The 230,686-nt window shown below is 70.9% G+C and carries 204 protein-coding genes, 1 other RNA gene and 2 pseudogenes (1 of these 207 cut by a window edge); 93 read left to right on the top strand and 114 right to left on the bottom strand.

Features of this window, described 5'->3' with window-relative positions:
- Positions 1-130: the 5' portion of a helix-turn-helix transcriptional regulator gene (locus tag ASD16_RS18530; protein ID WP_055921193.1), read on the bottom strand. The gene continues 215 nt to the left of window position 1, outside the view; 130 of the gene's 345 nt are visible here — the first part of the coding sequence; its start codon is at positions 128-130; its stop codon lies beyond the left edge, outside the window.
- 93 nt (positions 131-223) lie between these two features.
- Here ASD16_RS18530 and ASD16_RS18525 point away from each other — a divergent pair, with 93 nt between their 5' ends.
- Both ASD16_RS18525 and ASD16_RS18520 read left to right on the top strand, forming a co-directional pair.
- Positions 224-814, top strand: coding sequence for a dihydrofolate reductase family protein (locus ASD16_RS18525; RefSeq protein WP_082571010.1), 591 nt, complete (start codon positions 224-226; stop codon positions 812-814).
- A 26-nt stretch (positions 815-840) separates the two neighbouring features.
- On the top strand, positions 841-1,257 hold the full coding sequence (locus ASD16_RS18520; RefSeq protein ID WP_055921187.1) for a hypothetical protein: 417 nt from the start codon (positions 841-843) through the stop codon (positions 1,255-1,257).
- On the opposite strand, the gene ASD16_RS18515 is transcribed toward ASD16_RS18520, so the two are convergent.
- Both ASD16_RS18515 and rlmC read right to left on the bottom strand, forming a co-directional pair.
- A complete protein-coding gene (locus ASD16_RS18515; RefSeq protein WP_055921184.1) occupies positions 1,244-2,374 on the bottom strand; it encodes an NAD(P)/FAD-dependent oxidoreductase in 1,131 nt (376 codons plus the stop codon). The two genes, ASD16_RS18520 and ASD16_RS18515, sit on opposite strands and share 14 nt — an antisense overlap.
- 8 nt (positions 2,375-2,382) lie before the next feature.
- A complete protein-coding gene (gene rlmC, locus ASD16_RS18510) occupies positions 2,383-3,528 on the bottom strand; it encodes a 23S rRNA (uracil(747)-C(5))-methyltransferase RlmC (RefSeq protein ID WP_055921181.1) in 1,146 nt (381 codons plus the stop codon).
- 66 nt (positions 3,529-3,594) lie between these two features.
- Here rlmC and ASD16_RS18505 point away from each other — a divergent pair, with 66 nt between their 5' ends.
- On the top strand, positions 3,595-5,223 hold the full coding sequence (locus tag ASD16_RS18505; RefSeq protein ID WP_235523420.1) for a DapH/DapD/GlmU-related protein: 1,629 nt from the start codon (positions 3,595-3,597) through the stop codon (positions 5,221-5,223).
- Here ASD16_RS18505 and ASD16_RS18500 read toward each other — a convergent pair.
- Complete coding sequence (locus ASD16_RS18500; protein WP_055921175.1) at positions 5,210-5,725, bottom strand: DUF664 domain-containing protein; 516 nt, start codon at positions 5,723-5,725, stop codon at positions 5,210-5,212. The genes ASD16_RS18505 and ASD16_RS18500 overlap by 14 nt on opposite strands.
- A 79-nt stretch (positions 5,726-5,804) precedes the next feature.
- Between ASD16_RS18500 and ASD16_RS18495 the strand changes: the two genes are divergently transcribed.
- Both ASD16_RS18495 and ASD16_RS18490 read left to right on the top strand, forming a co-directional pair.
- Positions 5,805-6,563, top strand: a complete 759-nt coding sequence (locus tag ASD16_RS18495) for an NAD(P)-dependent oxidoreductase (protein WP_055921172.1) — start codon at positions 5,805-5,807, stop codon at positions 6,561-6,563.
- The gene (locus tag ASD16_RS18490) at positions 6,560-6,856 is read left to right on the top strand and encodes a DUF1905 domain-containing protein (protein WP_055921753.1); all 297 of its coding nucleotides are present in this window, start codon (positions 6,560-6,562) and stop codon (positions 6,854-6,856) included. The genes ASD16_RS18495 and ASD16_RS18490 overlap by 4 nt, the downstream gene beginning before the upstream one ends.
- On the opposite strand, the gene ASD16_RS18485 is transcribed toward ASD16_RS18490, so the two are convergent.
- Both ASD16_RS18485 and ASD16_RS18480 read right to left on the bottom strand, forming a co-directional pair.
- Complete coding sequence (locus ASD16_RS18485; protein WP_235523419.1) at positions 6,853-8,988, bottom strand: alpha/beta hydrolase; 2,136 nt, start codon at positions 8,986-8,988, stop codon at positions 6,853-6,855. The genes ASD16_RS18490 and ASD16_RS18485 overlap by 4 nt on opposite strands.
- Positions 8,989-9,020: 32 nt before the next feature.
- Positions 9,021-10,100, bottom strand: a complete 1,080-nt coding sequence (locus ASD16_RS18480; protein WP_055921169.1) for a trans-aconitate 2-methyltransferase — start codon at positions 10,098-10,100, stop codon at positions 9,021-9,023.
- Between the two features lie 110 nt (positions 10,101-10,210).
- Between ASD16_RS18480 and ASD16_RS18475 the strand changes: the two genes are divergently transcribed.
- A complete protein-coding gene (locus ASD16_RS18475) occupies positions 10,211-12,916 on the top strand; it encodes a helix-turn-helix transcriptional regulator (protein WP_055921166.1) in 2,706 nt (901 codons plus the stop codon).
- A gap of 39 nt (positions 12,917-12,955) precedes the next feature.
- On the opposite strand, the gene ASD16_RS18470 is transcribed toward ASD16_RS18475, so the two are convergent.
- Positions 12,956-13,807: a VOC family protein gene (locus ASD16_RS18470; RefSeq protein ID WP_055921163.1), complete on the bottom strand. Its 852-nt coding sequence runs from the start codon at positions 13,805-13,807 to the stop codon at positions 12,956-12,958.
- Positions 13,804-14,415, bottom strand: coding sequence for an NADPH-dependent F420 reductase (locus ASD16_RS18465; RefSeq protein ID WP_055921160.1), 612 nt, complete (start codon positions 14,413-14,415; stop codon positions 13,804-13,806). Before ASD16_RS18465 ends, ASD16_RS18470 begins: the two co-directional genes overlap by 4 nt.
- Positions 14,416-14,496: 81 nt before the next feature.
- Here ASD16_RS18465 and ASD16_RS18460 point away from each other — a divergent pair, with 81 nt between their 5' ends.
- The 3 genes from ASD16_RS18460 (at position 14,497) to ASD16_RS18450 (ending at position 16,560) form a co-directional block, all read left to right on the top strand.
- Positions 14,497-14,988 carry a MarR family winged helix-turn-helix transcriptional regulator gene (locus tag ASD16_RS18460; protein ID WP_055921157.1) on the top strand — a complete coding sequence of 164 codons (492 nt, stop codon included), beginning with the start codon at positions 14,497-14,499 and terminating at the stop codon, positions 14,986-14,988.
- 3 nt (positions 14,989-14,991) lie between these two features.
- Complete coding sequence (locus ASD16_RS18455; protein WP_055921154.1) at positions 14,992-15,657, top strand: hypothetical protein; 666 nt, start codon at positions 14,992-14,994, stop codon at positions 15,655-15,657.
- Between the two features lie 63 nt (positions 15,658-15,720).
- Positions 15,721-16,560, top strand: a complete 840-nt coding sequence (locus ASD16_RS18450; RefSeq protein ID WP_055921747.1) for a class II glutamine amidotransferase — start codon at positions 15,721-15,723, stop codon at positions 16,558-16,560.
- On the opposite strand, the gene ASD16_RS18445 is transcribed toward ASD16_RS18450, so the two are convergent.
- Positions 16,554-16,949: a VOC family protein gene (locus tag ASD16_RS18445; protein ID WP_055921152.1), complete on the bottom strand. Its 396-nt coding sequence runs from the start codon at positions 16,947-16,949 to the stop codon at positions 16,554-16,556. The genes ASD16_RS18450 and ASD16_RS18445 overlap by 7 nt on opposite strands.
- A 69-nt stretch (positions 16,950-17,018) precedes the next feature.
- On the opposite strand from ASD16_RS18445, the gene ASD16_RS18440 reads away from it, so the two are divergent.
- Positions 17,019-17,819: a xanthine dehydrogenase family protein subunit M gene (locus ASD16_RS18440; RefSeq protein ID WP_055921149.1), complete on the top strand. Its 801-nt coding sequence runs from the start codon at positions 17,019-17,021 to the stop codon at positions 17,817-17,819.
- Positions 17,816-20,509, top strand: a complete 2,694-nt coding sequence (locus ASD16_RS18435) for a molybdopterin cofactor-binding domain-containing protein (protein ID WP_055921146.1) — start codon at positions 17,816-17,818, stop codon at positions 20,507-20,509. Before ASD16_RS18440 ends, ASD16_RS18435 begins: the two co-directional genes overlap by 4 nt.
- Before the next feature lie 166 nt (positions 20,510-20,675).
- Here ASD16_RS18435 and ASD16_RS18430 read toward each other — a convergent pair whose 3' ends face one another.
- Positions 20,676-21,689: an XdhC family protein gene (locus tag ASD16_RS18430; protein WP_369817999.1), complete on the bottom strand. Its 1,014-nt coding sequence runs from the start codon at positions 21,687-21,689 to the stop codon at positions 20,676-20,678.
- 118 nt (positions 21,690-21,807) lie between these two features.
- Here ASD16_RS18430 and pucL point away from each other — a divergent pair, with 118 nt between their 5' ends.
- Positions 21,808-22,701, top strand: coding sequence for a factor-independent urate hydroxylase (gene pucL, locus ASD16_RS18425; protein WP_055921143.1), 894 nt, complete (start codon positions 21,808-21,810; stop codon positions 22,699-22,701).
- Positions 22,698-23,171, top strand: a complete 474-nt coding sequence (locus ASD16_RS18420; RefSeq protein ID WP_055921140.1) for a nucleoside deaminase — start codon at positions 22,698-22,700, stop codon at positions 23,169-23,171. Before pucL ends, ASD16_RS18420 begins: the two co-directional genes overlap by 4 nt.
- Before the next feature lie 4 nt (positions 23,172-23,175).
- Here the strand turns inward: ASD16_RS18420 and uraH are convergent, their stop codons facing one another.
- Positions 23,176-23,508 (bottom strand): hydroxyisourate hydrolase, encoded by a 333-nt coding sequence (gene uraH, locus ASD16_RS18415; RefSeq protein WP_055921137.1) that lies wholly within the window; start codon positions 23,506-23,508, stop codon positions 23,176-23,178.
- A complete protein-coding gene (locus tag ASD16_RS18410) occupies positions 23,505-23,966 on the bottom strand; it encodes a 2-oxo-4-hydroxy-4-carboxy-5-ureidoimidazoline decarboxylase (RefSeq protein ID WP_055921133.1) in 462 nt (153 codons plus the stop codon). The genes uraH and ASD16_RS18410 overlap by 4 nt, the downstream gene beginning before the upstream one ends.
- Positions 23,967-24,019: 53 nt before the next feature.
- Between ASD16_RS18410 and ASD16_RS18405 the strand changes: the two genes are divergently transcribed.
- The 3 genes from ASD16_RS18405 to ASD16_RS22370 all read left to right on the top strand — a co-directional run bounded on the left by ASD16_RS18405 (position 24,020) and on the right by ASD16_RS22370 (position 25,225).
- Positions 24,020-24,625 carry an NTP transferase domain-containing protein gene (locus ASD16_RS18405; protein WP_055921130.1) on the top strand — a complete coding sequence of 202 codons (606 nt, stop codon included), beginning with the start codon at positions 24,020-24,022 and terminating at the stop codon, positions 24,623-24,625.
- Positions 24,622-25,002 (top strand): YciI family protein, encoded by a 381-nt coding sequence (locus ASD16_RS18400; protein ID WP_055921127.1) that lies wholly within the window; start codon positions 24,622-24,624, stop codon positions 25,000-25,002. Before ASD16_RS18405 ends, ASD16_RS18400 begins: the two co-directional genes overlap by 4 nt.
- A 97-nt stretch (positions 25,003-25,099) precedes the next feature.
- Positions 25,100-25,225: a hypothetical protein gene (locus ASD16_RS22370; protein WP_255356375.1), complete on the top strand. Its 126-nt coding sequence runs from the start codon at positions 25,100-25,102 to the stop codon at positions 25,223-25,225.
- 6 nt (positions 25,226-25,231) lie between these two features.
- Here ASD16_RS22370 and ASD16_RS18395 read toward each other — a convergent pair whose 3' ends face one another.
- A complete protein-coding gene (locus ASD16_RS18395; RefSeq protein ID WP_055921123.1) occupies positions 25,232-25,609 on the bottom strand; it encodes a VOC family protein in 378 nt (125 codons plus the stop codon).
- A gap of 23 nt (positions 25,610-25,632) precedes the next feature.
- On the opposite strand from ASD16_RS18395, the gene dinB reads away from it, so the two are divergent.
- From dinB to ASD16_RS18380, 3 genes are all read left to right on the top strand, one after another.
- Positions 25,633-26,838: a DNA polymerase IV gene (gene dinB, locus ASD16_RS18390; RefSeq protein WP_055921119.1), complete on the top strand. Its 1,206-nt coding sequence runs from the start codon at positions 25,633-25,635 to the stop codon at positions 26,836-26,838.
- A 108-nt stretch (positions 26,839-26,946) separates the two neighbouring features.
- Positions 26,947-28,779: a family 43 glycosylhydrolase gene (locus ASD16_RS18385; RefSeq protein ID WP_055921115.1), complete on the top strand. Its 1,833-nt coding sequence runs from the start codon at positions 26,947-26,949 to the stop codon at positions 28,777-28,779.
- Between the two features lie 67 nt (positions 28,780-28,846).
- Positions 28,847-29,713, top strand: a complete 867-nt coding sequence (locus ASD16_RS18380; protein ID WP_055921112.1) for an alpha/beta fold hydrolase — start codon at positions 28,847-28,849, stop codon at positions 29,711-29,713.
- A 43-nt stretch (positions 29,714-29,756) separates the two neighbouring features.
- Here the strand turns inward: ASD16_RS18380 and ASD16_RS18375 are convergent, their stop codons facing one another.
- A complete protein-coding gene (locus ASD16_RS18375; RefSeq protein ID WP_055921109.1) occupies positions 29,757-31,382 on the bottom strand; it encodes an FAD-binding protein in 1,626 nt (541 codons plus the stop codon).
- Positions 31,383-31,437: 55 nt separating this feature from the next.
- On the opposite strand from ASD16_RS18375, the gene ASD16_RS18370 reads away from it, so the two are divergent.
- Both ASD16_RS18370 and ASD16_RS18365 read left to right on the top strand, forming a co-directional pair.
- Complete coding sequence (locus ASD16_RS18370; RefSeq protein ID WP_055921106.1) at positions 31,438-32,001, top strand: TetR/AcrR family transcriptional regulator; 564 nt, start codon at positions 31,438-31,440, stop codon at positions 31,999-32,001.
- A gap of 50 nt (positions 32,002-32,051) precedes the next feature.
- Positions 32,052-32,360, top strand: a complete 309-nt coding sequence (locus ASD16_RS18365) for a DUF5808 domain-containing protein (protein ID WP_055921103.1) — start codon at positions 32,052-32,054, stop codon at positions 32,358-32,360.
- 48 nt (positions 32,361-32,408) lie between these two features.
- On the opposite strand, the gene ASD16_RS18360 is transcribed toward ASD16_RS18365, so the two are convergent.
- Positions 32,409-33,215, bottom strand: a complete 807-nt coding sequence (locus ASD16_RS18360) for a BTAD domain-containing putative transcriptional regulator (RefSeq protein WP_055921100.1) — start codon at positions 33,213-33,215, stop codon at positions 32,409-32,411.
- A 117-nt stretch (positions 33,216-33,332) separates the two neighbouring features.
- On the opposite strand from ASD16_RS18360, the gene ASD16_RS18355 reads away from it, so the two are divergent.
- The 6 genes from ASD16_RS18355 to ASD16_RS18330 all read left to right on the top strand — a co-directional run bounded on the left by ASD16_RS18355 (position 33,333) and on the right by ASD16_RS18330 (position 41,101).
- On the top strand, positions 33,333-33,584 hold the full coding sequence (locus ASD16_RS18355; protein WP_157454021.1) for a hypothetical protein: 252 nt from the start codon (positions 33,333-33,335) through the stop codon (positions 33,582-33,584).
- Positions 33,585-33,659: 75 nt separating this feature from the next.
- Complete coding sequence (locus tag ASD16_RS18350) at positions 33,660-36,008, top strand: hypothetical protein (RefSeq protein WP_157454020.1); 2,349 nt, start codon at positions 33,660-33,662, stop codon at positions 36,006-36,008.
- A complete protein-coding gene (locus ASD16_RS18345; RefSeq protein WP_200943003.1) occupies positions 35,992-37,272 on the top strand; it encodes a hypothetical protein in 1,281 nt (426 codons plus the stop codon). Before ASD16_RS18350 ends, ASD16_RS18345 begins: the two co-directional genes overlap by 17 nt.
- 26 nt (positions 37,273-37,298) lie before the next feature.
- Entirely contained in the window at positions 37,299-37,898 is a 600-nt protein-coding gene (locus ASD16_RS18340; RefSeq protein WP_055921090.1) for a hypothetical protein, read from the top strand.
- Between the two features lie 10 nt (positions 37,899-37,908).
- Positions 37,909-39,186 carry a hypothetical protein gene (locus ASD16_RS18335; RefSeq protein WP_055921087.1) on the top strand — a complete coding sequence of 426 codons (1,278 nt, stop codon included), beginning with the start codon at positions 37,909-37,911 and terminating at the stop codon, positions 39,184-39,186.
- Positions 39,187-39,196: 10 nt separating this feature from the next.
- Complete coding sequence (locus ASD16_RS18330) at positions 39,197-41,101, top strand: DUF4056 domain-containing protein (RefSeq protein ID WP_055921083.1); 1,905 nt, start codon at positions 39,197-39,199, stop codon at positions 41,099-41,101.
- Between the two features lies 1 nt (position 41,102).
- Here the strand turns inward: ASD16_RS18330 and ASD16_RS18325 are convergent, their stop codons facing one another.
- The 8 genes from ASD16_RS18325 to ASD16_RS18290 all read right to left on the bottom strand — a co-directional run bounded on the left by ASD16_RS18325 (position 41,103) and on the right by ASD16_RS18290 (position 49,793).
- Positions 41,103-42,359 (bottom strand): alkaline phosphatase, encoded by a 1,257-nt coding sequence (locus ASD16_RS18325; RefSeq protein ID WP_235523418.1) that lies wholly within the window; start codon positions 42,357-42,359, stop codon positions 41,103-41,105.
- Between the two features lie 152 nt (positions 42,360-42,511).
- The gene (locus ASD16_RS18320) at positions 42,512-43,489 is read right to left on the bottom strand and encodes a class I mannose-6-phosphate isomerase (RefSeq protein ID WP_055921075.1); all 978 of its coding nucleotides are present in this window, start codon (positions 43,487-43,489) and stop codon (positions 42,512-42,514) included.
- A complete protein-coding gene (locus ASD16_RS18315) occupies positions 43,486-44,430 on the bottom strand; it encodes a DUF4432 family protein (RefSeq protein WP_055921072.1) in 945 nt (314 codons plus the stop codon). Before ASD16_RS18315 ends, ASD16_RS18320 begins: the two co-directional genes overlap by 4 nt.
- The gene (locus ASD16_RS18310) at positions 44,427-45,617 is read right to left on the bottom strand and encodes an ADP-dependent glucokinase/phosphofructokinase (RefSeq protein ID WP_055921069.1); all 1,191 of its coding nucleotides are present in this window, start codon (positions 45,615-45,617) and stop codon (positions 44,427-44,429) included. The genes ASD16_RS18315 and ASD16_RS18310 overlap by 4 nt, the downstream gene beginning before the upstream one ends.
- Positions 45,618-45,650: 33 nt before the next feature.
- Complete coding sequence (locus ASD16_RS18305; RefSeq protein ID WP_235523414.1) at positions 45,651-46,511, bottom strand: ketose-bisphosphate aldolase; 861 nt, start codon at positions 46,509-46,511, stop codon at positions 45,651-45,653.
- A 53-nt stretch (positions 46,512-46,564) separates the two neighbouring features.
- Positions 46,565-47,449 carry a carbohydrate ABC transporter permease gene (locus ASD16_RS18300; protein ID WP_082570984.1) on the bottom strand — a complete coding sequence of 295 codons (885 nt, stop codon included), beginning with the start codon at positions 47,447-47,449 and terminating at the stop codon, positions 46,565-46,567.
- 1 nt (position 47,450) lies between these two features.
- On the bottom strand, positions 47,451-48,413 hold the full coding sequence (locus ASD16_RS18295; RefSeq protein ID WP_082570983.1) for a carbohydrate ABC transporter permease: 963 nt from the start codon (positions 48,411-48,413) through the stop codon (positions 47,451-47,453).
- Between the two features lie 78 nt (positions 48,414-48,491).
- A complete protein-coding gene (locus ASD16_RS18290) occupies positions 48,492-49,793 on the bottom strand; it encodes a sugar ABC transporter substrate-binding protein (RefSeq protein ID WP_055921063.1) in 1,302 nt (433 codons plus the stop codon).
- 273 nt (positions 49,794-50,066) lie between these two features.
- Between ASD16_RS18290 and ASD16_RS18285 the strand changes: the two genes are divergently transcribed.
- Positions 50,067-50,882 (top strand): DeoR/GlpR family DNA-binding transcription regulator, encoded by an 816-nt coding sequence (locus ASD16_RS18285; RefSeq protein WP_055921060.1) that lies wholly within the window; start codon positions 50,067-50,069, stop codon positions 50,880-50,882.
- On the opposite strand, the gene ASD16_RS18280 is transcribed toward ASD16_RS18285, so the two are convergent.
- A complete protein-coding gene (locus ASD16_RS18280; RefSeq protein ID WP_055921057.1) occupies positions 50,879-51,442 on the bottom strand; it encodes a putative glycolipid-binding domain-containing protein in 564 nt (187 codons plus the stop codon). The genes ASD16_RS18285 and ASD16_RS18280 overlap by 4 nt on opposite strands.
- Before the next feature lie 126 nt (positions 51,443-51,568).
- Here ASD16_RS18280 and ASD16_RS18275 point away from each other — a divergent pair, with 126 nt between their 5' ends.
- Complete coding sequence (locus ASD16_RS18275; RefSeq protein ID WP_157454019.1) at positions 51,569-51,988, top strand: hypothetical protein; 420 nt, start codon at positions 51,569-51,571, stop codon at positions 51,986-51,988.
- A 32-nt stretch (positions 51,989-52,020) separates the two neighbouring features.
- Here the strand turns inward: ASD16_RS18275 and ASD16_RS18270 are convergent, their stop codons facing one another.
- From ASD16_RS18270 to ASD16_RS18250, 5 genes are read right to left on the bottom strand one after another with little or no spacing between them, the layout of a single operon-like run.
- A complete protein-coding gene (locus ASD16_RS18270) occupies positions 52,021-52,815 on the bottom strand; it encodes a CoA ester lyase (RefSeq protein WP_055921733.1) in 795 nt (264 codons plus the stop codon).
- The gene (locus ASD16_RS18265) at positions 52,812-53,279 is read right to left on the bottom strand and encodes a MaoC family dehydratase (protein ID WP_055921051.1); all 468 of its coding nucleotides are present in this window, start codon (positions 53,277-53,279) and stop codon (positions 52,812-52,814) included. Before ASD16_RS18265 ends, ASD16_RS18270 begins: the two co-directional genes overlap by 4 nt.
- Positions 53,276-54,451: an acyl-CoA dehydrogenase family protein gene (locus ASD16_RS18260; protein ID WP_055921049.1), complete on the bottom strand. Its 1,176-nt coding sequence runs from the start codon at positions 54,449-54,451 to the stop codon at positions 53,276-53,278. The genes ASD16_RS18265 and ASD16_RS18260 overlap by 4 nt, the downstream gene beginning before the upstream one ends.
- Positions 54,448-56,436, bottom strand: coding sequence for a biotin carboxylase N-terminal domain-containing protein (locus ASD16_RS18255; protein WP_055921046.1), 1,989 nt, complete (start codon positions 56,434-56,436; stop codon positions 54,448-54,450). The genes ASD16_RS18260 and ASD16_RS18255 overlap by 4 nt, the downstream gene beginning before the upstream one ends.
- A gap of 5 nt (positions 56,437-56,441) precedes the next feature.
- Positions 56,442-58,040 (bottom strand): carboxyl transferase domain-containing protein, encoded by a 1,599-nt coding sequence (locus tag ASD16_RS18250; protein WP_055921043.1) that lies wholly within the window; start codon positions 58,038-58,040, stop codon positions 56,442-56,444.
- A 108-nt stretch (positions 58,041-58,148) separates the two neighbouring features.
- On the opposite strand from ASD16_RS18250, the gene ASD16_RS18245 reads away from it, so the two are divergent.
- From ASD16_RS18245 to ASD16_RS18235, 3 genes are all read left to right on the top strand, one after another.
- Complete coding sequence (locus ASD16_RS18245) at positions 58,149-58,754, top strand: TetR/AcrR family transcriptional regulator (RefSeq protein ID WP_055921040.1); 606 nt, start codon at positions 58,149-58,151, stop codon at positions 58,752-58,754.
- A gap of 152 nt (positions 58,755-58,906) precedes the next feature.
- The gene (sigJ, locus tag ASD16_RS18240) at positions 58,907-59,872 is read left to right on the top strand and encodes an RNA polymerase sigma factor SigJ (protein WP_235523413.1); all 966 of its coding nucleotides are present in this window, start codon (positions 58,907-58,909) and stop codon (positions 59,870-59,872) included.
- 85 nt (positions 59,873-59,957) lie between these two features.
- Positions 59,958-61,142: an NAD(P)/FAD-dependent oxidoreductase gene (locus ASD16_RS18235; protein ID WP_055921037.1), complete on the top strand. Its 1,185-nt coding sequence runs from the start codon at positions 59,958-59,960 to the stop codon at positions 61,140-61,142.
- Positions 61,143-61,169: 27 nt separating this feature from the next.
- Here ASD16_RS18235 and ASD16_RS18230 read toward each other — a convergent pair whose 3' ends face one another.
- The 6 genes from ASD16_RS18230 to pdhA form a co-directional block, all read right to left on the bottom strand.
- Positions 61,170-62,570 carry a serine hydrolase gene (locus ASD16_RS18230; RefSeq protein ID WP_200943002.1) on the bottom strand — a complete coding sequence of 467 codons (1,401 nt, stop codon included), beginning with the start codon at positions 62,568-62,570 and terminating at the stop codon, positions 61,170-61,172.
- A gap of 34 nt (positions 62,571-62,604) precedes the next feature.
- On the bottom strand, positions 62,605-64,029 hold the full coding sequence (locus ASD16_RS18225) for an RICIN domain-containing protein (RefSeq protein WP_055921726.1): 1,425 nt from the start codon (positions 64,027-64,029) through the stop codon (positions 62,605-62,607).
- Positions 64,026-65,516, bottom strand: coding sequence for a ricin-type beta-trefoil lectin domain protein (locus tag ASD16_RS18220; protein ID WP_055921723.1), 1,491 nt, complete (start codon positions 65,514-65,516; stop codon positions 64,026-64,028). The genes ASD16_RS18225 and ASD16_RS18220 overlap by 4 nt, the downstream gene beginning before the upstream one ends.
- A 171-nt stretch (positions 65,517-65,687) precedes the next feature.
- Positions 65,688-67,088, bottom strand: coding sequence for a dihydrolipoamide acetyltransferase family protein (locus tag ASD16_RS18215; RefSeq protein WP_055921719.1), 1,401 nt, complete (start codon positions 67,086-67,088; stop codon positions 65,688-65,690).
- Positions 67,085-68,092 carry an alpha-ketoacid dehydrogenase subunit beta gene (locus ASD16_RS18210; RefSeq protein WP_055921031.1) on the bottom strand — a complete coding sequence of 336 codons (1,008 nt, stop codon included), beginning with the start codon at positions 68,090-68,092 and terminating at the stop codon, positions 67,085-67,087. Before ASD16_RS18210 ends, ASD16_RS18215 begins: the two co-directional genes overlap by 4 nt.
- Positions 68,092-69,213, bottom strand: coding sequence for a pyruvate dehydrogenase (acetyl-transferring) E1 component subunit alpha (gene pdhA / locus ASD16_RS18205; RefSeq protein ID WP_055921028.1), 1,122 nt, complete (start codon positions 69,211-69,213; stop codon positions 68,092-68,094). Before pdhA ends, ASD16_RS18210 begins: the two co-directional genes overlap by 1 nt.
- A gap of 157 nt (positions 69,214-69,370) precedes the next feature.
- Here pdhA and ASD16_RS18200 point away from each other — a divergent pair, with 157 nt between their 5' ends.
- From ASD16_RS18200 to ASD16_RS18190, 3 genes are read left to right on the top strand one after another with little or no spacing between them, the layout of a single operon-like run.
- A complete protein-coding gene (locus ASD16_RS18200; protein ID WP_055921025.1) occupies positions 69,371-70,135 on the top strand; it encodes a CoA transferase subunit A in 765 nt (254 codons plus the stop codon).
- Complete coding sequence (locus ASD16_RS18195; RefSeq protein ID WP_055921022.1) at positions 70,132-70,785, top strand: CoA transferase subunit B; 654 nt, start codon at positions 70,132-70,134, stop codon at positions 70,783-70,785. The genes ASD16_RS18200 and ASD16_RS18195 overlap by 4 nt, the downstream gene beginning before the upstream one ends.
- Positions 70,782-71,963, top strand: a complete 1,182-nt coding sequence (locus ASD16_RS18190) for an acetyl-CoA C-acetyltransferase (RefSeq protein ID WP_055921020.1) — start codon at positions 70,782-70,784, stop codon at positions 71,961-71,963. Before ASD16_RS18195 ends, ASD16_RS18190 begins: the two co-directional genes overlap by 4 nt.
- 4 nt (positions 71,964-71,967) lie before the next feature.
- Here ASD16_RS18190 and ASD16_RS18185 read toward each other — a convergent pair whose 3' ends face one another.
- A complete protein-coding gene (locus ASD16_RS18185; RefSeq protein WP_055921017.1) occupies positions 71,968-72,573 on the bottom strand; it encodes an ABATE domain-containing protein in 606 nt (201 codons plus the stop codon).
- Positions 72,574-73,359: 786 nt separating this feature from the next.
- Between ASD16_RS18185 and ASD16_RS18170 the strand changes: the two genes are divergently transcribed.
- The 6 genes from ASD16_RS18170 to recD all read left to right on the top strand — a co-directional run bounded on the left by ASD16_RS18170 (position 73,360) and on the right by recD (position 87,447).
- Complete coding sequence (locus ASD16_RS18170) at positions 73,360-77,658, top strand: BTAD domain-containing putative transcriptional regulator (protein WP_162250322.1); 4,299 nt, start codon at positions 73,360-73,362, stop codon at positions 77,656-77,658.
- A gap of 94 nt (positions 77,659-77,752) precedes the next feature.
- Complete coding sequence (locus ASD16_RS18165; protein ID WP_055921005.1) at positions 77,753-78,253, top strand: AAA family ATPase; 501 nt, start codon at positions 77,753-77,755, stop codon at positions 78,251-78,253.
- A 77-nt stretch (positions 78,254-78,330) separates the two neighbouring features.
- Positions 78,331-78,810: a hypothetical protein gene (locus ASD16_RS18160; RefSeq protein WP_055921002.1), complete on the top strand. Its 480-nt coding sequence runs from the start codon at positions 78,331-78,333 to the stop codon at positions 78,808-78,810.
- A 314-nt stretch (positions 78,811-79,124) separates the two neighbouring features.
- Positions 79,125-82,475 carry an exodeoxyribonuclease V subunit gamma gene (gene recC, locus ASD16_RS18155; RefSeq protein WP_235523411.1) on the top strand — a complete coding sequence of 1,117 codons (3,351 nt, stop codon included), beginning with the start codon at positions 79,125-79,127 and terminating at the stop codon, positions 82,473-82,475.
- Positions 82,472-85,750 carry a UvrD-helicase domain-containing protein gene (locus ASD16_RS18150; protein WP_055920999.1) on the top strand — a complete coding sequence of 1,093 codons (3,279 nt, stop codon included), beginning with the start codon at positions 82,472-82,474 and terminating at the stop codon, positions 85,748-85,750. Before recC ends, ASD16_RS18150 begins: the two co-directional genes overlap by 4 nt.
- A complete protein-coding gene (gene recD / locus ASD16_RS18145) occupies positions 85,747-87,447 on the top strand; it encodes an exodeoxyribonuclease V subunit alpha (RefSeq protein WP_082570980.1) in 1,701 nt (566 codons plus the stop codon). The genes ASD16_RS18150 and recD overlap by 4 nt, the downstream gene beginning before the upstream one ends.
- A gap of 12 nt (positions 87,448-87,459) precedes the next feature.
- Here recD and ASD16_RS21865 read toward each other — a convergent pair whose 3' ends face one another.
- Entirely contained in the window at positions 87,460-87,903 is a 444-nt protein-coding gene (locus ASD16_RS21865; RefSeq protein WP_055920996.1) for a hypothetical protein, read from the bottom strand.
- A gap of 467 nt (positions 87,904-88,370) precedes the next feature.
- Here ASD16_RS21865 and ASD16_RS18135 point away from each other — a divergent pair, with 467 nt between their 5' ends.
- Positions 88,371-91,547: an alpha/beta hydrolase fold domain-containing protein gene (locus ASD16_RS18135; RefSeq protein WP_055920993.1), complete on the top strand. Its 3,177-nt coding sequence runs from the start codon at positions 88,371-88,373 to the stop codon at positions 91,545-91,547.
- Positions 91,548-91,581: 34 nt separating this feature from the next.
- Here the strand turns inward: ASD16_RS18135 and ASD16_RS18130 are convergent, their stop codons facing one another.
- On the bottom strand, positions 91,582-92,232 hold the full coding sequence (locus tag ASD16_RS18130) for a DNA alkylation repair protein (protein WP_157454018.1): 651 nt from the start codon (positions 92,230-92,232) through the stop codon (positions 91,582-91,584).
- An 85-nt stretch (positions 92,233-92,317) separates the two neighbouring features.
- On the opposite strand from ASD16_RS18130, the gene ASD16_RS18125 reads away from it, so the two are divergent.
- The gene (locus ASD16_RS18125) at positions 92,318-92,782 is read left to right on the top strand and encodes a hypothetical protein (RefSeq protein WP_055920990.1); all 465 of its coding nucleotides are present in this window, start codon (positions 92,318-92,320) and stop codon (positions 92,780-92,782) included.
- A 5-nt stretch (positions 92,783-92,787) separates the two neighbouring features.
- A complete protein-coding gene (locus ASD16_RS18120) occupies positions 92,788-94,044 on the top strand; it encodes a low temperature requirement protein A (protein ID WP_235523409.1) in 1,257 nt (418 codons plus the stop codon).
- On the opposite strand, the gene ASD16_RS18115 is transcribed toward ASD16_RS18120, so the two are convergent.
- Together ASD16_RS18115 and ASD16_RS18110 are read right to left on the bottom strand one after the other, a co-directional pair.
- Entirely contained in the window at positions 94,041-94,403 is a 363-nt protein-coding gene (locus ASD16_RS18115; protein WP_055920987.1) for a hypothetical protein, read from the bottom strand. The genes ASD16_RS18120 and ASD16_RS18115 overlap by 4 nt on opposite strands.
- Positions 94,404-94,460: 57 nt before the next feature.
- Complete coding sequence (locus ASD16_RS18110; RefSeq protein ID WP_055920985.1) at positions 94,461-95,675, bottom strand: ROK family transcriptional regulator; 1,215 nt, start codon at positions 95,673-95,675, stop codon at positions 94,461-94,463.
- Positions 95,676-95,749: 74 nt separating this feature from the next.
- Here ASD16_RS18110 and ASD16_RS18105 point away from each other — a divergent pair, with 74 nt between their 5' ends.
- The 4 genes from ASD16_RS18105 (at position 95,750) to ASD16_RS18090 (ending at position 100,621) form a co-directional block, all read left to right on the top strand.
- Positions 95,750-97,414, top strand: a complete 1,665-nt coding sequence (locus tag ASD16_RS18105; RefSeq protein WP_055920982.1) for a glycoside hydrolase family 13 protein — start codon at positions 95,750-95,752, stop codon at positions 97,412-97,414.
- A gap of 68 nt (positions 97,415-97,482) precedes the next feature.
- A complete protein-coding gene (locus tag ASD16_RS18100) occupies positions 97,483-98,766 on the top strand; it encodes an ABC transporter substrate-binding protein (protein WP_055920979.1) in 1,284 nt (427 codons plus the stop codon).
- Between the two features lie 29 nt (positions 98,767-98,795).
- Positions 98,796-99,722, top strand: coding sequence for a carbohydrate ABC transporter permease (locus ASD16_RS18095; protein WP_055920976.1), 927 nt, complete (start codon positions 98,796-98,798; stop codon positions 99,720-99,722).
- Positions 99,722-100,621 (top strand): carbohydrate ABC transporter permease, encoded by a 900-nt coding sequence (locus ASD16_RS18090; protein WP_055920973.1) that lies wholly within the window; start codon positions 99,722-99,724, stop codon positions 100,619-100,621. Before ASD16_RS18095 ends, ASD16_RS18090 begins: the two co-directional genes overlap by 1 nt.
- Here the strand turns inward: ASD16_RS18090 and ASD16_RS18085 are convergent.
- Genes ASD16_RS18085 through ASD16_RS18070 form a run of 4 tightly spaced genes read right to left on the bottom strand, consistent with a single transcriptional unit; the run spans position 100,614 to position 105,514 of the window.
- Positions 100,614-102,035 carry a glycosyltransferase gene (locus tag ASD16_RS18085; protein WP_055920970.1) on the bottom strand — a complete coding sequence of 474 codons (1,422 nt, stop codon included), beginning with the start codon at positions 102,033-102,035 and terminating at the stop codon, positions 100,614-100,616. The two genes, ASD16_RS18090 and ASD16_RS18085, sit on opposite strands and share 8 nt — an antisense overlap.
- Entirely contained in the window at positions 102,032-103,033 is a 1,002-nt protein-coding gene (locus ASD16_RS18080) for a HEAT repeat domain-containing protein (RefSeq protein WP_055920967.1), read from the bottom strand. The genes ASD16_RS18085 and ASD16_RS18080 overlap by 4 nt, the downstream gene beginning before the upstream one ends.
- 7 nt (positions 103,034-103,040) lie before the next feature.
- Entirely contained in the window at positions 103,041-103,436 is a 396-nt protein-coding gene (locus ASD16_RS18075) for a response regulator transcription factor (protein WP_055920965.1), read from the bottom strand.
- Complete coding sequence (locus ASD16_RS18070; protein WP_157454017.1) at positions 103,433-105,514, bottom strand: HAMP domain-containing sensor histidine kinase; 2,082 nt, start codon at positions 105,512-105,514, stop codon at positions 103,433-103,435. Before ASD16_RS18070 ends, ASD16_RS18075 begins: the two co-directional genes overlap by 4 nt.
- A gap of 175 nt (positions 105,515-105,689) precedes the next feature.
- On the opposite strand from ASD16_RS18070, the gene fabI reads away from it, so the two are divergent.
- The 4 genes from fabI (at position 105,690) to ASD16_RS18050 (ending at position 110,647) form a co-directional block, all read left to right on the top strand.
- Positions 105,690-106,457 carry an enoyl-ACP reductase FabI gene (gene fabI / locus ASD16_RS18065; protein WP_055921705.1) on the top strand — a complete coding sequence of 256 codons (768 nt, stop codon included), beginning with the start codon at positions 105,690-105,692 and terminating at the stop codon, positions 106,455-106,457.
- A 47-nt stretch (positions 106,458-106,504) separates the two neighbouring features.
- Positions 106,505-107,959: a nitronate monooxygenase gene (locus ASD16_RS18060; RefSeq protein WP_055920959.1), complete on the top strand. Its 1,455-nt coding sequence runs from the start codon at positions 106,505-106,507 to the stop codon at positions 107,957-107,959.
- 79 nt (positions 107,960-108,038) lie between these two features.
- Complete coding sequence (locus ASD16_RS21960) at positions 108,039-108,947, top strand: hypothetical protein (RefSeq protein ID WP_055920955.1); 909 nt, start codon at positions 108,039-108,041, stop codon at positions 108,945-108,947.
- Positions 108,948-109,003: 56 nt separating this feature from the next.
- Positions 109,004-110,647, top strand: coding sequence for a phospholipase D family protein (locus ASD16_RS18050; RefSeq protein ID WP_235523408.1), 1,644 nt, complete (start codon positions 109,004-109,006; stop codon positions 110,645-110,647).
- A gap of 5 nt (positions 110,648-110,652) precedes the next feature.
- Here the strand turns inward: ASD16_RS18050 and ASD16_RS18045 are convergent, their stop codons facing one another.
- Together ASD16_RS18045 and ASD16_RS18040 are read right to left on the bottom strand one after the other, a co-directional pair.
- Entirely contained in the window at positions 110,653-111,549 is an 897-nt protein-coding gene (locus ASD16_RS18045; protein ID WP_055921699.1) for an SDR family oxidoreductase, read from the bottom strand.
- A 66-nt stretch (positions 111,550-111,615) separates the two neighbouring features.
- Positions 111,616-112,650 carry a hypothetical protein gene (locus ASD16_RS18040; protein ID WP_055920953.1) on the bottom strand — a complete coding sequence of 345 codons (1,035 nt, stop codon included), beginning with the start codon at positions 112,648-112,650 and terminating at the stop codon, positions 111,616-111,618.
- 252 nt (positions 112,651-112,902) lie between these two features.
- On the opposite strand from ASD16_RS18040, the gene ASD16_RS18035 reads away from it, so the two are divergent.
- The 5 genes from ASD16_RS18035 to ASD16_RS18015 are packed head-to-tail and all read left to right on the top strand — an operon-like array spanning position 112,903 to position 116,954.
- Positions 112,903-114,483 carry a triacylglycerol lipase gene (locus ASD16_RS18035; RefSeq protein WP_162250321.1) on the top strand — a complete coding sequence of 527 codons (1,581 nt, stop codon included), beginning with the start codon at positions 112,903-112,905 and terminating at the stop codon, positions 114,481-114,483.
- A gap of 9 nt (positions 114,484-114,492) precedes the next feature.
- The gene (locus ASD16_RS18030; protein WP_055920947.1) at positions 114,493-115,170 is read left to right on the top strand and encodes a histidine phosphatase family protein; all 678 of its coding nucleotides are present in this window, start codon (positions 114,493-114,495) and stop codon (positions 115,168-115,170) included.
- A 10-nt stretch (positions 115,171-115,180) separates the two neighbouring features.
- The gene (locus ASD16_RS18025; protein WP_055921696.1) at positions 115,181-115,720 is read left to right on the top strand and encodes a DUF3090 domain-containing protein; all 540 of its coding nucleotides are present in this window, start codon (positions 115,181-115,183) and stop codon (positions 115,718-115,720) included.
- Positions 115,717-116,481 carry an SCO1664 family protein gene (locus tag ASD16_RS18020; protein WP_157454015.1) on the top strand — a complete coding sequence of 255 codons (765 nt, stop codon included), beginning with the start codon at positions 115,717-115,719 and terminating at the stop codon, positions 116,479-116,481. Before ASD16_RS18025 ends, ASD16_RS18020 begins: the two co-directional genes overlap by 4 nt.
- Positions 116,482-116,510: 29 nt before the next feature.
- Positions 116,511-116,954 (top strand): hypothetical protein, encoded by a 444-nt coding sequence (locus tag ASD16_RS18015; RefSeq protein ID WP_055920941.1) that lies wholly within the window; start codon positions 116,511-116,513, stop codon positions 116,952-116,954.
- A 6-nt stretch (positions 116,955-116,960) separates the two neighbouring features.
- Here ASD16_RS18015 and ASD16_RS18010 read toward each other — a convergent pair whose 3' ends face one another.
- On the bottom strand, positions 116,961-118,946 hold the full coding sequence (locus tag ASD16_RS18010) for a VWA domain-containing protein (protein WP_055920938.1): 1,986 nt from the start codon (positions 118,944-118,946) through the stop codon (positions 116,961-116,963).
- Positions 118,939-120,324 carry an ATP-binding protein gene (locus ASD16_RS18005; protein WP_082570976.1) on the bottom strand — a complete coding sequence of 462 codons (1,386 nt, stop codon included), beginning with the start codon at positions 120,322-120,324 and terminating at the stop codon, positions 118,939-118,941. Before ASD16_RS18005 ends, ASD16_RS18010 begins: the two co-directional genes overlap by 8 nt.
- Before the next feature lie 108 nt (positions 120,325-120,432).
- On the opposite strand from ASD16_RS18005, the gene ASD16_RS18000 reads away from it, so the two are divergent.
- Complete coding sequence (locus ASD16_RS18000; RefSeq protein WP_055920935.1) at positions 120,433-120,876, top strand: hypothetical protein; 444 nt, start codon at positions 120,433-120,435, stop codon at positions 120,874-120,876.
- Here the strand turns inward: ASD16_RS18000 and ASD16_RS17995 are convergent.
- Positions 120,858-122,018 (bottom strand): class I SAM-dependent methyltransferase, encoded by a 1,161-nt coding sequence (locus ASD16_RS17995; protein ID WP_055920932.1) that lies wholly within the window; start codon positions 122,016-122,018, stop codon positions 120,858-120,860. The genes ASD16_RS18000 and ASD16_RS17995 overlap by 19 nt on opposite strands.
- A 100-nt stretch (positions 122,019-122,118) precedes the next feature.
- On the opposite strand from ASD16_RS17995, the gene ASD16_RS17990 reads away from it, so the two are divergent.
- From ASD16_RS17990 to ASD16_RS17980, 3 genes are all read left to right on the top strand, one after another.
- Positions 122,119-123,678, top strand: a complete 1,560-nt coding sequence (locus ASD16_RS17990) for a carboxylesterase/lipase family protein (RefSeq protein ID WP_055921692.1) — start codon at positions 122,119-122,121, stop codon at positions 123,676-123,678.
- A 98-nt stretch (positions 123,679-123,776) separates the two neighbouring features.
- Positions 123,777-124,475: a 2-oxo acid dehydrogenase subunit E2 gene (locus ASD16_RS17985; protein ID WP_055920929.1), complete on the top strand. Its 699-nt coding sequence runs from the start codon at positions 123,777-123,779 to the stop codon at positions 124,473-124,475.
- A gap of 272 nt (positions 124,476-124,747) precedes the next feature.
- The gene (locus ASD16_RS17980) at positions 124,748-125,512 is read left to right on the top strand and encodes a FadR/GntR family transcriptional regulator (RefSeq protein WP_055920926.1); all 765 of its coding nucleotides are present in this window, start codon (positions 124,748-124,750) and stop codon (positions 125,510-125,512) included.
- On the opposite strand, the gene ASD16_RS17975 is transcribed toward ASD16_RS17980, so the two are convergent.
- Positions 125,470-126,780 carry an L-fuconate dehydratase gene (locus tag ASD16_RS17975; RefSeq protein WP_055920923.1) on the bottom strand — a complete coding sequence of 437 codons (1,311 nt, stop codon included), beginning with the start codon at positions 126,778-126,780 and terminating at the stop codon, positions 125,470-125,472. The two genes, ASD16_RS17980 and ASD16_RS17975, sit on opposite strands and share 43 nt — an antisense overlap.
- A gap of 243 nt (positions 126,781-127,023) precedes the next feature.
- On the opposite strand from ASD16_RS17975, the gene ASD16_RS17970 reads away from it, so the two are divergent.
- Positions 127,024-128,082: a zinc-binding dehydrogenase gene (locus tag ASD16_RS17970; protein WP_055920918.1), complete on the top strand. Its 1,059-nt coding sequence runs from the start codon at positions 127,024-127,026 to the stop codon at positions 128,080-128,082.
- Positions 128,083-128,306: 224 nt separating this feature from the next.
- On the opposite strand, the gene ASD16_RS17965 is transcribed toward ASD16_RS17970, so the two are convergent.
- The 6 genes from ASD16_RS17965 to ASD16_RS17940 form a co-directional block, all read right to left on the bottom strand.
- Positions 128,307-129,206 carry an amidohydrolase gene (locus tag ASD16_RS17965; RefSeq protein WP_082570974.1) on the bottom strand — a complete coding sequence of 300 codons (900 nt, stop codon included), beginning with the start codon at positions 129,204-129,206 and terminating at the stop codon, positions 128,307-128,309.
- The gene (locus tag ASD16_RS17960; RefSeq protein ID WP_055920915.1) at positions 129,203-130,366 is read right to left on the bottom strand and encodes a mandelate racemase/muconate lactonizing enzyme family protein; all 1,164 of its coding nucleotides are present in this window, start codon (positions 130,364-130,366) and stop codon (positions 129,203-129,205) included. The genes ASD16_RS17965 and ASD16_RS17960 overlap by 4 nt, the downstream gene beginning before the upstream one ends.
- Positions 130,367-130,559: 193 nt before the next feature.
- Positions 130,560-131,489, bottom strand: coding sequence for a carbohydrate ABC transporter permease (locus ASD16_RS17955; RefSeq protein WP_369817998.1), 930 nt, complete (start codon positions 131,487-131,489; stop codon positions 130,560-130,562).
- Positions 131,483-132,370, bottom strand: a complete 888-nt coding sequence (locus ASD16_RS17950; protein WP_055920913.1) for a carbohydrate ABC transporter permease — start codon at positions 132,368-132,370, stop codon at positions 131,483-131,485. Before ASD16_RS17950 ends, ASD16_RS17955 begins: the two co-directional genes overlap by 7 nt.
- 71 nt (positions 132,371-132,441) lie before the next feature.
- Positions 132,442-133,827 carry an extracellular solute-binding protein gene (locus ASD16_RS17945; protein ID WP_055920910.1) on the bottom strand — a complete coding sequence of 462 codons (1,386 nt, stop codon included), beginning with the start codon at positions 133,825-133,827 and terminating at the stop codon, positions 132,442-132,444.
- Positions 133,824-136,193: a beta-galactosidase gene (locus ASD16_RS17940; protein ID WP_235523405.1), complete on the bottom strand. Its 2,370-nt coding sequence runs from the start codon at positions 136,191-136,193 to the stop codon at positions 133,824-133,826. Before ASD16_RS17940 ends, ASD16_RS17945 begins: the two co-directional genes overlap by 4 nt.
- A gap of 80 nt (positions 136,194-136,273) precedes the next feature.
- Here ASD16_RS17940 and ASD16_RS17935 point away from each other — a divergent pair, with 80 nt between their 5' ends.
- Entirely contained in the window at positions 136,274-137,296 is a 1,023-nt protein-coding gene (locus tag ASD16_RS17935) for a LacI family DNA-binding transcriptional regulator (RefSeq protein WP_055920907.1), read from the top strand.
- 359 nt (positions 137,297-137,655) lie between these two features.
- Here the strand turns inward: ASD16_RS17935 and ASD16_RS22325 are convergent, their stop codons facing one another.
- Positions 137,656-138,099, bottom strand: coding sequence for a type II toxin-antitoxin system RelE/ParE family toxin (locus ASD16_RS22325; RefSeq protein WP_235523404.1), 444 nt, complete (start codon positions 138,097-138,099; stop codon positions 137,656-137,658).
- 285 nt (positions 138,100-138,384) lie between these two features.
- Here ASD16_RS22325 and ASD16_RS17925 point away from each other — a divergent pair, with 285 nt between their 5' ends.
- Positions 138,385-143,679 (top strand): sacsin N-terminal ATP-binding-like domain-containing protein, encoded by a 5,295-nt coding sequence (locus ASD16_RS17925; protein WP_162250319.1) that lies wholly within the window; start codon positions 138,385-138,387, stop codon positions 143,677-143,679.
- A 217-nt stretch (positions 143,680-143,896) separates the two neighbouring features.
- On the opposite strand, the gene ASD16_RS17920 is transcribed toward ASD16_RS17925, so the two are convergent.
- Positions 143,897-144,205 (bottom strand): hypothetical protein, encoded by a 309-nt coding sequence (locus ASD16_RS17920; RefSeq protein ID WP_055920901.1) that lies wholly within the window; start codon positions 144,203-144,205, stop codon positions 143,897-143,899.
- 281 nt (positions 144,206-144,486) lie between these two features.
- Between ASD16_RS17920 and ASD16_RS22100 the strand changes: the two genes are divergently transcribed.
- From ASD16_RS22100 to mcrC, 5 genes are all read left to right on the top strand, one after another.
- On the top strand, positions 144,487-145,893 hold the full coding sequence (locus ASD16_RS22100; RefSeq protein ID WP_200943001.1) for a DEAD/DEAH box helicase family protein: 1,407 nt from the start codon (positions 144,487-144,489) through the stop codon (positions 145,891-145,893).
- Complete coding sequence (locus ASD16_RS22095) at positions 145,890-147,485, top strand: DUF3427 domain-containing protein (protein WP_200943000.1); 1,596 nt, start codon at positions 145,890-145,892, stop codon at positions 147,483-147,485. The genes ASD16_RS22100 and ASD16_RS22095 overlap by 4 nt, the downstream gene beginning before the upstream one ends.
- Positions 147,486-147,677: 192 nt before the next feature.
- Positions 147,678-148,826: a hypothetical protein gene (locus ASD16_RS22090; protein ID WP_200942999.1), complete on the top strand. Its 1,149-nt coding sequence runs from the start codon at positions 147,678-147,680 to the stop codon at positions 148,824-148,826.
- Positions 148,823-149,845: an McrB family protein gene (locus ASD16_RS22085; RefSeq protein ID WP_200942998.1), complete on the top strand. Its 1,023-nt coding sequence runs from the start codon at positions 148,823-148,825 to the stop codon at positions 149,843-149,845. Before ASD16_RS22090 ends, ASD16_RS22085 begins: the two co-directional genes overlap by 4 nt.
- Complete coding sequence (gene mcrC, locus ASD16_RS17900) at positions 149,842-150,891, top strand: 5-methylcytosine-specific restriction endonuclease system specificity protein McrC (protein WP_055921681.1); 1,050 nt, start codon at positions 149,842-149,844, stop codon at positions 150,889-150,891. Before ASD16_RS22085 ends, mcrC begins: the two co-directional genes overlap by 4 nt.
- A 290-nt stretch (positions 150,892-151,181) precedes the next feature.
- Here the strand turns inward: mcrC and ASD16_RS17895 are convergent, their stop codons facing one another.
- The 10 genes and pseudogenes from ASD16_RS17895 to ASD16_RS22320 all read right to left on the bottom strand — a co-directional run.
- Complete coding sequence (locus ASD16_RS17895) at positions 151,182-152,597, bottom strand: DUF2130 domain-containing protein (RefSeq protein ID WP_055920898.1); 1,416 nt, start codon at positions 152,595-152,597, stop codon at positions 151,182-151,184.
- 60 nt (positions 152,598-152,657) lie between these two features.
- Positions 152,658-155,807: a type I restriction endonuclease subunit R gene (locus ASD16_RS17890; RefSeq protein ID WP_055920895.1), complete on the bottom strand. Its 3,150-nt coding sequence runs from the start codon at positions 155,805-155,807 to the stop codon at positions 152,658-152,660.
- Positions 155,804-156,004 (bottom strand): hypothetical protein, encoded by a 201-nt coding sequence (locus tag ASD16_RS17885; protein ID WP_157454013.1) that lies wholly within the window; start codon positions 156,002-156,004, stop codon positions 155,804-155,806. Before ASD16_RS17885 ends, ASD16_RS17890 begins: the two co-directional genes overlap by 4 nt.
- Positions 156,001-156,987, bottom strand: coding sequence for a restriction endonuclease subunit S (locus ASD16_RS17880; RefSeq protein WP_055920890.1), 987 nt, complete (start codon positions 156,985-156,987; stop codon positions 156,001-156,003). Before ASD16_RS17880 ends, ASD16_RS17885 begins: the two co-directional genes overlap by 4 nt.
- 170 nt (positions 156,988-157,157) lie before the next feature.
- Positions 157,158-158,723, bottom strand: coding sequence for a class I SAM-dependent DNA methyltransferase (locus tag ASD16_RS17875; RefSeq protein WP_055920887.1), 1,566 nt, complete (start codon positions 158,721-158,723; stop codon positions 157,158-157,160).
- Between the two features lie 90 nt (positions 158,724-158,813).
- Positions 158,814-160,655 carry a DUF3696 domain-containing protein gene (locus tag ASD16_RS17870; RefSeq protein ID WP_082570971.1) on the bottom strand — a complete coding sequence of 614 codons (1,842 nt, stop codon included), beginning with the start codon at positions 160,653-160,655 and terminating at the stop codon, positions 158,814-158,816.
- Positions 160,652-161,548: a hypothetical protein gene (locus tag ASD16_RS17865; RefSeq protein ID WP_055920881.1), complete on the bottom strand. Its 897-nt coding sequence runs from the start codon at positions 161,546-161,548 to the stop codon at positions 160,652-160,654. Before ASD16_RS17865 ends, ASD16_RS17870 begins: the two co-directional genes overlap by 4 nt.
- Positions 161,545-162,558 carry a hypothetical protein gene (locus tag ASD16_RS17860; RefSeq protein WP_157454012.1) on the bottom strand — a complete coding sequence of 338 codons (1,014 nt, stop codon included), beginning with the start codon at positions 162,556-162,558 and terminating at the stop codon, positions 161,545-161,547. Before ASD16_RS17860 ends, ASD16_RS17865 begins: the two co-directional genes overlap by 4 nt.
- On the bottom strand, positions 162,543-162,935 hold the full coding sequence (locus tag ASD16_RS17855) for a hypothetical protein (protein ID WP_055920875.1): 393 nt from the start codon (positions 162,933-162,935) through the stop codon (positions 162,543-162,545). The genes ASD16_RS17860 and ASD16_RS17855 overlap by 16 nt, the downstream gene beginning before the upstream one ends.
- 269 nt (positions 162,936-163,204) lie before the next feature.
- A pseudogene (locus ASD16_RS22320) lies at positions 163,205-163,419 on the bottom strand (hypothetical protein); the annotation flags it as partial.
- Between the two features lie 837 nt (positions 163,420-164,256).
- On the opposite strand from ASD16_RS22320, the gene ASD16_RS17850 reads away from it, so the two are divergent.
- The 3 genes from ASD16_RS17850 (at position 164,257) to ASD16_RS17840 (ending at position 167,125) form a co-directional block, all read left to right on the top strand.
- Positions 164,257-164,565: a helix-turn-helix domain-containing protein gene (locus tag ASD16_RS17850; protein WP_055920873.1), complete on the top strand. Its 309-nt coding sequence runs from the start codon at positions 164,257-164,259 to the stop codon at positions 164,563-164,565.
- A gap of 78 nt (positions 164,566-164,643) precedes the next feature.
- Positions 164,644-165,486, top strand: a complete 843-nt coding sequence (locus ASD16_RS22475) for a nuclease-related domain-containing protein (RefSeq protein WP_369817997.1) — start codon at positions 164,644-164,646, stop codon at positions 165,484-165,486.
- Positions 165,487-165,892: 406 nt separating this feature from the next.
- On the top strand, positions 165,893-167,125 hold the full coding sequence (locus tag ASD16_RS17840; RefSeq protein ID WP_055920867.1) for a hypothetical protein: 1,233 nt from the start codon (positions 165,893-165,895) through the stop codon (positions 167,123-167,125).
- A gap of 105 nt (positions 167,126-167,230) precedes the next feature.
- Here the strand turns inward: ASD16_RS17840 and ASD16_RS17835 are convergent, their stop codons facing one another.
- From ASD16_RS17835 to ssrA, 3 genes are all read right to left on the bottom strand, one after another.
- Complete coding sequence (locus ASD16_RS17835; RefSeq protein ID WP_162250318.1) at positions 167,231-167,740, bottom strand: site-specific integrase; 510 nt, start codon at positions 167,738-167,740, stop codon at positions 167,231-167,233.
- A gap of 23 nt (positions 167,741-167,763) precedes the next feature.
- Positions 167,764-168,414, bottom strand: coding sequence for a hypothetical protein (locus tag ASD16_RS21955; RefSeq protein WP_162250317.1), 651 nt, complete (start codon positions 168,412-168,414; stop codon positions 167,764-167,766).
- Positions 168,415-168,494: 80 nt separating this feature from the next.
- Positions 168,495-168,861: a transfer-messenger RNA gene (gene ssrA / locus ASD16_RS21570) on the bottom strand.
- 177 nt (positions 168,862-169,038) lie between these two features.
- Here ssrA and ASD16_RS17825 point away from each other — a divergent pair.
- Positions 169,039-170,712, top strand: coding sequence for a hypothetical protein (locus ASD16_RS17825; RefSeq protein ID WP_055920858.1), 1,674 nt, complete (start codon positions 169,039-169,041; stop codon positions 170,710-170,712).
- Positions 170,713-170,725: 13 nt separating this feature from the next.
- Here the strand turns inward: ASD16_RS17825 and ASD16_RS17820 are convergent, their stop codons facing one another.
- The 19 genes from ASD16_RS17820 to ASD16_RS17730 all read right to left on the bottom strand — a co-directional run bounded on the left by ASD16_RS17820 (position 170,726) and on the right by ASD16_RS17730 (position 189,833).
- Positions 170,726-172,033 (bottom strand): S1C family serine protease, encoded by a 1,308-nt coding sequence (locus ASD16_RS17820; RefSeq protein ID WP_235523399.1) that lies wholly within the window; start codon positions 172,031-172,033, stop codon positions 170,726-170,728.
- Between the two features lie 105 nt (positions 172,034-172,138).
- The gene (locus ASD16_RS17815) at positions 172,139-173,194 is read right to left on the bottom strand and encodes an ATP-dependent DNA ligase (RefSeq protein ID WP_055920852.1); all 1,056 of its coding nucleotides are present in this window, start codon (positions 173,192-173,194) and stop codon (positions 172,139-172,141) included.
- Between the two features lie 11 nt (positions 173,195-173,205).
- On the bottom strand, positions 173,206-175,059 hold the full coding sequence (locus tag ASD16_RS17810) for a DUF2207 domain-containing protein (protein ID WP_235523398.1): 1,854 nt from the start codon (positions 175,057-175,059) through the stop codon (positions 173,206-173,208).
- Complete coding sequence (smpB, locus tag ASD16_RS17805; RefSeq protein WP_055921678.1) at positions 175,056-175,526, bottom strand: SsrA-binding protein SmpB; 471 nt, start codon at positions 175,524-175,526, stop codon at positions 175,056-175,058. The genes ASD16_RS17810 and smpB overlap by 4 nt, the downstream gene beginning before the upstream one ends.
- Positions 175,527-175,595: 69 nt before the next feature.
- On the bottom strand, positions 175,596-176,891 hold the full coding sequence (locus ASD16_RS17800) for a M23 family metallopeptidase (RefSeq protein WP_055920849.1): 1,296 nt from the start codon (positions 176,889-176,891) through the stop codon (positions 175,596-175,598).
- A gap of 3 nt (positions 176,892-176,894) precedes the next feature.
- Entirely contained in the window at positions 176,895-177,809 is a 915-nt protein-coding gene (gene ftsX, locus ASD16_RS17795) for a permease-like cell division protein FtsX (RefSeq protein ID WP_055920846.1), read from the bottom strand.
- Positions 177,809-178,498 (bottom strand): cell division ATP-binding protein FtsE, encoded by a 690-nt coding sequence (gene ftsE / locus ASD16_RS17790; RefSeq protein ID WP_055920845.1) that lies wholly within the window; start codon positions 178,496-178,498, stop codon positions 177,809-177,811. Before ftsE ends, ftsX begins: the two co-directional genes overlap by 1 nt.
- A 149-nt stretch (positions 178,499-178,647) precedes the next feature.
- Complete coding sequence (locus ASD16_RS17785; protein ID WP_055920843.1) at positions 178,648-179,892, bottom strand: ROK family transcriptional regulator; 1,245 nt, start codon at positions 179,890-179,892, stop codon at positions 178,648-178,650.
- Positions 179,893-179,913: 21 nt separating this feature from the next.
- Positions 179,914-181,200, bottom strand: coding sequence for a sugar ABC transporter permease (locus ASD16_RS17780; RefSeq protein WP_055920840.1), 1,287 nt, complete (start codon positions 181,198-181,200; stop codon positions 179,914-179,916).
- On the bottom strand, positions 181,197-182,078 hold the full coding sequence (locus ASD16_RS17775) for an ATP-binding cassette domain-containing protein (RefSeq protein WP_200942997.1): 882 nt from the start codon (positions 182,076-182,078) through the stop codon (positions 181,197-181,199). Before ASD16_RS17775 ends, ASD16_RS17780 begins: the two co-directional genes overlap by 4 nt.
- A gap of 197 nt (positions 182,079-182,275) precedes the next feature.
- On the bottom strand, positions 182,276-183,256 hold the full coding sequence (locus ASD16_RS17770; protein WP_235523396.1) for a sugar ABC transporter substrate-binding protein: 981 nt from the start codon (positions 183,254-183,256) through the stop codon (positions 182,276-182,278).
- A gap of 733 nt (positions 183,257-183,989) precedes the next feature.
- A complete protein-coding gene (gene prfB, locus ASD16_RS17765; protein WP_055920835.1) occupies positions 183,990-185,105 on the bottom strand; it encodes a peptide chain release factor 2 in 1,116 nt (371 codons plus the stop codon).
- Positions 185,106-185,168: 63 nt separating this feature from the next.
- A complete protein-coding gene (locus ASD16_RS17760; RefSeq protein ID WP_235523394.1) occupies positions 185,169-185,657 on the bottom strand; it encodes a pilus assembly protein TadG-related protein in 489 nt (162 codons plus the stop codon).
- Positions 185,650-186,117 (bottom strand): hypothetical protein, encoded by a 468-nt coding sequence (locus tag ASD16_RS17755; RefSeq protein ID WP_055920832.1) that lies wholly within the window; start codon positions 186,115-186,117, stop codon positions 185,650-185,652. The genes ASD16_RS17760 and ASD16_RS17755 overlap by 8 nt, the downstream gene beginning before the upstream one ends.
- Positions 186,114-186,428, bottom strand: a complete 315-nt coding sequence (locus tag ASD16_RS22310; protein ID WP_369817996.1) for a pilus assembly protein — start codon at positions 186,426-186,428, stop codon at positions 186,114-186,116. The genes ASD16_RS17755 and ASD16_RS22310 overlap by 4 nt, the downstream gene beginning before the upstream one ends.
- 56 nt (positions 186,429-186,484) lie before the next feature.
- Positions 186,485-186,679, bottom strand: coding sequence for a hypothetical protein (locus ASD16_RS22305; RefSeq protein WP_055921664.1), 195 nt, complete (start codon positions 186,677-186,679; stop codon positions 186,485-186,487).
- A 135-nt stretch (positions 186,680-186,814) separates the two neighbouring features.
- The gene (locus ASD16_RS17740) at positions 186,815-187,735 is read right to left on the bottom strand and encodes a type II secretion system F family protein (protein ID WP_369818001.1); all 921 of its coding nucleotides are present in this window, start codon (positions 187,733-187,735) and stop codon (positions 186,815-186,817) included.
- A gap of 8 nt (positions 187,736-187,743) precedes the next feature.
- Positions 187,744-188,607 (bottom strand): type II secretion system F family protein, encoded by an 864-nt coding sequence (locus ASD16_RS17735; protein WP_055920826.1) that lies wholly within the window; start codon positions 188,605-188,607, stop codon positions 187,744-187,746.
- Positions 188,607-189,833 (bottom strand): CpaF family protein, encoded by a 1,227-nt coding sequence (locus ASD16_RS17730; protein ID WP_055920823.1) that lies wholly within the window; start codon positions 189,831-189,833, stop codon positions 188,607-188,609. The genes ASD16_RS17735 and ASD16_RS17730 overlap by 1 nt, the downstream gene beginning before the upstream one ends.
- A 329-nt stretch (positions 189,834-190,162) precedes the next feature.
- Between ASD16_RS17730 and ASD16_RS17725 the strand changes: the two genes are divergently transcribed.
- Both ASD16_RS17725 and ASD16_RS17720 read left to right on the top strand, forming a co-directional pair.
- Positions 190,163-190,450, top strand: a complete 288-nt coding sequence (locus ASD16_RS17725) for a hypothetical protein (RefSeq protein WP_055920821.1) — start codon at positions 190,163-190,165, stop codon at positions 190,448-190,450.
- A 61-nt stretch (positions 190,451-190,511) separates the two neighbouring features.
- The gene (locus tag ASD16_RS17720) at positions 190,512-191,432 is read left to right on the top strand and encodes an aldose 1-epimerase family protein (RefSeq protein ID WP_055921661.1); all 921 of its coding nucleotides are present in this window, start codon (positions 190,512-190,514) and stop codon (positions 191,430-191,432) included.
- A 38-nt stretch (positions 191,433-191,470) separates the two neighbouring features.
- Here the strand turns inward: ASD16_RS17720 and ASD16_RS17715 are convergent, their stop codons facing one another.
- The 3 genes from ASD16_RS17715 to ASD16_RS17705 all read right to left on the bottom strand — a co-directional run bounded on the left by ASD16_RS17715 (position 191,471) and on the right by ASD16_RS17705 (position 195,491).
- Positions 191,471-192,934: a M15 family metallopeptidase gene (locus ASD16_RS17715; RefSeq protein ID WP_055920818.1), complete on the bottom strand. Its 1,464-nt coding sequence runs from the start codon at positions 192,932-192,934 to the stop codon at positions 191,471-191,473.
- A gap of 197 nt (positions 192,935-193,131) precedes the next feature.
- The gene (locus tag ASD16_RS17710) at positions 193,132-194,175 is read right to left on the bottom strand and encodes a hemolysin family protein (protein ID WP_055920814.1); all 1,044 of its coding nucleotides are present in this window, start codon (positions 194,173-194,175) and stop codon (positions 193,132-193,134) included.
- Positions 194,172-195,491, bottom strand: a complete 1,320-nt coding sequence (locus ASD16_RS17705; protein WP_055920811.1) for a hemolysin family protein — start codon at positions 195,489-195,491, stop codon at positions 194,172-194,174. The genes ASD16_RS17710 and ASD16_RS17705 overlap by 4 nt, the downstream gene beginning before the upstream one ends.
- A gap of 247 nt (positions 195,492-195,738) precedes the next feature.
- On the opposite strand from ASD16_RS17705, the gene ASD16_RS17700 reads away from it, so the two are divergent.
- The 5 genes from ASD16_RS17700 (at position 195,739) to ASD16_RS17680 (ending at position 203,438) form a co-directional block, all read left to right on the top strand.
- On the top strand, positions 195,739-196,524 hold the full coding sequence (locus tag ASD16_RS17700) for a response regulator transcription factor (RefSeq protein ID WP_055921659.1): 786 nt from the start codon (positions 195,739-195,741) through the stop codon (positions 196,522-196,524).
- The gene (locus tag ASD16_RS17695) at positions 196,521-197,597 is read left to right on the top strand and encodes a cell wall metabolism sensor histidine kinase WalK (RefSeq protein ID WP_055920808.1); all 1,077 of its coding nucleotides are present in this window, start codon (positions 196,521-196,523) and stop codon (positions 197,595-197,597) included. Before ASD16_RS17700 ends, ASD16_RS17695 begins: the two co-directional genes overlap by 4 nt.
- A gap of 41 nt (positions 197,598-197,638) precedes the next feature.
- Positions 197,639-198,559, top strand: a complete 921-nt coding sequence (locus ASD16_RS17690; RefSeq protein ID WP_055920805.1) for an ATP-binding cassette domain-containing protein — start codon at positions 197,639-197,641, stop codon at positions 198,557-198,559.
- On the top strand, positions 198,559-199,374 hold the full coding sequence (locus tag ASD16_RS17685) for an ABC transporter permease (RefSeq protein ID WP_055920802.1): 816 nt from the start codon (positions 198,559-198,561) through the stop codon (positions 199,372-199,374). The genes ASD16_RS17690 and ASD16_RS17685 overlap by 1 nt, the downstream gene beginning before the upstream one ends.
- Positions 199,375-199,640: 266 nt before the next feature.
- Complete coding sequence (locus ASD16_RS17680) at positions 199,641-203,438, top strand: multifunctional oxoglutarate decarboxylase/oxoglutarate dehydrogenase thiamine pyrophosphate-binding subunit/dihydrolipoyllysine-residue succinyltransferase subunit (protein WP_055921657.1); 3,798 nt, start codon at positions 199,641-199,643, stop codon at positions 203,436-203,438.
- 50 nt (positions 203,439-203,488) lie between these two features.
- On the opposite strand, the gene ASD16_RS17675 is transcribed toward ASD16_RS17680, so the two are convergent.
- Positions 203,489-204,448, bottom strand: a complete 960-nt coding sequence (locus ASD16_RS17675) for a GlxA family transcriptional regulator (protein ID WP_055920799.1) — start codon at positions 204,446-204,448, stop codon at positions 203,489-203,491.
- Positions 204,449-204,542: 94 nt separating this feature from the next.
- On the opposite strand from ASD16_RS17675, the gene ASD16_RS21855 reads away from it, so the two are divergent.
- Together ASD16_RS21855 and ASD16_RS17670 are read left to right on the top strand one after the other, a co-directional pair.
- A complete protein-coding gene (locus ASD16_RS21855) occupies positions 204,543-204,704 on the top strand; it encodes a hypothetical protein (RefSeq protein ID WP_157454011.1) in 162 nt (53 codons plus the stop codon).
- Positions 204,705-204,842: 138 nt separating this feature from the next.
- Positions 204,843-205,442, top strand: coding sequence for a GDSL-type esterase/lipase family protein (locus tag ASD16_RS17670; RefSeq protein ID WP_055920795.1), 600 nt, complete (start codon positions 204,843-204,845; stop codon positions 205,440-205,442).
- A 35-nt stretch (positions 205,443-205,477) separates the two neighbouring features.
- On the opposite strand, the gene ASD16_RS17665 is transcribed toward ASD16_RS17670, so the two are convergent.
- The 3 genes from ASD16_RS17665 to ASD16_RS17655 form a co-directional block, all read right to left on the bottom strand.
- Positions 205,478-206,089: a PadR family transcriptional regulator gene (locus ASD16_RS17665; protein ID WP_055920792.1), complete on the bottom strand. Its 612-nt coding sequence runs from the start codon at positions 206,087-206,089 to the stop codon at positions 205,478-205,480.
- Positions 206,090-206,091: 2 nt separating this feature from the next.
- Entirely contained in the window at positions 206,092-206,910 is an 819-nt protein-coding gene (locus tag ASD16_RS17660; protein WP_055920789.1) for a DUF4097 family beta strand repeat-containing protein, read from the bottom strand.
- Positions 206,911-207,067: 157 nt separating this feature from the next.
- Positions 207,068-208,156: a type IV pilus twitching motility protein PilT gene (locus tag ASD16_RS17655; protein ID WP_055920786.1), complete on the bottom strand. Its 1,089-nt coding sequence runs from the start codon at positions 208,154-208,156 to the stop codon at positions 207,068-207,070.
- 120 nt (positions 208,157-208,276) lie between these two features.
- Here ASD16_RS17655 and ASD16_RS22470 point away from each other — a divergent pair, with 120 nt between their 5' ends.
- Positions 208,277-208,351: a 50S ribosomal protein bL37 gene (locus ASD16_RS22470; RefSeq protein ID WP_155859599.1), complete on the top strand. Its 75-nt coding sequence runs from the start codon at positions 208,277-208,279 to the stop codon at positions 208,349-208,351.
- 66 nt (positions 208,352-208,417) lie between these two features.
- Here the strand turns inward: ASD16_RS22470 and rsrA are convergent, their stop codons facing one another.
- Complete coding sequence (gene rsrA, locus ASD16_RS17650) at positions 208,418-208,696, bottom strand: mycothiol system anti-sigma-R factor (protein ID WP_055920783.1); 279 nt, start codon at positions 208,694-208,696, stop codon at positions 208,418-208,420.
- On the bottom strand, positions 208,693-209,397 hold the full coding sequence (locus ASD16_RS17645; RefSeq protein WP_055921653.1) for a sigma-70 family RNA polymerase sigma factor: 705 nt from the start codon (positions 209,395-209,397) through the stop codon (positions 208,693-208,695). Before ASD16_RS17645 ends, rsrA begins: the two co-directional genes overlap by 4 nt.
- A gap of 173 nt (positions 209,398-209,570) precedes the next feature.
- Between ASD16_RS17645 and ASD16_RS17640 the strand changes: the two genes are divergently transcribed.
- From ASD16_RS17640 to ASD16_RS17615, 6 genes are read left to right on the top strand one after another with little or no spacing between them, the layout of a single operon-like run.
- Positions 209,571-210,116, top strand: a complete 546-nt coding sequence (locus tag ASD16_RS17640; protein WP_055920779.1) for a ferritin — start codon at positions 209,571-209,573, stop codon at positions 210,114-210,116.
- Between the two features lie 11 nt (positions 210,117-210,127).
- The gene (locus tag ASD16_RS17635) at positions 210,128-210,640 is read left to right on the top strand and encodes a DoxX family membrane protein (protein WP_055920776.1); all 513 of its coding nucleotides are present in this window, start codon (positions 210,128-210,130) and stop codon (positions 210,638-210,640) included.
- Between the two features lie 44 nt (positions 210,641-210,684).
- Positions 210,685-211,968, top strand: a complete 1,284-nt coding sequence (aroA, locus tag ASD16_RS17630) for a 3-phosphoshikimate 1-carboxyvinyltransferase (protein ID WP_055920773.1) — start codon at positions 210,685-210,687, stop codon at positions 211,966-211,968.
- Positions 211,968-213,044 carry a ribosome small subunit-dependent GTPase A gene (gene rsgA, locus ASD16_RS17625; RefSeq protein ID WP_055921651.1) on the top strand — a complete coding sequence of 359 codons (1,077 nt, stop codon included), beginning with the start codon at positions 211,968-211,970 and terminating at the stop codon, positions 213,042-213,044. Before aroA ends, rsgA begins: the two co-directional genes overlap by 1 nt.
- A gap of 31 nt (positions 213,045-213,075) precedes the next feature.
- Positions 213,076-213,879 carry a histidinol-phosphatase gene (gene hisN, locus ASD16_RS17620; protein ID WP_055920770.1) on the top strand — a complete coding sequence of 268 codons (804 nt, stop codon included), beginning with the start codon at positions 213,076-213,078 and terminating at the stop codon, positions 213,877-213,879.
- Positions 213,880-213,907: 28 nt separating this feature from the next.
- Positions 213,908-214,648 carry a class I SAM-dependent methyltransferase gene (locus ASD16_RS17615; RefSeq protein ID WP_055920766.1) on the top strand — a complete coding sequence of 247 codons (741 nt, stop codon included), beginning with the start codon at positions 213,908-213,910 and terminating at the stop codon, positions 214,646-214,648.
- Here ASD16_RS17615 and ASD16_RS17610 read toward each other — a convergent pair.
- The 7 genes from ASD16_RS17610 to ASD16_RS17580 form a co-directional block, all read right to left on the bottom strand.
- Positions 214,645-214,872 (bottom strand): HAD hydrolase-like protein, encoded by a 228-nt coding sequence (locus ASD16_RS17610; protein WP_055920763.1) that lies wholly within the window; start codon positions 214,870-214,872, stop codon positions 214,645-214,647. The genes ASD16_RS17615 and ASD16_RS17610 overlap by 4 nt on opposite strands.
- Positions 214,873-214,915: 43 nt before the next feature.
- Complete coding sequence (locus ASD16_RS17605) at positions 214,916-215,284, bottom strand: hypothetical protein (protein WP_157454009.1); 369 nt, start codon at positions 215,282-215,284, stop codon at positions 214,916-214,918.
- 10 nt (positions 215,285-215,294) lie between these two features.
- The gene (locus tag ASD16_RS17600) at positions 215,295-216,032 is read right to left on the bottom strand and encodes an HAD family hydrolase (RefSeq protein ID WP_055920757.1); all 738 of its coding nucleotides are present in this window, start codon (positions 216,030-216,032) and stop codon (positions 215,295-215,297) included.
- The gene (gene gltX / locus ASD16_RS17595) at positions 216,032-217,519 is read right to left on the bottom strand and encodes a glutamate--tRNA ligase (RefSeq protein ID WP_055920754.1); all 1,488 of its coding nucleotides are present in this window, start codon (positions 217,517-217,519) and stop codon (positions 216,032-216,034) included. The genes ASD16_RS17600 and gltX overlap by 1 nt, the downstream gene beginning before the upstream one ends.
- A gap of 24 nt (positions 217,520-217,543) precedes the next feature.
- Positions 217,544-218,101 carry a dTDP-4-dehydrorhamnose 3,5-epimerase family protein gene (locus tag ASD16_RS17590; RefSeq protein ID WP_055920751.1) on the bottom strand — a complete coding sequence of 186 codons (558 nt, stop codon included), beginning with the start codon at positions 218,099-218,101 and terminating at the stop codon, positions 217,544-217,546.
- 104 nt (positions 218,102-218,205) lie between these two features.
- Positions 218,206-218,988: a fumarylacetoacetate hydrolase family protein gene (locus tag ASD16_RS17585; RefSeq protein ID WP_055920748.1), complete on the bottom strand. Its 783-nt coding sequence runs from the start codon at positions 218,986-218,988 to the stop codon at positions 218,206-218,208.
- A 14-nt stretch (positions 218,989-219,002) separates the two neighbouring features.
- Positions 219,003-219,824 carry a methyltransferase domain-containing protein gene (locus ASD16_RS17580; RefSeq protein ID WP_055920745.1) on the bottom strand — a complete coding sequence of 274 codons (822 nt, stop codon included), beginning with the start codon at positions 219,822-219,824 and terminating at the stop codon, positions 219,003-219,005.
- Positions 219,825-219,937: 113 nt separating this feature from the next.
- On the opposite strand from ASD16_RS17580, the gene ASD16_RS17575 reads away from it, so the two are divergent.
- On the top strand, positions 219,938-220,984 hold the full coding sequence (locus ASD16_RS17575; RefSeq protein WP_055920742.1) for a heparan-alpha-glucosaminide N-acetyltransferase domain-containing protein: 1,047 nt from the start codon (positions 219,938-219,940) through the stop codon (positions 220,982-220,984).
- A gap of 7 nt (positions 220,985-220,991) precedes the next feature.
- Here ASD16_RS17575 and ASD16_RS17570 read toward each other — a convergent pair whose 3' ends face one another.
- From ASD16_RS17570 to ASD16_RS17560, 3 genes are all read right to left on the bottom strand, one after another.
- The gene (locus tag ASD16_RS17570; RefSeq protein WP_055920739.1) at positions 220,992-222,374 is read right to left on the bottom strand and encodes a hypothetical protein; all 1,383 of its coding nucleotides are present in this window, start codon (positions 222,372-222,374) and stop codon (positions 220,992-220,994) included.
- On the bottom strand, positions 222,364-222,918 hold the full coding sequence (locus ASD16_RS17565) for an RNA polymerase sigma factor (protein WP_055920736.1): 555 nt from the start codon (positions 222,916-222,918) through the stop codon (positions 222,364-222,366). The genes ASD16_RS17570 and ASD16_RS17565 overlap by 11 nt, the downstream gene beginning before the upstream one ends.
- A gap of 73 nt (positions 222,919-222,991) precedes the next feature.
- Entirely contained in the window at positions 222,992-223,378 is a 387-nt protein-coding gene (locus ASD16_RS17560) for a DUF1304 domain-containing protein (protein ID WP_055920732.1), read from the bottom strand.
- A 35-nt stretch (positions 223,379-223,413) separates the two neighbouring features.
- Here ASD16_RS17560 and ASD16_RS17555 point away from each other — a divergent pair, with 35 nt between their 5' ends.
- From ASD16_RS17555 to ASD16_RS17545, 3 genes are read left to right on the top strand one after another with little or no spacing between them, the layout of a single operon-like run.
- Positions 223,414-224,280 (top strand): hypothetical protein, encoded by an 867-nt coding sequence (locus tag ASD16_RS17555; RefSeq protein WP_055920729.1) that lies wholly within the window; start codon positions 223,414-223,416, stop codon positions 224,278-224,280.
- A gap of 42 nt (positions 224,281-224,322) precedes the next feature.
- Complete coding sequence (locus tag ASD16_RS17550; protein WP_369817995.1) at positions 224,323-225,009, top strand: response regulator transcription factor; 687 nt, start codon at positions 224,323-224,325, stop codon at positions 225,007-225,009.
- The gene (locus ASD16_RS17545) at positions 225,006-226,235 is read left to right on the top strand and encodes a sensor histidine kinase KdpD (RefSeq protein WP_055920726.1); all 1,230 of its coding nucleotides are present in this window, start codon (positions 225,006-225,008) and stop codon (positions 226,233-226,235) included. The genes ASD16_RS17550 and ASD16_RS17545 overlap by 4 nt, the downstream gene beginning before the upstream one ends.
- On the opposite strand, the gene ASD16_RS17540 is transcribed toward ASD16_RS17545, so the two are convergent.
- The 5 genes and pseudogenes from ASD16_RS17540 to ASD16_RS22400 form a co-directional block, all read right to left on the bottom strand.
- Positions 226,207-226,941: an FAD:protein FMN transferase gene (locus ASD16_RS17540; RefSeq protein ID WP_157454008.1), complete on the bottom strand. Its 735-nt coding sequence runs from the start codon at positions 226,939-226,941 to the stop codon at positions 226,207-226,209. The two genes, ASD16_RS17545 and ASD16_RS17540, sit on opposite strands and share 29 nt — an antisense overlap.
- Before the next feature lie 3 nt (positions 226,942-226,944).
- On the bottom strand, positions 226,945-227,457 hold the full coding sequence (locus ASD16_RS17535; protein WP_082570967.1) for an FMN-binding protein: 513 nt from the start codon (positions 227,455-227,457) through the stop codon (positions 226,945-226,947).
- Entirely contained in the window at positions 227,454-228,818 is a 1,365-nt protein-coding gene (locus tag ASD16_RS17530; protein ID WP_055920723.1) for a ferric reductase-like transmembrane domain-containing protein, read from the bottom strand. Before ASD16_RS17530 ends, ASD16_RS17535 begins: the two co-directional genes overlap by 4 nt.
- 85 nt (positions 228,819-228,903) lie before the next feature.
- Positions 228,904-230,193 (bottom strand): TM2 domain-containing protein, encoded by a 1,290-nt coding sequence (locus ASD16_RS17525; RefSeq protein WP_235523392.1) that lies wholly within the window; start codon positions 230,191-230,193, stop codon positions 228,904-228,906.
- A gap of 168 nt (positions 230,194-230,361) precedes the next feature.
- Positions 230,362-230,686: pseudogene (locus tag ASD16_RS22400) on the bottom strand (hypothetical protein); the annotation flags it as partial.

Below are 230,686 nucleotides of genomic sequence, written 5' to 3'. Positions count from 1 at the left end.
GGCTCACGGCGAACGGTGCGGCCACGTCACCGGCGGTCGCGGGGCCCTGCTGGAGGTGCGTGAGGATCGCGCGCCTCGTGGGGTCGGCGAGCGCGGCGAAGACCACGCTCAACGCGTCCCGAGCTGGCATTTCAGCAACTCCTTAATTAAGGAACGCCTTCAACGTACGCCCTGCATCGAGGACCGTCAACAGATGTCGGAGGTCGGTCCTAGCGTGGGCGGCATGGGAATCGTGCGCGTCAGTACGTCGGTGTCGCTCGACGGGTTCAGCTCCGGGCCGGACGTGTCGGAGCAGGACCCCATGGGCGTCGGGGGTGAGCGGCTGCACCGGTGGCTGTTCCCCGACGCGGACGGTGCGGCGCCGGGGGCCGAGGACGCCGCGGTCTCCGCGGACCTGTTCGCACGCACCGGGGCCGTCGTCGTCGGGCGCAGGACCTACGACATCGGCGTGGGCCTCTGGGGCGACACCCCGTTCCCGGTGCCGACGTTCGTCGTGACCCACCGGGAGCACGAGCCCCGCCCGATGACGAGCGCGACGTTCACCTTCGTCACGGACGGCGTCGCGAGCGCGGTGGCCCAGGCCGTGGCGGCCGCCGGGGACCGGGACGTGCTGGTCATGGGCGGCGCCGAGACCGTGCGGCAGGCCATCGGCGCGGGCGTGGTCGACGAGGTCACCCTCAACCTGGTTCCCGTGCTCCTGCACCGTGGCGCGCGACTGCTCGACGTCGGCGGCGACCAGCACACCGAGCTGGTCCGGACCGGGGTCGTCGCGACCGACGAGGCGACGCACCTGACCTTCCGCGTCGTGCGGTGACGGCTCCCGTGGGAGACGCTGGCCGCATGACCTCCCCCGCACGGACCATCGGCCGGATCGCCCTCGGCTCGGTGCTGCTCCTCGCCGGCACCAGCCACCTCACCTTCGCGCGAGAGGAGTTCGCGGCGCAGGTACCGCCCTGGGTCCCCGTCGACACGGACACCGTCGTCGTCGGGTCGGGCCTCGTCGAGCTGGCCCTCGGCGGCGCGCTCGTGGCACTGCCGAAGCAGCGGGTGGCCGTCGGCTGGGTCGTCGCCGCGTTCTTCGTCGCGATCTTCCCCGGCAACATCTCGCAGCTGGTCACCCGCACGGACGCGTTCGGGCTGGACTCGGACCGGGCGCGCGCCATCCGGCTGGTCTTCCAGCCGCTGCTCGTGGTCTGGGCGCTCTGGTCGACGGGCGCCTGGAAGGCCTGGCGGGAGAGCCGGGTCAGCCGCGACTGATCGCCCGGGCGATCCGCTCCGCGTCGATCCGCAGCTCGCGGAACATGCCGCTGATCGGGTTGGTGTACCCGGTGAAGTACAGGCCGGGCGCCGAGTGGGACGTGCGCGGTCCGTGCACGCGCGGCAGGCCCCGCTCGTCGAGCACGTCGAGGTCGCCCACCAGCGGCTCCAGCCCGCGGCGGTACCCCGTGGCCGCGATGATCACGTCCGGTGTGATCCGCGAGCCGTCCGCGAGCACCACCGCACCGTCGTCGTCGAACGACTCCACCGCCCCGACCGGCTCGACCAGCCCTGCCTGGACCGCGGCGATCAGGCCGACGTCCTGCAGCGGGACCGAGCCCTCCTGCACGCGGGAGTACAGGCCGGTGGTGGGTCGCGGCAGCCCGTACGACGAGAGGTCCGGCACCTCGACGCGGGCCACGGCGGCCGCGATGCGGTCCACCACGGGTACCGGCAGGTGGCGCACCAGGATGCCGGTGCCCTGCGCGGGCCAGCCGAGGTTCGAGCGTCGGACGATGTGCGGCGCCGTACGGATGGCGAGCCGCACGCGCGACGCCCCGCCCTCGGTGAGGTCGACGGCGATCTCCGACCCGGTGTTGCCCGCGCCGACGACGAGCACGTCCTTGCCGCGGTACGGCTCGGCGTTCCGGTACGCCGACGCGTGCACCAGCTCTCCGGGGAACTCCTCGACGCCCGGCCACTGCGGCGGCACGGGCGTGTGGTTGTACCCCGTCGCGACGACGACGGTCGACCCGGTGAACGACTCCCCCGTCTCGGTCTCGACCACCCAGCCGCCGTACCCCGCTCGCGCGACGCGCTTCACCTGGACGCCCGTGCGCACGTCGAGCCGGTGGTGCACGGCGTACATCTCGAGGTAGTTGACGACGTCCGCGCGCGCGACCCAGCGGCCGAAGCGGTGCGGGATCGGGAACCCGGGAAGTCCCGACCAGCGGCGCGTGGTGTGCAGGTGGAGCCGCTCGTAGTGCTTGCGCCAGGAGGCGCCCACGTCGTCGGCACGCTCGAGCACGAGGACGGGCACGCCCCGCTTCTTCAAGGAGGCGGCGACCGCGAGGCCGGCGGGGCCGGCGCCGATGACGAGGACGGGAGAGGTGCTCATGCCTCTTCCTATCGTCTTGTGGACGCCCGTCCAAGAGGGTTGCTGCGCTCCAGAAGTGTGAGCACCTCGTAGTGGGTCGTCTGCGGGAACATGTCGAGCACCTGCGCGCGCCGGGGGCGCAGGGACGGCATGGCGTCCAGGTCGCGGGCGAGCGAGGCCGCGTTGCAGCTGGAGTAGACGACGTGCCGCACGTCGGACGCTTCCAGCCAGCGGCTGAGCTGCTCCCCGATCCCCCGCCGCGGCGGGTTGACGATCACCAGGTCGGGCGCCTGGGCGCCCAGGGCGAACTCGGTGGCGTCACCGGCCGCGAACCGCACGCCGCTCAGGTCGGCGGCGCTCAGGGTCGCGCTCGCGATCGCCTCGACGCTCGTCTCGATGCCCACGACCGCGCGGCCCGGTGCGGCCACGTGCAGCGCGAACCCGCCGACCCCGCAGTACAGGTCCCACACGCTGCTCGGCGCCAGCTCCTCCACCCACGACGCCGCGTGCCGGTACAGCGCGGCGGCGACCTCGGTGTTCGTCTGGAAGAAGCTCTGCGGCCGCAGGTGCAGGTCGATCCCGTTGACGCGCATCCGCAGGGTCTCGGTCGGCGTCAGCAGGATCTCGCGGTCGCCCTCGAGCACCGCCTTGTGGTCGGGCAGGAGGTTGACCGACACCACCCGCAGCTGCGGCAGGGCGTCCAGCAGCCACGGGAGGTGCTTACGGATCCGCGCGACGGGCTCCTGCGAGCGGAGCACGAACCGGAGCAGGAGCTCGCCGTCCGGGGACTGCGTGACCAGCAGGTTCTTCAGCTCGCCGGTGCGCGCCGGGACGTCGTACGGCGTGAGGGTCGCGCGGGTGACGAATGCCGCGAGGACCGGGAAGCACGCCGCGAGCGACGCGGGGTACAGTCCGCACCCCTGCAGGTCGACGCCCCGGCCGCCGGCGTCGAGGATCCCGAGCGTGGGGTGGTCCACCGTCCCGCCGACCACCATCTTCGCCTTGTTGCGGTACCCCGACTCCAGGCCGGTGACCGGAGGCAGCCACACCAGGTCGTCGCGCTCGCCCAGCAGGTTGGCGCAGTGCCGCTCCTTGTCGGCGACCTGCTCGCCGTGCGGTCGCCCCATCCAGGTGCAGGAGCGGCACACCCCCGCGTCGAAGTAGGCACACCGCATGGTCGGGAAGCCTACGCGGGCGCGATCATGAAAGGATTCACGGGTTCCGACGAGGGAGACGGTGCCGTGGACGAGCACGAGATCGCGCTGCGCGAGGACTACGCGCCCTGGTCGTTCGGGGAGCTGGCTTCGCCGGCCACCCGCGCCGACCAGGCCGCGTACCAGGACGAGCTGCGTTCCCGCGGCCACACCATCGGGCGGGACTGCGTCGTGTCCCGGCTCGCCGCGGTCCACCCCGACACGCTCACGCTGGGCGACCGGTCGACGGTGGCCGCCCACGCGCACCTGTCGGGCGACCTGGTCATCGGCGCGGACTGCACCGTCAACGTCAGCACCGTCGTGCGCGGGACGGTCCGGCTGGGCGACGCCGTGCGGATCGGCGGCCAGACCAGCCTGCTCGGGTTCGACCACGGCATGGCGGACCTCACCGAGCCGATCTTCCGGCAGCCGATGTCCTCGCTCGGGATCACGGTGGGCGACGACGTCTGGATCGGCTCGCACGTCGTCGTGCTCGACGGCGTCCGCATCGGCTCGCACGCGGTCGTCGGAGCGGGGTCCGTCGTGACCCGGGACGTGCCCGAGTGGGCCGTGGTCGTCGGCAACCCTGCTCGGATCGTCCGTGACCGCCGGACCGTCGCGACGACGCCCGACACCCTCCGGTCCTTCGCCGACCGGGCCCGCGCCGACGCTCCTGACCTGCTCGCGCGGCACTGGGACGGTGCTGCGTGGACCGACTCCCCCGGCGGCGCGCCCACCGTCCGCGCGCACTGCGACGCGATCGAGATCGCCGACCTGCTGCTCGGGACCCCGCCCGAACCGTGGTCGCGCGACGAGCACCTGGCCCGGCTGCACGGCCGGCAGTCGGCGGACGGCCTCGTCCACGAGCTCGGCTGGACCGGCGGCACACCCGACGTCCCCCTCCCCGGGCTCGGGGACGACACCGACGTCTACCACCTGCTCAGCGTCGGCTACGCACTCGACCTGCTCGGCTCCACCTGGCGCGCACCGATCACCCCGGTCGCGGAGCTCGACCCCGCCGGCGTGGTCCGCGCGCTGGAGGACCTCGACTTCCCGCACGACGCGTGGTCGGCCGGCCACCGCGCCGACGCGCTGGGCACCGCGCTCACGTGGGAGCTGCGGGCGGGGCGGCCCGTGCCGGACGGGGTCGTCGACGCCCTGCTGGGCTGGCTCCTGGTCCACCGGGACCCGGGGACGGGCCTCTGGGGTGTCGCGAGGGACGTCGACGGCCTGCGGCTCCCCGTGAACGGCTTCTACCGGACGGTCCGCGGCACGTTCGCGCAGCTGGGCGTCGACCTGCCCGGCACCGAGGCGACCATCGACGCCGTCCTGCGCCACGCCGCCGACCCGCGCACGTTCGGTCCCGGCCGCGAGACCGCGTGCGACGCCCTCGACGTGCTCCACCCGCTGTCGTGGCTGACCCGGCACGACCGGCGCCACCGGTGGCCGGAGATCCAGCAGGTGGCGCAGGCGCACGCGCAGCGGATCGTCGGCCGGTGGGTACCGGGGCACGGCTTCGCGTTCGACACGCGGCCCGGCAGCGCCCCCACCCTGCAGGGCACGGAGATGTGGCTGGCCACGCTCTGGTACGCGGCCGACCTGCTCGACGAGTCCGAGGCCCTCGGCTACCGGCCGCGCGGCGTGCACCGGCCGGAGGCGGCGCTCACGCTCGGGTAGACCGCTCCAGCAGGCCGCGCACGTACGCCGCCTGGCCCGCGTGCTGGAGGCTGTCGCCGACGATGCTGACCAGCCGGACGCCGAGGGTCACCGGCGGGTCCCATCGTTCGTCGACGACCCGGTCGAGGTCACCGTCGGTCAGCCCGGCGAGGTAGTCCTGCGTGCGGTCCGCGACCGCCCGGGCGTACGCGAGCAGCAGGTCCGACGACGCCCGCACCCGGCCGACATCGTGCGCACTGTGGCCGTACCCCGTCGCCGCGTCGTCGAACGGCAGGTCGAACCGGTCCGCCCAGCCCTGGCTGGTCCACACCTCCTCGGTGCCGGCCACGTCGGCGACCTGCGCATCCTCGCCGCGCGCCGCGTGCCACGCCAGCCAGGCGATGGAGTTCGCCGCAGGGTCCGGCCGGAACGTCAGCTCGTCGATGCTCAACCCGTCGACCGCACGGGTCAGCACCCCGTCCAGCCGCCCGAACGACTCGATCAGCAGCCCGGCAACATCCATGCGGCACCATCCTCTTGTCGGAGACGATCGACGCTACGTCGGCGTCCCCCTGACCGCGCGACGGAGACCGGGAGGATCGATGGGCGACACGGTGGTGGTCACCGGTGCGGCGGGCCGCATCGGCACGTACCTGCGGCGCGTGGACGGCGGCCTCCCGGCGCGCGGCTGGGAGCTCGTCCTCGTGGACACCGTCGACCCCGGCGAGCCGCACACCGCGATCGACATCGGCGACGACGGCGCCCTCGACGCCCTTACGGACGCGATGACCGGCGCGGCCGCCGTCGTGCACCTGGCCGGCATCGCGCACGAGGACACGTGGGATGCCCTGCGCCGGACGAACATCGACGGCACGTACCGGGTTCTCGAGGCTGCCCGACGCGCCGGGGTCCGACGGGTCGTGCTGGCCAGCTCGTGCCACGCCGTCGGGTTCTACCCCACCGGGACCGTCGCGCCGACGGACCGGCCCGTCCGGCCGGACACCTTCTACGGTGTCTCGAAGGCCGCCGTCGAGGCGCTCGGCAGCCTCTACGCGGACCGGCACGGGCTGGAGGTGGTGTCGTTGCGCATCGGCAGCTGCGTCGACCGGCCGCTGTCCGCGTTCGACCTCGGCATCTGGCTGAGCCCCGGCGACGCCGTCCGGCTGATCGACGCAGCCCTGCGCGGACCGGTCGACGGCCCGACCGTCGTGTTCGGCACGTCGGCCAACACCCGAGCCTGGTGGGACCTCACCGGTGCGCGGGCACTGGGCTACGCACCGCAGGACGACGCCGAGCGCTTCGCCGGAGACGTCACCGAGTACACGGGTCCGAGCCTGCTCGGCGCCGAGTGGGCGTCATGACGTACGAGTTCGAGGCGCCGCTGTGGCTGTGGGACGCCCGCAAGGCCGACGCGTGGACGTTCGTCAGCCTGCCGACGCAGGTCGCCGACGAGGTGCTGGACCTCGTCGGCGACTCCGCGCGGGGCTTCGGATCCGTCCGCGTCGAGGTCACCGTCGGCGCGACGGTGTGGCGGACGTCGATCTTCCCGTCGACCGACACGTACGTCCTGCCGGTGAAGAAGGCGGTCCGCAAGGCGGAGGGGCTCGACGTCGGCGACACCGTGCGGGTGCACCTCGCCCTGGTCGATCTCTAGACGAGGTCCGCCAGCATCGCCGCCGCGCGCGCCGCGCCGTCCGTGGCCACTGGCCGGTACCGCACGTCGCGGCTGGCCTCCTTGACGATCGCCTCCGCGAGCGCGTCCGGGTCGACGGCGTCCTCGTAGGCCAGGTGCCGGCCCGCCTCGTACCGGTCGAGCCGCTTGCGCACGTGCAGGTTCTGCTCGAAGTGGTGACGCAGCGGCACGTACACGAACGGCTTGTTCAGTGCGGTGAGCTCCATGGTCGTGGTCAGGCCGCCCTGGACCACCGCGACGTCGCACGCGGCCAGGTGCCGGAACAGGTCGGGCACGTACCCGAGGACGGTCGACCCCTCCCAGGCGGGCAACGACGACGGGTCGATCCGCGGGCCGGTCACGAACGCGAACCGGAGCTCCGGTGCGAGCTGGCGGACCAGCGGCACGACGTCCATGACCCGCCGCAGCAGCGACGTCCCCACGCCGGACCCGCCGACGGTGACCAGGCAGAGCTTCTCCCCGGGGCCGACGCCCAGCGACGCGCGCAGCTGCTCGGTGCCCTCCAGCTGCGCGGGGTCGAACCCGGTGACGTACCCGGCGAAGTCGAAGTTCTCCTCGGTCCAGGTGCGGATGCTCGGCAGCCCGGGGCCGAAGTCGTCCTCGACCACGTCGTCCGGGTCCCCCACGAACACCGACCGGTCCCGCACGCGCCGGAACCGGGCGCGCTGCTCGATCATCTCCGCGTTGTAGTCCGCCGTGAGCGCCGCCTCGCGCGGGCCACCGTCGGGCATGGGCAGCCAGCCGACGAAGTCCGTCATCCACGCGAACGAGAACCGCTTGAGCTCGGGGTTCTCGTGCAGGAAGTAGTCGACGTCCCACGCCTCGTCGCCGATCACCAGGTCGTAGCCGCCGTCGGCCACCACCTCGTCGAACACCATGAAGTTGTGGACCAGGATCTCGTCCATCCGGCGGATGGCCTGGAACGCGTGCAGGTCGTGCTCGCCGGCCTCGTGCTCGATGTGGCCCGACTCGTTGCGCAGCCACGCCGACGCGGGGTGCACCTGCTCGCCGTGCTGCGAGAGCACCCGGGTGACCGGGTTCTGCGCGAGCCAGTCGATCTGCAGCTCGGGTCGGCGCGCACGCAGCTCAGCGGCGATCGCGACGTCCCGCTGGGCGTGCCCGAGCCCGATGGGCGACGAGAGGTACAGCGCCTTGGGCGGTCGCCGCAACGCCCGCACCCACGTCGTGCGGGGCGCCGACGGGACGAACCGGTCGACGAGCTGCGCGATGAGGTGGTTGACCTTCACCGGGTCGCGGGCCGACGGACCGTGCCCCGCGTGCTCCAGCAGCACCAGCTCCCCGCCCGTCAGCTCGGCCAGCCGCTCGCCGAACGCGGCCGGCCGGATGCGGTCCTCCGTGCCGTGCACCACGACGACCGGGCACGTGACCTGCCGGGCCAGCGGCGCCACGGGTTCGCACACCGCCCCGTCGCACCCGATCCGGCCCGCCGTCGTGTCCGCGAGGGTCTGCGGCGAGATCTCGTGCGCCCAGCCGACGCAGTCCTCGATCTGCTTGGTGGAGTGCGGCTCGGAGAACATCTTGTGGAAGAAGAACTCCGTGAAGTCGTCGTAGCCGCCACCCAGCCAGTAGTGCTTGTTGTACTTGGCCCACCCCTCCGAAGAGTCCAGCGGTTCGTCCCACGGCACGTGGTCACGGCCCGGGGTGGCGACGTCCAGACCGCACGACGGAGCGATCGCCATGATCCCGAGCACCCGCTCGGGGTCCCCGGACGCGACGTGCACCGCCCAGGACGCCCCGCACGACTCGGTGACCAGGACGGCCTCGTCGGTCCCGGTCGCGTCCATCACCGCCAGGATGTCGTCGGCGTACTGGCGGTCCGTGTACGCGTCGGCACCCTCCGGCCGGCCCGACCGGCCGCTGCCCCGGCCGTCGAACGTGATCACCCGGTAGTGCCGGGCCAGGAAGCCGATCTGCGCCTTCCAGAACCGCGACGGGACGATCGACCACGTGGGCACGAGGACCACCGTCGTGGGGTGGTCCTGGTGGAACACCTCGTACGACAGCTCGACACCGTCCCGGACCGTGACGCCCGTGACGTCGGGATCCGCGGACCTGCTCGGGTGGATACCCACCCGAGCAGTGTCCGCCTGGAGGGGATCCCGAGTCACGGGCGCACCTCGAACACGTTGTTGAACGGGGTCGACGCCGCGGTCCGGAAGGACGTGAAGCCGGCGGCGGTGGAGACGTCACGGATCTTCGCCGGTCCCGCCTGCGTGCCCAGCGCCAGACCGACGTCCTGGCTCAGCGACGCGGGCGTGCACAGCAGCGTCGAGAACCCGTAGTACGCCCGGCCGACGGTGTTGAGGTTGTCCTCGACGCGGTCGCCGGCCATCGGCTCGACGACCATCCACGTGCCGTCCGGGGCGATCGCCTCGCGCACGTGCCGGGCCGCGCCCACCGGGTCGCCCATGTCGTGCAGGCAGTCGAACATGGCGATGAGGTCGTACCCCGTCCCGGTGAAGCCGGTCGCCGGGGAGACCTCGAACGTCACGCGGTCGGAGACCCCGGCGGCGGCCGCACGCTCGCGGGCCACCGCGATCGAGGCCTCGTGATAGTCCGAGCCGACGAACGTGGCGTTCGGGAAGGCCTTCGCCAGCAGGATGGTCGACGCACCGTGGCCGCAGCCGACGTCGGCGACCTTGCCGCCCGCCTGGAGCTTCGCCGCGACCCCGTCGAGCGCGGGGATCCACTCGTTGAGCAGGTGCCCGTTGTACATCGTGCGGAAGAAGCGCTCACAGCCGTGGTGGACGTCGGTGTGGTGCTCGTGCCAGCCGAGGCCGTCGCCGTCGATCGCGGCCCGGTGGATGCTCTCGGAGTCGTGCACGGTGCCCAGCGCCAGCTGGAAGAAGCCGGCCAGGTACGCCGGGCTCGTCGGGTCCGCGAGCGCGACGGCGTGCTCGGCGGGGAGCGTGTACCGACGCGTCGCGGCGTCGTACTCGACGATGGCGCCCGCGGCCTGGTTGTTCAGCCACTCGCGGGCGTAGTGCTCGCTCGTGCTCGTGCGCTCGGCGAGCTCCGCCGGGGTCACGGGTCGGCCGTCGGCCATCACCGTGTAGTAGCCCAGCTTGTCGCCCATCACGACCAGCGCGGTGTTCAGGGTCGCGCCGACCTCGTCGACGGCGCGGAACACGAAGGACATGAGCTTGTCGGGGTCGATGGTGCGCTCAGGAAGGGTCTGGGTCATGGTCGTGATGCTCCTCGGAGAGGTGTCGGACATGTCGCTCCCCACCCTGGCCGTCACCGGCCGCCGATCGCATCAGGGGACCCCCCTGGTGTGCTCCCTAGACTCGGTCCGTGCTGGTTGGTCGCGAGCGCGAACGGCAGGTCATCAGCAGGCTGGTGGCCGCCGCGCGCGTGGGCGAGAGTGGCACGCTGCTGCTGTCCGGCGAGGCGGGGATCGGCAAGAGCGCGCTGCTCGAGGATGCTGCGTCGGCGATCGGCGACGCGGGCATGCGGGTGCTGCGGGCGGCCGGGGTCGACGCCGAGCGGGAGGTGCCGTTCGGTGGGCTGCTCCAGCTCCTGCGGCCGGTGCTGGACCAGCTCGACGCCATCCCCGCGCCGCAGGCGGAGGCGCTGGGCTCCGCGCTCGCGCTGCTGCCGGGCTCCGGCGGCGAGCGGTTCGCGGTCGGCGCCGCGGTCCTCAGCCTGCTCAGCCGCGTCGCCGAGGACCGGCCGCTCGCCGTCATCGTCGACGACGCCCACCTGCTCGACCCACCCTCGGCACAGGCGCTGTGCTTCGCGGCCCGACGCCTCACCGCCGACCCGGTCGTCGTGCTGCTCGCGGCGCGCGACGAACCGTCCGTGGTGCGCTCGGCGGGGCTCCCCGAGCTCGCGGTGGGCGGCCTGGCGGAGGCCGACGCGGAGTCGCTCGCCGCCGGGCTGGGCTACCGGCTCTCCGCCGAGGCGCGGTCGCGGCTCCTCGCGGCCGCGGGCGGGAACCCGCTCGCCCTGCTGGAGCTGACCGACGAGGGGTTCGACGCGCTGCCGCCCGGCGCGCCGGTACCCGTCCCCGCGTCGCTGGCCCGCACGTTCGCGCGCCGCGCCGACGCGCTCTCGACCGACACCCGGACCGCGCTGCTCGTCGCCGCGGCGGCAGGTGGCGACCTCGCGACGGTCGCGAGCGCCTGCGCGCTGCTCGGCGTGTCCGTCGGCGACCTCGACGATGCCGCACGCCACGGGCTGCTCACCGTCGACGCCACCCGGATCACGTTCCGGCACGACCTGGTCCGCTCCGGCATCTACGCGGAGGCCCCACCCGCCGCCCGCCGCGCTGTCCACGCCGCGCTGGCCCAGGCGGTCCCGCCGGCCGACGTCGACCGGCGCGCATGGCACCTCGGGGAGGCGACGGCCACCCCGGACGCGTCCGTGGCGGACGTGCTCGACGACGCCGCGACCCGCGCACGGGCTCGGGGTGCGTGGGCCGTGGCCTCGGCGGGCTACGAGCGTGCGGCACGACTGACCCCGGACCCGGCCGACCGCGCGCAGCGCCTCGTCTCGGCGGCCGAGAGCGCCTGGCGCGCAGGTCTCCCCGACGGCGCCCGCGACCTCCTCGACCGGGCCTCCGCGCTCCCCCGGACCCCGGCCCTGGCCACGCGGGCAGCCGCCCTCGACGGTGCCGTCGCCGCGCGGACCGGGGCCGTCGAACGGGCGCGCGACGTCTTCCTCGCCGCGGGGACACGAGCCGCCGACGACGACCCCGACACCGCGGTCATGCTGCTGGCCGAAGCCATCCTGGCCAGCCAGTTCGCCGGGGACGTCGGGACGGCCGAGACCGCCGCCCGCCTCATCGCCGGGCTCGACCCGCGGACGGCGGCCGCCCGATGGGTCGGTGCGATGGCGACCTCCGTGGCCGACATCCTCGCCGGGGCGGGCGGGCCGGACCTCCTGCGGTCGGCGTCCACGGAGGTCGAGCCGTTCCTCGACGACCCGCAGCTCGCCCCGTGGCTCGTCGTCGTGCCGCTGTACCTGCGGGAGAGCGCGGTGGGCCGGGACGTCATCCCCACCGTCGTCGCCCACTCCCGCCGCCGCAGCGACATCGGCGGGCTGCCCATGCTGCTGTTCTACGTGGCCCGCGACCAGGCGACCACCGACCGGTGGGACGACGCCGTCGCCGGGTACACCGAGGCGATCCAGCTGGCCCGCGAGGCCGGCCAGGCCACCGACGTGACCGCGTGCCTGGCCGGGCTGTCCTGGCTCGAGGCGCGGCGGGGCGACGCGGATGCCTGTCGTGCCCACGCCGAGGAGGCTCTGGCCCTCGCCGGCGAGCACCATCTCGGCTTCTTCCAGACCTGGGCGATGACGGCCCTCGCCGAGCTCGAGCTCGGCCTCGGCCGCACGGACGCCGCCCTGGAGCGGTACCGGGAGCTCGACACCGTCCTGACGGAGCTCGGCCTCGTCGACGTCGACCTCTCCCCCGCTGCGGAGATGGTCGAGGCCATGGCGCACCTGGGGCTCCTCGACGAGGCGAGCGCCCTCGCCCGCACCCTGACCGAGCGCGCCGAGATCAAGGGCCAGCCGTGGTCGATGGCCCGGGCCGCCCGCGCCGCGGGCCTGACCTGCCCCGACCCGGACGTGGACGTGTGCTTCTCCGTCGCGCTCGCCTACCACCAGCACACCCCGGACGACTTCGAGGCCGCACGCACCGAGCTGGCCTACGGCGCACGCCTGCGCCGGCTCAAGCGCCGCGTCGACGCCCGGCCGCACCTGCGGACCGCTCTCGCCGCGTTCGAGCGCCTCGGCGCCGTGCCCTGGGCCGACCAGGCCGCCGCCGAGCTGCGCGCGACCGGCGAGACCGCGCAGCGCCGCAGCACCACCGGGCTCGACCACCTCACACCGCAGGAGCTGCAGGTCGCCCGCATGCTCGCGAGCGGTCGGACCACCCGGGAGACCGGCGCAGCACTGTTCCTCAGCCCGAAGACGATCGAGTACCACCGGCGCAACGTGTACCTGAAGCTCGGGATCCGGTCCCGGGAGGAGCTGGCGGACGCGATCCTGGACTGACGCGTGCTGCTGCGCCGCGCTGACCGGGAGGGCCGGGGTTCAGCCGGCGACGACCACCCGGATCTCGTTGTTCCACGGGTCCTCGAACGCCAGCACGCGGCCGTCGTCGCGGGTCGCGATGCCGCGGCTCGCCAACCGGGCGCCCAGGGCTCCGCGCTCGTCGTCCGTCGGCAGCTCGATGGTGACCTCGCCCAGGCCGAGCGCGGGCCACCGGCCCTGTGCGCCGCGGCTCTGCCACGTGTTCATCGCGAGGTGGTGGTGGTACCCACCGGCGGAGACGAACAGCGCCTGCGTGCCGTACTCCGCGGTGACCTCGAACCCGACGGTGTCGACGTAGAACTCGTGGGCGGTCGTGAGGTCGCCGACCTTGAGGTGGACGTGACCGACGGTGGCGGCCCCGTCGAGGGTGTCGGGGTCGACGAGGTTCTCCCGCAGGAAGCCGTTCGGGTCGAGGTACTCGGTGGCCATCGCGACACGGCCGTTCTCCCAGCCCCACTGCTCGCGCGGCCGGTCCCAGTAGAGCTCGACGCCGTTGCCCTCGGGGTCGTCGAAGTACAGGGCCTTGGACACGAGGTGGTCGGAGCTGCCGGTGAACGACGACGGGAAGTGCCGGGCGACGGAGTAGACGGACGACGCGAGGTCGCTCTGCTCGCCGAACAGGATCGCGGTGTGGAAGAGGCCGGCCGCCGACGACGGCGCGTGCTTGAGCAGGGGCGTGTGCTCGAGCACGACGGCCGGGACGCCCAGCCGGCCGAGGGTGACACGGTCGCCCTCCTGCCCGAGGACGCTCAGGCCGATGCCGCGCGCGTAGTAGTCGGTCATCGCGTCGAGGTCGCCGACCTTGAGGGTGACGGCGCCGACGTCGGTGCGGCCGTCGAGGATCTCGCTCATGCCGTCAGCCCGAACCCGCCGGTCCACGGCGTCTGCTCGGCTGCGGCGAGGGTGAGCTGGAGGAACCCGAAGGCCTCGAGCTCGTGGGCACGCTTGAGCGAGCCCGCGTCGACGACCCGCAGGCCGCCTGCGTCGACGACCGCGGCCAGCGCTGCCTTGGCATCGGCGTCGTCGCCGGCGACGAGGACGGTGGTCCGCTCGTTGCCCACCTCGCCGGTGGTCAGCGTCGCCGCGAACGTGGTGTTGAACGCCTTGAGCACGGACGCGCCCGGCACGGCCTCCGCGATGACGGCGGCGGCGGAGCTGCCCGTCGGGACGACGAGCGAGTCGAACGTCGCGAAGTCGACCGGGTTGGTGATGTCCACGATGACCTTGCCGTCGAGCTGGCCCTCGTACTGCGCGAGCACCTCGGGCACGGCCGCGTACGGGAGGGCGAGGACGACGATCTCGCCGGTGATCGGGTCCCCGACGGTGCCGTGCTTCGCGCCCGGGATGGCGACCTTCAGCGGCGTCCGGGTGAGCACCTGCGCGTCGTTCCCGCCCGCGATCACGCGCCACGCGATGGCCGCACCCATGTTGCCCGCTCCGACGATCGTCACCGTGCTCATTGCGTCCTCCTCGATTGGTTGTTGCTACAAGTACTCTACGCCTAATAGTTGTAGCGTCAAGTATTTGGTACCGTCGAGCCCATGACGGAGACGAGATGGCTCACTGCCGAGCAGCTCAGCGCCTGGAAGAAGCTCATCGCGGTCGTCGAGCTGCTCCCCGGCACGCTCGAGTCCCAGCTCCAGCGCGACTCCGGCCTGAGCCACTTCGAGTACTTCACGCTCGCGATGCTCTCCGAGGCGCCCGACCGCACCCTGCGGATGACCTCCCTCGCCGCACACACCAACGCCACCCTCGCACGCCTCTCCCACGTCGTCTCGCGGTTGGAGAAGCGCGGGCTGGTGCGCCGGGAGGCGTGCGCGGAGGACCGCCGTGCCACCAACGCGGTCCTCACCCCGGCCGGCTGGACCACCGTCGTGGCCGCCGCACCGGGCCACGTCGGAACCGTCCGTGAGACGGTGATCGACCCGCTGACCACGGCGGACGTCGCCGACCTCGACCGCATCATGGGTCGCATCCTGGAGGTTCTCGACCCGTCGCACGTCATGGTCGGGGCGCCGACGACCGATGACTGAGGTGTGCTCCTCACCCTCGGCCTGATCGGGTCCCTCGTGCTCGCGGCCGTCATCGTCGCGCGATGGCTGAACCGGCGCGTCGACTGGCTCGGCCGCATCGCGCCCTTCCCGAGGATCAGCGTCGGCCTCTCGCTCGGCCTGGCGCTGTGCTTCGCGGTCCCGATGGCGGTCGAGGCGTGGGTCGAGCACCAGCTCGAGGGCGCGGCCAGCCACATCGCGGGCGGCCCGGTGCAGGTCAGCTGCCAGAGCCTCGGGCAGGCGTTCGTCGACCTCGGCCCCGAGCTCGGCTACGTCGCGTGGGGGCCGGACGGGGTCCCCGAGCGCTCGACCCTCATCAAGTTCCGCCCCTGCGGCAACCTGCGCGCGTGGCTCGGCTCGACCAAGGTGAACCCGTCGCTGGACCAGGTCATCGCCGTGCACGTGGTCACGCACGAGACGATGCACATGGTCGGGCTCACCAACGAGGCCCACGCCGAGTGCGCGGCCGTGCAGCGGGACGCAGCGATGGCGGAGGCGCTGGGGGCGTCGCCGGCCGAGGCGCGGGACCTCGCCCTGCGGTACTGGACCGAGGTGTACCCGCGGATGCCCGACGAGTACGTGGGCGGCTGCGGGGCCGGAGGGACGTACGACGAGCAGCGCCCCGATGCTCCGTGGACCCCCGCCGGCTGACGACGCGTCGTAGCGTGGGCAGGTGGGGTCGGGCCACCGGACCCCGTGCCGAAGGAGGCCGTCGTGTGTCGTTGGCTCGCGTACACCGGATCGCCCGTCCTCATCGACGACCTGCTCTACAAGCCGACCAACTCGCTCGTGGTGCAGAGCCTGCACAGCCGGCTCGGGGCAGAAGCCACCAACGGCGACGGGGTGGGCGTCGGCTGGTACACCGACCTGTCCCCGACCCCTGGGGTGTTCCGCAGCATCGAGCCGGCCTGGAGCGACCGGAACCTGCGCGAGCTGGCCGAGCACGTCCGCTCCGGCACGGTCCTCGCGCACATCCGCGCCACGTCCGGCTCCGCCGTGCAGCAGACCAACTGCCACCCGTTCCGGCACGGTCGCTGGCTGTGGATGCACAACGGTCTGCTCGCCGGGTTCACCGCGATGAAGCGTGACCTCGTCCTGGCCGTCGACCCGGACCTGTTCCCGTTCATCGAGGGGTCGACGGACTCGGAGGTGCTCTTCTACCTCGCGCTGACGTTCGGGCTCCAGGACGACCCGCCCGCCGCCGTCGCCCGCGCGGTCGGGCTGGTCGAGGAGGTGGGTCGCGCGCACGGTGTCGCGTTCCCCGTGCAGATGACCGTGTGCACCACCGACGGCCAGCGCGTGTGGGCGTTCCGGTACTCGACGGAAGGGCAGAGCCGGTCGCTGTTCCACAACGCCGACGTCGCCGTGCTCAAGGAGCAGTACCCCGAGAACCCCGTCCTGCACGACCTGTCCGACGAGACGCGGATCATCGTCTCGGAGCCGCTCGGCGACCTCAAGGGCGCCTGGCGCGAGGTGCCCGAGAGCACGTGCCTGCTGATCGACGCCGGCCGCGAGGAGCTCATCGGGTTCGAGCCCAGGTCACCGGCTCACTGATCGGGCAGGCACAGGCAGAACGGGTGTCCCGACGGGTCCGCGTACACCCGGAACGGGTCGTCACCGTGCCCTTCCTCCTCGGGCGTGCCCGTGAGCGGACGCGCACCGAGGCGGACGGCGTCCTCGTGCCCGACGTCCAGGTCGTCGACGTCGAGGTCCAGGTGCACGCGCGCACCCACCCGCCACGGCGCCACCGTCGCGTCAGAGCGCTGGAACGCGAGCCGCACCGGACGGTCCGGGTCGATCAGGAGAAGGAAGTCGTCGCCGTCGGGGTCGGGCTCCTCGTGGCCGTCCGCGTACACCCAGCCGAGCAGCTGCCGGTAGAACTCGGCGAGCTCACGCGGCTCGGCGCAGTCGAGGGTCGGTTGGCGCAGGTGGCGGGTCGTCATGGACCGACGCTAGGACGACCCGCTCGTCGTCACACGCCGGACACGTGGGTACGGTTCACTCGGGCAGACATGGACCTCATCTCGCTGGACCGCATCCGCGCGGCACACGACCGTACCGAGCTCGCGCTCGGCCCCCGCAGCGCGCCGTTGGCCGGCGGCACGTGGCTGTTCTCCGAGCAGCAACCGGGTCTGGACGAGCTCGTCGACCTCACGACGCTGGGCTGGCCCGCGATCGAGCAGACGTCTGCCGGTCTGACCCTGGCCGCCACCTGCACGATCCGGTCGCTGGCGGACCTCCCCCCGGTCCCGGGCTGGCAGTCCCAGCACCTGGTGCAGGAGTGCGCGCGGTCGCTGGTGGCCTCGGAGAAGATCTGGGACTGGGCGACGGTCGGCGGGAACATCTGCGTGGCACTGCCGGCCGGGGCGCTCACGTCGTTCGCCGTCGCCCTGGACGCGACGGCCGTCGTCTGGACCCCCGACGGTGGTGAGCGCCGCGAGCCGGTCGCCTCGCTGGTCACCGGCGTGCGGACCACCGCGCTGCGCCCCGGCGAGGTGCTGCGGTCCGTGGAGGTGGCTGCCGACGTGCTCCCCCAGCCCGTCGCGTTCCGCCGCGTCGCGCTGACCCGGCACGGGAGGTCGGGGGCGATCGTGGTGGGCCGTCGCGACGACGCCGGTGGGCTCGTCGTGACCCTCACCGCCGGAGTCACCCACCCCCACCGCCTCGCGTTCCCGACCATGCCGACGACCGACGAGCTGTCCGCCGCGGTCGACGCGGTCGACGACTGGTACGACGACCCGCACGGCGCGCCGGACTGGCGCCGGGCCATGACGTTGCGGCTCGCCGAGCAGGTGCGGGAGGAGCTCGCATGAGGTTCGAGGTGAACGGCACGCCGGTCGACGCCGAGCCCGCCCCCGGGCAGGTGCTGCGGACGCTGCTGCGCGAGCAGGGGCACGTCGAGGTGAAGAAGGGCTGCGACTCCGGCGACTGCGGGGCGTGCACGGTGCTCCTCGACGGCCGGCCGACGCACTCCTGCCTGGTGCCCGCCTACAGGGCGGCGGGGCGAGCCGTCACCACGGTCGCCGGGCTCGACCCGCGGGTAGGCCAGGCGTTCGTCGACGCCGCCGCGTTCCAGTGCGGGTTCTGCACCGCCGGCATGGTCACCACGGTGGCGGGTCTCGGCCTCACGACGGACGACGACGAGACCGCCCGCCTGCTCAAGGGCAACCTGTGCCGCTGCACCGGCTACCGGTCGATCTGCGACGCCGTCGCCGGTCGGCGCAACACGGTCGACCCCGTGGCCGGCCAGGACGCCGGACGCTCCGTGCGCTCCCCCGCGGCGCGCCGGATCGTCACCGGACGCGAACCGTTCACGCTCGACGTCCCCGCCACCGACCTGGCTCATCTCGCCATCCTGGGGAGCCCGCACGCGCACGCGAGGATCGTGTCGATCGACACCACCGCCGCCCTGGCCGCCCCCGGCGTGCTGACCGTCCTCACCCACGAGGACTCCCCCGGCACCCTGTTCTCGACCGCTCGCCACGAGAGCCGCCTCGACGACCCCGACGACACCCGCGTGCTCGACCCGGTCCTGCGGTTCCACGGGCAGCGCGTCGCGGTCGTCGTCGCCGAGTCGCTGCGCGAGGCGTCGCGTGCGCTCCGCCTGATCGAGGTCGAGTACGAGGTGCTGCCCGCGGTCCTCGACCCGGAGCAGGCCCGCAAGCCCGGCGCTCCGCTGGTGCACGGCGACAAGGGTCCCGAGGCGCGCATCTCCGAGCCGGGCCGCAACGTCGTCGCGCAGCTGCACGCCGAGATGGGCTCCGTCGCCGACGCCCTCGCCGCCTCGGCGCACCGCGTCGGGGGCACCTACCGCACGAGCCGCGTGTCGCACGTGGCCCTGGAGACGCACGCGACCCGCGGCTGGCTGGACGAGGACGGCCGCCTCGTCCTGCGCACCAGCACCCAGGTCCCGTACCTGGTCCGCGACGAGATCGCGCACATCTTCGCGCTGGACCCGTCGCGCGTGCGGGTGCTCACCGGTCGGGTGGGCGGCGGGTTCGGCGGCAAGCAGGAGCTGCTCACCGAGGACGTCGTCGCGCTCGCCGTCCTGCGCACCGGCCGCGCGGTGCAGTACGAGATGACCCGGGCCGACGAGTTCACCATCGTGCCCAGCCGGCACCCGGTCCGCGTCGAGGTCGAGCTGGGCGCCGACGCCGACGGCGTGCTGACCGCGATGCGCATCGACGTCCTGACCAACACCGGCGCCTACGGCAACCACGGGCCGGGCGTCATGTTCCACGGCGTCAGCGAGTCCGTGGCGGTCTACCGGTGCGCCAACAAGAGGGTCGACGCCGAGTCGGTCTACACGCACACGCTCCCGTCGGGGGCCTTCCGCGGGTACGGGCTCGGCCAGGTCATCTTCGCCATCGAGTCGGCGATGGACGACCTCGCGCGGTCGGTCGGGATCTCCGCGTTCGACGTGCGCCGCCGCAACGTCGTCGTCCCCGGCGACCGGCTGCTCGTGGCCGACCCCGACGAGGTGGGCGACCTCGACATGCACTCGTACGGCATGGACCAGTGCCTCGACCTCGTGGAAGCGGCCCTGGCCGACCGCTCGGCGGACCTGCCGGCGCCTCCCGGCACCCTCGTCGGCTCCGGGACGGCCGTCGCCATGATCGCGACCATCGCCCCGCGCGGGCACTACGCCGAGGCGTCCGTCCGCCTGCTCGACGACGGCCGGTACGAGATCAGCGTCGGTACCACCGAGTTCGGCAACGGCACCACCACCGTGCACGGCCAGCTCGTCGCCCAGGCGCTCGGCACCACCGTCGACCGCATCGTGATCCGGCAGTCCGACACCGACGTGACCGGGTACGACACCGGCGCGTTCGGCTCCGCGGGTGTCGTCGTCGCCGGCCTCGCCCTGCACCGCGCCGCCCACCAGCTGCGCACCAAGATCCTGTCGGCCGCCGCCGCCCTGCGCGACCACCCGAGCGACGAACCCCGCACCTGGGACGCCGAGGACCTCGGGCCCGAGTCGGCGAGCGGCGTGCCGCTGACCGAGATCGCGCGCGCCGTGCCCGGCCTGACCGGTCAGGGCACGCACGACGGCTCGCCGCGCTCGGTGGCGTTCAACGTGCACGGGTTCCGCGTCGCCGTCGACCCCGCGACCGGCGAGGTCACCGTCCTGCGGTCGGTGCAGGCCGTCGACGCCGGCACCGTCCTGCACCCCGAGCAGCTGCGCGGCCAGGTCGAGGGCGGCACCGGTCAGGCCGTCGGCTCTGCGCTGTTCGAGGAGATGCGGCTCGACGACGAGGGCCGCGTGACCACCGCGTCGTTCCGCAGCTACCACGTGCCGCAGATGATCGACCTGCCCCGCACCGAGGTCCTCTTCGCCCAGACCGCCGACGACCTGGGTCCCCTGGGCGCCAAGTCGATGAGCGAGGCCCCCTACAACCCGGTCGCCCCCGCCCTGGCCAACGCCATCCGCGACGCCGTGGGCGTCCGCCCGCACGAGCTCCCCATGTCCGCCGACCGCCTCTGGCGCCTCCTGCAGCCCTGACCCGCCGGGACGTCCGCACATCCGCGCGCCCCGACAACCGAATACGCGGACGTCCGCACTCCTGCGCGCTCCAGCAGTGACGAGTGCGGACGTTGCGGAAGCCAGGAACGGGACGTCCGCACTCGTGCGCGCTCCAGCAGTGACGAGTGCGGACGTTGCGGTGGGGTCAGGGGTGGGGTGTGGGGGCTGGGCGGTGGATCGGGCCTGCCAGGTCCGTCAGGGGGAGGCCCGTCGCGCCCGTGCGGGAAGCCAGGACCTCTGCGAGCACCGACACCGCGGTCTCGCCGGGGGTCGACGCGCCGATGTCGAGGCCGATCGGGGCGTGCAGACGGGTCAGCTCGGCGTCGGTGACGCCCCGCTCGACCAGCTCCGCGATGCGGCGGTCCTGCGTGCGTCGGGACCCCATCGCGCCCACGTACCCCGCGCCGGACCGCAGGGCGGCGAGCACCAGGTCGGCGTCGAACCGGTCGTCGTGCGCCATCACGCAGACGACGTCGCGGACACCCAGCCGCTGCTGCGCGAGGTGCCGGACGGGCCAGTCGACGACGACCTCGTCGGCCCCCGGGTGGCGGCGCGGGGTGGCGAGCACCGCCCGGGCGTCGCACACCGTCACGCGGTAGCCCACCGCTCGCGCCACGACCGCCAGCGCGGAGGAGAACTCGAGCGCGCCGTAGACGACCATCCGGGGCGGGGCCGACGCGACCTCGACGAACACCTCGACGCCACCGTCGGGACCCTGGACGCGCAGGAGGCCGGAACGCGTCGGGGTGGGGACCTCGTCCGGCAACGGGCCGTCGAGCGCCGTCACGGCCACCGCCTCCTCGCCACGGGCCGCCGCCGCGAGCACGGGCACGTCGGCGGGGCCCAGCTCGCGCGCGTGCACGCGCAGCACGCCGCCGCAGGTCAGACCGACGGCGAACGCGTCCTCGTCGGTGACGCCGTACTCCTGCACGCCGGGCGCGGCGCCGTCGAGCACCGCGGTGCACAGGTCGTACAGGGCTCCCTCGACGCACCCTCCGGCGACGCTGCCGAGCGCGGCGCCGGTGTCGTCCACGGCCATCGACGTGCCCACGACGGTGGGCGCGCTGCCCGTCATCGACACGACGGTGGCGACGGCGACCCGGTGGCCGGCGCTCAGCGTGGCCAGCAGGCGTCCCGCGATCTCGAGCACGGCGGTCACCTCCCGGGACGCTGACAGGGTCCGTCGAGCCTAGACCGCGACCGGAGCGCCGCGAGTAGCGTCGGCCCATCGTCCAGGAGGAAACGCGCATGTCACATCAGCCAGGCACACTGCGGCCATGACGGCCCGACTGCACGCCCACCAGTACGGCAAGGCCGAGACACGGGTGGTCCGGATCGTGCGGGACACGCCTCGCCACGAGATCCGGGACCTCAACGTCTCGACGGCCCTCCGCGGGGAGTTCGCGGCCGCCTATCTCGACGGCGACCAGTCGGCCGTGCTGCCCACGGACACCCAGAAGAACATGGCGTTCGCGTACGCCAAGGAGCACGGCGTGACCTCCCCCGAGGCGTTCGCGACCCTGCTCGCCCGGCACTTCGTGGACGACGTGGCCCCCGTGACCGGCGCCCTGGTCGAGGTCCAGGAGTACGCGTGGGTCCGCGTCCTGGTCGACGGTGTCGAGCACGACCACACGTGGGTGCGCAGCGGGCAGGAGGTCCGCACGGCCTCGGTGACCGCCGACGCCGACGGGACGACCGTGATCGCGGGTCTCCGGGACCTGACCGTGCTGAAGTCGACCGGCTCGGAGTTCCGCGGCTTCCTCACCGACGGGTACACGACGCTCCCGGAGACCTCCGACCGCGTGCTCGCGACCTCGCTCGTCGCACGGTGGCGCTACGCGGGAACGCCCGTGCACTTCGACACCACGTACGCCCGGGTCCGCGAGGTCATGCTCACCACGTTCGCCACCCGGCACTCCCTGGCCCTGCAGCAGACCCTGTGGCAGATGGGCGAGGCTGTCCTCGACGCCGTCCCCGAGGTGGTCGAGATCCGGTTCGCAGCACCGAACAAGCACCACTTCCTCGCCGACCTGAGCCCGTTCGGGCTGGAGAACCCCGGTGAGGTCTTCTTCGCCGCCGACCGGCCCTACGGGCTGATCGAGGCGGTGGTCGTGCGGGACGGCGCCCCGGACGCGGGCGATGCCTGGACGCGATCGGTGGGTGCGCCGTGACTCCCGAGGACGAGAGCTGGCTGTCGCAGGCCGTCGCGCTCGCGACGGCCAACGTGGCCGACGGCGGGGGGCCGTTCGGCGCGATCGTGGTGCGCGCCGGGGTGGTGATCGGCGCGGGCCAGAACCGCGTCACGCGGGACAACGACCCCACCGCGCACGCGGAGGTCATGGCCATCCGTGCGGCGTGCCAGACGATCGGCACGTTCTCGCTGGCCGGTGCCACGGTCTACACGTCGTGCGAGCCGTGCCCCCTGTGCCTCGCCGCGTGCCTGTGGGCGCGGGTGGACCGCGTCGTGTTCGCCGCCGACCGCACCGACGCGGCCCGAGCCGGTTTCGACGACAGCGTCTTCTACGAGCTGTTCGAGTCCGACCGCGCCACCTGGCCGATGCCCGTGCTGGGGCACCGGGTCCCGACGGCGTCCGCGCCGATGGACGCGTGGCTCGCCCGGCCGACGCGCGTCGAGTACTGAGCCGTCAGCTCCCCCGGTACGTCGAGTACGCGAACGGGCTGAGCAGCAACGGCACGTGGTAGTGCCCGTCGTCGACCACGTCGAACACCACGACGACCTCCGGGTGGAACCCCACCTGCCCGGTCGCGGCGAAGTAGGCGGCGGTGTCGAACACGAACCGGTACCGCCCGGGCGGCACGGCGTCCGGGCCGAGCGACCTCGCCCGGCCGTCGTCGTCGGTCACCCCGGTCGCCAGCTCGGTCCACTGCCCGTCGACGGACGCTTCCAGCCCCACCGGGACCCCGGCGGCGGGCCGGCCGAGGGTGGTGTCGAGGACGTGCGTCGTGAGCTGGCTCATGACGCGAACAGGGTCGGGAGACGCAGGAGCGCGATCTGGCGGAGCTGGTCGGCGACCTCGGCCGCTTCTTCCTCGTCGGACAGACCGAGCCGGCGGTGCAGCTCGGCGAGGACCTCGACGCGGCTGCGACCGGCCGCGCGGATGAGGAAGATGCGACCGAACCGCTGCTCGTACGTCTCGTTGCCGACGGCCATCGCCTCGATGAGCGCGGGGTCGTCGGTGGCGGACGCGGCCTGCTCGGTGCTGCTCAGCCCGCTGGCCTTCTCGCCGATGCGGGGGTGGGCGGCGAGCGCCTGGTCGACCTCCGCCGGCGTCAGGGTGCGGGCCGCGAGGTCGGCAACACCGACGAGCGCGTCGAGGGACGGGTACGGGCAGCCGGACGCGACCTCGTCGACCCAGCGCGGGACGTGCAGGGCGGTCGCCAGCCGCGACCGCGTCTCAGGTCCGTCGTCGATCATCAAGGCCGCCTCCCGGTAGCGCTCCGCACGCGCGCACTGGCACCGTACGGGACGTGCCTCCCACTCACGCAAGCCTCAGCGGCATCGTGCTCGCGGCCGGTGCGGGCGCGCGGCACGGCGGCCCGAAGGCGCTGGTCGTGCCGTGGCTCGCCGACGCGGTGCGGCTGCTGCTCGACGGCGGCTGCACGCGCGTCGTGGTGGTCCTGGGCGCGGCGGCCGACGAGGCGCGCGCGCTCGTACCCGACGACACCCGCGTCACGACCGTGGTCGCAGCGCGGTGGGCGGACGGGCTCGGCGAGTCGCTGCGCACGGGCCTCGCGCACGCGACCGGCGATGCGGTCGTGGTCACGCTCGTGGACCTGCCCGGCACCCCGGTGAGCGTCGTCGCGCGCCTGACGACGACGTGGGACCGGCACACGCTCCGGCAGGCGGTCTACGACGGGCGACCGGGGCACCCGGTCCTCATCGGCGCGGACCACTGCGGTCCCCTGTCCGGCACGCTCACCGGGGACCGGGGTGCGCGCGGCTACCTGGTCGCGCACGGTGTCGTCGAGGTCGAGTGCGGCGACCTGCACCACGGACTCGACCAGGACGTGTCGAGAATCGCCGACCCTCCGCGTCATCCCCCGACAGCACCCGATCCAGGAGGTCCATCGTGAAGTACCTGATCCTCATCCACTCCAACCCCAAGCCGTGGGCGCACCCGACGTCCCGGTTCACCGACGAGGGCCGCGCGCTGAGCGTCGCCGAGCACGAGGAGGGCGACCGGAAGTTCGACGTGCTCCTCGGGGAGCTGTCCGCGAACGGCGAGCTGGTCACCGCGGAGGCCCTCGCGGACCCGGCGTCGGCCACCGTGTACCGCTGGCGCAGCGGCGACTCGCTGGCCAGCGAGGGGCCGTACGCCGAGACGCAGGAGCACCTGGCCGGGTTCTTCCTGATCGACTGCGCCACCCGCGATCGCGCGGAGGAGATCGCGGCGCAGTTCGCCGGGCCGGGGAGCATCGCGGAGCTGCGGCCGGCGTACGTCTGGGAATGAGCGACCCGGGAGCGGCCCGCACCCCCGACCGAGGGTGCGGGTCGCTCGGGTCGAACGTCCCTGGTCGGCCCGCGCCGACGCCGGAAGGATCGTGGGTGTGAACGCACCCTGGTGGCGCCTGACGGCCGACAGCCGGCAGACCACGAACAACAGCACCGCCCGCACCATCCGCACCGAGAACGTCGACGACACCGCCGACCTCCTCCCGCCGTTCTACGACTGACGGTCGCTACCCGACCGTCCTCGACCGGGTCGCGAACTCCTCCGACACGGGCGGCAGCAGGCAGAAGAGCAGCCCGACGGGGTCGGCCATGACGGCGTAGTCGTCGTAGCGGGTGCGGACCGTGGCGCCGAGCCCTTCCAGCCGCGCGATCTCGGCGTCGAGGTCGTCGGTCTCGATGTCGAGGTGGAAGCGCGGCCCGTCGCCGCCCCCGATGCTCTGGGTGGCCACGTGCGGCAGTGACGCGGCTCCCCGCAGGGCCACGAACGGCTCCCCGGGGATCGGGTGCGGGGACGCGGCCAGCGCGCCCGACCAGAACGTGGTGACGGTGTCGATGTCCGCCGCGGGAGCGTCGATGATGACCTCGCGGAGCATGATCCGGTGCATGACGCGACCCTAGTGTCAGACGTATGTTCGAACATGTGTTCGTGCGCTCCACCATCCTGCATGCCGACCTCGACGCCTTCTACGCGTCCGTCGAGCAGCGCGACGACCCCCGCCTGCGCAACCGGCCCGTCGCCGTCGGCGGCGGGGTGATCCTGGCGGCGTCGTACGAGGCGAAGCGCCGCGGCGTGACCACACCGATGGGCGGCCGCCAGGCCCGCGCACTGTGCCCGGGGCTGATCATCGTGCGGCCGCGGTTCGACGCCTACGTCGAGGCGAGCAAGGCCGTCTTCGAGCTGTTCCGTCAGACGACCCCTCTGGTGCAGGGCGTGTCGATCGACGAGGCGTTCCTCGACGTCGGCGGCCTGCACAGGATCGACGTGCCGCCCGTGGACATCGCTGCGCGGCTGCGCGCCCAGGTGCGCGACGTCGTCGGCCTGCCGATCACGGTGGGCGTGGCGCGCACGCCGTTCCTCGCCAAGGTCGCGTCCCGGGTGGCCAAGCCCGACGGGCTCCTGCTGGTGCTCCCCGCCGACGAGGAGTCGTTCCTGCACCCGCTGCCGGTCGAGATGCTCTGGGGCGTCGGGGCGGTGACCGCGGCCAAGCTGCACGCGTACGGACTGCGGACGGCCGGGGACGTCGCCACCCTGCCCCGTTCGGTCCTCGTCGCGGCGCTCGGCCCCGCCGGCGGCGGGCACCTCTACGCGGTCGTGCACGGGCAGACCCCGGCGAAGGTGGTGGTCGGCGGGTCGCGGGGGTCGATCGGTGCGCAGCGCGCCCTCGGCCACGGGCCGCACGACCAGGCGTTCGTCCGCGCCGCCCTGCTCGGGCTCGTCGACCGGGTGTGCCGACGGATGCGCAAGGCGGACCGGATCGCGCGGACGGTCGTCCTACGGCTGAGGTTCGAGGACTACACCAAGGCCACCCGGTCGAGGTCGTTCCACGCCGCCACGGACTCGTCCGAGGACATCGCCGCCGCTGCGGTGGCACTGCTCGAGGCCGCCGGGCCGCTGATCCGCGAGCGCGGGATCACGCTGGTGGGTGTCGCGCTGACGGGGCTGTCGTCGGACCGGTTCGTGCAGCTGGCCCTGCCCCTGGACCATCCCGACCACGGCGGGCTGGACGAGGCGGTCGACGCGGTCGCGCTGCGGTTCGGCACACAGGCCGTGATGCGCGCGAGCCTGCTGCGCCGTGGCGAGGGGATCGCGGTGCCGTTGCTGCCGGACGCGTGACCTCCCTCGTCTTCAACGTTGTAGGACTGACCGTTTCCAACGTTGTAGAACTGTGCCAGGATGTGCCACGGCGAGCCCCCACGACGATGTGGAAGTAGAGGACACTCGATGAAGCGCACTCCCCTGACGTTGATCCTGATCGTGATCGCGAGCCTGCTCGGGCTGGTCGGCGTGACCGCCCCAGCGACGGCCGCCCCGGCGCAACGGCCGCCGACCGCGCGCCCGGTCGACCCCATCGCGCACGACCCGACGATCGTCAAGGAGAAGGGCTGGTACTACGTCGCGATCACGGGCGACGCCGCCTTCGACGACACGTACCTCCCGCTCAAGCGCTCCCGCGACCTGGTGCACTGGGAGGAGCTCGGCCCGGTGCTCACGGAGCTCCCGGCCTGGGTGCTCGAGTCGCTCGGCGTGACGCCCGAGAACGCGCCGCGGGACGCCTGGGCACCCGACCTGAGCTGGTCCGGCACCGAGTGGCGCCTCTACTACGCGGTGTCCCAGTTCGGCACCAACAACTCGGTGATCGGCCTGCTGACCTCCCCCACCCTCGCGAACGCGCAGTGGGAGGACCGCGGCCTGGTGGTCCGCTCACAGCCGGGCGTCGACACGTTCAACGCCATCGACCCGAACCTCGTCGTCGACGCGGACGGCGCGACGTGGCTGTCGTGGGGCTCGTTCTTCTCCGGCATCCACGTCGTGCCGGTCGACCCCGCCACCGGCACGCCCGTCGCCGGTGCGCAGCCCGTCCAGATCGCGCAGCGCCAGTTCGCCCCGAACGCCGAGGAGAACCCGACGATCGCGTTCCACGACGGCTACTACTACCTGTTCGTGTCCTGGGACTACTGCTGCCGCAGCGTCGAGAGCGACTACCGCACCATCGTCGGCCGGTCGGCGAGCCTGACCGGTCCCTACGTCGACGCCGACGGCGTCCCGCTGCTCGGCGACAAGGGTGGCACCGAGATCCTGCGCGGATACAACGAGTTCGTCGGCGCCGGTGGCGGTGACCTTCTCATGGACAAGAACGGCCGCAGCGGGCTCTTCGTGAACCACTACTACGACGCGACCGACGGCGGCGCGCCGCGACTGAACGTCCGCACCCTGACCTGGGGTCGCGACGGGTGGCCGGTCCTCAGCGACCCGATCAACCCGAGCCGCTCGATCGGTCACGGTGACGCGTTCGTGCAGCTCGTCCCCCGGGACGGCACGGCGGTCGTCGAGAACGCCGGCTGCGGGTACGAGGGCGCGAACATCGCCCTCTGGCTCGACCTGGACAACCGGTGCCAGCAGTGGCAGCTCTCCGACCGCGGGAACGGGACCCGGATCCTCAACCGGTTCAGCAACAACGTCGCCGAGGTGGGCGCGTGCCAGAACGTCGACGGCGGCAACGTCGCCCAGTGGGGCTGGCTGGGGTTCCTGCCGAACAACGACTGCCAGCGCTGGAGCTTCGCCGCGGCGGGCGACGGCTGGACGACGGTCGCGAGCGTGCTGCCGGGCAACCGCGCCTGGACGGTCCAGGGCGGCCCCGTCGCCGGCGCCAACGTGGCGATCAGCACCCCGACGGGTGGCAGCGAGCAGCAGTTCCGCGTCGAGCCGGTGGGCGAGGTGCTGCTGGCGAGCCCCACGGACGACCGCCGGACGCTGAGCGTGGCGCGCTGCCACGGGCCGAGGGGCGGCACGGTCACGTTCGAGCCTCGGGACGCGCGTGCGTGCCAGAAGTGGCGGGTGGAGTCCGTGGCCGGGACCGCCGGCTACACCGTGCGCAGCGTCGAGGCGGACGTCCGTGGCGGGCAGGTCGCGTGCCTGGGCTCCGACCTCACACTCGTCCGCACGGCGAGCGACGCGGCCGGGTGCGGCACCTGGACGCTGCTGCCGACCGATGACGGGACCTGGTCGCTGACCAGCGGCGGGACCACGCAGGCGGTGCGCGTCCTGCTGCCCTGACCGGCGCGCACCGGCCGTCGACGAGATACTGGCGAGTAACGCCACCGACGGCCGACAGGAGCACGACGTGAAGACGACGCACACGCTGGACGTCCCGGGAGCGACCCTCACCTACGACGTACGAGGGCAGCTCCCGGCGACGGACGGCACCGTGCCGCTGCTGCTCATCGGGCAGCCGATGGACGCGTCCGGCTTCGGGACCCTCGCGTCCCACTTCCCGGACCGGACGGTCGTGACGTACGACCCGCGCGGCCTCGGGCGGAGCACGCGCAGCGACGGCGACCTGTCGAACTCCCCCCAGCAGCAGGCCGAGGACCTGCACCTGCTGGTCGGCGAGCTCGGCGGGACGGTCGACCTGTTCGGCAGCAGCGGGGGCGCCGTCACCGGGCTGCACCTGGTGGCGACGCACCCCGAGGACGTCCGCACGTTCGTCGCGCACGAGCCGCCCGTGCTCTCCGTCCTGCCCGACGCCGCCCAGGCGTTCGCCGCGGAGCAGCGCGTCCAGGAGGTGTACCACCGTGACGGCTGGGGTGCGGGGATGGCGGCGTTCATCGCCCTGACCTCCGTGCAGGGCGAGTTCACGCCCGACTTCGGCCGCGAGCTCCCCGACCCGTCCGCGTTCGGGCTGCCGACCGACGACGACGGGTCACGCGTCGACCCGCTCCTGTCGGGTGCCTCCAACGCGATCACGGCGTACCGGCCGGACGTCGCCGCCCTGACCGGCGCGTCGACCCGGGTGGTCGTCGCGGGCGGGGTCGAGAGCAAGGACACGCTGACGTGGCGCACGTCGGCGGCGCTGGCCGAGGAGCTCGGCCTGGAGCTGACGGTCTTCCCCAGCAACCACGGCGGCTTCCTCGGTGACGAGTTCGGCCGGCCGGGCGAGCCCGAGGCGTTCGCCGCGCGGCTGCGCCACGTCCTCGACGGCGCGGGGTGAGCGCCGGCACGGCCGCCTCGCGGCGGCCGTGCGGCACAGCAGTTCAGTCCGCGCTGCGCGCCATGTGCCGGGCTGCCCGCAGCCCGAACACGGCGGCCGGTCCGATGGTCGAGCCGGGACCCGGGTAGGTGCGGCCCATGACGGAGGCCGAGTTGTTGCCCGCCGAGTAGAGGCCCTCGATGACGGAGCCGTCGTCGCGCAGGACGCGGGCGTCGGCGTCCGTCACCACCCCGCCCTTGGTGCCCAGGTCACCGATGACGACCTTGAACGCGGTGAACGGACCCTTCTCCAGCGGACCGAGGTTGGCGTTGGGGTGCACGGTCGGGTCGCCGTAGTAGCGGTCGTAGGCCGAGTTGCCGCGGCCGAAGTCCGCGTCGACGCCGGAGCGGGCGAACCCGTTGAACCGGTCGACCGTGGCCACCAGGCGAGGTGCACCGATGCCCTGCGCCAGCTCCTGCAGCGTCGCCGCCTTGACCATCGTGCCGGCGGCCGCCATCGCCTTGGTGACGCGCGGGTCCATGGCGTAGCTGCGCAGGTAGCGGCGGGCGTGCCGGGCCTCCGCGACGAGCCAGTAGGTGCCGTCCTTGTCGTGGTCGAGCATGTGGTGGCCCAGGTCGACGTAGGACTCCGACTCGTTGGCGAACCGGTCCCCCTCCGCGTCGACCATGATCGAGTACGGCATGGACCGCTCACCGACGAGGAAGCCGGGGCTCGTCCCGGGCAGCGGCGCCACCGAGGCGCCCCACCAGGCGTCGTCCATGAGCTCCACCGACGCACCGAGGTCCTGCGCCAGCTCGAGGGTGCTGCCGACGTTGCCCGGGTTCCCCGACGGGTTGCCGTCGATGCCCTGGTACTTCTGCCGCAGGATCGTGTTGTGGTCGAAGCCGCCCGCGGCGAGCACGACCCCGCGGGTCGCGGTCACGGTCACCGGGCGCCCGTCGCGCACCGTCTGCACGCCGACCACCCGGCCGTCGACGGTCACGAGGCCCTCGACCGGCGCGTTCAGCCACAGCGGGGTGCGCTGCTTGTTCACCACCACGTGCATGAACGAGCACGCGAGCCCCGCTCCGGTGCCCACCAGGCGCTTGCCCCGGACGGCCCCGCCGAGCGTGCGGAACACGAAGCCCGCGCCGCGCACGAACCCGGCGGGCGTCGACCAGGCCCGGCTCAGGAGCCAGACGTCGTCCGTCTTGAGCGGCAGCGACATGAGCGCGCGGCTGGTCTTCCACCAGGCGCCGATCTTCTTGGAGTCGAACGGCTCGACCTCGAGCGCGCGCCCGATCTTGCCGCCGGGGAGCTCCGGGTAGTAGTCGGGGTAGTCGGCCGCGCGTGCGAAGCGCATGCCGTACTTCTCGGCGGTGGTGACGAAGTCCGCGACCCCGTCCACGAACGCCTCCTTGCGCGCCCGGGAGGTGGCCCGGTAGTCGTCGCCGATCGTGGCCTCCATGTACGTGAGGGCCTCTTCGCGGGAGTCGCCGACGCCGGCGCGCTGCCCGAGCGGGTTATCCGGGAGCCACATGCCACCCCCGGACATGGCGGTGCTTCCGCCCCACCTGTCGGTGGACTCCAGCAGGAGCACGCGCAGACCCTCGTCGGCTGCGCCCATGGCTGCGGCGAAGCCCGCTCCACCGGTCCCGACCACCACGACGTCGTAGATGAGCTCGGACATTCCACCGCTCCTTCTGCTAACCGGACAACACTGTCCGGATGTCTAGGATGACAGCATGCCCAACGCGACCCGCGGAAGCAACCGCGGCCCCGCCGCCGCGCCGGAGAACCGTCGCGCCCTGCTCGACGCAGCCCGCCGCGTCTTCGCCGACCGCGGCTACCGCGCCCCGCTGAGCGCCATCGCGCAGGAGGCCGGCGTGGGCCAAGGCGTCCTGTACCGCCACTTCCCCACGCGGCTCGATCTGGCGATCGCCGTGTTCGAGGAGCACTTCGTCGAGCTCGAGGCCCTCGCCGCCGCGCCGGACGCGGGCGCGTTCGGTCGCCTCTGGACGCGGCTCCTGGAGCTCACCGTCGAGGAGTCCGCGTTCGTGGAGATGTTCCTGGCGGCACGGCACGACCTGACCGAGACCGACCTCGCCGGCCGGCTGCCCGCCCTCGTCGAGGCCACCCTGCCGCGCGCCCAGTCGGCCGGTCTCGTCTCCGCCGACCTCACCGTCGAGGACGTCCTGCTGCTGCAGCGCATGGTCTACGGCGTCGTCGCGACGGCAGTCACCGACGACGAGGCCCGAGAGGCGGTGGCCCGGGCGCTGGCGCTGCTCGACGGGGTGCTGGAAGGCTGACTACCGCCGGGTGGACGATGGGGTGATCACCCGCGGACCGAGGAGTCGAGATGGCATCGCAGGACGAGCGCGCGACAGGGATGGACCTCCAGAAGCTGATCCGGCTGATCACGCTGGGGCTGGCGGTCGCCGCCGTCGTCAAGGAGCTGCGCAAGCCGGCAGAGGAGCGGACCTGGAACGGCGCCCTCGGCTTCGTGCCCTACGACTTCCGCGTACCGACCCTCGCCCGCGTCAAGGAGCGCATGTGGGACCCGGAGGGCGCGCACCTGATCAGCCCGCGCGTGTTCGGCGTCGGCTGGACCCTGAACGTCGGCCGCCTGGTCGAGCTCGTCCGGCAGCGGGTCAGCGCCGCCGGCTGAACCAGCCGCCCTGTCGCAGGCCCACCGTGCACCGCGCAACGACGTCGATCATCGCGGACCTGCTGCGGTCCCCCCGGTCCTGACCGGCGCCCGGCCCACCGACGAGGCCACTGGCCGGTCGACGCTCCGGGTGCCGCGCGACTGCGCGTGGAGCAGGGCGGTGTCCACGATCTCCTGCAGCTGCCGACTCGGCGCGATGCCCATCTCCGCCGCCAGCTGACGGCGGTACGCGCCGAGCTGGCGCACGGCCTCGCTCACGTTCCCCTCGGCGACGTGCGCGCTGACGAGGGCTCGCTGCGACGACTCGCGCAGCGGCTCGGCCTCGACCGCGGCCAGCGCCGCGGAGATGGCCTCGGAGTACCGACCGACCCGGCACAGGGCGGCGCTGAGCTCCTCGAGCGCATGCATCCGCAGCTGGCGCTGCCGTTCCCGCTCGATGACCAGCCAGTCCTCGTCCCACGCCGGGAGCAGGTCGCTCTCGAACATCTCGATCATCCGCGCGTCGTCGACGGCGAGGTCCCCGCGCACCAGGCCTCGTGCGCAGTGCTGCGCCCGCGCCAGGTCGACGGTGACCCCGGCGTCGATCCCCACCCCCGAGCGCGTACAGCACATGACCTTGTCGCTGGCACCGTGGATCCGCCAGAGCGCGTTGCGCAGGTTGGCCTTGGCCCGCTCCTCGGCCAGGTCGCGCCACAGGGTTCCCGCGAGCACCGTGCGCGACTGGGGCGAACCGACGACGGCGAGCATCCCGAGCACGCGCTGGGCCTGGACCGGGACCGTGCTCGGCATGTCGCCGACCACGAGCTCGAACTGACCGATCACCCTGATCTGGATGCGCGACGAAGCGTCGGACATGGTGCCCCCAGGTCCTGTCCTCCGACCGGCGACGACGCCGGTCGGTGCGCCCCTCGCGACGGCGGTGAAGACGAGGCCGTGACGGGGCGGCGATGACGAGTGGCCAACATAGCGCGCATGGATGGGGCCGTAAACGGCGCTCGACCGACGCCGGCGTGGACCGTCATCGTGGTCCGCGGCTGGACCGAGCACGGCACCGTCCGGGTCCGGCTGCTGCGGTCGGGAAGCACGGGAGAGCCCACCGCCCGGGTCGTGGCCTCGGCGGAGGAGGCCGCGTCGACGGTCCGCGCGTGGCTTCTCGAGATCGCCGACGAGCCCGACGACAGACTCGGCCCGGACGAGATGACGGGAGCGAGGACGGACCGGTGACGGAACGCGCGACGCGGGCTCGACGGTGCCGCGACGGGGGGTTCGTAGCGTCGGTCCGGAGACCTGGAGGTGGACGTGGACGTCGTGGAGGCACCCGCAGCAGCCGGAGCACGCGGCCCGGCGCGACCCACCGCGCTGGTCAGCCCGTTCTCGCCCGCGGTGCTGTCCCTGCGCGGTCCCGTCGGCGAGGTCGAGACCGAGCTCGGCGTGCTGTCGCCGTTCGGGGAGGCCATGGCGGGCATCGACGAGGCCGACCTGGAGGCGGGTGCGTACGAGGTGCTCCGTGCCGAGCTCGAGGACGAGGACTTCCTCGAGTCGCTCGAGGCGCTCGGGGCCGAGGTCGCCGGCCGTCACCTGGCGTCGAGCAGCGCCTACGGCCAGCACAGCGAGGCGCTGGCGCTCGGCGAGTCGGAAGCGACCCAGTGGATGGAGTCGGTCGCGGCGCAGGCGGACCGGCTCCTGGGCTCGCTCGAGACGCAGTTCCAGGACCGTCCCGCCGGCGCGCTGACCGAGGCGGAGATCGATGCCGCCGTCGGCTTCCTGCCGTCGGACTCCGAGCTCGCCGCCGGGCCGCTCGCCGCGCAGGAGCTGTTCCTCGGCAAGCTGGTCAGCAAGGTCAAGAAGGTGGTGAAGGGCGTCGGCACGCTGGTGAAGAAGGGCGTGCGGGCCGTGGGCAAGCTCCTGCCGCTCGGCAAGCTGTTCGGCATCCTGAAGAAGCTCGTGCGGCCGCTGCTCCAGCGGGTGCTCAAGAAGGCGATCGGCACGCTCCCGGCGTCGCTGCGTCCCGCCGCGACCCGGCTCGCGGCGAAGTTCGGCGGCGCGGCCGCACGGCCCACCCCGGCCCCCGCCGCTGCCGACGCCCCCACCGACGGCGGGACACCGTCGCCGGACGCATCCCCGGCGGACGCGCCGTCGACCGACGCCCCCGAGGGTGAACGCCCGTGGAGCAGCGAGACGCTCGTCGACGAGTTCGACGCCGCGATCGCCGAGGCGGTCCTGGCGCCGAACGAGTCGGTCGCCGCGGAGCTGGTGTCCGAGTTCGAGGCCGAGAGCGCGGGGGTCGCCGCCGGCGGCGGACCGGTGGCCGCGCTCGACGCGGCTCGGGAGACTCTCGCGCGGCAGCTGGTCGCCGCCGACCCGCGCGAGACGCCACTGGCCGAGATGGAGCAGTTCGTGCCGGTCGTGATGGCGGCCATGAAGCTCATCAAGCTCGGGGTGAAGGTCATCGGACGGCCGCGGGTCGTGGCGTTCGTCGCCAAGCTCCTGGCCACCCTGGTCCAGCCGATGATCGGGGCACAGGCCGCCCAGCTGCTCTCTCGGCCCGTGGCGGACGTGGGGCTGCGGCTGCTGGGCCTCGAGGCGGAGGGCGCCGCGGACGGGTCGCTCGGTGCGGAGGCGCTCGTCGCGACGGTCGAGGACACGGTCCGCGAGGTGCTGTCCCAGCCCGCGGCGGCGTCGGCGAACGAGCTCCTGCTCGAGGCGCTGGTCCAGGAGGCGTTCACCGAGGCGGCGACCCGGCACCTGCCCGCCGAGGTCCTGCGGGCCGGGCTCGTCGAGGCCGAGGCCACGCCGGAGGGCGAGCGGGGCATCTGGGTGCCGCTCCCCCGCCAGACCCGACCGCACTACCGGTACCGGAAGCTCAGCGTCGTCGAGCCGGTCGTCGTGACGCGCGCGTCGGCCCGGTCGGTGACGTTCACCAACGGCGAGACCCTCGAGGACCGTCTGCTCGAGGCCGGCGCGCGCGCGTGGCCGGTCACCGCGGAGGTGCACCAGTACGAGCTGCTGCCCGGGGGAAGCCTGGGCCACCTGGCCGCGTTCGAGCTCGAGGGCGACCCGGAGTCGTACGCCGATGCCGCGCAGGAGTTCGAGCAGCTCGCGGCGTCGCGACCGCTCCCGGTGCGCCACCCCGCGCACCGGCCGGCCGGGGGTCCGCGGGTCTACCGGGTCCGCGTCCGGGGTCTGCGGATGCGCCGTCGTCGTCCCTTCTCGGCCCGGCTGGACCTCACGGCCACCAAGCCGGTGCTGCGCCTGCACCTGCACGTCAGCGAGCGCAACGCCCACCTGCTCGTCGGGCACCTCGAGAAGAGGGAGCACGTCCAGGTCGTCGCGCTGGTGCGCGGGCTGGTGGGGCCCGCGATGCGGCAGGCGCTGACCGTACGGCTGCGCCACATGCTGGCCAGGCACGCGGTCACGGTGCCCGAGGGTGGCGCCAAGCGACTGGCCGACGCGCTCGCCGACGCCGTCGGCAAGGGCGTGGCCGAGCAGCTGAGCACGTCCGCGGCGGCCCTGACGACCGCAGCGAAGGACCCCGCCCCCGGTGTGACCCTGACGTTCGCCTTCACCTTCGCGGGTCGGCCGGCGCTCGCGAGCGGGACGGCGCCCGAGCCGGTGCTGAGCATCCGAGCCGGTGAGCACCGTGGATGAGGGCGCTGCCCGGCGGCACACGAGCGCGGAGCTGACTCACTGGCGGCTGGCCGTGGAGTCGCTCGCGGACCTGGACGTCGTGGCCGCGCCCGAGGCGTGGGAGAGCCTGGAGCGGTACCTCCAGCACGGCATCCGCGACCGGCTCGCAGGGCTGGTCGGCTCGTTGCTGCAGGAGGTGCGCAGCCTTGAGGTGGCCGCCACCGGCGGCCAGGACGTCGAGACCACCCGCCGGGGCGTGCTGCGGCTGCGGCGGCGCTACCTGCAGGCGGAGACGATCCTCGACTTCTACGGGGACGCCATCGCCACCCGCACCAACCCTGCGACCCGGGAGCTGCTGCGGGGCTACGACACGCTCACGTCCGACTCGATGGCGGCGACGCTCACCCCGCTGGGGATCGACCCGCCGCCGACGCTGGTGTACCTCGACAAGGGCCTCGGCGCGTCCATCCTGCGCGCCGGGATCCAGCTGTGGGACCGGGCGCACCCGTCGCCCGCGGCGGCGATCAAGCTGACCCGGCACAACGTGTCGTTCCCGACGGCGCTCCTGCACGAGACGGGGCACCAGGTGGCGCACCTGACCGGGTGGAACGCGGAGCTCGCGGAGGCGCTGCGCACGACGCTGGCGCCGCGGTCGACCGGGCTCGCCGACGCGTGGGAGTCCTGGTCGGGCGAGATCGCCGCGGACACGCACGCGTTCTGCCAGGCCGGCTGGGCGCCTGTCGTCGCCCTGGCGAACGTGGTCGACGGGTCCACGGCAGACGTGTTCCGTGTGCGGCTCGGCGACCCCCACCCGCCGCCGTGGATCCGGGTCATGTTCAACGTCGCGCTGTGCCGCAGCTGGTTCGGCGCCGGTCCCTGGGACGACGTGGCGACGGTCTGGTCGCAGCGCCACCCGGCGGCCGCGATCGGCGGGGAGGTCGGGCAGCTCGCCCGCCTGAGCGTGGAGGCGATGACCGACATCGTCGACACCTGCACGCGCCGCCCCGCACGCGCCTTCCGCGGGGTGTCACTCTCCGCCGTTCTCGACCCGAAGCAGGTCGAACCGTCCCGGCTGCGGGCCTTCGAGTCCCAGGCGGGCGGGACGCTGCTCACCTCGTCGTACCTGCGCCGACGCCACCCGCTGCGGATCCTCGCGGTGCTGACGTCCCGCGTCGCCCTCGACCCGACCGCGGCCGACGGCCACCAGCGGGCGCTGCGCACCTGGGTCCGAGACCTCGGCGCCGAGGCCGCACCCCGTCCCTGCACCGCCGACCGCGCCGCCTGAGCGCCTGAGAGACCAAGGACCCTCCGATGTCCCCCACCCCGTCCAGCTCTGCCGCCCGACCCGACGACAAGCTGCTGGAGCAGCTGGTCGCCCTGACCGCAGCGGTCAAGGACCTGGCGGAACGACCCCCCGCGGCGTCCCCGCTCGTCGACACGTCGGAGGAGGACCGCATCCGGCAGCGGGTCGCATTCGGGTACCGGGCGCTCGGCACGCTGATGGGTCGGGTCAGCCGCGGGAGCGGGCGGGAGTTCGACGCCCGGACCGTCCGTGCGACCAGGTATCGGGACTTCGTCCTGCTGGAGGACGTCCCTCCGGCGGCTGCGTGGGTGGAGCTCCACGGCCGCGGGACGGTCGAGCTGGCCCGGATCCATCAGCTCGACGACGACGACGACGCGCGCGCGACGGTCGACGCCACGCTCGGTGGGCACCGCCCCCGCAGCTCCTCCGGGGTGGTCCGCCCCCGCGACTTCGAGCCCGACGAGACGATCGGGTCGATCGTCGTGCTGCGGAGCCGCCGCGGACCTGTCGTGGCGTTCGGACCCCGGCTCGAGCCGTCGGCGTACGTCACGCACACCACCCCGCCCGTGACCTCGTCGGCCGCGACCGACGCGACCACCGCCAGCTGAGGAGGACGCCATGTTCCTGAGCCTCGCCAAGCTCTACGCCGACCCCGCCGCCGGCGGGACGCGTGAGCAGGTCCTCCTCCTCCATCCGGAGCAGCTGAGCCGCTGGCTCGAGGAGGCGTGGTCGGGCGCGCGCCTCGTCCCGGAGCTGCCACTGGGGGCGGCCCCGTCGCAGGCGCCGTTCCTGGGCGACGACGCGATCATCGGCGCCCTCGACCTCCCCACACAGATCCCGCCCGCGTTCCTGGCGCCGTCGGGGATCGACCCACCGGACACCGAGTTCTGGTCGCCGGTGCTCGGTCCGCCGACGACGGGCATCGGGCTCGTCTGGCACCACCTCTCCTACGCGTACCTGATCGAGGCCACGGGCGTCGCGGAGATCTTCCTCGAGGTGGTCCGCCGGCTGGTCGTGGGCGAGACGCTCGGTCCGCTGTCTATCGACGGGACCCGGTGGCTGCGCGCGACGGAGGAGCTCTTCTACCGGGACCCGCCGCTGTTCTCCATCGGGGGCGTCGTGAGCGAGGCCCGGCCGGAGGCACGCATCTCGCGGCGCAACGCGTACTGGCGCATGTTCGGCATGGACCTGCCCCACCCGGCGGTGTCTCCGCGGATCTCCGGCGGTGAGCAGCCGTGGAAGACGGACGTCGGCGCGGGGGTGAACACCGACTTCCGGCAGAAGTGGGCCGAGCTGCTCCGGCAGGTGTGGATCGGGCTGGTGAACAGCGCGAACACGTCCGGGACCAACCCCACGGACCCTGCGTACCTCACGCTGCTCTGCCAGTCGCTGCGGGACATGTTCAACAACCGCCGCAAGGGTGGGCTCCTGGCGCGCGAGGAGTTCGCGTACGTCACGCTGCTCAGCTGGTTCCACCTCACCCTCCAGACGGACACGCCGATCGTGAGGGACCTCAAGGCGGATGCCACCAGCCCGGCGGAGCGCCTCACCAAGATCGCCCAGCGCGTCGGCATGACCCCCGCCGCCCGCTCGCGGGAGATGTTCGAGCTGGCGGAACCGATGTCCAGCCTGCTGCGCGCGATCGAGCTCGGATCGTTCGACGACCCGACGGCCGCGTCCGTCCTGTTCGACGACGCGACCGCCCTGGGCGCCGAGATGCGCAACGTCGTGAACCTGTGGCAGTCCGCCACGGGCGAGCGGATCAAGGACGTGCAGGTGGACACCGGGGCGGTGGCGGGTTCGCAGCCGCTGCGGATCCCTGCCCCGGCACCCGCAGGCTTCGCACCGGTGGGCTCGCCGACCCCCGCGCTGGCCACCAACGGCCACCGGCCCTGAGGAGGACGTGATGAGCACGGTGTGGGCCGAGCACGACCCGGAGACGGAGTCGCTCTCCCCGTTCTCCTCCTACTCGGGTCCGACGTCCGAGCACGACGAGCTCCCCCTGGCCCACGAGTCGGAGGAGCAGACGGCGGTCCGCCGGGCCATGGCGGCGGGCACGCGCGACGTCGAGACGCTGACCGAGGTGGCGCTGCGCAGCCACGCCGACGGGTTCGACGCGCCGACGTCCCAGGAGTGGGAGTCCGTCCAGGAGTCCGTCGTCGCGCCGATGCTCTCGGGCGAGGCGCCCTCCCGCCCGGGCGGTGCGCTCTGGGTCCCCGGTGCAGAGCGGGTGGCCAACCCGCGCTCGGGCGGCGGCCAGTACGTCGACTCCCCCTGGCGGTTCGTGTTCCACACGATCGAGGGCGAGCCGTCGGTGCACGGCTTCCGCGCGCTCGCCGCCCGTCACACCAACCCGCCTCACCTGTGGGCGATGCCGTCGGCGAACCTGCTGTTGCAGACCGTGCCCCTCAACCGGTCGGCGTACGCGCTGGCCCGACCGGGGGCCCTGCACACGAACCGGATGCACGCCGTCCAGGTGGAGCTCTGGGGCTTCGCGGCCTCGATGCACCGGGTCACCCCCGACGTCCTGCACTGGCTCGCCGACCGGCTCCTGGCTCCCGTGGCCAGGCTGGTCCCCCTCGACCTGTCCGTGGTCGCCCCGACCGGCAGCCGCCAGTGCTACGGCGCCGAGTCGAGCTGCCGCATGACGGCCCGCGAGTGGGCGGCGTTCCACGGCGTCTGCGGGCACCAGCACGTGCCCGGGAACCGGCACTGGGACCCGGGCGGGCTCGACACCAGTGCGATCGCGGCCCGCGCGCGGGCGACGATCACCGTCGGCGGGCCGACCCGCCGCGAGGACGAGGCGCAGTCCGCGCACGACGGCCCGGGTTTCGCCGCCGAGCAGGACGAGTCCGACGAGGCCACGCTGTTGACCGAGGACGAAGGGTGCGGGTGCGGCGGGCACGAGTCGGTGGAGGCCTGGACCGAGCAGTTCGCGCCGCCCGCTCCCCCGCTGTCGTCGCTCCCGCTGACGAAGGCGCCCCCGCCCGCTCCGCCGAGCCCGGCTCTGACCCAGCCCTTCACCGTCAGCCGGCCCTGCTGCATGCTCAGCTCCGGTTCCCTGCGCGGTGTGACGTCGTTCGGGAACTTCCGCGCCGGCCAGCCAGGCATCGTCTACACCGGCAGGGCCGGGTTCGTCGACCTCGGGCACCTCTGGCAGGTGGTCGAGGTGACCGCCTTCGCCTACCAGACGATCCACGCAGCCAACGGGGCGAGCGGCACCACCGTGCCCACCTCCGAGGGCTCCGCGAAGCTCACGAGCGCCGCGTCGCAGGGCGAGTGGATCGACCTCGCCCGGAGCATCGCGGACGACGACGCCCTCTCCCACGAGATCGACACCTACGCCGGGATGACCCCGGGGGCCCACAACTCGTCGTTCTCGCCCGAGGACCTCATCTCCAACTACCTCGGCACGGTGGTGGCCGCCCGCGCGCTCGCCGTGGGCGGACCGTTCGAGGCCGAGGCCGAGAAGCAGCTCAAGGCGCTGCTGGTGTCGCTGGACGGCCAGTCCGACGCCGAGACCCGCAAGGCGTTCGCGCTCATCTCCTCCCGCTGGGTCGACACCAGCCTGACCGGCGGCATCCTGCGCCCGGCCTATCTGCGCAGGCGCAACTTCGCGCGCGTCCCGTGGAAGACGGGGCACCCGAGCGACGCGGCGACGCCCGCGTTCGTCACCGCGCCGATCACCCTCACGGCCACGTACGACTTCACGCACCGCAACGGGTTCACCCGTGCACAGTTCCCGGCCAGGATCGCCGCGATCAGGACCCAGGCGAAGGCTGCCTATGGGGCGTCCTACGACCAGCCGTGACCTATCGGCGGCCCCGCATCGCGTCGAGCACCACCGTGAACACGTCGGTGTTGTCCTGCGCGCGAGCCAGCCGCTCGGCCCTCGGGCCCTCCGCCGTCAACGGCGTCGCCGCGCCGGTGTGCCCCCCGGTCGTCCAGTCGACGGTGAATTCCAGGTCGCTGTTCGCGATCGGGAACGGCCCGTCCTCGAGGCTCTGCAGGACGGCAGGGTCGGTGCTGTCGGGGTCGCCGGACTCGTCGGTGGCCGAGACGTTCTCGATCGCCATCCCGCCCGTCTCATGGTCACCGACGATGACCACCAGGGTGTCGGGGTGCTGCGCGACGTACTCCCGCACCAGCGCCACGGTCGCGTCGAGCGCCTGTCCGGCCTGGATCGTGCGACCGGCGTTGTTGGCGTGCGCGAACTCGTCGATGGCTTCCTCCTCGACCAGCAGGAAGAACCCCTGCCGGTCGCGCGAGAGGACGTCGAGCGCCTTCGCGGTCATCGTCGTGAGCGGGACGACGGGGGCGTACTCGTCGCCCTGGCCCTCGGGGAACTGCTCGAACATCTCCTCGTTGGCGAAGAGACCGAGGACCTTGTCGGACTGCGTGGCCGCGAGCTCGGCGGGGGTGCTCACGTAGTCGTAGCCCCGTCCCTCGGCCAGCTCGACGAGGTTCCCGATCGTGCTCTTGCTCACCTCGGGCCTCGGGTCGGCGGGGTCGTCCGGGTAGGCGCCCGGGTCGCCCACGGGGTACCACCAGTCCTCGCCGCCGCCGAGGATGACGTCGGGCTGGGTCACCTCGATGAACTGGCGGGCGATCTCGCTCTGGGCGCCGCGGTCGGGGACGTGGGAGCCGAACGCGGCGGGCGTCGCGTCGGTGACCTGGGCCGTCGTGACCAGCCCGGTCGCCTTGCGCAGGTCCTTCGCGTGCTCCAGGAGCGTCTTCACGGAGTTGCCGTCCACGTCGACCGAGACAGCGCCGTTGTACGAGCGCACCCCTGTGGCGAAGGCCGTGGCGCCGGCGGCCGAGTCGGTGACGGCCTCCTCCGGGTCCAGCGAGTCGGTGTGGGTCCAGCCGGCGTACCGCAGCGAGTCCATCTGCAGCTGGCCGTCCTTGCCGACGGTCGCCAGCCGCGTGGCGTCCCGCGCCGCGATGCTCAGTCCGTCGCCGACCATGAAGATCACGTTCTTGGCGACGGCCCTGCCGCCGCCGTGGCCGTTGTCCCGGCCGTCACCGCCACCGGCGATCCCGCTGGCGGTGAGTCCTGCTGCGAGCACGGCTGCGCTGCCGGCTCCTAACCATGCGTGTCGTGAGCTGAGCATCGTGTGCCGTCCCTCGGACCTCGTCGTCCCTCTCGGCGTCGGCCCTGTTCTGGACCGTGCCGTCCATGGTTCGACCGTTCGGGTGAACGCGCATCCCGGGGCAGGCCCTACGGACGGGGCGGGCGGCAGACGACGACCTGGAGGTCGTCCCCCTCGAGCGTGACCGGTCCGGCAGCGGCGGGCAGCAGCACCGTGTGCCCGCGTCGCAAGGGCGAGGCCCCGTCGAGCGCTCCCGCACCGTCGATCACCACGAGCACCGCGAGCCCGGCAGCCAGCACGCGTGGACCGGTCCACCGCTCCACGCGGAAGAACGCGGCAGCCTCCGGCAGCAGGTCGCCCGACGACGCCGCGGTCGCACCCCGCAGGTGCGCGATCTCGTCGGCGGACCACCCGCGCCGGTCGACGGCTGCGAGCGCAACGTCGAACCCGAGCCCCAGGTGCCCGTCGGTGGCGCCGTCGATCTGGAACCCGGACCACTCCAGCAGGATCGACAGGTCGGTCGGCTCCTGGAGCTCGACGACGAGGGCGCCCTCCCCGATCGCGTGCGGGAGCCCTGCGGGGACCAGCACCGCGTCACCGGCGGCGAGGTCGAGGACGTGCATCGCGCCGAGCATCGCGTCCGTGTCCTGCGTCCGCACCCAGCCGGCCAGCTCCTCGACGCCGACGTCCCGCGCGAACCCCAGGTGCACCCGCGCGGGCTCAAGCACCACCCAGGCCTCGGTCTTGCCGTGCGCGAGCCCGAGGTGCTCGGCGGCGAACGGGACGTCGGGGTGCGCGTGCACGGGGAGGCGCTGGCCCGCGTCGAGCAGCTTGACCAGCAGGGCCGGGTCCGAGCCGTACGCGGCGACGTGCTCCGAGCCCAGCCACGCGACCGGGTCGGCCGCGATCGCGTCGCGGAGCAGGCGGCCGTCGGGCAGCACCGTCAGGCCGACGGGCTCGTGCCCGAACACCGACGTGGCCGACCCGACCCAGTCCTCGGGCTCGTGGCTCGCCGCCGGACCGCTCCCGCGCAGGTCGGCGATCTGGCGACCGCCCGCGTAGAACCGGTCGGCGGGCTGGTTGGCAGGCAGGTACAGCGGCTTCATGCGAGTCCTTCGACGCAGATGCGGACGCCCGTGCGCCAGGTCGCGCCGGGCTCGAGCACGGGTGCGCCGGCGTGCGGCAGGTCCCGCTCCGGGCCGAACAGCGGGGCGTTGGTGGGCTCGACGCCGAGCACGTACGCGTTGCTCGCCGGCCAGCTCCAGGTGCACAGCCGGGGCAGGGTGGCGCCGGTCCAGGTCACGACGAGGTCGGGGAACTGCTCGTCGCCGACGAGGGTGGCCCGGGCACCGCGCACGCCGAGGTGCTCGGCGACGACGGGGGCCAGGCCCGGCGCGGGCTCGGGGGTGACCAGCGGGTGGCGGTCCGCCGGGAGCGGCTCCCGGGCGACCCACTCGTCCGCATCGACGTCCAGGCGTACGCCCGGTCGCAGGAAGGGCGCGCCGAGGTTGACGTGGTAGAGCAGCGGCACGCCGACGCTCCGGTCGCCGACGTTACGGACCACGTCACTGACCTCGACGGCCGGCGTTCCCGTGGACGCCACCACCGACCGCTCGACGAGGATCCGGGGACCGCCCAGCGAGGTGTGCGCGACCGTGCCCGTCACGCGCACCTGCCAGGTGTCGGCCACCCGCTCGCGCGACCAGTGCACGTCGGTCGCGGGCGTCAGGTGGTGGGTGCCGTGCTGGCCGGACGAGCCGCGCGGCTCACCGATGTTGTCCGGGCCGCACGTGGCCAGGAGCCCGCCGAGGAACCGCGACTCCCAGTCGCGCCCGGGTCCGGGGTCGACGGGGTTCGGGGACCGCCACGCCACGGGCGTCGACCCCCACCACGTCGCCCCCAGGTCCAGCCCGCGCCCGGGCAGGACGTCGAACGCGAGCCCGCCGGCCAGACGCACGGAGATGACCCCGCCGCGGTCCTCGACGCTCGCGAGCGCGTCGGGCTGCGAGACCCGGCCGTCGTCGGTCAGCTGGCCCCAGGTCGTCATCGCCGGTCCAGCGCCGCGAGGAAGCCGCCGACGAACGAGTCGCCCAGGCCGATCGTCGTCGGCGTCGCGACGCCGGTCAGGTCGAGCGCCGGCACGACGCACGCGTCGGTGCCGAGCAGGTCGGCGACGTCGGACACGAGCCGTTGAGCGGTCGTGCCGGGCGTCAGCGATGCCGTCGCCGCGTAGTCCTCGGCCGTGAAGCCGTCGCCCATCCAGTAGCGGGTGCTCGCCATCGTGATCCCTCCGACCAGCGCCGCCCGGAGCGAGGTCGCCCGCTGTCCGATCGCCAGCGCCCAGTACTTGGTGTGCACCACCAGCGTCGGTGCCGGGACCACCTCGTGGAGCTCGCGCACGGCCTTCGCGACGGTCGGCGCGTCGAGCAGGTCGACCGCGCGCCCGAGGTACGCCTGCATCTCGTCCTCGTTGAGGCTGTAGACGTCCGCCGACCACACCATCTCGTCCCGCACCCGCCTGCTCAGCTCCGGCACGTGGTACCCCGCGTCCTCGAACATGACGAGCGCGTCCGGCGGGAGCGCGCGCATCGCGTCGCGCACCTGCGCCAGGCGGGACTCGAGCGTGGCCGGGTCCTGGATGACGTTGAACGACGAGAGCAGGAAGACGTCCGCGGTGCGCAGCGCGTCGGACAGGTCCGCCGCGATCCGGAGCTCGCGGTGCGGTGGGTCGTTCGCGTAGATCACGCGGTTCGGATGCGCGGAGACGAGCTCGACGTCGCCCACCCGGACCCGCGTCCCGGCCGGGTACTGCACGATCAGGTGCGGGTCGAGGGTGTCCTCGACCGCGCTCGACACGTAGTCGACGGAGGCCGGCAGCAGCCGGCGGACGTTGTCGTCGATCGAGACCAGGTGCATCGTGCTCGGGAGGCCGAGCACGTCCATCGCGATCGCCGCCCGCACGCACGTCCCGCCGAGGGTGACCTCCTTGGCGAACCGAGCGGCGAACTCCTCGACGATGTCGGAGGAGGCGACGAACCGCTCTCCCCCGACACCGTCGCGGACGAACGCGAGCAGGCTCCGGACCAGGTCGCGCACGGAGTCGACCGGGGTGGTCAGGTCGAGATCCTCGGGTCCGATCCCGTGCTCGGCTGCGAGCTGCTCGAGCACGCCTGCGTCCCAGCGGATCTCGTAGTCGACCGTCCCACCCATGCCCAGCACGAACCTCGTGCTCATCGGTCGGCTGCCCTCTCTCGCGTCTGGACGTGCTCAGTACAGGTCGGCCTTGCCGGCGGCGTCGAACAGGTGGATCTTCTGCGCGGCGACCTCCTGCATGGCCTCGATGCACGGCGGCTGGATGCTGTTGGGCTCCCGCAGCGAGGCGTCCGCCAGCACCTCGCGCATCTTGTCGTGGTACGCGACCTTGATGTCGCTCGAGATGTTGATCTTGTTCACTCCGAGCTTGACCGCCTGGCCGATCTCGTCGTCCGGGTTGCCCGAGCCGCCGTGCAGCACCAGCGGGATGGGCAGGAGCGCCTTGATCTGCTGCAGCAGGTCGAGCTTCAGCTGCGGGGTCACGTGCTTCGGGTACAGGCCGTGCGCGGTGCCGATCGCGATGGCCAGGCTGTCCACGCCGGTGCGCTGGACGTACTCGACGGCCTCGGCCGGGTCGGTGAACGCGATCTGGTCGACGAGGACCCCGTCCTCGGCCTGCTCGTCGAGCTTCCCGATGGTGCCCAGCTCGCCCTCGACCGACAGACCGACCGCGTGCGCGGTGTCGACGACCTTCGTGGTGATCGCGACGTTGTCCTCGAACGGCTGCATGGACGCGTCGATCATGGCCGACGTGAACCCGAGCTGGATGGCCAGGAGCACCTGCTCGTAGGTGCCGCCGTGGTCCCAGTGGATCGCGACCGGCACCGAGGAGCGGTGGGCGCGCTGGATGAGCGCCGCCAGGGCGTCACCACCGATGTGCGACACCTCGTCGGGGTGGATCGCGACGATCAGCGGGGCGTTCAGCTTCTCGGAGATCTCGAAGATCCCCTTGCCCATCGCGTAGTCGCTGATGTTGAAGGCGGGGATGGCGAAGTAGTTCTCGTTCGCCACCGCGAGCAGGTCTCGGCCGTTCATCAACATGATGTGTATCAACTTTCCTGTGTGGGTGTTTCTCAGGGAGGGGGGGTCTAGATCTTCACGGCGCCGGCGGTCATCCCCCCGATGAAGTAGCGCTGGAAGAAGAGGAAGAGAACGAGGACAGGAATGCACCCGAGAATGCTCATCGCCATCATCTCGTTCCATTCGTACGAGTGCTGTCCCATGAGGAGCTGGATGCCGATGGGGACCGTGCGCATGTCCTCGGTCCTGGTCAGCGTCAAGGCGAACAGGAACTCGTTCCAGCAGATCATGAACGTGTACACGCCGACGGAGACCAGACCGGGCACGGAGATGGGCATGAGAATGCGCCACAATGCGGTCAACGGGCCGGCGCCATCCACCTTGACGGCCTCGTCCAGCTCTTTGGGAAGAGTATTGAAATACCCCGTCATCATGATGATCGCGTAGGGCAGCGTGAACACCATGTAGGTGAGAATGAGGCCCTGGTAGGTGTTGTAGAGCTTGAGCGCCACGACCAGCCCGAAGTACGGGATCAGCAGCGTGATCGGCGGCACGGCCTGGACCGAGACGACGACGACGTTGATCGTCTTCTTGCCCCAGAACTCGTACCGGCTGAACGCGTACGCGGCGTGCACCGCCACGATGAGCGACAGCGCGGTCACCGACAGCGCGATCACGTAGCTGTTGAAGAAGAACCGCAGCTTGGTCGGGTCGGTGAGGATCGTCGTGTAGGCGTCGAACGAGAAGCCCGGCGTGATGAGGCGCGGCGGGAACTCGAAGATCTCCGGGTTGGTCTTGAACGAGCTCGAGAGCATCCACACCACGGGCAGCGCGGCGAAGCAGGCACCGAGGATCAGCGCGACGACGAGTGCGGCCCTCTGCCCGGTCTTCTTGGGCGGCGTGCGCAGGGCGGGAGCGTCCGACGTGGTGGGGCGGGTGGCCAGCGTGGTCATCTCAGTCCCTCGCCTTCTGGTGCCGCACGTAGAAGAACGCGAGGACCATCGACATGAGGAGCACGAGAACGGCGGAGGCGGAGGCGACCGAGAACTCGTACTCGGTGAACGCGAGCTTGTACGTGAAGGTCGACAGGACCTCGGTGGAGTTGATGGGTCCGCCGCCGGTGGTCATCCAGATCAGCGCGAACTGCTGCGTGGTCCAGATGAAGTCCAGGAGAGCCATCGAGATGATGATCGGCCGCAGCTGCGGGAGCGTGACGTTGCGGAACTGCGCGACCACGCCGGCGCCGTCGACCCGGGCTGCCTCGTAGAGGTCCTTCGGGATGCCCTGCAGGCCGGCCAGCAGCGAGATCATGAAGAACGGGTAGCCCGACCAGATGTTGATGAACGTGACCGCGGCCAGCGCGGTCGACGGGCTGGCCAGCCACTCGGTCGCCCCGTCGGTGATCCCGGCGGTCCCGAGCAGGTAGTTGACGACGCCGTTCGGGCTGAGCAGCAGGCGCCACAGCACCGCGACGATCGCGACCGTGAACAGCCACGGCAGGATGTACAGCACCCGGAAGAACGCCTTGGTGCGGTCCTTCAGCAGCGGCGAGTTGAGCATGAGCGCGAAGGCCAGGCCGATCGCGAAGTGCACGATCACCGAGCTGATGGTGAACACCAGCGTGTTGCGCACCGCGGTGAAGAACACGGGGTCGGTCAGCACCTCGACGTAGTTGTCGAAGCCCACGAACGCGGGGTTCTTGTTGGTGATCACCCGGTCCAGCAGCGAGTAGCTGACGACCATGATGATCGGCGTGATCATCAGGATGATCAGCAGCACCCCGGTGGGGCTGAGGAATCCGTAGGGCGTCAGCGTCCGCTTGATCCGGCCGATGGTGCGCGTCCGGGCGGAGTCTGCGCCGGGCGGCGGGGCGGACTGGGCGGTCCGCGCCTCCGCGGGAGTGGTGGTCTGTGACATGGGCTCGCGGCTCTCTCCTGGGGGTCGGGCCGCGCCGGTCGTGCCTCCGGCGCGGCCCGGGTGTTCCGGGCTGGTGGCCTAGAACTCCTCTTCCCACTTGGTCTGGGCCGCGGCGAGCGCGTCCTGCATCGACTGCTGACCGTCGAGCGCCTTCTGGAACTCCTCACCGAAGTCCCGCATGAGCTGCTCGGCCACGGGCAGGCCGGTGAACTCGTTGGCCGGGAACCCGGACTGGTAGATCTCGAACGCCGTGGCGAACAGCTCGTCCTCCTCGACGAAGTCGGGGACGGAGGTCGTGTTGCCCGGGAACGCGTTCGCGATCGACGACAGCTCGGAGTTGACGGACTCGCTCATCAGGAACTCGACGAGCTTGAACGCCTCTTCCTTGTGCTCCGAGTTCTCGGCGATGCCGATGCCCCAGGAGGCGTAGGGGATGCCGCGCTCGCCCGTGTAGTCGTCCTCGGCCGGGATCGCCGAGATGCTGAACTTCAGGTCCGGGTTGGACTCGCGGATGAGGTTCACGTGGGCCAGGGAGTCGATCATCATGCCGACCCGGCCGTTGCTGAACTCCTCGACCTTGTCCTGCTCCTTCATGGTGAAGGAGCCGGGGGCGATGACGCCGTCGTCCCACATCCCCTGGATGTAGTCCGTGGCGCTGGTGACGTCCTCGTTGTCGGTCAGCGCGGGCTGCCCGCCGTCGAGCATCGAGCCACCCGACGCCCAGACCCAGGACATGACGTCGTTCTGGATGCCGTTGGGGGCCTCGAGCGACAGCGGGAGGATCCAGCCGTAGGTGCTGTCGGTGGTGATCTTGGCCGCCGCGTCCGCGAACTCCGTGCGGTTGGTGGGTGGTGCGGTGACCCCGGCTCCGGCGAGCAGGTCGTCGTTGGTGAACATCGGGTAGACGAAGTTCACGACGGGGATCATGTACGTCTTGTCGTCGACCTTGACCTGGCTGGCCAGCTGCGACTCGTCGTAGCCGGCCTCGCTCATGACCGCGGACAGGTCGGTGATCGCGCCCTGGTCGGCGAAGTCACTGACCCAGGCACCGTCGAGGCCGACGACGTCCGACATGGTCCCTGCGGCGGCGCCCGCGACGACCTGCTCCTTGGTCGAGGCATAGGGACCCGAGAGCAGGTCGACCGTGATGCCGGGGTTCTCCTCCTCGAACTGGTCCATCAGCGCGCGGAACGCGCCGTCGGGGAGCTCGGGCTCCCACCACTGCGAGAACTCGAGGGTGACGTCGCCACCGTCATCCCCGCCCGCACCTCCGCTGTCGGAGTTCCCCCCACCGGAGCACGCCGCGAGTGCGAGCGATGCGACACCGGTGAGTGCAATGAAGCGTCCAACGTGAGCGCCCTTGCCCATGACTCTCCCCATCCTCAGATCCTGCCGCTTCGTGCGACTGTGTGCGCACTTTTGCGTGTTTTCGCCAAACTAGACCCGCTCTTCTGCGTCGTCAAGCGGTACTTGCCGTTCGCAACGAACCCGTGACCTCGCCGTGTTCGGCCCTTCCGGCCTGCGAGAGCACGTCTGCGCGCTTCTGAACTGGGCGAATGACCTGATTCATCCGACTCCACGCGACGCAGGACGGGACGTCCAGGTCCGCGCAACTTCTCGCACAAACCCGCACGCGTGTGGTTCAGTACTCCCATGTCTGCGACCACCGACGGCTCACGCCGCCTGCCTGCGGGCCGCAAGGCCGACCTCGCGGCCTACGTGGCCGAGCACGGGCAGGTGACCGTCGCCAACCTCGCCGAGCGGTTCGACGTCTCGCCCGACACCATCCGCCGCGACCTCGACGCCCTCGACGCCGACGGCGTCCTCATCCGCACGCACGGCGGCGCGATCAGCCCACAGGCTGTCCCGCGGCCCGACACCGGCGTGGACGTGCGGCTGCGCATCCAGACGTCGGCGAAGGACCAGATCGGCGCGCTCGCGGCCGGCCTCGTGCGCGACGGCGCGTCGCTCATGATCAACGCGGGCACGACGACGCTCGCCGTGGCGCGGCACCTGTCCGAGCACCGCGACCTCACCGTCGCGACGAACTCCCTGCGCATGCCGACCGAGATCAACCCGCTCGCGTTCCGCGACCTCTACGTGTTCGGCGGCGTCGTGCGGCTCAGCGCTCAGGGCACCATCGGCGCCGTCGCGTTCCCGACCGAGAACGGCACCGACCGGGACATCCGGTGCGACCTGGCCCTCATCGGCGTCGGAGCCGTCAGCGCCGACGCCGGCTACTCGACGAGCAACCTCGGCGAGGCCGCGATGATGAGCGAGATGATGGACCGGTCCACCAAGGTCGCGATCCTCGCCGACTCCACCAAGTTCGGCCGCCGGCTGTTCGCGCAGATCGCCGAGCTCGGCCGGGCGGACTACCTGGTGACCGAGTCCCCGCCGCCGCCGGACCTGGCCGCGGCACTGGACGCGGCGGGCGTCGAGGTGCTGCTCCCGGCAGGCGCCGGCTAGGCGAACCGCACCGCGATGCCCGGGTAGTCGACCACCAGCCCCGCGCCGTCGTACACGAGCACCGCCTCGAAGCCACCCTCCGACGCGTACGCGAAGCGGTGGTCGTCGAGCCGCCGGTACGTCTGGTCCAGTCGACGGACTGCCAGGTCCGACGCCTGGACGTACACGGCGGACGCGGCGACGACCTCGCCGACGGGCATCCTCAGCCGGTGGACGGGCAGCGTGTTCGTGCAGGCCGACGCCTCGAGATCGACGTCGACGAGCCCGTCCAGGTGCGGCGCCGGGACGCCGTCGACGGTCCACCTGCCCTCACCGTCGGAGCGCAGGAGCGTGCTCCGGTGCCCGTCCACGGTGTCGGAGGTGACGCGCACCTCTCGGGTGATCCACCCCTCGTCGAGCGAGACCTCGTACGACACCGCGTACGCCCGGCCGCTCTCGACCGCGGACGTGTGACCGCGGAACCGCCCAGGTTGGAGGTAGACCACCTCGAACCCGTCGACCGCGTCGACGAACCGCCAGGCAGCGAACGGCGGGAGCACGGGCAGCCCTGCGATAGGCATGGATCTCTTCACCCGCTCACCTTCCGAACGTCGGAGTAGCATCCGATTTGTCCGTTATGCGACTTCCAAAGGCGGAATTCGCGTCCCAGACATCCCACCCCCTCACACACCCCCGAGGAGAAATCCGTGAGGAAGCTCATTGCACTTCTCAGCGCTGTCGTCCTGGTGATCCTAGGAATCAGCGTGGTCTCGTCCGCGTCCGCCAGCCCCGGGTACCCCAACCAGGTCACCTATTCGGGCCAGGGTCTGAATGCCGACGGCACCCTCCAGGACAACCGCTGCGACGACGGCACGGCGCCCTACCTGCTGTTCGTCCTGACGGCCAACAAGGCCACCGCTGCCGACATCACACTGCCGTCCGGCACGTTCGCGATGGTGCAGTCGGGCAACGGCGCCTTCAAGTTCATGGCCGACTACCAGAACCCGGTCACGCTGATCGGGATCGCGGTCGCCAGCTACGACGGCGTCAAGACGAACGCCCAGTTCGTGATCAGCCACGGCTGCGAGGGTGACTCCTACCCGCCGTCGACGCCACCGTCCTCCTGACACGACACCACCTGCGCGGGCGGGCTGAGGGATCAGCCCGCCCGGCGCAGCACTTCCTCGGCATGCTTCAGGACAGGCCCGTCGACGAGGCGGCCGTCCCACCGGAACGCCCCGTGCTGCCCCACGGCAGCGGCGATCACGCTGCGGGCCCACTCGACCTCCGCGTCCGTGGGGCGGTAGGCCGCGCGGATCACGTCGACCTGCGACGGGTGGATGCACGCGGTCGCGGTGAAGCCGCTGGCCGCCGCGTCGGACGCCTCTGCCGCCAGGCCGTCGACGTCGCCGATGTCCAGGTGCACCGCGTCGATCGCGGCCCTGCCGAACGCCCCCGCGGCCACGAGCACGACGGACCGCGCGTGCACGGCGACGTCCCGGTACGACCCGTCGGGGCGCCGGCTGGACGTCCCTCCGAGCGACGCAACGAGGTCCTCGGCGCCCCACATGAGCCCGACCACGTTCGGCTGGGCGGAGATCTCTGCCGCGTGCGCGACCCCGGCGGCGGTCTCGACCAGCGCGACGACGTCGTACCGGGCCAGCACGCGGACGTCGGCGGCCGACGACGCCTTGGCGAGCATGACCGTCCGGTACGACGTCGCCCGCAGCGCGACCAGGTCCTCGTCGAGGTCGGCCGTGCCGGCCGGGTTGACGCGCACGATCGTCCTGGCCGGGTCGAGGGCGCTCGCGGCCAGGTGGGCACGGGCAGCCGCCTTGGCGTCCGGGTTCACCGCATCCTCCAGGTCGAGGATCACCGTGTCGGACCGCGCCACGGCCTTCTCGTACCGCTCGGGACGGTCCGCGGGACAGAAGAGCAGCGCCGGGCCCCTCATGGGCGGCACCGGAACAGGACCGTCCGGGTCGCGGTGGCCACGACCACGTCGTCCTGGTTGCGGCCGGTGTGCTCGAGCGTGACGACCCCCTGGCCGGGCCGCGACGACGAGAGCCGCTTCTCCGTCACGACGGTCGACGAGTACAGGGTGTCCCCGTGGAACAGCGGGTGCGGGAACCGGACGTCGGTGAAGCCGAGGTTCGCGACGATCGTGCCCTGCGTCAGCTGCGCGACCGAGCTCCCCACCAGCACGGACAACGTCATCATCGAGTTCACCAGCCGCTGCCCGAACGGCTGCTCGGCCGACCACGCCGCGTCCAGGTGCAGGGCCTGCGGGTTCATGGTGAGCGTCGAGAAGAGGACGTTGTCCGCCTCGGTCATCGTGCGTCCGGGCCGGTGCACGTACCGGACGTCGAGCTCGAGCTCCTCGTAGTACAGCCCGCGCTGCTCGATGTCCTTCGTCATCGCGGCGCCCCGGTGAAGCCCAGCTCCCGAGCGATCACCATGAGCTGCACCTGCGTGGTCCCCTCGCCGATCTCCAGGATCTTCGAGTCGCGGTAGTGCCGCGCGACAGGGTTCTCGTTCATCACGCCGTACCCGCCGAAGATCTGCGTGGCGTCGCGCGCGTTGTCCATCGCCGCCTCGCTGCCGATGAGCTTGGCCAGGCTGGCCTCCAGCTTGAACGGCTCGCCGGCGACGAGCCGGTGCGCGGCGTCGAGCCAGGCCAGGCGGGCGGAGTGCACGCGGGCCTCCATGCGGGCGATGGTGAACGCGATGTGCTGGTTCTCGCCGATGGGGTGGCCGAACACGTTGCGGCTCTTCGCGTAGCGCATGGCCTCCTCCAGGCAGCCCTGCGCGGCTCCCGTGCAGAGCGCGGCGAACGCGACGCGGCCCTCGTCGAGGGTCTGGATGAACTGGGCGAACCCCCGCCCGCGCTCGCCCAGCAGGTTCGCCTCCGGGACACGGACGTCCTCGAACCGCAGCGGGTGGGTGTCGGACGTGTGCCAGCCGACCTTGTCGTAGGCGGGCAGCACGGTGAACCCGGGGGTGCCGCTGGGGACCAGGATCGCGGTGAGCTCCTTCTTCACCGACCCGTCGGCGCGGACGGACTCCCCCGTCACCGCCGTGATGGTCACCAGCCGCGTGATCTTCGAGCCGGAGTTGGTGATGAACTGCTTGGTCCCGTCGATGACCCACTCGCCGCCGTCGAGCCGCGCGGTCGTCTTGGTCCCTGCGGCGTCCGACCCGGCGTCGGCCTCCGTCAGCCCGAACGCTGCGAGCGCCTCGCCCCGCGCGAGCATCGGGATCCACTCCTGCTTCTGCGCCTCGGTGCCGCTGCGCCACACCGGCATCGCCCCGAGCCCGACCCCGGCCTCGAGCGTCACGGCGATCGACTGGTCCACGCGGGCCAGCTGCTCGATGGCCAGGCACAGGTCGACGTAGTCGCGGCCCTGCCCGCCGTACTCGACGGGGAACGGCAGACCGAACAGCCCCATCTCCCCCATCTGGGCGAGGATCTCGTAGGGCAGCTCGCGCTTCGTGTCGTACTCGTACGCGGCGGGGGCCACGACGGTGTCGGCGAAGTCGCGCACCTCGTCGCGGAGCTTCTGCTGCTCGGGGGTGAGGTCGTAGGTCATGCCGGGGTCCCTTCGTCGGGGTGGCCGGTGATGGTGGCCACCACGTGGTCGAGTGCCACCTGGTCGGTCGGTCGGACCGTGAGGTGGACGATGCCGTCGCTGGGCGCGACGACCCGGTGCTCCATCTTCATCGCCTCGATGGTGAGGAGGATCTGGCCGGCGACCACGCTGTCGCCGGACTCCACCTCCACCGAGACGACCGTGCCGGGCATGGGGGAACGCACCTGCGGGTCGACAGGGCGCGTGCCGCGCGTGACTGCGGCGAGCTCGTCGGCGAGGCGCTCGACGCGGGTGCGGAACCGGAGCTCGAACGCAGACCCCTGGTCGCCGACCCAGGTCACCGAGCCGTGCGTCACGAGGCGCAGGGGGTGCACGACCCCGTCGAGCTCGAGGTCGACCGCGTGGGATCCGCGGTGGGTCAGTCGCGCGAGCACCGGCTCGCCGTCGCCCACGGACACGGTGTCGCCAAGCACGGAGACGTCCTCGTACCGCACGGGCCGGTTCTCCCCGAGGCGCCAGCCGTCGGAACTCCACGCGAGACCGGCAGTTCGCCGCGAGAACGGCAGTGCGAACTGCCGTTCTCGCGCGGAAGTGCCGGTCTCGCCGGCGCGGGCGTGGTGACGTGCCAGTGCGGCCGCGACGCGGTGCACGTCGGACGGGGTGCGGTGCTCCATCGTGGGGATCAGCCGTGCGAGCAGTCCCGTGTCGAGCCGGCCGGCCTGCACGTCGGGGTCGGCCAGCACGCCGCGCAGGAACTCGACGTTGGTGCGGACGCCGAGGATCGTCGTGCGCGCCAGAGCGGCGTCCAGCCGCGCCATGGCCGTGGCCCGGTCGGTGCCCCACGCGATGACCTTGGCGAGCATGGGGTCATACGCCGACCCGATCTCCAGGCCCTCCTGCAGCGCACTGTCGACGCGGATCCCGTCGCCGGTGGGCTCGTCGAGCACGTGCACCGTGCCGGCAGACGGCAGGAAGTCGCGGAGGGGGTCCTCCGCGTAGACGCGGGCCTCGATCGCGTGACCGGTCAGGACCACGTCGGACTGCCGCACCGTGAGGGGCTCTCCCGCAGCGACCCGCAGCTGCCACTCGACCAGGTCCAGCCCCGTGACCAGCTCCGTGACGGGGTGCTCCACCTGCAGCCGGGTGTTCATCTCCATGAAGAAGAACTCCGTCGGCGCCTCGTCGGACACCAGGAACTCGACGGTCCCCGCGCCGACGTAGCCCACGCTCCGGGCGACGTCGCAGGCCGCCTCCCCGATCCTCTGCCGCGTCACCGAGTCGAGCAGGGGCGAGGGCGCCTCCTCGATGACCTTCTGGTGCCGACGCTGCAGCGAGCACTCCCGTTCGCCCAGGTGGATGACGTGCTCGAAGCCGTCGGCCAGGAGCTGCACCTCGATGTGCCGCGGGCTCCTGACCAGCCGTTCGAGCAGCAGCGTGTCGTCGCCGAAAGCCGCAGCGGCGACCCGACGGGCACCGACGAGGGCGTCGGCCAGGTCCTCGGGCCGCTCGACGACCGTCATGCCCTTGCCGCCCCCTCCCGCCGACGGCTTGACCAGCAGCGGGTACCCGACGCGCTCGGCGGCGGCGGCGTCGATGGACGACGAGCCCGGGATCACAGGCACGCCCGCGGCGCTCACGTGCTCCTTGGCGCGGATCTTGTCGCCCATGACCTCCAGCGCCTTGACGCCCGGGCCGACGAACACGACGCCCGCCGCCTCGCACGCTCGCGCCAGGTCCGCGTTCTCGGAGAGGAACCCGTAGCCGGGGTGGATCGCGTCGGCACCCACCGCACGCGCGGCGGCCACGACAGCCTCGATGGACAGATAGCTGTCGATCCTGACCGCGCTGTCGGCGCGCTCCACGTGCAGGGCGTCCCGGTCCGCGTCGGTGTAGACGGCGACGGCGCGGATGCCGAGCCTCTGGAGCGTTGCGATGACGCGGCAGGCGATCTCCGCGCGGTTGGCCACGAGCACGCTCCGGAACATGGCGCTCACATCCGGAAGAGCCCGAAGCGGGGCTCGCTCAGCGGGACGCCTCGGCAGACGTCGAGGGCCATCCCGAGTACACGGCGGGTGTCCGCGGGGTCGATGATCCCGTCGTCCCACAGGCGCGCGGTCGAGTAGTACGGGCTGCCCTGCGTCTCGTACTGGTCGCGCAGCTGCTTCCGGAACGACTCCTCGTCCTGCGCGGACCACTCGTCGCCCAGCTGCTCGCGGCGGATGGTCGCCAGCACGGACGACGCCTGCGGACCGCCCATGACCGAGATCCGGCTCGCGGGCCACATCCACAGGAACCGCGGGGAGTACGCGCGCCCGCACATGGAGTAGTTGCCGGCGCCGAACGAGCCGCCGATGACGACGGTCAGCTTGGGCACCCGCGTCGTCGCGACGGCCGTGACCATCTTGGCGCCGTGCTTCGCGATGCCGCCGGCCTCGTAGTCCTTGCCGACCATGAAGCCGTTCACGTTCTGCAGGAACACCAGCGGGATGCCGCGCTGGTCGCACAGCTCGATGAAGTGCGCACCCTTGAGTGCGGACTCGCTGAACAGCACCCCGTTGTTGGCGACGATCCCCACGGGGTGCCCGTGCAGCCGCGCGAACCCGGTCACCAGCGTGGTGCCGTACTCCCGCTTGAACTCGTGCAGCTCGCTGCCGTCCACCAGCCGCGCGATGACCTCGTGAACGTCGTACGCGGTCTGGAGGTCGGTGGGCACCACCCCGTAGAGCTGACCCTCGTCGACCTTGGGCGGTCGGCTCTCGTGGACCTCCCAGGCCGTCGTCGTCGGGACGGGCAGGGTCGCGACGATGTCCCGCACGATCTGCAGCGCGTGCGCGTCGTTCTCCGCCAGGTGGTCCGTGACACCCGAGGTCCGTGAGTGCAGCTCACCGCCGCCGAGGTCCTCCGCGGTCACCACCTCGCCTGTCGCCGCCTTCACCAGCGGCGGCCCGGCCAGGAAGATCGTGCCCTGCCCGCGCACGATCACGGTCTCGTCGCTCATCGCCGGCACGTACGCGCCGCCCGCGGTGCACGAGCCCATCACGCACGCGACCTGCGGGATGCCCTCTGCGGACATGCGCGCCTGGTTGAAGAAGATCCGCCCGAAGTGGTCGCGGTCCGGGAACACCTCGTCCTGCTTGGGGAGGAACGCCCCGCCGGAGTCGACGAGGTAGATGCAGGGCAGCCGGTTCTCCAGCGCGATCTCCTGCGCCCGCAGGTGCTTCTTGACCGTCAGCGGGTAGTACGTGCCGCCCTTCACGGTCGCGTCGTTGGACAGGACCATGACGTGCCGGCCGTGGACGAGCCCGATGCCCGCGATGACTCCCGCGCCCGGCGCCTCCCCGTCGTAGAGACCGTCCGCGGCCAGCGGCGCGACCTCCAGGAACGGGCTGCCGTCGTCGAGGAGGACGTCGATCCGCTCACGCGGGAGCAGCTTGCCGCGGGCCATGTGCCGCTCCCGCGAGCGCTGCGGACCGCCCTGCGCCGCGGTGCCGAGGCGCTCTCGGAGCTCCGTGACGAGGGCGCGCTGGGACGCGTCGTTCGCTGCGAACGAGGTCCCGGCAGGGTCGGCTGCCGTGCTGAGCATCTCCATCGACGCTGTCTCCGCGGGGGTGGTGGGAGAGACAAACTGAGTTAACGATCGTTAACCGAATTGAGGCTAGTCTGCGATCACGGTGTTGTCCACGGAGGGAGCGAGCCGATGGCCGAGCAGGTCTCCGCGATGCCCACCGCCCGCGGTCGCGCCAAGGCCGAGCGGCGCGACGCCCTGCTCTCGTCCGCGGCTCAGCTCTTCGCCGGCCGCGGCTTCGACGGCGTCTCGATCGAGGACCTGGGCTCGTCGGTAGGCGTCAGCGGCCCGGCGGTCTACCGCCACTTCCCCAGCAAGCAGGCCGTGCTGGCCGCGCTGCTCATCGGGGTGAGCGAGGGCCTGCTCGGCGGCGGTCGCGACGTGGTGTCCTCTGCCGAGGACGACTCGTCGGCGCTCGCCGGGCTCGTGCGCTTCCACGTCGACTTCGCGCTGCGCGACCCCGACGTCATCCGCGTGCAGGACCGCGACCTCGCGGCCCTCTCCCCGCAGGACCGCGGATCGGTGCGTGACCTGCAGCGTCGCTACATCGACCTGTGGGTCGACGTGCTCTCGCGGCTCAGCCCGTCGACCGACCGCGCCGAGCTCCGCCTGCGCGCGCAGGCGACGTTCGGTCTGCTCAACTCGACCCCGCACAGCGCGCGCGCGGTCTCGTCGACGCGGACCCGAGCGTTGCTGCAGGAGATGGCGCTGGCCGCCCTCGCCCCGACCAAGCCCTGAGTGCCGCACACCGGCCCCGTCCCGTCACCCAGGGCATGGTCCCGCCTCAGCCCGGGACGCGACCAAGCCCTGGGCGTCGTCGGGTGGGACCGCCGAGGCACTCATGGCTTGGTCCGGACGACGTGACCGGGACGCCGTCGTAAGGTCGGCGCGTGAGCGTGCGGAGCATGGACGACGAGATCCAGCCGGACCACGTCGACGTGTTCGAGAGCCTCCGGCCGCGACTCGAAGCCATCGCCTACCGCCTCCTCGGCTCGGCCGCCGAAGCCGAGGACGCCGCGCAGGAGACGTTCCTGCGCTGGCAGGCCGCCGACCGGGAGCAGGTCCGCGTGCCGGCCGCGTGGCTGACGCGCGTGCTGACCAACCTCTGCCTGACGCAGCTCCAGTCCGCGCGGGCTCGACGCGAGGTCTACGTCGGCCAGTGGCTGCCGGAGCCGTTGCTCGACGGCGACCCGATGCTCGGTCCGGCGGACACGGTCGAGCAGCGCGAGTCGGTGTCGACCGCCGTCCTGGTCCTCATGGAGCGGCTCACCCCGACCGAGCGCGCGGTCTACGTGCTGCGCGAGGCGTTCTCGTACTCGCACGCGGAGATCGCCGAGATGCTCGACATCACCGAGGCCAGCAGCCAGCAGGTCCTCCACCGCGCCAAGCAGCACCTGGCAGGCGAGCGGGTCCGCACCGAGGTCGACCGCGCGGACGCGCGCCAGGTGGTCGAGGAGTTCCTCGCGGCCGCGACGACCGGCCGGACCGAGCCGCTCGTCGCGCTGCTGACTTCGGACGTGCTCGGCGTGGGCGACGGTGGCGGCAAGATCCCGGCGCGGGCCAAGGCGTTCGTCGGCGCGGAGGCGGTCGCCCAGTTCCTGCGCGGCCTGTTCCGGCCCGCGGACTCCAAGCGCGCACTCATCGGCGGGTCGCCCGACGTCTACGCGTGGACCGCCAACGGCAACCCGGCCGTCGTCGTCGCGGTCGGCGACCGGCTCGTCGGCGTGATGGCCCTGGAGCTGAGCGACAGCGGGATCTGCGCCGTCCTGACCCAGGTCAACCCCGACAAGCTGGGTCGCGCCCAGCGGCAGTGGGCTGCGTCGGACCACGGGGAGCCTCTGCTCGCCGCCTGGTGACGCAGGTCACACCGGACCGGTGTCAGGGATCGCGCGGCCGCTCAGTTCAGGAGGGACAACCCCTCCACCACAGGAGCTGAGACTCATGAAGCACCGCATCGTCATCCTCGGCGCCGGGTACGCCGGAGCCTCCGCAGCCGGCCGGCTCGCGCGACGCCTGCACGGCGACGACGTCGAGATCACCCTGGTCAACGCCGAGCCGGACTTCGTCGAGCGCATCCGCCTGCACCAGGTGGCCACCGGCCAGCACCTGCGCGACCGACCGCTGCGCGACCTGCTGGCCGGCTCGGGCGTGGTCCTGCGCGTCGCGCGCGTGACCTCGGTCGACGTCGAGGGCAAGACCGTGCTTCTCGACGACGCTGACCAGCTCCGCTACGACACGCTCGTCTACGCCCTCGGCAGCGCGCGCGACGACCACGGGGTGCTCGGCGTGTTCGAGCACGCGCACGAGGTCGCCAGCCGCCCGGGCGCACTCCGCCTGCGCGAGCGACTCCGCGCGCTGCCACCCGGCGCGCGCGTGGTGGTGGTCGGCGGCGGCCTGACCGGCATCGAGTCGGCGAGCGAGATCGCCGAGTCCTTCGCGCAGCTCGACGTCGCCGTCGTGACGACCGGCGCGTTCGGCGACTGGCTCTCGCCCGCCGGGCAGCGCCACCTGCGCGGGACCTTCGCCCGCCTCGGCGTCACCATCCACGAGCACACGGCCGTCGCGCGGGTCGACGCCACCGTCGTGACGGCCGGCGACGGCACCACGATCCCCGCCGACGTGACCGTCTGGGCCGCCGGTTTCGCGGCCCACCCGATCGCCGCCGCCTCAGACCTGGACGTCACGGACCGCGGGCAGATCGTGGTCGACGGGACCATGCGCTCGGTGTCCCACCCGGACGTCTACGCCGTCGGCGACGCCGCGTTCGCGCACGGGCCGGTGGGCAACCCGCTGCGGATGTCCTGCGCGTCGGGCATCCCGATGGCGTGGCAGGCCGCGGACTCGATCGTCGCCCGCCTCACCGGCGGCAGGCTCCCCCGCACGCCGCTGGGCTACGTCCACCAGTGCATCAGCCTGGGCCGACAGGACGGCCTCATCCAGCTCGTGACCGCTGACGACCGCGCCAGGTCCTTCGCCCCCGGCGGCCGCCCGGCCGCCCGGTACAAGGAGCTCATCTGCGCGGGCGCCGCGTGGCTGGTCACCCATCCGGTCCCGTACCCGACGCGTCGACGTCGCCTCACGGCCGGCATCGCGGCCACCTCCGGGAGGACCGCGGCCGTGCAGTAGCTCGTGGGACGACGGACGCGCGCGGTCCTAGCTGACGTCGGGCCGGGTCATCAGCGGCGAGCGCAGGTGGAGGTCCAGGCGGGGGCCGGTCAGCGGCACCGTGCTCCAGGTCGCGACCGCAGTTCCCGCGTCGACCACGAGACGGACCCGGTGCGGGGTCGTGATGACGCACAGGTCGGCGACGAACGTGTCGCCCTGCCAGGCGCCCGACGCGACGACGGGTCGGCCGAGCGGTGCGCTCTCCCGCCACTCGCCGTGGCCGACCTCGATGTCCAGGGACTGTCCGAGGTGCACGCGCCAGCCACCGGCGACGGGATCGACGACGACGGCCGTCCCGTCGGGCAGAGCCGAGCCCTCCACGGTCGCGTCGACCGTCGCCTCGACCGGACGCTCGTCGGACGACCCCGCCACCGGCGGGAGCGACAGGTGCCGCAGCCGCTCGGCGAGGACCTCGTCGTTCCCGACCCCGTCGATGCCGGGCAGCAGGCACTCCCACAGCGCGTCGAACACCTCCTGGGCCTCCCCCTGAGCGGTCACGGCGACCACGAGGTCGTGCGACGGAACCACCACGCACTGCTGACCGAAGGCACCGTGACCGTGGTAGCCGTGCCGCGACCGCCAGAACTGGTAGCCGTAGCCGCAGGAGAAGTCGGCGTCGTCCGAGCCGGCCTTGACGTCCACGCTGTCGACGTGGTGCCGGGTCGCGAGCTCCACCCACTCGCGCGCCACCAGCTGCCGTCCGTCCCACACGCCACCGCGCAGCAGCAGCTCACCGAACGCGGCCACCGCCTCGGTCGTCAGGTGCAGCCCGTGGAACCCGAAGGCGGCACCGCTGGCCACCCGGTCCCACTCGGCGTGGTCGATGCCCATGGGACCGAAGAGGCGCTCGTCCAGCCACTCGGGGAGGCCCCGGCCCGTGACCCGCTCCACCATCCGGGCCAGCACGAACGTGGTCGCGTTGTCGTACTCGTGCCGGGTGCCCTCGACGTCGGGCATGGCCGCGCGCAGGAAACCCTGCACCAGGTCGTCGGGCTCCAGCTCCCAGGCCTCCGCCAGGCTGTCCGGTCGGTGCCCGGTCGTCATCGACAGCAGGTGGTGGACAGTCAGTCGGCGCGCCTGGTCCGAGGCGTCGGCGGGGACGTGGTCGGGCAGCACGTCCACCACGCGGTCGTCCAGCGAGAGCAGCCCGTCGCCGATCGCGATGCCCACCGCGACCGAGGTGAACGACTTGGTCAGCGAGTAGAGCAGGTGGGGGCGGTCGGCCGAGTAGGGCGCCCACCAGCCTTCGGCGACGACGTGACCGTGACGCACGACCATGAGCGAGTGGAGCTCGACGCCGGACGCCTCGATCCGGTCCAGGAGTGCGGTCAGCGCGTCGGCCGACACCCCCGAGGCAGCGGGGGTCGAGCGGGGCAGGAGAGGTGGCACCCGGGCACCCTAGCCACGCCGTCCCAGCGCTTTGTCACGTCGTCGATCGGGTCCACTGCTGGTTGGTGCCACCGTTGCAGGCGTACTGCACGATGTCGCCGCCGTCCGCCGTCGACCGGGACAGGACCTCGAGACACTTGCCGCTGTGCCTTGCCCGGAGCGTGGAGTAGCCGCCGCTCTCGGCCTGCCACAGCCACTGCTGGTTGGCCCCTCCGTTGCAGGTGTACTGCACGACGTCGGCGCGGTCCGCCGTCGAGCCGCCGACGACGTCGAGGCACTTGCCGCTGTTGCGGTTGACGATCCGGTAGTAGCCGTTGCCGGCGTCCTCGAAGCGCCACTGCTGGTTGAGCCCACCGGTCCACTGCCACTGCAGGACGTTCGCGCTGTCGGCCCCGGAGCTGCCACTGACGTCGGCCACCTTCCCGCTGTTCCGGTTGGTGAGCCGGTAGTGGGTGCTCGCGACGCCCGCCACGACGCCGGTGGCCGTGTCGACCGTGATCTGCGGGCTGAACGTGAGCGACATCGACGTGGCGGACGGGAACGCGATGGGGAGCCAGACGTACTGCGAGCTCTGGACGGCACCGCCCCACGCACCCGCCCACCGGTCCCCCAGGTACAGGTAGCTGGTGGTGCTCGTGCCCTGGACGGGCAGGACGTACGTGGGCTGGGAGCCGAAGGTCGTGCCGTCGCCGACGTTGGTGAAGCCCGACCACGGCCCCGCCAGGCTGGTGGCGGTGGCGTACTTCGCCTGGTTGGGGCTCCAGCCGGTCGCGCCGGACGTGAGCATGAAGTACACGCTGCCGCGCTTGAAGACTGCCGGAGCCTCGCGGTGCCCGCCCGGCCACGGGTTGGCGACGAGGCTGTCGATCCCCAGGTAGTCGGACGTCAGCCGGTAGATGTGCAGGTCGTAGTTGTCGCGCGCGGCCGAGACCAGGTACGCGGTGCCGTTGTCGTTGAACAGGGTGAGGTCGCGGGACATGTGCCCGAGCGGCCGGAAGCTGCCGTGGTACGTGTAGGTCCCGTCGACGGTGGCCGACGAGGCGACCGCGACGCGGGCCTCCGAGTAGTTCCCGGCCTGCTCCTTGTGCATCCACATGACGAACCGGCCGGTCGAAGCGTTGTAGATGACCTTGGGGCGCTCGATGTTGCCGGAGTCGAGCTCGGGCGCGGACGCCTCGGTCAGGACGTGGTTGCGGAACTCCCACGTGACCAGGTCGGTCGAGCGGTACACGGAGACGTAGCGGAAGCTGTCGTCGGCGTTCCGGTCCTCGCCGAACCAGTAGTAGTACGACCCGACCTTGAGCACGCCACCGCCGTGGGCGTGCACCGGAGCACCGCCGGTGTCCCGGAACTGTGTCCCGTTGGTGACCGTGACCGTCGCGGCCACGGCTGCCGACGCGACCAGCCCGAGGGTGAGCAGCGAGGCGAGCAGGGCGGCCAGTGGGCGGAAGGCCCTCACGACGACCACAGCTGGTTGGTGCCGCTGTTGCAGGTGTACTGCTTGAGGCGCGTGCCGTTGGCCGTGGACGAGGACGGCACGTCGAGGCACTTGCCCGAGTGGCGTGCCACGAGCTGGAAGGAGCTGCCGACCGCTCGCCGCTGCCACTGCTGGTTGGTGCCGCTCCCGCAGGTGTACTGGATGACCGCGGCACCGTCGGCCGTGGAGGCAGCCGTCACGTCCAGGCACTTGCCGGAGTGCGCTGCCACCACGTTCACGTACCCGTTGCCGACGTCGGTCAGCCGCCACTGCTGGTTGGCGGCGCTGCCGCAGGTGTACTGGATGATCTCGGCGTTGTTCGCGGTCGAGCCGCCCACCACGTCGATGCACTTGGCCGAGGCGCTGTTGACGATCCGCACGGTCGAGCCGGCGGCCCCGTTTCCGGTGTTCGGGTCGACCGCGTCACCCCACGCCCAGCGCAGGCGGTTCGCACCGGACGCGCTGCGGACGGTCAGGTTGGCGTTCGCGCCGCTGCCGGTCTTCGCGTAGGTCGAGTACCAGTCGTAACCGATGGTCCCGGGCTTGCCGCCGAGCGCCGGCCAGTACGTGCCGCCCATGCCGGTGTCTCGCATGACCTGGGTGATGGCGCGGATGTAGCGGACGAAGTTGTCGGTGCTGCTCGCGTCGCCGTAGTTGAGCCCACCGTTCATCGGGGCGCCGAACTCGGTCGCGACGGCGCGTGACGCGCAGCTGCCGAGCCGGGTCGTGATGTTGCTGCGCCAGCCGTCGTAGGTGTTCGCGCCGTAGAAGAACGCGTAGGTGTGGAACGAGAGCAGCGTGCTCGCGAACCGGCTGTCGTTGCAGACGTCGCGCAGGTCCTGGCTGAAGCCGGTCCCGCCGATGAGCACCCTTCCGTCCGGCACCGCGCTGTGGCGGACGAGCCAGTCGGCGGCGACGTTGCGCCACTCGGCCGACGAGTAGCCGTGCGGCTCGTTCATCGGCTCGAAGTAGACCAGGCCGTTGGACCCGTACTGCGAGACCACGGTGGACCACATCGCATGGAAGGCCGTCAGGTTGGTGATCCGGCCCCCGGAGGCGGCGCCGTCCTCCCAGTACGCGAGCACGACCTTCCAGCCCCGGGCGGTGGCCGCGTCGATCACGCCGCGGTAGCTGTTCCACCACGCGGTCCCCACGGTGTGGGTGTTGACCGGCAGCCGCACCGTGTTGATGCCGAGGGTCGACTGCATGTCGTCGAACACCGCGTTCGCCGTGGCCTGGACGGCCGCGTAGCTGTCGGAGCTGCTCAGCCCGTCGATGACCAGCGGACCGGTGCTGAAGTTGTCCCCGGTCACCGCCCAGTTCATCCCACGGAACTGCGAGGTCGCGGCAGTGGCGGGCGACGGTGCGGCCAAGGCGGCCAACGGCAGCAGCGCCAGGGCGCACAGCACGCTGACCACGCGGCGACGGAGGGTGCGCGCTGCGGACGCGCGGGAGTCTGGGACGCTCATGGTGTCGACCTTGTCTGTGCGACGCTGCACGTGTCAGGGGGCCTGGCGAGGCTGCCGTCCTGCATGTCAGGACGTCGGCTACCGTCACATCCGCCCGCGACTCGGTCAAGATCGATCGACACGGTGAAACGCATCAGTACTTGATCGATCAGAATCGATCAGATACGGCTGCTACACCATCGCGAGCACGGCGCCCGGGCGCGCCAGGATCCGTCCGACGTCCGCGAGGAACCGTGCGGCCTCGGCGCCGTCGACCAGGCGGTGGTCGAACGACAGGCTCAGCGTCATCACGCTGCGCAGCGCGATCTCGTCCTGGAACTCCCACGGCTGACGCCGGATCGCCCCCGTCGCCAGGATCGCCGCCTGCCCGGGCACCAGGATCGGTGTGCCCGTGTCGACGCCGAAGACCCCGATGTTGGTGATCGTGATGGTCCCTCCGGCCAGGTCCGCCGGTGTCGTCGTGCCCGCCCGCGCCTCTTGCGTCAGGTGCCCGATCGCGTCGGCCAGGTCCGGCAGCCGGAGCCGGTCGGCGTCCTTGACATTCGGCACCAGCAGCCCGCGCGGGGTCGCCGCAGCGATGCCCAGGTTCACGTACCCGTACTGGACGATCTCCCCGGCGGCCTCGTCCCAGTGCGCGTTGACCGACGGGTTGCGGCCGACGGCGATCGTGACCGCCTTGGCGACGAGGGTGAGGATCGAGATCCGGTGGCCGTCGAGCGCGCGGTCCTGCTGGAACTGAGCGAGCAGCTCCAGCGTGGGTGTCACGTCGACCGTCAGCGACGTCGACGCGTGCGGAGCCGTGAACGCGCTGGCCACCATCGCGGCGGCGGTCTGCTTGCGGACCCCCGCGACGGGAGTCCGCACCTCGCGCGCCTCGGCGTCGGGTCGGGGCGGAGCCTCCGTGAGGGGCCGCGCGAGACCGGGCCGATGCGCGGCCGACAACGCGTCGGGACGGCGGGCGGCCGGGGAGACCTCCACGCCCGACACCGCCCGCAGGACGTCGTCGCGCGTGATCATCCCGTCCTTGCCGGAGCCGACCATCTTGTTCAGGTCGACGCCCAGGTCGTGCGCGAGCTTGCGGACCGGCGGCAGCACCTTCGGCCCGATCCGTCCGCCCGCGAGCGCGAGCCCGACGTCGTCGGCGACGGCGTGCGCCGCTGCCCAGTCGGCCGACCGGGACTTGCGCCGCGGTCGCGACGTCCCCTCGACAAGGGGGCCGTACCCGACGAGCACTGCGGTCCGTTCGGGTGCCGCGGCCTCCTTCGACGCCGGGGCATCGGCCGTCGGCTCCGGTTCCGGCGCCGCGACCTCGTCGACCATCGCCGGCTCCTCCACCGCGATCGTGAGGAGCCCGGTCCCGACGGGCACGGTCGCGCCCGGCTCGACCAGCAGCTCGGCGACCACCCCGGCGTACGGCGACGGCAGCTGGACCAGCGCCTTCGCTGTCTCCACCTCGGCGACCACCTGGTTGAGCTCGACGGTGTCACCGACGGCCACCACCCACTCGACCAGGTCCGACTCGGTCAGGCCCTCGCCGAGGTCCGGCAACGTCACGGTCTTGATCGTGGTCATGACGCCCTCCATCCGGTCAGGGAGTGCTGTCTGCCCATCACGCGGTCGACGGCGTCGAGCATCCGGTCCAGGTTGGGCAGGAAGTGCTCCTCGAGCTTCGCGGCCGGGTACGGGGTGTCGAACCCGGTCACGCGCGCGGGCGCGGCCTTGAGGATGTCGAAGCAGCGGTCGGTGATGCTCGCGACGATCTCCGCGCCGAGCCCGCCGCTGGCCTGGGCCTCGTGCGAGACCACCAGCCGGCCGGTCTTGCGGACGGAGACCTCGAGCGTGTCGAGGTCGACCGGCGACAGGGAGCGCAGGTCCACGACCTCGACGGACAGGCCGTCGTCCTGCGCGGCGAGGGCCGCGTCGCGCGCGGTGATGACGAGCGGGCCGTAGGTGGCGAGCGTGACGTCGGTGCCCTCGACGACGACGCGGGCGCGGTCGAGCAGCGGCGCGTCGTGCATCGACTCGTCGACGTCGCCCTTGACCCAGTACCGACGCTTCGGCTCGAAGAACACCACAGGGTCGTCGCACGCGATTGCCTGGCGGATCATCGTGTGGGCGTCCTGCGGGCTCGCGCACGTGACCACGCGCAGGCCGGGCGTGTGCGCGAAGTACGCCTCGGGCGACTCGGAGTGGTGCTCGACCGCTCCGATGCCGCCGCCGTACGGGATCCGCACGGTGATCGGCATGCGCACCGCACCGCCGGTCCGGTAGTGGATCCGCGCGACCTGGGTCACCAGCTGGTCGACCGCCGGGTACACGAACCCGTCGAACTGGATCTCCACGACCGGCCGGTACCCGCGGTAGGCGAGGCCGACGGCGACGCCCATGATCCCGGCCTCGGCAAGCGGCGTGTCCATGACGCGGTCGACGCCGAAGTCGCGCTGGAGCCCGTCGGTCACCCGGAACACCCCGCCGAGCGTGCCGATGTCCTCACCGAGCAGGACCACCGTGGGGTCGTCGTCGAGCGCGTGCCGCAGGCCGCTGTTGAGGGCGGCCGCCAGGGTCATCGTGGCCATCACGCCTCCTCGTCGAACATCGCGAGGTAGGCGGCGTACTGGCTGCGCTGCCGTTCGAGCTCCGGTGTCGGCTCGACGAAGACGTCCTCGAAGACGCTCAGCGGCTCGGGCGTGGGCAGGCCGTAGCAGCCCTCGCGCATCTGCGCGGCGAAGGTGTCGGCCTTCGCCGTGATCTCCGCGGCGCGCTCGTCGGTGAGCGCCCCTCGGGCCGTCAGCAGGCGTTCGATCCGCGCGATCGGGTCCTTGGCCGACCACTCCGCCTTGTCCGACGGGTCGACGTAGCGGGTGGGGTCGTCGGACGTCGTGTGCGGGCCCATCCGGTACGTCACGGCCTCGATGAACGTCGGACCGTCGCCGCGTCGCGCCCGGTCGAGCGCGACGCGCATCGCGGCCAGCACCGCGAGGACGTCGTTGCCGTCGACCCGGATGCCGGGGATGCCGTAGCCGGCGGCGCGGTCGACGATCGGGCGCTGCGCCTGCAGGCCGACCGGCTCCGAGATCGCCCACTGGTTGTTCTGGCAGAAGGAGATCACGGGGGCCGCGAACGTCGCCGCGAAGACCATCGCCTCGTGCACGTCGCCCTTGCTGGTGGCGCCGTCGCCGAAGTACGCGACGGCGACGGAGTCGACGCCGTCCTTGACGCACCCGAGCGCGTACCCGGTGGCGTGCAGCGTCTGCGAGCCGATCATCACCTGCGGCGTCGCCATGCCGATCGCCCGCGGGTCCCAGCCCGCCAGAGCCGTTCCCCGCCACACGCGCATGAGGTCGGTGGGCTGGGCGCCGCGGCAGTACGCCACACCGTTCTCGCGGTAGCTGCTGAACACGAAGTCGTCGCTGCGCAGCGCGCGGGCGGAGCCGATCTGCGCGGCCTCCTGGCCCAGCAGCGGCGGCCACAGCCCGAGCTGTCCCTGGCGCTGGAGCGCGACGGCCTCGGTGTCGAAGCGGCGCACGACGACCATGTCCTCGTACAGCGCCAGGAGCTTCTCGTCGTCGACGTCGGCGACCACCGGGTCATACACAGGGTCGTCTCGACGGACACCGTCGGGGGTCACCAGCTGCAGCGCTTCCGCCTGCTGATGGGTGGGCAGGGCACGGCCGGGTGACACATCTGTACGCAACATGTTTCGCTCCGTCTGGTGGCGGAACCGTCGCTCTCGTGAAGCTAGGCCCCATTGCCTGATGTCCCGCCAGGGTAAGTCCGCAAGGGACCTTGTGCCCATGGGCTGGCGCGAGTGTCGATCAGTCGGCGCACAATGACGTCGTCGACAGGAGGCAGTAATGGACAAGGTCGTCCAGTCCGCCGTCGAGGCGGTAGCCGACATCCCCGACGGGGCGACCCTCGCGGTCGGTGGGTTCGGCTTGTGCGGTATCCCGAGCGTGCTGATCCGCGCTCTGCTCGACTCAGGCGTCCAGGACCTGGAGGTCGTGAGCAACAACTGCGGCGTGGACGACTGGGGGCTCGGGCTGCTGCTGCAGGCGGGTCGCATCCGGCGCATCGTCGCGTCGTACGTCGGCGAGAACAAGGAGTTCGCGCGGCAGTACCTGGCCGGCGAGCTCGAGGTGGAGCTGACCCCGCAGGGCACGCTCGCGGAACGTCTTCGTGCAGGTGGGAGCGGGATCGCCGCCTTCTACACCCGCACCGGTGTGGGCACGCTGGTGGCCTCCGGAGGGTTGCCGTGGCGGTACTCCCCCGACGGTTCGGTGCTCGTCTCCTCGCCGCCGAAGCCCGTGGAAACGTTCACCGTGCGAGGTGTCGCGCACGAGTTCGTCCGGGAGGAAGCCATCACCGCGGACTACGCGCTGGTGCGCGCCGCACGCGGCGACCGGCACGGAAACCTCGTCTTCCACGCGTCGGCGCGGAACTTCAACCCGCTGTGCGCGGCCGCCGGCGCGGTGACCATCGCGGAGGTCGAGGAGCTCGTCCCCGTCGGCTCCCTGGATCCCGACTGCGTCCATCTGCCCGGGATCTTCGTCGACCGGGTGGTCGCACTTTCACCCGACGAGGCCACCGACAAGCGCATCGAACGGAGGACGGTCTCATGAGCCTGACGCGGGAGCAGATGGCGGCGCGGGCCGCCCTGGAGCTGGCCGACGGGTCCTACGTGAACCTCGGGATCGGGCTGCCGACGCTGGTGCCGGGGTTCGTCCCGCCCGGCGTCGAGGTGGTCCTGCAGTCGGAGAACGGCGTGCTCGGCGTGGGCCCGTACCCGCTTCCCGACGACGTCGACCCCGACCTCATCAACGCCGGCAAGGAGACGATCACCATCGCCCCCGGGGCGTCGTACTTCGACTCCGCCGTGAGCTTCTCGATGATCCGCGGCGGCAAGGTCGACGTCGCGATCCTCGGGGCGATGCAGGTGTCGTCGTCCGGCGACATCGCCAACTGGATGATCCCCGGGAAGATGGTCAAGGGCATGGGCGGGGCGATGGACCTCGTGCACGGCGCCCGTCGGATCGTGGTCCTGATGGAGCACGTCGCGCGCGACGGGTCGGCCAAGATCCTCCCCGCGTGCACGCTGCCGCTCACCGGGGTCGGCGTGGTCGACCGGATCATCACGGACCTGGCGGTGCTGGACGTGACTCCCGACGGACTGGTGCTGCGGGAGTGTGCGCCCGGGGTCTCCGTCGACGAGGTGGTGGCGGCCACTCCCCTGGTGCCGCTCCGGGTGGACGAGAAGGTGGTGCTGTCATGAGGGACGTCGTGATCCTGTCGTTCGCACGGACGCCGATGGCTCGCCTCAACGGCGGGCTGTCGTCGCTGTCGGCCGCGTCGTTGGGGGCGGTCGCCATCCGCGGCGCTCTCTCTCGGGCGGGCGTCGACCCGGCGTCCGTGGATCAGGTCCTCATGGGCCAGGTCGTCCAGGCCGGCGCCGGCCAGAACCCCGCGCGGCAGGCAGCGGTCGCAGCCGGGATCCCGTGGACCGTGCCTGCCACGACCATCAACAAGGTCTGCCTCAGCGGTCTGGCCGCGATCATCGACGCCGCCCGGATGATCCGCCTCGGCGAGGCGTCCGTCGTCGTCGCGGGCGGCCAGGAGTCGATGAGCCAGGCACCGCACCTGCTGCCCGGCTCCCGTCGCGGCTGGACCTACGGCGACATCCAGGCCGTCGACTCCCTCGCGTTCGACGGCCTCACCGACGCGTTCGACCGCGAGTCGATGGGCTCGTCCACCGAGCGGGGGAACAAGGTGCTGTCGATCCCCCGCGAGGCGCAGGACCGTGTCGCCGTCGAGAGCCACCGGCGTGCGGCGGAGGCTGTGTCCTCCGGCGTCTTCGCTGCGGAGATCGTGCCCGTGGAGGTGCCGCAACGGCGGGGCGACCCCCTGGTCGTCGACACCGACGAGGGCATCCGCCCGCAGACCTCGCTCGACTCCCTGGCCGCACTGCGCCCCGCGTTCTCGGCCGACGGGACGATCACCGCCGGCAACGCCTCCCCGCTCACCGACGGTGCCGCCGCCGTCGTCGTCGCCGCCCGCGAGGTCGCCGAGGCGAACGGCTGGACCTGGCTCGCCACCGTCAGGTCCTCCGGGCAGGTCGCCGGCCCGGACAACTCCCTGCACTCCCAGCCGTCCGCGGCCATCACGGCGGCCCTCGCGCGCGAGGGCTGGGACCTGTCCACGGTCGACCTCCTCGAGATCAACGAGGCGTTCGGGTCGGTCGTCGTGCAGTCGCTCGCCGACCTCGACTATCCGCTCGACCGCACCAACATCCACGGCGGTGCCATCGCCCTCGGGCACCCGATCGGGGCATCAGGGGCGCGGCTCGCCGGTCACGCCGCGATGGAGCTCGCGCGCCTCGGACACGGCCGCGCCGCGGTGGCGCTGTGCGGCGGAGGGGGTCAGGGCGAGGCGCTCCTGCTCTCCCGCGACTGACCGGTCATCGGGCCCGGTCCGCGCGGCGCCGCGCCGTGAGGCGTCTCGACTTCGCCTGGTTGCCGCAGTCCGACATGCTGCACCACCGGCGGCTGCCGTTCTTCGACGTGTCGACGAAGAGGTACTGACAGCCGTCCTGCGACGCGCACGCCTTGACCCGGCCGAACGCGCCGCTCGTCGCCAGCTCGATCGCCGACTGCGCGACCAGCCAGCGCGGGAGCCGCAGGTCGGGTTCCCACGTCCAGCGCAGACCGTCGCCCGCCGGCTCGAGACTCCCGTGCCGGAGGGCGTCGGTGTACGCCTCCTGGACGGCGGCGAGGTGACCGGGATCCGCGACGCCGTCCTTCGCGTGTCCGTAGAACAGGTTGAACACGGACTCGCGGAGCGCTCGCGCGCGGACCAGCTCGTCGGTCGCCGCTGCCGGGTCGGCGTCCGCGCGGGTCAGCAGCACCTCGGCCTGCGCAGAGGACAAGCCACCGGCGCGCCTCGCCCAGTCGACCAGGTCGGCATAGCTCGTGAGGTAGTCCAGCGGCACGTCGAGAACCCGTCCGTCGACCGAGTTCGCGACGTCGAGGCACAGCGCCCCGCCGACAAGTTCAGGCTGCTCCACGGATCCTCCCCATTGCTGCCTTCATACCTTGTTTTGATGGTAGCGCAGGCGTACGCTACCGGTATAACGAGTTTCACTGGTAGCGGAGGTTATCATGGTCGAGGGACTGGCGTTCATCGGAGCACGGGCCACCTGGAACTTGCAGCAGTCGGCGATCCCCGGGGCACCGGTGGTGCCGGACCTGGAGCGGAAGCCGCGTCGGCGGGTCGTGCGGCCACAGGTCGCACAGGTCATGCGGTGGATGGCCGAGCAGCTGGATCCGAGGGGCGGCGGCCGAACAGCCGTCTCTCACTGACGGTCAGGGTCTCCCCTCAGAGCCGGCGTCGCTCCGGATCCGCACACCACCGACACCTGACCAGACTCGAACGGGTGCCGGCCCTCGCGGGCCAGGCGCGCCGCCTCCCGCTCCTGGGACCACCGGGCCGCGACCTCACCGGACGGTGAGCACGGGATCGTCCCCCCGCAGGACGCGGCATCCGACGAGGTCGGTGCCGGCACCGGCGAGCCCACGCTCGTGTCCATCGCGTGCAAAGCGAGGAAGGCCGCGACGGCGACTCCGGCAGCCACGCCCGCCAGTCGAGCAGGGCGCCGTGCGAGGGCCTCGTCCGGGTGGGTCGGCTCCGGTTCCGGACCGAAGTCGAAGGTGAGCAAGGTCGTGACATGAGGACGTCGTGATCGGTTCATAGGACGACGGTCGGACCCGGCGGTATGGCGTCGGCCCAGCCCCGGTATGCACCCGGTATGCACGCCATTGACCGTCCCGGACGGCGGGAACACACTGCGGAGATGGCCGTCCGCGTGCTGGGGCCGATCGAGCTCGACGGAGAACCATCGTTGAGCCCACGGGCGAGGACGGCCCTCTGCGCACTGGTCCTGCGCCGCCCGCAGGTGGTCAGCCTCGACGAGCTGGCCGACGCCAGCTGGGGTGCCGCGCCACCGAGCACCTGGCCGAAGCAGCTCCAGGCCACGATCGGGCACCTGCGCCGAGCCCTTCCGAAGGACGTGGTCGTCACCTGCCCGGGCGGGTACCGCCTGGATCTCCCCTACGGCGACGTCGACGTCGACACGTTCGACGAGGGCGTCGCGCGTGCGCGCACCTTCGCCGCGTCAGGAGAGCCGGACCGCGCCGCGAGCGCGTACAGCCGGTCGCTGGCGCTCTGGCGCGGCGAGCCGTTCACGGAGCTGCGCGACTGGGACGGCGCCGCGAGCGAGGTGGCGCGGCTGACCGAGCTGCGGTCCGCCTGCGAGGAGGACCTCCTCGACGCTCGGCTGGCCGCCGGCGAGCACCGCACGGTCGCGAGCGACGCTCGAAAGCTGCTCGAGGAGGACCCGCTCCGCGAACGGCGGTGGGCGATCCTGGCACTGGCGCAGTACCGCTGCGGACGACAAGGGGATGCCCTGCTCACCCTGCGGGACGCGCGCCGGCACCTGGTCAGCGAGCTCGGTGTCGACCCCGGCGCCCAGCTGACCCACCTGGAGCAGCAGGTCCTCCACCACGACCCGCAGATCGCCGCGGTCGAACCTGCGCCGTCCGGCCGGCCAGACTGCCCGTACCGGGGGCTGGCTGCCTTCGGCGTCGACGACAGCGAGAGCTTCTATGGTCGGACCGCCGAGATCGACGCCTGCGTGACGCGGCTGCGCACCCATCCGCTGCTCGTGATCGCGGGACCGTCCGGAGTCGGCAAGAGCTCGCTCGCGCGGGCCGGTGTGGCCGCGGCGCTCCGCCGCCAGGGCGTGCCGCCGGTGGTCGTCATGCCGGGGCCGCACCTGGTGGGTGCCCTCCGGGAGGCGATCGTCGGCTCCCCGACCGGCTCGGTGCTGGTGGTCGACCAGCTGGAGGACCTGTTCGTCGGCGGGTACCGGAAGGGCGTCGTCCGCGAGTACTGCCGCGAGCTCGCCGCCGCGACCGACGACCACCTGGTCGTCGTCACCGTCCGTGCCGACCAGATCGCCGGGCTGAGCATCGACCCACGGCTCGCACAGCTGACCGAGACGGGACTGCACCTGGTCCGGCCGCTCTCCGGCGACGAGCTGCGAGAGGTCATCGAGGAACCGGCCCGGCAGGCCGGCCTTCGGATCGAGCACGGCCTGGTCGAGCTGCTGGTCAACGAGGCCGGCGAGGGTGCCGGGTCGCTCCCGCTGCTGTCCCACGCGCTCGTCGAGACCTGGCGCCGACGGGACGGCTCGGTCCTGACCGTCGACGGGTACCAGGCGTCCGGCGGCATCTCGGCCGCCGTCGCGCAGACCGCCGAACGCGTCTACGAGGCGTACTCGCAGGACGACCGCGCGACGTGTCGGGCGCTGCTGATGCGACTGGTGACGCCGTCGGGCGAGGGCGGCACGATCCACCGCCGCCAGTCCCTGCACGCCCTGGGTCTGGAGGGCGGGCGAAGCCGGATCCTGAGCGATCTCGTCCGGGCGCGTCTCCTGACGGCGGACGAGGGCATGGTCGAGATCGCGCACGAGTCGCTGGTGCGCGCCTGGCCCCGCCTGCGGACGTGGCTCGACGACGACGCTGCCGGGATGCGCATCCTGCGACACCTGAGCGCGGCCGCGAACGGGTGGGACTCCCTCGGGCGTCCCGACGGCGAGCTGTACCGGGGCGCCCGCCTGGACGCAGCCCTGGAGTGGCGGACGACGACGACCCCCGACCTGACTGCGGTCGAGAGCGACTTCCTCGACGCGGCACACGCACTGCGGGAGGCGGACGAGGACCACCTGGCGCTGCGAGCGGCGCGCGACGCCCGGCAGAACCGTCGGCTGAGGACGGCCCTGACGGGTGCGGTCGCCGTTCTCGTCCTGGCGATCGTGGCTGCCTCGGTGGCGGGCGTGAGCCGGTCGGACGCTGCCCGGGCGCGGGACGCCGCCGAGCTGCAGGTGCTGGTCAACCAGTCGATCGCGCTGCAGGCGACCAACCGCGACGCGGCGGCCCTGCTCGCCGTCGAGGCCTACCGCCGCGCACCCGGCGACGCGCACGCTCGTTCGGCGCTGCTGAGCACCTTCACCGCCGCCCCGGGCTTCGTGAGCTATCGACGCGTCCCCGACGCCACACGCATCGCGGGTTCGACCGTCCCCGGTACCGCGACGTCCGTCGTGGTCGTGGACGCCCGCACGCCCCAGCTGATCGCGACGGACGGTGCCGTCATCCGCACCTTCGGTCCGGTCGCGCGCTCGGACCAAGGCCCGCGCCCGCTCGTGCGGGTCAGCGACGACGGCACCCGGGTGGCGATCCAGGCCGGCAGGTCCCTGACCGTCGACGAGATCGCCACCGGGACGCGGCTCCTCGGACCGCTGACGACCGGACCAGTGGGTGGGCTCGCGATCGACCCGCACGGAGAGGTGGTCGTGACCGTCGCGGGCAACGACGGCTCCGTGACGTCGTGGCGGGTCGAGGACGGCGTCGTGCTCGCGACCGCCGAGAGCGCCGGCAAGGCCGCCGCAGCGTTCGACGGTTCAGGGCGGCTCGTCGTGGGTTCATCGGACGGCCCCGTCCGCGTGCTCGACCCGACCTCGCTCGTCACGCTGCGGACCATCGACACCCCGGCGCCGTCCGCCCAGAGGCGTCGCAGCGGAGTGGAAGGCACCCTGAACCAGTCGCCCGTCTACCAGCACCTCGCGGGCAGGCGCGCCGTCGTCGATGACCATGCCGTCGCTGCCGGGGACGACCTCGTCGTCCTGATCGGACCGTCCTCGATGCTGGCCGCCGTGCCGTCCACCGGGAGGGTCGCGTGGACGGCCGACCTCGGAGCCGACGGCGGGGACTCGTGCTCGTGGGCCACCGTGGCTCTCGAGGCCGGCCTCGTGCTCTGCGGCGACCGGTTCGGAGTCGTGCGCGAACGCAGCCTCACCACCGGAGCCGAGAACGGGGTCGAGCTCGACATCCAGCGGGGCGACGTCGGGGAGCTGTCGGTCTCGCAGGGCGAGCTCGTCGTGTTCGGCGCCGGCGCGCCGGTGATCACTCGCTGGATGGTCGACGGGTCCGGCCCGGTGACCCGGCTCCTGGCCCGAGGCTCCGTGGCCGTCGCCGGGTACGACCCGGACGGCCGGATGTTCCTGACCGCGCGCCGGCCCACGGACGCGCAGAGCACGGCAGACCTCACGTCCTACGCGGTGTGGGACCCGCGCACGGACAGCCAGGTGCAGGGGTTGCCTGACTCGGTCGTCGGTGCCCAGTGGCTGTTCCGAGGCATCATCTCCGCCTACGTGCCGGGCGAGCACTTCCTGCACTCGATCGACGTGCAGACCGGCCAGGACGTGCCGGGCAGCCTGCGCGTGCCCGACCGCGCCAGGGCGATCTGGTCGACCCCGTCGGGCGACCGCGCGTATGTGTCGATGACCGGCTGGCAGCTGTGGGAGGGCAGGAGAGACGCGCAGGAGTGGGACCCGAACCCGATCGACGGTCGCGACCAGGACGTCATCGACATGTCCGCGACCTCGGACGGCTCGCTGGTGGCGATCGCGCTCGAGGACGGGATCCAGGACCAGACCGGCTCGGTGTCCGCGGACGCCGGGACGACCACGGTCCTCCAGATGTACGACGGCCGCACCGGCGAGCCCGTCGGTCCGGCACGGCTCGGCGCCGACGCGGTCGCCCTGCGTGACGACGGACTGCTCGCAGTCGCCCGACGCGGCTCGATCTCGCTCGTCGACAGCGCGACCATGCAGACGCTCCGGGACCTGCCGGGCGCGCGCGGTGCGATCTCCGACCTGCAGTTCTCCGACGACGGCACCATCCTGATCGCCGCGGCCAACGACCAGAGCGTCAGTGTCTACGACGTGGACGCGGGGATACGTCTCGGCGAGCCGATCCCGAGCTCCAGCCCCAGGTATCGGGAGGTGAGTGTGCCCGTCGGCACCTCCCTGCCGTACGGCACCCGCGTCACCTACCCGGGCTACCTGCGCCCCGACGGCACCGCCGTGCTGGTCACCGTCGCCCAGGGCGTCGCTGAGTGGGACCTCGATCCCGCCCACCTCAGCTCGGCTGCCTGCCGGGTCGCCGGCCGCAACCTGACCGAGGTCGAGTGGGCGACGTACGCCTCCGCCCTGGGGCCGTACCGCGAGACGTGTCGAACGGGGACCGACTGAACGATCCCGCGCTGCGGAAATAGAGACTCAGGTCGACGTCGGAACGTGCTAGACCCGCAGTCACGCACGTGACTGACGAGGGGACCCCCCGCAGATGGGCAGACGCAACTACCTGATCGAAGGCCTGTCCGGCACCGGCAAGACGACCGTCGCCGAGGAGCTCCAGCGCCGCGGCCACCACGTCGTCCACGGCGACCGTGCACTCGCCTACCAGGGCGACCCGGTGACCGGCGAACCCACGGCGGTCGGCTCTCACGAGAACCATCTCTGGGACGTCGCCAAGGTCCGTGCGCTGGTCGCGGACCACCACCACGGGTCCACCTTCTTCTGCGGCGGATCACGGAACTTCCCGGCGTTCATCGACCTGTTCGACGGAGTCTTCGTCCTCGAGGTCGACCTTGCGACGTTGCACCGGCGGCTCGACGAGCGCCCCGACTCCGCGTGGGGCGGCGGCGTCCCGACGGAACGCGCGCGCATCGTGCGATGGCACCAGACGAAGGAGACCGTTCCGCGCGGCGGCATCGCGATCGACGCCACCGCACCCGTCGAGCACGTCGTGGACGACATCCTGCGCCGCTGCGGGGTGACTCCCTAGACCCGCTCCCCGGTTGCGACCCCGCCCGGGCGGCTGTCCAATCGAGCGCGGGGGTCGAGTTCCGAGGAGGAAGAGCCGTGGACAACCAGACCGTCTGGATCGTCGTCGCCATCGTCGTCGTCGTGCTGATCATCGGTGCCGTCGCCATGAGCCGACGCAGCGGAGCACGCCGGGTCGACGCCGAGCGCGCACGCGCGCAGGAGATCCGCGAGAAGGCCGCCGCCGACCAGGTCGAGGTCCAGCGCCGGGAGGCCGAAGCCGCCCGGCTGGACGCTCAGGCACGCCTCGCCCAGGCCGAGGCCGACGCCCGAGCAGCCGACGCAGCCGCGCTCCAGGCCGAGGCCCACGCCCGCGGCACCGAGGCGAGCGGCGCCCGGTCCGAGCTGGACGAACGCCTGCGCACCGCAGACCGCATCGACCCTGACGTGGTCACCGATGAGGGGCGCTCCAACCACGAGGTGATCGCCGAGCAGCGGCGCACCGATCCCGACGTGGTCGACGAGCGGCGCACCGACCCCGTCGTCGTCGACGAGCGGCGCACCGACCCCGCGACCTGAGGTCTACGCCCGCCGGCGTGGCGGCATCGTCTGCATGAGGCGACCGTGTCGTCGCGTTGTGCGACCAGCGGCGCTCGGTGCCATTCGCCGAAGTCGTGCGTGAACAGATCGGGCGTCGCGATGACGTCGATGCCGTCGCCGAGCAGCTCAGTGCGGAACGTCTGCTCGGTGCGCTCGGTGGTGACGATCGTCTCCTTGTTCACCAGCACCCACCCACGGTCCGGCTGCAGGTGCAGAGGCCATTTCTGTGGACAACACCCGAAGTACCACGTCATCCACAGCGTGCGACTCTGCCCTCCGGCGATCCTCACGTCGTGGCTAGAGTGCCGAACGTGACCCAGGCCGCGTCGTCGACGACCCCCTCAGGTCTGCGCGTCCACGTCGCGGAGCGCACGGACGTGCTGGTGGCGGCGTTGGCGAACGTCCTCGCGACCACCCCTGCGGACGCCTTCACACCGGACGTCGTCGCGGTCCCGACGCGTGGTGTGGAGCGTTGGGTCGCGCAGCGGCTCTCCCACCGGCTGGGCACGACAGAGAGAACCGACGGCATCTGCGCGAACGTGCTGTTCCCGTCGCCGCACCGCCTGGTCAGCGAGGCGCTGGCCACGACGAGCGCCGACGACGATCCCTGGAGCCAGGGCGAGCTCGCGTGGCACGTTCTCGCGGCGATCGATGCGCACCACGGCGCGGACTGGTTCCGCACGGTGAGCCGCTACCTCGGGGACGAGCAGGACGAGGTGCGCCGCGGTCGCCGGTTCCGCCTGGCGCACCGCGTGGCCCGGCTGTTCTCCACCTATGACGTGCAGCGTCCGCAGATGCTGCGTGCCTGGGCGGTCGGGCGCGACGAGGACGGGCTCGGCGTGCCGCTCCCCGACGACCTTCTCTGGCAGCCGCGGCTGTGGCGCGAGGTCCGCGATGCCGTCGTCGAGCCGTCCCCGGCGGAACGGCTCGACGAGGCCTTGGCACGACTCCGGTCCGACCCGTCGACGGTCGACCTGCCGGTGCGGCTCTCGGTGTTCGGCGCTACAGCACTCCCCGACGGCCATCTGCGCGTGCTGGACGCGCTCGCGGAACATCGGGAGGTCCACCTGTGGCTGCCGCAGCCGTCGCTCGCGCTCTGGCGCCGCCTGCGCCCGAGCGCGTCGGCGCGCCGGTCGGAACGGCCGACTCCCGCGACGCACCCGCTGCTCGCCTCGATGGCGAGCGACGCGACCGAGCTCGCCACCCGCGTGCTCCAGCTCGAGCCCGAGGTCGCGGTTCTCGACGTCCCACCGCGACCCGGCACGGTGCTCGGTGCGCTCCAGGGCCGGATCTCCGACGACCGCGTCGAGGGCGCGAAGCACGACGCCGACGGGACGGACCACTCGGTCCAGGTCCACGCGTGCCACGGCCGGTCGCGCCAGGTCGAGGTGCTCCGTGAGGTGGTCGTGGGCCTGCTCGCCGACGACGACTCGCTCGAGCCGCGCGACGTCATCGTGATGTGCCCGGACGTCGAGGCGTTCGCCCCGCTGGTCGAGGCGGCCTTCGGGCCGGCGGCGGGCGTCGACGAGGGAGCCCCGGAGCATCCCGGCCGAACGCTGCGGGTCCGGATCGCCGACCGCGCGCCAGGCAACGCCAACCCGGTCCTCGCGGTCGTCGCGACCCTCCTGGAGCTCGCCGACTCGCGCGTCGGCGCATCGGCGGTGGTCGACCTCGCGGGCCAGGCGCCGGTCCGCAGGAGGTTCGGCTTCGACGACGAGGAGCTCGACCGCGTGCGGGCGTGGGCGTTGGAGTCGGGGGTCCGGTGGGGCGAGGACGTGTCGCGACGTGAGCGCTACCAGCTCGGTGCCGTCAAGCAGGGCACGTGGGCGACGGCGCTGGACCGGCTCCTGCTCGGGGTGGCGATGGCCGAGGAGGACCAGCGTTTCGTCGGCACCGTCCTGCCTGTCGACGACGTCGGCTCGAGCGACGTGGACCTGGTCGGGCGGGTGGCCGAGTTCGTCGACCGGCTCACGGCGACGCTCCAGGAGCTCGACGGAGCGCGACCGGCGGCGGAGTGGTTCGCCGCGCTCGACCGCGCGGTCCGCCTGCTCACCGACGTCGCACCAGCGGACCGCTGGCAGCAGGCGGAGGCGGTCCGGGCGATCGACGCCGTGCGCACCGCCACCAGCACGACGCTGCGCCTCGCGGACGTGGTCGCGCTGCTCGAGCCGCACCTGGCGGGGCGGCCGACCCGGGCGAACTTCCGCACCGGTGCGCTGACCGTGTGCTCGCTCGCGCCGATGCGGGCCGTACCGCACCGGGTGGTCGCGCTGCTCGGCATGGACGACGGCGCGTTCCCGCGCGGGTCGGGTCGCGACGGCGACGACATCCTCGCGCGCGACCCGCTCGTCGGTGAGCGCGACGCCCGCCAGGAGGACCGTCAGCTGTTCCTCGACGCGGTGACCAGCGCCCAGCAGCACCTCGTCGTCGTGTACTCGGGCGCCGACGAGCGCACGGGTGCGTCGCGACCGCCCGCGGTCCCGGTCGGTGAGCTGCTCGACGCCATCGACAACGCCGCCGTCTACCCCGGCGGAACGACGGCGCGGGACCACGTCGTCCACCACCCGCTCCAGACCGTCGACGAGCGCAACTTCGTGCCGGGGAGGCTCGGACGCGGCGAACCGTTCAGCTTCGACGTGCTCGACCTCGCCGCGGCACTCACCAGGCGACGCCGCGACGACCTGCCGGCCGCGCCGACGCCATTGGAGCCGCCGGACACCGACCAGCTCGATCTCGAGGACCTGGCGTCCACGCTGGAGCACCCCGTCCGCGCCTTCATCCGCACGCGGCTCGGCGCGACCCTGCCCGGCGACGAGCCGCAGCTCGACGACCGCCTCCCCCTCGCCCTGGACGGCCTGGACCGCTGGGCCGTCGGCGACCGGCTGCTGCAGGCCGCGCTCGACGGCACCTCGCTCGACGATGCCGGCGCAGCCGAGCGGCGCCGCGGTCACATGCCACCGGCCACCCTCGGTGGTGTGACGCTCCAGCAGGTCCGGGCGCAGGTCGAGCCGCTGCTCGCGGCGTCGGCGAGGTACCTGGTCGAGCCCGCGACCAGCGTCGACGTCACGATCCCGCTGGACGACGGGCGGGTGCTCACGGGCACGGTCAACGGCCTGCGCGGCGACGTGCTGGTCCGGACGGTGTTCTCCCGGCTGGGCGCGAAGCACCGTCTGCGCGCGTGGGTGCAGCTGCTCGCACTGGCCTCCGCCTTTCCGGACCGCACGTTCGAGGCGGTGACGATCGGTCGTGGACAGGTCCGCCCGTCGCGCGTCGCCCGGCTCACCGCGCCGGAGCACCCGCAGGAGATCCTCCAGCGGCTCGTCCACCTCTACGACGAGGCGATGTGCGGTGCGCTCCCCCTGCCGCTGGCGACGAGCCTGGCGTACGCCCACCCGCGTACCGGTGGGGGCGACGAGGCGGACGCGCTGGGCAGCGCTCGCGCGGAGCTCGGGACCGCCGAGGACGCGGCCGCGGGGCGGGGTGGCTTCGAGGCTGTCGACGACTACCACCTGCTCGCGTTCGGGGACCCGGTCACGTTCGACCGGCTGCTCGTGGAGAAGGCGTCCGGCCCCGAGTCCACCCGGTTCGGCGCCCTGTCGATGGCCCTGTGGTCCGACCTGGTCGCGCACGAGGAGGTCGGATGACCGAGCCGTTCGACGTGTGCGGTCCGCTGCCGCAGGGCACCGTCGTGCTCGAGGCCAGTGCGGGCACGGGCAAGACGACGACGATCGCGTCGCTGACCGCCCGGTACGTCGCCGAGGGCGTCGCGCGCCTGCCCGAGCTGATGCTCGTGACGTTCGGCCGGCTCGCCACCTCGGAGCTGCGCGAACGCGTCCGCGAGCGCCTCGTCGAGGTCGAGCGCGCGCTCCGGAACGACACCGCCTCCACGGACCCGGTCATCGCCCTCCTCGCGGGCACCGACCGTGTCGCCCGGGCGCGGCGCCTCGCGGTGGCGCTGGCGGAGTTCGACGCCGCGACGATCACCACGACGCACGGCTTCTGCCAGCAGATGCTCACGTCGCTGGGCACGCTCGGCGACGTCGAGCCCGACGCGCGGCTGGTGCCGGACATCGCGTCCCTGGAGGCGGAGGTGGTCGACGACCTCTACCTGCGCAAGTACGCGTTCACCGAGAAGCCGACGCTGTACGTCCAGGACGCCCGCACCATCGCGCACGAGGCGATCAGCGACGCGGCCGCGACGCTGGAGCCTGCCGACTCGTCGTCCGAGCGGGCGCGTGACTCGTACGGCCTGGCCACGGCTGCCCGCCGCGAGCTCCTGCGGCGCAAGCGTGCGCTGCGCGTGCTCGACTACGACGACCTGCTGGTCCTCCTGCGCGACGCACTGACGGACCCGGAGACGGGACCCGCAGCTGCGGAGCGCGTCCGCTCCCGGTACCGGATCGTCATGGTCGACGAGTTCCAGGACACCGACCCGGTCCAGTGGGACATCCTGCGGACCGCGTTCCACGGGCACCGCACCCTCGTGCTCATCGGCGACCCGAAGCAGGCGGTCTACCGGTTCCGCGGCGCCGACGTCGCGACGTACCTGCGTGCCCGCGCCGACGCGTCGACGCAGACGCTGCACCGCAACTGGCGGGCCGACCCCGCCGTGCTCGACGGGCTCGCGCCGATCCTGTCGGGCACCGCGCTGGGCGACCCGCGCATCGTCGTCCACCCGATCGAGCCCGCACGGTCGGGCCGGCGTCTGCGCGGCGGTCCCGCGGTGCGTCTCCGCCAGGTCACACGCGCGGCGCTGGGTGCGGCCGACGGCGCCGCCAACCCGCCCGTCGGAAAGGTCCGCGAGCTCGTGTACGCGGACGTCGCCGCGCAGGTCCTGCGCACCCTGGACGAGGAGCAGGTGGCCGACGGAGACGGCTGGCGGTCGGTCGAGCCGGGCGATGTCGCAGTACTCACCCGCGTCAACCGGGATGCCGTCGCCGTACAGCGCGCGCTGGCGTCCGTCGGCGTGCCGGCCGTCATCTCGATGCTGTCCAGCGTGTTCGCGACGCCGTCCGCGCGCGACTGGCTGATCCTGCTGTCGGCACTCGCCCGTCCCGGCGTCGGCGGCTTCGTGTCGGCCGCCGCGCTGACCCCGTTCGTCGGCTGGACCACGACCGAGCTCGCCGAGGCGTCCGACGAGCGTCGCGACCAGCTGGCCGACCTGCTGCGGACGTGGTCGCGCGTGCTCGACGACCACGGTGTCGCGTCCCTGCTGGAGGCGACCGCCGCCGCTGGCCTGCGCGAACGACTCGTGCGGCTGCCCGACGGCGAGCGGCGGCTGACCGACGTCCGGCACGTCGGCGAGGCCCTGCACGCGGCCGCGACGGACGCCGGGCTCGGCGCCGCGGCGCTGCTCGAGTGGCTGCGCGCCCGCGTCGACGAGGCCGGTCAGGACTACGCCGAGGAACGCAGCCGGCGCCTGGAGACCGACACCGCAGCCGTCCAGGTGATCACCGTGCACGCGAGCAAGGGTCTGCAGTTCCCCGTCGTGCTCGTGCCATTCCTGTGGGACAAGTACTCGCCGCCCAGCCCGGCGACCATCGGGTACGACCGCGCCGACGTCCGGCTCCTGCACGTCGGCGGCAAGGGCAGCCCGGGGTACGACGACGCTCGTGCGGCCGGTGCGGCAGCCGACGACGGCGAGGGCCTGCGGCTCGCGTACGTCGCCCTCACGCGCGCCACCAGCCAGGTCGTCGCCTGGTGGGCGCCGTCGGCGAACTCCGGCCGCGGTGCTCTCACGCGGCTCCTGCTCGGCGCCCGCGACGCCGACGGGAACCCCGCCGAGCTGGTGAGGTCGACGAACGACGCGACGACGACGGCCGCGTTGCGGGCGCTCGCCACGGACGACCTGGAGGTCGAGGTCGTGACGTCGGCGTCGGTCCTCGCCCCGTGGGCGCCAACCCCGTCGGCGGCAGCAGACCTGCGCGTCGCGACGCTGGGCCGACGGCCGGACGTGACGTGGCGCCGGACCTCGTACTCGGCGCTCACGGCGGCCGCGCACGACAGCCGCGTCGGGAGCGAACCGGAGTCTCCCGGGGTGCAGGACGAACCCGAGGTCCTCCCGGTGCCGGGCGACGACCACGCCGCCGCGCGCGACCTGCCGTCCCCGATGGCCGACCTGCCGTCGGGCACCACCTTCGGCACGTTCGCCCACCGCGTCCTCGAGCTCGTCGACACGAGCGCCCCGGACCTGGCCGCCGAGCTCATCGCCCGCTGCGTCGAGGCGGGCACCCTCCTGGCAGCCGACCCCGCGCCGACGGCCGCGGCGCTGCTCCCCTCGCTGCACACCCCGCTCGGCCCCCTCGCCGGCGACCGCTCCCTCGCCGCGATCGGCCCGCGCGACCGCCTCGCCGAGCTCGACTTCGAGCTCCCGCTCGCCGGCGGCGACACCGGACCCCACCGATCAGCCACGACGATCCGCGACGTCGCGGGCCTGCTGCGTACCCACCTGCCCGACGACGACCCGTTCGCCCCCTACGCGGAGCGGCTCCACGAGCTCTCGACCGCCCGCCTGCGCGGCTACCTCACGGGTTCCATCGACGCGGTCCTCCGCGTGCCGGCGGACGCGCCGGGGGGTTCCCGCTACCTCGTCGTCGACTACAAGACGAACCGCCTCGGCACGTTCGACGAGCCCCTCACCCTGTGGCACTACCGGCCGTCGTCGACGCTCGCCGCGATGATGGACGCCCACTACCCGCTGCAGCTGCTCCTGTACTCCGCAGCGCTGCACCGCTACCTGCGCTGGCGGCTCCCGGACTACGACCCGGCGTCGCACCTCGGCGGAGGGCTGTACCTGTTCCTGCGCGGGATGGCCGGCCCGAGCACCCCGACCGTCGACGGCGTCCCGTTCGGCGTCGTGTCCTGGCGTCCGCCGGCCGCGCTCGTCGTCGCCCTCTCCGACCTCCTGGCGGGCTCATGACGATCGCCGACGACCCGTACGCCGCGAGCATCCCGTGGCGGGTGACCGGTCTGCTCGCGGCCCGCGAGGAGCTGACCTCCGCGGACGTGCACGTCGCCCGCCGTCTCGGCGCGATCGGCGGCGAGGACGACGAACGCGTCCTGCTCGCGGCCGCGCTCGCCGTCCAGGCGCTGCGCGGCGGGTCGGTGTGCGTGGTCCTCGACGACGTCGCGGACGCACCCGCCGGCTGGAGCGAGGCGGTCCGCCTCAGCCCGCTGGTCTCGGACGGCCCGGGCGGTCCCGCCGACCGGCCGTTGCGCTGGGTCGACGGCCGGGTCTACCTCGACCGCTACTGGCGCGACGAGCAGACGGTCCGGTCGGCGATGCACGACCGCATCAGCCGCGCCGCCGACGCCGACCCGGTCGCGCTCGCGACGGCCGTCGACCGTCTGTACCCGTCGCCCTTCGACCTCGCGCAGCGCGAGGCGGTCCGCACCGCCGCGACCTCCCACCTCACCGTGCTGACGGGCGGCCCGGGCACCGGCAAGACGACCGCCGTCGCGCGCCTGGTCGCCGCGCTGCAGGCCGCCACCGGCTCGCGCCTGCGGGTCGCCCTCGCGGCACCGACCGGCAAGGCGGCCGCTCGCCTGCAGGAGTCGGTCAACGCGGAGATCGCGCAGCTCGGCGCCGCAGACGTGGGGGCCGTCGGCTCCCTGCGCGCGACCACGGTCCACCGCCTGCTCGGCTGGCGCCCCGGCACGACGACCCGCTTCCGGCACGACCGCCTGCGCCGCCTGCCGCACGACGTCGTCATCGTCGACGAGTCCTCGATGGTGTCCCTGTCGCTGATGGCCCGGCTGGTGGAGGCGCTGCGCCCGACCGCCCGTCTCGTCCTCGTCGGCGACCCGGACCAGCTGGCCAGCGTCGAGGCGGGCGCCGTCCTGGGTGATCTCGTCGCGGCCCTCCCCCGCGGCGTCGTCCGGCTGACGCACGCCTACCGTTACGGCCCCGCGCTCGCTGAATTGGCCGAGGCGATCCGGCTCGGCGACGCCGACAGCGCCCTGCGGGTGCTGCGCTCCGGCGACGAGCACCTCTCCCTGGTCGAGCCCGCCGACGAACGCCTGACCCCGCGGGACGTCGCCGGCCTGCGGGACGACGTCGAGACCAGCGGCCAGGCGCTCGTCGACGCCGCACGGGTCGGCGACTCGGCCGCGGCACTGACGGCGCTCGGCACCCACCGCCTCCTGCTCGCCCACCGCGAAGGACCGTTCGGCGTGGCCCACTGGGCCGCGACCGCTGAGACGTGGATCGGCAGCGGGTCCGGTCCGTGGCCCCTGGGCCGCCCGCTCCTCGTCACCGAGAACGACCGGGCCAGCGGCCTCTACAACGGCGACACGGGCGTCGTGGTCTCCGACGGTCTCGACGGTGTGGTCGTGGCCTTCGGTGAGCCCGACGCCCCGCGCCTCGTGCGCCCCTACCGGCTGCCCGCCGTCCAGCCCGTCCATGCGATGACGGTCCACCGCGGTCAGGGCAGCCAGTTCGCGCGCGTGACGCTCCTGCTCCCACCGGTCGGGTCACCGCTGCTCAGCCGCGAGCTGCTCTACACAGCAGTGACCCGCGCCCGCGAGCACGTCCGCGTCATCGGCACGGACGACGCGATCCGCACCGCCGTCGAGACGCCGGTGCGCCGCGCCAGCGGGCTGCGAGAGCCCCGCTGACGGATCGCCTGTCTACTTGCCGTGTGCAGGCTTCGGTGCCGCCGCGGCCTTGGCCGCCTTGCGCTCGTCGTTGCGCTGGTGCGCCGCCTCGGAGATCGCCTGCCCGTCGACGCCACCGTCGTGAGCCTGCTCCGAGACCCATGCACCGAAGTTGTCGTCCTTCGGCTCGTCAGCCTCACCGGCGTCGCTCGTGGGCTCGGTCACCGACTCGGCGCTCGGGTCCTCGGAGGGCTCCGCAGCAGGTTCGACCGTCGGCTCTGTCGTCGGCTCGGTCGTCGGCTCTGTCGTCGGCTCCTCGGTCGGGGCGACGACGACCTGGTCACCGCCGTCGTTCGTCGCTGAGTCGGCAACTGCCGGGACGGCGATCGCCACGGTCAGCGCACCGGCTGCCACGGCGATGCCCACCTTCGCACCGAGGTGGAGCCGCTGGAACCTGGCCCGCGAGCTGCTGCCCATGACGACTCCTCGTTCGAGATCGCGCGTACCGTCCGGGTGACGGCGCAACGAACGGTGCATACCCCACGATCATCGGCACTCGCGCAGCCGCGCAGTAGCCCTGTCACTCGATCGCGCGCCCTCACCGGAGTCGGCGTGCGTCCGACCGACAGGCGGCTGAGCTCGCGCAGCGCGGTCCGGGCCCAAGCGGCGGGCCGGGTGGCTGTCGGAGGCGTGTCCAGGTCGTCCCAAGAATCGGTACATTGCGCGCAAACCTGACACGCGCGACGATGAGTGCCTCGAGTGCGGGTGTCGATCGCGGGGGGCGCGATGATTCGGACCGTGTACGCCGGCTCCGTTGTCGCAGACCTGAGCCCCGTCTCATCGAGCGGCGACCGAGCAGCCACGCCCCCTCATCGCGCCGCTATGAGGCACAGGGCCGCTGACGACGAGCGAGCACCCAGCGACATCGCCTCAGGCTTCCGAGCATGATCGGGCACCGGCGTCTCCGGTGGGTCGTGGTGATCGTCGTGGCGGCGGCGGTGGTCTCGCTGCCGGCGCCGGCGCTCGCCGCGTCCGCGTTGTGTGCTCAGGCCGCCGAGCTCGTGCGCTCCGCCGACCCCGGCGCCGCACTCGCACTGATCGACAAGAGGAAGCAAGAGCTCGACGCGCTCGCCGGAGAGGACACAGGTTCTCTCTGCGGTCCCCAGGTGGACACCGCGCGCGCGAACCAGGAAGAGGCCGATGCGCTCGTCGCCAAGGCGAAAGGTCTCAGCGACCCGCAGGAGAAGGCCAAGGCGCTCGACGACGCGAAGAAGCTGGACGCCAAGGACGCCGAGCTCGTCAAGCTCACCACACAGCCGACCCCGGCCGAGGACGCTGCCGAGCAGTGGAAGACGTTCCTCTCCGATCACGTCCAGCCATTCGGAGCGCCGGCGACAGTGGCGTTGGCGATCGCGCTGGGCTGGCTCGTGCTCGGCCGCGTCCTGATCCAGGTCTACTCGGCGAAGCGGAAGCTGCCCGCGGGAAAGCATGCGTGGCGGTGGATCCTGCCCGGCGCCCTGCTCGCGGTGGCCTCCGGGTTGCTGTTCACCTTCGTCCTGCCCACCGACCACAGCGTCGGGCGATACGTCGCGGTGGGTGCCGTCGGCCTGGCGGGGGCAGGCCTGCTGTCCTGCGGTCTGGCCAGCCGACTTCGGCTCACGATCGAGGCGACGCCGTCGACGGAAGGGAAGGACACCCCGTCCCCGGCCCGGATCGTCGCGATCCTGCGCAAGCTCGGGGCCGACTCGCCACGTGGCATGGAGGTGCCGGTCGGCACCGACGTCGGCGTCCTCTCGGACGCCGTGACGAAGGCATCCAGCGTCGGCTGGATCGCGAACATCGTCGGAGCCCTGACCGCGATCCTCGGGTTCACCCCGTGGAAGGTGGTCCTGCACCGGACCGCCGGCGGTACGGCCGTCGTGATCACGCGCAACGGACGCACCATGGACGCGACCAACGTGAGCGCGGACATCCTGGGCGCGGGCATGCCTTCGGGGACACCCGACGTGCTCATCGCGTCGTTCATCCTGATGACGATGGCCGACGGTTACCGGGAGCGGGCGGGGTTCGAGGGTCTGCTGGGCAGCAACAGCTGGAAGAGCATCGGACTGGTCGCATCGACCCAGAAGGAGATCGCCCCACCGGCAGCGACCAGCCGCGCCGAGGTGGGGAGGCTGTTGTCTGCGGCGGCGCTGCAGGAGGACAACCCGTTCTCCCGGATGGCACTGCACGAGCACCTCTACCGCGACCGCAAGGAACCGGCTGTCGCCGAAGGCTACGCACAGTGGCTGTCCGACGAGGCCGAAAAGTCGGGCCCCGCGGTCCGCCCAGGGGTCCGCCCCGAGGCTGCCGCCCTCGGTGCGAGCCCACCGCCGACGACGATGGCCGACCGCATGGCCATCACGGTCCCGCCCGGACCCGCACAGCCGGCCGACCTCATCCGGGCACGGTTGCTGTACGCGTCGCTCGTCGTGACCCTCAACGTCCTGGAGACCAAGAACGGTGAGGCGGTAGCGACCGAGCGCCTCGGGACCACCTATGACTCCCTCGTCGCGCTGCTCGCGGGCATCCAGAGCCAGGACGGCGCCATCAAGCAGCTCAAGGCGCAGGTCGCGGCCCTCAAGCCTGCGGTCAAGGCGCGGACGGACGAGGTCAGCGCGCAGACCGCCGGCGCGAGAGCTCGAGGACGGTGGACCCTCAAGGAGCGTCGGATGATCGAGGCGGTCGCCCTCGACGAGCTCGGTCCAGGCGCTTACAACGCGATGTGCCGCGCGGCAGCCACGTCCGGCGACGGAGGGCAGAGCCTGGCCAAGGCCGTCGCTCTGTACACGGTGGTGTCGGTCGACCCTGAGCTCCGAGCCTGGAGCCTGAACGACCCCACCCTGACCGCACTGCGCCGGGACCCACGCATGTGGGAGGTCGTCGCCGAGAGCAACGACGTCCTCGACGTGGCGCCGTTCGCCGCGGATGCCGAGGCCCTCCGCAAGGTCGGGATCGCATCCGTCGGCACGATCGCGGAGACGAAGCCGCAGACGCTGGCCGAGCTCATCGGCATCGCGAGGGCGAGAGCCGTTCGCCTCGTGCAGCTCGCCCAGGTCCTGAACACCCTGCCGCCGAAGCTCCGCGACCGGTCGGCGGACATCGCGACGATCCTCGTCACGACCTCGGCCACCAACCTCACATCGCTCCCGGCGAAGATCGAGGCCGTCGCCGCGAAGCTGCGGGCTGTCCCGGGCTTCCGACCGGGCGAGCCGCTCAGCACCGAGGCGGAGACCTGGCTGGGGTCCCACGATGCGCAGGCCGTCGCGCCGGGCCTCACGGACGTCGAGTCCCGCCGACGTGATGACCGCGAGCGCGCGGCCGCCCATCGGCCACCAGCGTTCGACGGGACGATCACCGACGACGAGCACGACCACGTACCGACGCGCCGCTACGTCCCCGCCGGGCACGGAACGCAGAGGGCGGTCGTGTTCCTGCACGGCGGGTTCGGGGTGTCGGGAGACCTGGAGCTGCACAGCGGGTACTGCCAGAAGCTCGCCGAGGGGCTCGGCACCGTCGTGCTGTCGGTGGACTACTCGCTCGCACCCGAAGCCACGCTCGACGACGCTGTGGACGAGGCGCTGATCGGCCTCCAGGTCCTGAGCGGGGAAGGCTTCGCACAGCTGTTCCTGTGCGGAGACTCCGCCGGAGGGGCGGTCGCGACGCTGGCTGCGGCCCGCGCGGACGGGAGCACTCCGCTCATGGGGCTTCTGCTGACCGAGCCGAACCTGGACCTGACCCTGGCGTCCTACGACGACACCGTGCCGGGCGGCCCCGACCGCACCTTGTCGGCAGCGGCCTTCTCGGTGTGGGCAGCCGTGGCCTCCCTCGCCGACGCCCCGCGCCTGGACAGCCTCGCCGGTCGGTTGCCCAGCACGGTCGTGGCCGTCGGGACGCTGGACTCGTTGAGGGTCGAGGCTCACGCGCTGCAGAGCGCCTGTGCACTGGCCGACGTCTACTGCCGCGTGATCGACGTGCCGGGCGCGACGCACGGATTCACCGAGACCGACGCGGTGGACGGGGTGGTCGCCGCGTTCCGGGAGTTCATCACCAGCAGCAACCCGCGCCGCCCGGCGCACTGAGGACACCGGGACGGCACGCGCGAGGTGGATGCGGCTATCGGAAGTCACGCAGCGCGGTCCTGCCCACGCGCCGGGCCGGGACGCTGTCGGACTCACCGAGTCTCGTCGCGGTCGCCAGGACGGCCGCCCGCAGGTCCGTGCTCCGTCTGCCCACCGCGCGCAGCGCCATCGAGATCGACGTGCTCACCAGTGGCCGCTCGTCCCCGGCGTGCTCCTCGACGAGGTCCAGTCCGGCACGAAACGTGTCGTCCGAGGCGGCGCGGTCGTGCAGCGCGAGGCTCCACAGCAGGGCGAACGACGCCCGGCGCACGAACAGCGCCTCGTCGGCCGCCCACGGTTCGAGCCGGGTCCAGGCACCCGGCACCCGGTCGAAGAGTGTGAAGCAGACGGTGTCGCAGATGGCCCAGCTGTCGAAGTCAGCGCACCAGGCGTCCATCTGCTCGATGGTCACCACCGCCGGGTCGTCGACGAGCCCCGCCACGACGCGTGCTTCGTAGACGCCGGTCGCCCACAGATCGGCGGCGAGGGTGTGGTCGCGTCCGAGTCCACGGGCGAGGCGCTTCATGTCCGCCATCGACACCCCGAGAGCCTGGTCGACGTGGATCCCGTACCGCGGGCCCATCTGCGCGCGCGCGTCTGCCGACGCGTGCTCCTGGAGCAGGGCCATCACCTCGGCTGCCTGCACGTCGGGTCCCCCTCCGTCGGCGGACCACGTCGGAACCGCCCGCCGATAGTCTCCCGGTGTCAGGTCGCCGTCGGGAGGGATCCACGTGACGCACACCGTCAACTTCGTCGACGTGTCCACCGCGGGGCTGGAGTCCTCGCCGGTGGCCGACGCACTCGCTGGGCTGCGCGCCAACGAGGCGCGTTACTTCCAGAACAAGTACGACCACGTCTTCACGACGGATCCTGCGGCCGACGCCACGGACACCGTCGAGTGGGTGCACGGGATCCTGCAGGACGAGCGCGACCTCGTGATCTCGTCCCGCCCGCTCGAGGCGACGCAGTTCGTGGTCGACGGGACCCGGTGGGCCTACGTGTTCTACGAGTCGGGGCTGTCGATCAACGTGCTGTACGGCCTCGCGGAGGGGTCGAAGCGCGCGGTGGGATTCAAGCTGTCGGACGGCATGGACGTCCCCGAGGAGCTCGCGGAGCGCTTCAAGTTCGCGCGGCAGAAGTCCAAGCTCGCCGGCACGATCCGCGGCTCGTTCTTCGTGATCAAGAACGAGCACTGACTGCCGTGCAGGACGACGGTCGGCCGGCGTCGACCCGGGGGCACCGCCTCGCGCGGATGACCGGGCGCGACCCCGGTGCGGACCACCGTGCCGCTTCGCCCCTGGAGCTGCTCTTCGACCTCACGTTCGTCGTCGCCTTCGGGCAGGCCGCCGACGAGCTGGCGCACCTCGTCGTGGACGGCCACGCCACCGAGGGCGTCCTCGGTTTCGTGTTCGCCATCGGCGCCACGTGCTGGGCCTGGATCAACTTCTCCTGGTTCGCGTCGGCCTACGACACGGACGACTGGCTGTTCCGGATCACGACCCTGGTCCAGATGATCGGGGTCGTCGTCTTCACGCTCGGGCTGCCGGCCATGTTCGAGTCCCTGGAGGCGGGCGGCAGCGTCGACAACGGTGTGCTCGTCGCCGGCTACGTCGTCATGCGGGTCGCCATGATCGCGCAGTGGCTTCGCGTGGCGGTCCAGGATCCCGACCGCCGCCGCACAGCCCTCGCGTACGTCGTCCTCGTGGGGGTCGCGCAGCTCGCGTGGATCGCGCTGGCGGTCGCGCGGCAGTCCGCGCTCGGCTTCTTCGTGTGTGCCGCTCTGCTGTTCGTGTTCGAGGCCGCCTGCCCGGTGATCGCCGAGCGCCGGTCGTCGGGCACCCCGTGGAACCCCCTGCACATCGCCGAGCGCTACGGCCTGCTCGCGATCATCGCGCTCGGCGAGGGGATCTTCGGCACCGTGGCCGCCGTGTCGGCGCTGGTGGACCAGCAGGGTTGGAGCACGGACGCCGTGATGGTCGTCGTCGCGGGTGTCGGCATCACGTTCGGTCTCTGGTGGACGTACTTCCTCGTGCCGTCGGGGGAGATCCTCACCCGGCACCGCGAGCGGTCGTTCGTGTGGGGCTACGGCCAGATCGTCGTCCTCGGCGCCATCGCGGGCATCGGTGCCGGACTGCACGTCGCGGCGTCGGTGATCGAGGGGCACGCCGAGGTCGGGGTGACCGCAGCGATCGTCTCGGTGGCGGTGCCGGCCATGGTGTTCTCGGTGGCTCTGTTCGCCCTGCGGACCTACCTCGTGCGCGAGGTCGACGCGGTGCTGACGGGCCTCGTCGCCGGGTGCGTCGTGATCCTGGTCGGGGCGATCGGTCTGGCCGCGGCGGGTGCGCCGATCGGGCTGTGCCTCGTGGTGGTGACGGTCGCGCCCGCGGCCGTCGTGGTCGGCTACGAGACGCTCGGGTACCGCCGCGAGGCGGCGGCCGTCGAGCGAGCCCTGGCCTAGCGGGCGCGGAACGCCCGGACCACCTGGGCGACCGCCACGCCCGCGGCCGACACCAACGGCGCGGCGACCACGATCAGCGCGATGACGTTGGGCCGGAACGTCAACCCGTCAGGGCCGCCGACGTAGGCGCCGATCGGGACGGCGTACCCACCGCCACCGCCGCCGCTGCCCTCGCCCCTGCCCGTGGACCCGTCGGACCCTTCCGGCAGGTCGCCGGAGCCTTCTCCCCCGCCGAAGCCGAACCCGACCAGCGCCACGGGCACGAGCTCGTGGCCGTCGAGCGTGACCTTCTCGCCGTACGCCAGCGTCGCGCCCCAGGACGACACCGAGTCCGCCAGCTTCTCCAGGAGGTTCGTCATGGCCCGACCGTAGCCAGGTTCACGCGAACCGGACAGACCGGAGTCAGCGCACCAGAGTCAGCGCAGCTCCGCGGGCACGATGTCGAGCGCGTTCTCCCGCACATGGTCCAGGGCCCGCTTGACGGCTCCGACGGTGACGATGTCCCGCCCCAGCCCGGACGCGAGGACCTGGATGCCGGGCGGGTCGACGTACCGGTCGAGCTCGTGCCGCACGAGCTCCAGCAACGGCTCGCAGGACTCGGCGACGGCGCCGGCGATGATGACGCGTTCGGGGTCGTAGATGCTCGCGAACGTCGCGACGATGCGCGCCAGTCGTGCGGCGACGTGCTCGACGACGCTGACGGCGAGGGGGTCCTCGTCCCGTGCGGCGGCGAAGACGCTCTCGGCGTCCAGCCTCGCGGGGTCGACGTCCTGCAGCGACGAGCCGGTGCGCCCGTCGAGCCGGTGCAGCTGCGCGCGGGCGTCATCGCGCACCATCGCCGCGATCCCGTCGGCTGACCCGACCCCCTCGACGAAGTCGAGGTAGCGCATCTCCCCCACGCCGCCGTGGGCACCCCGCAGCAGGCGCCCGTCGTCGACGACGCCTGCGCCGAACCGCTCGCCGGCGAGCAGGGTGACGTGGCACCGCGCGTCGCGCCCGTGCCCTTGCCAGTGCTCGGCGACGGCGGCGAGGTTCGCGTCGTTGTCGATGAGCATGGTCCAGCCGTGCCGCTCGCGCAGGTGCTGGGCGATGTCGGGGTTCATCAGCTCCCAGAACGGGTTGTCCTGGAAGACGGTGCGGCCGTCCCGGTCGACGGGCGCGGGCACGCCGACCGCCACGGCCAGCACGCTCCGGAGGTCCGCACCCGCGTCCGCCAGGGCGGTCAGGGTGCCTTCCTCGATGAGGGCGAGCCGCCGAGCAGTGGTGCCGTCCTGGGGCGTGACGGGCAGCACCGTGCGGGAGAGCGTGACCCCGCGGAGGTCCGCGACTGTCGCGCTGATCCGGTGCTGACCTGCGTCGACACCCACGACGACCCCGGCGCGGGCATCGAAGGCGTACCGGCGGGCGGGCCGTCCGTTGCGGTGGTCGGCGGCGCGCAGGCTCTCGAGCTCGGTGACCCAGCCCTGCTCGATGAGCTCGTCGCAGACGCCGTGCACCGTCGCCCGCGAGAGCCCGGTGGCGTCGATGAGCGCCGACCCGGTGACCTCGCCGGCGTCCCAGAGATGGTCGAGGACGAGACGCGCGCTGGCCTCGCGCAGGTGCCGCGACGACACCGGGACCCGAACCACCACTTGACCTCCTCCGCCGACAGCGTCACTCTAGTGCCAGGACTTAAATTTAGGACCTACATCAAACCGGAGGACGAGTGACGGCCCTGTCAGAGCTCGACGAGACGCCGACCCCGCAGGACGCAGCATGGTGGCGGCAGGCGGTGGTCTACCAGGTCTACCCGCGCAGCTTCGCCGACTCGAACGGCGACGGCATCGGCGACCTGCCCGGCATCACCGGCAAGGTGCCCTACCTGCGCGAGCTCGGTGTCGACGCGGTGTGGCTGAGCCCGTTCTACCCGTCGGCGCTGGCCGACGGCGGCTACGACGTCGACGACTACCGGGACGTCGACCCGCGGATCGGGACGCTGGAGCAGTTCGACGAGCTGCGCACCGCTCTGCACCGTGCGGGCATCCGGCTGATCGTCGACATCGTCCCGAACCACACCTCCAACCGGCACGTGTGGTTCCGGGAGGCGCTCGCGTCCCCGCCCGGCTCGCGGGCGCGCGAGCGCTACATCTTCCGGCGGGGCCGCGGCGAGCACGGCGAGCTCCCGCCGAGCGACTGGACCTCGACGTTCGGCGGGCCGGCCTGGGAGCCGGTCGGCGACGGTGAGTGGTACCTGCACCTGTTCGCCCCCGAGCAGCCCGACCTGAACTGGGCCGACGACGAGGTGCACCAGGAGTTCCTCACGACGCTGAAGTTCTGGGCGGACCGCGGGGTGGACGGGTTCCGCATCGACGTCGCGCACGCGCTGGCCAAGGACCTCACCGAGCCGCTCGCCAGCCAGGCGGACCTCAAGGCGGACATCTGGGGAGGCGCCCACCCGCTCGAGGACCGCGACGAGGTCCACGACATCTACCGCGAGTGGCGGCAGCTGTTCAACCAGTACGACCCGCCGCGCACCGCGGTCGCCGAGGCGTGGGTCCCGGCGCACCGCCGCTCCCGCTACGCCTCCCCCGACGGCCTGGGCCAGGCCTTCAACTTCGACCTCCTCGAGGCGACGTGGGACGCGACGACGTTCGCCGCGATCATCGACAAGAACCTCGAGCTCGCCCGCGAGTCCGGCGCGTCGTCCACGTGGGTGCTCTCCAACCACGACGTGGTGCGGCACGCCACCCGGTACGCCCTGCCGGAGGGGACCGACCTCGACGCGTGGCTCACCAGCGACGGCACCGACCCGCTCCCCGACGAGGACCGCGGTCGTCGCCGCGCACGTGCGGCGACGCTGCTCACGCTGGCCCTCCCCGGCTCCGCGTACCTCTACCAGGGCGAGGAGCTCGGTCTGCCCGAGGTGGCCGACCTCCCCGACGACGTCCTGCAGGACCCGACGTTCCTGCGCTCGGGCGGCGTGCAGAAGGGTCGCGACGGCTGCCGCGTGCCGCTGCCGTGGACGACGCACGGTCCGACGCTCGGCTTCGGCGACCAGCTCGCACACCTGCCAGTCCCCACCGACTTCGGTCGCTTCGCCGTCGAGCGCGAGGAGGCCGACGACGCGTCGACGCTGAGCTTCTACCGGCAGGCCCTGGCCGAGAGGCGCCGGCTGCAGAGCGGCGAGACGCTGGACTGGCTGACGCCCACGCACCCGACCGTCGTCGCCTTCCGGCGGCCCGGCGGGTGGACGTCCGTCACCAACTTCGGGAGCTCGCCGGTGCCGATGCCGGCCGGCTCCCTGATCATGTCCAGCGCTCCGGCAGAGGGGCGAGAGATACCGGCGGAGACGACCGTCTGGATCCTGCAGGACCCCGAGCACGCCGTCTGACGACCACCCGTCCGACGGCGGCGGCACCAATGTGCCGCCCGGTGACTTCGACCAACGGAGGCGAAGGCATGACATCCCAGGCATCCCTCTTGTCGGCACAGCTGGGCCGACGCGACTTCCTGCGCGGGATCGGGGTCGCCGGCGCGAGCCTCGCTCTCGCGTCGTGCGCCCCCAGCTCAGGCTCGGGGCCCACCGAGATCGTCTTCTACCAGTCGAAGCCGGAGGTGATCGGCTACTTCGACGAGCTCATCGACCAGTTCCACCAGACGCAGTCCCGCGTGCGGGTGCGCCACGACGCCGCGTCCAACCTGGCCGGGACGTTCGTGCGGGAGTCCCCACCCGACATCGGCTGCCTCAACTACAACTTCGAGGTCTCCCGCTACGTGGAACGCGGAGCGCTCAGCGACCTCGGCGACATGCCCGAGGCAGGCCGGATCCTCGACGAGCTCAAGCCGCTCATCGACGTGACGGCCACCTACCCGGACCGCACGAGCGTGATCCCGTACTCGCTCATGGCGGCGGCCGTGCTCTACAACCGGCAGATCTTCGCGGACCACGGCCTGACGGTCCCGACCACCTGGGACGAGCTCATCGCCGTGTGCGACGCGCTCGCCGCCGCGGGCGTCACCCCGCTGTACAGCACGTTCAAGGACCCGTGGACGATCGCGCAGGGTTCCTTCGACTACTCGGTCGGCGGCACGGTGGACACCACGACGTTCTTCAACCAGCTCAAGCGGCAGGGCACCAACGTCGGGCCCGACTCCCCCGTGTCGTTCGAGAAGCAGTTCCTCGCGCCGGTGCAGCAGATGCAGCAGCTCGTCCCGTACTCGCAGGACGACGCGGCGAGCCGCGGCTACGGGGACGGGAACCTCGCGTTCGCGAACGGCGAGGCGGCGATGTACCTGCAGGGTCCGTGGGCGATCGGCGAGATCGCGAAGTCGAACCCGGACCTCGACGTCGGTGCGTTCCCGCTGCCGATGACGGACGACCCGGCGGACCGCAAGGTGCGGGTCAACATCGACCTCGCGCTGTGGATCCCCGAGGGCTCCACGAAGAAGGAGGCGGCACGCGAGTTCCTGTCCTTCCTCATGCAGCCCGACGTCATCGACGCCTACAACGCCCAGGCGCTGGGCTTCGGCGTGACCAAGGACGCGGCCCCGGTGACCAACGAGACGCTGGTCGAGCTGAAGGAGTACTACGACCGCGCCGCCTTCTACCTGGGCGCGTCGCAGCTGGTCCCGCAGTCGATCCCGCTGCAGAACTACACCCAGTCGCTCGCCTCCGGTGCCGACCCGGAGCCCATCCTGCGGACCCTCGACGCCGACTGGCGGCGCCTGGCCTTCCGTTCCTGACGACCTCGACCAACGAACGGAGACCTCTCATGGCCACAGCAGCTGCCACCCGGCCGACGAGCCGCGACGTCGCGGCACCGACGCCGTTCCGAGCGAGTCGCCCCCGGGTCAACCGGACGTTCTACCTGTTCCTGCTGCCCACGCTCATCCTCTTCACCCTCTGCATCACCCTGCCCGCGATCATGGGCATCACGTTCAGCTTCACCGACTCGGTCGGCTTCGGCGAGTTCCAGTTCATCGGCCTGACCAACTACGTGGCGCTGTTCTCGGACCCGGCGATCCGCAGCTCGTACCTGTTCACGATCGGGTTCGCCCTCGTCACGGTGCTGCTGGTGAACCTCCTCGCGTTCCTCCTCGCCGTCGGCCTGACCGCCAAGATCCGCGGCAAGATCGCGCTGCGCGCGGCGTTCGTGCTGCCCATGGTCATCTCCGGCATCGTCATCGCCTACGTCTTCAACTTCCTGTTCTCCAACTCCCTGCCGCAGCTCGGGCAGGCGGTGGGCATCACGGCGCTCGAGCAGAGCCTGCTGGCCAACCCCGACCTGGCCTGGGTGACGATCGTCATCGTCACGGCCTGGCAGGCGATCCCCAGCGCCCTGCTCATCTACATCGCGGGGATCCTGTCGATCCCGGCCGAGGTCTACGAGGCGGCGTCGATGGACGGGGCGTCGTCGATGCGGCGCCTGGTCTCCATCACCCTGCCGCTCGTGGCGGGGTACGTCGTGATCAACCTCGTCATCGGCTTCAAGAACTTCCTGAACGCCTACGACATCATCGTCGGCCTGACCAACGGCGGTCCGGGCACGGCGACCCGCAGCGTCGCGATGACGATCTTCTCCGGGTTCACCGGCGGCGACTACGCCTACCAGATGGCCAACGCCACGATCTTCTTCCTCATCGCGGTCGTCCTCGCCGTGATCCAGCTTCGCCTCAACCGCGGAAGGAGCGCGTTCTGATGACTGCCCAGACCCTGGTCACCACGACCCCCGCCCAGGTACCCGTCCGGACCCGCCGGCGCTTCCTCGGCCGCGGCGGCGAGGACCGCCCGAGCTGGGGCACCACGATCGTCCTCGTGCTGTGCACGCTGGCCGTCATCGTGCCGCTCTACGCGACCGTCACGATGGCCTTCAAGACCACCGAGCAGTCGGTCGACGGGCAGGTGTTCTCCCTGCCGAACCCGATCAGCGTCGACGGGTTCGTCCAGGCGTGGGAGCTCACCGACTTCCCCCGCGCCTTCGCCATCTCGGTGTTCGTCACCGCGGTGACCGTCGTCGGCACCGTCGTCCTCGCGGCGTTCGCGGCCTACGCCATCGCCCGCAACTGGGGCCACAAGTTCTTCCGCTGGTCGTTCTTCTACCTGCTCGCCGCGATGTTCCTGCCCTTCCCCGTGCTCGCCCTGTCCCAGGTCAAGCTCACCGGGATGGTCGGCCTCGCCAACCCCGTCGGCGTCGCGCTCCTGCACGTGATGTTCCAGCTGTCGTTCAGCGTCCTGCTGTTCACGGCCTTCATCCGAGGGCTGCCCGAGGAGCTCGAGGAGAGCGCCCGGCTCGACGGTGCCACGACGTGGGTGGTCTTCCGCCGCATCGTCTTCCCGATGATGGCGCCCATGAGCGCGACCGTCGCGATCTTCGCGTTCCTCGCCTCGTGGAACGACTTCATGATGCCGTCGCTCATCACGGCCGACTCCACGCTGCAGACCCTCCCGGTGCTGCAGAACATCTTCCAGACCCAGTTCAGCAGCAACTACAACGTCGCGTTCGCGTCCTACCTCATGGCCATGACGCCCGCGATCATCGTCTACCTGTTCACCCAGCGCTGGGTGATGTCCGGGGTGACGCAGGGGGCGATCAAGTAGGAGGCGCCGGCCGGGCCAGCCCGCGACGCCTCTGCACCCCCCAGTCGGTCTTGCCGCGGGTGATGTCGACGTACCCCAGGAACCGCCAGACGTTGTGCAGCTGGTGGTACCCGACGCTCTCGAGCACGGTGTACGCGAGCAGCCGCGCCACGTCCCTGCGCCGCTCGTACCGTCCGTACCCGACCTGGTCGATCGCCAGCGCCAAGGTCGAGAGCACCACGCCCATCCCGATCGAGACGGCGAGGAACGACACGAAGTACCCCGTGGACACGGAACCGAACGCGTACAGCCCCACACTGACCAGCAGGCCGAGGAGGGCGAAGATCGGGCTGAGGAACTCGAACACGGCGAAGTACACGGCGGACACCAGGCCGATCGGACCGTAACGGGGGTTGCCGATCATGACCCGGTGCCGACGGAGCGCCTCGTACAGGCCTCGCTGCCAGCGGCGTCTCTGCCCGCCCAGCGTGGCGAAGTCCTCGGGAACCTCGGTCCAGCAGACCGCGTCGTCGACGAAGACGACCCGGTACGGCTCGTCCCGCTCCCGAAGGTGCCGGTGCAGACGCAGGGTCAGCTCCAGGTCCTCCCCCACGGTGCCCGTCCACAGCCCGCCGACGGTCTGCAGCAACGATCGGTCGAAGATGCCGAAGGCGCCGCTGATGAGCCCCAGGGCGTCCAGGCGACCCCATCCGACGCGGGCCACCAGGAACGCGCGGATGTACTCGAGGGTCTGGATGGTCGCCAGCCGGCTGTGGCCGAGCCGCACCGACTGCACCTGACCGTGGTCGATCTCGCAGCCGTTCGCCACGCGGACCGTGCCGCCGGCCGCGACCACGGACTCGGGGTGGTCCAGCAACGGCTTGGCGATGCGCAGGAGCGCGTCGTGCTCCAGCACGGAGTCGGCGTCGATCATGCAGACGTACGGGTGCCGGGCCGCGTTCACGCCCGCGTTGATCGCGTCGGAACGGCCGGCGTTCTCCTTGTCCAGCACCAGCAGGTCCGGGTGGGACCGCGAGGCGTAGGCGGCCCGGATCCGCGCGGTCGGGATCCCCTCCCGCAGCGCCTGACGCACCGGCACGAGGTCGAACGCCGCGACCAGCGCGGTGATCGTGCCGTCGTTCGACCCGTCGTTGACGACGATGACCTCGTGCTGCGGATAGCGCAGCGCCAGCAGCGACCGGACACTCTCGACGATCCCCGCCTCCTCGTTGAAGGCCGGGACGAGCACCGAGATGCCCGGTGTCAGCGGGGAGGCGAACGCCTCGTCCAGCCCCAGGTAGCGGCGTCGCCAGATCGTCCCCCGCAGGTCGTTCCACGCGAGGCCCGTGAGCAGCAGGTACAGGACGTCGATGATCACGAAGTACACGAACGACGCGACGGAGAACGCGACCAGTGCCGCCTCCAGAAGGCTCACAGCGCCAACCGGTCCGCGGCCTCGCGCAGGTGCGGCCCGGCGTCGGGGTCCTCCGCGCACGACAGCACCAGCTCCGGGTCGATCCGCGCCAGGGCCCTGCCGGCCTCCGTGGCCGGGTCGAACTCGTCGTGGCGGGCCACCTCGAGCAGCGCGGCCGCAGCCGACCGACCGCCGATCTGTCCGAGCGCGCGGGCCGCGGCGGCCCGGACGAACGGCACCCGGTCCTCGAGCAGGTCGATCAGCTGGTCCCGCCCGGTGCTGGCGCCGAGCCGTCCCATCGCGGCGGCACCCGCGGCGCGGACCTCCGAGGAGGCGTCGCGCAGCCGTGGAAGGAGCACGTCGGCAGCGTCGGCCGAGCCGAGGAGCCCGACGAGGTCCGCGGCGTGGACGCGGAAGGCCGGGTCCGGATGGTCCAGCAGGTCCAGCAGGTGGGGCACCGCGGCAGGACCGATCTCGAGCAGCGCCGCACCGGTGACCGATCGCGGCACCCGCTGCGCGACGGAGGCGCCGATGAGGGGCTCGACCGCAGCGGTGGCGCCCAGACGACCGAGGCTCCTGGTCGCCGCGGCCCGGACATCGACGCCGGGGTCGTCGAGCGCGAGCAGCAGGTCCGGGATCGCCCGCTCCGAGGCCGTGTCCCCGAGGCCGAACGCGGCCGCCACCCGCCGTCGCAACCGGCGGCTGCGCAGCCGGTCCCGCAGCTGGTCCACCGCGCCGGAGGCCTCGAAGTACGCGCCGATCCGTTCGTCGTCGTCCCCCCGCAGGATCCGCGAGTAGTGCGCCAGCAGCTCGGCGAACACCCGGGCCTCGGTGCCGACCAGCACGGGGGGCTCGGCGTCCGGGGTGTCCACCAGCTCGATCGCCGCGGGCCGCAGGCGTTCGGCCACCTCGCGCAGCCGCCGGTCCCGTGCGCTCCGCCAGGTCCGGAGCACGATCAGGGCGAGCACCAACGCCACGCCGGCCAGGGCCAGGACCAGGACGACGGAGACCAGGGTCACGTGCGGCCTACCGGCGGCCGAGGATGGCCTGCACCCGCGCGCGGAGCTCCTGCGGGCTGAAGGGCTTGCGCACGTAGTCGTCGGCGCCGGCGTCGAACCCGCGCTGGACGTCTCCGTCCTGCACCTTCGCGGTCAGCAGGATGATGGGCATCCGGCGGGTCGCCTCGTCGGCGCGCAGCGCCCGGGTCACCTCATAGCCGTCGAGCTTCGGCATCCGCACGTCCAGCACGGCCAGGTCGGGGACGTGCTCCCGGGCCACACGCAGCGCCTCCTCGCCGTCCTTGGCGCTCACCACCGCGTAGCCGGACCGCTCCAGCCGGAACGCGAGCAGGTGGAGGATGTCCTCGTCGTCGTCGGCGATCAGGATCACCGGCTTCGTGGGCGACGACGCGTCCGCGCTCATTCGACGGCCTCCGTCTCGGCCGGGCGCGCCGCAGGCTGGCGGACCGGCAGCTCGACCGTGATGGTCGTGCCGACGCCCTCGGCGCTGGTCACCGCGATCGTCCCGTCGTGGACCTCCACGATGGACTTCACGATGCTCAGCCCGAGCCCCGTCCCGTCGACCGCACCGACCGTCGAGGCGCGGAAGAACCGCTCGAACAGCCGGTCGACCTCGCCCGGCGGGATACCGATGCCCGTGTCGGCGATCTGCGCACTCACCATGTCCTCAGCTCCGCTCAGGGTCACCCCTATCGTGCCGCCCGGGGGCGTGAACTTGACCGCGTTCGAGATCAGGTTGTCGAACATCTGCGTGAGCCGGGTCTGGTCCGCCCAGAGCGGCTCGAGGTCGTCCGGTGCCGTGAGCTCGACCGACACCCCTCCCTGCCGTGCCCGGGGCAGCGCCGCCTCCACGCTCGCCGCCGCGACCTCGGCCACGTCGACCCAGCTGCGTTCCAGCGACAGGCGGCCCGCGTCGACCCGCGCGACGAACAGGATGTCGTCGATGATCCGGTTCAGGCGACGGGCGTTGCGGTCGATGACCTCGACGAAGTCCTGCTGGTCGTCGTTGAGGTCCCCGAACTCCTGGCCCAGCAGCATCTCGGCGTAGCCGCCGATCGACGTCAGCGGGGTGCGCAGCTCGTGCGAGACCGAGCTGACCAGCTGGTCCTTCATGCGGTCCAGCTCGCGCAGCTGCGCGTTCTGCTCCGCGAGGCTGTCCGCCGTCGCCTGCTCGGCCTCGAGGAGACTGTCCCGCTCCAACGCGAGGGACAGGCCGCGCGCGACGGTGACCAGCGCGTCCCGCGTCCCCTGCTCGGCGGTCTCCCGCTGGTCGGCGACCACCGAACCGACGGCGTGGCCGTTGACCACGACCAACGCGGTGAACAGGCCCGTCTCGTCGGTCGGGTCCGGCCTGGTCTCGACCACGCGTGCGGTCCCACCCGGGACGAGGTCGTCGACCGCGCGCTGGGCCGTGGTGACGAGCTCGTCGTGCCCGGTGCGGAAGAGCAGGTCCGAGCCGAAGCGGGACAGGGCGGCCTCGCGCTCGGCCGCCCGCAGGGTCTGCCCGACGAGGTCGACGAAGCGGGTGACGACCAGCGCCGCGATCGCGACCATCGCCAGGAGCGTGATCCAGACGTAGTCCACCCTCCTCGTCAGGGCCTGGATGGCGAGGACCACGACCGGGACCAGGCTGATCAGGTACAGCGAGACCACCCGGCGCACGCTGTAGCGCGGCAGCGTCACCTCGCTGGTCCGGGCGGTGAGCGCCGTCATCGACGGGTGCAGCCCGGCGAGGCCCAGCGTGAGCACGCCGGCGAGCAGGAGGGCGTCGGCGAGCCTCCGGTCCCCCGCCGAGGTGTACAGCTCCTGGACGCTGTAGACGACGTCCCCGACGAGGATCAGGGCAAGGCTCGCGGTGAGGAGCCGCAGCGCGAGGGGCCGCCAGCTGGTGGACAGCAGGAACTGTGCGGTGACGGCCAGCAGCAGGACGTCGGCCAGCGGGTAGGCGCTGGCCACGACCGCCGCCGCCAGGGACAGGTCGGGGTCGGCGATGTACTTCGAGGTGATCAGCAGGAGCGCGAACAGCGTCGCGGCGATGGTGATGATCCCGGCGTCGATGAACGTGCCCCGGCGGCCCTCCCGGAACCCGGCCCTGCTGGCGACCAGCAGCCCGCCCGCGAACAGGGGGTACGCCAGCAGGTAGAAGACGTCCGCGACCGACGGGAAGCCCTGCGTCCCCTGCAGCTGGAGGATGCCGAGCAGGAAGTCCGCGACCGCGAACGAGGCGAGCCCACCGGCGATCAGCAGCCACGCCGCGGGCGCTCGCGGCCGGTACCGGCGTACCCCGGAGACGACCGCGACCACCGAGGCGATGTCGGCGAGCGGGTAGAGCACCAGTCCGCGCAGGACCGTGTGCTCGCTCGGGACGAGCATGTAGGCGGCCCACAGGGCGACCGCGCCCCACACAGCCGCACGCCACAGGTGGGCGTCCGCTCGATGCCCGGCTTCCGCCGTCTCGGTGTGGAGCCTCGTGGTGGCCACGAAACCGATGCTCCCACGCGGTAGCGGGCGCGGGGCCGGGTAGCCCCGGCGCGGCGCGCCCGCATACGAGCACGGGTGTCAAGGTGCCGAACGACCCTGGCGGCGCGGCTGTGGATGACTAGCGTCGTGGGGGCCGGGCGACACCGAGATCGGCACCGAGACGTAGGAGATGCCGATGCCTCTGCTCGACGGCAGGACCATCCTGGTGACGGGTGTGCTCACGGAGGGTTCGATCGCCTTCCACGTCGCCCGGCTCGCCCAGGAGCAGGGCGCGCAGGTGGTCCTCACGTCGTTCGGCCGCCAGCAGCGGCTCACGGAGGCGATCGCCCGTCGGCTGCCCGTCGTGCCGCCGGTGGTCCGGCTCGACGTCACGTCGACCGCGGACCTGGCGGCCCTGGCAGGAGCCGTCGGCGAGCACGCGGACACCCTGGACGGCGTGGTCCACTCGATCGGCTTCGCTCCGCAGTCCGTCCTCGGCGGGGACTTCCTGGGCGGCCAGTGGCCCGACGTGTCGACCGCGCTGGAGGTCTCGGCGTACTCGCTGAAGGCCCTGGCGGTCGCGACGCGGCCCCTGCTGCACCGGGGCAGCTCGGTCGTCGGACTGACGTTCGACGCGAGCGTGGCGTGGCCGGTCTACGACTGGATGGGCGTCGCCAAGGCCGCCCTGGAGTCGACCTCGCGCTACCTGGCCCGCGACCTGGGGCCCGACGGCATCCGGGTCAACCTGGTCGCCGCGGGGCCGGTCCGGTCGACCGCGGCCAAGTCCATCCCCGGCTTCGAGACGATCGAGGACGGCTGGGACCGTCGGGCGCCGCTCGGCTGGGACGTCCACGACGCCGGCCCGACGGCCCGCGCGGTCGTCGCGCTGCTCTCGGACTGGTTCCCGGCCACGACCGGCGAGGTCGTGCACGTCGACGGCGGCGTCCACGCCATGGGGCTCTAGCGACCCCTGCCTGCCGCAGCCGACGTCCCACCACCCTGGAGAGCCCGATGTCGATGTCTCTGCCCGTGCCGGCACTGGGACGAGCGCTCCCGACGATCATCCAGGGCGGGATGGGGGTGGCCGTCTCGTCCTGGCGCCTGGCTTCCGCCGTCGCCAGGCGAGGACAGCTCGGCGTGGTGTCGGGGACCGCGCTGGACCTCGTGCTGACGCGCCGGCTCGAGGACGGCGACCTCGACGGCTCTGTCCGTCGCGCCATGGCGGCGTTCCCGGTGCGGGCGATCGTCGAGCGCGTGCTCGCGCGGTACCTGCGGCCCGGCGGACGGGGACCGGGGGTGGCCTACACCCCGGTGCCCCGGCTGAGCATCCGGCCCGGCCGGGCCGTCCAGGAGCTGACGGTGCTCGGCAACTTCGTCGAGGTGTGGCTGGCCAAGGCAGGCCATCGCGGCCCCGTCGGGATCAACTACCTGGAGAAGGTCCAGATGGCGCTGCCCGCGGCCGCCTACGGCGCGATGCTCGCCGGTGTGGATGCCGTGCTCGTCGGCGCCGGCATCCCGCGACACCTGCCGCACCTGCTCGACGACCTCGCGGCCCACCGCCCGACCCGGCTGCCCGTCGACGTCGCCGGAGACCCGGGCGGCGACCACGCCGTGACGATCGACCCGCCCGACCTCCTCGGCGCCGGCCGGGCGCCGCTGGCCCGGCCGATGTTCCTGGCGATCGTGTCCAGCGAGGTCCTCGCCGCCTACCTGACGCGCGACCCCGCGATCCGGCCCGACGGCTTCGTCATCGAGGGGCCACGCGCCGGCGGTCACAACGCGCCGCCGCGCGGCCGGCCTGTGCGCGACGAGCGCGGCCAGCCCGTGTTCGGCGCCCGGGACCAGGCGGACCTCGCCAAGGTCGCGGCCGTGGGGCTGCCCTTCTGGCTCGCCGGCTCGCTCGGCACCCCCGAGGCCGTCCGGGCCGCGGTGGCTGCCGGCGCGACAGGCGTCCAGGTGGGGACGGTCTTCGCGCTGAGCGCCGACTCGGGCCTCACCCCGGAGCTGCGCGCACGGCTCCTGGCCGGTCTGCGGGCCGGGACCCTCGAGGTCCTCACCGACGGGGACGCGTCGCCCACCGGGTTCCCGTTCAAGGTCGCCCAGCTCGAGGGCACCCTGTCGGACCCGGTTCTCCGCGCCGCCCGGCCCCGCCTGTGCGACCTGGGCTACCTGCGGTCGCCATATCTCAAGGACGACGGGCGCGTGGGGTACCGCTGCCCGGCCGAGCCCGTCGAGATGTTCGTGCGCAAGGGTGGCTCCGCCGACGACGCCGCCGGACGCGCGTGCTTGTGCAACGCCCTGTCCGCCGACGTCGGCCTCGGCCAGACCCGTCCCGACAGGCGCACCGAGGAAGCCCTGGTGACACTCGGTTCCGACCTCGACGGCGCCCGCCGGCTGGCCGAGCTGCATCCCGACGGCTGGTCCGCCGACCAGGTGCTCGACTGGCTCCTGTCTCCCGGACGATGATGGTCGGTGCGGGTCGTCCCTGGCGCGGCCAGCCGCCGCCCTTCTGAGGGGGACCGCCGACCGTGAGCGACGAGGCGCCATGAACAAGCTCCGCAGCTCGCCCGCCCGGGTCACCGTCGTGGTGGCCGCTGCGGCGCTCGCCGTGTACGGGGCCATGTTCCTGGCGCGGGACCTGCTCCATCTCGCGCAGTGGTTCGGCGCCTGGGCGGCCGTCGTCGCCTTCAGCGTCGTCACCTGGGCCGTGCTCTTCGTCTACGGCGTGGACCGCGTCCGTCAGCAGACTGCCGACGAGCCACGGCCGTGGTGGAAGACCCACACGGCCGCGTATGTCCTGGTTGCCGTGCTGACCAGCGCCCTGATGGGCTCGGTCACCTACATCCTCCAGATTCCCGCCGCGGAGGACGCCCGACCGGCGATCCTCGTCGCGGGTGTCGTCGCCTGGCTCGCCGGCTACCCCTGGGTGGTCAGCGTCTGGCTGGCGCACGCGGAGGCCACCGCCATCGGCGACGACGTGACGACGCTCGTCGTCGACGACCTCGGCTTCGCCACCGCGCTCGGCCGGATCGTCGAGAACCTCGAGCGCACCTGGGAGACGATCGAACGCAGCTCGCTCGCCCTGGCCGCCATCCTGTCGACGATCGTGCTCGACGTCGTGACGCTGCGTGCTGCGTGGCTCGCGGCCGGGTCGGTCACGGAGGACGATCTGCCCACCGCTATCGCGCTCGGCTACGGCGCGTTCTTCGCCGTGATCGTCGCCGCCATCGTCGTGCCGCTCGTGGTCTCCTGGCGGACCCAGGCGATCGCGCTCGTCGACAAGGTCGTCCCGTTCCCGGTCGGTGCCGTGCCGGCGGAGGCGGACTTCGCCGCGCGCGCCCGGTTCGAACGGCGCCTGGGTCTGCAGTCCCACACCCTGCGCAACCCGATCACCCTGCTCAGCGTCTTCGCACCCGTCCTGACCGGAGCGGTGTCGAGCCTGTTCACCGGCTGAGGGTGCCGCCGGTCCCGCGCGTGGCCCCGACCGGCCACGTGTGCGAGTTTGGTCCCGTGCAGCTCCTGTCGCGCGCACGACGCAGCCCCGGGGTCGGGGTTCGCCTCCCGGCGGTCGCCGGTGGGCAGACCGAGCTCGGCTGGTTCCTCACCGCGCAGCAGCGCGGCAACGACGCGACGCGAATCCGGCCGTGGACCGAGGGCAACGCGGTGCAGCCGCTCGTGCACGGCTCCACCTACTTCGCGGTGCTCGCCGAGGCTCTGGCCCGCGTGGGGCCGGGCGACCTGGTGCTGTTCAGCGACTGGCGCGGGGACCCTGACGAGCGGCTGACCGACGGTGGCGCGACCGTCCGGGAGTCGCTGTCGGCCGCCGTGCTCCGCGGCGCGCTGGTCAAGGGCCTCATGTGGCGCTCGCACCTGGACACGCTGCGGTTCTCGAACCGGGAGAACCGCACGCTCGCCGAGAGGGTCAACGAGGTCGGTGGCGAGGTGCTCCTCGACCAGCGGGTGCGCGCGGTCGGCAGCCACCATCAGAAGTTCGTCGTCATCCGGCATGCGGCGCGGCCCGCGGACGACATCGCCCTCGTCGGCGGGATCGACCTGGCGCACGGCCGGCGCGACGACGCCGACCACCGCGGCGATCCCCAGGCCCTGCCGTTCTCCCACGCGTACGGGCCACGCCCGCCGTGGCACGACGTGCACGTCCTGATCCGCGGCCCGGCCGTCCGCGACGTCGAGGACGTCTTCCGGGAGCGATGGGAGGACCCCGCCGCACTGTCGCGGCTGCCGTGGCAGGCGGTGCCCGACGTGGTGCACGGCGAGGACCGACAGCCCAGCGTGCTGCCGCCGCCGGCACCCGATCCCCCTCCGGCCGGCACCTGCGCGGTCCAGCTCCTGCGCACCTACCCCCAGCGCCGCCCCCGGTACCCGTTCGCGCCCGCCGGCGAGCGCAGCGCGGCCCGCGGGTACGCGAAGGCGCTGCGGAGGGCTCGCCGACTCGTCTACATCGAGGACCAGTACCTGTGGTCGGCGGACGTCGCTCAGGTCTTCGCCGCGGCCCTGCGCCGCGAACCCGGGCTGCACCTCATCGCTGTCGTCCCGCGGTACCCGGACCAGGACGACCGGCTGGGCCTGCCGCCGGTGCGGCTCGGCCACGCGCAGGCCCTGCAGATTGTGCGCGCCGCGGGCGGCGACCGCGTCATGGTCCTCGACGTCGAGAACCGCGACGGTCTGCCCGTCTACGTGCACGCGAAGGTGTGCGTGATCGACGACGTGTGGGCGACGGTGGGCAGCGACAACTTCAACCGGCGGTCCTGGACGCACGACTCCGAGCTGACCGCAGCGATCCTCGACCGGCGCCTGGACGAGCGGGAGCCGCGTGATCCCGCGGGCCTGGGCGACGGCGCGCGAGCCTTCGCGCGCGAGCTCCGGCTCGAGCTGTGGCGGGAGCACCTCGACCGTGACGACGACACCGGACTGATCGATCCGGGCGACGCGATCGACGCCATGCGATCGAGCGCCGCCGCTCTCGACGCGTGGCACGCCGGCGGCAGATCGGGCCCCCGCCCGCCCGGCAGGCTGCGGGCACACCCGGTCGTGCGGATGCCGCTGTGGCAGCGGCTGCTCGCGGCGCCGAGCTATCACGCCATCGTGGACCCCGACGGGCGGCCGACGTGGATGAAGGTGGGCGGCCGGCACTGACGGTGTCAGGGCACGTTCGCCCCGCCGTTGACGTTGATGACCTCGCCCACGACGAAGCTCGACTCCGGCGAGGCGAGGAACACGTAGGCGGGCGCCTGCTCGACGGGCTGGCTCGTCCGGCCGAGCCACGACGACTCCCCGAAGCCGTTCAGCTTCTCCGTGGGCTGCCCGTCGGACACCTGCAACGGCGTCCACACCGGCCCCGGCGCGACGGCGTTCACGCGGATGCCCCGCGGCGCGAGGTCGGCGGCGAGCGCCTTGGTGAAGCCGATGATGCCGAACTTGGTCGACGCGTAGTTGATGATCATCGGCGACGGGTTGTACCCCTGGACCGACGTGCTGTTGATGATCGTCGAGCCCGGACCCAGGTGGGGCAGGGCGTCACGCGTGATCCAGAACATCGCGTACAGGTTCGTCTGGATCGTGCGGTCCAGGTCGGCCTCGTCGAGCTCGTCGAAGCTCCGGTGGTACACCTGGTGCGCTGCGTTGTTCACCAGGATGTCCAGTCCCCCGAGCCCCGCGACCGCGTCGGCGACCAGGGACCGGCAGACCTCGCGGTCGCGGATGTCGCCGGGCAGCAGGATCGCCGTGCGGCCCTCCGCGCGCACGTACTCGGCGATCGCCTCGGCATCCACCTGCTCCTCGGGCAGGTAGCTGAGCGCCACGTCGGCACCCTCGCGGGCGAACGCGATCGCCACCGCGGCACCGATCCCGGAGTCGCCGCCCGTGATGAGCGCCTTGCGGCCGGGGAGCCGACCGGTCCCCCGGTAGCTGGTCTCGCCGTGGTCGGCCTTCGGGTCGAGCTCCGCGTCCAGGCCCGGCAGGGGCTGCCAGGACGCGTGCGGCGTGATGTGCGAGTGCCGCTCGACGGGGTTGTCGAACGTGAGCTGATCGGGGGCCATCGTCATCTCCTCCACGGTGAGTTCGATAACGATATCGGCCCACCGGCGCCCCGCGACCCGCTGCGCCTAGGTCGCCGACTTCGTCGCCAGCAGGTCCCCGGCACTCTTGTCCGCGAAGACCGTGAGCGCCTGCTGGGCCGAGCCGAAGATGACCGCGAGCGCGAGCAGCTGGGGCAGCGTCTCCGCGTCCATCGCCGCGACGAGACCACCCGCCACGAACATCACCCCCACGACCGCGAGCAGCGGACCGATGACCAGCTTCAGGAGCCCCTGCTGGATCGGCAGGCGGTACGGGAGCCCACCGGACTGCGCGCGGATCGTCGTCGGGAACGCCGTGATGAAGGCCCCGAGCGAGCCGGCGACCATGACGAAGGCGAGCAGCACCCACGGTTGAGCCGTGAAGCCCTCAGGCGCCGGGATCAACCAGACGCTCGCCAGCAGCACCTGCGCGACGAGCAGCACCACGATGGACAGCGCGGTCAGGATCGTGATGCCGAGCATCCCGTTGCGCAGGCGGCGCGCGCTCTCGTGGAGCCCGTCGGACGCCTGGTGCGACCTCTCGAGCAGGTCACGCACCCCGCTGCGGAACTGGTCGATGTCCTTGGGTGCGTTCCGCGACCACCGCACGGCCTGCGCGACGGCCGGGTCGTTCTTGGGCAGGTACTGCTTCGCGTCCGCGACGACGCCGTCGAGGCGCCCCTTGAGGTCCTTGCTCGACCGGTACATGACCAGGGCGCGCTCCACCCCGTGCAGCGTCTGCCACACAGCGCCGATCCGGGCCCCCGTGAACCACTCGCGCAGTCCGTGCAGGTGCGAGCGCCCGACCTCGTCGAGCCGTCCGAGCAGCAGCTCGTAGACGTAGTCGAGGTCCCTGACGAGCATCGCGACGACCTCGTCCGGGATCTCCTTGAGCGCCTGGATCTGCAGCAGCAGCTCACGGCGTCGCACCTCGGGCTGCGCCTGCCACGACGCCCGGCCCAGGAACGTCAGCGTCGACGATGCCTCCGCGCCGACCGGTGTGGGCGGTCGGGCGGTGTCCGGCGGGACCTTCGGTGGGCCGGCCGTCGTCTCGATGTGGTTGTCGGTCTGTGCCTGGAACATCTCGCACTCCTGCGTCGTCTGCGTACCGGCGTGCTCGCCGATGGAGTGAGGAGCCCGCAACGCCCGCCCGCGATACACAGCGCCGCCGTCGGATCGAAAGGGCAAACAGTCCCCATTCGTCCCCTTTGTCCCGAGTGCGAGTAGCCTCGACTGCGTGCTGCGTTGAACCGGGCGCAGCCCCAGAGGTTGGGGGACCTCATGGCTGGCCCTTTACGACCGCTCGTGCTGGTCCGAGGCTTCGGCGGTCCGGATGTGTCCGACGAGCAGCGCAGCCCGTACCAGGGCTTCAACGACGGTTCGGTGTACCCGAACCGTCGCGGTGAGAACTACATCTACGAGGGCTTCGTCCTGCGTGCGCTGAAGTCCGAGGCGTTCCCCTACCGGGACGCCACGAACGTGGTCGGCTTCTACTCCGAGGACATCCCCTCACCGATCGACCCGCTGGAGCTCGACGACGACGACGTGCGCGGCAGCGTGGTGCTCGACCCGCAGATCGAGAAGCGTGTGCTCGACAAGGGCGTCGCGGGCACGATCTGGGTCTACCGGTACTACGACCTGCGACCCCGGGCGCTCGAACGCTACGGCGAAGGCCTCCGGCGGCTCGTCGAGCTGATCGAGCGCTCGGCCGCACGGCACCACGAAGCCTTCCACGGCGTCGACATCGTCGCGCACAGCATGGGCGGTCTCGTGGTCCGTGAGGGGCTCGTGAGCATGAACGAGCGCGGCGCGGGCTCGGCGGAGCGGCTCGTGCACCGGGTGGTCACCCTGGGGACCCCGCACCGGGGCATCGCGTTCCAGCGAGCGCCCAGCTGGCTGATCCGGATACTCCCCGGGGCCAAGAAGGCCAAGGGCGAGCTGGCGTCGTTCGACCCGAGGAGCACGCAGTTCCACGGCTGGGCACAGAACTTCGACGTGTCGCGCGTCCTGACCGTGGTCGGGACCAGCTACCGCACGTACGGGCCCGCGATCGCCTCGGTGGCCAACCGCGTGTCCAGCCTCTTCGACGAGGGCACCCTCTCGACCAACCGCAGCGACGGGCTGGTCAAGCAGGCGTCGGCGCAGCTCCCCGGCGCGCCACGCACCTTCGTCGACAAGTGCCACGGAGGCCCCGACTCCCTGGTGACGTCGCGCGAGGCCTACGAGATCGCCATGCGGTTCTTCCACGGCTCCCACAAGGTGTCGCTGTGGCTGGACGAGGCCGACGTCAGTCGCGGCCGCGACACGTTCGGCCGGAGCGAGTTCTACTTCGGCGTCTCCATCAAGCCGAGGTTCGTGGACTTCGAGCTGGTCCACCAGAGCGCCGAGGCCGAGAACTGCTACGGACCGTTCAACCAGGCCGACCTGCGCGATCCGCTGCCCGACCTCAAGGCCGAGCTCCAGAAGCCGCTCGCCGAGTTCGGTGATCGGACCACCGGCTGGGCGGGCCCCGACCGTCTGGTGTGGGAGGGCTGGATCGACGAGCACTCGGCCAGGGACGGTGCGGCCGGCATGGTGTTCCGCATCGACATCTACGTCGGCGAGCGGGACACGTCCGGGATCGGCTTCTCCGACAACGTCGTGTTCCGCAAGCAGTACTACCTGCAGGTGTTCCCAGGCACCCCGTGGGAGCTCTACGTCCATACGGGCGAGAAGTACCTCGGCATGAAGGAGCCCGCCGACCAGGACGCCGTGCGCGCGATCGCCGAGCCGACCCCGAAGGCCGAGGTCCAGTCGGCGGGCACCGTGCCCGAGCACCCGGGCCAGCGGACCTTCCACGTCGTCGGGACAGGCTTCAGCGCGACGTTCCGGGTGGGTGTCGAGCGCGTCCGACCCGTCGACGGGGGCGGTGCCTAGGCTCCAGGCATGGCAACGGTCCTCCTCGTCCGGCACGGTCGGAGCACGGCGAACGTCGCGGGGGTCCTGAGCGGGCGGGCGCCCGGGGTCGATCTCGACGACGTCGGGCGGCGCCAGGCCGCGCGCACGGCGGAGCGCATCGGGGTGCTGCCGCTGGTGGCGGTGATCTCCAGCCCTCTGGAGCGGTGCAGGCAGACCGCGGAGATCATCGCGAAGCACCCCGGTGTCCAGCTCGAGCCCGACCTCACCGAGTGCGACTACGGGCAGTGGCAGGGCCGCGCACTGAAGGAGCTCGCCCAGGAGCCGTTGTGGTCGGTCGTGCAGACCCGGCCGTCCGAGGCCGTGTTCCCGGGCGGCGAGTCGATGGCGGCCATGCAGGCCCGGTCGGTGGCGGCGATCCGTCGGCACGACGCCGCGCTGGAGGCCGAGCACGGCGACGGCGCGGTATGGGTGGCGGTCACGCACGGCGACATCATCAAGTCCGTCCTGGCCGATGCCCTCGGCATGCACCTCGACCTGTTCCAGCGCATCACCGTCAACCCCGGGTCGGTGTCGATCGTCCGGTACGGAACCAGTCGCCCCGAGGTGGTGGCCACGAACACCGACTCGGGCGACCTCTCGTGGCTGCGCGCCGCCGGTCCCGTCGGCGACGCGGCGGTGGGTGGCGGCGCCGGGCCCTCCTCTTAGAGTGGGCGACATGCCGGCACTTGTTCACCAGTTCGACTGGCCCGACCGCGTCGTCGTCGGGACCGTCGGGCTCCCGGGTTCCCGCACCTTCTACCTGCAGGTCCGCGACGGCGCTCGGCGCGCGAGCGTCGCGCTGGAGAAGGAGCAGTCCGCGGTCCTCGCCGAGAAGATCGACGAGATCCTCGACGCGCTGATGGCCGACCAGCAGAACCGGTTCAGCGTCCCCGCCGCCACGCCCGCCGAGCTCGTCGACAACGAGCCTCTGGACCAGCCCGTCGAGGAGGAGTTCCGTGCAGGGCTGCTGCGCCTCGCCTGGGATCCGTCGACCGCGCAGGTCGTCGTCGAGGCGTTCCCGCTGGAGGAGGAGCAGTCCGACGACGAGGAGGACGAACCGAGCGAGATGCTCCTGGTGCGGATGCCCGTCGGGACCGCCCGGGCCTTCGTCGAGCGCACCCGGCAGGTCGTCCGGTCGGGCCGGCCCCTGTGCCCGAGGTGCGGTCAGCCGGTCGACGACGACGGCCACGTGTGCGGCGCCCCGCCCGCTCCGTGAGCGTCGACCTCGCCGGCGGTGAGCTCGAGCTCGTCGGGCGCATCACGGCCGCCTCGAACGCCACCTTCCTCGCGACGATCGGCGACGTCAGCGTCGTCTACAAGCCCGTCGCCGGGGAACGGCCCCTGTGGGACTTCCCCGACGAGACGCTGGCGAACCGGGAGGCCGCCGCCTATCTCGTCTCGGAGGCGTTCGGCTGGGACGTCGTGCCGACCACCATCCTGCGCGACGGTCCCCTCGGTCCGGGCATGGTGCAGCTCTGGCAGCAGCCGGACGCCGCGCAGGACCCCGTGGACATCGTCCCGGCGCACGCCGTGCCGCCGGACGGCTGGCGCGCGGTCTTCCACGGCATCGACGAGGACGACCAGCCGCTGACCCTGATCCACGAGGACTCCCCCGCGCTGCGCCGGATGGCCGTCTTCGACATCGTCGTGAACAACGCCGACCGCAAGGGCGGGCACGTTCTGCCCATGGCCGGCGGTCACCGCTTCGGCGTCGACCACGGCGTCTCGTTCCACGTCGAGCACAAGCTGCGCACGGTGTTGTGGGGATGGCGGGGCGACTTGCTGGACGCTGCCGAGGTCGCGGGGATCGAGCAGGTACGCGAGGCCTTGGATGGCGAGCTCGGGGAGCGCCTGTCCGCGCTCCTCACCATCGAGGAGGTCATCGCACTGGCCGACCGCTGCGACCGGTTGCTCCGGAACCGCACCTTCCCCGGCCCGTCGGGCGACATGCCGGCCTTCCCGTGGCCGTTCTTCTGAGCCCTTCGTCCCTGAGGGAGGATCACCTGGTGGGTAGCCGCTTCCGGTTCGTGGGTCTCGTCGCGCTCGTCGCAGCGCTGAGCGCCTGCGGATCGGCGCCTGTGCCGAGCGGGACGGTCCACGTCGAGCGGCACACGTGGGGCGGGATGTGCCCGGACGGGCCGTGCGGGTCCGACCTCGTCGTCGAGGACGACGGCTCGTGGACGTACTCGTCGTCGGACGAGGACGGCGACGCCTCCGGAACCCTGACCGACTCGGAGCTCGACGCCCTGCACACCGCCGTCGCGGACACCACCGTGGGCAGCGAGAGCGCCGCTGCTGTCGCGTGCGCGGCCGACGTGGACGACACGTCGGTGCGGTACGCGTGGACCTTCGACGACGACTCCGGTGCTGCGTCGTCGTGCGAGGTCGTCATCGACGGGGGCGACCCGCTCGTGCTCTACCTGGACGAGCTCGCCGCATCGTTCGACTGAGCGCGGTCACCACTCCTCGTCGCGACCCCACCCGCCGAACGCGCCGTTGCGGCGCGAGGTCAGGTAGGACCCGAGGACCGCGGCGCCCAGGTCGTCGGACTCGGGCGAGACGACCGTGCCGCCCGCCCGCTTGGCCATCGCGTCGACGAACCTCGCGAGCCCCGGGTCGTCGCCCAGGCGGAAGAACGTCGTGCGCGCACCGAGGCGGGTCGAGCCGTCGAGCTCACGCACCGCGAGCGCGATCGTCATCGGGTTCGGCGGGTAGTCGAAGAAGACCTCGCCGTCGCGCTCCAGGTGGGAGGTCGGCTCGCCGTCGGTCACGATGAGGAGCACGGGCTGCGCGTTCGGGTGCTTGCGGAAGTGCCGGTTGGCGAGCAGCAGGGCGTGGTGGAGGTTGGTGCCCTTCTCCCACTTCTCGTCGAGACCGACGAGCTGTTCGATCTCCATGACCTGCGCCGCCCGCCCGAATCCGATCAGCTGCAGGTCATCCCCCCGGAACCGGCTCGTGACCAGCGTGTGGAGCGCCAGCGCGGTGCGCTTCATCGGCACCCAACGGCCCTCCATCGCCATCGAGAACGACGTGTCGACGAGCAGCGCCACGCACGCCTGGGTCCGCGCCTCGGTCTCCTGGATCTCGACGTCGTCGACCTGGATCGTCCGCGACCCGCGGGCCAGCGCGTTGGTGATGGTCCGGCTCACGTCCCACGGCTCGGTGTCGCCGAACACCCACGGGCGGGTGCTGCCCGACGGCTCGCCTGCGGCGCCGGAACGCCGCACCTCGTGGCCGCCCTGGCGACCGGACATCGTGTCGGCGACGGCCCGCAGCACCGACTTCCCCAGCTGCCGCATGGCCTTCGGCGTCAGCGCGAGCTGCCCGTCCGAGCCGCGCCGCATCGTGCCGGACTCCTTCAGAGCCTTCTCCAGCTGCTGCAGGGTGCGGGCGTCGACGGCCGCGTCCTGTCCGAGCTGGCGCGACAGCTTCTCGAGATCGACATCGTCCAGCTGCGAACCCTGGTACGACTGCGCGAGCTGCTCGGCCAGCGCGTCGAGGTCGGCCAGGTCCTGGAAGACCCCCGTCCCGTCGCCGAGCCCGAGCCCGTTGTCCCCGTCCATCCGCTCGACGCTTCCCCAGTCCTCACCGGGTCGCAGGGCACGGAGGTTGTCGTCGAGCTGGTGGAGGGTGCTCATCAGCTCGTTGGAGCCGAACGCCTGCTGGGCGAGCGCGTCGAGCTCGTCGCGCTGCTCCTGCGTCATCGAGTTCCGCATCCGCTGCGCCGCGGCCGCCCTGCTCGCGAGGGTGTCGAGGAGCTCGTCGAGCGTGCCCGGCTGCTCGGGGAAGTACTCCCCGTGCTTGGCCATGAAGTCGTTGAACTGCTCCTGGGTGTCGCGGCCCTGCTGCCGCGCTTCGAGCAGCTCGTTGAGGTCGGCGAGCATCTCGTTCAGCGCGGCCCGGTCGGCGTCGGTCGCGTTCTCGAGCGCCTCCTTCATGCCGGCGATGCGCTGGTCGAGGACCTCCCGGCCCAGCAGGTCCTTGATCTTCTCGAACTCCGCGCGCGCCTCGCTGCTGCGCCAGTCGTAGCCGGTGAGCTCGTTCACGGCGGCCGCGGGCGACGACGGCAGGTTGTCGAGCTGCAGCTGCGCCAGGGCACGCTCGCCCTCGTCCATGTCGACGTCGCGCGCCAGCTGCTTGCGCTCGGCCAGGACCGCCCGGTCCAGCAGCTCCTTGACCTGCTGGAGCGTGCCGTCGAGGTTGTTCCTCTGCGTCAGCTCCTTGCGCCGTTCCGCGACGCGCCGCGCCAGCTCGTCCAGCCCGGCCTGGTCCTTGCCGCCTCGCCGCAGGAACTCCCGCATCGCCCGCTCGGGCGAGTAGCCAGCCATGACGTCCTGGCCGATGGCGTCCAGCGCCTCGGCCAGGTCGACCGGCGGCGCGAGCGGGTCCGGCCCGTCGACGTACGGGGTGTACCGCTGGAGGCGCCGGTTGGGCCTAGCCATAGATCGTCTCGCCGCCCCCGGACTCCTTGCTGATCCGTCGGGACAGGTACAGACCCTCCAGCGCGAGCTCGATCGCGGCCGCCCGCTCGCCGTCGTTGCTGGCTCCGAGCCGCTCGCAGATCTCGTCGTAGAGCTCGGACTCCCCCAGCGACGGCAGGCCGGTCAGCACGTCGCGCGCGGTGACCTGCTCGCCGGTCGTCACCATGGCACCGCCCTGGATCGCCTCCACCAGCAGGCGGAAGTCGATCCCGGTGAGGTGCGCGCGGACGGTCTCCGCCGTGGCGAGACGGAGCAGGTGGTCGAGGATCTCGTCCTCGCGCCCCTCCTCCCCCGACTCGAACTCGATCTTCCCCGCGAGCACGTCCACGGCCGTCTCCAGGTCCACCGGGCGGGCCACCGCCTCGTGCTCGCCCTGCCGCGCGGCCCGGTGCAGAGCGGAGGCGGCAACGGTCTCGGCGCCCGCGATGGCGAACCGGGCACTCACGCCGCTGCGCTGGTCGACCGCGCTCGACTCCCGCAGCGCCGTCGTGAAGCGCGCCAGGATCTCGATGAGGTGGTCCGGCACGACCGCGTGCAGCAGCGCCTCCTGCCGGATGACCGCGACCTCGTCGGCGAGCTCCGTCGGGTAGTGCGTGCGGATCTCCGCACCGAACCGGTCCTTCAGCGGCGTGATGATCCGGCCGCGGTTGGTGTAGTCCTCCGGGTTGGCGGTCGCCACCACGAGCACGTCCAGCGGCAGCCGCAGCACGTAGCCGCGGATCTGGATGTCCCGCTCCTCCATCACGTTCAGCATCGCGACCTGGATGCGTTCTGCGAGGTCCGGGAGCTCGTTGATCGCGACGATCCCCCGGTGCCCGCGCGGGACCAGGCCGAAGTGGATCGTCTCCGGGTCACCGAGCGCACGCCCCTCAGCGACCTTCATCGGGTCCACGTCGCCGATGAGGTCCGCGACGCTCGTGTCCGGCGTCGCGAGCTTCTCGACGTACCGCTCGTCGCGGTGGCGCCAGGTGATGGGGAGGTCGTCGCCCTGCTCGCTTGCTCGGCGCTGGCTGACGACCGTGATCGGCTCGTACGGGTGCTCGCCGATCTCCGACCCGTCGATGGTTGGGGTCCACTCGTCAAGAAGGCCCTGGAGAGTGCGCAGGATCCGGGTCTTGCCCTGCCCTCGCTCACCCAGCAGCACGATGTCGTGGCCGGCGATCAGCGCGCGCTCCAGCTGCGGGATGACGGTGTCGTCGAAGCCGTGGATGCCCGGCCACGGGTCACGACCCTCGCGAAGCGCAGCGAGCAGGTTGGAGCGGATCTCTTCCCGGACCGACGTGTGCACGTGGCCGGAAGCGCGGAGTTCGCCGACCGTTGCGGCAGAGGGACGCATCATTCGGTCGAGCGTACGTCCGGCTTCGTCGGATGCATCCCGAGTTCGCCGACGGGTGAACGGTTGCCGATGCAGGGTCGCCGGGGCAGGGTCTTTCCTGGGGTGAGAGACATGGCGAAGAAGACAGGCGTGGCCCTGGCGGTCGCGTGGCCGCTGGCCAAGAAGGTCGCGACACAGGTCAGCGTGATCGTCGCGAACAACCCCGACCTCCAGAAGCGTCTGGAGAACCTCGGCAAGAAGTTCGCCGACGTCCAGCGGGCTCGGACACCCGAGGCCAAGATCACGCGCGCGATGGAGTCGGTGCGGGAGCAGGCGTCGATCGTCCTGAGCTCTGAGTCTCCGGGTGTCGAGTCCGTCGCCTCCCTCCAGGCCGCCGGCTGGAAGCAGCGCGCCGACCAGGTCGACCGGGCTCTCCAGATCCTCCAGCACCAGCCGCGCAAGATGCAGAAGTCGCAGCTCCCCCGCATCGCCGCGATGGCGGACTCGCTCGTCGCGGAGGTCCTGACGTCGCTCATCGACGAGGCCGAACCGAGGGGTCAGATCGAAGGCTCCTGAGCCGCGCGAGTGGACACCGTGACGGTGAACTTCGGGTCGCGGCTGACCTGCCGGGTCGGTCCGACGACACGCTCCAGCGCCGACCGATAGCGCAGGTGCGAGTTCCACACTGCCCACAGCTCGCCGCCAGGTGTGAGGATCCGCGCAGCGTCCGCGAACAGCGCCCTGGCCACCCCGTCGTGCACCGCCGCTCCCACGTGGAACGGCGGATTGAGGAGCACGAGGTCCACGCTCGCGTCGGGGACCGTCTCGGCACCGTTCGCACGCACGACGATGACCTGGCCCTCCAGGCCGTTCGCCGCAACCGTTGCTCTGGCGGAGGCCACCGCGGCGGCGGACTCGTCGGTCGCAGTGACCGTCAGGTTCTCGTTCGCTCGCGCCAGGAGAACGGCCAGAACCCCTGTCCCGCACCCGAGGTCCACCGCCGACGTGATGTCCGTCGGGACCGCATCGAGGTGCTGCAGCAGTGCGCGCGTCCCGATGTCGATCCCCGTCCCCGCGAACGCGCCGCCGTGGGCGCACACCGTGATGCCGAGGTCCTTGTGCTCCTTCCGCTCGGGCCAGCGCTTCGCCGGGCGCTCGTCCTCCGGCCGCGGCGTGGTGGCGACGAGAACGCGCGACTTCTGCCTGGCCAGGTGCGCCTGCACGGTGGCGAAGTGGCGCCCGAGGACGTCGTTCATCGCCGTCGTCATGTGCTTGACCCGACCGCCCGCCACGACCACCACATCCGGATCCGCGTGCCTGGCGATCAAGCCCGCGATCTCGTCTAGCGCATCGAGCGACCGCGGGAGCTGGAGCAGCACGACCCTCGCGCCGTCGACGAGTTCCGGCGTAAGCCTGCCTGGTTCGAACCCGGTGAGCCCGAGCCGTTCGGCGTTCGCCTGCAGCGCCCGCTCGCCAAGCAGCCGGTCCTGGTGCGTGCGGACACCCGAGAGCCCGTGCCGCGTGATCGCGCCGAGAGTCAGCGCGCCGTGGTGGTCGCCGATCACGACGACACCTGCCCCCGTGCCATCCGCCATCCGGGGCGCGGCCTCGTCGAGGATCAGCCGGTCGCTGGCGTCGACCGCGTGCAGGTTCGGCGCCTCGATATCGGGGAAGCGCCGGAGGTTGGCGAGCACGTCGGTCTCGTCATGCCCAGCCACTGCATCCACGCCCCCGAGGCTAACGGGCCAAGACGCACCGACGCGGTTTCGGGACTTCCGCCCCTACCGGACGGCCGTGGGTCGTCGAAACGTGGACGACATGGATGCAACGGTCAAGACCGTTCAAGGCGTCCTGCGGGGCAGGGTCGTCGACGGCGTTCACGCGTTCCTCGGAGTCCAGTACGCGGCACCGCCCTTCGGTGCGAACCGGCTTCGACCCCCGCAGACCGTCGAGCCCTGGAGCGGCGTGCGCGACGCCACGGCACCGGGTCCCGAACCCCCGCAGGTTGCCCCACCGGCCACCGGCGGGCCGCGAGAGGGTGCCGGCGAGGACTGGCGCGACGTCTCCGGTGCCTTCGCCGCCGTCGAGCGCGCCGCACCGTCGCAGGAGTGCCTGAACCTCAACCTGTGGACGCCCGATCCCGCGGCAACGGGTCTGCCCGTGATGGTGTGGATCCAGGGCGGCATGTTCGAGCTCAGCTCGACCTCGGCATACGACGGGTCGCGCTTCGCCCGCGACGGTGTCGTCTGCGTCGTCATCAACTGGCGCCCCGGCGCAGAGGGCTTCCTCTACCTCGCGGACGGCATCGCGAACGTCGGCCTGCTCGACCAGGTCGCGGCACTGGAGTGGGTGCAGGAGAACATCGGCGCGTTCGGCGGCGACCCCGCGAACGTCACCGTCTTCGGCGAGTCCGCGGGCGCGATGAGCATCGGCACCCTGCTCGCGATGCCCCGCGCCAAGGGACTGTTCCGACGGGCCATCCTGCAGAGCGGTGCGGCGCTCCACGTGGCCGAGGCCGACGATGCGCGACGCGTCGCCGGATACCTGGCCGACATCCTCGGCGTGCACCCGACCCGCGAGGCGATCGCGGAGGTTGGTGTGGAGCGCCTGCTCGCAGCCCAGGTCCAGCTGAAGACCGATCTGCTCACCGATCCGGACCCGGAGCGGTGGGGCCAGGCGGTGGTGACGACGACGATGCCGTGGCAGCCGGTCGTCGACGGCCAGGTCGTGCCTGGCGTCCCGATCGACCAGATCGCGGCCGGCTCCGGCGGCGAAGTCGACGTCATGGTGGGGACGAACACCGACGACTGGAGGCTCTGGCTCCTGGTCAGCGGCGCCATCGCCCAGATCACCGACGAGATCCTGACCGGGCCCGTCCGCGGGCACGGGTACCAGGCGTTGGCGGCCTACGGACTCGATCCGTCGACGGCACTCGCCGCCTACCGGACCAGGTATCCGCAGGCCTCCCCCGGCGACCTGCTCGCGAACGTCCAGACCGACTGGTGGATGCGGGTGCCCGCCCTCCGCCTCGCGGAAGCCCGCACCCGTACCCCCGCGACCGGACGCACCTACATGTACGAGTTCGCCTGGCCCGCCCCCGGACTCGGTGCAGTCCATGCCGTCGAGGTGCCGTTCGTCTTCGACACAGCCCGTCCCGACGCACCGCTGTTCGGCCCGATGCTCGGCGCCCATCCGCCGCAGGACCTCGCACGCCTGATGCACGCCACCTGGATCGCCTTCGCCGCAACCGGTGACCCCGGCTGGCCCAGGTACGACCACAACCGCAGGTCCACCATGCGATTCGACACGACCTCCGAGCTCGTCGACGACCCCCGGGCCTGGGAGCGGGCGCTCTGGGAGGGCATCCGCCGACCATGACTGGCTCTCCCGCAGCCCGCCCCTATGTCGTGCGGGCTGTGCCCCGGGAACGCCAACCGATCCTGGACAGGCTGGCGGGCGCCAGCCGCCGATTCCAGGTGCACGCCCTGCTCGAGCTCGACGTGACGACCCCCACGGCGCTCATCGCCGCGTCCGACCCGCACGTGTCATGGACAGCATTCGTCATCGCCAGCGTGGCACGGGCGGTCGCGATGCACCCCGAGGTGAACGCCCGCAAGGCAGGCAATGCGATCGTCTCCTTCGACCGCGTCGACATCGGCGCGACCGTCGAGCGGAACTGGCAGGGACGCACCGTCCTCGACGCCGTGCTGGTGGCAGACGCCGATCAGCAGTCGTGCTCGGCGATCTCCCAGACCCTGCAGCGAGCGAAGTACGGTCCGGGCGAACAGCAGCGCCCGAGCGGGCTGACCGGAGCGCTGATCCGCCTCCCGGGCCCCCTCCGGCGGACGGCGATCAGGGTCGCCGCCACCAGACCTGCCATCGCCGCCACCTTCGGCCCCGCGGTGGGAGTCACGTCGATCGGGATGTTCGCCGGTGGGTGGGGCTGGGCAATTCCGCTAGCGCCCCTGACCGTGATCGCGACCGTAGGACGCATCGCGGACCGCGCGGTCGTGCGCGACGGAATGGTGGTTGTCCGGCCGATGCTGCCGCTCACACTGAGCTTTGATCACGCCGTGATCGACGGGGCACCGGCCGCGCGCTTCACCCGGACCCTGAGCACGCTGATCGAGACCGGCTCCGCGTTCCAGGGGATCGCGCCTTCCGCCGAGCCATGAGCGACGTGCCGGGTGCTCGGTCTCACCGCGATGGCCAAGCCCGTTCCGGGATGCCGAGCCGGCGGATCACGCGACACGACGCCGCTGCTCGAGCGCACCTTTGCCGGCATGGATCACGGGCGCGGGTCGACCGACTCCGACTCAATGTTCGCGCGGCAGAGATCGTTCGTAGCGAACGGGCTCCAGCGACCCGTCCGGGCACAGTCTGGCCGGCCCACCAGAGCCTCGGTGATCACCACGCACCTCGCTCCCACGCTCGTACACTGACCGGCATGTCTGACGAATGGAACTCCGAGGAGCCCGAGAACCTGCTCTCACAGACCGACGTCGTCATCGAGGGCATCAAAGATATGATCATTAGTGGCGAATTGGGTCCCGGCGATCGCCTACCCATCGAGAAGGAGCTCGCCGCGGCGTTCGGCGTCTCTCGCGGCCCGCTGCGCGAAGGCGTCCGGGCCCTCGTCCTGCTCGGCGTGCTCGGCACCCGCCGTGGCAGCGGCACCTACGTCACGTCGCTCGACGCCGCCCGGCTCCTGAGCCCCGTCGGCTTCCTCGTGGACCTGTACCAGCCCTCCAGCTCGGCGCACCTGTCCGCCGTCCGCCGCGTCCTGGAGGTCGAGGCTGTCGGACATGCCGCGACCGCGGTCGACCAGGCTGAGCTGGACATCCTGACGGCCATACTCGACGACATCGACCGTGACCTGGCCCACGATCCGGACGGCCCCGTTCTCCAGGCCGTGATCGACGCAGACAGCCGGTTCCACGCGACGATCGCGCGGGCCGGCGGCAACCCCGTCCTCGCTGCGCTGGTCGAGAGCCTGGTCAGCCGGACGTTCCGCTCCCGCCTCTGGCGCGCGATCCACGAGCGTGGCGCCAACCGACAGACCCAGGCGGAGCACCGGGCCATCCTGGAGGCCCTGCGACGCGGGGATGCCGACGCCGCGCGGATCCAGATGGCCGCGCACCTTCTCGCTGTGGAGCAGTCCGTCGAGCATCAGGAGAGCGCCTTGCCCGACCAGACGGAGCCGGAAGGGTAGGAGTGGGCGGCCACCGAGGACCCGCGCATCTGCGCGGAGTACCCCGGCCGGGACGGGAGCAGGTAGTTGCCACCCGTGACCACGCACGGGTCCGTGAAGTGCTCGTGCAGGTGGTCGACGAACTCGGTGACCCGGTTCTCCAGCGTCCCGGACACCGCGACGAAGTCGAAGATCGACAGGTGCTGCACGAGCTCGCACAACCCCACCCCGCCGGCGTGCGGGCAGACCGGCACGCCGAACTTCTTGGCCATCAGGTAGACCGCCAGGATCTCGTTGACGCTGGCGAGCCGGGCGGCGTCGAGCTGGCAGAAGTCGATCGCGTCGGCCTGGAACATCTGCTTGAACAGCACCCGGTTCATCCCGTGCTCCCCGGTGGCCACCCTGATCGGAGCCACCGCCTTGCGGATGGCAGCATGCCCGAGGATGTCGTCCGGGCTCGTCGGCTCCTCGATCCAGTGCGGTTCGAACTCGGCGAGGCGCTGCACCCACTCGATCGCCTCGGGGACGTCCCAGACCTGGTTCGCGTCGATCATGAGCTTGGCGTCCCAGCCGATGACCTCACGAGCGATGCGCAGGCGACGCACGTCGTCCTCGATGTCGGCACCCACCTTGAGCTTCACGTGGCGGTACCCCTCGTCGACCGCCTCCTGCAGCAGTCGCCGCAGCTTGTCGTCCGAGTACCCGAGCCAGCCGGCGGACGTGGTGTAGCACGGGTAGCCGCCCCGGGACTCGAGCTCCGCTATCCGATCGACGCGCGTGGGCTCCATCTCGGCGAGGAGCGCGACCGCCTGCTCCCGGGTGAGGACGTCCGACAGGTAACGCAGGTCCGCCGCGGCCACCAGCTCCTCGGGCGTCATGTCGACGAGCAGGCGCCACAGCGGCTTGCCCGCACGGCGGGCAGCGAGGTCCCACAGTGCGTTCATGACGGCCGCCATGGCCAGGTGCACCACGCCCTTCTCGGGGCCGAGCCACCGCAGCTGCGAGTCGGAGGCCAGCTCGCGGTAGACCGCGCCGAGGTCCCCCACGAGCTCTGCGACGTCGCGGCCGACGAGGGGCAGCGCGCGCTGCCGCGCAGCCTCGACCGCCAGGTCGTTGCCGCGCCCGATGGTGAACGTGAACCCGTAGCCCGCGAGCGCCGCGTCGTCGGTGTCCAGGACGACGTAGGCGGCCGAGTAGTCACCGTCCTTGTTCATGGCGTCCGAGCCGTCGCGCAGGAGCGACGTCGGGAACCGGATGTCGTAGACCCGGATGCCGGTGATGGTCGTCATGACCAGGTTCCTCGCTCTCTGGCGGTCGCCGGCAGGGCCCGTCGGCCACGAGCTCGGTCCAGGGGTCGTCGGACACGGGTGCGGTGTAGCGGACGTGGTTTGCGGTGCGCATCCCACGACGACAGTCGCCATGGCCTGTGCGACCTCGTTCGCGTTCCGGTAGATAAGTAAGATCAATGATGCCACGCGCAGGCGCATTGGCGGCGTATACCTTGAGCAGCCCGGCGCGCTAGGGTCCCTGGTATGACTACTTTGCGTGACGCGACCACTTCGGTCGTCGAAGCCGTCTACCTCGGTGACGCCCGGATCGACGTGCGCGAAGCAGCCGCAGTGCCGCCGGCGGCCGGGCAGGTCCGGATCCGCGTGGCCTATGTGGGGCTGTGCGGCACCGACCTGCACATCGTCCACGGGGCCATGGACGCGCGGGTCAGCACGCCTCTGGTCTTCGGCCACGAGATGAGCGGGACGATCGAGAGCCTCGGCGAAGGAGTCGACGGGTGGCTCGTGGGTGACCGGGTGACCGTCATGCCGCTCGACTGGGACGGAACCTGTCCCGCGTGCGTCGCGGGCCACCAGCACATCTGCCAGAACCTCGACTTCATCGGTATCGACTCGCCCGGTGCGCTGCAGACGCTCTGGAACGTGCCGGCATCGACGGTGGTCGCGCTACCGCCGGATCTCGCCCTCGAGGTCGCGGCCCTCGTCGAGCCGACGGCCGTCGCCGTGCACGACGTGCGGCGCGGTGAGGTGGCGCCGGGCGACCGCGTGGTCGTCCTGGGCGGCGGCCCCATCGGGGTCCTGATCGCCACCGTCGCGCGGCACACCGGTGCCGAGGTCGTCATCGCCGAGCCGGACGCCCGCCGCCGGGCGCAGATCGACGAGCTCGGCCACCTGACGATCGACCCCCACGCCACCGACCAGGCCGCCTGGGTGACCACGTGGACCGGCGGCGCGGGTGCCGACGTGGTGTTCGAGGTCTCCGGCGCTCCGTCAGCCGTTGCGGCGTCGACCGGGCTCGCCAAGGTGCGCGGAACGGTCGTCGTCGTCGCGATCCACGGGGCCCCGCGGGAGGTGGACCTCAAGCAGGTCTTCTGGCGGGAGCTTCGGCTCCTCGGGGCCAGGGTCTACGAGCGCACCGACTTCGAAGCCGCCGCCGAGCTGCTCGCCGCCGGCGTCGTGCCGAGCGAGCTGCTCGTGACGGCGATTGTGCCGTTGACCGGCGTGCGGGCGGCCTTCGACGACCTGGAACAGGGCCGCGCCATGAAGATCCTCGTCGACGTCGCAGGTGCGGCGACAAGGTGACGGTATGAGCCCGTTCGACCTGACGGGGCGGCTCGCCGTCGTCACCGGCGCCGAGCGTGGCATCGGATTCGCCATGGCCGAGGCCCTCGCCGCAGATCCGCGACGGGGACGCCCGGGCGGGGGCCATAGAGGACGAGCGCATGCTGGCGAACCGTGGTGAGCAGCAGAGCAAGATCCGGATCGAGGGTGCCAGCTCGGCACCTCGCCCGCGCCGAACTGGCGGCTCAGACGCCATAGAAGCGCGACGCCGTGCGCCAGGACAGCTGTTCGCGCTCCGCGGGGCTGGCGGCCAGCTCGTCCAGGACGATGGACAGCCATCGTCCAGGGGCCAGCCGCCGGGGCAACATCGCCGAAATCGGCCAGTCGCTGCCCACCATCGCCCGGTCCGCGCCGAACGCATCGAGCGCGACCTCGAGCCACGGGCGAACTGCGGGTGCCAGGTCCTGGTCGTCACGCAGCTCGGGGGGCATCCCTGACAGCTTGACGCTCACCTGGGGTAGGGCGGCTAGCGCGCGGAGGTCCCGCTCCCAGGTTCCGTCATCACCGGTTGCGACCGGCGGCTTGGCGAGGTGATCGAGCACGACGGGCAGCTCCGGAACCTTCGCAAGGAGCGCGGTCAGGGCAGCAAGCTGGTGATGTCGGATGCACGCATCGAACGGCAGTCCCGCCCGCGCGAGCGCGCGCAAACCCTCGAGCAGGCCGGGATCCTCGAAGGACGACAGCGGCTCATCCTGTAGCAACCGGCGGATGCCGACAGTGCGGCTGGCTTCGCGCAGCGCCGCCAGCTCAGTGACGACCCTGCTGCCCTGCTCCAGCGGCGCGTGGGCGACGACGCCCAGCAACTCCGGCCAGCCGAGAGACTCGGCCCAGGCCACCTCGTCCGTCGTGCCCGCTGCGCCCGCCTCGACGAAGATGAAACCGGTGACGGCAGGCGCCGCGGCCTGGTATTCGGCCGGAAGATAGGGGCGATCGAGCTCACCGTCCAGCCAGGAGTACTCCAAGACGGTCGGATCCCAGATGTGCACATGGCTGTCGATCAGGCGTGCGCCGTCGTTCTTGTCTGCGGCTCCGGCGGGCACGCGCACAGCAGTGGTCAGCGTGGCAGGACGCTCGCCCTGGTTCATCGGTCGACCGCACCTGCGGGAGCATCGGCGACGAGACGGAGACCCGTACGGAGTGACCGCACATGCGGCCCCACCGGCGTTGGCCAACTCCCCGTGCGTTGGATCGCAACGATCGCATCCTCGTCGATCGCGACGCCGTTGCCGGGAAGGTCGCCGAGCACGACCCCGCCGTCGAAGAACTGCTGGTCGATCGAGATGCCGAACGGAGACCCGAGGTCTTGGACCTCGGATGAGAGGTGATTCGGAACGGCGGCCGCTGCGTGCGCGACGGCCGGGTTCGCCGTCAAGCCGACCGGGCTGATGGGGAGGTCGCGGGAGTGCGCGGCATAGGCCACTCGCAGGAAGTGCGTCACGCCCCACACGGATCCGACCTGCACGATGTCGACCGCGCCGCGATCGAAGAGCGGGGCGAACTGTTCGAGCCCGGTGAGGTTCTCGCCGGTGGCGACGGCGGCGTGGACCGCGGTGCTGAGGCGCGCGTGACCAGCGGCGTCCCATCGCCGAAGCGGCTCCTCGATCCAGGTCAGGTCGCGACGCTCCTCGATTGCGGTGACATATCGCACGGCCTGTTTGAAGTTCCACGATTCGTTCACGTCGAGCATGACCGCCGGAGCGACCGCGTTGCCGCCCAGAGCCTCAGCGACGATCCCCAGGCGTCGGATGTCGCCCCCCACATCACGACCGCCCTTGAGTTTTCCGCTGGAGAACCCTCGTTCATTCATTGTGCCGTACCAGGTCGCGAGCTGGTCGTCGTCGAGGGCGATGTCGAGACCGGAGGCATAGCCGCTCACGAAGCGGTCGCGTGCGCCGAGCAGCCGCCACAACGGTTCGCCGGCGAGCTTGGCCTTCAGGTCCCAGAGCGCCATGTCGAGTGTGCCGATTCCCCCGAACGTCGCACCCGAGTGCCCCGCCTTGAACACGCGGGCGAGCATGCGGTCGTAGAGGGCGGTCACGGCCCGAGGGTCTTCGCCTTCGATAGCAGGGAAGAGTCGGTCGATGTCCTGGTGCGACCCCATGCCGACGCCTTCGATGCCCTCGTCGGTCTCGAGAACGACGATCGAGACCTCGCTGATGCCCGGATCGATGAACCCGTTCACGTCTCCGACGGGCCGTCCCCAGTCGTGGAACGTCCGCAGACAGCGGTAACCGGTGATCTTCATATGTCGCCCCTCATAGATCGCTTTGCTGTGCGGGCAGCAGGGAACCAGAGCGTCCTGCCACTATCGGAATGCCAGGGGATGCTGTCGGCGGCGGTGAGCGAGCCGTCGGGCGTCGCGACATACCCGTGCGTCCCCGGCCCAGACCTCTTCCGGCCACTGCTCGGGGTTGTCGTCCACGCCGTACCGAATCACGTCAGCCCTTCACACCGCCGGTCGCGAGACCGGTCTGCCAGAAGCGCTGCAGGTACAAGAACACGATGACCAGCGGGATGATCGAGAGGAACGCGCCGGCGATCACGGTCGAGAACAGCGCTTGTGCGCCACCGCCCGCCGTCGAGGTCGCCTGCTGCTGCGCGAGCCCGACAGTCAAGGGCAACAGATCTCCGCTGTTGAGCATGATGAGCGGCAAGAAGTAGTTGTTCCAGGTCGCCACGAAGGTGAACAGCATCACCGTGACCATGCCAGGCGCGAGCAGGCGCAGGGATACCGTCCAGAAGATCCGGTACTCGCCCGCGCCATCCACTCGTGCAGCCTGCATGAGCGAGTCGGGTACGGCATCGGCCGCGTACACGCGCATGAGGAACACGCCGAACGGACTGACGAGCGAAGGCAGGATGACGGCCCACGGCGTATTGGTGAGGTGCGCCGACGAGAACAGCAGATAGGTGGGGATCGCCAGTGCGGTGAGCGGGATCATGATCGCACCCAGAATGATGGCGAACAGCAGCTTGTCACCTGGGAACTTGTACTTTGCGAACGCATAGCCCGCCATCGTCGCGAGGGCCGTAGCACCGACCGCGGCCGTGCCCGCGTATATGACCGTGTTCAGCGTCCAACGCGCGTAGATGCCGTCCTGGTACGCGAACACGTCCCTGATGTTCGCGAACAGGTTGAAGTCATCGCCGAACCAGAGCCCGAACGTGGTGAACAGGTCGCTGTTGTCTTTTGTCGCGGACATGAAGAGCCAGATGAGCGGCAGGATGAAGTAGAGCACGCTCAGCCACATCACCAGGGTGAGCAGGTTGCTGCGGCGCTTTCCGCGACTGACCGTCTTGCGGCGCTTGTCGGTCTTGGACGGCTTGCCTGGGGGCGCGGCGACGGGAGTCAGCTGGGCGGTCACCACCGCACCTCCCTCTTCTGCATGCTCAGTTGCACGACGTACGAGACGATCATGATGACGAAGCCGAGCAGGAATGCGATCGCCGCAGCGTAATTGATGTCCTGGTTCACGAACGCGACGTTGAAGGCGTAGAAGTTGGGCGTGAACCCTTGCGTGATCGCGGTGGGAGCGATCTCCACCAGCAGCTTCGGTTCGTTGAATATCTGGAAGCTCCCGATGACCGAGAAGATGATGGTCAGGAAGATGGCGGGCCGAATCATCGGGATCTTCACGCTCCAGGCCAGTCGCCATTGGCTCGCGCCGTCGATCTCCGCGGCCTCGTGCAGCTCGGAAGGGATCGACTTGAGCGCCGCGTACAGGATGATCATGTTGTAGCCGACGAACGCCCACGTCACGATGTTCATGATCGAGAACAAGATGAGCTGATCCGACAGAAAATTCGTCGGTGGCAGACCGAGTGCGCGGGTGATCTGGCCAGTGAGTCCGAAGTCCTGCCCGTAGATGTAGCCCCACATGAGCACGGCGACGACGCCGGGCACCGCGAACGGCAAGAAGATGAGCAGCCGCACCGCCTTGCTGCCGCGCGCTCGACCGGAGTCGAGCGCGAGCGCGAAGAACAGCGCGAGCCCGAGCATGATCGGCACCTGTATGAAGAGAATGAGTGCGGTGCGTCCGAGCCCGAAGAGGAAGGCGGGATCCTGGAACGCGCGCACATAGTTTCCGAGGGCGACGTACTTCACGCCGCCGACGAGCTTGTTCGCGAAGAAGCTCAGGTAGCCCGAGTAGGCGAGCGGTGCGATGAACATCGTCGCGAACACGGCGAAGAACGGAAGGATGAATCCGTAGGCGACGAGGTGCTGCTTCCGCTGGATCGCGGTGGTCATCTCGAGCTCCTTCGATCAGGTGAGGGTTCGGCGGGTGCGGCCCGGGGTGTGATCCCCGGGCCGCCCGCTCTCTAGCCGTTGACCGTGAAGCCCTGCTGCTCTGCATAGTCGACGAGAGCGTCCTGCCACGCATCCAGGCCCGCAGCGAGATCGCCCTTGGCCGCGACGGCGGCGCCGAAAGTCTCGTTGAAGCTGGAGTAGGCGAACTCCATGAACGGCAGCCACTGCCAGTCCGTGTCGACCGTCGTGGAGATCTCCGCGAAGAGCTTGTTGACCTCCTGTCCACCGTAGAAGTCGGACTTCTGGTCGACGAAGACCGGGTCCTCGAGTACCGAGATCGCCGTCGGGAAGAAGCTTTGCTGGGTCGTGAACAGCAACGCCGGCTCTTGCGCGTTGTTGATCCACTTCGCCAGCTCGTAGGCCGCGATCGGATTCTTGGTGGTCTTGAGCACCGCGTCGGCTGAACCGCCCTGGTTTCCCGAGGCCGGCGTGCTCGTGTCCCACTGCGGCAGCGGTGCGGCGCGCCACAGGCCCGACGTGTCCTTCGCGGCGCCGGAGAGAAAGACCGGAGCCCACGCCGCCGTCAGCCAGCCGGCGTACTTGCCCTGGTTGAGACCCTGGTACCACTCGTCGTTGAAGTCAGGGTCGATGGAGACGAGATCGTTCTGGATCATGTCCTGCCAGTAGGCCATGACGTCCTTGGCCTCAGCGCTGTTCACGTCGATCGTGACTTTCTCACCGCCGTCATAGCCGAACGGCTTGACACCCGCCTGCCACAACAGCCCGAGCCACCCCGCGCCCTGGCTCGGCGCCATGTTGGAGATGTAGGAGCTCGTGTTCGCGCGCACCTTCTCCGCGGCGGTCTTGTAGTCGGCCCACGTCGCGGGAGGCTCGGTGACACCTGCCGCCTGCATGATGTCCTCGCGGTACAGGTTGCCCATGGGTCCCGAGTCCTGCGGGATCGCGAGCACCTCGTCGTTGGAGAGGACCTGCTTCCAGACCCACGGCACGTACTGGCTCTCGAGGTCCGCGGCACCGTACGGCGTGAGATCGAGCAGCTCGCCGGTCTGCGCGAACGACGAGATGAACTGGTACTCCAGCTGGACCACGTCGGGGCCGCCGGTACCGGCCTGTGATGCCGTGCGCACCTTCGAGTAGTGGTCCAAGCCCTGGCCGACGTTCTCGACCGTGACGTTGATCTCCGGGTACTGCTTCTCGAACATGTCGACCTGGTCCTGGACGTCGGGTACCCAGGTCCAGAAGGTCAGGTCGGTCGGCGTGCTCAGCGCTTCCTCGCGTTGCGCATCCGTGATCGGACCGTTGGCGCCGCCCGTGCTGTCCGAGCCCGGGCTGTCGTCGTCCGGATCTGTGCTGGGCGTGCAGCCGGCGAGCGCCAATGCCGCCACGGCGGCAATCGAGGTGATCGCGACCGCGGCCTTGCGTGCTCCTTGCCTCATGATTGCTCTACTCTCTCTGGCTCCGGGATGGAGACGGCCCCGGGCTCGGGGTCGCGTTGCTCGACGAGGACGGTGACATCCCACGGTTCGAGAACGATCGGTTCGTCGCTGCTCCGTCGCGGCGGGTGCGCGGTGGCGGGCTCGGGTGACCAGTTGCTGACGAACCAGACGCGCTGGTCGCCACTGCTGCCGGAGGTGACCGTGACCGGGGCATCCGTCTGCCATCCGTTCGCGCTCGCGATCGGAACGGCCCAGCGAAGCAGGGATGTCGCAAGCGCGAGGTCGGGCAGCATGCCCACGTAGGTGACGCGCCCGGCACCGTGCTCGCGCGAGGTCACCGCGGGTCGGCCCGCGTAGATGCCCGAGGAGTACACGGCCACGACATCGGCGCCATCGGCGACGAGCGCATCCGCCCACCCCTCGGCGTGGCCGCCACCGAAGGCGGCGCCGTCGATGCCGACCGGAGCGTCGAGCGTGGAGTACTCGTCGTACCAGACCCCGGCCGCGGCGGCGAGACGCCCGGGCGCTCGCTCGGGGCGTGCCCTGGCGAGCTGGTCACCGTAGCCGGTACGGATGCCGACCACGAGGTGCCCGCCTGCCTCCGCGTAACGGACGAGTGCGTCGAGCATGCCGTCATCGGCGATGTAGAGAGTCGGCACGACGAGGGTGGGGAACTCGGCGACGACGTCCTCCGCGTCGCGCTCCCGGAACTGGTCTGCGTGCACGATCCGACTCTGGATACCCGCCTCGAAAGCCGCGCGGTAGTAGCGATCGAAGATCCGCAGGTACGACGTGCGATCTGGGCCGCCCTCGGCGTCGGCGAGCGGCGGGTAGAACTCGAAGCTGTGCTTGGTGTCGATCGAGTAGAGCAGGGCGACGTCGGCATCGGGCGTGAACCCCTCGAGCACTGGCCCGAGGTCGCGCAACCGACGACCGAGCTCCGCGATCTCACGGTAGATGCGACCGGGTTGGCCGCTGTGCGGCAGCACCCCGCCCCAGTAGGTCTCGATGCCGTAGTGGGGTGTCTGCCACTGCCAGTACTCGATCATCCGAGCGCCGCGGGCCACGAGCGCGAGGGCCGCGAGCGCGATCTGGCCCGGGTACGGCGTGTGGTGCTGCCAGTGGGACTGCCCGATGGACTGCGCATTCGTCTCGGTGACCAGGAACGGAGCCTGTGCCGAGCTGAACATGCGGTCACCCTGCTCAAAGAGTGCCCACGCTCCGGACGACCACCACTTCGCGGTTCGCGGTACCTCGACCCCGATGCGGAGTGCCTCCTGCATCAGGTAGTAAGGATTGCCCGCCGTGACGTCGAGCTGCTGCACGAGCCGGCGGTCGTCGATCGCCGGGCGTTCGTACGAGATGCAGGTCGTCACGAACTGGCGGGGACCCGCGTACTCGCGCACGATGCGGGCCTGCCACGCGATGAACTCCGTGACGAGCTCGGCCTGGTAGCGGCGCCACTCGAGCTGGTACTGCGGCGAGTGGTTGCCATCGGGACGCCAGAGCTCGTCCCAGCTGCGGATGCGCTGCGACCAGAACGTGAGCCCCCATTCGCGGTTGAGCGTCTCGACGTCCCCGTACCGCCCTCCGAGCCAGCCCAGGAAGCCATCGAACACGCGCTGGTTGTGCAGGAGGAACGGGCCAGGCTCGTTGTCGACCTGGTAGCCGATGATCGCGGGGTGGCTCGCATACCTCGCGACGATCGCCCGGATGACGCCCTCCGCGTGCTGCCGGAACAGGGGATGCGTGATGTCGACCTCCTGGCGCCACCCCCAGGGATGGCGCACCCCGGTGGCCTCCTCGCCCGCGAGCTCCGGATCCATCGCGCGCAGCCACGGGGGGACGGCATAGGTTGGCGTGCCGAGCACGACCGAGATGCCGCGGGCACGCGCACCGTCGAGCACCGGCTGCAGCCAGTCGAGGTGATACACCCCCGGCTCTGGCTCCCACGTCGCCCACACAGACTCGCCCACGCGAATGACTGAGAAGGATGCCTCGGCCATCAGGTCAAGGTCGCGCTCGAGGTCACCGTTGACGCGGTACTCGTCGTAGAAGGCTGCTCCGAACAGGATGCGGTCAGGTAGCAGGTGCGCGTCGGCCAAGAGCTCACTCCATTGTGGCTTAGGTTGAACGGCGATGTTGCCGGCAACATCCCGAGGTGAGCATGATGTTGCCGGTAACATCGCGGTGTCAAGCCCCGGCCCCGTCCTCCCACGGGTGGTGACGTGCCGCATCGCAGTTCGAGGAGCACGTTCCATCCCAACGTCCTCGAGCACGACTCCGGCGAGTGGAACCGGCGTCCACCCCGCACGACAGCGGGCCAGTCCGTTACACCCAAGCGCCAAGATCGGACCCGTGACCACCGAGCCGCGCCCGACCCGATGAAGGATCGGGGCCGGCCGGTAACGTCATGATTTCGAGACCTCATTGCCGCGGAGGAAAGATGATCGAGGCGCAACCAAGCGTCGAACGGCCAGCCACGATCTATGACGTGGCGCGAGTTGCCGGCGTGTCCCACGCGACCGTGACCAGGTTGCTGAAGGGCTACGCGGGCATCCGCCCCGACACCCGCGACCGCGTCGCGAAGGCGATCCGCGAACTCGGCTACAGGCCGAATCTCAACGCCCGCTCGCTGACTACGGGCCGCTCGCACAGGATCGCTACGCTCACCCACGAGATCACGCAGGTCGGTCCGAACAAGATCCTCGAGGGCGCCAACATGGCCGCCCGCGATGCCGGCTACTTGCTAGACGTCATCACGCTGGATGTGCACGACCCCGCAGCGATTCGCGAGTCCATCGACCTCGCATCGCAGTTCGACCTTGCCGGGGTCCTGGCGCTCTCGTCGACCGACGAGGTGACGAACGCGGTGGAGACGACGACGTTCCGGGTGCCGCTCTACCTGGCCACAGGCACAGACAAGACGCCGCCCGACTCCACGCCCGCCGGAAATGGCCTCTTCGCCGTGCTGCGTCACCTCGCCGATCTCGGTCACCGCGATGTCGTGCACATCGCCGGCCCGCACGATTGGGTGGGGGCGCGCAACCGCATCCGCGAGTATGAGGCCGCGGTCGCCGAGCTCGGCCTGCGCTCTCGCGGGGTCATTCACGGCGATTGGTCCGCCCGCTCCGGCTATGAGGCAATCGCGTCTTGGCCGGAAGAGCTGCCCGCGACGGCGTTTGTCGCAGCCAACGACCAGACGGCGCTCGGTGTCATCCTCGCCCTCAACGAGCGCGGCTACCGTGTACCGGACGACGTCAGCGTCACGGGAGTCGATGACATCCCGGAGGCGGCGTACTTCTCGCCGCCACTTACGACCCTTCGGCTCGATTTCACAGCCCAGGGCGGGGATGCGGTGCAGCAGCTGCTTGCGCGCATCGACGGCGTAGCGCCCCCGCCACTTCCACCACGACGCTCCGAGCTGATCGTGCGCCGCTCGACCGGCCCAGTCCGGCCACGCGTCTAGACCCAGGGGCAGCAACCCTGTGGCGTCGTACGCGTCCAGGGTTCCTTGACCCCTGAGAGTGGACACGCTGATACCGGGTCCGGCCCGGAGGAAGCGAGAAGACCTGCTCATGGCGAGGAAGACGACGCCAGCTCTCGCGTGCAAGACGTTGATTGCGTCAATGCTGTTCGTCCGACCGCATTTACACAGGTCAGAGTCCACTTTCCGTGAAGGTGGCGGGAATCGAAAGCGATTCGGCGCGTGTTGACACGAGCGGACAGGCGCCTGACCTGCAGCTACGTGTTGGACCTTCCGGCTCAACCGACCGATCCGGGCCGTTTCGTTGACATGGTCAACCAGAGCCGGGCTGCGCGCAATTACTAGAAGACGTCTCGTCGGTGATCCACAACGTCGATGGTGACGATCTCCCGCTCGTCGTCGATCGCGTAGATGACGCGGTACTTGCCGCAGCGGGCCGACCAGAAGCCGGCCAGCTCTCGCAGCAGCGCTTGCCGACGCGGTGAGGATTCTCCTCGATCGGCCCGGTGACGAATTTCCACACGGCGGCAGCGACCGCCTCGGGCAAGGTCTGCTCGACCGCTCGTCGGGCCGGGGATGCCCAACGAATGCCGTAGCTCATCAGCGAGGCAGCGCGGTGCGCTCGACGGTGTCGCCTGACTCGATCTCCGCACGAGACTGGCGAGGTCAGCCATCAACCTCCGGCTCGACAGGATCTCGACGGCCTCCTCGAGGGAAGCGAGGTCGTCGGGAGCGATCAGGACCGGCAGACGGCTCCCCGTCGCGTTTGATGACCACGCGCTCATGTGTGTCGTGCACCGAGCCGACGATCGCTGACAGGTGCGCCTTGACATGTGCGAGCGAAGTGGTCGTCGACATGACCCGCATTCATGCCAGTCGACGGTTACCTGGTCCCAACTCACGGCACCGTGGGTGCTCGATCCGTCCGTGAGTCGAGAGCGACGCGCGCAGTCGAGTGTCTACGCTCTCGGCATGGCTGCAGAACAATGTCGGCTGACCTCTCGTCCAACTCGAAAGGCGTGGCCCCACGAGGCTCGGGTCTTGCCTTCGAAGTATCCTTGGATGCGGACGTGACCCCAACGTCGGACCGGGCCAAATTCCGCGCACACATCCTTCGCCGTGCGGACGCGGAAGCGAAGGTCTACCTCACGGGGCGCGATGAAGGCAGTAACGCCACGGGAGACCTCAAAAGCCTCATCGAAGGGGTCCTCGCGCCCGAGTACGCCGGGCGAACCGTCATTGAGCTGCTCCAGAACGGCCATGACGCCCACTCCGCAGAACGCGATGATGGCGAGCTCGCAGTTCTGCTCGACCTGCGCGAAGGCGAGTTCGGGACGCTCTACGTAGCCAACCGCGGCGAGCCGATCTCTGACGAGAACTTCAGGGGCATCACGGGCACCGGCAACAGCAGCAAGCGTCCCGACGAGAGCATTGGCAACAAGGGGATTGGTTTCAAGAGTGTCCTCGAACTAAGTGCGTTCCCCGAGGTCTACTCCGCTACCGGGGAAGGAGCCTCCGGCCTCGACGGCTATCGGTTCCGATTTGCTCGGCCCGACGACTTCGACACCATCGCACTGCGCATCGCGCCGACCGAACCTGGGCTCGGCAATGAGTTGCGCGACAACCTCGCCAGTCTGCGTGTACCCGTCCCGCTGGACAAAGACCTCCCCGACGCCGTAGAGCGATTCGCCGATGAGGGCTACTCGACTGTGATCCGGCTGCCGATCAAGTCCGTAGATGCAGCCGTGAGCGCCCGGGCCCAGGTCGACGCGATCATCTCTGTCGACGTGCCGTTTCACCTCTTCTTGGACAGGATCTCGCTCGCGTCTTTCACAGTCGCTCGGCCCGAGGGCGACCCGGACGAAACCGTACTGGTGCGCGACCAGCGCGAGTTGGCCTGGAGCGGCGCGATCGGACACGGTGTAGCGGTACGCGAGCTCGACCTCAGCAGCGGGGCCCGATACATAGTCGCGGACTACGACATAGCCGAAGATGACTTCACGAAGGCGATCCACCAGAGCATCGACACTCCGAACTGGCAGGGGTGGAAGGGCCCTGCGAGGGTCAGCATCGCTTTTCCGCTCGGTGATCCGCTGCCAGGCGGCCGTCTCTTCACGTTCCTGCCGATGGGCGAGGCCGCAATCGCGCCGCTACCGGCATTCCTCAACGCGCCGTTCGTCACTCGAGCTGACCGCACTACTCTCGACCATAGCCTGATCGTGAATCGCGTACTCCTCGACGCGGCGGCGCATATCTGTGCTGCGTTGCTCGGTGCGGTTGCCAACGACGCCGTGCCGGTCCCGGACGAGCTGGTCCTCGACGCTGCATCGTGGACCCAAGACGCTGTCGCGCTGGAGCGCGCGCTGACGAACCTCGGCGAAGATCTTTGGGAGTTGCCCTTCATCCCGACTTTTAAGGGTTCGGCGAACGCCCATACATCCTTCTCGCGGGCGTACCGGTGGCCACAAGGGTTCCTGGAGTTCACGGCCCAGGCGATCACCACGGCGGAAGTAGCCGAGCTAATCGATCCACGGATCGGCGAACTGCGCACGGGCCACCTACTCGACGTCCTCAAGTCACGCGGGTGGGTATTCGATCCGACGCATTCCGATATCGCCGAGTGGGCTGAAGCGGTCGCCAGGACGCTCCATTCTGCGAGCGCGTCGCCGGAGCGGTGGGCTGACTTCTACGACGACCTCGCCGACACTGGGGCCAGTCCGGCAGAGTTCACCGGGCGAGCGCTCATCCTGGACCAGACCGCGGGGATCTCGCGGGCAGGGCGGTCCGAGGCCGCCCCGGCAATCTACTTCCCGCCGCAGCAGGCTTCGGAAGACTCTACCGAACTGCCCCAGCTCCCGAACGCGCTTCGCGGCCGCGTCGTCTTCACGTCGCCCCACGTGCCGGCGCGCGTCTCGAGGACAGACCAGCGTCTGCGGCGCGGGCGGGAATGGCTTGCCCGCTTCGGGCTGGTCAACGAGTACGGAACCGAGACCGTGCTTCGCGCCGTGGCAGCGACGATGACAGAGCTTGCCACCAGCCCAGGCGAGGCATCGAAGCGCGACCTCGCCGAGTGCTTCTCATTCGCTTTCAACCTGTACCGAAGAACGTCGCGCGACATCGGCCAGGAGGTTCTCGCTGGCCTCGGTATGCGGGTCCCGACCGCGACAGGCTGGCTGCCCGCGAGCGAGGCGCGCTTCGGGCTTGGGTGGGGAGGGCCGTCCAAGGACCTCGATGGCGAGCTCACCAAGTTGGTGGCCGCGGCCGAACATGTCGCTCCAGAGGTTGCCGAGATCGGGCGCTGGCTTACTGCCCCTCCGCAGGAACTGATCGGCGACGTAGTCGGCGAGGACCTCGACGCGCTGCGCGCGTTCGTCGAGGCCCTCGGTGTGAAGCACGGGCTCTGGCCCGTTGCTGGACGTCTGCCGAGTAGCCGAAAGCAGGCTGAGTTCGTGAATCCCGCGGGGGCGACCTCCGACCTACCAGCTGCGGGGTTCGACATCGATGCTTGGGTGAACCTAGCGACCGGATGGACGCAGGCTCGACCGCAGTACACGACGACGCAGTACGGGCCGAAGTCGCCGTGGCATCTGCTGCCGGGCCAAGGTCAGTTCGCCCAGCTCGACGCAATCGCGCAACGTCTGTACAGCAATCTCGTCCTCAGGGGCATCGCCGAGTGGCCCGAGTCAGCGCTCGAGGTCCGATTCGCTCGTCCTGGCGACCAGACCGAGGGCGCACTTCCTTCGCCACTCGCGGCCTTCTTGTCCGCTGCTGCCTGGGTTCCGCAGACGACGCCTGGCGCCCGCGATGACGTCACACTCGTCACCCCGGCTGATGCCTGGTGGATGGCCGAGTCAGAGACCATCGAGTTCCTCCCAGCTCAGCCTCCGCAGGCACGGGCATGGAGCAGCCCGCAGCTCCTGGAGCGCGCCCGCCGGCTCGGACTTCGCATCTGGGACTCGGGGGAAACCTGGGCGGACCGCCTGCACTTCCTCGCCGACCTCGTCACGGAGAACCCAGTCACTGGGCGGACAGGCTGGCTCGTACGTCGAGAGGTCGAACGGGCCTGGAACGACTTCATCGAGATCGATCCGCCTGAAGTCCCAACGAGGCTCATCGTCTCGTCGGAGGGCCAGCTCTCCGCCGTCGAATCGCAGTCACCTGATCGTGGCAAGGTCTACGTCAATGACGTCGACCGCCCGCGTCATGCCAGGCTCGTCGAGTCGTCCGCTGCGCGTCTACTACCGATACAGAACCACCGTGTCGGCCGCCGGCTCCTTGAGTCGCTCGCACAAAGAGGGGTCGTGCTCGACAGCATCCTTGATGTCGACGTCGAGGTCCTCATCGACGGGCAGGCGGTGGACGCCGTTTTCCACACACCGATCCACGATCTCGGACTGGGCTGGTTGATGCCTCTGGTCGTGACGGCGTTGACGCTCAAGTACCAGTCCTTCCCCCCACTCTCGCCCAACGCAGTCGCTGAATCACTCGCCCGGCTTGAGGAAACGCGGGTTGCCGTCGGCCGAACCGTTTCGGTGACGATCGGCGGACAGGTCGCGGGATCTGGCCGGATGGCGCATCTCGTCGAGAGCTCGAACGGACATCTCATCGCAGTCGGAGCTGGAGACTCGACAGCCGCAGCTCGGATTCTCGACCTCGCAGCCGAGCCGCTGGCACAGGTCATCGGAGCCCCGTCACTTGCAGACAGCCTGCGACTCGCGATCCGAGATCTCGCCGAGGGGGGACTCGGCGGCGACCCGGCAAGGGACATCGCGCGGTCTCTTGGACTGTCGGCCGATGCTGTTCACGCCGTAATCGACATACACCGACCCACCTTCGACACTGCGCCGACCAAGTTCGTTCTCCTGGGTCTCTACCCGGAGACCGGCTTCGAACTGCACGAGAGTGCAACAGAGTTCGAAGACCAGTCACAGGTGCAGGCGTGGCTAGCGCGGCGTCTGACCGCTAACGAGGTTCAGCGAGTCCTCAGCCTGAGCGTCGCCCAAGACCGAAACGCGGAAGTGGCGCGCGCGGCCGCCGACCTTCGATCGCTCAACGAACGACTCCGAGCCATCGGATTCACGGCGATCACCAACGTCGACGGACAGGCGGTGGCCTTCCGGGCCTACTTGCAGGAACACGGTTCTCGCCTTCGCACTGAGCTACGCGACCGATTTGCGCCCGCCTTCAATGAGGACGACGGACTCGACCAATATGTCCGCGCGCGAGTGCAACTGGCGGATCTACCGCCGGATCCGACCTGGGCACAGGATCGTTGGGATCTCCTCGACGAGGAGGTCGGGGCCTACCTCCGACGTTGGCTGAACGAGCATGCGCCAGCGGCACCGCAGACCATCGACACGGACCACAGTGGCGTAGATGAGACGCGGGTCCAAGCCCAACGCTCGCTCCGCTCCTTCTTCGGCAAGCTTCCGGAAACCATCGAAGCGTGGTGCCACGCACACCACGTTCCACGGCCAGAAAGGTTCGATGCGACGGCCCTCCTCGAAGATGCCACTGCGAGCGGCAGACTCGATTTCCGCTCCCTCAGCGCATCCGAGGTCGCTCATCTGCTAGCGCACCGTGGGCACTGGCCGCACGGAATGCCGCACGCCACTGCACCGACGGAGCTGGGCCTGACGAGCGCGCATCTCCAGGCGGCCAAAGCCCGACTGTCTGCTCGAACCCTCGAGGAGCAGAGCAGGGTGAAGACGATGACTTTCGAGGGTTCGGACTTCGCTGCCGACGACGAAGACCTAGCTCGGCTCTACGAGGCAGCACGGACGGCGGTGCCCCAGGAAGCGCTGGCTACCGACGTAAGCACGGTCGAACTGGCCGCTTCAACGGTCTCAGAGACAAGCCCCAAACGCGCTGGACAAGTCTCGCCAGGGCGCCGCGGCTTCAAGGCGACTTCCGTGCCGCCGGAGAAGGCCCTGCTGATTGGCCTACTCGGCGAGGCGGCCGTCGGCGAGTGGATTCGAGAGCAATTCTCGCGTCCGCCCGAGGACACCTGGGTCTCCGGATACCGCAAGACGGTCTTCGGCGACGACAATGGCGACGACAGCCTCGGATACGACTTCCGCGTCAAGCTCCCGGACGGGACATTGCTCTTCGAAGTGAAGTCGAGCGTTGCCGACGACGGTGTTATCCACCTTGCTGAGTCGGAGGTTCGGCGGGCCCAAGACCTCCTTCCCGGCGAGGAGTACAGCATTATCTACGTCTCCCACGTCACCGAGCCCGCCAGGATGCGGATCCACCGGCTACCCAACCCCTTCTCCCCAGGCGGGCTCATGAGGTACCGAGTCGTGGGCGAGGCCGTCAGCCTGAAGTTCGAGCTCGCGGGTCGGAACAATGATCAGAGTCCGTGACGCGAGCACGCCCGCCCGCCCAGAAGGTGCCCGAAGGCGGGCCCTCGACAGGATCGGCGACAACCCGCAGATTGCTTCTGACCGGCAAGCTCCTCGATGACCTCTAGACGTCCGGCGTCGCCCTGCTCGAGGCCTGCGAGTTCGATCCCGACCTCGCCGCACCGCACCTACTCGGTGCGGAGATGGCGGCGCTACTCGGGTCCGCATCGGTCGGGGATCACAGCGTGAGCGCCGCGCCGATCAACGCCAATCCTGCTGCGGCCGAAAGGAGCGCCCACGCCCAGACGACGCGCCACATTCGGCGGTACGCAGCGGCCTCGGCGGGACTCTCCCGCATGAGCGCCGAAACGATACGGCGATGGTCACGCCTGTGCAGCGGCCGCCACCAGGCAACTTCCCGCTTCATCGACTCGACGGCCGTCGCCGAGACAATTCCGGGATCGTGCTCATGCATCTCCCGCAACGATGCGAGTGCCTGCATCACCGTTCCGATGAGTGCCATGAGGGCTGCCAGCAGATTCCACACGCCGAGGACCCTCCCTCACTGGTTGCCGGTTCCGATGCATCGCACAGAGCGCGTCGGCGCTACAAAGTGGGGCCAATCGCCCGACATTGAGGCGGCTGTTCCACGAGTTTCGGGGTTCTGGCGATGCTTGGTCGACCGAGAACTTGACCCTCCGAGAGAAGACAGTCCGCGCGGAGTCGCGACACACGCCGCGCCTTGGGCACGTAGTGGGATCCGTCCAGGACCACTCCTGCCATCGAACTGCACACTGGCCCAGCTACGGGTTGTGTACTCTCGCGAAAGTGTCGGACCTCGAGCCCCGGCTTTACGAACTTCTTGTCACGCGAGAGTTGCGAGACAGGCTGAGTAGCCTCTCGAGCGCGCTGGTTCCGCGTGACAGCACACTGAACAGTGCCGACGCCGCCGACCGCATCGCCTGGCATGTCAGCCAACACGTCGAGCGCGCTCTGCTCGACGTCAGCGAAGAGAAGCGTGTCGAAGTCGCGCTCCGCGTCGCACACGCAATGCTGGATCGACTCGGCGACTTTGCGACCGCCGATGAGAGCGCGCAACTCGCGGAGCCCGCGTCGGTGCTTCACGCGATCTTGCGTCGCCGCCCCGACGGCAAGCCCGAGGAGATCTCGGCTCCGGCAATACCGCTGCTGGATACAACACTTCTGACCAACGCACCTGGCGAACCAACGCTCTGGAGTCAGTTGGGCTCCGAGATCGACTCCGCGTCGTCGATTGACCTCGTCATGGCATTCATCCGGCGCAGCGGCATCACGCCACTCCTCGATCGATTGCGAAAGTACTGCGCATCGGGCCGGTCGCTGAGGGTTCTGACAACGACCTACACAAACTCGACTGAGCGTGAGGCGCTCGAGCAGCTCGTGGAGCTCGGGGCCGAGGTGCGAGTGTCCTACGACCTCAGCTCGACACGGCTGCACGCCAAAGCCTGGGTCTTCCACCGACACCCGTTCTCGACCGCCTACGTCGACTCGTCAAACCTGACCCGATCCGCCGCCGTAACAGGCCTGGAGTGGAACGTCCGGCTGTCTGCCGCCCGCAACCCCGACGTCATCGCCAAATTCGAGGCGGTATTCGAGAGCTACTGGTCGAGCGGCGACTTCGTGCCTTACAACGCCGAGCAGTTCGAAGTCGAGCAACAGCGTGCCGGGCGAACAGACGCCGGACCCAACATCATGCTGAGCCCAATTGAGGTCCCGCCTCACCCCTACCAGTCGCGCCTCATCGAACTGTTGGAGGTCTCACGCCGGCAGGGGCATCACCGGAACCTCCTCGTCTCCGCGACGGGGACCGGGAAGACGGTGATGGCGGCGCTCGACTACGCCACCTTGCGCGACCGGCTCGACAGCTCCCGGCTGCTCTTCATCGCGCACCGCGAAGAGATCCTCGACCAGAGCCTCGCCACCTTCCGTCACACGCTCCGCGAAACTCAGTTTGGTGAGAAGTGGGTCGGTAAGTCACGGCCTCGTGACTTCCACCACGTCTTTGCGTCGATTCAGAGCCTCAACGCGAACGGCCTGGCGTCTCTCGACCCAGAGCACTTCGATGTCGTGATCGTCGACGAGTTTCATCACGCCGCCGCTGCTTCATACGCTCGTGTGCTCGGCGGTCTGCGTCCCAAGGAGTTGCTCGGCCCACCAACAACACCTCGCACCGTTCGTGTACTACGGCGTTCATGACGGACTGGACCTGCGCGAGATTCCCTGGCGACGTGGGCAGGGATACGACATCGATGGACTTACGAATCTCTACACCAGGCTCTGACGCCTGGGCTCGTATGGTCGTCAAGCAAGTCGCCGACCATTCGGACATCGGTTCGATGCGGGGGCTTGGATTCTGCGTGAGTATCAAGCACGCCCAGTTCATGGCCCACCACTTCAACGCGAACGGAATCCCAGCGGTCGCGGTCTGGGGCGACAGCCCATGGGACGAACGCGACGCTGCGCTCCGAGATCTCGCGGCCGGACGAGTACGGATTCTCTTCTCGGTCGACCTCTTCAATGAAGGCGTCGACGTGCCCAACATCGACACGATCCTCATGCTTCGGCCAACGGAGAGCCCGACACTGTTCCTCCAGCAACTCGGACGAGGCCTCCGAAAGACCGGCACCAAGGGCGCATGCACGGTGCTCGACTTCGTCGGCACACACCGCACGGAGTTTCGCTTTGACCGTCGTTACCGGGCACTCCTAGGTGGTTCTCGACGGGACGTCGAGCGTGCCGTCGCGGACGGGTTCCCCTTCCTGCCCGCCGGATGCTCCATGCAGCTCGACCGTCGGTCTTCCGAGATTGTCTTGCGCAGCCTGCGAGAGGCGTTGCCGTCTCGGTGGCCGGCGAAGGTTGACGAGCTCCGGTCGTTGCGTCGAGGTGGCGACGACCTCACACTCGCGCGGTTCCTTGACGAGTCTGGGCTCGACCTGACGGACGTCTACGAGGGCAACCACTCGTGGTCGGATCTCCTCTCGGCGGCCGGCGCTCCGTGCCTCCCCGAGGGGCCCCACGAACGATCTCTTCGACGAGCCGTGGGGCGCCTCCTTCACGTCGACGATCGCATCCGAACGTCGGGCTACGGACGATTGACGGCCCGAGGGCAAGCCCCGCAGGTCGCAAACCTCGTCGAAGCCGATCGGCGGCTGCTCCACATGATGATCGCGGGACTATCGGATCAGGTGGTATCCAAAACTTCGTCACTGCAGGACGCTGTGGACCTCGTTTGGGAGCACCCGCAGGTCCTGGCGGAGATCTCGGAAATGTCGGCGATCCTCGGCGCCGGGATCGATCATGTCCAAACGCCGCTCGCGAGCCACCCGGACGCACCCCTCCAGATTCACGCTCGCTACTCCCGGATCGAGATCCTGACCGCGCTCGGCCTTGTCGATCGCGCAAAGGCGTTCGCCTGGCAAAGCGGCGTGTTGGACGCCGGGACGGCAAATGCCGACCTCCTCGCGTTCACCCTCGACAAAAGCAGCGGCGGCTTCTCGCCGACCACGAGGTACCGGGATTACGCGATCAGCCGTTCGCTCATTCACTGGGAGAGTCAGTCCACGACCCGGGCCGACGGACCTACGGGTCGGCGCTACCGCGGCCACGAACGCGATGGCAGATCCATCCTCCTGTTCGCCCGGCTGCGGTCTGACGACCGCGCCTTCTGGTTCTTGGGACCGGCTACCTACCGGGGCCACGTCGGCGAGCGGCCGATGGCGATCACGTGGGAACTGCACACACCGCTTCCCGGTGATCTCTATCAAGCTTTCGGTGCCGCAGTCGCCTAGCCGGAACCTAGCCGGCCACTCGCTTCGTCCAAGGCCGACCTGCGGTTACGGTCATGTGTAGTCAGTTCGCCCAGCAGCGTCGCCTCGGGCGGACCGAGCCACCCGCCGGCACCGGAGCGCGAAACGATGAACGCAAATCCATCCGACGACGGCGGTGTCGCCGCCGCATCGGCATCACGGCCGCTATACGACATGGCGATCGCGCACGAGGTCGCCCCGATCTTCGACCAACTGTTCGGCGACGGTCGTTCCGTGATCGATCCCGATGTGGCGATCTGGACCGCCGATGCGGCGGAGGACTTGCGGCGGCGGATCGAGGACAACCCGATCCTGGGCGCTGGCTCCAGTCAGTGGGACAAGCTGGAGCACCAGCTCGTCGGAGCCTCGCGCGAGGTGGCTCTTCTGGCTTCGGAACTCGTCTTTCTACGCGAGCAGCCGGTCTTTAACGCGGCACCTGCCACCCGTCGCGAGCATCTCGCGCGCACGCTGAAGATGTCCGAACCCATTGCGGCGATCCCTGATTGGATGAACGCCTGTCTCGACCGGCCCGCCGGACAGGCGGGGTTCAAGGGTGGTCAGGGCTACAACGGTCGCCTGTGGCTGCACCTCATCTGGGCGGCCACGTTCGTCCGGGAATGGTGCGGGCTCTCCGAGGCTGAGCGCGACCTCGCCAAGGGTGACCCCTGGCGGATGCAGCGAATCATGCTCAACTCGGGGGACGGCAACCCCGACATCCGCAACGCACTGCAATTCCTCGCGTTCCCCAACACGTTCGAGCCAATCTCGTCGGCGAACATGAAGGCGCAGATCCGCTCCGGGTTGGCGGACCGGATCGGTGGACCGCGCGGGACCGACGCACAGTCGCTGGACCGCGACCTCCTCACGATCCGCGCTTCGCTCGCAACGCAGATCGCGGAACCCTTCAACTTCTGGTCGCCCGATCGTGCGCGATCTGTGGGACACCACGCCGTCGCCGGCTCCCGGTCCCGCCCTCGAGGAACCGCACCCCGTCACTACTGGCTCTACTCCCCTGGCGCGCAGGCGTCGGAATGGGACGAGTTCTCGGCCGACGGGATCATGGCCATCGGGTGGCAGGAGATCGGCGACCTCGCCGGGTACTCGAGCCGCGAGGCGATCCGCACGGATCTCGTCGGGGCGTCCGGCTCAGCGTCGTCGATGAAGAACGACGTGCTGTGCCTGTGGCAGTTCCAGAACGAGATCGCGATCGGCGACATCGTCTACGCCAAGCGCGGCCGGCGAGAGCTCGTCGGCCGCGGTGAGGTCGTGTCCGACGCGAGGTTCGATCCCGAGCGCGGCGAGTATCGGCACGTCCGCTCGTGAAGTGGACCTACGTCGGCGCGTGGGAGCACCCTGGCGACGCGGCGACGAAGACTCTGACCGACATCACGTCTTACCGCGACTACGTTGGCAAGCTCGAAGCGCTCTTCACGGAGGGCGACGAAGACACCATCGCAGATGAGCTCGTTCAGCCGGCGCCCCCTTACGACCGAGCCGCCCTCCTCAGCGAGGTCTATCTAACCGAGGACGCATACGACCGACTGCGCGCCCTGCTTCTGCGCAAGAAGAACGTGATCCTCGCCGGCCCTCCCGGGGTCGGGAAGACGTACGCCGCGCGGCGCCTCGCCTACTCGATCATGGGCGCGAGGGACCGAACGCGAGTCCAGATGGTCCAGTTCCATCAGAGCTACTCGTACGAGGACTTCATGATGGGCTACCGGCCCACCGAGGCCGGCGGCTTCACCCTCACCGAGGGCCCGTTCTACCGGTTCTGCGAGGAGGCACGGAAGGACGACGCTAACCGGCCCTACTTCTTCGTCGTCGACGAGATCAACCGCGGCAACATCTCGAAGATCTTCGGCGAGCTGCTGATGCTGATCGAGACGGACAAGCGCGGCCAGGAGCTGCGGCTCCTCTACAAGAACGAGACCTTCTCCGTCCCGCCCAACGTCCACATAATCGGCATGATGAACACCGCCGACCGCAGTCTCGCCGTGATGGACTACGCACTCCGGCGCCGCTTCGGGTTCTTCGAGATGGCCCCCGGGTTCGACTCGACAGGATTCACCGCATGGCAGCAGTCCGCCGAGAGCCCGGCCCTCAACGCGCTCGTCGACGTCGTCGTCGACCTGAACCGGGCAATCGCCGGCGACGACGCACTCGGACCCGGCTTCGCGGTCGGCCACAGCTACCTCTGTCCGCCCGGGGACGACGACGCCGACGACGACTGGCTCTACTCCGTCGTCGAGGACGAGCTCGTCCCCCTCCTCGACGAATACTGGTTCGACGAACCGGAGACCGCCAAGCAGTGGGCCGGCAAGCTGCGCGGCGCCGTCAGGTGATCGACCGCAGCATCGTCATCCAGAACGTGTACGTGATGCTCGCGTACGCGTTCCGGGCGATGCGCGGCACCGGCACGAAGAAGATCGCCGCCGAGGAGTTCGACCACCCGCACGATCTGCTCGCGGAGATACTCGCCCGCGGCGTGGGCACGCAAGTCAAACGCGGCCTGCACCACGACTACCTCGCGCAGAGCGAGGAGCTCGCCACGGTCCGCGGGCGCATCGACGTCACCCGCACGGTGAGCGCCCGGACGATGACGCGCGGCCGACTCGTGTGCGACTTTGACGAGTACGAGATCGACACGCCTCACAACCGAGCCTTGAAGTCGGTCATCGTGCTCCTCATCCGGCACGGCGAGGTCTCCGCGCCGCGCAAGGACGCACTTCGTCGAGTTCTGCCCTACCTCGACGCGGTCACGCTGATTGCTCCGAGATCGATCAGGTGGGACTCACTGACCTACCACCGCTCGAACGCGTCCTATCGACTCCTACTCGGCGTCTGCGAACTCATCGTCCGCGGGCTTCTGCCCACCGAGACCGCGGGCACCGCCCGACTCTCGTCCTGGATCTCCGACGACAGCATGAGCGCGCTGTACGAGCGATTCCTGCGCCAGTACTACACGATCCACCACCCCGAGCTTTCGCCGGGCGCACCGACCGTCCCCTGGGACCTCGACCAACCGAGCCTATTCAGCCGGCAGCTCCCCGAGATGCGCACCGACGTCACACTCCGCCGCGGCGACCGCACGCTTGTCATCGACGCGAAGTACTACGGGCAGACGATGCAAGTTGGCCAGTGGGGCAAGGCAACGATCCATTCCGGGAACCTTTATCAGATCCTGACCTACGTGAAGAACGAAGACCGCGCCCGCGACGGATCCGTGTGCGGCCTGCTCCTCTATGCACGGACCGACGCGGAGGCGCAGCCCGACCTCGACGTCGTCATCCAGGGCAACCGCATCGGCGCTCGGACACTCGACCTCAATCACCCGTGGCAACAGATCGCAGCAGAACTCGAAGACATTCGGCTATGGCTTGAGCCCTGAGCCTGACGCCGGGAGGTGTCACGAGCTGCGAGGTCGGCGATCGTCTCGCTACTGGCGCGACGCTGCCGAGCCGGGACTCGCCCAACGTCGCGCCGCGCCCGACGAGGCTCGGCTGCACCGGCCTGGTGCTTGACCGCCGAGCGGAGCACTCGACGCAGCGCAGGCAGCAGATCGCAATGCCAGCGAGTCACGTTCGTTGCACTCTCGCGCGGCGCCGTGCACGGCATCCCAGCGTGTGGATGCCGTGCACGGCAGGCGCCGCACCGACGCGAGCAGCCGCTGGTTGTTCGTCAGGCCGCGTTGGGCTCGCTCGGCGCCTCGAGCTCGGCAAACTTGGCCTTCATCGTCTCGTTGCCCCGGGTGAGCTTCTTGACCGTGAGGGCGGTCGCCTTGTCGTTGGCGAGCCGGAGGTGGTTCTCCGAGCCGAGGAGCGACTCCTTGACCTTCTGAAGGCGGTCGATCGCGGCGTCGATGTCCTTGATCGCGGCATCGAACCTCCGCTTCGCGAGGTCGAAGTTCTTGCCGAACGCCGTCTTGAATCCCTCGAGCTCGACCTCGAAGTCGGTGATGTCGATGTTCTGCTTCTTGACCTGCTCTAGCTCTGCCCTGACCACGATGGTCTCCTGGGCCGCGTTGCGGAGCAGGGCGATGATGGCGAGGAAGAACTGCGGCCGGACGACGAACATCCTCGGGTACTCGTGCGAGACGTCGGTGATGCCCGTGTACAGCTCGGAGTCCTCCTCGAGCATCGACACGAGCACGGCGTACTCGCAGCCCTTGTCGCGCCGGTCCTTGTCAAGCTTCGCAAGGAAGTCGGTGTTCTTCTTCTTGGTCGACGACGTGTCGGCCTCGTTCTTCATCTCGAACATGATCGAGATGTACTCGACACCGTCGTCGTTGAAGTCGCGGAAGACGTAGTCACCCTTGGTCCCGCCGGAGGCGTCGTTGTCCTTGCCGAATTTCGCGTTCGGGAAGGCGAGCGATCGCATGCGGTCGAACTCGATCTGGCAGTGCTGTTCGAGGGTCTCGCCGAGGAGCTTGACCGACAACCTCGCCTTCATGTCCCTGAGGCGCTCGATGAGGTCATCCTTGAGGGCGAGTTCCTTGGAGTGGGAGACCTTGAGGGAGGCCTCCTTCACCTGCTGCTCGGACTCCTTGAGGGCAAGCTTGTGCTTGGTTTCGTCGAGCTTCTGCTGCACGGCCTGAACGGCCTTGGTGAGGACGAGTTCCTGAGACGTGCCCGCCTGCGCGAGGTCCGTCTTCAAACCCTGAATCTCAGCATCCTTCTGGGCAGCCGTCCGCTGGGCAACCTCGCCGACCTTCGCGACGGCGAGGTCCTTGGCGGTATCGGCCCCTTCGAGCTGAGTCCTGAGGCGTTCGATCTGGGCGTCCTTGTCGCCGAGAGCCTTCTGGGCCTTCTCGGCGGCGTTCGCAATCGCGAGAGCCTGGGCGTTGCCGGCCCCCGCGATCTCGTTCTTCAAACGCTGAATCTCAGCGTCCTTGTGCGCGGCAGCCTGCTCCGCCTGCTGGGCGACCTTCACCTCCGCAAGCGCGATCTCGACCTTCTTTGCCTTCTCGGCCTCGGCGAGCCGCGTGTGGAGCTCCTTTTCGAATTCCGCGGTGCGCACCTGCTGCACGAGGCTTGCATATTCAGCCTCGTCGATGGTGAAAACGGTCCCGCAGTGCGGGCACTTGATCTCGTTCAAAGGACTACCTCCTTCCTGTGTCACGTAGATCAATCCGCCGTGAACAGGGGGATGTAAACCTCAGGACAAGAAATCCTCATCGTTGGCAGCAAAGAGCTCGGCCTGCTCGATCACAAACTCGATCGCCTCAAACTCGGCGTCGGGCGGGTAGTCGTAGCGGACGAGGATGCGCCGGACGGCCGATCGCATCTTGGCGCGCACGCTCTCCTTGACGTCCCAGTCGATGGTCCAGTTATCGCGGATCGTGCGCACCAGGTCGCGGGCGATGGCCTTGAGCGTCTCGTCGCCAAGCTCAAAGACGGCCGACTCGTTCTGAGTCACGGCGTCGTAGAAGGCGACCTCGTCCTCACGCAGGCCAAGGGCGGCGTACCGCTCCATGTCGTCACGCATCTGCTTCGCGAGCGTGACGAGCTCGGTGATGATCTGGGCGGAGGTGAGCGACCGGTTGTTGTACCGGTTGACGGCCTCGTCGAGCATCTCAGAGAATTTCCGGGTCTGCACGACGTTGCTGCGCTTGACGGTCTTGATCTGGTCATCGAGCAGGCGGCGCAGCAGCCCGATCTGGAGGTTCGGCTTGTCCTTGTGGACTAGTCCGTCGAGGAACTCATCCGAGAGGATCGACAACTCGGGCGTGTTGACTCCGGCGAGGCTGTAGATGTCGATCACTTGGTCGCCTAGCACTGCCTCGTTGACCAACTGGCCGATGGCGGTGTCGACGTCGACCGCGCCGGAGCCGCTCCGCCCGGAGTCCGGGTTCAGAACCTTCAAGATCGCGGCGCGCACGTCGACGAACAGCCTGACGTCATTGCGGATCGCGTCCGCCTCGTCCCGGGCGCCGCAGAGCGCGAACGCCTTGGCGAGTGCGAGCACCTGGTCGTTATAGCGCTTCGTCCGGTCCGGGTCGGCCATGACGAAGTCGAGGACCTTCGCATACTGCGCGAGCCGGTCAGATGCGGGCAGGTCGGGAGAGGAGTCGAACGTGACCCCGTGGAGCAGCCCGCTAATAATGTCGTGCTTCTCGAGCATGACGGCGACCATCTCGTCGATGGGCACGCCGGCCTGGTCGCGGTCGGTCGGCGAGTAGACCGTGAGAGCCTCTTGCAGGCTGGCGTACACACCGATCAGGTCGACGATCAAGCCACCGGGCTTGTCGCGGAAGGTCCGGTTGACGCGAGCGATGGCCTGCATCAGCCCCGCACCCTGCATCGTCTTGTCGACGTACATCGTGTGCATCGCGGGCGCGTCGAAGCCGGTGAGCCACATGTCGCGGACGATCACGAGTTCCAGCTCGTCGTCGGGGTTCTTCGCCCGGAGCTGGATCTCCTTGCGCGTCGTCTTGTCGTGCAGGTGCGGCTGGTACTCCTGCGGGTCGGATGCCGAGCCGGTCATGACGACCTTGATCTTGCCCGTGCGGTGGTCGTCGGTGTGCCAGTCGGGTCGGAGGGCGACGATCTTCTCGTAGAGCTTGACCGCGATGCGGCGGCTCATCGCGACGATCATGCCCTTGCCGATCAGCGACTCGCGCCGCTTCTCCCAGTGCTCGACGATCTCTTGGGCAACGAGGTCGAGTCGCTCCTCCGCTCCGACGATCGCTTCGAGCCGCGCCCAACGTGACTTCGCCGCCGACGCAGCGGTGTCTTCAACCTGCTCGGTGATCTCGTCGGCGAGTTCGTCGAGCGCGCCGTGAACCGAGTCACTCAGCCCGACCTTAACGAGCTTGGGCTCGTAGAAGATCTTGACCGTCGCGCCGTCCTCCACCGCGCGGGTGAGGTCATAGATGTCGATGTAGTCACCGAAGACGGCCCGGGTTGACTTGTCGGTCGTCTCGATCGGCGTGCCCGTGAAGCCGAGGCACGTTGCGCCGGGGAGTGCGTCCCGCATGTGCTTGGCGAGGCCGGCCTTGAGCCGGCCTTCGGAGTCGAGGGTCTCACCGAACCCGTACTGCGAACGGTGCGCCTCGTCCGCGACGACGATCACGTTGCGGCGGTCCGTGAGAACGGGGTTGGTGTCGCCACGCTCCTCAGGGCCGAACTTCTGCAAGGTCGTGAAGATGATGCCGCCGGAAGCCCGTTTGAGCAGCTCGCGCAGGTGAGTGCGATTCTCCGCTTGCACTGGCCTCTCGGGGAGGATCGTCGCTGGCGCAAACGCCTCGCCAAACAACTGATCGTCGAGGTCGTTGCGGTCGGTAATGAAGACGAGCGTTGGGTTCTCCATGCGCGGGTCGCGCATGATCTTCGCTGCGTAGAACACCATCTCGAAGCTCTTGCCGGAGCCCTGGGTGTGCCAGACGACGCCGCCGCGCTTGTCACCTTCGGGGCTCGCGGCCTTCGCGGTCGACTCCACTGCAGTGTTTACCGCCCAGTACTGGTGGTACTTCGCGACGCGCTTAATGAGGGATCGAATCGGCTGGCCGGTCGCCTTGTCGGTGACCGTCTCATCGCTAAAGACGACGAAGTTGCGAAGGATGTCGAGGAACCGCGCCGGCTCGAACACCCCACGGATGAGTACTTCGAGGGAGGGCCGGTCGCTGACGACATCGCGGCCATCGATCGTCTTCCACGGGGCGTAGTGCTCGAAAGCGCCAGTAAAGGAGCTCATCGCGGCGCTGGGGACGCCGTCGGAAATCACTGTCATGACGTTGAAGTCAAAGATGGGAGCGATGTCGTGGCGGTAGGTCTGGATTTGGTTCCAGGCCCCCCGCATGTCCGCGTTCTCGTCGGCCGGGTTCTTCAGCTCGAAGAGGGCAAGCGGAAGACCATTGACAAAGACGACGACGTCGAGACGGCGCTTCTTGCCGTCCTTTGTGACGGTGAACTGGTTGACCGCAACCCAGTCGTTCATCTCGGGGGCATCGAATTCGATGAGCTTCACGCGGATCGTCCGTGTCTGACCATCCGCACCGCGGTGCTCGACCGGCACGCCGCCCACAAGGAACTGGTGGATGCGGTAGTTCTCGTCGATTGGGTTCTGCGACTCAGGGCGGAGCAGACGCTTGATCGCCTGATCGATGACAGCATTGTCGAGCCCAGGGTTCAGCCCACGTACCGTTGGCAGGAAGCGGTCGATGAGCACGACATCGGCGAACGAGTCGCGAAGCTGAGGACCGTCGCCGCCTGGCGCGATGTTAGGCCCGTAGAGGGTCAGGTAGCCGAGGTCGGCGAGCCACTCCAGTGCGGCTTGCTCGACGATGGATTCGTTGAAGCTGCTCACGGCGATGTCTCGACCTCCTTGTCATCCACCCATCGGGCGAGGACGCTCAGGGTGGCCAGGTACTCCCGACCGGTCTTCTCGTCGATGCCCTCGGGGTTCTCATCAGGCTCTCGCTTGTACCTAATGTCTTTGCCGGACGCGTCGGCGAAAGCACTGCGTAGTCGACCGATCGCCCAGGCGGAGTCGAGCACACTCACGCGGGCACCTCCGGGAGCACGCGAATGCGACCGGAGAGGAGCTCCGGGAGGAGGGCATCACGCGTCTGCACGAGTCGCGCCGTCTCGGCCTCCAAGTGCCAGCTGTGCTCGATTAGTGCACGCGACCGGTCGAGCGACCGATCGAGGTCGGCGGGGACGCTGATTTCGAAGTCGAGGATCGCCTCCGCGGGAAGCGCGGTCACCGTCGTCCCCGTCGCGAAACCCTTCGCACGCTCGCGAAACGCCGGAGATTGGATCTGGGCCCACAGGACCAGGGCGAGTTCCTCATGGTCGAAGAACTGCACCTTTGATGTGTGATGCGTGTGCAGGGCGCCATCGAGCGTCGGCGGGACGAGAAGCCCGCGCCCGAGAATCTCGCGCTGCTGTGTCAGGTCCGTATTTGCTGTAACGAGATCCCAGGTCGCGAGCCGGTGCTTGGGCCTAAAGTCGCCGGTGTAGTACTTCATCCCAGCCGCCTTGAGCGCACCAGTCGTGGTGAAGTTCGCCAGATTGAGCATCGGCTGTGCTCCCGCTGATGAGCCGTCGTCAAGACCTGCACCCTTGTACGACAACCCTTTGCTCAGGCTGGCAATGCGGCCGACCCGGATACGCTCAGGGCCGACGGAGAGAGTCGCGATCGCAAGCTTCCGTTCAAGATTGCTTGCACGCCGATTCGACTCGATCTTGTCGTCGAGGGCGCCGAGGGTGGTGGCGATCGCCTTCTGCTCTGGGAGAGGTGGCACGAAGACGTCGAGACGAAGCACGTCGTCGCGCCCGACCCGCTGATGGCTGCCCGTAGTGCCCTTGACCGACCGCTCGATCGCCGATGCGTTCGCCCACATCAAGTAGTAGAGGTACCGCAGCTGAAGGTCAGCGTTCTTGGGGACGACCTGTAGGAACTCCGGTGAGCAGTAAGTGCGAGCATCCGGATCCTCGACGAGCCATATCCGTGGGATGCGTGGGTTGAGCTTCGAAACCAGCACGCACGGTGAGTCCACTCTGGACTTGCTCGAACCGATCTCGGTGGGAATCGAGACCTCGGGTGTGCGTGAGTTGTCGTAGGAAGGGATACTAAAGACGCGAACGGGGTCTAAACCCATTCGGGAAGTCGGAACTGACGTTCCGTTTATGGTCGCATAGTCGGTAAGCGTCGTCATTCGACGTGCTCTCCCAACCGCCGACGGACTTCGGCTTCGAGCTCGCGGCCGCGGTCGAACTCGGCGAAGAGGTCCGCAGTAAGTCGAGCGATCTTCTCGCCGGTCGGCTCGTCGTCAGCTTCGGGCTCTTCGGTGCCGACGTAGCGGCCGGGGGTGAGGACGAAATCGTGCTGCTCGATCTCGGCGAAGCTGGCAGCCTTCGCGAAGCCGGGGATGTCGTCGTACTCGCCATCGACGTTCCGCCAGGCGTGATACGTCCCGGCGATCTGCTGGATCTCGCTGTCCGTGAGCTCGCGGAGGCGGCGGCTGGCCATCGTGCCGAGCTTGCGGGCATCGATGAAGAGCACCTCGCCCTCGCGCTTGCGGTGGCCATTGCCGTGTCGGTCCTTGCTGACGAACCAGAGCGAGACGGGGATCGCGGTGTTGAAGAAGAGCTTGTCGGGCATCGCGACGATGCAGTCGACGAGGTCGGCTTCGACGAGCTTGCGGCGGATTTCGCCCTCGCCGCTGCTCTTCGAGCTGAGCGAGCCGTTCGCGAGGACGAAACCGGCAGTGCCGCGCGGGCTGAGGTGATACAGGAAGTGCTGGACCCAGGCGAAGTTCGCGTTGCCCTCTGGCGGTGTGCCGTACTTCCAGCGGGGGTCGTCGGCGAGCTTGGCGTTCCACCAGTCACTGACGTTGAACGGCGGGTTGGCGAGCACGAAGTCGGCCCGGAGGTCCGGGTGCAGGTCCTGGGTGAACGAGTCGGCCGACTTGTCGCCGAGGTCAGCATCGATGCCGCGCAGGGCGAGGTTCATCTTCGCGAGCTTCCACGTGGTTGCGGTGAACTCCTGGCCGTAGACGGAGATGTCGTTGCGCTTGCCGCCGTGCGCCCGAACGAACTCGGCGGACTGGACGAACATGCCGCCTGAGCCACAGGCAGGGTCGTACACGCGGCCGTGGTAGGGCTCCAGCATTTCGACGAGTGTCCTGACGACAGAGCGCGGCGTGTAGAACGCGCCAGCGTCCTTGCCGGTCTCCTTGCCCGCGAACTGGCCGAGGAAGTACTCGTACACGCGGCCGAGCACGTCGTCGGAGCCGTGATCATCGCTTCGGGTGAATCCGATCGAGCCGATGATGTCGACGAGCTGGCCGAGGCGGCCCTTGTCGAGGTCCTCCCGGCCATAGTTGCGCGGCAGCACGCCGCGCAGCTTCGGATTCTCGCGCTCGATGAGGTCCATCGCATTATCGATGGACTCGCCGATCTCAGGCTGCTTGGCAGACTTCTGGATGATGCTCCACCTGGCAGCGGCAGGGACCCAGAACACTGAGTGGCTGGTGTATTCGTCACGGTCCTCGACCAGGCGCTCAATTTGTTCAGGCTTGAGGCCGTCGGCAGCGAGCTCCGCTTCGATCTCCTTGCGCCGCCCCTCGAACCGGTCGGAGATGTACTTGAGGAACACCAGGCCGAGCACGACATGCTTATACTCGCTCGGCTCCTGGTTCCCTCGCAGGGCGTCGGCGGCATCCCAGAGCTTCTGCTCCAGGGTCTTGGTCTCGATCTTGCGTGCTACTCGTGCCATGCGGCGCCTCCCTTCGTCGTTGTCGTCAATACCTCTCGGCCTGACACCAAGACCAATCCGGCTTGGCGGTGCCGATGTAAAGGGCTCCGGCTACTCGGCCTTCGAGGCCTTGGCACGGCGCTTCTTTACCGCCGCAGAGAGAATCGCGTGCTCCTCCTCAGTGGCCTGGTCGAAGAAGCTCTCCGGCCACTCGTCAATGCCGCCGTACTCGTTCTGCTCCACGAGCTCGTAGGTGGTCGCGCCCTCGACGCGCTTGGCGAAGTAAATGCCAATCGTGTCTTGGAGGCTGTCCTTCTCGTCCTCCGCCACGCGTCGGCGCAACCGCGAGATGAGGTACTCGCTATGAGTCTCGACGAGGAGATGCCGCCCGCTCTGCGCGATCGCCAACAGGAAGTCGGCCAACCGCTGCTGAACCCGCGGGTTCAGGTGCAACTCGGGCTGTTCGATGAGGAGCAGCGAGCCGGCAGGTGCCTGTGCACACATGACGATGACCGGTAGCAACTGGCTGACGCCAGTGCCGACGCTGGTCAGGTCAAGATCGCCCTCGACATCCTTCTGCCGTACCTGCATCTGGATGCCGAAGCGGCCTTGGTCAGAGACGGAGAAACTCTCACCGATATCGAGGTACTTGGCCCAGCGGCTCACCGCCGTCATGAGCTGGATCGGGCGGCGCGGCGTCTTGATCGTTCCGTCGTCTTGCGGAGTCGGGACGCTGACTCTTCGGTCGCCGTGGCGTTGCAGCACGGAGGCGGTGAACTCGCCCCTCGGACCGACGTAGGTGTCGTCACCTTCGGGCGAGTCGGGGTATGCCGCCCTCGGCTCTTCGCGAAGCGGGCCGAGGTACCGAATCCCCGTACTGAGATAGGAGGACGCGAGATTCGAGGCCCTGCCCAGGTCATCCAGGCGGTGGGGGAATGGGACCTCGCCCTGAACTCCGTTCCTGGTCACCCCCTCGATGATCGCGTCGCGGAATGTCTCGGACGACGCGATATTGAGGTCGATCTTGGAGCGCGTATCAGGAGCCTTGGAACTCAGCTCAAAACGCGCCGCGTCGGCGTACTCGGCCTTCGCTAGGACTGAGGCAGCATGAACTGCGAGCAGATCACGGCTCACCTCGTCGATCGCATTGATCTCGGTGAGGAGGTCTTGCTCGATCTCATCTCGCTCGTGCATAGAGCGGCGAAGGAGCATGTCGCGCCAGGTCTCGAACAGGACGTCGGCGCGAGGGCGCATCACCGAGGACTCGAGTGGGAATCCTCCAGTGACAAGTATGTCGACGACTTCCAGCAGGTTGCCGTTGGCCCCGGCGAACTGTCCCGAGAAGTAGTGCGGAATGGAACCGGCATCGTCGCTCTCGTCGAGCGGTACAAGATCCTCGGCGTCGTCATCTGCGATGGCGAGCACCCATGCTCGGTCCAGGCGGGGGACGTTCGTGGCGAGCGTTCCAGGGTCCTCAGGCTTCAGGTCGACGTTGAGTCGTTCGATCTTGGCGATTCCCTTCTGTTGCGAAGACTCGCCGAGCTTGACCTCCCACGACAGAGTCGCGAGCACGGGCGCTGCCTGTACTGGAGCCAGAGCCTTGCTGTCCTGGTAGGAGCCTCGCGGGGCCCGGATCTCGAAGTCGGCGCCGATAATCAGCGGCTCATCGTCGTTGCCGGGCCCCCGATACTTCACCTCGGCGACGCTACCGAGTCGGACCCCGCGACCATTGAGCGGGTAGAGATAACCCGTGGTACCGGTTGCCTGGCTCGCAGCGCGGATGCTTTGGAGGAGCGTGCTCTTTCCCGCGCTATTCGCGCCGACGACGACAGTCAGCGGACGAAGCTCAACCTCGGCGTGACGGACGGACTTGAAGTTTTGTAGCCGCCAGCGGCGAAGTGTGATGCCCCGACGCGTCGCGAAGAAGCGGCGGTCGATCGGTGGATTACTCATGCGTAGACCTCTCGGTGCTGGGCAACGCGCTCGCTGGCGGAGACAAGGCTTACCTGGAGGAGGCGTCCGCCACGAGTGCGGGCGGGGCGCGCCTCGATCGGCCCTTGGATGTCAGTTGACCGCCCCAGGAGCCAGAGGCTCGAATGCCCCGCAGAGGCGGCGATCTCTACCTGGAACTCTTGGAAGAACTCGAAAGAGGCGTTCGCAAGTTGAGGCGCGGCGGGCGCGTCTGTGGTGTCGGCAAGCTTCCATAGAAGACGAAGTGCGTTGTAAAGGCCGACCCCGCGGTACGCGGCGACGAGTTCATCGTCCATGTCGACGAGCCAGGCAGGGACTCGAGTTGTCCCGCGTTCGACACCCTCAACGAGCTCCACCACGAACTCCTCAAACGCTGCGATCTCAGCCGCCGTGGAGGGCGTCCTAAGTGCGTTCGGGTCGATCGAGGCAACCCGCTCACCGTCGAACAGCTCCCGAGTGCAGTCTGCGGTAAGGCTCTCGAGCCGCTTCAACTCCTCGAGCTTGAAACTCCATCGAGGGTCTGTGCGGCCCACGACTGGCGGCCCGGCAACCGGACGATCGACGGCTTCATCGTCGCGCAAGGCGGCAAGGGCATCGAGTACCTGCGCGTCGACTCCGCCAAGGCGACGGTCGAGCTGCACGACCCAGGCGTAGCCGAAGATGTCGGACTCCGCCAACAGATCGTACGCGCGACCAATTTCGCCCCCCGACAGGAGGACGTCCATGCTGGAACCGAACTCGACGTCCGGGCTCAATAGGTTCACAGTGAGAGATTGCGTAGCCTCGTCGAAGTCGGTGACGAGGACCAGCGCAGCTGGAGTGTCGCGGTCCATAGCCACCGCCCGGTAGATGCCGCCGATCTCGATGTCGGTCATGGCGCACCTCCTCCTGCCTTCGTGACAACAAGTGAATGAAGACGTTCGAACACGTACCCAACGACGGACTCGCTATGCGAATTGAGTTCGTCGCGAACCTTCGCGTACGCAGACTCCTTGTACTTCGCCACCGTGGGTCGACTGACACCGACGCGCTGGGCGATGTCCCCGTCAGAGTCGCCGATCCACTTGCCGGCGAGTAGAGCCGCTTCCTCGTAGGTCAGCGCCGTGATGAGTCGCTCGGTGAGTTCGTTCGCCATGATCAGTTCGCTTGGGTCGAGTTCGCCGGCCCGGTGTTCGATCCCGGCGTCATCAGAGACAACCTCTGCTGTTGCGAAGACTGTCAACGAGTCATCGAGAATTCTCCGAAGATCCAGGTCCTGGAGCTTGCCGACAGCGTGGCAGACGAGCGTCAGAGCGTCGGTGAGCGTCTCGGTAGTCCAGATCGCGCTGGCACGCTCCGTTCCGTTGCCGGGGAGCCGGGGCAGTGCCGCGAGCGATGCCGTGAGACGTCGAGAGTATGGCAGTGCATCCGCGGTTGAGCCCGCGAGTCGCCAGGATCGCGGCTTCTTCGTGACCTGCTCGAATGGCGAGGAGCCGAGGCGTTCGACGGCCCGCGCGAAGAGGTTGTCGACCGCAGTCCGTTGTCTGCGGTCGATGAGAGTCATCTTCAGCTGACGGTAGATCAGGGCTCGGGCGTGGCCGAAGTCGTTCGCCACATCACATATGTACTCGGCCTGCCCCTTCGCCAGCATGCGCTCGGCGACATCCTGAACGAGGTCGTCGATGGCATCGCCGTCCCACGATGCGGAGCGTGCATAAACGGTCGGACTGTAGCGGCGAGCAAGACGAGACGCCGCGGTCCGAATCTCCTTGAGCCAGAGCGGACCGATGCCGTCGCGCTGGTGTTCCTCGATCAGGGCGCGGAGGTCTCCAGTACTCACATCGCCGATGTCGATCTCGTCGTCGAGGTCCGCGAGAGGGCCGCCGTCGATCACTTCGTTTGCCATCGCGCCTTCTTCACTGCGTCGATGGTGTTCCGGTCGTCCTCGCTGCACAGTCGGTGCGCCTCATCCAAGGCGTCCTTCGAGACTGGCAAAGGTCGGGAGACAACGATGTTGCCGTCCTCACGGAGCCAGCACTTCGGCCAGTTGTGGCGATGGTCGTGGCCTGGGTTGTTGACCTCGACACGGTCGAGGCTCGACGTGCGTGCAAAGACGTAGGCGATGGCTCCGGAGCTCGGCCAGTGGCGCAGGATGATCGGCCGCTTCGCAGAAGGCTTCTGCGGGGCGAAACCGACGATCGACTCGGTCTGCTCGAACCACGCCTCCCCCACGGGCGGCCCCATGTTGAGCAGCCCTGCCAGGTCTGACAGATCGAACCCCACCGATATCCTCCGCTGCCGAAGCGGAGCCCGGCGTGTGCGCATCTCTGCAACGTGTGCTGCCACCCTAGCGACTCGCGTGGCGCCCGCGGGGCTCGCGACACGAGACGCCGTGCGCGACTCGATTCAGGTGAGGAACCGAGCTCGCGGCGGGCTCATCCGCTTGACGCCTCGGCGACGTATGCCTGTCCACGGACAATCCGTCCTGGATTCGATCGCGTCAACCCGGCGCGTGAGAACTTTCCTCACTGACAGTCAAGTCGCTGGGTGGTTTAGCGCGGCTGGGTGATCCTATTGCTGGTCAGGCAGTCAGTCCCAACGGCTGGGTCGTCGACCTTCACGGCGTCGGGGACGAGGATGAGGCGGGACTTGGCCAGGAGCTCCGGGCCGAGGTAGCGCGCCCTGCGGCCCAATCGTCGTGCTGCTCGGCCAGGACCGCGCCGACCAGGCGGGTTACGGAGTCGCGGTCGGTGAAGATCCCCGGTGCGGCGGAGGATCACGCGGAGACGGCCTCGTCGTCTACGACAACGACCCTGGCCACCCGCGATACACGATTTCTGAGACGCCACTAGGAGCGACTCACTCAAATGCTCGAGGCCGCTGGCGAGCCGTGTCTCCCGTCAGCGATGTGGTGGTGCCAGAAGAGTCAACGCCCTGAAACCTCCGTTGTCAGGCCACAACCAGGCCTAGTCGCCGATCAGCACCGCCGGCACCTCGCAGCCGTTGGGTCGTCGCATCTTGCGCCGATCGCCGCACACCTGCCGTCGAGGGAGGTGATCAGGATGGGACGACGGGACTTGATCCGCCGGGAGCGCGCGAAGCGGGCGGCGGTCGAAGCACGCGACGCGGCGGGGTCAGGTCCCGCAGAACCGTTGCCCGCTTGGCTCGGGACCGGCGGGGAGGTCGCGTCGTCGGAGTCGACCTGGGTGCGGTCAGCACCTGCACGCACGACTTCGACGCAGCAGCCTCAACGGCCGGCGCCCCGACGGGACCCGTCGGCACAACGCCGGACCTACGGACGGCCGCCAGTACCTCCGTTCGAGGGTGCTCCCCTGAGGGAGCTCGTCCGGCGCCGCGACGAGGCCCGGGCGACCCTGCGGGCGCTCGACGCCGAGATCGCGAACGAGGTCGAGCGGGCGCGCGCGTTGGGCGCGCCATGGACGGCCATCGCTCAATGCCTGGCGATCACACGGTAGGGCGCTCGTCAGCGATACGGCACCGGCGGCACACACGCTCACCCGGTGCGGGCGTGGTCCACAGATCTCCGGTAGTGCCTTGCGGCGTCGCTCGCGGCGCGGCGTGATGAGTTCGGGAGGGAGTAACGATGACCATCGGGTACACGGCGGCCACCCCGCAGGAGGTCGCGGAGTCGTTCGGCATCTCAGTCGAGTGGGTGCGCGAGCAGGCGCGGCGCGGTCGGGTGCCGCACCTGAAGTTCGGGAGGGGCAAGATTCGTTTCCTTCCCGAGCACATTGACGCGCTCGTACGGCTTGCAACGGTAGACGGCGTCGACCCCGAGGCGGAGCCGCCAGCTGAGGCGTCAGCCAATCTCGGTTCGCTCGGGGCCACGGTCCGGTCGCTCCGAGCGCACCAGCGTCGCCCGCACGTGCAGGGCGACCCGCAGATGTTCTGACGGGCCGGCCATCGCAGAGGCCGCTGCTGGGCGAATCTGGGGCGTTCAGGACGGCGGCGAAGCTGCCGATGCACAGGCATGGCGACAAGCGGCAGCGAGTCAGTCCCCGGTCCCAAGACGATGCGCCTGCGCTACGCCGGGACGTGCCGCGCATGCAGGACGGCGCTTGCGGCCGGGACCACGGGCGTCTATGACCGGAGCACGAAGTCGGTCACGTGCGTGCAGTGCCCGGCACCCGCGCCGCTCGAGACGGCAACCGGCGACACCGTGCCCGAGCCCCCTCCCCCGCCGCCTGCCGAGGTTGAGACAGGGGTGGCAGGCAGTTCAGCGCGGCGAGAGTTCGAGCGTCGCAGCGCGGCCCGCGAGACGCGTATCCGAGACGCACACCCGCGCCTCGGCGGTCTCATGATCGCGGTCTCGGAGCAGCCGCAGAGCACGACCGCGTGGGCGCGCGGCGCTAAGGGTGAGGAACAGCTCGGGCGCGGTCTGGACTCGCTCGCCGACAGGGGCGTGCGCCTGCTGCACGACCGCCGGATCCCTCGCACCAGGGCCAACATCGACCACATCGCCGTGGCGCCCTCAGGCGTTTACGTCATCGACGCCAAGCGCTACGCCGGGCGTCCGACGCTGCGGGTGGAGGGCGGCGTCATCCGCCCGCGCACGTCCCGGCTCGTCATCGGCTCCCGCGACGGCACCAAGCTCGTCGAGGGTGTTCACAAGCAGGTCGGGCTCGTACGGACACGCTCGCCGCTGCGGGCCACAACGACATCCCGGCGCGCGGGATGCTCTGCTTCGTCGACGCAGACTGGCCGCTGTTCGGCGCGGCTCGTTCCAGATCGACGCCGTCGACGTCCTGTGGCCGCGAAAGGCCTACGAACGACTGACCACTCCCGGCGTGCTCGCTCAAACGAAAGTCGATGAGCTCCATCGGCGCCTGGCGGATGCGTTCCCGATCGCCTAACAACCTGCCGATCACGGCCTCCCCTACACCATGCCTATAGACACGGCGATGACGCCGGCCCCGGTCACCCGTCATTGCAGCTGGACGACGAGGCAACTCCGGCCGTAGGTCTATGGTCCTCCCAGCTCTACCGATCGGCACTGCAGGCTTGAGTCACCGGCGACAACGGCCGATGTCCTTCAGATGGCGGCGCCGACCGAGTCCTGACCGCTGGACAGTGTTCCAAGTCGACGCCTTCGGTGGATGCGAGTGTCGGAGCTCCCATCCGCGAAGATATCTCGGCGCCACGTGAGGGTCGCCGCCCACAACCCGACTCTGCCCACAACTGGGCCAGCCGCTTTCCCCGCCCAGATCCAGGAGCCGACGATGGACAACGAGATTCAGCTGATCAGTGATGGTGATGGCCTGGCGGTCATCGGGAATCCGGCGGCTGTCGAACGCTTCCTCGTCTCCGAGGGACTCTCGTCGAAGGACCTCGGACTGCAACGGCTCGGACCTGCGCTCGGCACCGCGGCCGGCGTTGCACAGACCGGTTCGGAGATCGCCGCCAACTCGGGTCGCTGGGTGCAGCTAACCAAAGAGTCCGCGCAGCTCGCCTCCAAGTACCCGATGGTGAAGAACTCCGCAACGGGTCTCAGCACGGGCGTGGTACGCGGAGATAAGGGGCAGTTTGTTGGCCTGCTCCAGTTCGCAAAGGGACCCGGATCGATGCTCGCCAACCCTGCGTTGCTGGCTGGCGCCGCCGGGATCATGGCGCAGGTCGCCATGCAGCAAGCCATGGAAGAGATCACCGACTACCTCGCCAGGATCGAAGAGAAGGTCGACGACGTGCTCCGCGCCCAGAAGGACGCTGTGCTGGCGGACATGATCGGCGTGCACCTCGTGATCGAGGAGTCCATGACCGTTCGCGAGCACACGGGCCGGGTCTCCGAGGTGACGTGGTCGAAGGTTCAGGCGACGCCGGCGACGATCGCTCGAACCCAGGCGTACGCACTGCGTCAGCTCGACGCGCTCGCCGAGAAGCTCGAGAGCAAGGCCCAGATTGGCGATGTTGCCAAGGCGGCCAAGGAAGCCGAGTTGAAGGCTCAGGAATGGCTCGCTGTTCTGGCTCGGTGTTTCCAGCTGCAGGACGCGATCGCCGTGTTGGAACTCGACCGCGTGCTCGACGCGTCTCCCGACGAGCTAGACCGTCATCGAGTTGCACTGAAGGTCGCCCGGCAGAATCGGCTGGACCTCATGTCCAGGAGCACCGAACGCCTCATGGCGCGCATGGATGCGGCGGCGGACACGGCCAACACGAAGGTGCTCCTGCACCCGACGACGTCCCGGGCCGTCGTGCATTCGAGCAACCACGTCGCGACCGCCATCGACAACTTCCATGTGGGTCTCGGGATCGAAGCCAATCGCGAGTCGTTGGAGGCGAAACGATGGATGGACGCGGCCGCGGATGCGAGAGACAAGGTACTCGTGACGGGCGCAGGCGGGGTCGATGCTGCTGGGCGCATCGGTAGCGAGACCCTCGGACGGGCCAAGTCGGTGACGGGCAAACTGTCCAGCGGGATCGCCGAGCGAACGTTCCGTCGACGCACAGACGACTAGAAGGTCTGAGCGAACCGTCGACCACCTGGCGCTCAGCTCGGACCAGTCAGGCGCTTGCCTGGGAGGCGCAGCTCTTGGCAGCGAAGTGATCGATCAGTCTTTCGATCAGCCAGATTGCTCGACCTTCGAGCTCGTGAGCATCAGCCCGGCGAGCGTGCGCCGCGCAGCGGCAGCCGCGGCCGCCTGCTGATCGGGCAGCAGATGCGAGTACGTCTCGGTCGTGGTCGTGATCGACTCGTGCCCGAGCCGGCGCTGCAGCACGAACAGATCGACGCCGGCCGCGATCATCCACGAGGCATGCGTGTGCCGCAGGTCGTGCACACGAGGCCGCTTCGTCAGCCGCGCGGCAATAAGGTCCGGCGCCCCGTCGGCGAGCACCGGCGCGGTCGCGGCGTCGAGGGCCGGCGTCCAGGTCTGGGTCCAGAAGCGCGATGACGAGAGCTGTGACCCGACCGTGTTGGTGAAGACCAAGTCCCCCGGCGCCTTGCTCGCTACAAGCGGTCCGAGCACCTCGACGAGATCGTCGGGCAGCGCCACCGTTCGTCGCGTGCGTCGCGTCTTCGGCGGCCCGACGTACCAGCGCCCCTGCGCGTCGCGCTTCCACGCCTTCGTCACGCGCAGCGTCGGCGGCGTGGCGGTCAGGTCGAAGTCAACGCCGTCGCCTCGCCCCACCGCAGCCCGGTCGCCACGAGCGTGACCACGAGCGGTTGGTAGAACGGCGACACCTTCGAGAGCAGCAGAGCGAACTCGTCGCGCGTCAGCACCGTCATCTCGTCGTGCGTCGCCCGCGACTTGGGCAGCTCGACGCCGGCACACGGGTTGTCCTCGCGGTACCCGAGCCGCACCGCGGTCGTCATCGCCGCGGAGAACAACCCGTGCACGTTGGAGATCGTCTTGGGCGCCAACCCCTTGTCATCCATCTCCCGCACCCAGCCGGCGATGTGCCTGTACGTCATCGCGGCGACCGGGTTCGGCCCGAGCGAAGGACTGATGTGCGCCTCGAGCTGCTTTCGATAGTGCTTGCGAGTATCCGGCCCAACGGACGTCAGAAGGTCGATGTGCTCGGAGATGACATCGTCGACCGTCGGTCCGGTCTTGCGAATTCCCTCGGCGATCCGGGCCGCCTCAAGGGCGTGTCCGCCGGCCGCCTCGATGAGCTGACGAGCCACCGCCGCGTCGCGAAGATCGTCATACGTGAGCGACGTCTGGCGTCCGGTATCCGGGTCGCGCCACAATACGGCGAAGGCCTTCGTGCCATCGCGACGCCGGCGCTCACGGATGCTCGCCATAGACACAAAAATAGCCATCCGTGTCAACGAATGGCTACTTTTGGTCTGGTCAACATGACTTGCGTTTCCGCAGGTCAGGTGGGTGGAGGTGGCGGGAATCGAACCCGCGTCCGATGACGTGGTACCAGGGATTCTCCGGGTGCAGCCTGCTGTGATTTTCTCGGCCCCCACGGTCACACAGGCAAGCCGTGGACGGGCTCAGTCAGCTAAAAGTCCCGGCAATCGCACTGACGACGATTACCAGCAGTGGCTCTCTAGATGACGCTGGTTACTGAGTTGAGAGCGTACTCAGGCCAACGGACTTCGGGACTCGCTCAGGCGGCGAGGGCGAAGTCGGTGCGGTTTGTATTGGCACCTATTGGTTTGCACGGAGCGTTGACGAGATAACCGTGCGTCCTCGACCCGCTTCTCCTGGTTCGACGATCACCGTCGAAACCGATCACCCCCATGTTCAGTTTTCAAGCGCCGACGGAGCGTGAGCAGCGCCAGCTCCACCAGCCTACCTCCCAACCGCGTGCCCCTCACGCTCATTCCCTCGGGCGGGTGTGGCCTGTGGACAACTCGCGCGGCGTGACAGGCGTGCGTTGCTACGGTGCCCGCTCCCTCGTCCAAGGAGTCCTGCGCATGCGTCGTCTCGCCTTCGTCCTGTCCGTCGTCATCGGCTCGCTGATGCTGCTCGTGGGCGGCGTGGCCGCTGCCCTCATCGGGCCGGACGACACCGTCTCGGCGTCACCGATCGAGGTCCCAGCTGCGGCCAAGGTCGCGGTGACGGCGCCCGACCTGTTCCCGTTCAGGAACACCACGTTGCATCTGACGGCGGCGAGCACCGGTGGCGCGGTGTTCCTCGGGACGGCGAACCCGGTGGACGTGGACAGCTATCTCAGCAACGTCACGAGGTACCACGTGCACCGACTAGGCGTGGGCGGAGGTACGGGCAGCGTGAAGGACGGCGAGCTCGCCGTTCCGGGGCTCTCCCCCGAGACCACCACGTTCTGGGTCGACTCCGTCACGGGCGCGGGTGAGCAGTCGCTCGACGTTCCCCTGACCGGCGATCTGTTCACGATCGCCGTGGTGCCGGTGGGTGAGCCTGGCGCCATCAGCTTCTCGGTCGGCGTCACGCTCGGCGGCGCATTCCGTGCCGCTGTCGGCGTCGCGGCGGTCGGCCTGCTGCTCGTCGCCGTGCCGCTGGTCTGGCGACGCCGCGCCGCTGCGGGTGCTTCGCCGGGCGAGCCGGGCCACCCCGGGGTGCGGGAGGGTGCGGCAGACCCCCAATCGACGAGCACGATCGAGGAAGCCCGGAACGCCGCGGTACACCGTGCTCAGAAGCTGAGCGTGCTCGGGTTCGTCGGAGCCGTCGCGCTGACCGGCTGCTCGTCACTCCCCCAGCCTGCGACGTTGCCGACCGAACCACCGACGCAGGTCGCGATTCAGCTGGACGACGTCCCGGCTGCGCTCGCGTCCTACGACGAGCGGAACAATGCGGCGAGGACGCTGTCGGCCGGCTCCTTCGATCCTTCGGGCTGGGCTGCCGCCGACATGGGGCCGGTGCTGAGGTCGGACGAGTTCGACACCGCTTACCGGAAGGCCGTGGGTACGCCGGAGGCTTCCCCGCCCGGCACCCACACCGCGGATGCCGTGTACTCGCCGGCGTTCGACGCGTACCCGATGTGGTTCATGATGGTCGGGACACCGACGACCGACGGCGTCGAGCCGGATCCGGCGGCCGCGACCGGTCGGATCCTCGTGTTCGAGCGAGCGTCCGTGGTCGAGCCGTGGCGGATGAGCCGGGCGGTCGGGCTGCCGAACGACGAACGGCCCACTCCGCTGCCTGTGGGTCCTGCCAGCACGGCGTCCGACGCTCAGGAACTCGCCGCGGTCGCCGCGATGGAGAGCGTGCGCAACTTCCTCGCGACGGGCACCGTGACGACGGTGATGCCCGACGAGAACCTGACCGCTGTCCGAGAGGACTTCGCGAGGGACCACGATGACGCGAGCGTCGGAGCGCTCACGGTCACGCCGATCGGGTCCGCCGAGGATCCGACGGGACCCGACGGCGCGATTCGGCTGGTCGCGGTCGAGGGTGGTGCTCTCGCGACGATCACGTTCGACTACCAGTACAACGTCTACCCTTCGGCGGGGAACACCCTCCACTACACCGACGGGGCCTTTGCGCAGGCGACGGGCCAGGTGGGTGAGCGCCAGACCCTGTCGAACAAGTCCGTGGTGACGGTCGCCGTGAGCATCCCCGATGACGGCCCGCCCGTGGCGCTGAACTCGTGGCCCTTCCCGGTTCTCTGAGGTGCTCCGGCGATCAGGCCGCAGGTCCCTCGCTCAGGGTCACCTGGGCCGACTCCGCCGCGCCTGCTGCGGTGGTCCAGGTCACGGTCACTGTGTCGCCGGGCTCATAGGACGCGATCGCCGCCGAGAGGTCGGCGGCCGACGAGACAGCGGCGCCGTCGATCGCGGTGATCGTGTCGCCCGCGGCAAGTCCGGCGGACGCGGCGGGAGTGCCCTCGAGGACACCGGCCAGCGAGCCGTCGGTCGACAGGGCGACCCCGAGGAACGCCGGGTAGCCGAGGACGATGTCGGCGGAGGCGGTGCCCTGCTCGATCTCGATCGCGATCGCCACGGCGTCCTCGATGCTGATGGCGTAGGCGACCACCGAGCCGTTGCCGGTCGACGCGGCAGTTGTCATGCCGACGACCTCTCCCTCGTCGTCGAGCAGGGGGCCGCCGGAGTCACCGCTGACAACGTCGGCAGCGAACTGGATGAGGCCGGACAGGGTCTCGGCGCCCGAGCCCGAACCGTCCGACGCCGTCATGGTCTGCTCGGTCGCCGTCACCGCACCCGCTGCAGCCACGAGCGTTCCGGTGCCGTCGGCGTTTCCGATGGCCGTGACGTCGTCGCCGGTCGTCACGCCGTTGTCGTCGTCGAGCGCGACCGGGGTCACTCCGCCGGCACCCTGCAGCTGGAGGACGGCGACGTCGTGCGTGGCGTCCGTGCCGACGACGGTCGCCACGTAGGTCTGGCCCGTCGACTCGACCGTGACCGCGATGGACGTCGAGCCTTCGATCACGTGGTTGTTGGTGAGCACCAGGCCGTCCGACGTCAGCACCATGCCCGTGCCGGCGGACTGCGCGTTCTGGTAGCCGAGCGTGCTGGTGATCGTCACGACGCCGACCTGCTGGTCGGCGGTCGCCGCGGTGGCGGCCGACTCGTCGGGGGTCGACGGCTCACCCCACGACGGCGGGACGATCGACGGGACCTGCTCCTGGGTCGTCGGCGGCGCGTACGCCGCACCCTCGATGGTCGACGTGGCCGCGGTGTCGGTGTCCGACGACGCCAGCGCCGCGGCGACCAAACCACCGCCAACGCCGCCGGCAAGCAGGCCGAGGGCGAGTGCCCCACCCGCGGCACCGAACGCGACGCCGCGTCGGACCACCGGCTTCGTCGCGACGGCGACTCCTCCCGACGTGGACAGAGAGGGCTCGGCCGACGGAGAGCCGTGCGGCGACGGCGTCGGACCGGCGGTCGGGGTGACCTCGCGCTCCATCGGCGTCGACGACCCCGACCCCTCGACAGGAGCGCCCGACGCTCCAGAAACCTGCTGCTCGTCCATGGCAAGAACCTCCCCGACGGCCGCCCGGTGGCGCCGTCAAGGAAGAGACAACCGCCCGCACCCGGGAGGTCGCTGGAGTGGACCCATGCGCAGCCTGTGGACCGGTCAGAGGGTCGCGAGCACGTCCTTCAGCGAGTACGAGACCGGCTCCTCGAGCTGTTCGAAGGTGCACGACGATGGCGTGCGGTCCGGGCGCCACCGGCGGAACTGCGCGGTGTGCCGGAACCGCACACCCTCCATGTGGTCGTACGCGACCTCCACCACGAGCGACGGCTCGAGCGGCACGAACGACAGGTCCTTCCCCGCCGACCACCGGCTCCCCGCCGCCTCCCGAGGGGTGCGGGCCTGGGCCGAGTAGTCCCACGGGTGCCCCTCGAGCGGCACCACCAGCGGAGCGAGCTCGGTCACCAGCTCTTTGCGACGCGCCATCGGGAACGACGCCGCAACGCCCACGGACGCGAGCGTCCCGGAGGAGTCGTACAGCCCCAGCAGCAGCGACCCGACTGCATCGTCCCCGGACTTGTGCGGCCGGTAGCCGGCGACCACGCAGTCGGCGGTGCGCTCGTGCTTGATCTTCTGCATCGTGCGCTTGCCGGGTTCGTAGAGACCGTCAGGGTCCTTGGCGACGATCCCGTCGAGCCCTGCGCCCTCGAACTGCGAGAACCACTGCGAGGCGACGTCCATGGAGGACGTCTGCGCGGTGATCGAGATGGGCCCACCAGGCGTCACGATGGACGACAGCACCGCACGCCGCTCCGAGAACGGCCGCCCGGTCAGGTCGTCGTCCCCCAGCGCCAGCACGTCGAACAGCACGAGCAACGCGGGCGTCTCGACGGAGAGAAGCCGCACGCGCGACTCGGCTGGGTGGACCCGCTGCAGCAACGCCTCGAAGTCGAGACCACTGTGCGACGACGACGGCACGATGATCTCGCCGTCCACGACGCAGCGATCAGGGAGGTAGGACAGGACCGCGTCGACGATCTCCGGGAAGTACCGCTGCATCGGCTTGGTGTTCCGCGAGCCGATCTCCACGGAGTCCCCGTCGCGGAACACGATCGCCCGGAACCCGTCCCACTTGGGCTCGTAGAGCTTCCCGGGAGGGATCTTGGCGGCTGACTTGGAGAGCATGGGGTCCACGGGCGGCATCACCGGCAGCGTCATGGACACCAGTCTTACCAGCCCCCGCCACCACCGCCGCCGACGCCCCCGCCGGAGAACCCACCCCCACTGAACCCGGAGCCGCCGGAGGTCCCGGGCGTGGGTGCGGAGATCGACTCGGTGGCCACCGCGGCAAACCGGTCGAGCGACGACGCGAAGGCGGTCGCCCAGTAGATGTTGGCGCCGGGGTAGTACCCGCCGACGTACCAGGAGGGCTGTTCGAAAGCACGTCCCTGCGCGGCGAGCTCCGCGAACACGCGCGCCCACCGGTCGGCGAGCCCGAACACGATCGCGTAGGGCAGGTACCGGCTGAAGATGTCCTCGCCCTCCTCGAACCGCAGCTGGTTCGCCTCGGCGGTGGCCAGGTAGCGGCGGAACCCGAGGGACTGCGCGAGCACGGCGGTGCCGTCGGCGGTGCGGGCGGGGGCGGCGTTGCCGAGGATCGTGACGACGACGCCGACAGCCGCGATGGCCAGGGGCACCAGGGCGATGCCCGCGACGGACGCGCCGGCGGCGAACGCGAAGAACGTCAGGATGGCGCCGACCACGACGAGGACGATGCCGGTGGCGTGCCAGGCGGTGCGGACCGACTTCGGGTTGGCCCGGAACCACCCGGACTCGGTCACGTGGTCGTAGAGGCCGTCCTGGACCTTGGCCATGGAGGCAGCGAACGTGGTCTTCAGGTCGGAGAGCTTGACCGTGGTCGACGACGCGAAGATCGAGGCGAGCAGCTCGTCCTCGTAGGGCAGCAGCGAGCCGTCCTTGTTCTTCAGCTGCACCAGGGTCCAGTCCTTGGCCTTCTTCTTCGGGTTGGACCGCGGCACCTCCTCGATGCGCAGCCAGCCACGCACGGCGAGGTCGACCAGGGTCGCGGTGACGTCGACGGGGTCGGCCTTCTCGTCGACGAGCGTGCCTACCTCCCCCGGCCGCACACCCTCGGGCGGCTGGAACTGCACGGAGACGGCGCCGCGCTTGTCGCGGAATCCGACCATGGCACCGCCGGGCTGGTTGTCGGCCGGGCGCAGGCCGGGGGTCAGGCCGAGGTAGGCCTTGTCGCGGCCGACGCGGCGCATCCGGACGAACGCGAAGATCCCGCCGCCGACCAGCACGAGCAGGCCGAGGACGCCGAACACGGAGACGGGTCGGACGGGGGCCAGGGGGTCGGGCTTGTCGACGAGGATCGGCTCGACGCCGGGGAACGTCCCCGCGGGCCAGCCGGTGACCGTCGAGAGCTGCGAGCCGACGGGGACGAGGTCCTGCGTGAACGACGAGGACGCGCCGGTGAAGGTCGCGGACGTGCAGGGCGTGGTCGAGCCGTACGGTCCGGCGAAGCACACGGCGCCCTCGACGGCTGCGGGACCGGTGACGGCGACGGTGATGTCGCCGAGGGGGATCTCCCAGCCGGCGCCGATGACGTTCCAGTACAGCTCGTCGCCGGAGTGCTGCGCGTTCGCGGGGTTCAGGAGGCCGTCGGCCGTGTACTCGATCCGGTACGTCTGCACGCCGGACACGTCGTCGATGTCCTCGTCGCCGATGCGCAGGATGAGCGCGCTGTCGGTGGACTCCTGGTTCACGTGGGCGGGAGCGCCCGTGGACGACGAGGCGGAGATGTCCGTGTAGCGGAACGCTCGATCCAAGGAATCGTCGTACGACACCCTCGTCGGCAAGGTCAGATACGGACCGTGCCCGGGGTCGTCGCCGAAGTCGAAGTCGAAGTCGAGCGTGACGCGCATGACGCCGTCCGCCTCGAGCGAGGCCGTGACGTCGTACCGCGTGATCTCCTGACCACTGGTCTGGTCGGGAACGGCAGCGGCAGTCAGCGCGACGACGAGCCCCAACGCCAGAAGGAGCGCGCGGAAAGCCCTCACAGGTCGCGCTTCTCGCGGATGGCGCGGGTGGCCTCCAAGTTGTCCTGCCTCTCGCGCAGCGCCTGCCGCTTGTCCCACTCGCGCTTGCCCCGGGCCAGTGCGATCTCCACCTTGGCGCGCCCGTCGAGGAAGTACAGGGACAGCGGGATGATCGTCTGCCCCTTCTCCCGCGTGCGGGACTCCAGGCGGTCGATCTCCTGGCGGTGCAGCAGCAGCTTGCGCTTGCGACGCGGCGCATGGTTGGTCCACGTGCCCTGCGAGTACTCGGGGATGTGCACGCCCTCGAGCCACAGCTCGTGGTTGGTCACCTCGCACCAGCCGTCGACCAGCGACGCGCGGCCCATGCGCAGCGCCTTGACCTCGGTGCCGCTGAGCACCATGCCGGCCTCGAACACGTCCTCGATGACGTAGTCGTGCCGCGCCTTGCGGTTCGAGGCGACGACCTTGCGCCCGACGTCCTTGGCCACGGTGGTCAAACCTCGTTCCCTTGTGATCAGACAGTGCGGGTCGAGACTACCGTCCGCGCGCCAGCGGAATCAGAGGCCCAGCAGCGGGCGCGGGTCCGTCGTCGCGCCGTTCACGTAGACCTCGAAGTGCAGGTGGCAGGCCGCCGACGTCCCGGTATTGCCGGACCGCCCGATCAGCTGCCCCCGCTCCACGTGCTGACCCTGGCTCACCGCGAAGCTGGTCAGGTGGTTGTAGCTGGCGGACAGGCCGTTGCCGTTGACGAACCCGCTGTCGATCATCACCTGGTTGCCGAACCCGAACCGCGACTTGGCCCACGCGACCGTGCCGGAGCGCCCCGCGTAGATCGGGGTGTTGCAGTAGGTCCGCAGGTCGATGCCGGCGTGCAGCCGCACGTAGTGCAGCGTCGGGTGCATCCGCATGCCGTACTCGGAGGTCACGTACATCGGGCTGATGCTGGTCGGGTTGCCGAACAGCCCGCCGCCGATCGCTCCGGGCGGTCCCTGCGGACGGCCGGCCGCGGCGTCACGTGCGCGCTGCTCCGCGATCGCCTGCTCCAGCTCCCGCTGCACCTGGGCGGCCTCGGCGTCTGCCTGCGCGAGCTGCGCCTCGAGGGCCGCCTTGGTCGCGTCGAGGGCTGCCTGCTGCGCCACCTGCTGCGCGAGCAGGTTGTCGAGCGCCTGCTTGGCGGCTGCCGCGGCCGCCTTCGCCGCGTCGGCCTCGACCACCTTCTGGTCGGCCGCCGCCTTGAGCTCGGCGATCTTGTCCTTCACAGCGGTGAGCCGGGCCTCGGCGTTGCGGTTGGCCGACTCCGCGGCCTTGAGCTCGTCGAGGATCTGCGCCTGCGTGCGCAGCGCGGTGGCCATGAGGCCGTACCGCTGGACGAAGTCGTCCGTGCTCTGCGAGTCGAGGATCACGTCGACGCCGGAGACCCCGCCACCGCCCTTGTACGCCTCGCGGGCCATCTGCCCGATCGCGGCGCGCATCTGCTTCGCGTGCTCGGTGTCCGTCGCGATGGTCGTCGTGATCGTCGCCTGCTGCTCCTCGGCGTCGACCAGCCGGGCCGCGATGATCGCCGCCTCCCGCTGCGCCTTCTCCAGGGCGGCCTTCGCGGCGTCGAGAGTCGCCTGCGCGCCCGGGATCTTTGCCTGCGTGTCCGACAGCTGCACCGCGAGCGCCTGGATCTCGGCGCTGACGCCCTCCATCGCCGCCTCGGTCTGCTCGCGCGCCTTGGCGATCGCTTCCTTCTGCGCCTCGGCGGCCTTGCGGCGGTCGTCGATGCCGTCGGCGGCGGCCGGGCCGGCGACGAACGCCGTGATCAGCAGGGCCAGCACGGCCAGGACGGCGGAGAGGCGGAGTCGGTTCACGGGTCAGACCTTCGTGTACCGGCTGAGCGTGACCAGGGAGGAGATCCCCGCGAGCAGGATGGCGACCGCGATGAGCGCGGGCGCGATGGTGAGCACGTCGGCGGTGCTCACGTACGGGATCCAGCCCGCGGACTCCCCCAGCCAGTCGTCGACCAGGTACGTGACACCCACCCAGAGCCCGCCGACCGCCAGCAGGGCGCCGATCGTCGCGGCGATCGCGCCCTCGAGCATGAACGGAAGCTGGATGAACACCGTCGACGCCCCGACCAGGCGCATGATCCCGGTCTCGCGCTTGCGGCTCAGGGCAGACAGCCGGATGGTCGTCGTGATCAGCAGGACGGCTGCCAGCAGCATCACCGCCGCGAGTCCCCCGGCGAGCAGGGTCGCGTTGTTCAGCACCGAGAAGAGGCGGTCGAACAGCCGCTGCTGGTCCTTGACCTCCTCGACGCCGGCCCGGCCGGAGATCACCTCGGAGACGACCGAGTACTTCTCCGGGTCCGTGAGCTTGATGCGGTAGGAGGAGTTCATGTCGTCGACCGTCGCGGCCGACGCCCAGAACTGGTCCTTGAACTGCTTCTGGAACGCGTCGTACGCCTGTTCCTTGGTCTCCGTGTAGACCTTCTCGACGTACGGCTTCACCTCGGGCGACGCGAGCGCCGCCTGGATGTCGGCCTTCTGGTCGTCGGTGACCTCACCGCTCGCGCACGTCGGCGCGGTCGAGTTCTGCGGGCAGAGGAAGACGGAGACCTCGACCTTGTCGTACCAGTCGTCCTTCATCTTGCCGATCTGCGTCTGCAGCAGGGCCGCGGCACCGACGAAGGTGAGCGACACGAAGGTCACGAGGATGACGGAGATGGTCATCGACAGGTTGCGACGAAGACCCAGGCCGATCTCGGACAGGATGAACTGGAGACGCATCAGCGGTCCGATCCGTACACACCGCGCGACTGGTCACGGACCAGGGCGCCGGTGGACAGCTCGATGACGCGCTTGCGCATCTGGTCGACGATCTCGTCGTCGTGCGTCGCCATGACGACGGTGGTGCCCGTGCGGTTGATCCGGTCGAGCAGGCGCATGATCCCCAGGGACGTCGTCGGGTCCAGGTTTCCCGTGGGCTCGTCGCACAGCAGGATGTTCGGGCGGTTCACGAACGCGCGCGCGATGGCCACACGCTGCTGCTCGCCGCCGGACAGCTCGTGCGGACGGCGCTTCTCCTTGCCGGCCAGGCCGACCATCTCGAGCGTGTCCGGCACCGTGGTGAGGATGTGGTGCCGCGGCTTGCCGATGACCTGCAGCGCGAACGCCACGTTCTCGAACACCGTCTTGTTGGGCAGCAGGCGGAAGTCCTGGAACACGGCGCCGATGTGGCGGCGCAGCGTCGGCACCTTCCACGACGACAGGGTGCCCAGCTCCTTGCCGGCGACGAACACGCGGCCCGCCGACGCCCGCTCCTCGCGCAGCACGAGGCGCAGGAACGTGGACTTGCCGGAGCCGGAGGCGCCGACGAGGAACACGAACTCGCCGCGCTCGACATCCAGGGACACGCGGTCCAGCGCCGGTCGGGCGCCGCGCGCGTAGACCTTGGTGACGTTCTCGAATCTGATCACGATGCTCGCGGGGGCCAGGTTCGGGGACGGGGCACTGCTGCTGGCCTCAACGAGCGTAGGCAGCGGCCCGGTGCACCGGCGGTGGTGACACGCCGACTGTTGCCTGTGAGAACGGGCGGACGTCTGCTTTGGTGCAGAATGTCGGGTCGTCAGGTGCCCGACAGCAGCTCTGTCTCCTGGTCCGCACGCCCCAGGAGGGTTCCCGCCGGGTCCTCCAGCACGTCCGCGAACGCCACCTCGGCGGCGCCGACGAGCTGTGCGTCGGAGCCCAGGTCCGAACGCACCAGCAGCGCCTGCTCCCGGATCGGCCCGAGCGCCCGCGAGTAGGACGCGGCGAGCGTCGGCTCCATCGTCGGGTAGAGCGCCCCGAGCGTCCCGCCCAGGACGACCACGCGCGGGTTGAACAGGTTGACCAGGCTGGCCAGCCCCAGCCCCACCCACTCCCCCGTCTTGCGCACCCCGGAGATGCTGCGGCGGTTGCCGACGGCGACGTCGTTGAGCACGTCCTCGATGTCGGACTCGCGCGGGTCCCGGCCGACGGCGCGAATGATCGCGGCGTCGCCGATCTCCGCCTCCCAGCACCCACGCGCCCCGCACGAGCACACCCGGCCCCCGGGCTTCACGACGATGTGCCCGACCTCACCCGCGTACCCGCCGGCGCCCTTGAGCAGCTCGCCGTCGACGACGACACCCCCGCCGACCCCGACCTCACCGCGGACGTAGAGAACGTCCTGCTTGCCGCGCGCGGCGCCGCGCAGGTACTCGGCGACCACCCCGAGGTCCCCGTCGTTGCCGACGGCGACGGGGTACTCGTGACCGGTGGCCTCACTGAGCATCTCCGCGAACGGCACCTCGTGCCAGCCCAGCGGGGGCGATCGCCGCACCATCCCGTCCGGCTGCCGCACGCTGCCCGGCACCGACACGACGAGACCCAGGCACACGGACCCGGGGACGGACTTCGCCTGCATCTCCCGGGCGAGGGTCGCGATCAGGTCGACGACCGCCGGCACGTCGTGCGGGGACGCGCTGTGCAGGCGGCGACGGACCTGCAGCATGTACCCGCCGAGGCCGACGCGGGCCGCTCCCACGCTCGACGGCGTCACGTCGAACGCGAGCACATGGACGCTGGTGCTGACGGGTTCCACGACGTTCGACGGCCGGCCCTTGCCGGAGACGACGCCGGGTCGCTCACGCACGAGACCGAGCTTGACCAGCTCGGAGGTGAGCGACCCGACCGTCGACCGGTTGAAGCCTGTGGAGGCGACGAGGTCCGACCGCGTGGCGGGCCCGTGGAAGTGCAGCAGGCGGAGGACCGCCGACAGGTTGGCCCGTCGCACGTCGTCCTGCGCAGCCGCATCGGCGCGCCGGACCGGCGGACCAGCGCCGAGCCGCACCAGCAGCCTCCCTCAGGTCGTCTAGCCGCGTCCCGTGGCTCTCGCGCGCCGACGGGAGATCGCGTCGACGGCCGCAGCGGCCGCCAGCACCGTGCCGGTGACAACGTACTTGATGCCCGAGGAGTACCCGAGCAGGGCCATGCCGTTGTCGATGACCGCGATCACGGCGCCACCGATGAGGGCGTCGATGATCCGGCCCTTGCCACCGAACAGCGACGTGCCACCGATGACCGCGGCGCCAACGGCGTAGAGCAGCACGTTCGAGCCGCCCGCGTTCGGGTCCACCGACGTCGCACGCGACGCCGCCAGCACACCCGCGATGGCCGCCATGAACGAGCAGATCATGAAGCACGCCATCTTCACGGCCTTGACGTTGATACCCGCGCGACGCGTGGCCTCGGCGTTGCCGCCGACCGCGTAGATGTGCCGGCCGAACGCCGTCCGCGTGAGCACGAACCCGAGCACGAGGGCGAGCACGACGATGAGCGGCACCACGATCGGCACCCCGATGATCGACGTCCGCAACGGGTTGAGGCTGCGCTCCTGGTTGAGGATGGCGACCATCGCGATGACCACCGCACCGAGCGCCACCACCTTGAGCACGACGAGTCCCAGCGGGGCGGCGAGCAGCCCGCGCGCCCGGCGCTGACGCCAGGTCAGGATGCTCGAGCCCGCGTACGCCAGCACGGCGATGATCGCCAGGGCCCAGCCCAGCAGGGGCGGGACGTTCTTGTTCTGCAGCGCGATGATCACCGGGTCGGTGATCGAGATGTTGCCGCCCGCACCGATGATGAGCAGCACGACGCCTTGGAACGCCAGGAACGCGGCGAGCGTCGTGACGAACGACGGGATGCCGACGCGGGCGACCAGCGTGCCGATGAGCAGGCCGATGACGATGCCGGTGGAGAGCGCCGCGATCAGCGCCACGTACCAGGACCAGTGGTAGACGGTCAGGCCGGTCGCCAGGACGGCGCCGCAGACCCCCGACGCGAAGCCGGCCGACAGGTCGATCTCGCCCAGCAGCAGGACGAAGACGAGGCCCATGGCGATGGTCACGACGACAGCGCCCTGCTGGAACAGGTTGGCGATGTTCAGCGTCGAGGGGAACGTGTTCGGCTTGAGGATGACGAACACGAGCGTGAGGACCGCCAGCGCGAGGATGGCCGGCAGCGAGCCCATGTCGCCGCCACGCACCTTGCTGACGTAGTTGCCGACCGCCTCGCTGAACGTCGGCTGCTCGACCGAGCCGGCCAGCAGGGACGGCGACGCGGAGGCCGAGGATGCCGGAGGAACCGTGGACGTGCTCATGCGGAGGTGCTCCCGTTCGTGGTCGTCGCGTCGCTCGTCGTCGCTGTCGCGCTCGTCGCACGCTCCGGTGCGTCCGGCGAGATCTTCGGCGCGACGGCACCCGGTGCCATGCCTGCGGACCCGCTGGTGATCAGCTCGATGATCTCGGTGCGCGAGGTGTCCCTGGTGCGGACCTGCGCCGCCGTCTGCCCCAGGTAGAGCACGTTGATCGAGTCCGCGACCTCGAAGACGTCGTTCATGTTGTGCGAGACCAGGACGACCGCCAGGCCCGCGTCGGCGAGCCTCCGGACCAGCTGGAGCACCTGCTCCGTCTGCGCGACGCCGAGTGCCGCCGTCGGCTCGTCGAGGATGACGAGCTTGGAGTTCCACAGCACGGCGCGCGCGATGGCCACGGTCTGGCGCTGGCCGCCCGACAGGCTGGCGACGTGCTGGCGGATCGACCGGACGGTCCGCACCGACAGGCTCGCGAGGACCTCCGCCGCGCGGGTCTCCATCGCCGACTCGTCGAGCCGGATGCCCTTCTTGAGCTCGCGGCCGAGGAACATGTTGTGGACGATGTCGAGGTTGTCGCACAGCGCGAGGTCCTGGTAGACGACCTCGATGCCGAGGTTGTTGGCGTCTGCCGGCGAGCTGATGTGCGTCATCTCGCCCTCGAACAGCACCTCGCCCGCGTCGAACGGGAAGATGCCCGCGACGCACTTGATCATGGTCGACTTGCCGGCGCCGTTGTCCCCGACCAAAGCCGTGACCTCACCGGCCCGGGCGACCAGGTCGACGCCGCGCAGCGCGTGCACCGCGCCGAAGTTCTTCCGCCCTCCCCGGACCTCGAGGGTCGGCGGTGGGGCCAGGTCGGGTGCGGCATGCGCTGCTTGTGTCATCGTCCACCTCGTGGGGTCCGTCGGTTCACCCCGCGTCGTCGCGGGTCTGTGCAGGTTCGTCGGCAACTCTTCGGGCGACGTCGTCGTCGCAGGTCCGGTGTCGTTCCCCGGACGCCAGGCCGGGGCCGGCCGCTCGCGCGTACCGGCCCCAGCCTGGTCACCGCCGGTGGCCTGTCGACCACCGGCGGTGTCATGCGTCAGGAGATGCCGGCCTCGGCGCACTTGTCCGCGTAGTCGGCCGTGCAGACTGCGTCCTTCGTGGTGTACCCGTCGGCGATGACGTCCTTGACGTTGTCGAAGTAGATCGCCTGCGGGTCGAGCAGGACGGCCGCGACCATCCCGCCGGACTCGGTGTCCTCGACCTCGCCCGTGGCCAGGTCAGCGGTGTCCTCACCCTTGGCGGCCGCGATGGCCAGCGCCGCAGCGGCGTCGGCCTCCTTCTTGACGGCCTTGTAGACGGTCATGCACTGGTCGCCCGCGAGGATGTTCTGCAGGCCCTGGTCCGTCGCGTCCTGACCGGTCACCGGGACGGTGCCGTTCACGCCGTTCTTCTTCAGGATGGCGATCGCGGCGTTGCCGAGACCGTCGTTGGCTGCCAGGACGCCGTCGATCTTGCCGGCGTTCTCGGTGTACATCTGCTCGAAGATCGTGCCGGCCTGCTGGTTGTCCCAGTCGGGCACGGCCTGGTCCGCGACCACGGTGTACTCGCCGCTCGTCGTCTTCTCCTGCAGCGCGGCAACGGCACCCGCCTTGAACAGCGTGGCGTTGTTGTCCGTCGGCGAGCCGTTGAGCATCGCGATGTTCGCCGTCGTCTTGCCGGCGTCGTCGAGGCACTTCTGCAGGCCCTCGCCCTGGAGCTGGCCGACCTTGGTGTTGTCGAACGACACGTAGAAGTCCGCGCCGCCGCCGAGCGTGAGCCGGTCGTAGTCGATCGTCGCGATGCCCTGGGCCTGAGCCTTCTGCAGCACCGCCTTGCCGGACCCGGAGTCCAGGTTGACGATCATGAGGACGTTGACGCCGCTCGTGATCATCTGGTCCGCGATCGTCTGGAACTGCGTCTTGTCACCCTGCGCGTTCTGGATGTCGTAGTCGACGCCCGCGGCCTCGAAGGCCTCCTTCAGGTACTTGGCGTCGGCGGTCTCCCACCGGGCCGAGGACTTGGTGTCGGGCAGGATCACGCCGACCTTGGGCGTGACACCTCCACCGTCTCCGCTCTCCGTGTCCGTCCCACTGGGCGTGTCGTTGCTGCTACAACCGGTCAGCAGCAAGCCGGAGGCCATAACGGCCGCCGTCGCCAGGATCATGCTTCGTCGCATCGTGCTCCCTCTCTGGACGACGCCCCGTTGCGCTCGTCTCCACCCGGCGCTCGGGCGCTCGGACTATGTTGCGGGCGACAACATATGGCTGGGCGGGATGTGTCACAAGGTCAGAACCGCTTTCCGTGGTCAAACCGTGACCTTGGGGGCGGAGCAAGCGCTTTCTGGGGTGTCCGATTCGCCCACCTGGACTAACCATGTTCCCCCCGGCAACAAAGCCTGACCCTCCCGTGACACCCGGGGTCGAGCCGTCGGACCGACCACCGGTCGCCGACATCCAGCGCCCGACCACCCGGGACGTCCGCACGATCGGTTGTCGGAACGACCGAATTCCCGGACGGGACGTCCGCACAATCGGTTGTCTGGACGACCGAATGTGCGGACGTCAGCGCCCGACCGTGGGGACGTCCGCACGATCGGCTGCCGGGACGACCGGATGTGCGGACGTCAGCGCCCCACCGTGGGGACGTCCGCACGATCGGTTGTCGGGACGACCGGATGTGCGGACGTCAGCGGCCTCTTGGTGAGCCGGGGTTCCGCGATGGTGGGACGAAGGCCCGGCATCGCGACGGATGCCGGGCCTTCGGGCGCCGGGTCAGCCGGCCGCGTTCTCCGCCGAGCGGCGCCAGCGGATGCCCGCCTCGATGAAGTCGTCGATGTCACCGTCGAACACCGCGGCCGGGTTGCCCACCTCGTGCTCGGTCCGCAGGTCCTTGACCATCTGGTACGGCTGCAGGACGTACGAGCGCATCTGGTCGCCCCAGCTGGCCTTCACGTCCCCGGCGAGCGCCTTCTTCTTGGCGTCGTCCTCGGCCTTGCGGACCAGGAGCAGGCGGGACTGCAGCACGCGGAGCGCGGCCGCGCGGTTCTGGATCTGCGACTTCTCGTTCTGCATGGACACCACGATGCCGGTCGGGATGTGCGTCATGCGCACGGCGGAGTCGGTGGTGTTGACCGACTGGCCGCCGGGGCCCGACGAGCGGAAGACGTCGACCTTGATCTCGGACTCGGGGATGTCGATGGAGTCGTTCGACTCGATCAGCGGGATCACCTCGACGGCCGCGAAGCTGGTCTGGCGTCGGCCCTGGTTGTCGAACGGCGAGATGCGGACCAGGCGGTGCGTGCCGGCCTCGACGGACAGGTTGCCGAACGCGTACGGCACCTTGACCTCGAACGTCGCCGACTTCAGCCCGGCCTCCTCCGCGTAGGAGGTGTCGAGCACCGTGGTCGGGTACCCGTGCCGCTCCGCCCAGCGCAGATACATGCGCAGCAGCATCTCGGCGAAGTCCGCCGCGTCCACGCCACCGGCGCCGGAGCGGATGGTGACGACGGCCTCGCGCTGGTCGTACTCCCCCGACAGCAGCGTGCGGACCTCGAGCTCGCCCAGGTCCTTCTTGATCTTCAGCAGGTCGGCCTCGGCCTCGGCCAGGGTGTCCTCGTCGTTCTCCTCGAGAGCCATCTCGACGAGGGTCTCCAGGTCGTCGATCCGCCCGTCGAGCTTGCTCATCCGGTCCAGCTCGGCCTGCGTCGACGACAGCGCGCTCGTGATCTTCTGCGCGGCGTCCGGGTCGTCCCACAGGTCGGGGGCCGAGGCCTGCTCCGACAGCTGCGCGACCTTCGCCTGGAGCGCGGTCGGGTCGCTCACCGCCTGGATGGTGCCCAAGGTGGTGCGCAGATCACGGATCGCGACGGGGAAGTCAGTGGTGGCCACAACCGTCCAGGCTACCGGGTCCGCGCTGCCCGATCCTCCCGCAGGTCGAGCGCCGCGCTCGCGTCACGACCCGCGCGCGACCGACTCGGCCTCCAGAGCGATCCCGTCGGACCACGGCGCGAGCACCCAGCTCATCAGCACGGGCCGCACCACCGCACCGAGGCGCACCTGCGCGGACTGCCCGTCGGGCGTCGTCGCGTCGAGCACCGCGAACTCGTCCCAGGCGGTGGCGGCACCGGGGTTGTCTCGGAGGTAACCGTCGACGGACGCGCGGACGGCCGCGTCGGTGAGCGGGACGCCGCCGGTCCCCGGGGTCTCGCGGCCGGCACCCGGCACGAAGTACCGGTCGTCGCCGACCGCGTCGGCTCCCTCGAGCGCGAGCAGGTCCGCGAGCGCGAGCAGGCGCTTGCGCTCCAGGTGCACCCCCGCGGCGGACACGACGACGCTCAGCAGGAGCAGTGCGACGATCACGAAGCCCAGGGTCAGGATCATCACCTGCCCCTCCTCGCCGCCCGCGGCCGGGCGCGGCTCGGCCCGGTTGGCTCTACTCATCGGTCGTCCGGTAGGTGTCGACCGGCGCGACACGCTCGACGCTGACCGGGACTTCCAGGGGGATGACGTCGCGGACGAAGCTCGGCACGAACGGCAGCGGCACGCGGACCTCGATCCGCGCGGAGACGTCACTGCCGGGTGCCAGGCACGGCACGGCCGAGCAGGTGAGCGTCAGGGCGGTCGCGGGGTCGTCGTCGAAACCCTGGTCCCGCAACGCGATCCCGACCGCGGCGACCGCGCGCACGGCACCCTCGTCGGCACCGTCGGCCGCGACGTACGTCCGTGCCGCCTCCCGTGCCGCGCCCTCCGTGGCGAACGTCGCGGCCTCGAGACGCCCGAGCGTCAGCACCAGGTAGACCAGCGGCACGAGCAGGACGATCGAGAGCCCCAGGAACTCGATGACCGAGCTGCCCTCGTCGCCCGTCGGTCGCGCCCGGCGTCGAGCCCACCACCGGCTCACGGCTCCTCGACCAGCGCGTGCCCCCGGACGGTCAGCGTGCCGGCCGGACCGACCAGACCGACCAGCGGCAGCGGCGCCTCCACCTCGACCTCCACGACCTCGAGCCCGTCGAGCGTGGTCCGCCCGGACGTGACCCCCTGCGCGTACGCCGACGACAACGACTGCGCGATGAGGTCTCTCGACCGCTGCGCCCCGTCGGCGGGCTCGTGCCCGGCCAGCGCGCCGTACCGGGCCCCCTCCCCCGCGGAGTCGACGAGCGTGTTCCGCACGTGCAGCACGATCGTCAGCTGCAGCAGGGCGACGAACAGCACCGTGACCAGCCCGCCGACGAGGGCGAAGTCGACGATCGCCGACCCCGCCTCCCCCGTCAGGGTGCCTTGACGGAGTTGATCGCGTCCTCGAACACCGTGCCGAGGGCGTCCCCGGCGATGACCCACAGCGCGGTCACCAGGCCTGCTGTCATCAGGGTCACCAGCACCCAGCCCGGCACGTCGCCGCGCTCGGGCTCGGGCCCCGCGACGCGTCGGCGCACACCGCTCCACGCGGTCGACCCCCACACCAGCGAACCCCACAGCGCCGCCCCGGTGCGCGACGTCGGCCGGCCCCCGGTGCTCTCCGACTGGCTCTCGGTCCCGCCCGTCATCGGTACTCCCTTCATCGGGCGCCATCGCGGCGCCATGCACGACTCCTGCGTCGGTCACAGACCGACCCGCAGGACCACCATCGAGGGGAAGACGGCGAAGACGACGGTCACCGGCAGGATCAGGAACACCACCGGGACCATCATCAGCACCTCCTTGCGCCCACCTGTCTCCATGAGGGCGCGACGGCCCTCCTCACGCACGTCCTGCGCCTGCGCGCGCAGGACGTCGGCCAGCGGTGTGCCTCGTTCGACCGCCACGGCGACGCCCTCGGCGAAGCGCGCGAGCGCGGGCAGCCCCGTCCGGTCGGCCAGGTTGTCGAGCGCCACGGTCAGCGGTGCCCCGGCACGCGCGTCCGAGAGGGTCCGGGCCAGCTCCGCGGTCAGCTCACCGTGCGTCGACCGCACGACGCGCTCCAGGGCGCCGACCGCCCCTTCTCCTGCACCGACGGCGAGGGCGAGCAGCTCCGCGATCGTCGGGAGCTCGGTGAGCATCCGCGACTCGCGGGCGTGCAGCTCACGCGTCAACGTCCAGTCGCGCGCGAGCACACCGACCAGACCGCAGATCGCGACGAGCACCACGAGCGCGATCACAGCCCCGCCGCGGGTCGCGGCGAGCAGCAGCGCGAGGGCGAGCCCTGCGGCCAGCCCGAGCACTCCCCAGACCACCTGCCCGGCGCGGAACTGCTCGACGGTCTCGGTGCGTCCCGCCCGGCTCAGCCGGCGTCGCAGGTCAGCGGTGGGTGAGCCGAGGCGCGTCACCAGGCGGACGGCGTCGGTCATCACCGGGGCGACCAGCCGCTCGACCGTGACGAACGGTCCGCGCACGCTGGGCGCCCGCAGGAGCCCCGACGCGGTGGCCTGGGGCCGCAGGTACGGGGCGAGTCTCTGGTCGAGGCTGATCCGGCGGGACCGCAGCCGGAGCACGACGATCGTCAGCCCGAGCCCACCGAGCAGACCCACGAGCGCACCGATCATGCCCGGGCTCACCGCAGCACCCGCGGGTCGTCGGGGAGCCGCGCGATCCGCAGCATGACGAGGTAGGCGACGATCGTGCACGCGCCGCCGACGGCGAGGACGGCGAACCCGGCAGGGGTGTCGTACGCGGCGGCGGCCTCCGAGCGGGTGGCCAGCAGGGCCAGGACGACCCACGGGGCGGCGACCGCGAGCCGCGCCGCGTACACGGTCCAGCTCTGCCGAGCCTCCAGCTCGCCGCGGGTGCGGACGTCCTCGCGCAGGAACGTCGACAGCGTGCGCAGGAGCCGTCCGAGGTCGGTGCCGCCGACGTCACGGGTCAGGCGCAGCGCCTCCACGATCCGATCCGCGACGGGATCCGCGAGCCGGGCCTTGAGCGCGTCGAGGCTGTCGCTGAAGCGTCCGGTCGCCCGGTAGTCCTCGGCGAACGCCGTGAACGCCTCGCGCAGCTCGACGGGTCCGCGTTCCCCGATCTGGGCCACAGCCTCCGGCAGTGCCAGCCCCGCGCGGATCCCTGATCCCAGATGATCGACGACCTCGGGCCAGAGCTGGCGCAGCCGAGCGCGCCTTCGCCGGGCACGTCCTCGCACGACCGCCCACGGCGCCATCGCGGCGAACAGGGCGAAGCACAGCGCGATGGACGGGATCCGGGTGACCACCGTACCCAGGAGCAGGACCACCAGCCCGAGCATCACGCTCGTCGCGACGAGCCCTCCGGGCGTCACACCGGCCACACCGGCCTGGACCAGCGCGTCCTGCGTCCGGGCATGCCACCCTGCGGCGCGCGTCGAGGCCGCTCCCGCCGGCGCGGCCCAGAACGACCACCAGATGCACGCGACCCCCGCCCCGAGCAGCAGCCCGACGACGACCCCCATCAGCCCCGCCCTCGCAGCAGAGCGGCCAGGTCGATCCCCGTGCGGGCGAACCGCTCCGGGTGCGGCGGGTAGCCGTCGGCGCGGACCAGGTGGCCGTCGCGGGCATGAAAGACATCGGCGGTCTCCACGATCCCCTGCTCCACCCGGCCGGGGACGGCGACGATCTCCCGGACCACGCGACGTCCGGCGGAGTCCAGGTCGAGGTGCACGACGAGGTCGACGGCCGACGCGACGGTGGGGACCACGAACCGGTCCGACACGTTCTCCCCGGCGAGCAGCGGCAGCGTGCAGAGCTTGGTCAGCGCCTCGCGTGCCGAGTTCGCGTGGATGGTGCACATCGCCGGCACTCCCGCGTTCAGCGCGATGAGCAGGTCGAGCGCCTCAGCCTCCCGCACCTCCCCGACGAGCAGCCGGTTGGGCCGCATGCGCAGGGCCTCCTTCACCAGCCGGCGCAACGGGATCTCCCCGGTGCCCTCCAGGCTGGGCTGCCGGCACTGCATCGCCACCCAGTCCCGCGCGACGAGCCGCAGCTCGAAGACCTCCTCGCACGTGATCACCCGCTCCCGCGCCGGGATGGCGCCGGCCAGGGCGTTCAGCAGCGTCGTCTTGCCCGCCTGGGTCCCGCCGGAGACCAGCACGTTGAGCCCTGCCCGGACGGCCGCCTGCAGGAACGCGGCAGCGTGCGGCGTCACGGAGCCGAGGCCGACGAGCTCGTCGAGCGTCGTCGCCCGCACGACGTACTTGCGGATGTTCACCGACCAGTGCCGCCGCGTCACGTCCGGGATCACCGCGTGCAGCCGTTCCCCGCCCGGGAGGCTGGCGTCCACGAACGGGCTGGACAGGTCGAGCCGGCGCCCGGACACCTTCAACATCTTCTCGACGAGGTCGCGGACCGAGGCGTCCGTGAGGATCGTCGTCGTGAGCTCGGCCTCACCGCGCCGCGCGACGAACACCTGCGTCGGCGAGTTGATCCAGATCTCCTCGACCTCCGGGTCGTCGAGGTACTTCTGCAGGGGACCCAGCCCGGCCACCGCGTCGACCACCGACTTGTGCGCCGCCACGGCGTCCACCAGCGGCGGGACCGCACCGACGACGGACCGCTCGTCGTAGTCGGCGATCGCGTCCGTCACGAGCGCGACGATGCCGGGACGGTCCCGGGCGGGGTCGAGCCCTCGCCGCCGGATCAGCTCACGGACCTCGGTCTCGAGGATCGCCACACCATCCACGGTGCTCCTCCTCGATGGGTGTCACAGATGCCCGGTTCATCCGTCATGTCCGGGTTGCACTGGCCGGAACCCTAGGGGACATCGCGGGGGTGGCACAGCCCGCTGTCCACAGACAGGACGTAGGGCCCACGCCCGGCGCACCCCGCCTTGCGAGACTTTGTCGAGCGACATCGAGCAGAGGGATGGCGCGGACGCGGTGCGACCACCCACCGACGCTCCGCGACGCCTTTCACGTCGGGCCCGGGACCGGGTGTCCTCCGACCACCAGACCGAGCGCCGCCCTCGACGGCCTCGGCGCCCGCACACGATCACCCCAGAGGATCCGTCCCATGCCTGCCCGCACGCTCGGCGCCGCCGCGATCACGGCCGCACTCGTCCTGCTTCCCACCGCCGCGCACGCCGCGGCTCCGGACGTCGCGACCCCGTCCCTGGTGAGCTCCGCCGAGCGGGGCGGTCACGTCGTCGACGGCTCCGTCGTCGCCGGCCCGAGCGAGATCGGGTCGACGGGCAGCCCGAGCACGTCGCTGGTGGTGCTGGGACTCGTCACCCTCGTGGGCGGCGCCCTGATCCTCGTCCTGGTCGGCCGTCGTCCGGACGACGACGAGCCCGCCGACTGAGCACGACCGGACACACGACGCGCTCCCCCGGTCGGGGCGCCGCGCCCGCTAGCGTGTGAGCGTGTCCACGACTCTCACCACACCCCTGCCGACCGGTCGCCAGCACGTCCTCGAGCTGGAGGGCCAGCGCGCTGTCGTGACCGCCGTCGGCGCGAGCCTGCGCGAGTACACGGTGGACGGCCGGGACGTCGTCCTGCCGTTCGACCAGGCGGCGATCGCGCCGGCGTTCTCGGGCGCGGTGCTCGCCCCGTGGCCCAACCGCCTGCGTGACGGCGTGTACTCCTACGACGGGAGCACGTTCGAGGTCCCGCTGACGGAGCACCTCCGGCACACCGCCCTGCACGGGCTGGTCGCCACCACGACCTTCGACACGACGGACGCCGATGCGACGTCCGTGACGCTGGAGCACGTCATCGTCCCGACCCACGGCTACCCGTGGCCGGTGCGCGTGCGGCTCACGTACGCGCTGACCGGTGCCGGCCTGCACGTCACGGCCGAGGGGACGAACCTCGGGACGACGACGGCGCCGTACGGCATCGGTTTCCACCCGTGGCTGTCACCGGGCGACGGCCAGGTCGACGACTGCACGCTGCAGGTCGACGCAGCGCGGCACGTGACGGTCGACGACCGCCTGCTGCCGACCGGGACGGAGCGCGCGTCCGGCGACGTCGACCTGCGGACCCCGCGACCGCTGCGCGGGCTCGACCTGGACGACGCGTGGATCGACGTCCTCCGCGACGCGGACGGGCTGTCCTGGATCCGGCTGGGCTGCCCGGACGGGCGGACGGTCGCGATGTGGGCGGATGCCGCGACCATGGCCTGGCAGGTGTGCACGGGGGACACGGTCGCGCACATCGCACGTCGAGGCGTGGCGGCGGAGCCGATGACCTGCATCGCCGACGCGTTCCGGACGGGCAACGACCTGGTGCACCTTGCGCCGGGCGCCGGCCACACGATCACGTGGGGTCTCGCTCTGCTCTGAGCGCTCTGCGCCGAGCGGGGACCTATGCGGCGCCGGCGTCAGCCGTCGTAGTACTCGCCGTCGGCCTGGACGCCCTTCTTGAACTCCCAGTGCCAGCGCTCGTACGGTCCGCTGCCGCCGGGCTGGGCCCAGGCGGGGTTCTCCCAGCCGTACGTGGGGGCGTTCTCGGTGATCCAGCGCCACTTCGTCCCGGACGTCTGGTCCTGGCAGAGGTCGACGGCGAGGCCCCAGCCGTGGTTGCTCTTGCCGGGGACTGCGGCGAGGCCACCCTTCTGCGCCTTCACGGAGCGCTGCGCGGCCAGCGTGCGGTAGCCGCCGCTGATGCACAGGTCCCCGCCGAACCGGGCGGCGAACGCCTGGTTGAACTCCGCGAGGGAGACCGCCGCGTCCGCTCGCAGCTGTGTGTGGTTGTCCCACAAGTTGCACAGGTCGGACGTCTTGAGCAGTCCGTTCTGGCCGGCGGGCCTCATCGAGCCGTCACAGCCGGGGAGCGCGGACCTCTCCTCGGTCCTGCTGGCGGCTGCGAGGTCGCGCGCCTGGAGGGCACCGTCGGTCGCCATGAGCGAGGTCGGGGGCAGCGCGGACAGCGGGGCGCCGGCCAGCGCCGAGACGGTGGAGGGGAGCGTGGAGTCCGCGAGGGCGTCGGAGCCGAACGCCACCGAGCTGGGCACGAGCCCCTGGCTGACCGGGATGACGACCGTGATGCCGGCCAGGACGCCGAGGACGCTGAGCCGCGCGGCGGCGCGGGTGGGCTTGCGGGAGCGTCGCGGGAGCGTCGCGTGCGGCGTGACCTCGAGCTCGGGCACGTGCTGCTCGGCCCGGACCGGTGAAGGGAACACCGGCGTGGCGAGCTCGGGAACTGCGGGCGTCTCCAGCGGCGCGGCGTCCAGCCGGATCGCGGTGGTGGGCAGGGCCCGAGGCGACGGGGCTGCCGACGTGGTGGGCGCGACGGCCCGGACCGACGTCGGGACCGTCGGCGCGGCGACCGGCCGCGGCGCGGGGACGAGCGGCGACTCGATGTGCGCGGGCAGCGTCGGGAGCGGCATCGGAGCGCGCGAGGCACTGAACGGCGCCGTCGTCCCTGACGGACGCTGCGGGGGTGCCGTCGGTGCCGGCGCCGCGGGCCGGGCCTGCGGCGGGGTGCCCTGCGAGGTGGGGCGACCCGGCGACGTGGCCATCGGCGCAGCGGCGCGAGCCTGCTGCGGCGGCTGCGGGGTGGTGCGTGTCTGCGGCCCGGCGGACCAGGCGGACCGAGCCTGCTGCGGGGGCGCGGAGCGGGTGAGCGCCTCGGTGACCGGTGTGGACGGACGCGGGGCGTCGGGTCCGTGCGCCCAGGAGGGCACGTGGTGCGCGGCCGGGGAGTCGGGGGCCGGACGCGCGCCGGTCACGGGGGTGGACCCGGACTCGGAACGGCGCTGGGCCTCACGGAGGCTGCGACGGGTGGGGGGTGCCGTCACGGGCTCCTCGCTGTGCGACCCCACGAACACCTCCAGTCCGTTCACGCGTCTCTGGTCTGCCGCGACGTCATCGTCGGGCGCGCTGCGGGCGACCCGGCGACTTGCGGTCACGAAACCATAACGGCTGGTGGACTCGCTTCCAACCCTCTGGACGCTTGTCCAGTCCGGGAAATGGACATTCCGGGCGACACGCGGTGCGACACGCCGACAACGCACACGTGATCGCTACATCGGACCAACGATCAGGACAGCTGGCCCCGCTGCATCGCGTCGCGCACCTCGCCGACGAGCTCCTCGAGGATGTCCTCCAGGAACACGACCCCGACGGTCCGGCCGTCCTCGTCGACCCGCGCCAGGTGCGCCCCCGACCGCTGCATGGCCGCGAGCGCGTCCTCGACCTCGTCCTGCGGGCCGACCACCGCGAGCGCGCGGACCCGCCACGGCGGCACGGGCACGCTGCGCGAGGGGTCGTCGGCGTACAGGACGTCCTTCAGGTGCAGGTAGCCCGTCGGCACGCCTGCGTCGTCGACGACCGGGAACCTGCTGAAGCCCGTCCGGGCGACCAGCTTCTCGACGTCCTCCGGCGTGCTCCCGGCGCCGACGGTCACCAGGGCGCCGGTCCGGATCATGACGTCGGCCGCCGTGCGGTCCGAGAACTCCAGCGCACCGGCCAGGAGCCCCTGCTCGTCGTCGAGGAGGCCCTCGGCCTGCGACCGCTCGACGATGGACTGGACCTCCTGCGCGGTGAACGCGGAGGCCACCTCGTCCTTGGGCTCTACCCCGACGAGCCGCAGCGTGTGGTTGGCGACCCAGTTCAGCGCCCAGATGAGCGGGCGCACGACGCGCGCGACCCAGACCAGCGGAGGGCCGAAGAGCAGGACGGCACGGTCGGGGCCGGCGACGGCGAGGTTCTTGGGCACCATCTCGCCGAGCACGACGTGCAGGTAGACGACGATCGCGAGCGCGACGACGAACGAGATCGGGTGCGTGAGGCTCTCGCTGACGCCGAGCGCGTGCAGCGGCGCCTCGATGAGGTGGGCGATCGCGGGCTCGGCGACCACCCCGAGGCTCGTCGAGCACACCGTGATGCCCAGCTGCGCGCACGCGAGCATGAGGGAGACGTTCTCCATCGCCCACAGGACGGTCTTGGCGCGCCGGTCGCCTCCGCGGGCGAGCGGTTCGATCGCGCTGCGGCGGGCGGAGATGATGGCGAACTCGGCGCCGACGAAGAACGCGTTCGCGGCGAGCAGGAGGGCGCCGAGGACCAGCGCGACGGTCGAGCTCATGACTCGTCCTCGTCGTCGCTCTCGACCGTGCGCACGCGCACCCGCTCGACGCGGCGGCCCGCCATGGCCTCGACCTGGAGCTCGACCCGGCCGACGACGATCTGGTCGCCGGTGCTGGGGATCCGCCCCAGCTCGGACATCAGCAGCCCGCCGAGCGTCTCGTAGGGGCCGTCGGCCGGGACGTGCAGCCCGGTGACCTCCGTCAGCTCGTCGGGACGCAGGACGCCCGGCAGCAGCCACGAGCCGTCGGCGGAGCGGGTGTGGGAGGTGCGCCGGCGGTCGTGCTCGTCGGCGACGTCCCCGACGAGCTCCTCGACGACGTCCTCGAGCGTGACGACCCCGGACGTGCCGCCGTACTCGTCGACGACCACGGCCATCTGCAGGCCCAGCTCGCGCAGCTCGACCAGCAGGGGCCCCAGGTGCACGGTCTCGGGCACGCGCGGCGCCTCGACCATGAGAGCGGCCGCGGGCACGTCGGACCGGCGCTCGTACGGGACACCGATGGCGCGGCGCAGGTGCACCAGGCCGACGATGTCGTCGCTCGAGTCACCGATGACGGGGAACCGGGAGTGCCCGGTGCGGCGGGCGAGGTCGACGACGTCGGCCGCCGACTCCTCCCGGCGCACCACGACGAGCCGCAGCCGGTCCGTCATCACGTCGACGGCGGTGAGCTCGGTGAACTCGATCGAGTTGGTGAGCAGCGTCGCGGTGGACTCGTCCAGCGTGCCGACCTCCGCCGAGCGCCGCACGAGCGCGGCGAGCTCCTGCGGCGAGCGGCCTCCGGACAGCTCCTCGCGCGGCTCGACCCCGAAGCTGCGGAGCAGCGCGTTGGCGCTGCCGTTGAACGCGACGATGAGCGGGCGCAGCGCACTGGTGAACCCGCGCTGCAGCGGCGCAACCATGCGGGCCGTGGGCAGCGGGCGGCTGATCGCGAGGTTCTTCGGGATGAGCTCGCCGACGACCATCGAGAAGCCGTTGACCAGGATGATCGCCAGGATGCCCGCGACGATGCCGCCGACCACCTGACCGAGCACCGACTCCTCGAGCGGGAGCTGCAGCAGCCGCACGACGGCGGGCTGGGTGGTGTAGCCGAGGAGCACGGTGGTCAGCGTGATGCCGAGCTGGGCGCCGGAGAGCTCGGTCGACAGCCGGCGCAGCGCCTTGAGGACCGACTGGCTGCGCCGGTCGTCGGGCGAGGTCTGGCTCTCGACCAGACCCGGGTCGAGCGTCACGAGGGAGAACTCGCTGGCGACGAACACCGCGGTCCCGAGCGTGAGCAGGACGCCCAGACCGACCAGGAGCCACTCGATCAGCACGCCGTGCTGCCGTTCGGACGACCAGGCGTACGACGAGCGCCGACCCGGAGGTCGGCGCTGTTGAGGGCAGTAGAGAAGAGGAAGAGGTGGCCGGCATGGTCTCCCCCGGGCGCATCAGCCCGGGAGTGACGCCGGCAGCGACTTGAGCTGCTCATGGTGGGGACGATCATACGGGCGGCCGCACGTCTTCACACGGCCCGCCCACCAACGAAGAGTGATCGGCCCGCTGCTGTGCCACCCTGACCACATGGCGAACGTGAGCGGTGGGCCGACGACGGCGGCCGGCGGAGCTGCCGGCACCACGGTCCTGGTGGTGGAGGACGAACCGGCGATCGCGCAGGCGATCGTGCACCGGCTCTCCGCGGAGGGCTGGACGGTCGAGTCGGTCGGCGACGGGCTCGCGGGGGTCAGTGCGGCGTCGCGGCTGCGCCCGGACGTCGTGGTGCTGGACGTGATGCTCCCCGGCATCGACGGGCTCGAGGTGTGCCGGCGGATCCAGGCGGAGCGGCCGGTCCCGGTGCTGATGCTCACCGCGCGCGACGACGAGACGGACATGCTGATCGGTCTCGGCGTCGGCGCCGACGACTACATGACGAAGCCCTTCTCGATGCGCGAGCTGGTGGCCCGCACCAAGGCGCTGCTGCGCCGCACGGAGCGAGCCACGCGGGCCGCCGAGATGGCGTCCGCCGAGCAGCCCGACCCGCCGCTCGTCCTGGGTGACGTCACCGTCGACCGCGCCCAGCGGCGCGTGCTGCGCGGGGACACCGAGGTGCACCTGACCCCGACCGAGTTCGACCTGCTGCTCGCGCTGGCGGCGACACCGCGCACGGTCCTGACGCGGGAGCGTCTGCTCGCGGAGGTGTGGGACTGGGTCGACGCCAGCGGCACCCGCACGGTCGACTCCCACATCAAGGCGCTGCGCCGCAAGCTCGGCCCCGACCTGATCCGCACGGTGCACGGCGTCGGGTACGCGTTCGAGCCGAGCGACGGCAGCACGGGTGCCGGCGGGGCAAGCGTCCCCGAAGGCGCGTGAACGCACCCCGGCACGTCCGGGGCGCGTTCGCCCGCTCGCGGCTCCCGGACGTCCGGCCGCTCGACCGTCTGAGCTCGATCAAGATCAAGCTCGGCGTCCTCGTCGCCGCCACGGTCACCGCGGCCGCGTTCATCACGTGGCTGGGTCTGTACAACCACCTCGGCCCGTCCCGGACGCTGCCGATCGCGATCGCCGGCTCCCTCATCGTCACGCAGCTGCTGGCCAGGGGCATGACGTCGCCGCTGCGGGAGATGACGTACGCGGCGCGGCGCATGGCGGCGGGCGACTACAGCCGCCGGGTGCGGGCGACCAGCCTGGACGAGGTGGGCCAGCTGGCGGACGCGTTCAACACGATGGCCGACGACCTCGAGCAGGCCGACGTGTTCCGGCGCGAGCTCATCGCCAACGTCTCCCACGAGCTGCGGACCCCCGTCACCGCGCTCCAGGCCCAGCTGGAGAACATCGTCGACGGCGTCACGGAGGCGGACCCGGCGACGATGCAGGCGGCGCTGGCGCAGACCGAGCGGCTCGGCCGGCTGGTGACGTACCTCCTGGACCTGTCGCGGCTGGAGGCGGGTGACGTCCCGCTCGAGATCGCCGACGTGCGGCTGCAGGACTTCCTCGAGGAGGCGGCCGAGGGCGCGATGCTCGTCGGCGCCGCCAAGCGGCTGACCTTCCCCGTGGTCGTCGAGCCGTCGGACCTCACCGTCCCGGCCGACCCGGACCGGCTGCACCAGGTCGTCGCCAACCTGCTGCACAACGCGGTCCGGCACTCCCCCGACGACGACGAGGTCCGGCTCGAGGCGCGGCTGGTGGGGTCGGACGTGCGCATCGACGTCGTGGACCACGGCCCCGGGATCTCGCGCGAGCAGCGGCCGCACGTGTTCGAGCGGTTCGTGCGGGGCAACAACCCGGCCGTCACCGGCCAGGTCTCGACGGGTGGCACCGGCCTTGGCCTGGCGATCGTCCGGTGGGCGGTGGAGCTGCACGGCGGGCAGATCGAGGTCGCGGACACCGAGGTCGGCTGCACGATGCGCGTGACCCTCCCAGCGGTCAGCCGGACCCTGCCCTGACCTTGGGTTCTGCTCCCGTCGGAACACTAGGCTCTGGGGCCATGACGACCGACGGCACGATCCTCGTCGAGCACCTCTCCAAGTCCTTCGGCCCCGTCCGCGCCGTGGACGACCTCTCCTTCCAGGTCACCCCCGGCCGCGTCACCGGCTTCCTCGGACCGAACGGCGCCGGCAAGACCACCACCCTGCGGATGCTGCTCGGGCTCGTGCGGCCGACGTCGGGGACGGCGACGATCGGCGGGCAGACCTACAGCCAGATCCGCCGGCCCCTGCGCACCGTCGGGGCGGCGCTGGAGGCGGCGAGCTTCCACCCCGGTCGCACCGCGCTCGACCACCTGCGGCTCTACACGCCGCAGGTGGGCGTCCCCGACGCGCGTGCCGGCCAGGTGCTCGAGCTCGTGGGCCTGTCCGCCGCGGCCGACCGTCGTGTCGGCGGCTTCTCGCTCGGCATGCGCCAGCGCCTCGCCCTGGCCACCACCCTGCTGGGCGACCCCCGGGTCCTCCTGCTCGACGAGCCCGCCAACGGCCTCGACCCCGAGGGCATCCGCTGGCTGCGCGGCTTCCTGCGCATGCTCGCCGCCGAAGGGCGCACGGTGCTGGTGTCCAGCCATGTGCTGTCCGAGGTCGAGCAGACGGTCGACGACGTCGTGATCATCGCCCGCGGCCGGCTCGCGCACGCGTCCTCGCTGCCCGACCTCGCCCGCATGGCGCGCGTCCAGGTCCGCGCCGTCTCGCCCGACGCCGCCGGGCTCGCCACGCTCGTGGAGCGCTCGGCGTGGACGCGTACCGACGCGGGCGACCCGCGGGTGGCCGACCTCTGGGACGTGGACGCCGCCACGGTCGGCGCGGCCGCGTTCGCCGCGGGCGTCGAGCTGCACGAGCTGACCAGCCGAGATCCCGGGCTCGAAGGGCTGTTCCTCCAGCTGGTCGGCGCCGTCGAGACCGCCGGGGTGGCTGCCTGATGCGCGCCGCCCTGCTCACCGAGTACCGCAAGCTCGTCACCACCCGGCTCTGGTGGATCCTCCTGCTGTGCATGGCCGTCTACATGGCGTTCCTGTCCGCCGTCCTCGGCTGGGGCATCTCGCAGGGCAACGGGATGGCCAGCACGAGCCCCGGGGGGCAGGACGACCTCGCGCTCGCGCCGGACGCCGTGGTGCGAGCCGTCTACACGGTCGCCGTGACGTTCGGCTACGTGTTCCCCCTGCTGGTCGGCGCGCTCGCGGTCGCCTCCGAGTTCCGGCACCAGACCATCACCCCGACGCTGCTCGCCGAGCCGCGCCGGACGCTCCTGGTCTCGGCCAAGGTCGTCTCGGCAGGCGTCCTGGGACTCGTCTACGGCGTCGTCGGCACGCTCGCCGCCGTCGGGGCGGGTGCCGCCGTCCTGGCCCTGCTGGACCAGCCGACGTTCCTCGACCAGGCCTCGACGTGGCGGACCATCGCCCTGTCCGCGCTCGCGCTGGCCCTCTGGGCGGTCGTCGGCGTCGGCTTCGGCTCCATCCTGACCAACCAGGTCGCGGTCATCGTCGTGGTCCTCGCGTTCACGCAGTTCGTCGAGCCGGTCCTGCGGTTCGTCCTGGCGCTGACCTCGTGGGGCGCCGACGTCGCCGCGTACCTGCCGGGTGCCGCCGGGGAGGCCGTCTCGGGCGGCAGCTTCTACGCCGAGACGGGCGTCGGGTCGCTGCTCGAGTGGTGGCAGGGCGCCCTCGTGCTGCTCGCCTACGGGGTCGGTCTGGCCGCGATCGGGCGGGTGACGACGTTCCGACGGGACATCACCTGAGGCAGCCGGGTCCGGCCAGCACAACCATGACCTCGAAGGGGTCCCGACAACCTCGTCTTGAGGGGCGGCGCACGGGCACGTTGCTCCCTGTTGACCCGCGTGTGCTGACCAGGTGAAGACGCCTGTGGATCCGTCCCGAACGGCCGTCCTGAGTCGGGTCCGAGCGCGCTGAGGCCGTAGTGTTGTCGTCAACAGAAGTAGCAGTCGGACTAGCAGAGGCGCGGTCACGAACCGCAGCGGAAGTGGGCGATCCCAGCGTGACCCAGATGGCGGATCCTGACTCGACGCGTGCCGTTTTCGGCGCAAACGAGTGGCTCGTGGACGAGCTGTTCGAGCAGTACCAGAAGGACAAGAACTCGGTCGACCCGGCGTGGTGGGACTTCTTCGAGGGCTACAAGCCCGAGGAGCCCTCCACCAACGGTTCGGCCCCGGCGAACGCGACCGCCACGCCGGCCGCGCCGTCCGCGAACGGCACCCCGCGGGGGGCGACGACCGCACCGCGCGGCGCACACGCCGCCCCGGTCGCTGCGCCGACCGCGCCGCCGCCCGTGGCACCCGCGGTGCTCCCGCCCACCAAGGTCGCGCCCTTCGTGGAGCCGCCCCCGGTGACGTCGCCGATCGCGACCGCCCAGCCGGCGACCGCCCCGTACGCCCAGGTCGCCCAGCGGCCGTCCACCGCCGACGAGGCCGAGGCCGCGGACGACGTGCAGAAGCTGCGCGGTCCGGCGGCGCGCGTGGTGACCAACATGGAGGCCTCGCTCGAGGTCCCGACGGCCACGTCGGTGCGCGCCATCGCGGCCAAGCTGATGGTCGACAACCGCATCGTCATCAACAACCACCTCGCCCGTGGCCGCGGCGGCAAGATCTCGTTCACGCACCTCATCGGCTACGCGATGGTCGAGGCGCTGGCCGAGATGCCGGCGATGAACACCTCGTTCACGGTGGTCGACGACAAGCCGAGCGTCCTGACGCCCGCGCACGTGAACGTCGGCATCGCGATCGACCTGGCGAAGCCGGACGGCACGCGTCAGCTGCTCGTCCCGTCGATCAAGAAGTGCGAGACGCTGGACTTCGCCGGGTTCTGGACGGCCTACGAGGACGTCGTCCGTCGTGCACGCGGCAACAAGCTCACGGTCGACGACTTCGCGGGCACGACGATCTCGCTGACCAACCCCGGCACCATCGGGACCGTCCACTCGGTCCCGCGGCTGATGCAGGGGCAGGGCACGATCGTCGGCGTCGGCGCCATGGACTACCCCGCGGAGTTCGCGGGCACCTCCGAGGACGCACTGAACAAGATGGGCGTCTCGAAGGTGCTGACGCTCACCTCGACGTACGACCACCGGATCATCCAGGGCGCCCAGTCCGGCGACTTCCTGCGGATCATCGCGCGCAAGCTCCTCGGTGAGGACGGGTTCTACGACCGGGTCTTCGCGGCGCTGCGCGTGCCGTACGAGCCGGTCCGCTGGGTGCGCGAGTCGGCCGACCCCGACGCCGAGGCCATCAAGCCGGCGCGGATCGCCGAGCTCATCCACTCCTACCGGTCGCGTGGCCACCTCATGGCCGACACGGACCCGCTGGCCTACCGCCAGCGCAAGCACCCCGACCTGGACGTGCAGACGCACGGCCTGACGCTCTGGGACCTCGACCGCACGTTCCCGACGGGTGGCTTCGGCGGCAAGCCCCGCGCCAAGCTCCGCGAGGTGCTCGGCCTGCTGCGCGACTCGTACTGCCGCACCGTGGGCAGCGAGTACATGCACCTGCAGGACCCGCGCCAGCGCAAGTGGCTCCAGGAGCGGCTCGAGTCCGGGTACGCCCGCACCCCGCGCGAGGACCAGCTGCGCATCCTGCGCCGGCTCAACGCGGCGGAGGCCTTCGAGACCTTCCTGCAGACGAAGTACGTCGGCCAGAAGCGGTTCTCGCTGGAGGGCGGCGAGTCGGTCATCGCCCTGCTGGACGCGATCCTGTCCAAGGCCGCGAACAGCGGTCTCGACGAGGTCGGCATCGGCATGGCCCACCGTGGCCGGCTGAACATCCTGGCGAACATCGCGGGCAAGTCCTACGCGCAGATCTTCAGCGAGTTCGAGGGCAACCAGGACCCCAAGTCGGTCCAGGGCTCGGGCGACGTGAAGTACCACCTGGGCACGGAGGGCACGTTCACCGCGGAGTCCGGCGCGACGACCGCGGTGTACCTGGCGGCCAACCCCTCGCACCTCGAGGCGGTGGACCCGGTGCTCGAGGGCATCGTGCGCGCCAAGCAGGACCGCATCGACCTCGGTGGCGACGGCTTCTCGGTGCTGCCGATCCTCATCCACGGCGACGCGGCGTTCGCGGGGCAGGGCGTCGTGTTCGAGACGCTCAACCTGGCGCAGCTGCGCGGGTACCGCACCGGCGGCACCATCCACGTCATCATCAACAACCAGGTCGGCTTCACCACGGGCCCGTCCTCGTCGCGCTCGTCGCAGTACGCGACCGACGTGGCCAAGGGCCTGCAGGTGCCGATCTTCCACGTCAACGGGGACGACCCCGAGGCGTGCGTGCGGGTGGCCGAGCTGGCGTTCGAGTACCGCGAGCAGTTCGACCGTGACGTCATCATCGACATGGTCTGCTACCGCCGCCGCGGCCACAACGAGGGCGACGACCCGTCGATGACGCAGCCGCTCATGTACAACCTCATCGAGGCGAAGCGCTCGGTGCGCAAGCTCTACACCGAGACCCTGGTGGCGCGCGGCGACCTGACGATCTCCGACGCCGAGCAGGCGCTGCAGGACTACCAGCAGCAGCTCGAGCGGGTGTTCACGGAGACGCGCGAGGACGGCTACACGCCGGCCCCGCCGGAGGCCGAGGCCGTCAAGGGCCTGGAGCGCCCGGAGTCGCAGCTCGAGGACGCGGGCGTGATGGTCGGCTGGAAGACCGCCGTCGACGCCGCCACCCTGGAGCGCATCGGCCGCGCGCACGTGCGCCCGCCGGAGGGTTTCACGGTCCACCCGAAGCTGGCGCAGCTGCTGGCCAAGCGTGAGGCGATGTCCCGCGAGGGCGGCATCGACTGGGGCTACGGCGAGCTGCTGGCGTTCGGCTCGCTGCTGGTGGAGGGCACACCCGTCCGGCTCGCCGGGCAGGACTCGCGCCGCGGCACGTTCGTGCAGCGGCACGCGGTCATGCACGACCGCGACACCGGCGCCGAGTGGACGCCCCTGCTGTACCTGTCGGCCGACCAGGCGAAGTTCTGGGTCTACGACTCGTCGCTGTCGGAGTACGCAGCCCTCGGGTTCGAGTACGGGTACTCGGTCGAGCGTCCGGACGCCCTCGTGCTCTGGGAGGCGCAGTTCGGCGACTTCGTCAACGGCGCCCAGACGATCATCGACGAGTTCATCTCGTCGGCCGAGCAGAAGTGGGCGCAGCGCTCGTCGGTCGTGCTCCTGCTCCCCCACGGGTACGAGGGCCAGGGCCCGGACCACTCGTCGGCGCGCATCGAGCGGTTCCTCCAGCTCGCGGCCGAGGACAACATGACGATCGCGCAGCCGTCGACGCCCGCGTCGCACTTCCACCTGCTGCGCCGTCAGGCGTACGACCGCCCGCGTCGTCCGCTCGTGGTGTTCACCCCGAAGTCGATGCTCCGCCTGAAGTCGGCGTCGTCGGACGTCGAGGAGTTCACCTCGGGGACGTTCCGGACGGTCATCGGTGACGATCTCGCGGCCGCGAAGGCCGGGCAGGTCACCCGCGTGCTGCTCTGCTCGGGCAAGGTCTACTGGGACCTGCTCGCGCACCGCGTGAAGACCGGCGACGAGCACACGGCGATCATCCGGCTGGAGCAGCTCTACCCGCTGGACGCCGAGGCAGCCCGTGCCGCGGTCGCGCCGTTCGACGGCGCCGAGCTGGTGTGGGTGCAGGACGAGCCGCGCAACCAGGGTCCGTGGACGTTCCTGTCCATGCACCTGCCGCAGCTGCTGAACCGCACGCTGCGCGTGGTCTCCCGCAAGGAGTCCGCGTCACCGGCCGCAGGGTCCGCCAAGAAGCACCAGGCCCAGCAGGCGAACCTCGTCGAGACCGCCTTCGCGCGCTGACGACACGCTGACCGAGAGCCGCATCCCGACGGGGTGCGGCTCTCGGCGCGTCAGGAGACCGGTGCGGGCGCGAACGTCCTGCGGTAGGCCTGCGGGCTGGTGCCGAGCGTCCGGGCGAAGTGGTGCCGCAGCACGGAGGCGGTGCCGAAGCCGCACAGCCGCGCGATCTCCTCGATGCTCGCGTCGGACCGTTCGAGCATCTCCTGGGCGCGCACGACCCGCTGCCGGGTGACCCACGCTGCCGGCGTGGTCCCGGTCTCCGCGCGGAACCGGCGGGCGAACGTCCGCTCGGAGACGAACGCGCGGGCCGCCAGGTCGGGCACGCTGAGCTCCTCCTCGAGGTTCTCCACCATCCAGGCGAGCAGCGGGGCCAGGGTGTCGGCGTCGCACGGCAGCGGCGTGTCGACGTACTGCGCCTGGCCGCCGTCGCGGTGCGGCGGCACGACCATCCGGCGGGCGATCGCCGACGCGGCGGTGGCGCCGAGCTCACGGCGCACGAGGTGCAGGCACGCGTCGATCCCGGCCGCGGTGCCCGCGCTGGTGATCACCCGGTCGTCGTCGACGTAGAGCACGGCGGGGTTGACCCGCGCCTGCGGGAACGTCCGGCCCAGCTCGTCGGTGTACATCCAGTGCGTGGTGCACTGGCGGCCGTCGAGCAGTCCCGCCTGACCCAGCGCGAAGGAGCCGCTGCAGATGCTCAGCACCCACGCACCGCGCGCGTGGGCGTCCCGCAAGGCGTCGAGCACCACCTCGGGCACCGGCCCGGAGCTGCCGTACGCGGGCACGATGACCAGGTCGACGTCGCGCGTCGCCTCCAGGCCGTGCTCGACGACGATCGAGAAGTAGCCGGCGTCCTTGGTCTTCACGATGCCGGGCTCGATGCCGCAGATGGTGAAGTCGAACGCGGGTCCGCCGGTGTCACGGCGGTCGATGCCGAAGACCTCGCACGCGACCCCCAGCTCGAAGGGCGCGACGTTCGGCAGGACGATGACGGCGACGGATCGGAGCATGCGGCCAGCATCCGACGTCGCTTGGCGGAATGTCAACGGTCACCGTCAGTTCTGCCACTCGTGGCGCGTTATCAACGAGCATAGATTTTCAGCCATGACCACCTTCTGGATCGTCCTCGCACTCGTCGCAGCGGCCTGGCTGGTCGCCCGCCTGGTCGTCACGCTGCGCCACGACGGACTCGGCAGCGCCCAGCCGCCCACGTCCCACGCCGACTGGTCCTCCGACCTGCCGAGCCACCCGTACCGCAGCGCCTGACAGCTCGCCGCCGTTCACACGTTCCCCCCACGACAGGCCCGCCGATGAACCCGCGGCCGTCGTCGCACCCTGAGACACTGTGCGACGACGGCCGTCACCCGGCGGCCCGTCGGGGTCGGACGGCGAGAGGTGACGCACGTGGGAGAGCTGCCGCTGCGACTGGCGGTGGTCGGTGACGAGCTCGTCGCCGGGGCAGGCGACCCCAAGGGCCTGGGCTGGGTCGGCCGCGTGACGGCCCGCACGCCCACCCCGGAGCCGCTCACCGTCCTGACGCTCGCCGTGCCCGGTGAGACCACCACGGGGCTGGGCGCCCGCTGGGACGACGAGGCCTCGCGCCGCTGGTCGCCCGACACGGACAACCGCCTGGTGGTCGCCCTTGGTCGCGCCGACGCCGCCGCCGGGCTCTCCCTGGCGCGCAGCCGGCTCAACCTCGCGAACATCCTCGACGTGGCCGAGCAGCGCCGGATCCCCGCATTCGTCGTCGGCCCCCCGCCGGGCGCCACGGCGGACAGCGAGAAGCTTGCCGACCTGTCCGCGGCGTTCGCGGACGTGGCCGCCCGACGGCGAGTGCCGTTCGTGGACACCTACACGCCGCTGGCCGCGCACGACCAGTGGCTGGGCGACCTGGCCGCCGGTGACGGCGTCCTGCCCGGTCAGGCCGGGTACGGCCTGATGGCCTGGCTGGTGCTGCACACCGGCTGGCACGCCTGGCTCGGCCTCCCCGACGACGGCGCCTGACGGCCCGACCGTCCGACGATCGGGCCGTCACGCCGTCACCGCAGGGTGCCTCGCACCGCGGTCAGCGCCGAGTCCAGGACGGTGCGCAGCGTGTCGAGCGTGAGCTGTTCGACCTTCCCGCCGGCGTCGGCCCGACGCAGGTCCGCCCGGATCTCGTCGCGGAACCGGCTGATCATGGCCTCGGCGTCCATGTACCGCACGTGCGACGCGAGCCGCGGGTCGTCCGGCGCCATCCCGGACTGGTGCGGGACCGCCGACGCCCGAGCCTGCTGGGCGGCCGCCGCGAGATCGGCGCGCAGCCCGCGCATGGAGCCGCGGACGTCCTCGCGCACCTGCGCGGCACGTTCCCGGACCGACTCCGCGATGCCCTCCTCGAGGTGGCTCAGCTCGGCCCGGCGCGCGTCGAGCTCGGCGTAGCCGGCCTCCGTGAGCGCGTACGTGCTCTTGCGCTCCTCGTCGACCCGCTGCACCAGGCCTTCCTCCTCGAGGCGGGCGAGGCGTGGGTAGACCGTGCCCGGGCTGGGCCGGTAGGTGCCGCCGAAGCGGTCCGAGAGCGCGGTGATGAGCTCGTAGCCGTGCTTGGGGCCGCTCTCGAGGAGCGACAGCAGGTAGAGGCGCAGCTGTCCGTGCGCGAAGACGGGCGCCATCATCACGCGACCCCGGTCCCGGCACCGCGCAGCACCGTCAGGTGCCCGGAGACCGTGCTGGCCGAGACGAAGCACGCTCCGTCGCCGGTGCGCAGGTCGACCTTCCGGTGACCCGGCGTCGTGCCCTTGTACTCCTCGCCGTCCACGACGAGACGCCCCGACACCGACTGGCCCTTGACCTGCACGCCCTTGCCCTCGGGCAGCCGGACCGTGACGTCCCCCGAGACGGTCGTCGCGGTCACGCTCGACGTCCCGGAGGTCACGTCGAAGGTCAATGAGCCCGAGACGGAGTTGGCCTGCACCAGGCTGAGCTCCCCGGACGCGGCGAGCTCGCCGGAGACCGTGTTGAGCTTGAGGTCACCGCGGTGGTCGCGGACGACGATCTCGCCGGACACCGTGTTCGCGCCGAGGCGTCCGCGGGTGCCGTCGGTGATGAGCGTGCCGGACACCGTGGACACGGACGCGTCCTGCTCGATCCCCGCCAGGAGGCCGTCGGCCGAGACCGTGCCCACCTTCGCGTGGACCTCCCGCGGCACGGCGATGTGGACGTCGGCCCGGTCCTTGCCGCTGAAGTTCCGGAACTTCTCCAGGAACCCGTCCCAGCCGCCCAGCGTGAACTGGTAACCCACCCGGAGCTCTCCGTCACCGGACAGGCTGACCTCCAGGGGCCGGCCGTCGACGGCGTGCACCTCGATCCGTGCACCGGGCCCGTCGTGCGCGACGACGTCGACGCGACCGCCGGCCAGCTGGACGCGCAGGCTGGTGATCGACTCGATCTCGATGATCTGCGGGCCGGCGACGACCCAGGACTCGCTTGCCATGACGCTCTCCTCATTCGCGATATATCTCGTTCCGTCGAACACGTTATATCGCGTTCCGACAGGATGCAATATCTCACGACATATCGCGTCTGCGGGAACGAGACGAGCCCGCGACCGGGGTGGTCGCGGGCTCGTCTCGACGGGCGGGTGGGTGGGGTCAGGAGACCAGGCCGGCCTGCCGCAGCTCGACGGTGAGGTCGTGCGGGCTGGTGGAGGCGGAGAGCGCCTCGTCGTAGGTGATGATGTCGTCCCGCACCAGCTCGAACAGGTGCTGGTCGAACGTCTGCATCTTGTAGAAGTCGCCCTCCTTGATCAGGTCGATCAGGGGCGGGGCGTCCTCGGGGTCCAGGATCGCCTCACGCGTCCGGCCGGTGTTGATCATGACCTCGATCGCGGGCCGCCGGCCGGTGCCGTTGGCCAGCCGGACCAGACGCTGGGACACGATGCCGCGCAGCGCCTGCGCGAGCGCGATGCGGACCTGCTTCTGCTCGTGCGGCGGGAAGAAGTCGATGATGCGGTTGATCGTCTCGGCCGCGTCGATCGTGTGCAGCGTCGACAGGACGAGGTGGCCGGTCTCGGCGGCGGACAGCGCCGCGCGCACGGTCTCGACGTCACGCATCTCGCCGACCAGGATCACGTCGGGGTCCTGCCGCATCGCGGCGCGCAGCGCGACCGTGAAGTCGGCGGTGTCCTGGCGGACCTCGCGCTGCGACACGATCGACTTCTTGTCCTGGTGCAGGATCTCGATCGGGTCCTCGATGGTGACGATGTTGACCTCACGCAGCGTGTTGATGAGGTCGACCATCGACGCCAGCGTCGTCGTCTTGCCCGACCCGGTGGGCCCGGTCACCAGGACCAGCCCGCGGGGCTCCAGGGCCAGCTCGCCGATGACCTCGGGCAGTGCGAGCTCGGCCAGCGCCTGGGCGCCCACGGCGACCCGCCGGAAGACCATGCCGTACGTGCCGCGCGCCTGGTAGGCGTTGACGCGGAACCGGCCGACGCCGGAGACCGAGTAGGCGAAGTCCGCCTCGTGGTGCTCACGGAACGTGTCGACCAGGTCGTCGGGGAGGACCTCCTCGAGCATCCGCTCGGTGTCCGCAGGCTTGAGGTCGGGCACCTGCAGCTTGCGCAGCCGCCCGTCGACACGCACGCGAGGCGCGGACCCGACCTTGCAGTGCAGGTCGGAGCCGCCCGTGCTCGCGAGGGCGTGCAGGAACGGGATGACGGACTGTGTCGGCTGGCTCACGCACTGGATATCGGACGTCAGCACCCCGCACTTGAGGACACGAGAGATGTGGGACGATGGAGACGAGTCCGGCGAGCAGCACGGGCGCCGACCCCCCGTACGTCGACGAAGGAAGATCCCATGAGCAAGCGAGGCCGCAAGCGCCGTTCCCGCAAGGGCAGCGCCGCGAACCACGGCAACCGTCCCAACGCCTGAGCGTTGCGCGACTGAGTGTCAGAAGGCCCGGAGCAGCAGCTGCTGCACCGGGCCTTCGTCATTCGCTCAGTCCTGGGTGATCCGCATGACCGTGAGCTGCTCGTGGATCTTCAACCGCAAGCCGTCCGGCGCCGCCTCCTGGCACCCGCGCTTCACGATCGTCTTGACCACGACGTCGACGTCGTACTCCTCGAGGCACCCCTCGCACTCGGCCAGGTGCGCCCGCACGGTCTCGGCGTCGGGGGCGCCCAGCTCGGCGTCCAGGTACTCCCACAACCGGTCGAGCGCGTCGGCACAGTTGTTCCCGCAGTTGCCGGCCGTGGCCGACGGGTCGTTCTCGTTCATCGTTCGCCCTCCGGCGCGGTCGGGGCCGCCGCGACCAGACCACGCCCCCGCGCGTAGTCCGACAGCATCTCGCGCAGCTGCGCGCGGCCGCGGTGCAGACGGGACATCACGGTCCCGATCGGCGTCCCCATGATCTCGGCGATCTCCTTGTACGCGAAGCCCTCGACGTCGGCGAGGTACACCGCGATCCGGAACTCCTCCGGGAGACGCTGCAGCGCGTCCTTGATGTCGGAGTCCGGGAGGTGGTCGAGCGCCTCGGCCTCGGCAGACCGCAAGCCCCTCGACGTGTGCGACTCGGCGCGGGCCAGCTGCCAGTCCTCGATCTCCTCGGACCGGGACTGCTGGGGCTCGCGCTGCTTCTTGCGGTACGAGTTGATGTACGTGTTGGTCAGGATGCGGTAGAGCCACGCCTTGAGGTTGGTGCCCGGCCGGTACTGGTGGAACGCCGCGAACGCCTTGGCGAACGTCTCCTGCACCAGGTCCTCGGCGTCGGCCGGGTTGCGCGTCATGCGCAGGGCAGCGCCGTACAGCTGGTCCAGGTAGACCAGCGCCTCCGCCTCGAACCTCTCGGTCCGTGCCGCGTCGTCCTCGGCCTCAGGCGCGCGGTTCGTGTCCTCGCTCATCGCGGTCGAGCCTAGCCCCGCAGCCTGGGGACCACCGACCGGCGTGGTCCACGCCACATCCACCCGCGACGACTGCATCTGCGCGAGGGCCTGGGGCGGAAGAGTGTCCACGGGGATACCGATGGCCCAGCCCGTCACGGACGACGTGGCGGGTGGCGCCTCGGTGGTGCAGCTCATGGTGGGCACAACGGCGAGGGCGCGCGAGCCATTCCCTCGTGCTGAACCCCGGGCGACGGCACTAGGTTGGCGGCATGACGAGCACCGCCGACGACTCCACGTTCCTGCGCCTGCTCCGCGAGCAGATCGGCCACGAGTTCGACGCCCACCAGCAGTACGTGGCGATCGCCGTGTGGTTCGACGGCCAGGACCTCCCCCAGCTGGCGCGGCACTACTACCGCCAGGCGATCGAGGAGCGGAACCACGCGCTGATGATCGTGCAGTACCTGCTCGACCGGGACCTGCCCGTCGCCATCCCCGGCGGCAATGCGGTGCGCAACGACTTCACGCAGGTCACCGAGCCGATCGGCCTGGCCCTGCGGCAGGAGAAGCAGGTCACGACGCAGATCGAGGCCATCTTCGCGGCGGCGCGCGCCGAGGGTGACGCGCTGGGCGAGCAGTTCCTGCTGTGGTTCCTCAAGGAGCAGGTCGAGGAGGTCGCGTCGGCGACCACCCTGCTCACCGTCGCCACGCGTGCCGGCGACAACCTGTTCGACCTCGAGAACTACGTCGCCCGCGAGCAGATCGGTGACGGTGGCGAGTCCACCGACGCACCGTCGGCCGCCGGCGGCGTTCTGTAGGAGGAGCTGCTGTGCTGCTGCGTCGTCTCGCGCGTCCCCTGTTCGCCTCGTGGTTCGTCACCGAGGGCCTCGACGTCGTCCGGCACCCCGCCGCGCACGCCGCCGACGCCCGCGGCGCCCTGACGACGCTGCGCGCCCGGCTGCCCGAGCCGGTCCGCGAGGGTCCTGCCGGCGAGGCCCTGGGCCACGAGCTCAGCGACCGCCAGCTGACCACCATCGTCCAGGTCCACGGTGTCGCCCTGGCCGGGGCGGGCGTGCTGCTCGCGGTCGGCAAGGCGCCGCGCACGGCTGCGCTGGCCCTCGCGGTCCTGACGGCGCCCCTGATCGTGCTGAACCTGCCGTTCAAGCGCGTCAAGGGCGAGGACCCTGCCCTCCGGCGCGCCCGCCGCGACCGCTTCGTGCGCGCGCTCGCGTTCACGGGCGGTGCCCTCATCGCCGGGGTCGACCTCGAGGGACGCCCCGGGATCAGCTGGCGCGTGCAGAAGGCACGCTCCGACCACGCCGCCGCGAAGACGTCGGACTGAGACGTCCGCCAGGCTCCGTCGGCACCCCCGATAGCCTGGGTGCCATGGATCTCTGGACCGCACCGCTCGCCCGTGGCCCGCTCGACGCGCTCGTGGACGTCCCCGGCTCGAAGTCCCTGACCAACAGGTACCTCGTCCTGGCTGCGCTCGCTGACGCTCCGGGTCGCCTGCGCGGCGCGCTGCGGTCCCGCGACACCCTCCTGATGCGGGACGCGCTGGCCGGCCTGGGCGCTCGGATCGACGAGGACGGCGCCGACTGGGTGGTCACGCCGGGGTCGGTGCAGGGCTCGGCGAGCGTCCAGTGCGGCCTGGCGGGGACCGTCATGCGCTTCCTGCCGGCCGTCGCGGCGATCGCCGACGGACCCGTGCGGTTCGACGGGGACGACTCCGCCCTGGCCCGGCCGATGGGTCCCGTGCTCACCGCGCTGCGCACGCTGGGCGTGCGGGTCGAGGAGCACGGCGAGCCCGGTCACCTCCCGTTCACGGTGCACGGTCGCGGGTCGGTGCGCGGCGGTCAGGTCGACGTGGACGCGTCGGCATCGAGCCAGTTCGTGTCGGGCCTGCTGCTCGCCGCCGCCCGGTTCGAGCAGGGCCTGACCCTGCGGCACACCGGCCGGACGCTGCCGAGCCTCCCGCACATCGAGATGACCGTCGCGCTGCTGCGTGAGGCAGGCGTCGAGGTCGACGACTCCCGTCCTGCGATCTGGCGCGTCACGCCCGGTCCGATCGCCGGCCGGGACGTCCGCGTCGAGCCCGACCTGTCCAACGCGGCGCCGTTCCTGTGCGCGGCGCTGGTCGCCGGCGGCACGGTGCGCGTGCCCGGTTGGCCGACGAGCACGACGCAGCCGGGCGGTCTCCTGCCCGGGATCCTGGAGCGCATGGGCGCCACCACGCGCCTGGACGGCGACGTGCTGAGCGTGTCCGGCACCGGGACCGTCCGCGGCGTCGACCTGGACCTGCACGCCGCGGGAGAGATCGCACCGACGATCGCCGCGCTCGCCGTCCTGGCCGACTCCCCCACGCGGCTGCGCGGCATCGCGCACCTGCGCGGTCACGAGACCGACCGGCTCGCCGCGCTGGCCGCCGAGATCACGCGTCTGGGCGGGCAGGCCGAGCAGACGTCGGACGGGCTCGTCATCACGCCGCGCCCGCTGACCGGCGGCACCTGGCACACGTACGAGGACCACCGGATGGCCACCGCGGGGGCGCTCGTCGGGCTGCGGGTGCCGGGCGTGGAGGTCGAGGACGTCGCGACGACGGCCAAGACGATCCCGGACTTCGCGGGACTGTGGAGCGGCATGCTCGCCGGATCGGCCGTGCTCGCCTGATGGGGACCCGGCGCTACGACGAGCGGGACGTCCGCATCCGTCCTGGTCGTGGCTCGCGCCCCCGCACCAAGCAGCGTCCCGAGCACGCCGATGCCGAGACCGCGCTGGTCACGGCCGTGGACCGCGGCCGCTACGCGATCCTGGTGGACCCCGACGGTCCCGACGAGCGCGTCGCGATCGCGATGAAGGCCCGTGAGCTGGGCCGCGACCGCGTGGTCCCGGGCGACCGCGTGGACATCGTCGGCGACACGTCCGGCGACGACGGCTCGTTGTCCCGGATCGTGCGGATCAGTGAGCGGCGGACCGTGCTGCGACGGACGGCGGACGACACCGACCCGGTCGAGCGGATCATCGTCGCGAACGCCGACCAGCTGGTGATCGTGACCGCCCTGGCCGACCCCGAGCCGCGCACCCGCATGATCGACCGATGCGTCGCCGCCGCCTACGACGCCCGCATGGACGCGCTGCTGGCGCTGACGAAGGCCGACCTGGCGGACCCGGCGGAGCTGGTCGGGATGTACGCGCCGATCGGCGTCGAGGTCGTGGTCACCAGCGCGCAGTCGTCCGTCGGGGGCAAGATCATCCACGGCCTGGACGACGTGCGGGCCGCGCTGGAGGGCAAGACCTCGGTGCTCGTCGGGCACTCGGGCGTCGGCAAGTCGACGCTGGTGAACGCGCTCGTCCCCGGGACCTACCGGGCCGTCGGGATCGTCAACGACGTGACCGGTCGCGGGCGGCACACGTCGAGCTCCGCGGTGGCGCTGCGCGTGCCGGGCACGAGCAAGCCGACGTGGGTCATCGACACCCCCGGCGTCCGGTCGTTCGGGCTCGCCCACGTGGACCCGCAGCACCTCCTGGGCGCGTTCGCCGACCTCGCCGCGGTCGCCGAGGAGTGCCCCCGGGGCTGCACGCACGCCGACGACGCCCCCGACTGCGCGCTGGACGAGTGGGTCGAGGCCTCCCCCGACGACGTGACCCGGGCGGCCCGGGCGGCCCGCATCGAGTCCTTCCGCCGCCTGCTGGCCAGCCGGCTCGGCAGCGGCGAACCGGACAACCGGGAGCCCGCACGTCCCTGACGTGCGAACTCGACCCACTACGGTGTCGGGCATGAGTCTGCGCCCCGGGTACGACGACGACCTGCGCCTCGCCCACGTGATCGCGGACCAGGTCGACGGGATGACGATGTCCCGGTTCAAGTCTCAGGACCTGCGCGTGGAGACCAAGCCCGACCTGACGCCGGTGACCGACGCCGACAAGACGGCGGAGGAGATCGTGCGCGGTCAGCTGTCCCGCGCGCGGCCGCGCGACGCGGTGCACGGCGAGGAGATGGGCGACACCGGCCACGGACCGCGCCGCTGGATCATCGACCCGATCGACGGGACCAAGAACTTCGTCCGCGGCGTGCCCGTGTGGGCCACCCTCATCGGGCTTCTCGACGGCGACCAAGTGGTCGTCGGGGTGGTCAGCGCCCCCGCTCTCGGCCGGCGGTGGTGGGCCGCGCAGGGCTCCGGCGCGTGGACGGGCAAGTCGCTCGCGGCCGCGAGCCAGCTCCACGTGTCCGCGGTCGACCGCCTGGAGGACGCCTCGCTGTCGTACTCGTCGCTGAGCGGCTGGGAGGAGCGCGGGCAGCTCGATGCCTTCCTGAACCTGACCCGTCGCACGTGGCGCACCCGGGCGTACGGCGACTTCTGGTCGCACGTGCTGGTCGCGGAGGGCGCCGTGGACCTGTCGGCGGAGCCCGAGCTGTCACTGCACGACATGGCGGCGCTGGTGCCCATCGTCACCGAGGCCGGCGGCATGTTCACGTCGATCCGGGGCGTTCCCGGCCCGTTCGGCGGATCGGCGCTGGTGTCCAACGGGAAGCTGCACCAGGCCGCCCTCGAGTACCTGGACCCGCTGCCTGAGGCGTGACGGGCCGGTCCGCGGCACGATCGATGCCATGAGCACCGACCACCGCGACGACCGTGCCGCCTCGTTCGACCGCGCCGCCGCCGTCTACCAGGCCACCCGTCCGAGCTATCCCGACGAGGCCGTCCGGTGGTCCGTGCCGGCGCTGGCGCGCGACGTCCTCGACCTGGCCGCCGGGACCGGCAAGCTCACCGAACGGCTCGTCGCGCTCGGCTGGCACGTCGTCGCGGTCGAGCCGTCGGACGCGATGCGCGCGGAGCTGACCGCCGCTCTGCCCGACGTCGGGGCGCTGCCCGGCACCGCGGAGCGCATGAGCCTTCCCGACGCGTCCGTGGACGCCGTCACCATCGCGCAGGCCTGGCACTGGGTCGATCCCCCGATGGCCGCCGCCGAGATCGCCCGCGTCCTGCGCCCCGGCGGTCAGGTGGCGCCCCTGTGGAACGTGCGCGACGAGGAGACCGACTGGGTCGCCCGCTGGACGGAGATCGTGCACCGGGGCGACGGCCTGGAGACGAGCTACCGCGATCCCGAGCTCGGCGACGCGTTCACCGAGCCTGAGCACGCCACGTTCCACTGGACGCAGCGGCTGCGCACCGCCGACCTGCGCACCCTGGCCGCGAGCCGCAGCCACCTGATCCTGCTGCCGCCCGACGAGCGCGACGCGCTGCTCGACGAGATCGACGAGCTCGTCGCCACCCACCCGGACCTGCGCGGGCGGGAGTGGATCGACGTGCCGTACCGGACGGAGTGCTACCGGGCACGGCTGCGCTAGAGACCGAGCACACCGGGGAGCTGGTCGAAGGACTCGATCGTCACGACGTCGGCGGCGGCGATCTCTGCGTCCGTCAGCGGGAGCCGGCGCGCGCCCGGTCGGTCCACCCAGATGCCGAGCAGCCCCGCGGCGCGCGCGGCGACGGCGTCCACATCGAGCTCGTCGCCCACGTACGCGGTGCGCTCGGGGGCGGTGCCGAGCCGTCGGCACGCCTCGACGAACACCCGTGGGTCAGGCTTGCCGAACCCGTCACAACGACTGTCAGCCCTACGGCTCAAAGCCCTGCCTCCTCCGCCAGTCTTCGATCAGGGCCATGTCGGGGTCGCCAGGGAGCACTCCCCGACTCATCGGCTCCGCGACAGCGGGACGCGGCACGACGAAGCGACACGCGACGAGGTCGTCCAGTTCGACCCGTCCCTTCGTGAGGTCACGGGCCGACGGCCGCGTAGGAAACTCCTCGACTGCAAGAAGCCTCTCGAAGCCAGCACGCTCCACGAACGAGACCGTGTCGTGCAGAAGCGATCCCGCCTCCCGTTCGCTTCGGGCCGCCACGAACGCGTAGTACGCGGCTCGGCCCGGTGGGTCATCGAGACGAACGAGCCATCGCCGCAGCGGTTTCTTACGCAACAGGTGCACGTCTCATTCTTTAAATGCCCAGTGTCTCCGGCAGTGCGCCTAGAGAATCGATGACGAGAACCCCGCTCGCACGCGCGGAAGCGATATCGGTGTCCGTGATGGCGTGGCGGCGCCCGCCGGGGCGATCGACCCAGATCCCAAGGAGCCCGGCCCCCACTGCACCGAGCGCATCGACGTCGAGCTCGTCGCCGACGTATGCGGTGCGCTCTGGCTCCGTGCCCAGCCGTCGACATGCCTCGAGAAATGTCGCGGGATGGGGCTTGCCGAAGCCGAGTGTGTCGACGCCCACGAGCATCGGGACGCGGTCGAGCAGACCGACCCGGTCGAGCTTGGAGGTCTGGAAGGCGACCGACGCGTTGGACAGTGCGCCGACCGCGAGACCCGCCGCGAGAAGCTTGTCGAGGACCACGTCGACGTCCGGGTGGGCGGTCCACGCGTCCGCGAACGCCTTCTGGAAGGACTCGTCCCAGACGGCGAACCCGTCGGCGTCCAGCACCGGTCCGCCGAACTGCTCGTGGAGCTCGTTGGCGCGCGTCATCCGCTGCCCGGCGTAGCCGACCTCGCCGCGCGTGTACGCCGCGTAGTGGCCGCCGACGTCGGCCCGCCAGACCGTGACCAGCTCCGGGTAGCGCTCGGGCGGGAGGTCCGGCAGGTACCGCCGGGCGGCGTCGGACAACGCGTGCCCGAACGCACCACGGGTGTCGACGAGCGTGTCGTCGATGTCGAAGAGGACGCCGTCGACGCGCATCAGAGCGTGGCGCGCAGGGCGGCGATCCGCGCGAGCGTGGACTCCTTGCCCAGGATCTCCATCGACTCGAACAGCGGCGGCGAGATGCGGCGACCGCTCAGGGCCACCCGCAGCGGCGTGAACGCGAACCGCGGCTTGATGCCGAGACCCTCGACCAGGGCGGCCTGGAGCGCCTCCTGCGTCGCGGTGGTCGTGAAGTCCTCGATGCCCGCCAGCGCGGCGGCCGCGGCGTCGAGCACCGTCCCGGACTCCTCCCGGAGGGCACCGCGGGCGTCGTCGGCGATCTCGAGGGCGTCGTCCGCGACGAACAGGAAGCCGAGCATGCCGACCGCCTCGCCCAGCAGCGTGATGCGCTCCTGGATGAGCGGCGCGCCGGCGTCGAGCAGCGCGCGGTGCTCCGCCGAGAGGTCCGCGTACGCGTCCGTCGGGACCAGTCCCCCGCGGTGCAGGTACGGGACGAGCCGGTCGCGGAAGTCCTCGGGCGCCAGCAGCCGGACGTGCGCCGAGTTGATCGCCTCGGCCTTCTTCACGTCGAACCGTGCCGGGTTCGGGTTGACGTCCGCCGCGTCGAACGCGGCCGTCATCTCCGCCATCGAGAAGATGTCCCGATCCGGGCCGATCGACCAGCCGAGCAGCGCGAGGTAGTTGAGCAGCCCTTCGGGCGTGAACCCGTTGTCCCGGTGCAGGAACAGGTTGGACTCGGGGTCCCGCTTGGAGAGCTTCTTGTTCCCGTCGCCGAGCACCGACGGCAGGTGCCCGAACACCGGCTCGCCCGAGCCGACGCCGATCGCGGACAGCGCCCGGTACAGCGCGATCTGCCGGGGCGTCGACGACAGCAGGTCCTCCCCGCGCAGCACGTGCGTGATGCCCATGAGGGCGTCGTCCACCGGGTTGACCAGCGTGTAGAGCGGCTGGCCGTTGGCGCGCACGATGACGAAGTCCGGCACCGAACCGGCCTTGAACGTCACCTCGCCGCGCACCAGGTCCGTGAACGTCAGGTCCTCGTCGGGCATCCGCAGGCGCAGGACAGGCTCGCGGCCCTCGGCGCGGAACGCCGCCTTCTGCTCGTCGGTCAGGTCCCGGTCGACGCCGTCGTAGCCCAGCTTCGGGTCGCGGCCCGCGGCCTTGTGGCGGGCCTCGATCTCCTCCGGGCTGGAGAAGGACTCGTACGCGTGCCCGCCCTCGACCAGGCGCCGCACCACGTCCGCGTAGAGGTCCATCCGCTGCGACTGCCGGTACGGCTCGTGCGGGCCGCCCACCTCGACGCCCTCGTCCCAGTCCAGACCAAGCCAGCGCAGCGCGTCGAGCAGCTGGAGGTAGGACTCCTGCGAGTCGCGCGCCGCGTCCGTGTCCTCGATGCGGAACACGAACGTGCCACCCGTGTGGCGCGCGTACGCCCAGTTGAACAGGGCAGTCCGGATCAGGCCGACGTGCGGCGTCCCGGTGGGCGAGGGGCAGAAGCGAACACGAACACCAGAGGAAGTCACGGGCTCCAGGCTACTGGCGGTCCGTCAGGCCCTGGTCCACACGGTGGCGCTGCGGTCCTTGACCGAGACCTGTGCCGGGTCGTCGACGTCCACCGGCACCGGCCACTCGATGCCCAGGTCCGGGCTCAGCGGGTTGTAGGCGACACCGGGCATGCCCGGACGCCACTCCGTGTCGAAGCAGTACAGGTACTGCGTCTCGTCGGACACCGACTGGAACCCGTTGCAGACGCCCTTGGGCACGAACACCTGCGTGCCCTTCTCGAGCGGCACGGTGTGGACAGCCCCGTACGTCGGCGAGCCCTCCCGGGCGTCGAGGTAGGCGCCGAGCGCCTTCCCGGAGACGATGCCGACCAGCTTGTTCATGGCCTCGCCGTGCAGGCCGCGGATCGCGCCGCGCTTGCTCTCGGTCACGTTGACCTGCGCCCACGGGCCGTCGACCCGGGTGCTGAGGTCGTCGTGCTCCCACACCGAGGCGCGGTAGAACTCCCGCACGGTGCCGCGCGGGTCCTGCACCTGCTTCACGCGGAAGACGAGCAGGCCGTCGATCGGGGTGGTCTCCACGGCGACGTCGTCAAGGCTCACGGTTCTCCTTCGTTGGGGTGGGCGGCAGGGCCCGGGTCAGTGGCGGCGCAGCACCGGGTTGCGCAGCACGCTCGCCCGTCCGCGGCAGCCGGCGTGGATGGTCATCAGCGGCGCAGCACCGGGTTGCGCAGCACGCCGATGTCCTCGACCTCGACCTCGACGACGTCGCGGTCCACGATCGGGCTCACCCCCGCGGGCGTGCCGGTGAGGATCAGGTCGCCGGGCAGGAGCGTGAAGACCTCGGACACGTACGAGACGAGGTACGCCGCGTCGAAGATCATCTGCGACGTGCGGCCGTCCTGCTTCGTCTCGCCGTTGACGCGGGCGCGGACGTACAGGTCGTCGACGTCGAGGCCGGGCACGATCCACGGACCGACCGGGCAGGAGCCGTCGAACCCCTTCGCGCGCGTCCACTGGGCGTCGGCACGCTGGGCGTCGCGCGCCGTGACGTCGTTGGCGACGGTGTACCCGAAGACGTAGTCCAGCGCGCGGTCCGGCGGGACGTCCTTGGTGACCTTGCCGATCACGATGGCCAGCTCGGCCTCGTGCTCGACGTGCTCGGTCCAGTCGGGCAGGACGATCGGGTCGTCCGGGCCGATGACCGAGGTGTTCGGCTTGAGGAACAGCAGCGGCGCGGGCGGGAGCTCGTTGCCCATCTCCGCGGCGTGGTCGGCGTAGTTGCGGCCGACGCCGATGATCTTGGAGCGTGGGATGACCGGCGCCAGCAGGCGGACGCTGTCGTCGTCGAGCCGGATCTGCTCGCCCGTCGGCTGCACCGGCGTGTAGAGCGGGTCTCCGGTGATGACCACGAGCTCCTCGGACCCGGGAGCTCCGTCGACCAGGGCGTAGCGGGGGTCTCCCCCGGTGGTGAACCTCGCGATGCGCACGTCGGAAGCCTAGTTCAGGCGCGCGCGAGCACCTCGCCGTGCAGCACCGCGAACCAGCCGTCGGGCTGCTTGCCCCACTCGCGCCACGCGTCGGCGAGCAGCTCGAGCCCGACCTCGTCGGCGAGGCCGTGCGCGATGGCCTGCGCCGCGAAGTTCGAGGCCACGGAACGGTCCGCCCACAGCCCGGCCCACCAGGTGCGGTCCTCGGGGGTGGCGTAGCACCAGACCCCGGCGCTGGGCACGATGCCGTCCGGCTCGAACCCGGCCTCGCGCACCCACGACAGCAGCTTGCGGCCGGCGTTCGCGTCGGCCTCGTTCGCCTGCGTGACCTCGTGGTACAGCGCGAGCCACTCGTCCAGGCCGTCCGACTGGGGGTACCAGGTCATGCCCGAGTAGTCGGCGTCGCGCACCGCGACCACGCCGCCCGGGCGGGTGACGCGACGCATCTCCCGGAGCGCGGTGACGGGGTCCGTGAGGTGCTGGAGCACCTGGTGGGCGTGCACGACGTCGAACGCGTCGTCGGGGAACGGGAGCTCGTAGGCGTCCGCCACCTGGAACGTCACGTTGTCCGCGCCGGCGTCCGCAGCGGCCTTCTGCGCGATCTCCACGACCGCCGCCGAGGTGTCGACGCCGACGACCTCACCGGGCTCGAGGCGGGCCGCCAGGTCGATCGTCACTGAGCCCGGGCCGCAGCCCACGTTCAGCAGCCGGGTACCCGGGACCAGGGCCGGCAGCAGGTACGCCGCGGAGTTCTCGGCGGTGCGCCAGCGGTGCGAGCGCAGCACGGACTCGTGGTGTCCGTGGGTGTACAAGTCGGGGTGCGTCGGGGAGTTCACATCGAACTGTAATCATCGATGAGGCTCAGAGTTCAATAACCGGGACGAACCGTTTCGACATGCGAGATCACGCGGGTCGGATCGGATCGGCGGAGGATCGCTAGCATCCGACCATGCGCCGCATCATGGGGATAGACGTCGCCCGGGGCCTCGCCGTCCTCGGGATGATGACCGCGCACGTCGGGCCCGACGACCACGGCCCGATTCCGCCGGGCGGCTTCGCGCAGCTGGCGGACGGTCGGCCGGCGGCGCTGTTCGTCGTCCTGGCGGGCCTGTCGCTGGCGCTGCTCTCCGGCAGCACGGACCCCGTGACCGGTACCCGCCTCGTGCAGGCGCGCGTGCGCATCCTGGTCCGCGCGCTGCTCCTGTTCGGCCTCGGGGAGCTCCTCGTCATCCTGGCGACGCCGGTCGTCGTGATCCTGCCGACGTACGGGCTGCTGTTCGCGCTCGGCTGCGTCGCGCTGCGCTGGTCCCGGGCCGCTCTCCTGACGGCGGCGGGGGTCGTCGCCGTCGTCGGCCCCCCGCTGGGGCAGACCATCGCCGCCGGCCTCGAGGACGCGCGACCGACGGTGCTCACCGAGATCACGGTCGGCCACTACTACCCCGCGATCGTGTGGACGGCGTACCTGCTGGCCGGGCTCGCGATCGGCCGCAGCGACCTGCGCTCGCCGCGGCTGCGCGGCCTCGGCGCCCTGGCCGGGGTCGGGCTCGTGATCCTCGGGCACGGCGGCTCCTGGGTCGCGCTGCACCTGTTCGGCTGGCCCGCTGCGCTCGCGACCGCGGAGCCGCACTCGTCGACCACGTTCGAGGTCGTCGGCAACGTCGGCGTCGCGCTGCTCGTGATCTCCGGCTGCCTCGTGGTCGCCGACCGGTGGCCGCGGGTCCTCGCGCCGCTCGCGGCCGTCGGGTCGCTCGCGCTCACCGCGTACACCCTGCACATCGTCGTCATCGCCGCCCGCGGGCGGGGCGTCGTGTACGACGCGACCGTCGAGGTGTGGCTGGCGTTCATCCTCACGACGATCGGGCTGTGCTGGCTGTGGGCGGTCTCCGTGGGGCGCGGGCCGTTCGAGTGGGTGCTGCACCGCGTGTCGACGAGAGCGGCGGACATCGCACCCGACGTGCTGCCGGAACGCGCCGAGGCACCCGTCTCCCGCGACTGACCTGGACCTACACGCACTCCCACACAGCCTGGACCGCGTCCGAGCGCAGCGCGAGGAACCACTCGCCGGCGGGCCCCTGGAAGGCGTACAGCGCGTTCGCGGCGAGGAAGCCAGCGTCCGTCGGGTAGCGGTAACCGGCCTCGGCGCCTTCGACGAGCCCGTCGGCGCCCTCCGCGCCGACCGTCCAGGAGATCTCCTCCTGCCAGGCGCGCACGGCCTGGGACATCGCGTTGCCGCCCTCAACCGGCACGAACACCGGTCGACCTTCTGCGGTCTCCCCCGCCCGGCGCCACTGCGCGGCCACGTGGGTCGTCTCCTGCGAGAACGTCCGCCCGAAGCACGCCCCCTCGCCGGGCGACGCCGCGACGAGCGGCCCACCGTCGTCGGACGGCGTCGGCTCGAAGCCGGGCTGCCACCGGATGGCGTCGAAGTCCCCGCCGGGCACGTCGTGTTCCGTCAGGGTGATGGTCGTGCCGAACGGCGTGGTGATGGCGTAATCGAGGTTGGTGAGGCCGGGGACTTCCGACGGCGACGTCTCGGCGACGACCGCCAACGGACCGAGCCGGCGCAGCACCCGCTGGTCGCCTCTCTCGGCGTCCACGAGCGTGCCGCCGTCGCCGAAGACCCAGTACGGGAAGTACGAGGACTGCTGCGTCCGGGTCGTGGTCAGGACGAAGTCGCCTCCGAGGTCGACCTCGCGCGGCAGGGTGAGGGTGTCGTAGAACGTCTCGGTGTCCCAGCGGTACAGGCCGGCCACGAGCCCGTCGGGGCCGATCGCGGGCTCGTCGGCGCACGCGTCACCGGTCCGTGCGCTCGGGCAGGCCACTCGGCGAGGACCGGCCGCATCGACCTCGAAGAGGTCCACGCTGGCGCCCATCCCGTAGAAGTCGGCGGCCACCGCGACGTAGATCGAGGCCGGGCCGCGCGAGCCCACGAGGAAGACCGTGTCCGAGCTGTCGAGCAGCAGGACCGGCGCCATGTCGGGGGCCGGTGTCGGTGTCTGCCAGACCTCGCCCGTGCGCGGGTGCTCGAGGCGGTCCAGGACGGTGGCATCGTCGATCGACTCCTCGCGCACCACCGGACCGGTCGGCGTCGCGCTCGGCGTCGGCGTGACCGTCGGACTCGGCGTCGGCGTCGGTGTCGGGGTCACCGTCGGCGTCACGACGGGCACCACGGGCTCCGGGGTCTGCTGACCCAGCCCGAGCCACAGGCCGACCCCGAGCACGCCGACCACGCCGACGCCCGCGAACGACTCGGCGGTGCGACGCGCGATCCGGCGACGACGGGCAGCGGAGCGGACGAGGCCCAGACGGCCACCGTCGAGCCCAGGCGCAGCACCCTCGATGTCGTTCGACGCCCGGGCCAGCAGGGCGTGCAGCTCATCGCTCATGGCGCACCTCCGTCGGGGTCAGCGTCCGCACCGCGATCCGTTCACCGGCGTCCGTCGTGCTGCCGAGCTGCGCGTTCAGCCGCGCGAGCCCGTCGGAGGTGTACCGCTTGACCGCGCCCTCGGACAGACCCAGCGCCGAGGCCGTCTCGACCACGGAGAGGTCCTCCATCTGCCGCAGGACGACACACGCCCGCTCCCGCGGGCTCAACGTCGCCAGTGCCCGGACGACGTCCGCGCCCGGCAGCCTGTCGTCAGGGACGACCGCCGCGGGCGTCTGCGCGGCAGCGCGCTCCAGAAGTCGGTACTCACGAGTCCGTCGACGGCCCGCATCGATCGCCCGCGACGCGATCGCCCGACGGACGTAGGCCTCGGCCTGCTCGACCGACCCGAACCGCGCGCGCCCGGAGAACGCCGCGATCAACGACTCCTGCACGAGGTCCTGGGCGTCGGACGGAGACGCCGACACGAGGGTGGCGTGCGCGACCAGGCGCTGATAGCGCTCACGCGCGACCTGCTCCAGCAGGTCCTCCCACCGTCTGCTCACGCACCACGCTCCCTGATCGCGTCTCCTGAACCCATAACGCCTGTCGACCCGTGCGGCGTTGGGGTTGAGGTTTCTACGACAGGAGAGCGACCACGGAGAAGACGACGGCGAGCAGCGGGAACGCGCCCTGGGTCACCGCGGCGCGGGCCATGGCACGGTTCGTCGCGACGAGCACGAGGGCCGCCGCGAGCATCGACCCGCACGCGAGCAGGACCAGCGCGAGACCGACCGTCTCCTGCCCGGCGAGCGCCAGCACGACCCCGACCAGCGCGCCGATCGCGAGGAACAGGTTGTAGAAGCCCTGGTTGTAGGCCCACGGCTTCACTGCGGGTACGTCCTCGGTTCTCGTACGGAACCGCGCGTGCACCTCAGGGCGCTCGAACAGCAGCGACTCGTACGCGAAGAAGAGGACGTGCAGGAGGGCGGCGAGGACGGCGAAGACCGACGCGAGGATGACCACGAGGGCAGTCTGTCAGTCTCGCCTACCCTGGTGACATGCCCCTGACCGCTCCTCCTGTGCTTGACGCGGCGGCGTGGCAGCCGCTCGCCGACGCGCACGCGGAACGGGCGGACGCGTTCACCGCCGGCCGACGGGAACGCCGGTCGCGCCAGCAGAAGCACGCGATCGAGGACTTCCTCTTCGAGTACTACCCCGTGACGCCCGCCGTGCTGCGCCGCTGGCACCCGGGCGTCGGGGTCGCGCTGGACGCCTCTGCCCCGCATGCGGCCTGGCGCTGGTACCGGACGGCCGACGGCACCGTGACGCTCGACGCCGACGCGTTCCTCGCCGACCGCGGCGACGCCGTCCGGTTCATCCGCGGACTGTTGACCGCGACGCTCGGCCGCCCGGCCCTGACCGGCTGCTTCGGCATGCACGAGTGGGCGATGGTCTACCGGGAGACCGACGAGCACCGGCACCCGCTCCCCCTGCGGCTCGGCGCGGCGGGCACCGATGCCGTTGTCGAGACGCACAAGATCCGCTGCACGCACTTCGACGCCTACCGGTTCTTCACCCCCGAGGCGGTCGAGCTCAACACGCTGCGGCCGACACGCGCGTCGATGACCGCGATGGAGCAGCCCGGCTGCCTGCACGCCGGGATGGACGTCTACAAGTGGGCCACGAAGCTGGGCCCGGCGGTCCCCGGTGACCTCCTGCTGGACTGCTTCGAGCTCGCCCGGGACATCCGGACGCTCGACATGCAGGCGTCCCCCTACGACGTGACCACCTACGGCCTCGACCCCGTCACCATCGAGACCCCCGAGGGCAAGGCCGAGTACGTCGCCCGGCAGCGTGGCTTCGCGGAGCGCGGGAACCTGCTGCGAGAGCGGCTGGTCGGGGTGTGCGAGGCACTGTCCGGCTGACCGGCACGCTCGGCGGCGGTCGCCACCGTACGATGCGACCAGGTGCTGAGCAGGGAGGACGCGATGCCGGAGTCCGCACAGCTGCTCCTCGTCGAGGACGACCGGCAGCTCGCGTCGATGCTCGAGCAGATCCTCGTCGGCGAGGGGTATGACGTCGACGTCGCGCGCGATGGTCAGCGCGGTCTGCACCTCGGTCTGACCCGGACCTACGACGTCATCGTGCTCGACCGGGGCCTGCCCGCGATCGAAGGCCTGGACCTGCTGGGCCGGCTGCGCTCCCGAGGAGTGGTGACGCCCGCGCTCGTGCTCTCCGCCCTCGGCAACCCGGCCGACCGCGTGGCCGGGCTCGACGCCGGCGCCGAGGACTACATGAGCAAGCCGTTCGACGTCGACGAGCTCGCGGCGCGGCTGCGAGCTCTTCGGCGTCGGACGCGCGAGCACGTCGGGACTCTGCACGTCCCCGCCGGCACGCTCGACGTGGCCACCCGGCAGGTCACCACCTCGTCCGGTGCGCCCGTGGACCTCTCGGAGCGGGAGTGCTCGCTGCTGGAGCTGCTCGCGCGGCACCCCCGCCAGGTGTTCAGCCGCCCCGAGATCCTCGACCGGGTCTTCACGGACGCCGAGGACGAGGGCGTGGTCGACACCTACGTGTACTACCTGCGCCGCAAGCTGGGTCGGTCGACGGTCGCGACCGTGCGCGGCGCGGGCTACCGGCTGGGCGCCGGATGACCACGCCACGCACGACGCGCGCCGAGCACGACGCGCTGCGCCGGACCGCGCGCCGGCTCGGCGTGCAGACCGCGGTGCTCGTGCTGGGGTGCCTCGTCGTCGTCGGCGCCGCGGTCCTGCTGGTGGTCGTCCGGGCGCAGGACGAGTCGGCGCGGTCGAGGCTCGAGGGAACGGTGAGCTCGATCGACGACGCCCACGACGCTCCGCCCGGGATGTGGGTCGCGGTGGCGTCGCCCCGGGGTCTGTCCACGTCCGACGGCCTGCCGGAGAGCCTCCCGGACCTGGACGTGATGCGGGAGGTGGCCCGGTCGGGCGAGGACGTCTGGACGACCGCACCCACCGACGCGGGCACGGTCCGCGTCCTGACGGGCAGCCACGACGGCACCGTAGTGCAGGCCGCGGAGGACCCGACGGAGAGCCGCGAGGAGCTGGCACGGCTCGTCGCCGCGCTGCTGGTGGCGGGCGCCGTCGGGGTCGTCCTCGCGGGTCTCGGCGCCGTGTGGCTGACCCGGCGGGCGGTGCAGCCGATGGTCGCCGCCCTGGACCTCCAGCGGCGCTTCGTGGCCGACGCGAGCCACGAGCTGCGCACCCCGCTCACGCTGCTCTCGACGCGGGCCCAGCTGCTCGACCGGCACCTGACCTCCGACTGGGGCGCCGGGCCGCCCGACCGGGTGCAGCACGACGTCGACGGTCTGCTCGCCGACGCGGCGGCGCTGGCGTCCGTGCTGGACGACATGCTCCTGGCCGCGGACGCGCGCTCGGTCGATGCGGTCCCGGTCGATGCGACCGCGCTGGTGCAGGACGTCGTCGACGCGGCCCTGGCCACGGCCCAGGAACGGGGGGTCGAGCTCGCGCGCACCGGCGACGCGCAGGCGTCGGTCCTCGCGTCGCCGGTGTCGCTGCGCCGGGCGGTGACGGCGCTCGTCGACAACGCCATCGACCACGCCACGGCGGCCGTGGACGTCGACGTGTCCCGCCGGGACGACCGGGTGCTCGTGCAGGTGCTCGACGACGGTCCTGGCCTGCCGGAGACCGACCAGCTGTTCCGGCGGTTCGCCTCGCACCGGGACGCGGGGGCGTCGGGCGACGACCGTCGGCACTACGGCATCGGGCTCGCGCTCGTCGCGGAGGTCGCCGCCCAGCACGGGGGCTCGGTCAGCGCGTCGGCGCGCCCCGACGGCCGGCCGGGCGCCGCGGTCACGCTGGAGCTGCCTGCAGCGCGGTGAGCAGCTCGCCGTCGGCGTCCACGGCGAGCACCGCCACGGCGCCGTACTCCGCCGCCCAGGCGATCCCGTCGCGGCCGAGGGCCAGGACGCAGGTGGCCAGCACGTCGGCGGTGGTGAGGTCGGCGGCGACGACGGTGGCCGCGCGCAGATCCGTCGCGGGCTGCCCGGTGCGGCCGTCCCAGACATGCTCACCACGCTCGTACGTCCCGGAGGTCGCCACCGCCCCGTCGCGGACCTCGAGCACGGTGCGGAACGACTGCGGGTCGGACGGGTCCCGCACGCCGACGTTCCACCCGCGGCCCGGCTCGGGCTCGCCGCGGACGACGACGTCGCCGCCGGCGTTCAGGCAGAAGGTGGTCAACCCGGCCGCCGTCAGCGTGTCGGCCGCCCGCTGGGCGGCCCAGCCCTTGACCACACCGTCCGTGTCGAGCGAGCCGTCGGGTCGCCGGACCGAGAACGCGCCCCCGGACAGGTCGCCGAAGCGTGCCGCGATCCCCAGGACCTCGCGCAGGTCGGGGCTGGGCTCCGTGTCGTCGTCGTCGTACCGGCTCACCTCGCTGTCCGGACGGAAGCGACTGAACCGCCGGTCGGCTGCGTGCATGCGGGCGAAGGCCTCCTGGACCGCTGCACGTTCGACCCGCTCGTCCAGCGCGCCGCGGACGTCGACGGACATCGGGATGCCCATCACGAGCTCCAGGTGACGCACGCGTCAGCCCCGCTGGTCGATGGCGGACTGCACGGACTCGGCGTACGCCTCCGACGTGTACGTGGCACCCGAGACGGTGTCGATCTGCGCGGACTGGGCGTCGACCACCTCCTGCGCGAGGAGCGGCGTCGCCCGCGCGTTGATCTGCACGCTCTCGTGGTGGCCGCCGGGAACCTGCAGCGCCTGCACGTCGCTGATCTGCCCCGCGGTGAACGTCACGGAGACCTGCACGGGGCCGTACCGCGTCTGTACCGAGGAGCCGACGATCGTGACGGTGTCGTTGGTTGTGGTCCCGGCGTCGGACGTGGATCCTGCCCCGGTGCTCGTCGCCGGGTCCGTGGTCGAGTCGGACTGGCCGGTACCCACCGAGCCGGCGGCCGCTGCCGTGCCGTCGGTGCTCGACTCCGGAGAAGTCGACGTGGGGGCCAGCACCGCGAACTTGGTGAAGCCTGCCGCGCCGATCGCGGCCAGCGACCCCAGGTAGATCACGGTGCCGCGCCAGCGTGGTGTCGTCATGAGTCGAGCTCCTCTCGGTGGATGGCGGACCTGGGCACCCCGACGGCGCGGGCTGCGCGCACGACGGCGTCGGCCATCGCGGGCGGGCCGCACACGAACACGTCGCGCGACGCGATGTCCGGGACCAGCCCTCGCAGGTGCTGCGGGTCGAGGGGGTCGTAGCCCAGCTGCGCCCGGCGGCCCGGTACGGGCACGTAGGTCAGGTGGGGCGACGGGGTGAACTCGGCCGCCAGCGCCAGGCTCGCGGCGTCGTGCGCGCGGTGCAGGACCACGAGCTGACGGCCCTGGGCCAGCAGCTCCTCCGCGAGCGCACGCACCGGCCCGACCCCGGCACCCCCGGCCACCAGCAGGACCCGGTCGGACGTCGCCCGGTCCGCCGTGAACGTCCCGAAGGGCCCCTCGACCTGCACCCGGGTGCCCGGCCGCAGGTCCGCGACGGCGGACGAGTGGTCCCCGAGCGCGCCCACGGTGAACCGCAGGTGGTCGTCGGTCGGTGCCATGGACAGCGAGTAGGGGTGCGCCGTCGCGCGGTGGCCGGGGGTGAGGAAGCGCACCAGGAAGAACTGGCCGCCGCGGGCGTCGAGGCGCGAGAGCCCGTGGCCGTGCACCCAGACGCTCGCCAGCCCGTTCGCCTCGGGCACCACGGCGGAGACCCGCAGGCCGTACCGGCGGTGCGACACCAGCGGGAGCACGACCCGCCAGGTCAGCAGCGCGGCCGCCGTGCCGGCGTAGAGCAGGATCCAGAGCCCGCGAGCGACCGGCGAGTCGACGAAGTGCGTTCCGCCCGCCACCTGGTGGGCGAACGCCAGGAAGATCCCCACGTAGATGCTCAGGTGCACGGCGAACCAGACCTCGTACGAGAGGTGGCGGCGGGCGAGCCTGGCGCTCGAGACCCCGACGGCCACGAACAGGACCGTGCCGATGACCGCGGGCCACAGGTACGGCTGCGTCGCCAGCACCGCCGGCACCTCGGACCACACGCTGAGCCCGTCCAGCAGCGACCCGCCGACGATCATCAGGGCCACGTGGGTGAGGACCAGCAGGACGACGGAGGTGCCGAGCGACCGGTGCCACGCGACGAGCCGGTCGAAGCCGATGCCCCGCTCGAACCACGGCACGCGCCCGATGAGCAGCAGCTGCGCACAGACGAGGTACGACGCGAGCAGCCCCGCCAGCTCGCCGAGCGACATCAGGGCCCCGCCGGGCGTGCCCCCGGTCGACGCGGCCGTGCCCGTCCACCAGAACACCAGCACCGCGAGCACGCCGAGCCACAGCGTCGGCAGGACGCCGCTGCGTGCCCGGGTGCGTCGCGGCTGGGCGAGCGGCGCCAGTGGTGGCGCCTCCCAGGTCGTCGTTGTCATGTGACGAGTCTCGGCGGGGATTCTCCGAGGATTCTCGGAGCTTCCTGTCCCCGGGCTGTGCGACCGCGAACGACGACCGGACCCGTCACCCCACCGTCAGCGTCCACCCCCCGTTCGCCTTGACGTCGATGATCGACGGTCCCGAGCTCAGCGGGACGGTTCCCGAGTACGGCCCGATCTCGTTCACGAGCAGGCCGAACTCGAACAGGGAGCCGGTGTCCTCGCTGACCGAGAAGTTGCTGTCACCGTCGTGGGTCGCGGTGAGCGCGGCCGTCGCGCCGTCGTAGAGGAAGACCGCGTCGCCCGAGCCCGCGGGGGCCAGCAGCGGGGCGGTCGAGAACGGGGCGACCGTCAGCGTCCAGCTCCCGTCCGCGGTGATCTGCAGGGTCACGGGCTCGCTCAGCCCTCGACCGAACAGCGTCGTCCCGGTGTAGGGACCGATGGTGTTGACCAGCAGCTCGCCGGTCGAGCCGTTCTCGGCGTCCAGCACCGCGATCGCGAAGTTCGCGGCGCCGTCGTGCGTCGCCGTGACGATCCCCGCCGTGGCGCCCGCGGGGAGCGCCACCAGGTTGTCCCCGGCGCCGTCCTGGGTGGCGGGCGTGAACGTGCCGAAGGTCTCGTCGGCCCACGACTGGACGGTCGCCTCCGGCTCTGCGGGCTCGTCGGCCTCGGCGGCCGGAGCGTCCGCCGCATCCTCGGTCTCGACGGCTTCCGGCGCCTCCGCGGCCGGGGCGTCCGCGGCGTCGTCGACGATGGTGTCCGCAGCGTTGGGGCCGTTGATCGCCCCGATGATCGAGGAGATGACGAACAGCACGCCCGTGATGATCCACGCGGTCTTCTTGTACTGGTCATACCCCGCGAGCGGCCTGCCGACCTTGTCCTTCTGGGCACCGGCCAGCACCAGGATGATGTCGACGAGCACCCAGATGCCGCAGCCGCCGAGCGTGACGAGCTTGAGCACCCCGGTGCCGACCTTCCCCAGGTAGAACCGGTCGACGCCGAAGAAGCCCAGGAACACGCTGAAGAGCCAGGTGGCGATGAACGACTTGTCGGAGACACCGGCGACGGGCGGTGCGCCGTACGGACCGGGCTGGCCGTACGCCGCGGCAGCCGAGCCGTACGCGGCCGGAGGCGGTGCGCCGTAGGCGGAGGTCTGCGGCGGCGGAGCGCCGTAGCTCGCCACCGGCACGTCCTGAGCCGGAGCCGGCGGGGGTGGTGGGCCGATGACCTGGGTCTGCGGAGGTGGGGGCAGCGGAGCGACCGGCGGGGACGGCGGTGGCGGCGGGACCATGCCGGGGCCGACGGGCTCGGTCGGCGTGGCAGGCGGGACCGGGTCTGGTCGATCACCCTCGGGCGTGGTGTCGTCGTGAGACATCGTTGGCTCCCGCGTACGTCGGAGCCGACTCGGGGCGGGCACCAGGGCACCGCGGCCCTTCAGCCCCCCAGCCGCTGTCCACAGTATCGGCGCCCGCCGTCGCCCGGAAGGCTGCGGGCGAGCGACGGCCCGCGGCGGAGAGTCGCCGCGGGCCGTCCGGTCGTGTGCTCAGCGTGCGCCCGCACCGGAGGTGACGATCGACTTCACCGTGCTCGCGGTGTCGAGCGTGTAGGAGTACGTCACCGACTTCACCGAGCCACCGGTCTGGCCGGCGGTGGAGTTGACGAAGTAGTTGTTCCTCGCCACGAGCGTGCCCGCCGGGGACGAGCCCTCACCGAGGTGGAAGGTGTCGTCGGTGTTCTCGAAGTAGTTGCCCTCGACCAGGACACCACCTTCCATCGTGGAGGCCACCCCGTACGACCCGACCGAGCTGTACAGGTTGTTGAACACGTGCACCGGGTTGCCGAACCGCACCCGCGGGTTGCGCTGGTTG

The organism is Cellulomonas sp. Root485 (assembly GCF_001426705.1).
Classification (GTDB): Bacteria; Actinomycetota; Actinomycetes; order Actinomycetales; family Cellulomonadaceae; genus Cellulomonas.
Note: the sequence above shows the minus strand (reverse complement) of the source record. Positions and strands in the feature narration are given on the sequence as shown.

Excerpts from the sequence above, each read along its gene's own strand:
- ASD16_RS18525 (WP_082571010.1), top strand. The coding sequence starts at position 224 with ATGGGAATCGTGCGCGTCAGTACGTCGGTGTCGCTCGACGGGTTCAGC.
- ASD16_RS18520 (WP_055921187.1), top strand. The coding sequence starts at position 841 with ATGACCTCCCCCGCACGGACCATCGGCCGGATCGCCCTCGGCTCGGTG.
- ASD16_RS18515 (WP_055921184.1), bottom strand. The coding sequence starts at position 2,374 with ATGAGCACCTCTCCCGTCCTCGTCATCGGCGCCGGCCCCGCCGGCCTC.
- rlmC (WP_055921181.1), bottom strand. The coding sequence starts at position 3,528 with ATGCGGTGTGCCTACTTCGACGCGGGGGTGTGCCGCTCCTGCACCTGG.
- ASD16_RS18500 (WP_055921175.1), bottom strand. The coding sequence starts at position 5,725 with ATGGATGTTGCCGGGCTGCTGATCGAGTCGTTCGGGCGGCTGGACGGG.
- ASD16_RS18495 (WP_055921172.1), top strand. The coding sequence starts at position 5,805 with ATGGGCGACACGGTGGTGGTCACCGGTGCGGCGGGCCGCATCGGCACG.
- ASD16_RS18490 (WP_055921753.1), top strand. The coding sequence starts at position 6,560 with ATGACGTACGAGTTCGAGGCGCCGCTGTGGCTGTGGGACGCCCGCAAG.
- ASD16_RS18480 (WP_055921169.1), bottom strand. The coding sequence starts at position 10,100 with ATGACCCAGACCCTTCCTGAGCGCACCATCGACCCCGACAAGCTCATG.
- ASD16_RS18470 (WP_055921163.1), bottom strand. The coding sequence starts at position 13,807 with ATGAGCGAGATCCTCGACGGCCGCACCGACGTCGGCGCCGTCACCCTC.
- ASD16_RS18465 (WP_055921160.1), bottom strand. The coding sequence starts at position 14,415 with ATGAGCACGGTGACGATCGTCGGAGCGGGCAACATGGGTGCGGCCATC.
- ASD16_RS18460 (WP_055921157.1), top strand. The coding sequence starts at position 14,497 with ATGACGGAGACGAGATGGCTCACTGCCGAGCAGCTCAGCGCCTGGAAG.
- ASD16_RS18445 (WP_055921152.1), bottom strand. The coding sequence starts at position 16,949 with ATGACGACCCGCCACCTGCGCCAACCGACCCTCGACTGCGCCGAGCCG.
- ASD16_RS18440 (WP_055921149.1), top strand. The coding sequence starts at position 17,019 with ATGGACCTCATCTCGCTGGACCGCATCCGCGCGGCACACGACCGTACC.
- ASD16_RS18435 (WP_055921146.1), top strand. The coding sequence starts at position 17,816 with ATGAGGTTCGAGGTGAACGGCACGCCGGTCGACGCCGAGCCCGCCCCC.
- pucL (WP_055921143.1), top strand. The coding sequence starts at position 21,808 with ATGACGGCCCGACTGCACGCCCACCAGTACGGCAAGGCCGAGACACGG.
- uraH (WP_055921137.1), bottom strand. The coding sequence starts at position 23,508 with ATGAGCCAGCTCACGACGCACGTCCTCGACACCACCCTCGGCCGGCCC.
- ASD16_RS18410 (WP_055921133.1), bottom strand. The coding sequence starts at position 23,966 with ATGATCGACGACGGACCTGAGACGCGGTCGCGGCTGGCGACCGCCCTG.
- ASD16_RS18395 (WP_055921123.1), bottom strand. The coding sequence starts at position 25,609 with ATGCACCGGATCATGCTCCGCGAGGTCATCATCGACGCTCCCGCGGCG.
- dinB (WP_055921119.1), top strand. The coding sequence starts at position 25,633 with ATGTTCGAACATGTGTTCGTGCGCTCCACCATCCTGCATGCCGACCTC.
- ASD16_RS18385 (WP_055921115.1), top strand. The coding sequence starts at position 26,947 with ATGAAGCGCACTCCCCTGACGTTGATCCTGATCGTGATCGCGAGCCTG.
- ASD16_RS18375 (WP_055921109.1), bottom strand. The coding sequence starts at position 31,382 with ATGTCCGAGCTCATCTACGACGTCGTGGTGGTCGGGACCGGTGGAGCG.
- ASD16_RS18370 (WP_055921106.1), top strand. The coding sequence starts at position 31,438 with ATGCCCAACGCGACCCGCGGAAGCAACCGCGGCCCCGCCGCCGCGCCG.
- ASD16_RS18365 (WP_055921103.1), top strand. The coding sequence starts at position 32,052 with ATGGCATCGCAGGACGAGCGCGCGACAGGGATGGACCTCCAGAAGCTG.
- ASD16_RS18360 (WP_055921100.1), bottom strand. The coding sequence starts at position 33,215 with ATGTCCGACGCTTCGTCGCGCATCCAGATCAGGGTGATCGGTCAGTTC.
- ASD16_RS18355 (WP_157454021.1), top strand. The coding sequence starts at position 33,333 with ATGGATGGGGCCGTAAACGGCGCTCGACCGACGCCGGCGTGGACCGTC.
- ASD16_RS18340 (WP_055921090.1), top strand. The coding sequence starts at position 37,299 with ATGTCCCCCACCCCGTCCAGCTCTGCCGCCCGACCCGACGACAAGCTG.
- ASD16_RS18335 (WP_055921087.1), top strand. The coding sequence starts at position 37,909 with ATGTTCCTGAGCCTCGCCAAGCTCTACGCCGACCCCGCCGCCGGCGGG.
- ASD16_RS18330 (WP_055921083.1), top strand. The coding sequence starts at position 39,197 with ATGAGCACGGTGTGGGCCGAGCACGACCCGGAGACGGAGTCGCTCTCC.
- ASD16_RS18320 (WP_055921075.1), bottom strand. The coding sequence starts at position 43,489 with ATGAAGCCGCTGTACCTGCCTGCCAACCAGCCCGCCGACCGGTTCTAC.
- ASD16_RS18315 (WP_055921072.1), bottom strand. The coding sequence starts at position 44,430 with ATGACGACCTGGGGCCAGCTGACCGACGACGGCCGGGTCTCGCAGCCC.
- ASD16_RS18310 (WP_055921069.1), bottom strand. The coding sequence starts at position 45,617 with ATGAGCACGAGGTTCGTGCTGGGCATGGGTGGGACGGTCGACTACGAG.
- ASD16_RS18305 (WP_235523414.1), bottom strand. The coding sequence starts at position 46,511 with ATGAACGGCCGAGACCTGCTCGCGGTGGCGAACGAGAACTACTTCGCC.
- ASD16_RS18300 (WP_082570984.1), bottom strand. The coding sequence starts at position 47,449 with ATGACCACGCTGGCCACCCGCCCCACCACGTCGGACGCTCCCGCCCTG.
- ASD16_RS18295 (WP_082570983.1), bottom strand. The coding sequence starts at position 48,413 with ATGTCACAGACCACCACTCCCGCGGAGGCGCGGACCGCCCAGTCCGCC.
- ASD16_RS18290 (WP_055921063.1), bottom strand. The coding sequence starts at position 49,793 with ATGGGGAGAGTCATGGGCAAGGGCGCTCACGTTGGACGCTTCATTGCA.
- ASD16_RS18285 (WP_055921060.1), top strand. The coding sequence starts at position 50,067 with ATGTCTGCGACCACCGACGGCTCACGCCGCCTGCCTGCGGGCCGCAAG.
- ASD16_RS18280 (WP_055921057.1), bottom strand. The coding sequence starts at position 51,442 with ATGCCTATCGCAGGGCTGCCCGTGCTCCCGCCGTTCGCTGCCTGGCGG.
- ASD16_RS18270 (WP_055921733.1), bottom strand. The coding sequence starts at position 52,815 with ATGAGGGGCCCGGCGCTGCTCTTCTGTCCCGCGGACCGTCCCGAGCGG.
- ASD16_RS18265 (WP_055921051.1), bottom strand. The coding sequence starts at position 53,279 with ATGACGAAGGACATCGAGCAGCGCGGGCTGTACTACGAGGAGCTCGAG.
- ASD16_RS18260 (WP_055921049.1), bottom strand. The coding sequence starts at position 54,451 with ATGACCTACGACCTCACCCCCGAGCAGCAGAAGCTCCGCGACGAGGTG.
- ASD16_RS18255 (WP_055921046.1), bottom strand. The coding sequence starts at position 56,436 with ATGTTCCGGAGCGTGCTCGTGGCCAACCGCGCGGAGATCGCCTGCCGC.
- ASD16_RS18250 (WP_055921043.1), bottom strand. The coding sequence starts at position 58,040 with ATGGAGATGCTCAGCACGGCAGCCGACCCTGCCGGGACCTCGTTCGCA.
- ASD16_RS18245 (WP_055921040.1), top strand. The coding sequence starts at position 58,149 with ATGGCCGAGCAGGTCTCCGCGATGCCCACCGCCCGCGGTCGCGCCAAG.
- ASD16_RS18235 (WP_055921037.1), top strand. The coding sequence starts at position 59,958 with ATGAAGCACCGCATCGTCATCCTCGGCGCCGGGTACGCCGGAGCCTCC.
- ASD16_RS18220 (WP_055921723.1), bottom strand. The coding sequence starts at position 65,516 with ATGAGCGTCCCAGACTCCCGCGCGTCCGCAGCGCGCACCCTCCGTCGC.
- ASD16_RS18215 (WP_055921719.1), bottom strand. The coding sequence starts at position 67,088 with ATGACCACGATCAAGACCGTGACGTTGCCGGACCTCGGCGAGGGCCTG.
- ASD16_RS18210 (WP_055921031.1), bottom strand. The coding sequence starts at position 68,092 with ATGGCCACGATGACCCTGGCGGCCGCCCTCAACAGCGGCCTGCGGCAC.
- pdhA (WP_055921028.1), bottom strand. The coding sequence starts at position 69,213 with ATGTTGCGTACAGATGTGTCACCCGGCCGTGCCCTGCCCACCCATCAG.
- ASD16_RS18200 (WP_055921025.1), top strand. The coding sequence starts at position 69,371 with ATGGACAAGGTCGTCCAGTCCGCCGTCGAGGCGGTAGCCGACATCCCC.
- ASD16_RS18195 (WP_055921022.1), top strand. The coding sequence starts at position 70,132 with ATGAGCCTGACGCGGGAGCAGATGGCGGCGCGGGCCGCCCTGGAGCTG.
- ASD16_RS18190 (WP_055921020.1), top strand. The coding sequence starts at position 70,782 with ATGAGGGACGTCGTGATCCTGTCGTTCGCACGGACGCCGATGGCTCGC.
- ASD16_RS18170 (WP_162250322.1), top strand. The coding sequence starts at position 73,360 with ATGGCCGTCCGCGTGCTGGGGCCGATCGAGCTCGACGGAGAACCATCG.
- ASD16_RS18165 (WP_055921005.1), top strand. The coding sequence starts at position 77,753 with ATGGGCAGACGCAACTACCTGATCGAAGGCCTGTCCGGCACCGGCAAG.
- ASD16_RS18150 (WP_055920999.1), top strand. The coding sequence starts at position 82,472 with ATGACCGAGCCGTTCGACGTGTGCGGTCCGCTGCCGCAGGGCACCGTC.
- recD (WP_082570980.1), top strand. The coding sequence starts at position 85,747 with ATGACGATCGCCGACGACCCGTACGCCGCGAGCATCCCGTGGCGGGTG.
- ASD16_RS21865 (WP_055920996.1), bottom strand. The coding sequence starts at position 87,903 with ATGGGCAGCAGCTCGCGGGCCAGGTTCCAGCGGCTCCACCTCGGTGCG.
- ASD16_RS18135 (WP_055920993.1), top strand. The coding sequence starts at position 88,371 with ATGATCGGGCACCGGCGTCTCCGGTGGGTCGTGGTGATCGTCGTGGCG.
- ASD16_RS18115 (WP_055920987.1), bottom strand. The coding sequence starts at position 94,403 with ATGACGAACCTCCTGGAGAAGCTGGCGGACTCGGTGTCGTCCTGGGGC.
- ASD16_RS18100 (WP_055920979.1), top strand. The coding sequence starts at position 97,483 with ATGACATCCCAGGCATCCCTCTTGTCGGCACAGCTGGGCCGACGCGAC.
- ASD16_RS18095 (WP_055920976.1), top strand. The coding sequence starts at position 98,796 with ATGGCCACAGCAGCTGCCACCCGGCCGACGAGCCGCGACGTCGCGGCA.
- ASD16_RS18090 (WP_055920973.1), top strand. The coding sequence starts at position 99,722 with ATGACTGCCCAGACCCTGGTCACCACGACCCCCGCCCAGGTACCCGTC.
- ASD16_RS18075 (WP_055920965.1), bottom strand. The coding sequence starts at position 103,436 with ATGAGCGCGGACGCGTCGTCGCCCACGAAGCCGGTGATCCTGATCGCC.
- fabI (WP_055921705.1), top strand. The coding sequence starts at position 105,690 with ATGCCTCTGCTCGACGGCAGGACCATCCTGGTGACGGGTGTGCTCACG.
- ASD16_RS18060 (WP_055920959.1), top strand. The coding sequence starts at position 106,505 with ATGTCGATGTCTCTGCCCGTGCCGGCACTGGGACGAGCGCTCCCGACG.
- ASD16_RS21960 (WP_055920955.1), top strand. The coding sequence starts at position 108,039 with ATGAACAAGCTCCGCAGCTCGCCCGCCCGGGTCACCGTCGTGGTGGCC.
- ASD16_RS18045 (WP_055921699.1), bottom strand. The coding sequence starts at position 111,549 with ATGGCCCCCGATCAGCTCACGTTCGACAACCCCGTCGAGCGGCACTCG.
- ASD16_RS18040 (WP_055920953.1), bottom strand. The coding sequence starts at position 112,650 with ATGTTCCAGGCACAGACCGACAACCACATCGAGACGACGGCCGGCCCA.
- ASD16_RS18030 (WP_055920947.1), top strand. The coding sequence starts at position 114,493 with ATGGCAACGGTCCTCCTCGTCCGGCACGGTCGGAGCACGGCGAACGTC.
- ASD16_RS18025 (WP_055921696.1), top strand. The coding sequence starts at position 115,181 with ATGCCGGCACTTGTTCACCAGTTCGACTGGCCCGACCGCGTCGTCGTC.
- ASD16_RS18010 (WP_055920938.1), bottom strand. The coding sequence starts at position 118,946 with ATGGCTAGGCCCAACCGGCGCCTCCAGCGGTACACCCCGTACGTCGAC.
- ASD16_RS18005 (WP_082570976.1), bottom strand. The coding sequence starts at position 120,324 with ATGATGCGTCCCTCTGCCGCAACGGTCGGCGAACTCCGCGCTTCCGGC.
- ASD16_RS18000 (WP_055920935.1), top strand. The coding sequence starts at position 120,433 with ATGGCGAAGAAGACAGGCGTGGCCCTGGCGGTCGCGTGGCCGCTGGCC.
- ASD16_RS17990 (WP_055921692.1), top strand. The coding sequence starts at position 122,119 with ATGGATGCAACGGTCAAGACCGTTCAAGGCGTCCTGCGGGGCAGGGTC.
- ASD16_RS17980 (WP_055920926.1), top strand. The coding sequence starts at position 124,748 with ATGTCTGACGAATGGAACTCCGAGGAGCCCGAGAACCTGCTCTCACAG.
- ASD16_RS17975 (WP_055920923.1), bottom strand. The coding sequence starts at position 126,780 with ATGACGACCATCACCGGCATCCGGGTCTACGACATCCGGTTCCCGACG.
- ASD16_RS17970 (WP_055920918.1), top strand. The coding sequence starts at position 127,024 with ATGACTACTTTGCGTGACGCGACCACTTCGGTCGTCGAAGCCGTCTAC.
- ASD16_RS17965 (WP_082570974.1), bottom strand. The coding sequence starts at position 129,206 with ATGAACCAGGGCGAGCGTCCTGCCACGCTGACCACTGCTGTGCGCGTG.
- ASD16_RS17960 (WP_055920915.1), bottom strand. The coding sequence starts at position 130,366 with ATGAAGATCACCGGTTACCGCTGTCTGCGGACGTTCCACGACTGGGGA.
- ASD16_RS17950 (WP_055920913.1), bottom strand. The coding sequence starts at position 132,370 with ATGACCACCGCGATCCAGCGGAAGCAGCACCTCGTCGCCTACGGATTC.
- ASD16_RS17945 (WP_055920910.1), bottom strand. The coding sequence starts at position 133,827 with ATGAGGCAAGGAGCACGCAAGGCCGCGGTCGCGATCACCTCGATTGCC.
- ASD16_RS17935 (WP_055920907.1), top strand. The coding sequence starts at position 136,274 with ATGATCGAGGCGCAACCAAGCGTCGAACGGCCAGCCACGATCTATGAC.
- ASD16_RS22325 (WP_235523404.1), bottom strand. The coding sequence starts at position 138,099 with ATGAGCGCGTGGTCATCAAACGCGACGGGGAGCCGTCTGCCGGTCCTG.
- ASD16_RS22095 (WP_200943000.1), top strand. The coding sequence starts at position 145,890 with ATGACGGACTGGACCTGCGCGAGATTCCCTGGCGACGTGGGCAGGGAT.
- ASD16_RS22090 (WP_200942999.1), top strand. The coding sequence starts at position 147,678 with ATGGCGATCGCGCACGAGGTCGCCCCGATCTTCGACCAACTGTTCGGC.
- ASD16_RS17875 (WP_055920887.1), bottom strand. The coding sequence starts at position 158,723 with ATGGCACGAGTAGCACGCAAGATCGAGACCAAGACCCTGGAGCAGAAG.
- ASD16_RS17870 (WP_082570971.1), bottom strand. The coding sequence starts at position 160,655 with ATGAGTAATCCACCGATCGACCGCCGCTTCTTCGCGACGCGTCGGGGC.
- ASD16_RS17865 (WP_055920881.1), bottom strand. The coding sequence starts at position 161,548 with ATGACCGACATCGAGATCGGCGGCATCTACCGGGCGGTGGCTATGGAC.
- ASD16_RS17860 (WP_157454012.1), bottom strand. The coding sequence starts at position 162,558 with ATGGCAAACGAAGTGATCGACGGCGGCCCTCTCGCGGACCTCGACGAC.
- ASD16_RS17850 (WP_055920873.1), top strand. The coding sequence starts at position 164,257 with ATGACCATCGGGTACACGGCGGCCACCCCGCAGGAGGTCGCGGAGTCG.
- ASD16_RS22475 (WP_369817997.1), top strand. The coding sequence starts at position 164,644 with ATGGCGACAAGCGGCAGCGAGTCAGTCCCCGGTCCCAAGACGATGCGC.
- ASD16_RS17840 (WP_055920867.1), top strand. The coding sequence starts at position 165,893 with ATGGACAACGAGATTCAGCTGATCAGTGATGGTGATGGCCTGGCGGTC.
- ASD16_RS21955 (WP_162250317.1), bottom strand. The coding sequence starts at position 168,414 with ATGGCGAGCATCCGTGAGCGCCGGCGTCGCGATGGCACGAAGGCCTTC.
- ASD16_RS17825 (WP_055920858.1), top strand. The coding sequence starts at position 169,039 with ATGCGTCGTCTCGCCTTCGTCCTGTCCGTCGTCATCGGCTCGCTGATG.
- ASD16_RS17820 (WP_235523399.1), bottom strand. The coding sequence starts at position 172,033 with ATGGACGAGCAGCAGGTTTCTGGAGCGTCGGGCGCTCCTGTCGAGGGG.
- ASD16_RS17815 (WP_055920852.1), bottom strand. The coding sequence starts at position 173,194 with ATGACGCTGCCGGTGATGCCGCCCGTGGACCCCATGCTCTCCAAGTCA.
- ftsX (WP_055920846.1), bottom strand. The coding sequence starts at position 177,809 with ATGCGTCTCCAGTTCATCCTGTCCGAGATCGGCCTGGGTCTTCGTCGC.
- ASD16_RS17780 (WP_055920840.1), bottom strand. The coding sequence starts at position 181,200 with ATGAGCACGTCCACGGTTCCTCCGGCATCCTCGGCCTCCGCGTCGCCG.
- ASD16_RS17775 (WP_200942997.1), bottom strand. The coding sequence starts at position 182,078 with ATGACACAAGCAGCGCATGCCGCACCCGACCTGGCCCCACCGCCGACC.
- ASD16_RS17760 (WP_235523394.1), bottom strand. The coding sequence starts at position 185,657 with ATGAGTAGAGCCAACCGGGCCGAGCCGCGCCCGGCCGCGGGCGGCGAG.
- ASD16_RS17740 (WP_369818001.1), bottom strand. The coding sequence starts at position 187,735 with ATGATCGGTGCGCTCGTGGGTCTGCTCGGTGGGCTCGGGCTGACGATC.
- ASD16_RS17735 (WP_055920826.1), bottom strand. The coding sequence starts at position 188,607 with ATGGGGGTCGTCGTCGGGCTGCTGCTCGGGGCGGGGGTCGCGTGCATC.
- ASD16_RS17725 (WP_055920821.1), top strand. The coding sequence starts at position 190,163 with ATGCCTGCCCGCACGCTCGGCGCCGCCGCGATCACGGCCGCACTCGTC.
- ASD16_RS17710 (WP_055920814.1), bottom strand. The coding sequence starts at position 194,175 with ATGAGCTCGACCGTCGCGCTGGTCCTCGGCGCCCTCCTGCTCGCCGCG.
- ASD16_RS17700 (WP_055921659.1), top strand. The coding sequence starts at position 195,739 with ATGGCGAACGTGAGCGGTGGGCCGACGACGGCGGCCGGCGGAGCTGCC.
- ASD16_RS17690 (WP_055920805.1), top strand. The coding sequence starts at position 197,639 with ATGACGACCGACGGCACGATCCTCGTCGAGCACCTCTCCAAGTCCTTC.
- ASD16_RS17685 (WP_055920802.1), top strand. The coding sequence starts at position 198,559 with ATGCGCGCCGCCCTGCTCACCGAGTACCGCAAGCTCGTCACCACCCGG.
- ASD16_RS17680 (WP_055921657.1), top strand. The coding sequence starts at position 199,641 with ATGGCGGATCCTGACTCGACGCGTGCCGTTTTCGGCGCAAACGAGTGG.
- ASD16_RS17675 (WP_055920799.1), bottom strand. The coding sequence starts at position 204,448 with ATGCTCCGATCCGTCGCCGTCATCGTCCTGCCGAACGTCGCGCCCTTC.
- ASD16_RS21855 (WP_157454011.1), top strand. The coding sequence starts at position 204,543 with ATGACCACCTTCTGGATCGTCCTCGCACTCGTCGCAGCGGCCTGGCTG.
- ASD16_RS17665 (WP_055920792.1), bottom strand. The coding sequence starts at position 206,089 with ATGGCGCCCGTCTTCGCGCACGGACAGCTGCGCCTCTACCTGCTGTCG.
- ASD16_RS17660 (WP_055920789.1), bottom strand. The coding sequence starts at position 206,910 with ATGGCAAGCGAGTCCTGGGTCGTCGCCGGCCCGCAGATCATCGAGATC.
- rsrA (WP_055920783.1), bottom strand. The coding sequence starts at position 208,696 with ATGAACGAGAACGACCCGTCGGCCACGGCCGGCAACTGCGGGAACAAC.
- ASD16_RS17645 (WP_055921653.1), bottom strand. The coding sequence starts at position 209,397 with ATGCAGTCGTCGCGGGTGGATGTGGCGTGGACCACGCCGGTCGGTGGT.
- ASD16_RS17640 (WP_055920779.1), top strand. The coding sequence starts at position 209,571 with ATGACGAGCACCGCCGACGACTCCACGTTCCTGCGCCTGCTCCGCGAG.
- aroA (WP_055920773.1), top strand. The coding sequence starts at position 210,685 with ATGGATCTCTGGACCGCACCGCTCGCCCGTGGCCCGCTCGACGCGCTC.
- rsgA (WP_055921651.1), top strand. The coding sequence starts at position 211,968 with ATGGGGACCCGGCGCTACGACGAGCGGGACGTCCGCATCCGTCCTGGT.
- hisN (WP_055920770.1), top strand. The coding sequence starts at position 213,076 with ATGAGTCTGCGCCCCGGGTACGACGACGACCTGCGCCTCGCCCACGTG.
- ASD16_RS17615 (WP_055920766.1), top strand. The coding sequence starts at position 213,908 with ATGAGCACCGACCACCGCGACGACCGTGCCGCCTCGTTCGACCGCGCC.
- ASD16_RS17600 (WP_055920757.1), bottom strand. The coding sequence starts at position 216,032 with ATGCGCGTCGACGGCGTCCTCTTCGACATCGACGACACGCTCGTCGAC.
- ASD16_RS17575 (WP_055920742.1), top strand. The coding sequence starts at position 219,938 with ATGCGCCGCATCATGGGGATAGACGTCGCCCGGGGCCTCGCCGTCCTC.
- ASD16_RS17570 (WP_055920739.1), bottom strand. The coding sequence starts at position 222,374 with ATGAGCGATGAGCTGCACGCCCTGCTGGCCCGGGCGTCGAACGACATC.
- ASD16_RS17555 (WP_055920729.1), top strand. The coding sequence starts at position 223,414 with ATGCCCCTGACCGCTCCTCCTGTGCTTGACGCGGCGGCGTGGCAGCCG.
- ASD16_RS17545 (WP_055920726.1), top strand. The coding sequence starts at position 225,006 with ATGACCACGCCACGCACGACGCGCGCCGAGCACGACGCGCTGCGCCGG.
- ASD16_RS17535 (WP_082570967.1), bottom strand. The coding sequence starts at position 227,457 with ATGACGACACCACGCTGGCGCGGCACCGTGATCTACCTGGGGTCGCTG.
- ASD16_RS17530 (WP_055920723.1), bottom strand. The coding sequence starts at position 228,818 with ATGACAACGACGACCTGGGAGGCGCCACCACTGGCGCCGCTCGCCCAG.
- ASD16_RS17525 (WP_235523392.1), bottom strand. The coding sequence starts at position 230,193 with ATGTCTCACGACGACACCACGCCCGAGGGTGATCGACCAGACCCGGTC.